Below are 230,686 nucleotides of genomic sequence, written 5' to 3'. Positions count from 1 at the left end.
TTGCGGTAGATTGTTTGAAGGTACACCAACGGACATGGTAAACTCTTTAAGGAAGTTTCGTAATCTTCCTGATTCCACGAGGGTATGGTGTGCTCACGAATACACCCTCAGTAATTTAAAATTTGCGGTGACGGTGGATACCAATAACCCAGATTTACAAAAACGCTATGAACAGGTTAAGATCGATCGAACTCAAGATATTCCTACCATACCATCTTCGATCGAAATCGAGAAATTAACCAATCCTTTTTTACGGTGGGATAACCCCAAAATTAAACAGGCTATGGGTTTCGATGAACCTACTAGGGTTTTTGGGCGTTTAAGAGGCATGAAGGATAATTTTAGTTAATAATAAAAAGGAAAAAAAATATGGCGATCGCACAAATTACGCAAACTTTATTAAGTGCAAAAAAAGCAAAAGGAGTTACATTTGCCCAATTAGAAGAAATTTTAGGTAGAGATGAAGTTTGGATTGCTTCCGTCATCTACCGTCAAGCTACCGCTGATGAGACGGAAGCGAAAAAGTTAGTAGAGGCTTTAGGGTTATCCCCTGAGTTTGCTGAAGAATTAACTATACCCCCATTAAAAGGCTCTTTAGACCCGATAATTCCTACTGATCCTCTGATTTATCGTTTTTACGAAATTATGCAGGTTTATGGAATGCCTCTCAAGGATGTGATTCAAGAAAAATTTGGGGATGGTATCATGAGTGCCATCGATTTTACCCTAGATGTGGATAAAGTGGAAGACCCTAAGGGCGATCGAGTTAAAGTTACAATGTGTGGTAAGTTTTTACCTTATAAGAAGTGGTAAATATAGGAGATAGGAGATAGGAGATAGGAGATAGGAGATAGGAGATAGGAGATAGTAGCAAGAATTGATTTAAACATTAGTTAAATTGATTTTCAGTAATACTTTACTAAATTTAATTCTTGAAAACTGGTAAAATTTTGTTAGCTTGTTCAAACTTTATCAATAACAGGGTTTCTTAGAGTTCGATCGAGGTAACATACAATATATTAAAATTCATGAACACTTTATTAATTGCTAGTACAGATACAGATGCAGGAAAAACCATCATTACCACAGCTTTAAGGGCGTATTATCAGCAGTATTTTCCCAAAGTGAAAACAGGGTTAATGAAGTTGTTACAAACTGGCATAGAAGGAGATGCAGAATTTTATCAACGGTTTTTTGATGATGTGATTACACCCTTACGGTTTGATACTCCCGTAGCGCCTCCCATTGCCGCCGCATTAGAAAACCGCTCGATCGATTTAAGCATTATCTGGCAAAATCTGTTACAATTACAAAAAACCTGTGATTTAGTCTTCGTAGAAGGTTTAGGCGGTTTAGGCTCTCCCATTACAAACGAGTTAACTATTGCCGACATCGCAGGTACTTGGCGTTTAGATACTATATTAGTCGTACCTGTGAAATTAGGTTCGATCGCCCAGACAGTGGCAAATGTAGCCTTAGCTCGACATCACAAAGTCAAATTAAAAGGGATTATTTTTAACTGTGTCAATGCCTGTAGTGAGGAAGATATAAATAAATGGACACCCAAAGAGTTAGTAGAATCCTTAACTCAAGTGCCAGTGTTAGGCTATTTCCCCTACTTAGAAACCATCGATAACCTTTCGGATTTAGCGCTTATCACCTCTCGACATATTTCCATCAGTCAGTAATAGGTATCGGAAAGGGGGTTGGGGTGTTAGGGTATTAGGGTGTTGGGGAGACTAGGAGACTAGGAGACTAGGAGACTAGGAGACTAGAAGACTAGGAGATTAGGGGATTAGGGGATTAGGGGATTAGAAGAAAAATTGATAAGTTTTTAATTCTCAATTCTCAATTCTCCATTCTCAATTCTCCATTCTCCATTCTTAATTGTTTGTTGTTTCTAATTTAGCGAGACGGCTTTGTAAGTCTTGGTTTTCCTCTTTTAACTTATCCATAGCTTGTTGTAAGTCTTTCATCGTCTTATCTTTACCTAGTTTACCTCTTACTCCATTAATTGCCTCCTCGGCACGTCTTTTCACTCTACCATCAGGGGTGCTATCCGCTAAATTTGTTAATAGAGCGATAGCTTGAGAGTCTTCTATTTGCCCTAAACCGCCGATTAATGACATTTGAGTCAAAAAGAAGGTATCTGACATCAGAGACTCGAATTTTTCGAGGATAAAGGTTAGTTTATCAGATTTTTGTCCTTTAGCGATCGAGCCTAAGCTACGAATTGCCGTCAGGCGCAGGGGTTGAGGAGTACCCAAAATGGTATATTTAGCGATGATGTCAACGGCTTTTTCGTTGGTTTTGAGGTGACTTAAAGCGGTAATAGCGCTCGATCGAATTACCTCATTCCAACCGCTTTTTTCTGTTAAAATTTCCTCAAGGAGAGTAATAACTTCTTCTTCTTTATCTTCAAGGCTACCAGTGGTTAACTTCCCTAAACCGTTGATAGCAGACGACTCCACATAGTAACTAGCATCACCGTTGATGACGATATTTTTCAAAGCGTTGTAACTGGCTTCGTTTTTGTGGTGGGTTAAGGCTTCCACTATGGCTTTTCTGACTTTAGGATTTGTGTCGTTAAGGTGGTTAATTAAGACTTCCATTGCCTGATTTAGCTTAATTTTGCCCAATTGTTTGACAATTTCGACTTTTACTCCCCAAAATCTCTCGTTTTCAAGGGCATACTCTAAGGCTTTTACTGCTTCTAAGTTACCTTTTTTACCAATAGCCATCGTAGCATAAATGCGAGAAATCACATCAGGATCATGATTTAACTGATTTTTTAATTCACTAAATCCGTATTCTAATTTAACAGTTTTTAAGTGATAATTACCGACATCAAAAGAGATAAAATCGGGCTTCTCTTGTAAGGGAAAATAAAAAATTTGCTCCAGTTGATTAAGTTTGAGAGAAACTGTATTTAAAACAGGCTTTTCTCCTTCTTTAAGATAACCAAAAGCGAAGGGTATTTTTAAATCGAATAAGTCGATAAATTTACCATCTTTTTCTTTAGCTTGAGTTTGCTTAATCTTTACTATGGCTAACTTACTATCACTATCCCAACTATAATTAATATTAAAATCTGGATGCCCTCCCCTAAAGACATATTGATCAAAAAGAGGACTTAAATTATAACCTGTTGATTCTTCGATCGAGCGTAATAAATCAATAGTTTCGACAGTTTTATGGGCATTTTTATTAATAAAACTATGAATAAATTTATCAAATAACTCCTCTCCCAAAATCCCCCTAATCATGTGATAAACACAAGCACCTTTTTCGTACAAATGTCGATCGTACAATTCAATAGCTTCTCTGTAAACATTGGTAACAATAGGACGGCGATAACGGGAAGAATCCTCCTGAAAATAATTTCTTGCCTCCCCTAGTAAATAATAAGCGCCCTCGTCTTTACCGTATTCGTATTCAGTCCATAATACTTCTGCATAGGAAGCCGCTCCCTCTTTAATCCATGCGTGACTCCAATGTTTAATTACCACTAAATCCCCAAACCATTGATGCGCCAACTCGTGAGCAACTAAACTCTCGGTGTTGCGGTTATCAAGGGAGGCTTTTTCATCGAGGAGACATCGATCGGTTAGGATGGTAGTTGAAGTATTTTCCATACCGCCGAAAATAAAGTCATCGACACAGACTTGAGCATATTTAGAATAGGGGTAAGAATAACCGTATTTTTGAGAGAAAAATTCAATCATTTTTGGAGTTTTACCCATGCTAATTTTAGCTTCGGTTTCTTTGCCTTTTTCCACATAATAATTAACGGGGATGTCTTGCCATTTATCCTCAATTTCCGCAAATTTTCCTACTGCTAACGTCATTAAATAAGTGGGATGCACTTGGAATTGCAACCAATGATAAATTTTTTTACCGTCTTTTTCTTCTGTCTTAAATAACTCGCCATTGGAGATAGCAATATAATCTGAGGGTACTGTTATTTTTATTTCTGATGTTGCCAATTGCCCCGGATAGTCGAAACAAGGAAACCAGTATCTCGAATCTTCGTCTTCTCCTTGTGTCCACACTTGGGAGGGTTTATTTGGGTAATGTTCATCGGGGGCGATAAAGTATAAGCCTCGTTGGGGTTTTTCTTTGCTATACTCGATCGAAATCTTTAAATCCTTATCGGTTGTGGCTTCTGATAGGTTTATAGTCAGGATTTCCCCATCATAATTAAAAGATTGACTAATATTATCCACTAAAACGGCGCTAATAGTCAAGTCCACTGCATCTAAATTTAATTGTTTGATGTTCGATCGAACAGGAGTTAGGGTTATAGTGCAAGTACCGCCGAAACTTTGATTGTCTATATCTAAAGCTAAATCAAGGGCGATATGTCCTACTTGTCCTGCTCGATCGGGATTATAATGGGGTTTAGCACCGGGTAACTCAAAACTTTTCTTTTCTTCTGCATCGAAATAGTGTTGTAAATGATTCATCTTTTCTGTGATTAATGATCTTTAAGATAATTTTAACTGACGTTACGCACTCATTTATATGTTAAATTTTAATAGGTTTCATCGGTATCAGGTAAAGATTTCTCGAACATTGATTAATTAATATAAAGAATTTAAAATAAGAAAATCAATTAAGATATATTTTTTGTGAATTCTTTAACCTAATACCTAACACTGGATACTTGTCACTTTTATACCACCGAAACTTTATATTAAACTCAGGTGACACCTGACACCTGACACCTGCAATCAACAACTGAGGTGATTTGAAGATTATGTATCAATAGCTACAAAACAAAGATAAATCTATCCTTAGCATTAAGTGTTTGAGTGGTTAAATAAATAAAGTAAGTAAAGGAGAAATAGTTAATGCCTAGTACCCCCCAAGAAGTCTTGAAAATGATTCAAGATCAAAAAATTAAAATTATTGACCTAAAATTTATTGATACTCCCGGTATATGGCAACATTGTTCATTTTATTATGATCAAATCGATGAAAACTCTTTCATTGAAGGTGTAGCTTTTGATGGTTCAAGTATTCGTGGTTGGAAAGCCATTAATGACTCAGATATGTGTATGGTACCCGATCCTAACACCGCATGGATCGATCCTTTCTATGCTGAACCTACTTTGAGTATGATTTGTCGTATCAAAGAACCTCGTACGGGTGAATGGTATTCGAGAGACCCTCGTAGTATTGCGGCTAAAGCTGTAGAATATTTAGCCTCTAGTGGTATCGGTGACACTGTTTATATTGGACCCGAAGCCGAATTTTTCATCTTTGATGATGTTCGTTTTGATCAAACTGAAAACAAAGGTTACTACTATGTGGACAGTGTGGAAGGACGTTGGAACTCTGGTAGAGTAGAAGAAGGTGGAAACTTAGGTTATAAACCGGGTTACAAGCAAGGTTATTTCCCCGTTGCACCTACGGATACAACCCAAGATATTCGTACAGAAATGCTCTTAACTATGGCAGAATGTGGAGTACCCATCGAAAAACATCACCATGAAGTGGCAACGGGTGGACAAAATGAATTAGGTATTAAATTTTCTACCCTCGTGGAAGCGGCAGACTATTTAATGACTTATAAATATGTCATCAAAAACGTAGCGAAAAAATACGGCAAAACTGTGACTTTTATGCCTAAACCTTTATTTAATGATAATGGTTCTGGTATGCACACTCACCAATCTATCTGGAATAACGGTGTACCTTTATTCGCTGGTGACAAATACGCTGGTTTAAGTCAAATGGCTTTATGGTATATTGGTGGTATCATCAGACACGCTCCTGCTCTTTTAGCATTAACTAATCCTACCACTAACTCCTACAAACGCTTAGTTCCGGGTTTTGAAGCTCCTGTAAACTTAGCTTACTCTCAAGGAAATCGATCGGCTTCTATCCGTATTCCTTTATCGGGTAGTAACCCCAAAGCGAAACGTATTGAGTTCCGTTGTCCTGATGCTACAAGCAATCCTTACTTAGCATTTGCCGCCATGTTATGTGCTGGTATCGATGGTATTAAGAATCAAATCGATCCGGGTGAGCCTTTTGACGTGGACATTTACGACTTATCTCCTGAAGAATTAAGCAAAATTCCTTCCACTCCCGGCTCATTAGAAGCGGCTTTAGAAGCCTTAGAAAAAGATCATGGTTTCTTAACGGATTGTGGTGTATTTACTACAGACTTTATCGAAAACTGGATTGAGTATAAGCTAGATAACGAGGTTAACCCTATGCGTCTTCGTCCTCATCCTTACGAGTTTTCTTTATACTACGATTGTTAAGTAAGCGTTGCCTCATAGTTTTTTAATGGGGGAAGGTATTAGGTTTTAGGTGTTAGGTTAAAGCATTGAAAAAAACTAAGGATTAACTTTTTTCATGTGCCATTTTTCCTCATTATCCATCTCGTAAATATGACGATTTTGTGGATTGCCTTTTAATTCTAAATGATCCACAATTTCAGGATTTAATAATAATAAGCAAAAATTTTCTATCGGTTTTTCCTCATCAATATCTACCGTAGGAATCTCACTATTTTCGATCGATAATTCTCTAGGATTTTCCCAATAAAATTGTTCTTTTCCTGCTAAACTTAGTTTTTGCCATATTTTTTGACGTTCTTTTAGCAACTCTTGATTATCGTCATGGGCGGTGATTATTTCTATTTTTCCTGTTATTCTAAATTGTTCTCTTGTTTTGGCAAAATACCAACAAATTTCACCGTAGGAATTATGACTTAAATCTTCTATTTTTTGACTGCGAATATCTGTAATTATTTCTAGTTTATTACTATTATCTAAAAAGCCTCTAAAAACTACCATTCTATTGGCAGGATAACCTGTTTTTGTGACGGTAGCTAAAGCAAAATAACGACTGAATAGGTTGGAACGATTTTTGTGTAGTGCTTTTTGTAAATAAGTTCTCCAAGGTGCAATATTTTTTGACATAATTAAGAATTAAGAATTAAGAATTAAGAATTAAGAATTAAGAATTAAGAATTAAGAATTAAGAATTAAGAATTAAGAATTAAGAATTAAGAATTAAGAATTAAGAATTAGAATTAAAATAACGTCTATTTCGTTACTCACTATAACATCTTTTTTTATGAATAATTCCCGTCAATTGGCTTTTCAGGCTTTACAAAATATCTATCAACAAAAGGCTTATACTGATATTGCTTTGGAAAGAGTTTTGAGTAATTCTTCTATTTCTGCTTTCGATCGACATCTAGTGTCAGAATTGGTGTATGGTATCGTCAGGCGTAAACGTACTTTAGATAGTCTGATTAATCAATTAGCTACAAAAAAGGCATCTCAACAACCTTTAAACCTGCGTATAATTTTACAAATAGGGTTATATCAATTACGGTATCTGGATAAAATTCCTGAGTCGGCGGCGGTGAATACTAGCGTTGATTTAGCTAAAAATAATGGGTTGTCGAAATTATCAGGGGTGATAAATGGTATCCTTCGATCGTACCTTAGATTATCAGAAAAAGAAGACCCTTTAATTTTACCTGATGATTTTATTCCCCGTTTAGGGGTGAAATATAGTTTTCCCGATTGGTTAGTTGCTCTTTTTATCGAACAATTTAATGTGAAACAAACGAGAAAGTTATTAGAATGGTATAACCAAATTCCTAGTATTGATTTAAGAGTTAATACCTTAAAAATTTCGAGGGAAAACTTACAGGAAATATTATTAAATAATGGTATAGAAACCAGTTTTTTACCTCATCTTCCGCAAGGTTTAAGACTGACAAAATCCGCAGGAAATATCACTCAATTAGACTGTTTTAAAGAGGGTTTATTTACAATTCAAGATGGTAGTGCGCAACTTGTCGCCCATTTTCTTAATCCTCAACCCCATGAAACTATTATCGATGCTTGTGCCGCACCGGGGGGGAAAACTACTCATATAGCGGAGTTAATGGGGGATACTGGTAATATTATAGGGTTCGATCGATCTCTTTCAAGATTAAAAAAAGTTACGGAGAATGTAGAAAGATTACAACTAAAATCTATCCAAGTGGAAGAAGCAGATAGTAGCGAGTTGACGACATGGGAAAATAAAGCAGATAGAGTATTAGTGGATGTACCCTGTTCAGGGTTAGGTACATTACATAAAAATCCTGATATTCGTTGGCGCAAAAAACCAGAGGAGATAAAACCTTTAACAGAATTACAGCTTAAAATGCTGGAAAATTCGGCAAAATGGGTTAAAAATGGCGGTGTATTAGTTTATTCTACTTGTACTTTAAATAAAAGTGAAAATGAGGATATTATTAATCAGTTTTTAGCAAAAAATCCCTCATGGCAATTAGCCGACAAAAATAATGATTCAATGTCGAATTTTTCGATACCATCAAAGGGGATAGTAAAAATATTTCCACCGATAGATGATATGGATGGTTTTTTCATGGCTAAATTAATTAAAGGAAACTAACATTATGACAACTCAAAATCAAACTAAATTATTGGTAAAAATTTTAGTAGGTACAGCATGGATTGATGGTATTATTCAACCTGAAGAAAGAAAATATTTACAAAAAGTCGTAGGGGAAAATAACCTTAGTGATGACGCTGAAATTAAGTCTTTGCTATCGGAAATCAAGCCTGTTAATCCGCCTCAATGTTATGAATGGTTAGAGGAATATTTAGGCAACAATCCCACTATCAAAGATTATGAAAAATTATTTGAAAATATTAGTGCGTTAATTTATAGTGATGGTGATGTGGATATGCAAGAGGCGAAACTATTAAATCATTTAGAAAATTTAGACCCTAATACTTTAACTAAAAAATCAATGCTTGATCAAATTTTAAATTCAGTTAAGCAATTATATCAAAAAGCGATCGCAAACAATTAGGGTGTGATGAAAAAGTATTTTGATGGGGAGAGGTGTTAGGTTAAATAATTAGGGTTTGCCTCATAGTCTTTATCGATTAGGGAGATAGGAGTTAGGAGACAGGAGATAGGAGAAATACTGAAACATCAAGGTTTTGATGCTGTTAATAGATAGAATAAGTATAGTTGTATTTTAAAAAATAAGGTTAAAAGTGTTGAATTTTTGAATAAAAATCCTTAAAACTGCACACTTTTTGGTGAATGTATTATGTCTAAACCTTTGATTTTTATAGCTTTCTGATTTATTCAGCAAACCCTAATTATTGAAAATTTAATTTTTGGATAAATCTAATAAGGATGCAAGAAAAGTATTAACTTCTTCTATATTATTTATAACCAAAGGATAGTCTATTTTTGGTCTTTCAATGACGATAAGGGGAATATTTAATTCTTGGGAAATTTTCTGTTTGATGTCTTCTCCTCCGGGTTTTCCTCCTGCTTTGGTAACAACGATGTCAATATTCCACATTTGCCATAGGGCTTTTTCTAATTCGGGAGAAATGGGGGGACGAAGTGCTATAATTCGATCGCAGGAAAAATTAGCTTCATAGGCTAGGTTAATAGACTCTGGATAGGGTAGGATTCGGGCGTAAAGGGTAGCCTTAGGATGATAATTGCGGAATAGATGTAAAAATTTAGCTCCAATGGTTAATAATACTCTTTTATGGTGGAGAGGAGAGTTTTCTTTAAGGAGGGATTCCAAAGAGGAAATAGAGGAAAGGGAGGTGGATTGTGTTATATTCGGGCGCTCATATCGTAAATAGGGTAATGATAATTCTTGACAGTGTTTAATTACTGTGTGCGAGATATTGACAGCAAAAGGATGAGAGGCATCGATAACAAGGGAAATATGATGTTTTGTGAGGAATTGAGGTATTTCTGATGGTGAAAGTTTACCGACAAAAATTTGACATTGAGAAGAAATGGATTGATAAAGTTGCGTTGCGGTGTTCGTGGTAACAGTTATGATAAAATTTAACTGATGTTTGATGAGTAAGTGTGCGATCGAAACACTGTCAGAAGTTCCTCCAATAAGCCAAATCATAGATTATGCTGAAGGTTTGTTTCAGAGTCTTTTGATGAGGGTAGGAGAGAGGAGAGAGGAGTTAGGAGACAGGAGAAATACTTATAAATTAGACAAGAGTTTTTTTGTAACATCAAATTAGTGACTTGATGAGTATTTGGTAGAATTTGTGAGTGTTGGCTAGGCTAAGATTATTTTGCCTAGCTTTGATTTTAGCAGAAGTTTTGTGTAATAAATTTTAAGAGTGATTTCGGCTTTGAGGTAGAACAATAGTTCTGTCAAAATAATAGTATGGATTCGATTAGGAAGTACCACTGTAAAAACAAGTGTTGAATAGTTCATCAATAAGTAATACCACGATATGTTCTAGGTTTTACCTTTTGCTTTAATGGGGATGTTTCCTCTACTATGGGTTGAGATTTTAAAGATTGATTGACAACAACTCCTCGATAAGTTTTAACCTCTTCTAAAATTTCCCTAGAAACAGAAGAAACTTTTTTATCTTCTCTAATTTGTCTAACATTATCTTGTAAATCATTAGAGGAGGCAATGTCAAAAAGATTATATGTTGAAGGAATAAATGTTTGTTTACTATCAATCTCTTTTTTCTCCATAAATGATGTAGTAACTCCTAATTTTTCATCATTTTCTCTAGGGAAAGATACAGGTAAAGTATCATTTTCTATATTTTTTTTGTTATCTAATTTACTATTAATAGATGTTACATTAGATGCTTTTTTCTGCTCTTTAATGTTTTCTTCTTCCACCCATATAGTATAAGAATAATTTGTCTCAAGGATAAAAGTTTCTTGCCCTGATTGCCCCATTTCTTGACAGATATTTAATGCTTTTTCTTTAAACTTTTTGGGAAGTACAGATTGACGGCGAAAGGTTTTAGCAAAGCAGGTTAGAGTTAAAGACTTTTGAATTTCTGTGGGAGAAATTCCTTGTTCTACTAAATCATCTAAAAGAAGTAATTTCATGGCTAATTATATATAGTTTAGGCTTTGTTTCCATCGTGATGAGTTTAATTCATAATTTATATAATATCTTGAGGGGAAAATATAAATTGTAAAGTAAAATACATATTAGTAAATTAAATAACTTGAATATTTTACTGATTTTTTATTCTCAGTTTTCATTAATATTCTCCAGGTTTTTCCCCTTGACTGTCTTTGTAAATCAAGGTTGAATGTATTATTAATTAATCTTTTTTTATAGGTATTTTTCTCTAATATAATTTTGTATGTTCCTTCTAAATGATATGTCGGTAGATTAAAAAGAATCATCGGTTCAATTTTGATGACATTAATCTGAGTAAGAGTAAATTGTGGCTTTTTTTGTCTTAATTGCCTACTTAAAGAGTCTTGTTGATGTTCTAGTTTAAATCTTAGAGCTTTTTCAATTATACTAGGATTTGGTGCAAATTCTAACGGTGGTTTTTCTAGGTTACAACTTACACATAGTATTGCGATCGAGATATAAATAATCCATTTTATTTTTATGTCGAACATCTTTTTTTTGTTTATTTATTGAGTGATTTTATTTTTTAGTTTATGGCTAATACCCCAGAAAATTTTAACCCTAATGTGTCGATCGAAATCAAAAAATCTTTAAAAAGAACGATGATTCAATTGCAGAAATCCATTGACATAATTAATCAGCAAAAAATAAAAGATTTACCTAGTTTAACCATTGTAGATGATTTAGTAGAATCTAGTAATGCTTTGGTTGATTATTTACAGTTAAAAAATGCTAATATTCCCGAAATAAATAATCTCCAAGAAGTTAATAATTTTGCCGAAAATAATATTTCTTTTGCTGAAATTGAAGACTTTAAAGAATCTCCTTCATCAAAAAAGGTGAAGAAAGTTAAAGCACCCAAAATTAATTTATTTTTAGCAATATTTTTGATAATAAGTATATCTATTAATTTATTTTTGGGATTTTTAAAGCCTCAAAATGTTCCCAATTTAGCTATAAATATTCCAGAAGCAAAACAAGATATTGTCGAAACAAATCAAGCAATAGAAATAACCAATAGTATCGATACAGAGGAAGAAGTTAAAGATATAGGCTCGATCGAAGATATAATAGTTAATGAAAAACCCATAGATGAATTTATTCCAGAAGAAAATCAAAGTTTAGAAACACAAACAAACATAGAAAAAACAGAAGATATAAAAGAAGATATAATTAGTGAAACTGAAATTAAATTACCTTTAACACCAGAAGAATATTTATTAACAAATATTAAAGAACAAATAGATTTAATTACTAATAAGTATGGTAAAAAATTAATTGTCAAAATAACAGCTAACTTAAACCAAAATAATTTAATAATTTATATTAGTGATGATTGGTACGGATTAAGTGAAGGAGAACAAAATAACTTGGTTAATGATATAATAGATAAAGTGAAAAGTTTAGATTTTTACAAATTTAATTTATTAGATATTAAGGGTAACTTATTAGCTAGGAATGCCGTGGTAGGAAAAGAATTTATTATCATAAAAAGAAGTATTAATTAGGGTTTGCCTCGATGAATGACTTGGAAGACTCCGAAGACTCCGAAGACTCCGAAGATTATATTTTGCCTGAATCAATAAAAATTAACAATTTAAAATTTACCATAGGCATTCCTCATATTTAACCAAGTAATACCTAAAATTCTATAGTGTTTAAGTATTATTAAACTACTAAAAATCGATTCAAAATATTTTCTGGAGAAGTCTAATTGACAAATGATTTAGGATTAGTAGATAAAAATAGACCCATGAGTTTTAAAATAAAAAAGTGTTAAGTGTCAAATTCTCTAAATGATGATCATTAAAAATAGTCATGATAGATTTAAGTTATTTTTCTTTAGGTGTTTTACTATGGCTAGGAAGTTGTGGATTTTTAATTACCCTAAGACGAGAGGATAAATCTTTTCTTGAGGGAAAAAAATCTCAATCTCAGGAGATTTTATCTTTAGATTCTGGCAAAATTAAAGAGTTAGAAATGCAATTGCAAATGAAAACTGCGGATTTGATTTTAGCAACAAAAAAAATAGAGGCTTTAGAAACCCAATTACAAATAACGATCGATCGACTAGAATATAATGAAGATGAATATTTAAAATCTCAACAACAATCAGAAATACAAGTTACCAATCTGGAAAAGCAAATAGAGACATTAGAAAAAAAATGTCTGGCATTGAATGAAGAAATAGAAACATTACCTCCACAATTAATTAAAGATTGGCAGAAAAAATCCTTTGAATTATTGCAAACCCTATTAGCCAATTATCCCACAGCTAAAGTGATGGTAAAACTGAAACCAGATTTTCCTGCAAAAAATTTGATTCCCTTACTAGCGCCCCTAGATAAAATATTAAGTAAATGGGAAATAGAATCCATTGGAAAACCATGGGAAAAAGTATCTTATAATCCCTTAATACACTATACGGATGAAGAAAATTTAACCCCAAATGAAAAAGTATATATTCGTTTTGTGGGTTATAGTCAAAAAGGCAAAATTTTATTACCCGCTAAAGTTAATCGTACATTACCCGGACAAAATAAAAATTGATGGAAGAAGTCATTAAAAAATTGTATCAAGAAAAATCCCACTGTCTTGAGAAGTGGGAGTGTCAACATTTTATTGAGATATTCCACAGGAATTTTTGACAATAAAATTAGTCAGTGAGTTGTCGAAGATGGATATTTTTTCTGCCTAAAACAACCTCAAATTCATCCCCCGGTTTTAAACCCATTTTATCAGTATAGGCTTTGCCGATGGAGAGATTACCATTAGATTGTACATTGATGCGGAAATTAGCACTTCTGCCTCTTTTTTTACTATCAATAGCGGTTTCGTTATCAAGATTGATTCCTTCCGCTTCAATTAAAGCATTAAGAAATTTAACCATGCTAACTCTTTTTTGACCATTATCTGTCAAAGTATAATAACCACATTCGATCGCTTTTACTTCCCGTGATACATTACCTAATTTTTTCACAGTTTTAAGTAACTCTTTTCCTGTCAGGGGTTGTTGTTTTTTTGTTGCCATTTACGTCTATTTTCCTAAAGATTTAAACTATCTATCTTATCTATTTTAAGTAAATATACAAAATAGTTTTTTAATTTTTGTTCATTAACTATAATATACTAATTGAGTCAAATTTTACTTTTTTTTCTAAACATAATCTGGAATTAATTAGGGTTTGCTCAAAAAGTCTTTTGATGAGGAGAGGAGATAGAGTTAGAAGTTAGGAGTTGAGAGTATTCTTTTATTTTTTAGGAATAGTGTAGCTTCATTAGACTTCTTGCAGAATTCGAGTAATGAGTAATAAGTTAAGAAATTTATGTTTTTCACCCTAAAATAGATTTTACTTTTTATTTTGCAAGAGGTTTATTAAAGAAGTTATTTTTGATTCATGATAAGAGAATACTATAGTAAATTAAATTCTTTTAAAGCAGGAATAAAATTATTATTTTCATGACTAGGGCGACTTAATTTTATTAAAGCAAATCTTTGTAAAGGCTGTAAATTTTGCCATTGATATAACTTTAACTCAAAATCAAATTCTTTAACTTTTTTCTGTATATCAACAGGTATTGAGTCTATTTTAAACCATAATGGTTGTTGATCTATATCTAAATCTTTAGGATATTCTCCCGTTTTATCATAGACTAAATCCCGTAAATATTGACGATATTCTGTAATTTGTGCGGTAGTTTCACAGGGTTTGTTAACTAAGATTTCTTTTTCTAATTGCTTAAAATTATGCCAGTGATGAAGTTTTAATTTAACGCCACAAGTATCTAGTTTAAATCTAACTATCATGGGAATACAACGTAATGATGCAACAAAATCGGCTTCAAATTCAAAAAATTGTTTCATTGATTTATCTTAATTTCTCTGGTACAATAAGTAATAACTATTCGTTATTCACTATTCACTAAATAGTAGTAGAGGCGCTGGGTTTTTCCCACTCTACTGCTTATTTTTTATACACTTGTTGATAGTAGTTTTGATAGTCGGCGGATAGTAAGGGTTGCCACCATTGAGGGTTGTTAACATACCATTGCAAGGTTTCTCTTAATCCTGTTTCTATATTTATTGATGGTTGCCAATTAAGTTCTGTTTTTAGTTTAGTACTATTAATAGCATATCTTCGATCGTGCCCTAATCTGTCTTTAACAAAAGTGATAAGTTGAGATGATGGTTTGACGGGTAAATCAGGAGCAATTTCGTCCATAATTTGACAGATTAACTTCACTAAGTCAATATTTTTTACTTCGTTATTCCCTCCAATATTATAGGTTTCTCCTGTTTTTCCTCGATGTAAAACCGCATCTAAGGCACTACAATGATCTTTAACGTATAACCAATCTCTGATATTTTGCCCATCACCATAAACGGGTAAGGGTTTTCCTAATAAAATGTTAATCACCATTAAGGGGATAAGTTTTTCAGGAAAATGATACGCACCATAATTGTTGGAGCAATTAGTGATAATTGTGGGAAGATTATAGGTGTGATAATAAGCTCTGGCTAGATGATCACTTCCTGCTTTTGATGCTGAATAAGGGCTATTGGGTGCATAGGGTGTATTTTCGGTAAAGGCGGGATCATCTATGTCTAAACTACCATAAACTTCATCGGTGGAAACATGGAGAAAACGATATTCTTGGGGTTGGTTTTGTTTCGCCCAATGATGACGAAAACTCTCTAACAGGGTAAATGTGCCGATGACGTTCGTTTGAATAAAAGCAGAAGGTGTTAAAATCGATCGATCGACATGGGATTCGGCGGCAAAATGGGCAATAGTGGTGATATTCTCTTTTTCTAAGATATTATCTACAAGGGTTCGATCGCAAATATCCCCATGAATAAAAGAAAAATTAGGATTATTTTCTAAGTTAGCTAGGTTGTGACGATTTCCAGCATAGGTGAGGGCATCTAAGACGATAATTTTATCTTGAGGATGATTTTGCGCCCAATAATTGACAAAATTTGAACCGATAAATCCCGCACCACCCGTCACTAAAATATTTTTGTACATAATCAATAACGATAAAATTCTTTGATGGTTATAATGAAAACATAAAGTGGTAGATAAAAATAAAAACCATGACAGAAGCTGAAATTAAAAACATTATTGAACAACAGTTACCTACATTAATTCAAAATCCATCAATTCGAGACTTGATTATGCGTACCGTATCAGAATATTACGCACCAAAACAAGAAACTGAAAGTAAGTTTGACAGAATTTTAGCAGAATTACAGCGCGATCGTGAAATGGCACAGCTCGATCGAGAAGAACAAAATCGTAAATGGGATGAAAATAATCGCCGTTTAGATGAGTTTATCCACCAACAAAATCGTAAATGGGATGAACAAAATCGCAAATGGGATGAAAACAATCGCCGTTTAGATGAGCTTATCCATCAACAAAATCTTAAATGGGATGAACAAAATCTCAAGTGGGAAGAAAATAAACAGCAATGGCATGAACAACATGAACTAAATAAAGCGATGTTAGCAGAAATCCAAAAACTTAGTAAAAAATATGATAGCACCATCGGGGCTTTGGGGTCACGATGGGGCTTATATTCTGAAGCTAGTTTCCGTAATGCCCTTAAAGGTATCCTAGAAGAATCCTTCGGTGTGCAAGTCTTAAATGTCAATGAATTTGACGATGAAGGAGAAGTGTTTGGCAGACCCGATCAAGTGGAAATTGATGTTATCATCAAAAATGGTTTACTGATTCTCTGTGAAATCAAATCCTCTATTGACAAAGCAGGAATGTATATATTCGATCGAAAAGTAGCTTTTTATGAAAAACGTCATCAACGTAAAGCCAATCGTAAAATGGTCATTTGTCCTATGGTGGACGATCGTGCTAAACCCGTAGCGACAAATTTAGGTATTGAACTTTATAGCTATGCTGACAGCGTAGAATTAAATTAACATCAAGTTCGATCGAGTGGTAAGATCAAGATCGAACTTATTAATATCGAACTAGATTAATAGTAATCATGTTCTCGTTGCATTTGGGGCATAGCTAGTTCAAAATTAGAAGGGTCTCGTAGAAAACGAAAAGCCTCTTCTTCTAAACGATGGATTTGATAGCCTTCGATAACGCTGGTGAGACGGAGACAAGCAAGATACCCTTCCATGAATATTCGCAACTCCTCATAGCGACTACCTCTATGCCATAAATCCACCATTCCATCGGTTAACTTTTGATAGTATCGAATAACAAAGGGATCTGTTAGCATAATTTTTCTTTCTTATTATCGGTTTTTATTAAATTGATAGAGATGAAATACGATGCTTTCATACTTTCATTGTACCCTAATTACCCGGAAAACCTACATACCAAAAATATGTCACCATGGGTATTAAAGTGGCTAATCCTAACAGTACAACCATCCAGATTGTAGCACTTCGATCGTCTGTTTCTTCGGCAGTGGCAAAAGTACCATCAATATTCACCTCTTTGATTTGAGGCGCTCCGGGGTCTTCTTGCCCTGACAAAACAGCTACAACTCGATCGCTCATATCTATTAAAGCCTGATTATACTGTAAACTTTTCAAGGGTACGGTAAGGGTTTCTTTTAGTACGCTTTCAGTAATTTCTGAATTTAACACAGAAGTCACTTGCTCTCCTGTCACAAGGGCGGTACGATTGGTTAGAGTATCTAAGACGAATAAAGTTTGATTTTGTTGCTCTTGTTCCGTGGGATACCATTTAGTAAAAAGTTCCTCCGTGAAAGAGTCGATCGTTTCATCATAGTCAAGACGGTTAATAACTACGATGCGTAATTCATTGCCTGTTTTCTCTGCTAAATCTCTCAATTCATTGGTTAAAGAGGCTTCTGTGGTTTTACTGATAGCTTGAGCATCATCAAAAATCCAGACATCTTCTCCTGCATTAATCACGGGTAAATCGTAAACTCCTGTAGCGTTTGCACTATTAATACCTAAGTTAAAAACCAGCATTAAACAAAGAGATAAACTGAGAATGATAGCGTTTATTTTTCTCATAATTAATATGATCCTAAACTGTAAAATAATTCTCTTATTATGTCATGTTATGGAGACAGTTAAATATTTTTTCGATCGAGATATACTTGACAAGAGTATAATTTCAGCTTGATTGGTATAGATTAGACATTTTTAAACAAGATTTTTTATCAGTTCGTAGTAAGGGTTTTAACCCTTTTTAAACCAAATATGGTCGAAGTCTATTAGATATACTAATAATGAACTTTTCCTGATTCTAAGATTGTCCAGATATTGCCATTTTTTCTTAATTTAGCAGGTTTTTTAATGATGATATTTTTACCTACTGTTGCGATGGGAATCTCATTTTCTGCTAACAATAATTTGGTATAATGAGCTAAGGTTAAAGTCATTTTATCAAATAAGATTTGCGGATCGGGAAATAAATATTCTTCCCCGTTAATTTTCTTTAATAAATACTCTCCAATGGGATTAACTTCTAAAGTTATATTTATGGTATCTGGATTATTTTGCAAAAATTGATTGATAGTATCTTGGGTAAATTTTAACTTGTTGTATCCTCCTTCTAAATCTGCAAAATTATCAGGATTTTTTGAGTATAAATTGATTAATTTACTATAGGTTGGCTCTAAATTTTGTAAACGGTGATCTAATAATTCAATTTCTTTGGTTAACTGAGAATTACCTTGATTGATTTTGCTTAAAATGTTTAATAATTGTTGTAAACTAGCTGGAATTTCTTTTTCATTTTTCGTCAGTTTTTCTAATTCTAAGGTTAGGTTTTGCAGGGGAGATTTTTTGCCAATTAATAATTCTCCTTTCTCTTTCATTTCCCATTCTTTGCCACTAGATAAAATATTTAATTGACAAGGTTTTATTAAAGTAAATTCTTCTTCATTGCTATTTTTTAATCCTTTCAGATTGAATAAATTATTGATAGTTTGCAGTTTATAAACTTTAATTTTTCGATTGCCATTAGGTAATAAATAATAGTTATTTATCTCCATATTTTCTAATAAAATAACCCAATAATTACCTTTAACAACTTTTTCTAATATTATAGTTCTGTCGAGGGTTTTTTGTCGATAACTTTGAGATGTTAAGGACACTTCGATCGCATATTCTGTCAAAATATGAGGAATATCATTATAAAGATTAATTAACTTATCTACTGAAATTTTTAAAGGTTTCGGTTGTTGATTTTGCAAAAATCCTTGAACAATTATCGCCTCTTTTGACTCTAATTGCTTTAATCTTTTTTCTAGTTTTTGAACATAAGTAATGATTTTTTCTAATTCAGAATTGTTACTCATAAGCTAAGACACATTTCGTTTATATTAAATCAGTTATAAATAAATCATCTGAAATTATTAGACTTCTTCAACAATTATTTTTTATTGGTTTGTAGTAAGGGCTTCAGCCCTTGTTTTCAGAATTAATGGAGATGTCTATTGTTGGGTTACGCTGTCGCTAACCCAACCTACAAATTTAGTAATTTTTTTGTAAACCAAAACAAAAGCGCCCAATAACTGGATCATTTTCATCATTGCTTAATGTTTTGAGATTTAAACTTTTTAATTTATTCATAAAAATAGACAGATTTTGAGTTTTTGAACCATCATTATTTTGCCCGATCGAACTCCATTCTGTCCACCAATCTTGTCCACTAAAATCATCTAAAATTAAGTCAACTTCAAATAAATATATTTCGGGATTAGGTAAGTTATTAATGTTAATATCTGTGAGAAATGCTAAGGTTTGATTTTCTTGATCTAATTTTAAATCTTTAACGGTTAAAGCCTGTTTTAATGAGCCACTAGAATTAAGACTAAAAAACTCTTTTTGAGCTTGATTTACTTGCTGATTTTCTATAGTTTCTGGTTTTTCTTCTTCATTTTCTTCGGGCTTAGTTTCCGATTCTTCCGCCGTTGATTCTAATACCTGATTATCTTGATAATTAGGATTAAAAGTATAAACTTTAGTATTAGTAATTAAGTTAGTATCCTCGATCGAAAGTGCATAATTACCACCTTTAATTTTAGTAATGTCAGGAAAAGGCACTTGATAATTAATAGCTAATTTCGATTCAGTATTATCGACTATATCGAATAACTCATAGGGTTCATTATTAGCATCTTGGGTACTAACAATAACATTACCATCATCTAAGGCAAAAATTCTTTGTAATTGATTATTTTCTGGTAATTTACTATTACTTTTTCTCCCTTCAAGATTTCCCAAACTAATGGGATTTTGCAACAGAATCTTTTTAGTGGGAAAAATCAACATTTTGCTATCTTTATGAATTTCTGTATCCAGTTTTTTTAACTCATCAAAATAGGTGGCAATTTGATCATATTTGCCAATAAATAAAACATAAAAAGGACGAAAACCTTCTGAACTTTTGCCTTCTGTGGTGTAACTAAATTTTGCTTTTCCCGTATTAGGATCATAAATAATGCCATTAAACTGGCTTTTTACTGCCCAAATTCCTACAGTATAATCTTGATTTTTTTCATCTTTATTTAGATAATTTTGTGCTAAAACTTCGGCAATTTTTCCCCCATCATCTCCTTCTAAATCTGTGACAATAATGGTTAATTTATCCTTACCTTCTACGGGAGGAGTTATGGCAGTTTGAATGGGACTAGAAACAGCTTCGTAGGTACTATCATTACCATCATAAAAAGTTCGACTGGTGGCATCTCGGCGAAGATTATCACGGGTAATCGTTTTATCATCTCCAATACGTTTATATGCTACATTGACATTATTTGTATTTATAACAGCATTGGCAAGTAATTCTAAGGCTTTGGCATAATTATTATTAGGAATGGTGACATATCCCAACATGGAATCACTACCATCGATATTAAGGGAGACATCTAATTTATTAACGGTATTTTCCCCAGAAACTAAGGCTTGAATGGAATCTATATCACAGGATAATTCTTCTTGGGGAGTTTTTTGACAACTTGTCAGCAAGGATAAGGTCAAAATAAGAGAAAGTAACGATTTAAAACTATTTTGATGAATTTTACCCATAAATGCTCGATCGAATGGTGGATTTTTCCATATATTTTAAATAATAGAAGAAGTATTAAATTCTATTTCTTTTTTAAAATGTTTATGGAATTTTTATATATATTATAGTATAACAACATTAAGTACTGGACATAAATTTAATTATTGACAAGAGAAAATAATGAAAGTCGGAGAAATTATTAGAATTATTATATTCGCCCTCGTGGGTTTTGTCCTCATGATGTGGTTACAACCTTTATTGTATGAACAAAAAATCTTTGGAGTAATCAAGACAATTCCTTTTAGTGATTGGATTAAGCAATATTACCTCGCCGCTTGGATTATCTTTGGTTTTTCTCTCACTTTTACTGTGCTATGGTATGTAATTTTGTTAAAAAATCAAAATGGCAATAGTGGCACATTTAAAATGCTTTGGTATATAGGATTATTTTTATTAACCGTAATTGTAGTTGTTACTATGTACTTTAACAATCAAGATCAAAGAGGAGAGTTGATTCAAGAAACCATAATTTCCATGACGGGATTATTCTTGTTCGACTCTTTATTTGTACTTTATTGGCTACCTACTGTAACCAGTACACCCGGACTATTAAGAAGAAGAACTGTACCTTTAGCTATACCTATTAATGATCTCATGGGCAGGAGTTAAGAATTAAGAATTAAGAATTAAGAATTAAGAATTAAGAATTACCTATTCACTATCAATTATTCACTATGAGTTTATATGTTATCGGCATTGGAGGCACAGGGGCAAAATGTATTGAAGCGATAATTCAATTAGCTTCTGTGGGTTTAATTCCTAGTAGTCAGTTACGAGTTTTGTTTGTTGATGCTGATGAAACTAACGGCAATTTACAACGATCGAAAGATAGCTTGGGTATCTATCAAAAATGTTACCAACTTTTAAAGGGAAACCATGAGGAATGTTCATGGATGACTACTAATATCAAATCTTATGGGGTATGGTCGCCTTTTACCAATAGTAACGCCGATCGAAAATTGGGATCGTTTTTCTCCTATGATACCCTCAAACAAACTTCTCCCCCCTTAGCTAATTTGTTCGATGTTCTCTATACCGAAGACGAGCGAAATGTTTCCTTAGAGGTGGGTTTTAGGGGTCGTCCTGCCATTGGATCGAGTATTATGACTCAAATCAACCTCGATCGACTTAACGAAGAACCTTGGCGAAGTTTGATTACTGAAATTGAAAATAATGCAGGAGGAGGAGCAGAGGCGAAAGTATTACTCTGTGGGTCAATCTTTGGCGGTACAGGCGCTTCGGGTTTACCCACCATCGGGCGCTTAATTGCCAATAAATTAGAGCAAGATGGGGTTAGAGATAAAGTCAAAATTGGTTGTATTTTTGGATTGCCTTACTTTAATTTCCCCAAAGGTAACAACAGCGAACAAGTGTATGCTAGTTCGGATTTATTTTTACTCAACACCGAAGCCGCGCTGAGATATTACAAAGAACAAGCCCAACAATTTGATACTAAATATTTGATTGGTAATCAAACCATGGAAAAATTGGGAGAGTTTAGCGTTGGTAAGGATACCCAAGTTAATCGCCCTCACTTTGTGGAATTTTATGCTGGTTTAGCGGCTCGTCATTTTTTCTGTGACAATCCTGCCAATGGTGTTCATGTTATGAGTCGTAATAAAGCAGGAATTTTACAATGGAATGATATACCTAATACGGAGGAGGTGAAAACTAAGTTAGTTAATGCCGCTCGTTTTGCCTTTATTTGGTTAGCGGATTTTCAAGATCAATTACAATTAGGTAAAAATCAAGGCATTAAAGAGTTAAATGGGTTGGCTTGGTTTGATAAATTCTTTCAAGGTATGGGGATGTTTGGCATGAAAACTCGGAAGGAATTACCAGATTTAGGAGATACAACTCAACAGGAAGCCATTAAAACCATCGATGCTTGGTGTGAGGACTTTTTGCGGTGGATAAAAGATATTCACTATTGTGATAATGAGAGTATTCGCCTATTTAAAGCTAAGGAATATTTTCCTAATCCCCAGAATTTGAAGGGGGAAAAATTAGGTAATTTATTCTGGGATGATGCCCGTGGTAAGGAAATTGTCGATCGAGATACTTCCGTAACTCTTAAAAATTCGATCGGCGATTTAGACTTGCGCAATTTTAGTGAGCCGAATCAAGGAGTCACGGGATTAGCCAAAGCCGTATATGTTACTTGTAAAGTGTAGGGCGATGTCCAACCTCACCCCCAACCCTTCTCCTAATAGGAGAGGGCAAAAAAAATCAGTAAAACAGGCATCTTGCCTGTGACTAAATATCCTCAGAAGGCTAAAGCCTTTACTACAAACTAATTAAAAGCTATGGCAGATTTACTACTATCCAAACTAAAAGACGATACCAATATTACCAAAGGGCAACCTGCTCAATGGGAAGGAAAAGGAGATAATGCCTTTCGAGACGTAGCCGATAGCCTCGATTATCAAGCACCCGGAGCTATGAAAAGTGTTAGCTCTGTACCGACAATGTGGGCGCGCCCTCTCATTACCGAAATGGCACTCTATGACATCAATCACCCCATTCATCAAGTGATGGTAGCTCAATGGCGAGGCATGATGGCGGCGATCGCACTGGCGGAAGTGGAAGGATTTAATTTAAAAGTACAATTTTTAGATTTGTCCACCCAACGATTTCAACCCTTTGGGGATGCCTTATTTCAACTAATGCCCGAACCTATTAACGCCCTTTACACAAGAGAAGGTAAAAACCCTTGGGAAGAAGTTTATATTTTCCTTTGGAATGGCAAAGCCGTTGGTATGACTAGCCCTAGTACCCTTGTTTGTACCTCCGAAGAAGGTATATGGGACGGTTTACGATGGTACAAAGATGGAATGTTAGTTAGCCCTGAGCCTTATTTAAACCAAGAATCGAAAGAGTTACTATGGCGCTGGTTAGAAAATATCCAAACTAAAATCATCGATTATCAAGGGAGTTCGATCGCTCTTAACCGTATGATTGGCTTAATTTCTCAATTCCGCAACGATTTACAAATCAATGATCAAGCACCCATTTTAAGCCTTAGCAATAACCCTAACTTTTTCGGAGAAACCATTAATCGAGGCGCGTTAACTTTACTCAATCAACCCATCAAAATTCCTCCAAAACCTTCTAACTTGCGAGTTATTCCTAGTGGCATTTACACCAGTAAAAAACCCCTCATCATCATCGATGAAAATATTTCTGAATATTGGGGAGTGCCAAAACAAAATATTTGGGTACATCAAGACAAAACTCTGGCATCCTTAAATCTCAAGGATTTGCGAGATGGTACATTAAATTGGGATGATGTAAATTGGCTCACTTCTGAGGAGTTATTTTTGGAAGAATTAGCATTTTTAGATTTAGAAGACGCTCTCCCCGGTGGTATTGTACCGAAAGGAAAACAACCTCTTACCTTCAACGGCGAAAAAATTACCCCTTTACTGCCCCTTAATCCCATTCTATTGGACTACTTCACCCCCGAAGATTTAATCAATATCATTGAGTTTGAACCGTTTAATAACGTCAATGGGCAAGGGATTCGCCTAACTCTTAGCATTCCCCTCTCTGGTATTAGCAATGGCAAACAACAACAGTCACAAAGCCTTCGCCTCCAAAAAGAATATATTTTGAAGGAAGAAAACGCCATTAAGTATATGCCTGTGTTGACGGTTTGGCCTAATTTCCGTGCTACTAACTGGAAAACTTATTATACTTTTTACTACGATGGTGCTTATGGAGATCAAACTTTTGGCGTATATTTTCCTAATCCTACCCAACAACCCCGTAGTTTTAAAGCTCCTAATGGTACTGGATCATACCAACTTTCTACATTAGATAAAATGCCGACCCATGTAGTTTGTAAAGATAGTCGTTATCCATCTACAGATTTAGGTTTAATTTTATTAGCTACCCCCCCAGAAATTAACCCTAGAGGCACATGGCGAGTAGGGGTTGACTTTGGTACTTCCTTTACTAACGTTTATGTTAAGGGAGAAAATAGCGGTGATACTGCCCTCGAAATTAACAATAATTTACAACTGAATATCACGGAAAGCCCTTTACCTACCCGTATTCCTACCCTTTTACAAAGTTTTATTCCTGAAACTTTTTTACCACCTGAACAACCTTTACCTTTATCAACGGTACTCACTACCCAAAACGGAGAAGAACATGGAGAATTACAACCTATTTTAGACGGGCGTATTTTTGTACCTGATCCTGCGGAGTTTGATCCTGATAAGCAATGGATTAAGTTAGATTTAAAATGGTCAAATATGAAATATTCTAAAGCCTTTTTACGGCATTTAGCTCTTCATATTTCTGCTTTAGCGGTGAAGTCCACCATAAATTCGATCGAATGGAGTGTATCTTATCCTAGTGCCTTTTCCGTCACCAACTTAACCACTTTTCACCGAAACTGGGAAGAAATAGCCGAAGAATTAAGTCCGAAAACAGGCATTAACTACTCTACCCCTAGAATTGATGATACTCAGCGTTTTTGTACTGAAAGCGTAGCCTTAGCTCAATATTTTAAAGATAAAGAAAAAAATCCTCTTGTGCGTACCACTTGTATTGATATGGGAGGAGGAACTTCTGATATATCTATTTGGGAAAATAATCGTATTATTCATCAATGTTCGGTGTTATTTGCAGGAAGAAACATTTTTTCAGAAATTATCGCTATGAATCCCCCTTACGCTCAAAAATTGATGAAGGAATTTATCAATAATGATTGGAATGGATTAAGCGAATATTCCATCATGACAAATATTGATGTAGCCTTACGTCACAAAGCAGAAGAATGGCTAAATAAAAAACGTATCTATAAAAACGAGGATGACTATTTTCAGCGTTTAATAACTCTAACTGCTTTAGGAGTCGGCGGTTTATATTACTATGTAGGCTTAATTTTGCGAGTCTTGCACGAACAAGGCAAGTATAGTAAAGAACAAATCACATCTGTATATATTGGTGGTAACGCTTCTCGTTTCTTACATTGGCTTTCTCCTACGGGTAAATTTGATCAAAATACCGAATTTAATAAACTTCTGAGTTTAATGTTAAGTAAAGGTTCTGGTTTCAAAAATACTAATGAGAAAACTAGATTAAGCACTCGTCCGAAGCATGAAGTAGCTTGTGGTTTAGTTTTAAGTCAAACAGAATTAACGGGAATCATTGAAAATACTGATAAACAACCCATTGCGGGGGAAGATTATTATGTGGAATATCACGATGATGACGAAGAATTTAAGGAAGAAAGAAACTGGGAATCTCGTCTTCATTTAGAAGGTACAATTACTAAATTTGATATACCTAATCTTAATCATTTAGAGAAATTTTTATATGAGTTTCATGCAGGGCTTAAAAGTTTAAATATTGAGACGATTAAACCATTATCTCGTAACGATTATAAACCACAAGTACCAGCCAATGAGCGTCCAGAAAATGAATCTCAAGAAGAAAAAAATAGTGACTTATGGGGAGAAATTAAATTTCACCTTGAAAGTGAACTATTAGAAGTCAAAGGAGATGCCAAAAATATTAGAGAAAAAACACCTTTTATTATGGGGTTAAAATCCTTACTTCATGTCTTAGGCAGAAGATGGGCGGATTCCTATAAAGATTAACTTAATTACCTTGTGGATTTGGGTTACAAATCAGTAGCCCAATCTCATTGATAAAATATGAATTTAACTAATAAAAATAAATGCCCTATTTGCGGTACAGAATATGTTAAAAATCAACAAAAATGCAAAAAATGCTATTGGAATTTATCTTTATCTTCTCCTGAGACAAACTATTCAGTAAACCAAGTTATTCTCTATGCTGAAAATTGGGCAAAAAATGCTTATCGAAAAGCGAATGATTATTTAAAAGAAAGAAATCAATTAAGGAAAACAATGGATGAATCACACAACTTAAAACAGGAAATCTCAGAACTAAAACAAGAAATTGCTAATTTACAAGATCAAATATGTAAAATTTTAGCGACTCAAGCTAGTGAATCGGAGAATTTTAAAAATGAAATTATCTCAGAAGTAAAAGAATTAATTAGACAGTCTTTAAAGTCTGATAACTCCAATCAACAATCAAATATTATTCAAACAGATTTTATTCAAGAACAATCTTCTTCTAAAAAAGAATTGCATCAAGAACTCGATCGATATGAAGAATATATAGTTAATGAATATTATAATAATCCTAATTTTTTAACTGAACACGCTTATAAAGTGACTCCTACAAAAAAAAGTTTAGAAGATATTTACTTGAATCGAGCTACTGAAATTATATTTCAAGACTCCAATCAAAATGGTTATTGGATAGTTGAATTAAAAAATACTGGTTATTACTTACTACCTGATTTAGAGCTTAAAATTAATACTAATTCTAAAACGGTAAAAACTATTTTTGAATTAAAAAACTATCAAGAATTTTCTACAAATTTTCGAGTAATTAAACCAGCCAAAGTTTATGAATGTAATAAAAATCAATGGCAATTGTTAACAAAAGGTATCTTACAATTTTAATAATTAATAGAGGTAATTATGCAAAATAAAATCATTAAATTAGTTGTTTTCAGTTCTTTGTTTCCCTTATTATTAATAGGATATAATAAATCATCTTCATCTCAAAATAATCCTGCAGTGGATTCTAGTCCGAACATTGTTAATTTACAGAATGAAGTTAATGCAAAATATAAAACTTTTGCCAATAATTTTCAGGAAGAAGAACAATTATTAAAGGAATTACAAAAAGTAAGTAATAACTCTCCTAAAACGATCGAAATTCAGCCTGATATTTATAACCAGATTCAACAAAACTTAAATGAATTAACAACTGCACTTAAAAGTTTAGAAAATGATAGTAATGAAGCACAAAAAACAAAAATTAAAGAAGTCTTAAATTTAATAGAAACTCCTAAAGATAATTCTGAAAAATTAAATTTAGCGTCTTTTCTTGCACTATTAAATGATAATAAATTAGAAGACACAGAAATTTGTGAACAAATACAAATACCTTTAGAAATTTTTAAAGATAAAAATGATAGTGATTGTGGTAATTTTGGCGTTCAAACTTATCAAAAATTAAATGAATTTTTAGCACAGCAACTTACTATAATCCAAACAAATATTGATAGCCTTAAATCTTTATCTACTCCTCAAATTTCTAACAATCAAGAAAATACAGATGATTCACAATCTCAAGAATTACTCAATAATAATCACCTTTTAATTATTATTATCATTACTCTTATTTTAAACTTAGGTTCGATCGGTTTAATCATTTGGCTTATTTTATCTAATAAAAATAATCAAAATATTATTAAAGATTTAAAATCACAAATAAAGAATCATAATAGTCAAATACATAAAGGAGAATTGAGTAATAAAAAGAGGAAAGATGAAATTAAAGAATTAAATAAAAAAATTAAGGAAATAGATATAAGAATTAATGCTGAATTTTCTCATATTAATTCCCAATTAAGACAGTTAAATATTCCCATCAAAAATACTCCCCATAATCACGGAATAATTAATCATTTACTTAGTGGTGATGGAATTATTCCAGAAGAAAATCAAGTTAATGAAGTAGTTATACCAGAAGAAAGTCAAAATAATAATGTCTCTATTCCTCTTGATAAAGTAACCCCTCCACCAATTTCTGAAGATATGATATTAGCCAATTTATATCAAGAAAATCCCCAAAGTTTTTTAGGTAATTATAAGGCTATCAGAGTCAGTATGACAAAAGATACGGTTAATAAAGTTTCCGCAGGTACATGGGAAGGAATTATCGAATTAGAAATGAATAGTCGCAATGGTGAATATTATATTGTTGAAGATAATAGTGGTAAATGTTATTTATTTTTAAATCCAGAAATGCTATTTAATCCTCCTACTTTACAGCAAATTAATAAATCTAAATTATTTGTTTGTAATGGTAGTTTATCTCAAACTTTAAAAGGGAGTGAAGTTAATATTATTAAACCTGCTACTGTCATAAAAGATAATCAAAATTGGCGATTAATTCAGTCAGGAGAAATTGAGTTAATCAATTAGTTATTTAATTTTTTATCACTAACATTAATAATATGAGTCAAAATCCTTTTAATTCTCAAGATTTAGAATCTATCTATTATAAATTTCAACAAATAGATAAAAAACTGCAAGAGTTAGAAAAAGCTAATCAAAGAATTATCGTTACTGGTAGTAAATCTAACCCTCAACCAAAACCGATAAATATTAGTGAGGAAGAATTAATTAATATCTATAATTATACGCCCCAAATTTTAGCAGAATATGCTAGTCCTGTTTCTATTACGGCGGATACTTATAGAAGAAAAAGCCAAGAAAATATTTATTTAGAGTCCACAATTAATGGTTATTATTGGGTGATTTTAACGGAAAATGCTGAGGATAAATTTTATTGGTTAGTACTAAATGGTAACAGAAAAATTGATTTACACCGTTTTCAAAATCAAATTATTTCTTTATTTAATATAATTTATGAGGATGATAAAAAGACTAATCGCAATATAATTCCTGCATTAATTAAGTTAAGTCAGTTAGAAATATTACCTAGTGGCACAACATGGAAATTAAAAGAAAAAGGATGTATTTCTTGTGTTAATAGCAATAATCAATATTTCTTGTTAGAAAAACCAAAACAGTTTAATTCCAATATAAATTTTTCTCAAATTGACGTCGATAAATTATTTTTACCTGAACTCTATTTTTTAGATTTAGAAGACGCTTTACCGGGTGCAATATCACTTAATAACTCAGATTCAATTACATTTAATGATGAGATTATCACCTTATTATTACCATTTAATTCAGAAATTTTTAATTATTTTAGTGCAAATTATATAATTGAAAATACTCAGATAAATACTGTTCAAGATAATGATATTCTCAATATTGAGTTTAGTTTTGAATATAATAACAAAATATATAAAAAAAGCTATGTATTAGCTGAAAATAATAGCATTCGAGATATACCAGTTTTGAGTATTTATCCTAATTTTATAGCTGAAAATTGGCAAGAATACTATACTTTTTACTATGATAGTGACTATGGAGATGACACATTTTATGTACAATTTCCTGAAGTGAAAGAATATAAAAACTTTAAAGCTCCAGATGGCACTGGTTCGTATCAAATTAATCGTTTAGATAAATTCCCAGATTATATTATTTGTAAAGATTTTAAAGAACATGAAATAGGACTAATTTTGATTCCTCCAGCACCTGAAATTTATCCTCATAATTTTTGGCTAGTGGGAATTGATTTTGGAGAAGAATTTACTAACGTTTATATCAAAAATGATAATGGTAAATGTTTGCTTCTTGATATAAATAAAGAATTACAGGTAAATATTACAGAAAGTAAGATAGCGACTCGTTTACCAGCATTAATAGAAAATTTTATCCCCGATACTTTCTTACCATCGGACGATCCTTTACCATTATGTACTGTTTTAACGACAAAAAATGCTCGTCCTGAAAAAGAAAGGAGAATTTTTGATGGTAGAATATATATTCCTGATCCTGCGGAATTTGATCCTAATAGACAATGGATTAAAACAGATTTAACATTATCTAACATTAAATATCACAAATTATTTTTAAACAATTTAGCTTTTATTATTAGTTCGATCGCCACCAGTGAGGGAGTAAAACAAATTCAATTTTCCCTCAGTTATCCTGATAATTTTTCCCTTGTTTCTAAGTCGATATATCATAATTTTTGGGAAGAAATTACCGCAGAATTAAAGGAAACAACTGGAATTAAATATTTGCTTTCAACCATAGATGATCAACAATATTTCTGCCCTAAAAATTTAGCATTAGGTTACTATTGGCAAAATCAAGAAAAAAAACCTTTAATAAGAACTAATATTTTAAATATCGATCGAACTTCAACAGATATTTCTATTTGGGAAAATCGTCGCATTATTTATCAATCTTCCCTACCCTTTGGCTATGAAGAAATTTTTTCTCAACTCTTAGCTTTAAATCCTCCTTATGCCCAGAAATTGATGAAAGAATTTATTAATAATTATTGGAATGGATTAAGCGAATATTCTATTATGACGGAGATTGATAGGGCTTTACGTCATAAAAATGAAGAATGGTTAAGTAAACAACGGATATATAAAAATGAGGATACTGATTTTCAATCTTTTATTTCGATCGTGACTTTAGGAATAGCTGGAATATATTATTATCTTGGGATGATATTAAAAACTTTACATGAAAAAAACGAATATAAATCAGCTAAAATTCCTCAAACTTTTATTAGTGGAAATCATTGTTCTTTTTTACATTGGTTATCGCCTACGGGTAAATATAATGAAAATGACGAGCTTAACAAACTTTTTAGCCATATATTAAGTAAAGCATCAGGGTTTAAATACAGTCAAGAAAAAACGTTTATTAGTAATAAGCCAAAACATGAAATAGCTTGGGGTTTAGTCTTAAATGATGGTTCAATTAGTGGAATTATAGACAATTCCGAAATGTTGATAATTGACGAAGAAAATGACAATATAGAATATGGAGATAAAAAGGAATTTAATATACCTGAATTTGACCATCTTAAAACATTTATTTATGAATTTCATAAGAGTTTAAATTTATTAAAGATTCAAACAATTAAACCTTTGTCAACTTTAGATTATATTGCTAATGAGACTAATCATAAAATAAATCATCAACTTTGGGAAGAAGTTAAAAATTATTGGAAAAATGAATTAAATAATACCCAAAAAGATTCTGTATTGATTGAAAAAAATCTTTCATTTATCATAGGCTTAAAATCTTTAGTTTATGTTTTAGCCAATAGATTAACAAGAGAAAAAGATGATAATTTAGACAACAAACAATCAAATATTTTTAATGGTCATTTAGATGATAAAAGTGAGGGATCAATTTTAGATAATTTTGATAAAACTTTCCAAGAAGTTAAAAGTATTTTTGAAGATAAAATACAAGAGTTTAAGGATAAATTAGACAAATAAAGAGGTTCGATCGAACTTGAGGCACAAGATAAAATGAGTAAATTTGATAAAATATTAGAAGAAGATAAAAAAGAAAAAATATTAAGTATTTGTGCTAAATATGGAGGGTATAATGTCAGAATATTTGGTTCTTATGCTAGAGGAGAAGCCACAGAAAAAAGCGATTTAGACTTGTTAATAGAGATGGAAAAAGGAAAAAGTTTATTCGATCGAATTGCCTTAAAACAAGAATTAGAAGACTTTTTAGGTATAAAAGTTGATATAGCTAAACCTAATAATCTCCATGAAACCATTAAAAATCAAGTTTTACAAGAAGCAATTTTTTTATGAAAAATAATTTACTTTATCTAAACAATATTGAAGGTTATACAAGTCAAGGTAAAAAAACATTTTTTGAAAAATAAAATACAGGAATTTAAAGAAAAATTATAAAACAAATATATAGGTTCGATCGAACGGAATATCTTAAAACTAATAATTTGGGATAAAACTTTCAGAATTGACTCTCTTTTTATTCGATTTTCCACATTTTAAATAGATAAAGTCTCAAAAGCAATAGGTAAAGATTGATTTTTAGTGGAAAAATTTAACTTTTCAAAACCAATAACCTTACCATTTTTATCTTTCATCAATAAAACTTCATCCCCTGTTTCTTCCACTTCATATTCATTGTTAGGATTGTCAAACCAAACTACTAAAGTATCTCCCAAAGAATCATAAAAAACTTGTCTTACTTGTACCATTAATTTATAGTTATTATTATAGTAAAGCCTAAAGAAAATAATAACTTTAAAGTTCTTGTTTTTTTGCCTACCTTCACAAAAATACTTTTTATCACCTCTTAATTGAGATTGCTTCAGATTGCTTCGTTACCTCGCAATGACAGAATATTGTTATGATGACATAAGTTTTAGGATTGTAAAAATTAAGTTACTATATTTTGTACAGCTAAAATATCTAATACATAAGATGTTAGATACTTGATGACAGAAAAAAGAAACACAATGAAAAATCAAAATTACTCCGATGACATTAATAACATTCTCAAAAAAGTTTATCAAAAAATTCAAGCCTTAGATAAAAAATGCCAAGAATTAGAAAAAGCTAATCAAAGAATTATCGTTACGGGCAGTAAATCTCAACCTCAACCCAAGCCGATAAATATTAGTGAAGAAGAATTAATTAATGTCTATAATTACACTCCCCAAATCTTAGCTGAATATGTTATTACTGTGTCTGTTACTGCCGACACTTATCGACAGAAAACAGCAGGAAAGATTTATTTAGAGTCCACAAATAATGGTTATTATTGGGTTATTTTAAGGGAAGAAGGAAACGAAAAATTTTATCATTTAGTGCCTAATGGTAACAGACAAATTAATTTGCATCGTTTTCAAAATAAGTTAAAATCATTATTTGTTATTCAAGGAAAAATAGAGTCTAATAATAATAATTTGATCATAGAAAAACTAGCTAATTTAGAAATATTACCTTCTGGTTATTTATGGCAGTTGTTGGATAAAGGAATAATCAAAATAGATAAACCTTCATCGATTAATAAATTATTAAATGAGTTGCAAAAAATTAACACTCAATCAGGAGCAGTACCTAATAATATAACTAATTTATTATCTCTTGTTCATGAAGATCATCAAAATTTAGTTATTTTAATAGAACAACAAAAAAACTCAGAAAAATATATTTTTGATACTATCAATAAATTTTTACAATTCAAAGATAAATTAGAAGTAACTACCAATAAATTAGAGATAGATTTTAATAATCAAAAACAGGAAATAAAACAGCTAGAAAATAAAGAAGGACAGAATAATCAGCAAATAAATTTAATCGATAAAAAAATGAATGAACTCAAAGAGTCTATGCAAATTTTATTAAAAAATGTGAGTACTTTATCATCTATTACTCAAGAAGATCATAATAATTTAGGTACTCTAACTGATAAACATAAAAACCTAGAAAAATTTACTATTGAAACAGTTAATAAATTTTTAGAATTAAAAGATAGATTAGACACCAAGATTGCTGAATTAGAAATTAAGTTGAATTACCAAAAAGAAGAAATTAGGCAACTAAAAAACAAATAAATATAAACTTGTCAAAACAAGATAATTTTACAACCGAAATAAATCCCCCTTCTTCACTTGACAATAAAATTGTAAAAGAAAAACCAATAATGTCGATCGAACTTTATCTTTTATAGTTTATCATTAATAAACTATTACACTTTGCAAAAAAACTGCTAATTACAAAATTATTCTTTTAAAATAGGTACTTTTTATGATCTTGATTTTAGTAATAATAGTTGTTTATTTATTATTTTGGGTTGATTTATTAAGTAAAAAAATGCAAAAAATAAGTAAAAAAACTAATGAAATATTTAAAAATAATGTAATTCAAGAAGCTCATATTATCGCATTAGAAACCAAAGAAAAAAATCGTAATCAACAAATTAATTTAATGGATAAACGTATTAAAGATTTACATAATTCTTTTGAGAATTTATCTTTAAATGTTCCTGATTTACTGCAAACTCCGCCGACAATATATCCAGATAATAGCCTAGAAAAAAAACCTGATTTTCTGCCTGAAAATACTTCCATTATTAATGATCAAGAATTGTTACCTATTTATCAAAAAATTCAACAAATAGATAAAAAATTAAAAGAATTAGAAATAGCAAATCAACGAATTATTGTTACTGGTGGAAAATCGAATCCTCAACCAAAGCCTTTACCTATTGATAAAGATGAGTTAATGAATATTTATAATTATGCCCCTCAAATATTAGCTGAATATGCTACCCCTGTTTCTGTTACCGCCGAAAGTTATCGAAAAAAGACAGGAAAAACTATTTATTTAGAACATACAATTAATGGTTATTATTGGGTAATTTTAACACAAGATGAAAAAGAACAAAATTATTGGTTACTTCCTAATGGAAATAAAAACATTAGATTTTATCGTTTAAAGGAGCAAATAAGATTATTATTTACCTTAAAAGGAAGTAAGCAGTTTAGAACAAATATTTTGACAATGACAAAATTAAGTAGGTTAGAAATTGAGCCTTCAGGATTATTATGGCAATTAGTAGAAAAAGGCTGTATTGAAAATAAAAGAAGTGAAATTATTAATCTCAAAAAAACTATTCAACAAGATTTAGAAGACAATTTAACTCATTTTGTTAACAATTTAAAAGAAGACTTTAATCTTGCTATAAATAATCATTTAGCAAAACTTCCCACAAATAATATTACTATTAAAACAAACTAAAAAATATTTTTTATCAAGTTCGATCGAGCCTATATAATTAATAAAAATCAAATATGTAATTCCCAAAAAATACTAATCACGATATTAAGATTTTTGGTGATTTAAAAACCATTTTACCGATCGATCGATCGCTTGATCAATATTTGTTTGCGGTAAACCCAATTCTTTAATCGCTTTACTAGAATCATAGTACATAAATTGAGCCGACATTTTCACCCCTTCCACCGCTACAGAGGGAGTTTTACCCAACTTAGTTAAAACATATTCATCAAAAAAAGCAACGGTGAGGGGAAGCCACAAAGGAAACTTAATTTTCGGGGCTTTTTTCCCCGTAATTAAAGCTAATTTTTCTAAGAATTTTTGTAAAGTTAAATTCTCATTCCCTAATATATAACGCTCTCCAGTTTTACCTTTTTCCAATGCTAAAATATGTCCTTTTGCTACGTCTTCCACATCAATAAAATTTAAACCTGTATCCACAAATCCGGGCATATTATCCGTTAAAAATCTGACGATAATTTCTCCCGTCGGAGTAGGTTTTATATCAAATTCACCGATGGGAGTGCTAGGATTTACTATCACAATATCTTGACCATTTTTCCCCGCTAAATGAGCTTCTTGTTCGGCATAATATTTCGATTTTTTATAATTTCCAATCAAATTTTCTACGGGAGATTGATAATTTTCATCGGTTAATATACCATCTTTTCTTAAACCAATAGCAGAAACAGAACTTGTATAAACAGTGCGTTTTATTCCAGCTTTTTTGGCACAGTTTAAAATATTACGAGTACCTAAAACATTATTTTGATAGAGTAAATCTTTATCTTTTAACCATAAAGAATAATGGGCGGCAACGTGAAATAAATAATCACAATCAGTCATTTTTTCGGCTAAATTTTGATCATTTAAACTTCCTTCGATTAATTCAATATCTAAGTTTTGAACATTAGATAAATTACTATTTTTTCTCACTAAAGCCTTAACTTGATAGTTTTCTTTTAATAATAATCTCACTAAATTTGCCCCGACAAAACCCGTTGCACCTGTGATAAAAACTTTATCTTTCATAATAATAAGTAAACTTTTATGGCAATCAGTTAAAAATTAGAATAACAGTTGTTGGTTGTTATTCGATCGAAAAAGTTTAAAATTATTTTGTTTATTTTTTATGGCTCTTCTACAGTAGTTATGATAAATTAGTAAAAAATAAAAGCTATAATTTTTACTAAATAAGGCTTACACTAAAATCAAAATCTAATTTAGTTAGGACATAAGTTTCCTCAGTTCGATGCAAGAATGTTTGATAAGGGCAGGTTTCAGGTGTAATTTTCAGAAGATTATATAATTCGATACCTTTACAGCACCGAAAATTTTATCTCGAACTCAGGTGAATTAATTCCTAATTCCATTAATTCCTAATTATTTTAGTCTTCGTGGTCTTCAAAAGGATCACTTAATTCCGCAGAAGGAGGACCAAAAGCGAGATAAATAGAGTATCCTGTAAAAGCAATTACTATGGCAGCAATTGTAAATCCCACGATCGTAGCAGTTTCCATAATAGTTATTTGTTTGTTAAATAAGGGTCTTCTTACTCTATAATATTACGACAGATAAAAAAATAATTGTAATATCTAAGGTTAAATATGTCACAACGTACTCGTTTAGGCGACATTCTGAAGCCTCTTAACTCAGAATACGGAAAAGTTGCTCCCGGATGGGGTACAACCCCTTTAATGGGTGTTTTCATGATTTTATTTTTAGTATTTTTATTGATCATCCTACAAATTTATAACTCTTCTCTATTACTCGAAGGGGTTAATGTTGACTGGAGAAGTCTTGGTCAATAAAAGTTATGATAGTTGATAGTTGATGGTTGATTTTGACAATAGATAGTTTTAAAAATTTTAGACGTTTTAACAAAGAATTATAATGAATGTTTTTGGTATCGGACTTCCCGAAATGATCCTAATTTTTGTGGTAGCTTTGCTTATTTTTGGACCGAAAAAATTACCCGAAATTGGTAGAAGTTTAGGTAAAACTATCAAAGGTTTTCAAGAGGCTTCTAAAGAATTTCAAGAAGAGTTTAAAAAAGAAGTTGAACAGGTAGAAGAGGCAGTATCTATGAATGCTAAATTAGAACCTAGTCAAAATCAAGAAAAAGAAACGACTTCCGCAAAAGTAATTGAGAATTAGATATTGTTAAATAAATCTTTTGCTGAAAATAGGCAAAAGTTACGAAAATTAAATGTTTTATTCTTAATTATTCATTCTTAATTATTCATTCTTAATTCAATATGTTAATATCTCGCGCTCCTGTCAGAATAAGTTTTTTCGGGGGAGGTACAGATTACCCTGAATATTTTTTACGTCACGGAGGTGCTGTATTAGCTACGGCTATTGATAAGTTTTGCTACTTGACGGCGAGTCCATTTCCTAGTCAACTGTTTGACTATACTATTCGATTGTCTTATCGTCAGGTGGAATTGGTGAAGAATGTCACAGAAATTCAACATAATGTTTATCGTGAGTGTTTGCGATTTTGTGGTTTAGAGCAGGATATTGAGTTACATAATGTCGCTGATTTACCCGCTTTTACGGGGTTGGGTTCTTCTTCTACTTTTACAGTTGCACTACTCCACGCCCTTCATAGTTTTAAGGGGGAGTTTGTACGCCCTTTAGATTTAGCCTATGAAGCTATCTATGTTGAAAGGAAGTTACTGCTCGATCGAGTGGGTTGTCAAGATCAACTTATGGCGGCGGTAGGGGGTTTTAATCTGGTAGAATTTCGTACAGAGACGGATATTATCGTTCATAAAGTGCCAATTTCGCCTCAAAGGTTAGCAGAATTTGAACAACATTTATTTGTGGTATTTACGGGGATTAAAAGACGGGCTTCGGAAGTGGTAGCCCACCAGTTAGACAAAGTGATAGATAATACGGACATCCTTAAAAATATGCGTAAAATGGTGGATGATGGTTGGAATATCTTAACTAGCAATCAATCTTTATCGGCTTTTGGGGAGTTGTTGCATCAGGCATGGATGGCGAAACGTAGTCTTTCTCAGGTTATCTCTAATCCAGACATCGATGAATTATACCAGCAGGGCATCAATGCTGGGGCATGGGGTGGTAAGTTATTAGGTGCTGGTGCGGGGGGCTTTTTGCTGTTTTTTGCTCCTCCTGAAGTCCATTCTCAGCTTCGATCGACTTTTGGCAACAAGCAAGTATTACAAGTGAAAGTTAATGCTCCCGGTTCAGAAATTATTTTTTCTTAGTCAAATTAGAGATGAAAAACTTTTTAACCAACCCCTACTTAATTGTTCATGATAAGCAATTTTGCTGACTTTTATTTTGTTATGGTATCTAGGTAACTGAGTTATGATGGACAGAATACTGTCTGAAATTACAAAATAATTAAGACAAAGTTCAAATCATTACCTAGGTCAAAATGAAGGAAAATGGTTAAAACAACCTTGTTTATTTGATTTTTCCTGAATATAGGTAGTAAGTAACGAGCTTAATCTAATTAGCTGTAAGATATTCTCTCATAAGAAACTAATCTCAACCATGACGAATTCTAGTACTCCAAAATTTTATCCCACGATTCGACCTATTGTAGCGACTTACCTTGATGGTATCTGTTTTAAAAATCAAAAACTTTTTGCCATCGATTCCCGCAACGGTTATTTATTGTCTATTAATCCTCAAAATAGTATCACTAAAATCATTAATAGTTCTTATTGGCAAGATTTCATCGGTGCTAAAGGTTTATGTATTACAGATGATAAATTATGGTTTACTAATCGAGAAGAAATTTATGTTTGTACGATCGCATGGGAAGAAGGAGAATTAAAAATAGTCACCCCACCTCAATTTTCTTTTTCTGTTTCCTACAGCGCCAACGGTATTGCTATTTGGGAAAATACTCTCTACATCACTACCCAAAAAACTGGTCATATTCTCGTTTATTCCGTTGGTGGAGATGCCATAACTAAATTTTACGCCCCCGGTATTGGTTATGAAAATATCACCGTTAAAGGGGAAGAAATTTGGCTCTGTGACAATTTGGAACAAACCGTGTATTGTGTGGATAAGGTGACGGGGAAAGTGAAATATAATATGTTGACTCCCTTTGAATATCCTACCGCTTTGAGTTTTTACCATGATGATACCGAAGATAGAGATATTTTATATATTGCCTATAGTGACCAAGAGCCTTATATTAGAGATAATCCTAACGCTGAACCTAATCACGAGTTATTATATCGAGATCGTACTTTTATTCATCCTCTCTACTTTAAATATGATGAGGCAAATAAACAAACTTTGTCTAATGGTTTTCTCCTTGAAGTTACCTATTTAGAAGAAATTGCTCCCCTAGATTCGATCGAATTTAAGGATTTAGAATGGCGTATTGCTCTACCAACACAGAGCGATCGACAAAAAATTAAAAGTATTGAAGCCGTGGGTTTACCCTACATTGAAGAAGATTATAACGGACAAAAAGTCGCCTTATTCAAATTTCCGAAATTTACATCAGAAGAGCGTTTTGTTTTTGGTTGGCGCGCAGTATTAGAAGTTTGGAGTATCAAATATCAAATTAAACCTCGTGATTGTGAAAGTTTGCCTCCCCTACCCCTAGAATTTGAAGGTAAATACTTAATCGATGACGATGATTTATCCATGAGTACGGATGTCATCTTGAGGGGTGCTGAAGAAGCTAGAGGCTCGGAAACCAACATTTTAAGAAAAATGTATAATATTCGTAACTATGTTTATGACCATCTTACCTACGGCATAAAACCTCACATCGACACCCCTGATATTGTCTTGAAACGTGGTACGGGTTCTTGTGGAGAATATTTAGGCTTATTATTAGCATTATCTCGGTTAAATGGCATTGCCTGTCGTACGGTGGGGCGTTATAAATGTCCGATGAAAGTTTTACAATTTGGAGTGCCTTTAGTGCCAGACTTTAATCATGTGTGGATGGAGTTTTATATTCCCACTATTGGCTGGTTGCCTATGGAGTCTAACCCTGATGATTTAGACGATGGAGGTCCTTATCCCACTCGCTTTTTTATGGGTTTGTCATGGTATCATGTAGAAATGGCGAAGGATGTACCCTTTGAAACTCTCATCAGTGAAGGATTGCCTGTTAGTAAAGAAAAAGCCTCCATCGGACAGTTGGCAATTAATCATGTTTCTTTTACCATCGTCGAAGAATTGCAACCCTAAGTAGGGGTTGTTCGATCGTGTTTTAGTAAATTTAATTAATGACAAAATAACACTATTCAAAACAGCAATAATGTTTTAAGGTAAAGCAAAATCGCAAAAATTAAGACAAAATAAAGAAAGCAGTCTTAATATGACGTATTCAGATTAGTCAATTAATAGTATAGGGAATTTAAAATAATGCACTTAAGCGAGATAACTCACCCCAATCAATTGCACGGTTTATCTATTCGAGAATTAGAAGATATTGCGAACCAAATACGAGAGAAGCACTTAGAGACGATCGCAGCGTCTGGAGGACATTTAGGACCTGGTTTAGGGGTGGTAGAATTAACCATCGGTTTATATCAAACCCTCGATTTAGATCAAGATAAAGTACTTTGGGATGTAGGGCATCAGGCTTACCCCCATAAATTATTGACAGGAAGATACAAAAATTTTCACACTTTACGGCAAAAAGACGGGGTTGCTGGGTACTTAAAACGATCGGAGAACAAATTTGACCATTTTGGAGCAGGACACGCCTCCACAAGCATCTCCGCAGGGCTAGGCATGGCTTTAGCACGGGATAGTAAGGGGGAAAATTTCAAAGTAGTATCCATTATCGGCGATGGCGCGTTAACGGGGGGTATGGCACTGGAAGCCATTAACCACGCTGGACATTTACCCAATACAAACATGATGGTAGTGTTAAATGATAATGAGATGTCCATTTCTCCTAACGTGGGCGCGATTTCTCGTTATTTGAACAAAGTGCGGTTATCTGATCCGATTCAGTTTATCACCGATAATTTAGAAGAACAATTCAAACACTTTCCTTTCTTTGGTGATGGTGCGAACCTTTCCCCTGAGATGAAAAACCTCAAGGAAGCCATGAAACGCCTTGCTATGCCTAAAGTTGGGGCAGTAATTGAGGAGTTGGGCTTTACCTATTTTGGTCCGATCGATGGTCATAACCTCAAAGAATTAATTGATACTTTCAACAAAGCCCATAAAGTAAAAGGCCCTGTTTTAGTTCATGTTATTACCGTAAAAGGGAAAGGGTACAGCCTCGCCGAAAAAGATCAAGTGGGTTATCATGCTCAAAGTCCGTTTAATTTAACCACTGGTAAGCCTATTCCCTCCACAAAACCCAAGCCTCCCAGTTATTCCAAAGTTTTCGCCCATACCCTCACCACTTTAGCCCAAAATAACCCGAAAATTATCGGTATCACGGCGGCTATGGCAACGGGTACAGGGTTAGATAAGTTACAACAAAAATTACCCAATCAATATATTGATGTAGGTATTGCAGAACAGCACGCTGTAACTTTGGCGGCTGGTTTGGCTTGTGAGGGGATGCGTCCTGTTGTGGCTATTTACTCCACTTTCTTACAAAGAGCTTATGATCAGATTATCCATGATGTGTGTATTCAGAAGTTACCAGTATTTTTCTGCTTAGACAGGGCTGGAATTGTGGGCGCTGACGGACCAACTCATCAAGGGATGTATGATATTTCTTATCTGCGTTGTATTCCTAATCTGGTGATGATGGCGCCGAAAGATGAAGCGGAATTACAGCGTATGATGGTGACAGGTATTAACTATACTGATGGTGCGATCGCCATGCGTTACCCTCGTGGTAATGGTTTAGGTGTACCCTTAGCAGAAGAAGGTTGGGAAGCTCTTGAAATCGGTAAAGGGGAAATTTTACGCAACGGTGACGATATTTTGCTTATTGGTTACGGCACAATGGTTAATACTGCTATGCAAACTGCTGAGATTTTAAGCGAACATGGTATCGAAGCCACTGTTATTAATGCTCGTTTCGTGAAACCCCTTGATACTGAACTAATCTTACCTTTAGCGGAAAAAATTGGTAAAGTTGTCACTCTGGAGGAAGGTAGTTTAATTGGTGGTTTTGGTTCAGCCGTGGCGGAAGCCTTGACGGATAATGATGTCATGGCAAAATTAAAACGTTTTGGTGTACCCGATATTTTAGTTGACCATGCTACACCCAATGAATCGATCGCCGATTTAGGGTTAACCAGTCGTCAAATTTCGGAACAAATCCTTGCCAGTGCTTGGTTTGAACAAAAACCCTCCTTATCGATGAGCAATTAACCACTGTAGGGGCGAATGGTATTCGCCCACTTGAGATTTTTGAAAATGAAAATGAGCCTAAAAATATGGAAACAAAGTTAAAAAAAATCGATAATTCTCTTGGAATTACCTTTCCTCAAGAGATATTAGATCAATTAGCACTAAAAGAGGGGGATAAAATGAATATTATTGTGACGGGAGATAGTATTCAAATTAAGCCTTTCGAGCCTCATATTGAGACAATAATGACAGCCTATAAAGAAGGAAAAGCAAAATATCATAATGCGATGATCGAACTTGCCGATGGATAATTATATTTGGATTTCTGAAGATATAGCGATACTTATTCATGATGATCTTATCCGAGAATATGGAGGGAGTTTTGGAATTAGAGATGCTGGTTTATTATCTTCTGCTTTAGCACGAGCAAAAAACATATATCTCTATGAAGGAAAGACTTTAATTTTTTTAGCGGCGGCTATTGCCTATGGAATTGTCAAAAATCATCCTTTTATTGATGGTAATAAACGTACGGCTTTTCAAGTAATGTTTGCATTTTTAAAGGTAAATGGTAAGACTCTCAATGTAGCAGAATCTGAAGTTGTTTTCACAATGATAGATTTAGCTGAAGGAAAAATTCAAGAGGATGATTTGGTTAATTGGTTAGAAAAATATCTTTGTCCATAATAGTAACTGTCTATGTCTTAAAAATGACGGAAACTCAAGTTTAGGATTTGATCTCATAAATTCCTAGGATTGCTATATTATTTGAGATATAGTTTTACATTAATCGTCATGAAAAATATTTTAAAATTAACAACCCTTATTCTTGTTACTCCAACTCTATTTACTTTTATTTTTCCTTCCACTGTCAAAGCGAATAATAATTCTTTTGATGTTTGTCTTCGAGAATTAACTGCTAGTGGTGTTCCTGTAGAACAAGCTCAGACAGGATGTGCTGATGCTTTAGTACCCACAGAATTATCAACTTGTGTGAAAAATATTTCGACTAATACCAATATAAAATCGATCGAAGCGCTTAAAAGTTGCTATCAAGTAAGAAGACCTTTAGATTTAAGTAGTTGTGTTGTCAATATTAATAGAGATATTTTAATGGCAAATAATAAAAGTAATACCTCCAAAACAGCCTCTACGGTGACAGAAACCGCCGAAAACTCCATAGAACCAATTATCGAAACCACTGAGACAACTTCGGTAACACCTATTCAAATGGCGTTAGATACCTGTCAGGCTAGTCTTTTACCTTTAAGACATTCTGAATGTGTTATTGGCTTATCTCGTACACCTCAAACCGCAAATCCGACTAAAGCCATGGAAACTTGTTTGAGTGCGGAAGACTTCCCTAGAGATTTATTTCCCTCTTATCAGCAGTAGTCTGGAAAATTAGGGAGTTAGGGAGTTAGGGGATTGGGGGATTGGGGAATTGGGGAATTAGGGAGTTAGGGAGAAAAATTGTTAATAATTAATTCTTCATTCTTCATTCTTCATTCTTCATTCTTCATTCTTCATTCTTCATTCTCCATTCTTCATTCTTCATTCTTCATTCTCCATTCTTCATTCTTCATTCTTCATTCTCCATTCTCAATTCTCAATTGTTTATGGGGAATTATACCCAGATATGTTCGATCGAAACGGGTAATTTAACTCTATGTAGGATTTTCTCAATAACCGATAATAAAGATAATAAGAAAGTTTTTGAGGATAGTGATATGGAGTATGTTTATTTTTTACCGAATGCGAGTTTAACTTTAAGGGTAGTGGATTATGTGGAAAATATGGCTTTTCTTAAAGGTGCATCTTTAACTATTCTTCATCAAGTCAATGGATGGGTTGTCAGAATAAAAACTCCCTATGTCTTGTCGCCAATGGATGATACTAATGTTAAGGCGTTTTTGTCGGAATTAGGTACTCCTTTTCATGTTGCTGTGCGTTTAGAAATGGTGTTTTGGAGTTTAGATATAGGTGATTCTCCCATTGAAGTCATGCGTAATTATCGGGTGGCGATCGTATCTCATGGAACTCCAAAAAGTAATGCGATCGAGAGTTTTCGTCAAGAATTTATCAGAGGTTTAGGGTATCGCCCTGAAACTTTAGCTTAGGAAAATGATAAGATTTGAACTGAAGTAATAGATTTGGTCTTGTCATTGTCGTGGAAAATATTAGTCTGCATCCTGATACGATCGAGGAAGTAAAAGAAAAAGTTGATTTAGTCGAAGTAGTATCAGATTATGTCGTCTTGCAAAAAAAAGGACGAGATTTTGTGGGTTTATGCCCATTTCATGATGAAAAAACCCCTAGTTTTACCGTAAATCAGAGTAAACAATTATATTATTGCTTTGGTTGTGGCGCTGGTGGCGGTGCGATCAAATTTTTGATGGAAATTGGCAAACAGTCTTTTCGGGATGTGATTTTTAATTTAGCGCAACGGTATCAAATTCCCATTAAAACATTAGCACTGCAAGATCAACAAGCCATTCAACAACAAATTTCTTTAAGAGATCAACTCTATGAAATTTTAGCAGTTGCCAGTAGTTTTTATCAACATAGTTTACAACAAAAAGAGGGCGAAAAAGCCTTAAATTATCTCCTGCTCGATCGACATTTAACCTTAGAAAATATTAATAAATTTCAGCTTGGTTATGCTCCTGATGGTTGGCAAACATTGTATAATTATTTAGTAGAAATTAAACATTATCCAGTGATGTTAGTTGAACAGGCAGGGCTAATTAAAAAAAAGGTGAAAGGAGAGGGTTATATCGATTATTTTCGAGATAGATTAATGATTCCTATTCAAGATGTTCAAGGAAAAATTATCGCCTTTGGTGCAAGAAGTTTAGATGGTAGTGAGCCTAAATATTTAAACTCTCCTGAAACTAATTTATTCTCGAAAAGTAAGACTTTATTTGCGTTAAATTTTGCTAATAAAAGCATTATTAAACAGAATAAAGTTATCGTTGTTGAAGGTTATTTTGATGCGATCGCTCTCCATCTTTTTGGCATAGAAAATGTTGTTGCGGTATTAGGTACAGCATTAACTGAACAACATATTAAACAACTTTCTCGTTATACAGAATCTAAGGAAATTATTGTTAATTTTGATGCAGATAAAGCAGGTTTAAAAGCCACAGAAAGAGCGATTAAAGAAGTAGAAAACTTAGTTTATAGTGGTCAATTAAAGTTAAAAATATTAACTATTCCGAACGGCAAAGATGCCGATGAGTTTATTCGATCGAGTCCAGAATCAAGAGAAACTTATCAAGAATTGATAGAAAAAGCCCCATTATGGTTAGATTGGCAAATAGAACAAATTATTAATAGTCGAGATTTATTTAATAGTGCTGAATATGAATCAGCGTTTCAAAGTATAGTAAGATTAATCAATAAAATTAGTAATAATGCCACGAAAGATTTTTATTTATCTCACTGTGCAGAAATTTTAAGTAACAAAAAAAATCAATATAGCTTTAATAGTGCTGATTTACAAAAAATCTATCAAAGTTTAATGTCAGCTACAAAATATGGTAATAAAACCAATAAAAAATCATTTTTTAAACAGGGAAAATCTGCTCAAAAAAATCAAGTAGAACAAGCAGAATTTTTGTTACTATTAATTTATCTTCATTGTCCAGACTATCGAGAAACTATCATGGATGAGTTAGACAATAAAGACTTAGTATTTACCTTAAAATCGACTCGTTTTTTATGGCAAAAAATTCATCAAACTTCTGCTTCTATTACTAATGATAATCAGCAAAATTCTTTGTTAACCACTGTACAAGAAAACATGATTAATTATCCAGATTTTGCTAAACAATTAACTCATTTATTTAATCTAAGTGAAAATGATGAACAAGTTTTATATCAACCCGAACAAATTATTCGAGGTTCGATCGCCTGTTTAGAAACTGTTAAACTGGATAAATATAAACAATATTGTCAACAAAAATTAACAGAATTAGATCAAACAAAAGACTTGACAAATATGACTTTTTACTATCAAGAATTAAGAGCAACCCAAGCACAACTCAAACAATTAGAATCTTTGAGAATGAATAAGGAATAATGGAGAATGGAAAATTGAGAATTGAGAATGGAAAAGCTCGAACTCAAGTGATAATAGGTAAAGGGGGAAACATTGTTAATTGTTAATTGTTAATTGTTAATTGTTGAGGAGAAATTCATCGACAACCTTACTTAATCCTACAGAATTAGAGGCTTTAAATAAAATTCGATCGCCTTTTGTAACCGTTGAGTTGAGATATTGTAACAAATCTTGGTGATTACTAAATATTTCTGTAGGAATGTCGATCGAACCTTCTGCCATAGTTTTAGTGACATCTTCATCAGCCAAAATCAACAACATATCAAGATTTAAGGCTTTGACGGTTTCCCCTACCTGTCGATGAAGTTGGGGTGCATATTCTCCTAACTCCTTCATTGTACCCAACACCGCAATTTTTCTTGTGCCTTCCGTTTGCTTTAACAGGTGTAATGACGCTATCATCGATTCTAAACCAGCGTTATAAGTTTCATCTAAAACGAGAATATCGTTAGCTAATTGATGACGTTTTGCCCTTCCTTTGGGTAAATTAACCTCGATACCTTCCTCTAAAATAGATAAATCGATACCTAATACTTTAGCTGTAGCCAATGCCCCTAAATAATTAAGCGCGTTATGTTCTCCCAATAAAGGTAAAGGATATAATTTGTTATCCACCTTCAGAGTGTCGGAATTGATTAATTCACCCCGAAAATTACCCGAATTTAAGCCATAAGTAATAGTTTCACCTTCCCACACTTCAGAAGCAGTTTTGATTAATAAATCATTATCAGCGTTAAGAATTGCTATGCCCGAATTATCCATTTTTGCTAATAATTCACATTTCGCTTTTGCAATAGCTTCCCTCGAACCCAATCGTCCAATATGTGCTGTTCCAACATTGGTAATTACCCCAATATTTGGGTTGACAATTTCCGTTAAGAGTGCTATTTCGCCCCTTCCTCTCATAGCCATTTCAATCACTGCAAAATTATGACTTTCATCTATTTGTAAAAGAGTCTTTGGAACACCTATTTCATTGTTATAATTAGCTTCAGTTTTTAATACTTTTCCTTGAGTACTTAATACCGCCGAAATTAATTCTTTTGTGGTAGTTTTACCCACCGAACCAGTTATGCCAATGATAGGTATATCAAGGGTTTCTCTCCACCAATGGGCTATTTTTTGATAGGCTTGAAGGGTATTTTTTACTTGAAAATTTGGTATTTTGTTAAGTTCTAAGTTCGTATATTTTTCATTCGTAATAAGTCCGATCGCTCCAGCTTCAATTGCTTGATTAAGGAAATTATGACCATTAAAATTTTCACCTTCTAAAGCAATAAAAATTTCTCCTTTTTTTAAATTACGAGTATCTGTACTTACTCCACTACATTCTTGTATTAAAATATCAGCAGGAATAGAAATATCATTAGCTTCCGTAATTTCACGGATAGATTGTAGATTAGTAAAAGTTTTCATAGATAAAAAAAATAAAAAATTCAGTATTTTAGCTGATAGATAAATTAAAGACTTAGATTATAATTTGATTAGTGTAACTAAATAATATAGTTTCATCATCTCTTGTAAAGGTCGAATAAATATAATTAATCCCACAATAAACTAGATCATGAACTGCCGTGAATATTTCATCTCTATCACAACGTCATAATACTCAACTTACTGTTAATGAGCAGTATGTTTATGATCATTTGTTGGAATGTGTGAAAAGCCAATCACCACAACAAGTGTTAGATAGGTTTCGCTATTTATTCATTCAAGCCAGAAATTATGACAATCCTCAGATATTAGAAATCTTAGCACGAATAATTCGTAGTAAAAAAGCCTCTGATAATTTTCCTGCGATTTTAAATCGTTGTTGTCATATTCTCGTTAACCGTTGGCAGTTACATCCCAAAACTCAAGGCTATGTAGTAGAGTTAGTCGATTTGTTTGATTTACTTCCGGCTAGAGGCAGTAAAAATTATGGAGAATCTTACTGTAGTATAATGCATAAGTTAATCAGAGAATTTTTACATACGGATTATTATAAGCAATTAAAACGTTTAGCAACGATTATTAGTCAAGGAAAAGAAAGAAAAACTCATCCTGAGAAAAAAGAAGAAGTGATCGGTAATTTAATTACTCGCTATCCTTATCTTTATGATCATTGTCTCTTAGGTGCTGATAGTAGCACAGAACAGCAAGAAACGGTATATAAAGTTAAAACAGAGTTAGAAAAACAATTTGAGTCGAAGTTATCGAAATTTGTTACCTACCAAATCAGGGTAGCACAGGCAGGACGGGAAAAAATGGCGGAATTGAATGCTGATCGTATTATACGACCTATTAGTAATCCTACCCTATTGAGCGATCGAGATTTAGGAAAAAGTTTAAAACATTATGTCGGGAAAGTAGAAAATGGCTACTCTTATCAAGAAGTGTCTCGGAGTTTTTTAACTCACACTAGCGACACTCGCAACTATCAATTATTTAAAGATGATTTATACGAATATGTAACACAGTCGATCGATGGTAAATATGGGAAAAATAGTTTTAATAAAAGACTTTATGACAAGTTACAGGAGCTATATCCTAAATATAATAACAGTAAACCCGATGAATTTTTGAAAATGCGTACTTATAGTCAATTATTTAACTATTTAATTGTCGATAGCCCTCAAAATCCTAGTCATTTAGTCTTTATGGACATGATTAGTAATATGGGTACAACCAAAACCATTGGTTTACTCTTAAAATTAGTTTTAGTTTGTAGCAAAGTGAAACCCTACCTAGAAAAAAGATTTTCCATCTTATTCAATCATTATGAATCATTTACCAGTCAAGGGGCAGGTTGGTTAGTCAGAAGTTTAGAAAAAGTTAACGTGGCATTCAGTGTGAATTTCGGTAACTTAGATATGTCTTTTTTACGGCGAATTTACGCTAAAGCCTAGTAATTAATCAAGATTTTTTGTTCGTTTATAGTAAGGGTTTTAATCCTCATTTTCTTAAGTATAGTTGATGGCTAATGGCTAAAGCCATCACTACAAACTTTTTCTATATAGTAGTACTATACGATCGCCTCAAATGCGACACCTTCTAAGATAAAATTAGAATATTGTGCCATAATTTGATCTTTCTCGGTTTCGGCAACATAGATATAACTACCATTATTGTTAAGGCGGTAAAAGTCAACTCCTTTATTGGCATCAGCAGAAAAAGCATAAAAAGCTATTCCTTCTTCCACAAATTCTGGATTATTTTGGCGAATGCTAATACTTTCTTCCTCTGTAGCGTACAAATATGCTCCTGATTTTTCCCTGTGTTGAAAACGATTCAAGGCAATTAAATCATCTTGTGCGTCAAGGGATGCACTAAACGCTATTCCTTCATTGACAAAATGGGGTTGATTTTCTACTATATCTTGTTGTTCTTCTTGTCCTACAAAAATATATGAACCGTCTCCCGTACGAAAACGATCAATAGTATCATTTAGTAAACTATCTGATGTAATATTATTATTTTTTACCATCGTCTGAATTTCAGGTAGAAAGACATTAACATCATCGACTATTTCCCATTGACGATTTTTGATAAGGGGATTTACTTCGTAAAAATCTGCACCAAAGTAATTATAGGTGTCATAATCTCCCTCAATGTGTGCATATTCCCAACCTAAGTAAGTATAGTTATTGGATTCTACAGAAACATTTAAGTTAGAATCTGATTGAGCATCATAATAATTAGTTATTTGTATTGTACCTTTTAAATCACTATACTCTCCTAATTCGATCGTTTCAATATAATATTTCCCATTGAATCCGCTTTCATTCAACTCAACGGAATAGTCAAAATACTCCCCGATTTTATAGTAATCGGTAGGAGCATAAATATAACCCGTATAATAATCTTGGCTAGTATCGTTTTTATCTCCACTGTAGTAGTAGGTAAAAGTATATTTGGCAAAGTCATTATTGAGATCAATTTCGATCTGATTATCAAAATAAAGTCCATCTTCCCAATTATAATGTTCGTAAGCATAGCCTGATTCTGAGCCTAAACCATTTTCTCCGTGGGCGGATAAAGCAGAAAGATTACCATAACCTGTATCAGAGTCATAATAGGTAGTGACGTAAACAGAGTTATCTGAATTACCATACCACTCGATCGAATCAATTAAGTCAATGGTATAATAACCCATACTATCTGTAGAGTTGCTAAATCCTTCTAATGTCTGATTTTCACTATAGGTGTTATTAGCAGTGTAACCATAACCTGAGTAAAAGTCACCATTGCCATAGTAATAAGTAAACTCATAATATTGAACAAAATAACGTTCATAATCTAAATCGACTTCGAGAGAGTTGTCAAAATATTCATTTTCTTCATTCTCATTATAGCTATATATCCAACCAGATTCTGAGCCTAAACCGTTGTCACCATAGGCATTTACCATATTGGTTTCCCCAAAACCACTATTGTCGTAGTAAGTAGTGATATAAATAGAATTATCTGAATCATTGTACCAGTCGATCGAATCAATCAAGTCAATGGTATAATAACCACTACTATCTGTAGAGTTAATAAATCCATCTAATACTTGACCTTCTGTATAGGTATTTTCAGAAGTATAACCATAACCTGAATAAAAATCACCATTGCCATAGTTATAAGTAAACTCATAATATTGACCAAAATGAGGTTCGTAATCTAAAGATACTTTAGAGTCAGAATCTTGAGTCAAAAATTTTCTTGATTGATCATCCATACATTTTTCATGTTTTCATCAAATTAAAACTACATCAATTATAAATATATTAATCAGGATTATTACTTGTTTCAAGATAAAATTTAATAATTAAGGATTTATTATCATATAATAAAACTTAGCTTTCGATCGCAGAATTGAAATAAGAATGAATGACATCTTTGATGATGATATTGCCACCACTGCTCAAATACTTAAGCTCGATCGAGTTTTTATATTAAGATTTAAGTATGACAATTTTTCTCCCCAAGACAACACCCAATTAATCCCTTCTGCGGAAGTAGAAATTATTTATGATTGGCAATTAAATTTTCAAAATAACACTAAAAAAGCTATTTTATCCTATCAATTATCAGAATCTGCTTTAACTTGTTATGGTTGGCAAAAAGCACCTAATTTTGTGAAGATTAGTAGTAAAAAACAATTAGATAACCTTAAAATTGATAACGATATATTAGATATTTTTGACATACAAAAATTAGAATCTTTATTAATAATTCCCTTAATTTTTCAGCGAAATATTAGCAACTATACTCCCTTAATTATGGGGTTGTTAGTGATGCAAAATAAAAAGCCAAGACGTTGGCAAATAGGAGATATTGAAACAGGAAAATGGATGGCAAAACAAATAACTACTGCCCTAATTAATCAACAAACAGTTGCTAAAGTTCAATCTTTAGTGGATGAAAGGACAACTCAACTAAAAGTTAGTCTTGATGTTCAAGCAAAATTAGGACAAAAAATGCGAGGACATATTGAAGAATTAAAACGTTTAAATAAGATTAAAGATGAATTTATTTCTAGTTTAAGTGATGCCTTAAAAACCCCTTTATCTAATATGAAAATGGGGATTAAAATGCTTAAATTAGTTAATAAAAATGATTCTATCATTCGTTATTTAGACATTATAGAAGATGAATGCGAAAAAGAAATTAATTTGGTCAATAATCTTTTAACTTTACAAGAATTAGAGTCAAATAAATTAAACTTTGAATCTCAAAAAATTTATTTAAAACCCTTATTAGATGAATTATATAACTTTTTTTCTCAGGAATTACACTATAAAGAAATAAATTTGATTATTGAAAATAAACAGGATTATCTTTATACTGACTTAAATAGTTTGAGTTTAATTTTAAAAGAGTTACTTCGCAATGCTAGTAAATTCTCTGCTTCCCAAAGTGATATTACTTTACAAATTTATAGCCAAAAATCTGATAATATTATCACAATTAGTAATTATGGATGTACGATCGAACCAGAAGAACAACCTCTGATTTTTCAACCATTTTATCAAGGTAAATCGGTAGCTAATGTGACAAATAGTGGCACAGGTTTAGGATTAGCTTTGATAAAGTCTTTAGTGCAAAATTTAAACGGGATAATAACTGTTTCCAGTATTTTTGTTCCCCAATCGAACTATCATTTTAATACTTTTACCCTTAAATTTCCGATGTGATTGAATGAGAGCTTTACCTTCTAATTTATCATGGGATTATCACCGTTATTCCCCTTTACAACGTCAATGGGATATTGTCTTTACAACTATACAATTTTCAGGATTAATTCTATTCGATTTTCTACGCAAAAAAAATACTGCTTCTCAACATCATAAAAGAGCCAGATGGTTAGTGGTACAATTAATTAAGTTGGGACCAACTTTCATTAAAATTGGACAGGCTTTATCAACACGCCCTGATTTAATTCCTTTAGAATATGTCGAAGAATTTAGTCAATTACAAGATCGAGTTCCTCCTTTTTTATCTGAAGAAGCGATAACTGTTATTGAAATGGAGTTAAGTGACAAATTAGAAAATATTTTTACAGATTTCGATCGAGTACCCATCGCTGCAGCTAGTTTAGGGCAAGTACATCGAGCAACTTTACCCACAGGAGAAAAAGTTGTTATTAAGGTACAAAGAAAAGGTTTAGAAAAATTATTTAACCTTGATTTTAAAGTATTAAAAAGTTTAATTAATTTTCTCGATCGATTTATACCCACTATAAAAAAGTATGAATTAAAATTAATTTATCAAGAATTTTTTGAAATTTTATTTGCCGAAATCGATTATCTTCAAGAGGGGAAAAATGCAGAATTATTTAGATATAACTTTCAGAATGATAGTAAAATTATTGTACCAAAAGTTTATTGGGAATACACCACTAAAACCGTACTAACTTTAGAATATTTACCCGGTATAAAAATTAACGATAAAGAAACTTTAGCAGAAAAAGGAATCCCCATTAAACCCTTAATTGAATTGGGAATTTGTACCTATTTAAAACAACTATTAGAAGACGGCTTTTTTCAATCTGATCCCCATCCGGGTAATATGGCAGTAAATCCCGATGGCTCAATCATTTTCTATGATTTTGGCGCGATGGCACAAGTCAAAGGATTAGCACGGGAGCAAATGGTACAAACGTTCTTTGCGATGTTGCGTAAAGATGCGGATCAAGTATTAGATACTTTAGTTTATATGGGTTTAATCGAACCCGTCGGCGACATGACAGCAATTAAACGGTTAATCAGTTTTTCCTTAACCCGTTTTTTAGATAAACCTGTGGATATTAATGCCTTTCGGGAAATTAGTGCAGAAATTTATATCATGTTTGAGCAACAGCCTTTCCGTTTGCCTCCCCAGATGACTTTTATTATTAAAGCCTTAACTACCCTTGATGGTATTGCTCGTACTCTCGATCCGAACTATAGCTTGTTGTCTGCTAGTCAGCCATTTTTTAGACGGATTACCCAAACTACTGCTCCTAATAATATCTTATTGATGGTTGCTCGTCAAGGTAGAATTTTAATTCAACAACAATTACAAAAACCTTCCCGTTTAGAAACGACGGTAAAGGATTTTCAAGGCAAACTCGAAGATGGAGAATTACAACTAAGGGTTCGTTCTTTGGAGGCTGAAAGAATCTCTCGCAGTATTTATTTAGCGATAAAAACCCTGATTTATACTTGTTTAACGGGGTTTTCTCTCTTGAACGCTATCCTGCTCGTTTCTACGGTTTATCACTCCTTCTCCGTGATTCTATTCGGTCTGACGGGGTTATTTGCTTTGTTTTTAGTTCGATCGATCGTCTCTTTAAGTGTAGCGGAAAAAATACGATAATACGGTCTTAATTTTCTCTACACATCAACCCATAACCTTGCTTTGCGCAAAATATATTTGAGTATGGTTTCTTCTTTGGCAATAATATCCGCCGTAACCTCCATGCCCGATCTCAGTCGATTTTCCGAGTTATCATTAAGATATACTCATCAAGGTTATAATTTGATGTTGCAAAATGTACAGTTGCCTCTTGCCTACTTGCCTTTTGCCTACCTTCACCAAACTCAAGTTATGCCCTCGCCAAGTATAAAATACATCTAGCTCAATTTCACGTTCTCAATTCTCTTGAGTAGGTTGTATTTTGACTAATTCTACTTCTTTTTCGTCTCCCGGCTCAAATCGTATAGCTGTACCTGCGGGGATATTTAATCTCATCAAGGTAGTTTTTGCTCGATCGAACTGTAGTGCAGAATTAACTTTATGGAAGGGAAAATGTGAGCCGATTTGAATAGGTCGATCGCCCGTATTAGCAACCGTAATTTTAAGAGTTTCTCGTCCTTGATTTAACTCGATTACTCCTTCTGGTGTAAAAATTTCGCCCGGAATCATGGTTAATAAAAATAAAGTGCATGACCGCAATTATATAATAAAATAATTTTAAAATATTGTGGAAATAATCAATTTTTGATTTTCTTCCTTCATTGAGTAACATCTAAAATTATGCAATTATCCCCTCAAGAAAAAGACAAGTTATTAATTTTTACGGCAGGTTTATTAGCAGAAAGACGTAAGGCAAAAGGAATCAAATTGAACTATCCTGAGTCGATCGCCTATATATCTTCAGCAATTTTAGAAGGTGCGAGGGAGGGGCGTACTGTGGCAGAATTAATGAGTTATGGTACAACCTTGTTAACCAAAGATGATGTAATGGAAGGGATAGCAGAAATGATTGAAGACGTGCAGGTAGAAGCGACATTTCCAGACGGCACAAAATTAGTTACGGTACATCATCCCATTAGTTAAGATTTAATGATGATTATTCTTACTCAAAAAATAAATTTAGACTCTCATAAACAACCTGATTTAACTATATATTTAACGGCACAAGAGAGAACAAAAATTAAACAGACGATCGAACTAAAAGAAGTAAATTCTCATAATATTAGCGTGGTGAAAATTAATTTATCACGGGGTAATTTCTTAGAATCAGAGGATATATTAACGGACGATCGAGCAACTTTTTTTGTTAGAATAAAAGCAAAATTAGAGCCTGTTATTACCGTCAAAAGTGAATCAAAATTAGATTTATTAAAAGCGGCTTATCATTTAGGAAATCGTCATGTTAGCTTAGAAATAAGCGAAAATTATTTAAGGTTTTCTCCTGATCATGTTTTGGAAAATATGCTAATAAAATTAGGCTTGAATATTTATGAAGAATTAGCACCTTTTTTTCCTGAAATTGGAGCTTATCAACACTGATTATATCAGACTGAAAACTATAATTGATCAAAAATCTAGCTATTTTTTCAGATTAAAAATCAGGATATTTTTGGTGGAAATTGAGTTCAATTTATTGAACGGTATCTATTAGACGTGTAATAAATTACACCTTGGGATAATGGTTTCGACTCATAACTACCTAGCAGTCTGACAAACTTAACATCAATCGCTTTGCAATAAATTGACAAAGCTAACAGTTTTCGTTCAATAAATTGAACTGACAAAGCGTAATTTTACCCCGACAATGAAAAAACCCTGCTTATTAAGGGAGATTTAAGGAAAGCAAAAACTTTTAACGAGTAAAGAGTAAGTACAAAATTATTCCTCATTCATCTTTTTCAAAATAGAAATAATTTCTTGATTAGCGCTAGGAAATTCAAAATTATCTAATTCTGAGGGTGTCACCCAACGCACTTCGGCACATTCTAAAGGTTGAGGTTGTCCTTCAATTAGTTTGCAAATATATACAAATAAGCTAACGATAAATTCACTGTAGGAATGGGTAATATCTATTAAATGTCGATCGATTTCGATCGTAACGCCCAATTCCTCTTTAATTTCTCGGATGATGCAGTCTTCTGGGGTTTCTCCAGCTTCAATTTTGCCTCCCGGAAATTCCCACAAATTCGCCATTAAACCAGTAGGTAATCGTTTATCAATCAAAATTTTTCCTTCTTCGTTGACAATAACCGCAACACCGATTTTTTTGTGAGGCAAATTCATAAATAATGAGGAATTAAGACAAAATGTTGAGTTCAATTTATTGAACGTGATCATATTAGCCGTGTAATAAATTACACGGTGAGCTATTAAACATTAACTATAATTAATTTTTCATTAGGCATCAAGGAAAAATTAGTAAAATAAGGGTTAAAACCCTTACTACGAAACATAAATTTAATGCACAAACAAGGGCATCACTTCGACGGCGGTGAATAAACCTTTGAGGTTTTGACGATGAAGTCTTATACCTGCTTTCAAATAGCCAAAAGCGGGTCCGCAAACGTTAGCCGCCATACTGGTTTCATCCCCTAAAGTGAAGGTATGGGTAGAAGTTTTCCCTTCAAAGGTACGCCCTGTTATTTGAACATTTGTACTAATAGGTTTTTTCGGGTTACGAGTATCCACGATACCGCCGACAGTAACTTGAGATCGATCGCAAATACCCGCCAACTCTAGCATAATATCGTCAGCGTGTTCCATGTTTTCGAGGGTAAGAATACCATTAGTTTGATCTAAAAATGCTTCTACTTCTTCATCTGTCATGGCTTTGGCTTTATCTACATCAAACCCCGGCAGGTGAGCAATATCTTCTCTGATGGTGGCACGATAGGCTTCCCAATTAGCAATGCCTACCCCGAAGGTAATTTTTACTTGATGAATTTCGATAAAACTTTGAGATGCGATCGCACTTACTGCGGTTAATAATCCGGGAGTTGCGCCACAACCCGTTAAATAGGTAATGCCCGAAGCTGAGAGTTCTTCTTGTAAGGTTAAAAGTTGTTCTACCGCACTGGTACGTTTTAAGGCATCTACTAAAACCCCATTCCACCCCGAAGCGATGAATTGACGGGTAACATCCGCCATGAAAGTATTAGGTAAATTCGGTAAAGCTAAAAAGTAACCATCCACTTGAGCTTGAGGAATCAAATCAGCGATGCTATTATTACTCAAGATACCGTATTCAGGTAAATATCCACTAGAGCCATAGTCATGATAAGTGGGGATGAGGGTGTCAGCATCTAAACCTTCGGGATTATAAGCGTAACCTTTTTGATCTGCTACGGCAACTAAACACATTTCAGATTTTTGTTGTAATATTCTAGCAGCCGCTTGACCTAAACCACCAAAACCTAAGACTCCAACTCTAATTTTTTGATTATTCATATTTTGTCACCTTTAAATAATATCATTGTCACTGTCTATATCTAATTCATCTAAATCTGTATCGAAGTCATCGTCTTCACCCTCGATGAGATCGGAGATTTCTTCTTCTTCTGATAAATCTAAATTGATTATTTTATCTTCTTTTTCTTCTCTGTACATAATACGATTATTTGCTTCTAACCAATCTAAAAGAGAACCATCTTGTTTAAGGGGTATTACAGGGGCAGGTTCATAACGTTTCTCTTTACGCAAGGCAGGATTTTTCATAAACTAATAATATAGTTAATTAGGGCAACTTGCCATTATAGCATTTAAAGCACGATCGAACATTATGAGTTTAAAAACAGAATTGTTACAGGTTATCGCTGGTAAAAATCGGGGTTTATCGGTGACGGAAACGGAAAAAGTCAATATTTTGACGGCGGTAGAAAAATTAGAAGATCATAATCCTAACCACAATCCCTTAAATTGTCCGCAACTTTTAAACGGAGATTGGCGGTTATTATACACCACCAGTAAGAGTATTTTAGGACTTGATAACATTCCTTTAGTACATTTAGGAGAAATTTATCAATGTATTCGTACAGATGCAACTAAAATTTATAACATTGCAGAAATTATTGGTTTACCGTTTTTAGATGGTTTAGTTAGTGTTAGTGCCAATTTTGAGACTGTCTCCCCCAAAAGAGTGAATGTAAAGTTTCAAAGATCGATCGTGGGATTACAAAAGTTATTAGGGTATCTTTCCCCGAAAGATTTAATCAAAAAAATGGAAACAGGAAAATATTTTCCTCCCTTTGATTTTAATTTTAATTGGGGCGATCGAATTTTAGGTAACAATAATTCTTTAGGATGGCTAGAAATTACCTACTTAGATGAAACATTAAGAATAGCAAGAGGAAATCAAGGTAATATTTTTATTTTAGAACGTTGTTAAATAGTAGTTGTGGGGTGGGCAATGCCCACCAATTATTATAAATCGTTTTAAAATTATCTCAAAATAATTGATTAGAATGATATTCAAATTATTATTTTTTTACTTAAGTATTTTTGCTTAAATATTAGACTTTTTAAGAAAAGATATTTACATTTGTTTGTAGGAAGGATTTTAACTCTTTATCTCTAGCCATTTAAAGAAGAACATTGTTATAATAAATAATCCTATAAATGAAGATAACTTTAATGAGAGTGTGAATAATCAAAATGACGATTTTACATCTAATCTTCGAGACACCTTATTAGATCATCAACAGAAATTAACTGATGAAAATAGGGAAGAAGGACAATATTTATATTTGCTAATTATCGAGGATGGTAATGATAAACGTCTGATTTATTTAACCGATGAAATGTATGAAATGGGGCGTCGTCATGATGTCGAAATAATTTTTCATGATCAAGCTGTGTCGAGAGATCATGCGACAATAATTAAAGAATATAATCAAGAAGAAAACTTATTTTTTTATAAAATTGTTGATGGTAGTTTATCAGGCAAAAAAAGTACTAACGGCTTAATTATTAATAATAAACAGTATCAAAATAAATATTTAGAACATGGAGATTTAATACAATTTAGTAAACAAGCAAAAGCTCGTTTTTTTGTTATTGATAAAAACTCTCAAATAAAAGATATTTTTAACATTATTAATAAGTCAGAAAATCCTGAGGAAATTTTAATAGATAAAGATTTAGATAGTTATGCTAAAAAAACCTTAGATCATCAAACTTTTCATTTTGAAAATGATCCAAATTTAGAGAAGGAAAATATAGCTAATTATATATCGAAACTTAGTTCTTTTGCAGAATTAAGTCCTTATCCGATAATTGAGATTAATTTACAGGGAAAATTGACTTATTATAATCAAGCGGCTAATTTTTTATTTCCTAATTTAGCGGAAGAAAAAATGAGTCATCCTGTGTTATCGAATCTTTTAAAAGCTGAACAAAAAATTCATGGTAACTTATTTGTCAGAGAATTACACTGTTATAACAAAGTTTTTGAACAATATATTCATTATTTACCTGAGCTAAAACTGATCAGAAGTTATATATTTGATTTTACTGAAAGGAAAGAAATTGAAGCTAGATTAAAGGATAGTGAAGCAAAATATCGAGCCGTTATTGAGCAAATATCTGAAGGAATTATTTTATTTACCGCCGAAGATTTTTTAATTATTGAAGTTAATGCGTTTGCTAATAAGATATTAAAATATTCTTTAAAAGAGTTAATTCATGAAAATATTGAATCTTTTATTGGAGATAAACCAGAAGAATTTAGAGAAAATTTAGAGAGATTAAAAATTACTAAAATTAGTTTTAGACAGGAATTAAAGTTAAAAGTAAAAAATGATAAACCTTTAGAAGTTGAGTTAAGTGTTAGTGTAATTACCTATCAAAATAAATTAGTTTATTGTTCTGTTTTCAGGGATATTAGCGATCGAAAAAAATTAGAAAATAAACTTAAATATCAGGCTTATCATGACAGTTTAACAGGTTTATATAAAAGAAACTTTTTTATTCATTCTTGTACTAAAAGTTTAGCCCGTGCTAAACGGAAAAAAATGGTTATTGCTGTGATGTTTTTTGATGTGGACTATTTTAAGCAAATTAATGATAATTATGGTCATGATATTGGAGATTTATTGTTAAAACAATTCGCTCAAAGATTACAACATTCTCTGAGGGAAGCTGATAGTTTAGCCCGTTGGGGAGGGGATGAATTTGTGGCTTTATTGCCTGATATTACTTCCCAAGATGATTTAATTATTATACTCGATCGAATTGTACAGGCGATACGAGTTCCTTTTTTGTGTAATGATATAACCATAAGGACTTCTACCAGTATTGGAGTAGCCATTTATCCGAAACACGGTACAGATATTGATGCTTTGTTAAAAAAAGCAGACAAGGCTTTATACACCACCAAAAATAATGGTAGAAACGGTTATACAATTTATCTTTAGAGAATTAGAGTATTGGGGGAATTAAATATGAAAACATTTATTATCGGAACCTGAGAATCATTTATAAAGAGGCTGTAATATTGCCTTTTTGAAAGTTTTACCCTATGGGGGGAACTAAAAATTTAACTATCAGGGTAATTGTTGCGATTAATAATCCACTAACCACGCTAATCAAAATACCTCGATTAGTAAACTCAAGATTGTCGAGTCTTTTGCTAAAACCTTCTTGATTACCCTTAATTGAGGCTATTTCTACTCTCATATCATTTAACTTGTTATCTACTTGCTCAAAACGAGAATCTATTTTTTCATTAACTAGCTCGAATTTGCGATCGACTTGCTCAAATTTAGAGTTAATTAAATCCTTTAACTCTCTTAAATTGTTATCTGTTACTGTACTCATGGTAAAATCCTCATTAAGCTATAAATTTGATTAGGGGTAATTGGCTGTTACTCCTAACCAACATTTTACTCGAACATATCCTCAAAACCGCGCGCATAATTTTGAGAATAATCAGTTAGACAAAGGAGGGGAAGGTAAAAATTGTTAATTATTAATTGGTTTTAATTTAGTTAACTTAAGGGTAAAATTACCGCTACCTACCGCACCAAATGCCCTCACCCTAATGATATAACGCCCATCTTCTGCAATACGGGTAAATAAAAGAGAGTTACTATCGCTATCGGGGGCATCATCATTTTCGGCGATCGTAACACCATCTTCAGACATTAAAATTACTACCGTATCAAAATCATCGGACATCAAATCGATAGCTATTTGATCACCTTTGTTTAAATTGATCATATAATCTCTGGCAAAACCGCCGTCTCCTGTAGGAATATCATCAGTAGTGAGGGTATCAATGATAGGTTGATTTTCTTGTAGAGGAATGGGGTTATATATTTTAGATTGAGCGAAAACACTAGGGATAAAATAATTGGAGGAGACAATCAGAGAAAAAAAAGTAACAATATATTTATTCATCTAAAAAAGCTAATTGCTAACCGTTAATGGCGATAAAATGACTTGCCCACTTTTAAATAATATCAAAAATTATCGATAAAAAAGGAAAAATACATCGATCGACCTTTAAAGGTAAAATAGATAAGCAATTAAGTTTTCGATCGACAATAATTTAATGGAAACCATCGCTTATTTACAATGTCCCACAGGTATCGCAGGAGATATGTTATTAGGAGCTTTAGTTTCGATCGATGTACCCTTAGAATATATTGATCATGGCTTAAAAAGTCTCAACTTTGAAGAAGAATATACTTTAAGACAGGAAACAGTACAAAAACAAGGACAAACCGCCACAAAAATCCATGTTGACTTAAATCACCACACTAATCATCACCACCATCGTCATTTACCAGCCATTGAAAACCTTATCCAAAACGGCAATTTACCGCCCCAAGTCAAAGAAAATAGCTTAAAAATTTTTCGACAACTTGCCCTAGCAGAAGGAAAAGTACACGGTATTCCCCCTGAAAAAGTCCATTTTCACGAAGTTGGCGCCACCGATGCCATCGTGGATATTGTCGGTACTTGTTTAGGTTTAGAGTATCTTAAAATTCAAAAGTTATACTGTTCGGCTTTGCCCACAGGGGGAGGCACAATCAAAGCCGCCCATGGTATCTTACCAGTACCTGTTCCTGCCGTATTGGAATTATGGCAAACTAGGGAAATTCCCATATATAGTAACGGCATCGAGAAAGAATTAGTTACTCCCACAGGTGCCGCCATTGTCACTACTTTAGCTGAGGATTTTGGTAATCCCCCCACCATGAAGTTAAAGAAAATGGGCTTTGGTGCTGGTAATCTTGATTTACCCATACCGAATATTGTGAGACTGTGGTTAGGGGAAAGGGAAACCATCGATAACCTAGAAACTATTGCCGTTTTGGAAACCCAAATTGATGATACTAACCCTCAAATTTTTGGTTATTTGTTGGATGAGTTACTAAACATTGGGGCGCTGGATGTGTTTACTCAACCAGTGATGATGAAAAAAAGTCGCCTTGGTGTTTTGTTAACGGTTATTTGTCATCAGTCGAAAATTAATGACTGTGAAACTCTCATTTTTAAAGAGACTAGCACCATCGGCATTCGTCGTCAAATTCAACAAAGGAAAGCCTTAACTAGAGAAATTAAAACGATTTCTACCCAATATGGCGAAATTCGAGTCAAAATAGCTACAGAGGGTTCAAATATAGTTAATATTCAACCTGAATATGAAGATTGTGTTTCGATCGCACGTCAGCATAACATACCTTTGCACCTTGTGATGAATGAAGCGAAGAAAAAAAGTACTGATCTATAAAACATCTCTAATAGTTTAAAATAAAAGATATTATTAGTTGTAGAAAATAACGATCGATTTTGTCCTTATGGTAACTCTTAGTCTATCTCCAAATATTGAAAATCGTTTATCAATCTTAGCCCATGAATTAGGCAAAAAAGAAGATGAATTATTACAAGATGCTATCATTAGTTATTTAGAGGATTTAGAAGACATTAGAGACGCTGAAATTCGTTTATCAGATTCTCTTAATTCTTATGTGACGATTGAGGAAATGGAGAAAAGACTTGGTTTGGAAAATTAGATTTAATCCACGGGTAGAAAAAGAGTTAAAAAAACTACATCCATCTGTCCAAAAAAAAATTATTATCTATTTAAAACAACAAATAGCGAGTCAAGAAAACCCTCGTTTATTCGGGAAAAGTTTGCATGGTAATATGCAAGGATTGTGGCGTTATCGTGTGGGCGATTATCGTATAATTTGTCAAATTTTGGATCATGAATTAATTATTTTAGTAGTTAAAGTTGGTCATCGTAAACATATTTATCTTGATTAAAATCAAAAATAATGCCCAAAGAAAGAATAGATGTACTCTTGACAGATAAACAATTATGTGATAGTCGATCGACTGCCCAAAAATTGATTCGTGCAGGAAAAGTGAGGGTAAAACAACAAATTATCGATAAACCGGGTACATTAATCGATGTTGAAAGTACGATCGAAGTAGAACAAGAACCGCCTTTTGTGTCGAGGGGAGGAGAGAAATTAGTCAAAGCCTTAGATGAGTTTAAAATCACCGTCGAAGGGAGAATTTGCCTAGATGGGGGCATTTCTACGGGAGGTTTTACGGATTGCCTTTTGCAACGGGGGGCGACTAAAGTTTATGGGGTGGATGTAGGCTATGGACAAGTTGCATGGAAGTTACGACAGGACGATCGAGTAATACTATTGGAAAGGACTAATTTTCGACATCTATCGATCGAAAAACTCTATAATAACGAGGAAAAAGCCGATTTAGGGGTAATGGACTTATCATTTATCTCTCTTACCAAAGTTTTAGATAAATTATGGGAACTTTTAGACTCCCCAAGGGATATTATCTTATTAATTAAACCGCAGTTTGAAGTCGGCAAAGATAAAGTAGGCAAAAATGGAGTAGTCAGAGATTCTCGTTTACAAGCCTCTGCCATCCATCAAGTATTAACCCAAGCGCAGAGTCTCGGATGGTACTATCAAAGTTTAACATGGTCTCCCATCACAGGACCTGCGGGAAATATTGAATATCTAATGTGGTTAAATCAATTAGAAAATAATTCTTCACTTTCCCTAGAAACCATCGAAAAAATCACCCGTGAAAGTCATTTATCTCTCATTAATTAACTTATTGCATTCGATCGATGGTACGATACTGTATAGCTTCTGCTAAATGATGACTCTTTAAATGTTCATCTCCAGCTAAATCAGCGATCGTGCGTGATACTTTTAGAATACGATCCATACCCCGTGCGGATAAACCTAATTTGCGGATGGCACTTTCTAGCAAATTACGACTAGAATCATCTAATATACAATATTCTCTTAAATGACGAGTTTGCATCTGTGCATTACAACTAATGTTATCCCCTTGAAAACGATTTTGGGCTATGTGTCGAGCTTTTTTTACCCTTTCCCTTACCATCTCTGAACTTTCTCCCGTTTTTTGGGTAGTCATTTCTTCGGGTTTGAGACGGCTTACTACTACTTGTAAGTCAATTCGATCGAGAAGAGGCCCTGATAATTTTGCCCAATATTGTTCTCGTTGTCGTGGTGAACAAGTACAAGGTTGGATAGAATCCCCAAAATAACCGCAGGGGCATGGGTTGGTAGAGGCTATCAAGGTAAACTGGGCTGGAAAAAGAACCGATTGTCTTGCTCTTGAAATGGTGATGAAACCGTCTTCTAGGGGTTGGCGAAGAAATTCTAATACGCTACGCTTGAATTCTGTTAACTCGTCAAGAAAAAGTACACCTTGATGTGACAAAGAAATTTCTCCGGGTTGAGGAAATGAGCCTCCCCCCACCAGTGCCACGCCACTAGCGGAATGATGAGGACTACGAAAAGGGCGCTCTCGTATTAATGAGCCTTTATTTTTGAGTAATCCTGCCACCGAATAAATCTGGGATACTTGTAAAGATTCTTGAAAATCTAAGGGAGGTAAAATGCTCGATAATCGTCTCGCCAACATGGTTTTACCTGCCCCCGGAGGACCAACAAAAATCAAATTATGTCCTCCTGCCGCCGCAATTTCTAGAGCTCTACGTCCGTGATTTTGCCCTTTTACATCCCTTAAATTATAGGCTCGATCGAGCAAACTATCGGTTTCTTCTTCTTCTTGAAAAATCGTGGGGGTAAAACTGAAGGGATTTTGTAAAAATTCTGCCACCTCATTAATATTACTCAATCCATAAACCTTTATTCCTTCCACTACAGAGGCTTCTTGGGCGTTGTCTTTGGGTACAATAATCCCCCTAAAGCCCAATTTTTCGGCAGTGACGGCGATGGGTAACACCCCTGCGATCGATCTTAAACTACCATCAAGAGAAACCTCCCCCAAAAATAGATAATCATTGAGGTAGGTGGGATCAATTTGTTCAGAAGCGGCTAGAATACCGATACTAATGGGTAAATCAAAACTTGGTCCTTGTTTGCGCAAATCCGCAGGAGAGAGATTCACCGTTATCTGTCTGACGGGGAAAGCAAAACCCGAATTTTTCAGCGCGGCTTTGACTCTTTCCCTCGACTCCTGTACGGCAGTATCAGGTAAACCTACCACAATAACTTTAGGTAATCCCCCCGACACGTCCACTTCTACCCCAACTTTTACCGCATCAATGCCGACAACGGTAGCACTCCAAACCCTAGCTAACATAAGCAATTGATAATGAACTATTGATAATTAATTATACTACTATTTTTAAAATTTAGAACATTTTTTATTAGAATTTACGCATTTGTACCAAAAATTATTGTCGTGCTTGAATATACTTAGGTTATTTTCAGCAAAAAATCAGCTTAGTAAGATTTAATTAAAAAAGAGACTTATTATTAACAGTTCAATGTTATTTAAAATTTTACCTCGTTTATCTTATACAAAATTAAATAGTCTTAATTCTTTAAAAATTCGTCTTACTTTTGGAGTAGCCTTATTATCGGGGTTGGGATTAGGAGGAGTCGCTTTGTGGATGAATTGGAAAATGGAAAATTTACTCATAGCAACTCATAAACAAACGGTTAATTATGTGGCAAATCGTTTTCCCCATGATGTCCAACTCTATAGCGAAATGGTGTCTTTGGAAGTAGGTATCGAAAAAACAATTAATAATTTATCTGATCATAAAAATATTTTTTGGTTTAAAAATCAAGATAATAAAATTGTTGCTAAGTCTTTTTATTTTTATCCCCAATTAACTAAGATTAATCAAGTTAATACTAATCCTCAAGTTGTCAATTTTGATAATAATTCTTGGTTAGTTTGCGGTATTCCTTTAAATATTAATCAGGAATTTATCGGTTATTTATATATCGCTCAAAATATTACTAATGAACAGGTTTTATTTACTCATTTAATTAGTAGTTTAACTTTTATTACTATTCTCGCTATTACTATTTTAATTATCTCGATCGCATCTTATATTTGTTATTCCTTAAAACCCTTAGAAAAAATTTGTGATGTTGCTGAAAATATCTCCGCAGATCAATTAAAAGAAGTCTCAATTAATTTTAATCATAGCCCTAATGAGGTAAAAAAATTAGCAGAAAGTTTAGAAAAAATGTTAATTAGATTAGGGGAAAGTTGGGAAAATCAACAACAATTATTAAATAATGTATCCCATGAATTGAGAACGCCTTTAACGATTGTTTCTGGTTATCTACAAAGTACTTTAAGACGGGGAGATAATTTAACTTCTGTGCAAAAAGAAGCTCTATCAGTAGCGGTTTCAGAAGCCGATCGAACTGTACAATTATTAGAAGATTTATTGGATTTAGCAAGGGCTGATAATGGTAATATTCAGCTAAAAATAGAGTTAATAATAGTTAATGATTTAATGCGAGAAATTATTGCTATTGTTGAGCAATATCAGCAAATAAAAATTAATTTAATCGAGGAAAATTGTGCTATAAAAATCAAGGTCGATCGAAATCGTTTTAAACAAATTTGTCTAAATTTAATCGATAACGCCATTAAATATTCTCCTGATCATAAAGAAATTGCCATAAAATTGACCATGAATAATTCCGCAATTATTCAAATTATCGATCGAGGTATTGGCATTCCTTTACCTCTACAAACCAAAATTTTTGAGCGTTTTTATCGAGTAGATGAAGCCAGAAATAGAGATACGGGAGGTACTGGTTTAGGATTGGCGATCGTCAAGACATTAGTTAACACAATGAATGGTAAAATCAGCGTTATTTCTCAAGTAGAAAAAGGTAGTATTTTTACCTTAACTTTTCCTTTAATCGATTAAAATAATTGTGAATTTTCACGCTCATGACGCAAAAGACTTTTTTAGCATCCTAATTATTTTAAAGGCCACCATGATACTTTATCTCTAGTAGAACTATAAACTTCTTTGAGTTCTTCTGCGTTTAAAATATTGATTATATCTTCGGAGGTGTCGTTATCTTTATCTAAACTAATTAAACCTTCTTTTTGCATCCCTTTTAAAACTTGTTCAACGGTACGCTGATTGAGTTGACAGGCTTTCGCTATCACTTCTACGGATAAGTCGAAAGTATAAATTCCTTTGGTGTTGGGTTGGTTTTGTAACTCTCTTTCTTGATAAATTAGCCCTCTCAATAAAGACGCTACAGCTTGAGGGGGATAACTGCTACAGTTTAATAAGTGATAGATAAATTTTTCTTGAAGTTCAAATAGTTTAGCATATCGTTGCTGTACGATTTCAAATCGATCGTATATTTTTTCTAAAGTCTCTAAGGGAATTTTTGTGATATAAGTAGTTTTATACGCCTCTACCAAACTCGGAAAACTTTTTGCCCCTAAACCATAACTGAAGGGTAAACTACCCATGCCAAAACATCCTCCAGCATAGCTAAGAGAGATAATTCGATCGAGGGGATTAGTACGAACGATTACAGGACCACCCTCCAGAATAACATAAAGATGATCTAAAGGCTCATCTGGTAAAAAAGCAGTAAAGACAGGGCGATTAGAAAATAATTTTTCCCTTGTGAGACTCTCAGGGGTTAAAAAAGAAGTTAACTCCTCCTCATTTAAACCTTTAAATAAATAAGAATTTTCGATGAGTAAAGTAATTATACTTGTTTCACTAGGGTTTTTTCTCTTTGCCATTGTCAGAATCACTAAATTAATTTTCTTTCTTGGTTATATTTTCTCACAGTTATTGATATATAGCAATCTTAAATAAGTTAATAAAAGATTAAGTTCGATCGAAGTAAAATTTACTTTATTTGTTGTTATTATCTGTCTTTTTGTCATAAATAAAATAATAAAATTTTTATCCTCGTAGTTTTAGAAAAATGTATTAATTCTTGACAACATGACATTTATGTCCGAAAATGAGAAAATGAAAGGAAATGAGTTCATCAAAAAAATTCAAAAATTAGCCAAAAAAAGAGGTATTTCTGCCAGAGTGGACTCAAAAAGGGGCAAAGGTAGCCATGTCACCTTGTATATGGGAGAGCGTTTAACTATTGTCCGTAATCCAAAAGATGAATTAAAAACAGGTACATTAAAAGCAATGCTATCTCAATTGGGTATTACTCAAGATGACTTGAATGACGTATAATACAACAATGAATAATTTTATTTTTCCAGTACAACTAATACCAGATGAAGAAGATGGGGGTTATGTTGTGACTTTTCGAGATTTACCAGAGGCGATTACTCAGGGAGATTCTATTGCTGAATGTCTTATGGAAGCTGTCGATTGTTTAGAAGAAGCCATCGCTGCCAGAATTGATGACAATAAAGATATACCACAACCATCTGTTCTTCAAGCAGGAGAATATTTAGTAGAGCTTCCTTTAACCATGATATTTAAGACTTTAGTTTATCAAGCATTTCGAGAAAAAGAAATCAATAAAGCTCAACTAGCACGTCAACTAAACCTAGACGAGAAAGAAATTAGACGGATTCTTAACCCCCGTCATGGCACAAAATTATCAACTATAGAGCGAGTTTTGTCCGCTTTAGGAAAAAAAATAGAGGTAAGAATAGTTCACTATTAATCAATAATTTTATTATTTTCTAAAGTCATCTAATAGAGATGGAGGTTCAATATTTTCATCAGGAATAAACTCCATAGATAACCTAACTTTTCCTTTTCTCCACAGTTTTCCTTGAGATAAAATTCTAACGGGTACTCCGTCTTTTAAATATTCTTCTGAATCTTCATTAAAAACAAGATTTTGTGATAATTTAATTAGAAATTCATCGACAGAAAAAGTTGTATGAGGCATTCTCCATTTTATTTGTGGATTAGTAAGATTAATAATATCTTGCTCATCTAAATACTCTGTATTTTCAATCATATTTTTAAAGTCATTAAGTTTAATATTGCTAGTTTAATCTATTAATTAATAATACTCATTTATTTGTAAAGCATTTTTTCATTAAGTCATCCAAGTTAGAGTCTATATTATCAACTTTATCAGGAATAAACTCGATCGATAAACGAACCTTACCTTTTTGCCATCCTTTTCCTGACAATAAAACTTCAGCCTCTATACCTTCTTCAGAATACTTTAAAATTTCTTCATTGCTAGTATATTTTTTTACTAATGCTGAGGTAAAATCGTTAACAGTAAAAGTTCTATGTGACATTACCCATTTAGTTTTTTGATCACTTAATTTAATCACATCTGTTTGTTGTAAAGATTCAATTTTTTTATTAGTCATAATTTATTGAAATTGATAAATAATAATTTTGTTTAGTATTATTGATGGGGAATATTTGAGTCATTCCCCATATTATTTTTATTTTCTAAAGTCGTCTAATAGAGATGGAGGTTCAATATTTTCATCAGGAATAAACTCCATAGATAACCTAACTTTTCCTTGTCTCCATGATTTTCCTTCTACTAAAACATTAGCTTCTACTCCCTCTTTTGACCATTTCATTAATTCTTCATTTCCTCCAAATTTTTGAGTTAATCCAGAAGTTAAGTCGTTAACAGTAAAAGTTGAGTGAGTGATTACCCATTTAGTTTTTTCATTTTTAACTTTAATAACATCTTCTTGGTTTAATAGTTCTACATTTTTGTTCATAATAATTTTTTTTGTTTCGTTAACTAATTACATTATATAACTATTTGGATTAATTAGGAAATTTAATCTAAATCTTCATATAAAGTGGCAACAGCACAATTAAAATTAATACTTTTTATCCCTAGATTTTCTTTTTCAGAAAAAGACTCTAATCGCCATGAATTATCATCTTCTTTCCTAAACAAATCTACCCTTTTTTTACTTTGAGAAATAAGTACATATTCTCTTAAACTTTCTATTTTTCTATAGTCAGCAAATTTATCCCCCCTGTCGAAAGATTCTGTACTGTCTGACAAAACTTCTATAATAACTTGAGGAGATTTTTTATAATAACTAAAACCCTTGTCTTCATCACTGCAAGTCACTATCACATCAGGATAATAAAACACATTTTGACTGTCTATTCTTACCTTCATATCTGAAATATAAACTCGGCATTTACCACCCCTTAAATGATTTTTTAATGAAGACGCAATATTTAAAGAAATAGTAACATGAGCAGAACTTGCACCAGCCATTTCGTACACCTCACCATTAATATATTCGTGTTTGACTAAGTTAGTTTTTTCCTGCAATAAATAGTCTTCGGGAGATAATTTTTTAACGTCTTGAATGGCTATCATTTTGTTTACCTAACTATCCTTATTTTGGGATTATTATAGCAAATATTTTAACTTTTTTAACATTTAATTTAAACTAAAGAAAACATCTTAATTTTTTGTAAATCTTCTTGGGCTTTTATCGCAGATTCAATCAAAAAATCTAACAATTCTTTGCCATTTTTTACTCCCTCCTCATAAGTATCACCGTGAGTATGGCAAAATTCCCCCCATTCAGGTAAACTTACCACAAAACATTGATCTTCTTCAGACCATTGAATTAACATTGTGTAATTATAGTTTTCCATGTTTATCCTCTTTTTTATAACTTAGAGTAAAAACTTACCCCACAAATTAAGGTTAATTGAGATTGCTTCGTACCTCGCAATGACTTAATATTCTTAATTGTGGGGAGAAATGCGTATGTTTTAATAGTTGGAAGTTGGGTTTTATTTTGTTTACCCAACTTACTTTAAGTTTTATTCGTGAATGTCAATTAATGGTAATTTTCGTTCGTAAACTTGCATGGCTTCTAAGCAATTATTAATATTAGAAATCATCTCATTATAAGTAAGAGAATCTTCATGAATTTCTGCCATTAATTGTTTATTATAGGCTAATTTTTCCTGCACTTCTTGTTCTAAATTTTCCTCCATATTTTCCCTTGCTAAATCATATTGCTCCAAAATATTTTCTCGAATTTTTTGCGCTATGGGTAATAAATTTGTCTTGATAGTTTGGTTTACTGATTGACGAAAAACTTGGCGAATTGTATAGTTTACTTTTGGCTCAAAGTCTAGTTTTAAGAGTTGACGAATGGCAGGTTCTGCTTCTATCATTGACGAAACATCATAGGCTTGAGATGTCTGTTTCAATGTCTCCCGAAATTGATAGATGGAAAATGTACCTTCACTATAAAACTGAGGTGTTTCTCGCACATATCGATCGCACTCTGTAGTTGCAATAGTTTTTAAGGCATAAAATAATTCAGTTTCTAAAGTGGTTAATTGATTTTCGATTCCGCTATCACTGCCTAATAAATGATAAAGTTGACGATAACATTCCTGTTGACGTACAGAAACAACTAAATTGACGACAAAGTTTTTTACTAAGTCTTTTAATTCCTCAATTAGCACATCTTCAAGGGAATTAGAAAGATAATATAAAGCCTCTACTAAAACCGCAATTAATGGTGCTGTCTGGTTTCTCGGATGAGCTTTTACGGCTAAACTATAGGTATCGCTAACGGAAAATGTTTGTAATAATTCGTCGAGATGATTAACAAAACGGGATTGCATTTTGTTAAAATCTTGATTAAATAACTTGTTTTCTTGGTTAACAATTTGGTTAATTTCTTCCTCCATATAGCTGTAAAAATGATCACCAATTTCTTGTAATTGAGTGTTTAAACGAGCTAATTCTTGTTGTTTCATCGTCTCAATTTCTTGAGGTTGACTAATTAAATTCGTCTGTTTATTTTGATAAAATTTCTTTAAAGCGATGCAAATTGGTTGTAAATCATCAGCTAAATTAGTAAATAATTGAGGGCGTTTTTCTTCTGTTAAATAACGAGCAATTTCGTATTTAAAATTCTCGATACCACTATCATTAATTAGTTGATCAATTAACGGTACTCCCCATTCACCTAAAATGCGTAAATAGTTTTGATTTGGAGTGTCGTAACCATGAACAGAAACTTTAAAATTAGTACGGGTTAATTTACCAGAGTTGGCACAGTAGTTATTAAATTCACTGATGAATTGAGGGGTTTCTTCTTCTCCTCCTAACTCTTTAATGCTATCCTGAAATATACTATCTAATCCGTATCGATCGTGAAAGGAAGTTTGCTTAATTTGTGTACCATAAAAGCCCAATAATCCACTGGTTTTATACACTCGATTGGTGTGGTTAAATTCCGTTGCAATTAAATGCTCTAATCGTTGTCTTAATTGACCAGAATACCACGTTTCATCAATGCGATTAAAGACATAAAAAACTCGATCTCTAATGGCAGGATTAGACTTAATTTTTTCTAATAAATCTGTTTCTGCTTGGGTTAAATCTCCAGCAGAAGCTGGTTTTAACACACACACCACGAGGGAAGTATCAGGATTTTCGATTTTATCGTAGGCTAACTTGGCATCTTTTTGAATGGGGGCATCGATACCGGGTAAATCAACCAAGACGTTACCATCTTCAAGGAGAGGATGATGACAATAGTAATCAAGGCGTTTTAACACAGCCGAATTTTTGCCTCGACGAGCGTAAGTAGCCGCTTCCGTGAGATTATTAAAGTTAAACTGCCCCATGGAGTAAGTAGCGTTGCTGTCTTCTCTGATTTTGTCTTTATTGTCTTCAAAACCTTCTAATAACAGCTTTAAAGCATTGGCTTGTTTAGCGGTTTCTGACTTGTTAACTCCTCCTTCTTGGGCGATAATTTGCTCAGATTCTTTTAGTAATTGCTCAATTACATGGGCTTGATTAACGTAAATATCTGTTAAGTTGATGTTAAGACGTTTGGAAATATAAAGAATTTGCTCTAAAATCTCTTTCTCACTTAAAAACGTTAATACTACTTTTTCTTGTTCGGGGAGTGCATATTCAATATAACATTCAATGCCTGTGGCGTGACCTTCTGCACTATATAATAATTCACGTCCGAGTAAGGCGTTGATTAACATGGATTTTCCTGCACTAAATGCCCCTGCAAAGACTATTTCAAAGCGCGGAGATATGGCTTTTCGTAGGCTGGTTTCTAGTTGTGAGGTGTTTTGGTGCGATCGAAGTTCGGGATTTTTCTGGAGTAATTCAAGGATTTGATTAACTTGAGAAGCTAAGTCGGCACACTGGGGATGAATTTTTGTCATGGGATAATAATCTAAGAAAGTTTCATATTACTATCTTATGATGTTTTAAGGAATATGGTGTATTAAACTTATTGCAGAAGTTGAGTAATGAGTAATAAGTAATAAGTAATAAGTAAAAAAAATTATGTTTTTCATCCTAAAATCGATTTTAGTTTCTATTTTGCCCTCGTATCTATGAAAAAATAATACAAATTAGGTGTTGATAATCATGAAACAAAAATGTCGTATTAAAGGTATTTTACTCGGTACAGCCGTGGGTGATTCCGTTGGTTTACCGGCGGAAGGAATAGCAAGAAAGCGTAATCAAAGAATGTTTAAAGGAAAATGGCATCAAAGATTATTCTTTGGTTATGGCATGATTAGCGATGATACAGAGCATAGTATTTTTGTCGCTCAGTGTCTTCTTGCCTGTGGTGATGATGAGCAAATTTTTCTCAAAAGACTGGCATGGTGTCTCAAATGGTGGTTAGTTTCCTTACCTGCTGGGGTGGGTTTGGCTACCTTAAAATCGATTATTCGTTTATGGTTAGGAGTTTCTCCCCTCAAAAGTGGCGTATATTCCGCAGGAAATGGTGTCGCTATGCGATCGAGCATTATCGGAGGGTATTTTGCTGATAATATAGTTAAACTGGATGATTTTGTCACTTTATCCACTAGAATAACCCATAGTGATCCTCGTGCTTTAATTGGGGCAAGATCGATCGCTCATATTACAGCATGGATTATAAGAGAAGATTTACAAGAATGTCCCGACATAGACGAATTGGAAATAATGCTCAGGTTAGTAGAAGATACAGAAACAGAATGGTTAAACTTAGTAAATAAAATTATTTATAGCTTAAAACAAGGATTATCTGTGATAGAATTTGCAGAGTCGATCGGACAAAAAAAAGGAATTTCAGGATATATATATCATACTGTTCCTATGGCAATTTATGCGTGGTATCAACATTTTGACAACTTTCAAGAGGCTTTAGAAGCGGTGTTTAATTGTGGTGGTGATACCGATACCACGGGAGCGATTACGGGGGCTTTATGTGGAGCAACATTAGGAGAATCAGCGATTCCGCAATCATGGCGACAAAAAATTTTAGAGTATCCTCGCAATATTAAATTATTAGAAAAAATAGGAGATAAACTAACAGAAAATATCAACAATAATTATCAAAAAAGTAGCCCCGTTAACTATCATTGGTGGTGGATATTACCAAGAAATTTACTATTTTTAATTATAGTTTTAACTCATGGTTTTCGCCGTTTATTACCGCCTTTTTAAATGATTTTGTTATTTTTCCCGAATAAGGAAATTTCTGACTTATTCAGCAAACCCTAATTATAAACATTAACTTGATTTCTCCCTTTCTCTTTAGAAAGATATAAAGCTCCATCGGCTTGGTAAATTAGTTGAGATGGGGTAAAATTAGAATCGGGTATCATACTGGCAACCCCTAAACTCAAGGTGACATAAGGAAAAATTTTCGATCGAACATGGGGAATTTGTAAATTAACAATAGTCTGACGGATTTCTTCAGCGACAATTAATGCACCTTCGGTATTGGTATTAGGTAAAATTACCACAAATTCTTCTCCTCCATATCTAGCGACTAAATCACCGCTACGTTTCGGTATTTTGGCAATATTTTGGGCAACGGTAATTAAACAGTCATCCCCTTTTTGATGTTGGTAGTAATCGTTATAAAGTTTAAAATAGTCTATATCTATGAGAATTAAGGCTAAAAATTCCTTTTGTCTTAAATGTCTTTGCCATTCAATGGCTAAATAATCATCAAAGCGACGACGATTCGCTATCTTGGTTAAACCATCTAAGTTAGCTAAATTCAATAATTCTTGATTAAGTTTTTGTAACTCTAATGTTCGATCGTTTACTTGTTGTTCTAAAATGCGATTATATTCTGATAGTAACTTCTCGGCTTGTTTTCGTTGAGTAATATCTTGAAACGCCGCCATGGCATATTCTACATTACCAAAGTTATCATAAATCGGTGTCCCCCATACTTCTAATAGAATTACACGATCCTTCTGATGAATTTCGATGTCTTCGCAGGTGGACATTTGCCCTTTTAAGGCTTTAATAATAGGTAATTGATCATTTGGATAGATATTATTCGTACCTGCGATATAATTTTGATAGACTTCGGAAATCTTATCAGAAGTCACATTGGGAACTACTCCTTTACCTAAAAGGATTTTAGCTTGTTGATTGACATAATATGGGCTTCCTTTTGAGTCTAAAATGGCAATACCCACAGGCACAGCTTCCAAAAATTCCCGTAATTGTTCTTCTTTTTCCTTCACATGGGCATATAATTGGGAATTGTGAATAGCAATCACCGCCTGTTGCGATAGTAACTTTAATAATTCAATCCTCTCTACAGTAAACACACCGCTAGTCAAATTATTCTCCAAATAAACTACCCCCATTAATTTACCTTGATTAATTAATGGATAGCAAAGAAGGGAAAGAGGTTGATAGGTTTTTATATAATTATCCTGTGCAAACTTATCGTAACAATAATCCTCATTCTTGGTGTTATTATCTTTATCTCGATCGAGTAAAATAGTTTCTTTAGTACGAGCGGTATAATAAAGAATCGACTCTGGTAGAGTTTCCCTGACGGGTTTTTCATAAAAAATAGTGACTCTCTCGTTATCACAATAAACGGAAACCACAAAATTACCGATTTCTCCTTCTGAGGTAGGTTGATGTAATAATAAACAACCCTTAGTGCCTCCCGCATTTTCTAGTAAAATTTTCATCAAAGTTTGCAACAAATTTCCGAAAACAATTTCACTGGTGATAGCCTGAGAGGCTTTCATAATGCTTTGTAAGTCAAAAATCGCTTTTGAGTTGGTATTTCTAGCAGTTTGGGAAATAATCCCAGAGGAGGTAATCTCTTTTGATACCACTTCAAATAATTGAGGATATTTTTGTTCTAAATCTTCTATCTTGGCTTTTGCACCCCAAAGACTATAATCATAATGGGATTCTCTCAGATAAAAATATCCTAATTTTTCTTTCCCCCACTGGAGATAAAATTGGGCATATAATTCTTTAATAAGGGCTAATTCTTGTAAATATTGATTTTTTTTCCCATTGTCTAAGGCTAACTCGTAAAATTCTATCGCCTTCCCTTTACTCCCTAAAACTCTTTCTTTTTCCGCCTCGATTAAATCGTATTTATGTTGATGATTCATGGGAGCAGTTTTTGCCCATTGTGCTACGATACCTTGATGATGAATAATTTTTTCCCATATTTTCTCTTGGGTGATGACTTCTCCCCTGATGATAAGAGAAGGTGATACTTCTACGGATTCCGATTTTTTCTGTGTCACAGAGGGATATAAAGCCAAATAAGTTAAAGCTGAATAAAAATGATAAACAGGGAAAAAGATAAGAGAAGACACTCCCCCTAAATAAGATTCGCCTTCCACAAGGTAATCTAAAGCCGAACTATAATTATGAAAAGAGTAGGCTAAGATAATTTTATAAGTATAGGCTTGGGCTAATGCCGTTAATTCTTGTTGTTGACGATGTTGGGGAAACATTTTCATTTCATCGTAGAAATTCCCCGTTAAATAATTAGGTTGTACTTTTTTCTCTAGTAAATTGTCGATCGTCTGTTGTACCATATCCACATAAATCTTGGCGGAATCTTGCTTTAATTCCAATAACAGACTGTAATAATTATTTATCTCCCTTTGTAAATAATCTAATTCGACACCGCTAAAAAAGAGAGTAAAATCATAGACAAGGATAGTGTAACCGGCAGTTAAAAAGTCTCCCGTTTCTAAACTAATTTTAATACTTTGTTGATAAATGGGTAAAGTTGCCCTCATGACTTTTTGACGTGGTTGAATACAAGTCGCAAAAATTTGTCCAATGATACCTTTATACTGATAATTAAGATAATTTTCTGTTAACTCCAAAGCCAATTTCCCAAAACGATAACCTTTTTCTACTTCCTCAAAAAAAGTACATAACACCATGCCATAAATAACATAACCGACGGGGGAAACCGAAGCATTACCGTATTGTAAAGAAAGACTAACCATCATTTCTCCTAAAAATGGCAATAATTCAGGCATTCCTTGAAAAATAGGGGAATATAAACGCCACAATATATCCATTACCGCCTTAACTTTTTTATCTCCCATGGGCGGTAAATTTTTAAAATCCTCGATATTTTTCCCCTCTAGCTGTGTTTCTAGCTTAGTTAAAATATCATTATTCTCTCTAGTCGGTAAATCAAACCCTAATTCTTGCAAGGCTTGTCTGCCGATGTCTATAGCGGATAAGAGGTTACTGTGGGAAGTTTCTACTGCTATCAAAATTTTATAGACTTTCACTTTATCTAAAATCGAAGTAGCGTTAGTTAAGACACTATGGGTTTTTTGTGTCATCTCCTCGACATCGCCGTTTAAATAGGCTACTTCTACCATAGTGGTATAAAGATTGAGCGTTAAATCATATTGATTTTGCCAACAATTATCTCTTAATAATTCAATGGCGATCTTTAAATAAATTTTTGCTACACTATAGGCGATCGTATTTTTAGCTTTTATACCTCCAGTTAAATTTAATTGGGCTAATTTTTCTCGTAATGTTATCTCTTTGATTAATTCTCTACCTTGATTCAAATGTTTTAAAATATCAAATATATTATTATCTAACTCATTTTCTGGGGTATTTTCTAACAATAATAAACCTATTTTTAGATGAATTTTTGCTTTATCTTCTTCGGGAATTAAATTATAAAATGCTTGTTGAATTCGATCGTGCTTAAATTTATACTTTTCAATAATCAGATTTTCATTTAAAGTCGTCAAGGGTAAAATTAAACCTGCATTAATAGCAGTAACTAAATCAGGAAAAATATGAGTCGGTAATGTCTCTTTGATTAGACTTAAATTAGAGAGGGTAAAACTAGCACCGAAACAAGCTGAATATTTTAAATTACATTGAGTAGAAGGCGTTAATAAATTTACTTCATTAACCATTAATTCTACCACGTTATCCGTCATATTTTGATTAATAATTTTCTTAATTTTCCATTGCCAAAGACGCTTTTTATAATTAAAATAAATCAATTTTTTTTGATATAAATTAACTAAAAATTGTTTAACAAAAAAAGGATTACCTAAAGTTTTATTATAAACTAATTCTGCTAAATATTTAATCTTATTAACCTCACATTTCAAGGTATCTGACATCAAATCATAAATATTTTCTAAGGTTAAATTACCTAAATCAATTTGATTAAATACTTGCTGATTATTTTGAAAATAATTTAATAATTTATTGACGGGATGATTTTCTTGAACTTCTTGATCTCGATATGCAACAATTATCAGTAAATAGTTGATTTCTCGATTATTAATTAATAATTTAATTAATTCCAATGTTGCCAAATCAGCCCACTGTAAATCATCTAAAAATAGCACTAAAGGATGTTCTTTTGAACAACAACAATTAATAAATTTTTGAAATAATAATTTAAAGCGATTTTCTGACTCTTTTATCCCTATTTCTGCTACGGGTAATTGTTTCCCAATAATTAATTCTAATTCAGGAATAACATCGATAATTACTTGTCCATTTAATCCCAATACATTTAGTATTTTTCTGCGTAACTTATCGAGATTTTCTTTTGTTTCCGTCAAAAATTGTTTTAATAATTGTCTTAAAGCAGAAACAATCGCACTATAGGGAATATTTTGTTGAAATTGCTCAAATTTCCCCGTAATTAAATAGCCTTTTTTGTCGGTAATAGATTTATAAATTTCTTGAACTAATACTGATTTTCCTGTACCCGAATAACCCTTAATAAAAATAATTTTACTATATTGTGACGTGGGTTCGATCGATGATAAATTATCATGATTATTATGATCAATAATACCTTTAACAAGGTCATCATTTGACTGTTTTAAAAAATCCTTTTCCCTACCTCCATGAATATCTTTTATTTCCTGCTCTAATATATAATTAAAATTATCTAAGAGTAATTGAATTTCTTTTTCTCTACCGTATAATTTTTCAGGAATGTTAAATTTATCAGAAATATCCTGAATAGCCATAGGAAAATAATCAATTTTTTGAGTTGAAGTAAACTGTTTTAAACAAGATTCTAAATCAGCTTTTAAACCCCATGTACTTTGATAACGCTCATCTGGATTTTTAGCCATTAATTTCATGATAATATCAGAAATAGGCTGAGGAATTAAAGGATTAATTTGAGAAGGAGATAAAGGTTGTTTGGCTAAATGACAATAAATTAATTCTAAAGAATCTTCCGTTTCAAAAGGCAATTTGCCCGTAAATAATTCGTATAAAGTAACCCCTAAAGAATAAAAATCTGTGCGATAATCCAAGCTAAGATTAAGCCTTCCCGTTTGTTCGGGAGACATATATGCTAAAGTACCCTCTAAAATTTGAGGCTCTTTTAAAATGGGATTTTCTCTAGTTAAACGAGTGGCAATTCCTAAGTCAATTATTTTTAATTGTTCTGTTTTATAATTGAAAATAATATTATTAGAATTAATATCTTTATGAATAAGATTAGCTTTATGTAGTTGTTCTAAAGCCTGAACAATTCTGATGGAAATTTTGAGAGATTCAAGAAAATAAAAACAATAATTATGTTGTAAAATGTTTAAAGATTCTCCTCCAAAATCTTCTAAAATCATGATCAATTTATTCTCGTATTCTTGTAAAGAATAAGCCTTAATTATGCTATCTAAATTAAGTGATTTTGTTAACTCATATTCTTGTTTATAACGAATTAATGAATCAGAAGTGGGATAATTTTTTTTTAAAACTTTTAAAATTACCTTTTGCTGATTAGACAAACAAATTCCACGATAAACCGTTGAGTTTATACTTTCATCAATTTGTGAAATAATGTCATAACCTGATAGGGTAATCATATTGGGTATTGAGGGATGAAGCGTTTACTAAGAGATAATCAGAAATAATTTTTAGAGAAAATTTTGGAAGAAGTTTAATGATTGAGGTTTAGGATATTCGATCGTAATTCTATTTTGATTATAAACCAAAGATTATTCTCAATTCTTAAATTCTCATTATTTTTTACTTTAGCAAACCGTAATTATGAATTTCATAAGTGTAAAAATAAACTATACTCATCAAGGTTATAATTTAATGTTGCAAAATATAAAGTTGCCTTTTGCCTACCTTCATCAAACTCAAGTTATGCCCTCGCCAAGTATAAAAATGGTGAGTTTTTGACTAAAATTTGCTAAAACGGTGCATTTTTTTGTTAATGTAGTATTTCTAAACAGTTGATTTTAATATTCTTGTGCTTCCCATGCACAACCCCTAATTAAATGACAAATCCTCTATTTCTGATTATCGATGGACATTCTTTAGCGTATCGTTCTTATTATGCCTTAGCTAAGGCAAAAAAAGGTGCGTTAAAAACTTCATCGGGTATTCCTACCAGCGTCTGTTTTGGTTTCCTCAATTCTCTATTACAAATTATTGGGGATTATCAACCTCAATTTTTAGCAGTGGCTTTTGATTTGAGAGAAGCGACTTTTCGCCATACTGCTGATGTTAATTATAAAGCCGATCGAGCTGAAACCCCCTCAGATTTTATTGAGGATATGAATAATTTACAGGAATTACTCAAGGCGTTAAATATTAGTATCGTCACCGCCTCTGGTTATGAAGCCGATGACGTGATTGGCACATTAACAACTTTAGGAGTTGCCCAAGGTTATCAGATTAAAATTTTAACAGGCGATCGAGACTTATTTCAACTGGTTAATGATGAGAAACAAGTAACAGTTTTATACCTAGAAAGAAGTTTAGGTAAATACGAAATTTATGACGAAGAAGCGGTGTTTTCTAAAATGAAAGTTAAACCCTCGCAAATTGTCGATTATAAAGCCTTATGCGGAGACAAATCTGATTGCATTCCGGGAGTGTTAGGCATAGGGGAAAAAATAGCGAGTAATTTATTAAGTCAATACGATAATTTAACTAATATTTACAACAATTTAGACAACATAAAACCTACGATAAAAAATAAGTTAATTAAAGGAGAAAAAGAAGCTAATCATTCTAAATATTTAGCGGAAATTATTACCTATATTGACTTAAATTTGTCTTTAGATACTTGTAAATTAACAGGTTTTGATAATCAAACAATTATTCCTTTATTGCAACATTTGGAGTTAAATAGTTTTGTCAAACAAATTAATAATATTCAAGAAAAATTAGGGGGTGACTTATTACAGTTAGATAATGAAAAAATTAATAATGGAGATAGTCAATTATCTTTATTCGCTCAATCATCTCCTAATCAAAATGATGACAATATTAGAGAAACTTTCATTGTCGATAGTAAGGAAAAATTAGAAGAATTTGTTACTCTGATTAAACAACATAATTTGACGGCATGGGATACCGAAACTGATAGTTTAGATACTCAACAAGCTAACTTAGTGGGTATCGGTTGTTGTTGGGGTGACTGTTGGGAAAAAGTTGCTTATATTCCTGTTAAACATTCCCAAGGGCAACAATTAACTCTCTCAGAAATTAAGACAATTTTACAGCCTATTTTAGAAGATAAACAATATCATAAAACCTTCCATAATGTTAAGTTCGATCGACTAATTTTAGCTCATCATGGTATTAATATTCAAGGGGTTGTATTTGATACCATGTTGGCTAGTTATGTTTTACAACCCGAAGAAAGTCATCGGTTAAGCAGTTTATCCATTAAATATTTAGATGATACTGTGTCGATGGATTATGATGATTTAAACCTTGACAAAAAGCAAAATATAGGAGATTTAGCTATCGAAAAAGTTGCCGAATATTGTGCCTTAGATGTGTTAGCAACGTTTAAGTTAACCCAAATTTTACAAGAAAAATTAGCAGAATTACCCACTTTAAAACCTGTCTTCGATATTGAGTTAAAGTTAGAGCCTATTTTAGCAAAGATGGAAACTTTAGGGGTAATGATCGATCGAGCCTATTTAGATACATTATCCCAAGAAATTAACCAAGAATTGCAAAATATCGAAGCAAAAGTTTATGAAGAATTTGGTAACTTTAACCTAGCATCCCCAAAACAATTAAGTGAATTATTATTTGAAGAATTAGGCTTAGATAAACGTAAGTCAACGAAAACAAAAACAGGCTATTCTACCAATCAAGCCACCCTAGAAAAACTCAAAGGAGATCATCCTATCATTGATTATATTTTAAGTCATAGAACTTTAGCAAAATTAAAATCAACCTATGTGGATACCTTACCAACTTTAGCTAATCCTAAAACAAATCGAATTCACACTAATTATAATCAAATGGTAACGGCAACAGGGAGGCTTTCTTCTTCCAATCCTAACTTACAAAATATACCCATTCGCACGGCATTTTCTCGACAAATTAGAAAAGGATTTATTCCCCAAAAAAACTGTAAATTTTTAAGTGCTGATTACTCTCAAATTGAATTAAGAATTTTAGCCCATTTAAGCGAAGAAGAAATCTTAATATCCGCTTACCAAAATTATCAAGATATTCACGCAGTCACCGCTAAATTATTACTAGATAAAGAAGACATTACTCCCGAAGAAAGAAACTTAGGTAAAACCATTAATTTTGGTGTTATTTATGGTATGGGGGCACAAAAATTTGCTAGGGAAACAGGAGTCAAAGTAGCGGATGCTCAAAAATTTATTAATATTTATCGAGAAAAATATCCGAAGGTTTTTAACTATTTAGAAACCATGAAAAAAGAGGCTTTAGTTAATGGTTATGTCACCACTATTTTAGGCAGAAGACGTTATTTTCATTTTGACGATCGAGCCTTGCAAAATTTAAGAGGAAAAGATATAAATGAGATAGAATTATCCGATTTAAAACTTAATAATTATAGCTCACAAATATTAAGAGCCGCCGCCAATGCACCCATTCAAGGCTCAAGTGCAGATATTATTAAACTGGCTATGATCGAACTCGATCGAATTTTAGCAGATTATCAAGGTAATTTATTATTGCAAGTTCACGATGAATTAGTCTTTGAATTACCTTTAGAAGAAATAGAAGAATTAGGGGAAAAAATCAAAGAAACCATGGAAAATATTATCCCTTTAAAAATACCTTTAATAGTCGATATTCACACAGGAGATAATTGGATGGAAGCCAAGTAATTAATTGAGAATTGAGAATTGAGAATTGAGAATTGAGAATTAATTCTTTTTTTACTTATTACTCATTCATTCTCGTTTTTCCTTCGATTTTACCTAACCCCTAACACCTTTTCAATCAATTTTATCCTTCACTTTTGGGAAATAGAATTATTCTTGAGAAAATTTCGACATAGCATCTTCAAAAGAGTGACTTAATTCATCCCAAGCACGTTGAAAACCAGCCGTTAAACTTTGCCAAGCATCATCTCCTGAAGATTTAAGCTCAACTAATTTGGCTTCCAACTCTGCTTTTTTAGCGTTTAAAGTGTCGATTTTACCATGTATGTCACCTTTAGCACCTTCTCCAACTTCATCGGCTTTGGCTTTCAAACCATCTAATTTTGCTCCCCACTCTTGCAGTTTAGCTTCCATTTCGCCTTGATATTTTTCTTTATCGTTCATAATACTTATATATGCTAAATGTTCCTGTTCATTCTAGCATCTCTTTATATTTTTTTGGTAATCAAACAACATTCAAGTTATAATTTTTGCTGTTTGCTGACTTATGGTAAAAAATACTATAATTGGGGTAAGATAATGATAATAACTTATTAAAAGGATAACTCTTAATTGTGTTTACTGCCACTATTGCCCCGAATCAATTCTCTTTAAGCCATATTCCCGATGATTTATTTAGCTCGATCGAACTGCTCAAAAAAGAACTAAATGCTGTAATTTTAGCCCATTATTATCAAGAAGCAGACATTCAAGACATTGCAGATTATATCGGGGATTCCCTAGGATTATCACAACAAGCGGCAAGTACATCCGCCGATGTGATCTTATTTGCAGGAGTACACTTTATGGCAGAAACCGCAAAAATCCTCAATCCTGATAAGTTAGTTTTGTTACCCGACTTAAACGCAGGATGCTCATTAGCTGATAGTTGCCCTGCCGATAAATTTGCCCAATTCAAAGCCCAATATCCACAGCATATCGTCATCTCTTATATTAACTGTAGTGCCGAAATAAAAGCCCTGAGTGATATTATTTGTACCAGTTCCAATGCTGTTAAAATTGTACAACAAATTCCCGAAAATCAACCCATTATCTTCGCGCCCGATCGAAATTTAGGTCGTTATGTCATGGAGCAAACAGGACGAGATATGATACTATGGAACGGTAGTTGTATTGTTCATGAGACTTTTTCCGAAAAAAAAATTATTCAGTTAAAAGTACAACATCCCCAAGCGGAAATACTGGCACACCCTGAATGTGAAACTCATATTTTACGCCATGCCGACTATATTGGCTCAACCACAGCACTCTTAAAATATGCCATCAAAAGTGCCAACCGTGAGTTTATTATTGCCACCGAACCGGGTATAATTCATCAGATGGAGAAAGAAGCACCTGAAAAATTCTTTATTCCAGCACCGCCAGAGAATAACTGTGCTTGTAACGAATGCCCTCACATGAGATTAAATACCCTCGAAAAAGTTTACTTAGCCTTAAAAAATCGCACCCCAGAAATTAATATCCCTGAGTCAATAAGAGTTAAAGCCTTAAAACCCATTCAAAAAATGTTAGCCATGTCATAATTAGGGTTTGCTGAATAAATCAGAAGACTATTAAAATCAAGGGTTTAGATATAATACATTAACCAAAAAGTGCGCAGTTTTAAGGATTTTTATTCAAAAATTCAACACTTTTAACCTTATTTTTAAAAATACAACTATACTTATTCTATCTATTAACACCATCAAAACCTTGATGTTTCAGTATTTCTCCTATCTCCTGTCTCCTATCTCCTGTCTCCTAACTCCTATCTCCCTAATCGATAAAGACTATGAGGCAACTTCTAAGTATAATTTGAAAAAATGTATCAGACAAAACTGTATGGAAAACATTTTTAACGTTAGGATTGTAAGATTGTCTTGTTAATGAGCGTAAATTGAGAATTTTTCATGAAACGATATATAATTTTACCTGAGTTCGATATAAAAATAGGTGAGGGCTGACTTGGAAGACAGGCAGACAGGCAGACAGGCAGACAGGAGGATTGTGTTTTTTTTGAGTCAATAAAATTATTTTTAAAACCCACAAATATTGGGAATTTTTCTACCTGTCCACTTGTCCACTTGTCCACCTGTCTAGTTTTCATCATTTTCTTTATGTCGAACTGAGGTAATTTTGACTCTGATTCACTGTAATTAGAGTATCATAACTGTTAGCTTAAGCCGATCGTCTTTAAGGAGTACATAACTGATTTTCTGAATTTGCCCTTAACTAAGAACCCTGCCCATAAATTAAGTAAGATATATAAAAACATGATGACTTCAGCAACTACAACTAACTACACAGAAGAATTGAGTATTTATTCTAGCTCCGAATTATTGTTACGTCACCGATTAAAATTAGTTGAGAATTTATGGGAGTCCGTGTTAACGAATGAATGCGGACGTGAATTAGTCGATTTATTAGATAAACTGAAGTCCGCTTGTTCTCCTGAAGGACAGACAAATCAAATACAAGAAATTTCTGTGAGTAAATGGATCGAACAGTTAGAATTAGATGATGCCATCAAAGCTGCGCGCGCTTTTGCCTTATATTTTCAGTTAATTAATATTGTTGAACAACATTACGAACAAAGAACTCAAAAACTGATTCGCCGTACCACAACAGAAGATCAAGTTAACGCTATTCAACCCCCTGAGTCTAAAAAACATAATGCTTCTGTTTTGACTAAGACTGAAGAAAATCAAAGTTATTTTAATCCTACAGCGAATCCAGCTAGTGGTGGTACTTTTCATTGGCTTTTCCCTTATTTACAAAAGTTAAATATGCCACCGCCAAAAATTCAGCAATTACTTGAGCAATTAGATATTAGCTTAGTTTTTACTGCTCACCCTACAGAAATTGTGCGTCATACTATCCGTAAAAAACAACGGCGTATTTCTAACTTTTTGGAAAAATTGGATTTGGCGGAGGAGTCTTTCCGCGCTATGGGTTTAACTAATTCTTGGGAGGCGGAAAACTATCGAGAATGCCTAATGGAAGAAGTTCGTTTATGGTGGAGAACAGATGAACTCCATCAATTTAAGCCAACGGTATTAGATGAAGTTGATTACGCTTTACATTATTTCCAAGAGGTACTTTTTAACACTTTACCTGAGTTATCTGTTCGTTTAAAACAGGCTTTACATAGTACCTTCCCCCTTTTAAAACCTCCTACTCACAACTTTTGTTATTTTGGCTCATGGGTAGGGGGCGATCGAGATGGCAATCCGTTTGTAACTCCAGAAGTAACTTGGTCAACGGCTTGTTATCAGCGTAATCTAGTTATTGATCAATATTTAAAGTCTATGGAACAACTCAATGATATTCTGAGTTTGTCTTTACACTGGTGTAATGTTGTACCTGAATTGTTGGATTCCCTAGAGCGCGATCGTATTAGAATGCCTGAAGTATATGATAAACTTTACGTTCGCTATCGTCAAGAACCTTATCGTTTGAAATTGGCTTATATTGAGGAAAGGTTGAAAAATACGAAAAAAAGAAATGAAGCCTTATCCAACCCTGAAACCAGAAAATCGATTAAACTAGCAGAAAAAGATGATAACCTCTATCCCTCTAGTTTGGACTTATTAGAAGACCTTAATCTGATAAAATCTAACATTGAAAATACAGGGTTAAAGTGCAAAGAATTAAATCATTTAATCACTCAAGTAGAAATTTTTGGTTTTCATCTCACTCCCTTAGATTTTCGTCAAGACTCCTCCCGTCACTCCGACGCACTTAATGAAATTGCTGAGTATTTAGGAGTATTAGATAAACCCTATAACGAATTATCAGAAGCAGAAAAAACCACATGGTTAGTACAAGAGTTAAAAACCCGTCGCCCTTTAATTCCTAATGAAGTGCCTTTTTCTCCTGCCACCGCCGAGACGATCGAAACCATGAGAATTTTAAGGGCGTTACAGGTAGAATTTGGTTTAGATATTTGTCACACCTATATTATCAGCATGACTAACTATGTCAGTGACGTATTAGAAGTGTTGTTACTGGCAAAAGAAGCAGGATTATATGATCCCATTTTAGGAATTACAAGTATTGGTATCGTGCCATTATTTGAAACCGTAGAAGACTTAAAACGAGCGCCCATGGTAATGTCAGAATTGTTTGAATTACCTTTATATAGAGCTTGTTTAGGCGGAGGTTATCCAAATGTAGTCAAATCAGCTTCCAACTTAGTTTTACCAGATTTAAACCCCAAAAACCTACAAGAAATCATGTTAGGTTACTCTGACAGTAACAAAGATTCAGGATTTTTGAGCAGTAACTGGGAAATTCATAAAGCACAAAAAACCTTAGCTCGAATTGGCGATAAATATGGATTAAATATCAAAATATTTCACGGACGTGGTGGTTCTGTAGGACGAGGAGGAGGACCTGCTTATGCGGCTATTTTAGCCCAACCTACCTCCACGATCGATGGTAGAATCAAAATTACCGAACAAGGGGAAGTATTAGCCTCCAAGTATTCCTTACCTGAGTTAGCATTATATAACCTCGAAACTATCAGTACCGCAGTGATTCAAGCTAGTTTACTCGGTAGCGGTTTTGATGATATTGAGCCTTGGAATGACATCATGGAAGAAATTTCGGCTTCCTCTCGTAAAGCCTATCGTCAGCTAATTTATGAGCAACCCGATTTTATCGACTTCTTCTTATCGGTGACTCCCATCGAAGAAATTAGTAAGTTACAAATAAGTTCTCGCCCTGCTCGTCGTAGCAGTGGCAAAAAAGATATATCTTCTCTGCGCGCCATTCCTTGGGTGTTTAGTTGGACTCAAAGCCGTTTCTTGCTTCCAGCGTGGTATGGTGTGGGTACAGCATTACAGGAGTTTTTAAATCAAGAACCAGAGGAAAATTTGAAGTTATTGCGCTATTTTTATTTAAAATGGCCTTTCTTTAAGATGGTGATTTCTAAAGCTGAGATGACTCTTTCTAAGGTGGATTTGCAGATGGCTAGTCATTATGTAGAAGAATTGGCAAAACCCGAAGATAAAGAGCGTTTTCAGACGGTATTTAATCAAATTGCCAAGGAATATTATCTTAGTCGTGAAATTGTCCTAAAAATTAATGAACAAGAGCGATTACTAGATAATGACCCTGAATTACAACGTTCAGTGCAGTTGCGGAATGGTACGATCGTACCTCTTGGATTTTTACAAGTATCCCTACTCAAGCGCTTAAGACAATATGCCAGTCAAGACAAAGCGGGTTTAATCCACTTCCGTTATAGCAAAGATGAATTATTGCGCGGTGCGTTGTTAACGATTAACGGTATCGCCGCAGGGATGCGCAACACGGGTTGATGCAGAATGAGGAATGAGGGATTAGGGATTACATCAAGTTGGGAATTGGACATATACAATACACCTACCTATTCAGTCACAGATGCTTCACGGTATCTGAATATTCCTCTGCCGACTCTTTATTCACCAGATATAGAATGACTACCAATTGTTAGCCAAAAAGGTTGGATTATTTTAACTAAAGATAGCAATATCGGTAGAAATAACTTAGAAATTCAAGCTATGGCTTATTCTAATGCTCCCGTTTTTACTCTTGTGTCTGCTAATCTTAATACGGCTCAAATGATCAATATTTTTAGTGGTGTTATTCAAAAAATAGATAATTTTACCACTGGAAATCAACCTCCTTTTATTGCAAAAATTTATAAAGATGCAACTGTTAAATTATGGAAAAATCATAATCAATTAAATAAACTATTAAAAGAAATAAGTAGAAATTATTTATTAATCGATCTACTAAAGTATATTATAATGAAAATTATAAAGATTTTCTCCTAACATTACATCATAGATACCAAATGGGTTCTATAAGGCAACCCCGAATAATAATATTTGTAAATGAAAATCTCCGAAGGTCAAAGAAAATTGCACACTAGAAAAAAGAAGATTTTTTGCTTACCTACACGGAGATACTGTTTTATGAAATTAGCTTACTGGATGTATGCAGGTCCTGCACACATTGGAACTCTCAGAATTGCTAGTTCTTTCAAAAATGTTCATGCCATCATGCACGCACCCCTCGGTGATGATTATTTTAACGTAATGCGATCGATGTTGGAACGGGAAAGAGACTTTACCCCTGTTACTGCTAGTGTAGTCGATCGAAACGTTTTAGCGAGAGGTTCACAAGAGAAAGTTGTTGATAATATTACCCGTAAAGATAGAGAAGAAAGCCCCGATTTAATCGTTTTAACTCCCACTTGTACCTCTAGTATTTTACAGGAAGACTTAGAAAATTTTGTGGCACGCGCCCAGATTGATTCTAAAGGAGATGTCTTGTTAGCTGATGTTAACCATTATCGTGTTAATGAATTACAAGCCGCCGATCGAACTTTAGAACAAATCATTCAATATTACATTGCCAAAGCACAGAAAAAAGGCGATATTGTCACCCAAAAAACCCCCAAACCCTCCGTTAATATTATTGGAATTTCTACTTTAGGCTTTCACAATAACCATGATTGTCGAGAGTTGAAAAAATTAATGGCAGATTTAGACATTGACATTAATCTTATTATTCCCGATGGCGCTTCCGTTCACGATTTGAAAAAAATTCCCCAAGCATGGTTTAACCTTGTGCCTTACAGAGAATTAGGCTTAATGACGGCTAACTATCTGCAAAAAGAATTTGATATGCCCTATGTGGATATAACCCCCATGGGAGTGGTGGAAACTGCCCGTTGTCTTCGCAAAATTCAAGAAGTGATTAACGCCCAAGGTGCTAATGTTGATTATGAGGACTTTATCGAACATCAAACCTTGTATGTATCTGAGGCTGCATGGTTTTCTCGATCGATCGACTGTCAGAATTTAACAGGTAAAAAAGCCGTAGTCTTCGGAGATAACACCCACGCCGTGGCGATGACAAAAATTTTAGCACGGGAAATGGGGATTCATGTGGTGTTAGCAGGTACTTACTGCAAATATGATGCGGACTGGTTTCGTCAGGAAGTGAGCGAATATTGTGATAATGTGTTAATCAGTGAAGATAATGGAGAAATTGCTGATGCGATCGCCAAACTTGAACCCTCAGCGATTTTTGGAACACAGATGGAACGCCATGTAGGCAAACGCTTAAATATTCCTTGCGGAGTCATTGCTGCGCCTATCCATATTCAAAACTTCCCCATCGGTTATAAACCCTTCTTAGGTTATGAAGGCACGAACCAGATCACCGATTTAGTCTATAATTCCTTTACTTTAGGCATGGAAGATCATCTTTTAGAAATTTTTGGCGGTCATGACACCAAAGAAGTTATAACTAAAGGTATCTCCGCCGACTCTGACTTAAACTGGAATCGAGAAGCCCAAGGAGAATTAAATAAAGTACCGGGTTTTGTGCGAGGTAAAGTTAAACGCAATACCGAAAAATTTGCAAGGGAAAGAGGCTTTAATGAAATTACCCTTGAGGTGATGTATGCAGCCAAAGAAGCCGTAGGTGCATAAAAATTAAGAAGTAAAAAGTAATGAGTAATGAGTATTTGATTAATTTTTATAGTCAAGTTCGATCGTTTATTGAGAAATTAGGCATTTAAGGTTCGATCGAATTGTACTGAGGAGATTAGAATTTGGACTGGAGATACTTATAGAGTTTTTTATGTAGCAAGATTTCCAGAAGCAGTTTATATACTCCATGCCTTTGGGAAAAAAACTCAAAAAACGTCAAAAAAGGATATTGAGTTAGGGAAAAAACGGTATCAACAAATGATGAAATTAAGAGAGGATTTGTAAAAATGATTACGGAAGAAAAAATACAAGTAACAAAAGGTAGCGATAATGTTTTTGAAGATTTGGGATTTAGCCCTATAGAGGCTATGAATTTAAAAATAAGAACTGATTTAATAATTGAATTGCGCTCATTTATTTTAGAAAAAGGTTGGACTCAATCAGAGGCGGCACAATTTTTTAATGAAACCCAGCCTAGAATTAGTAATCTTATGAATGTCGATATTTCCCGTTTTAGTGTGGATAAATTATTAAAGATGATTGCTAAAGCAAACATGAAAGTCAAATTAGAAGTTTTCTAGTTATCTTAAAACATAGATATTCTTAACGCAACACTGGCATTGACATCTAATACAAATTTCATACTTTTTATGCTGTAACTCGATCGAGCTAAATTAAAATGTGTGAATGTCTGTTAATTCCAAATTAATTATACTCATCAAGGTTATAATCTGATGTTGCAAAATGTATAGTTGCCTCTTGCCTACTTGCCTTTTGCCTACCTTCACCAAACTCAAATTATGCCCTCGCCAAGTATAGTTAATTTGATTTTCGATCGATAAACCACTGAGAATCTTCATCACTCCATATTAAGTCAATATATGGCTTATTATCTTTCACAATTTTTCCATTTTTCATTCTATATTTTAAATCGACTTTTACACGAGCATCATCTTTATTTTGTGAAATAATATCTACATTATCTAACATAATTTCTGAAACACTATCCCACCAATTTTGATAATCTTGATAAGAAAAACTATTAACAAAATTATCAGTTAAATTATTCCAAGTTTTTTGATATTGTCTATTATTTAAACTTTGATAATGAGTAACAATAAAATTTTTAAGTTCTGAATAATCATTATTATTATGGTTTATAGTAAGAGGTTTTTCTTCCGTCTGAAATTTTTGGTTTACTTTTTGTATTTCCCGTCCGATTCGTTGAAAACTCCACAAATATTTATTTCCTTTTGAATCTGTACCATTGCCTGACATTTGATTTTCATTAACAGAGAATATTCCAGTATTAATACCTAAATACCAAATTCCAGAGCTAGGTTTTGATAAAACTTGGACTTCTCTGATTATAATTTTATTTGTATTAGGATTAATGTCTCCTTCAACAGCTAAATGATAGATTTTTCCTTCTTTTCCTTTCGTTATTAAAGTACCACTAAAAAAATTTCCTGATTGATTTTCAATTATTAACTGAGAATTAGGCACATTAATAAATGTTCCTTCCCAAGTACCGATTAAATCTGTATCTGAATTTATTGTTTTTTCCCCTTGTAATTTTGCCCCATTTTTCTGTTTTTCTTGCTCAATTTCTGCTAACTTTTCTTGGGTTTGATTCATATTTTGAAGGATAAAAAAACCTCCTAATACTCCTAAAGCGACGAATAATCCAGTTACGATCGCAATGATTAGATTATTATTATTTTGAGAAGAATTAACAGAATAAGGAATAACAGGAGAAGGCTCAATAACTTCTTTCTCTTTAGTAAAATTAATGGGGGATTTTTGGGGAATAACTGCCACTGTATTAATCTGACTCATGTGTAAGGCTTCATACATGGCTTGAGAAGTGGGATACCTTTGATTTAAGTCGATTTTTGAGGCTTTTTCTAATACTAGCCTTAAATTTGAGGGTAAATTGGGGATATAGCTTTGCCAGTCTAACTCTCCCGTGATGTTATTATTAGGAATCTCGATGGGATACTTTCCTGTTAAACTGTAAATCATGGTTAAGCTCAGGGCGTACAAATCGCTACTAAAAACCGTTCTTCCCGTGGTTTGCTCTGGGGGGATAAATCCCCTCGTACCAACGATTACAGAGCTTATGCTTGAACCGCTACTTAAACTTACCGCCCCCATACTTTCTTTCACTGCGCCAAAATCGATTAAGACGGGCAATTTATCGAAGTCACGAATAATAATATTTTCGGGTTTAATATCTCGGTGAATGATGTTTTTGCTATGGATATATTTAAGAGTATTGAGTAAAGATGACAAAATTGATTCACACTGGGCGCTACTAATTGCCCCTAATTCCGCTAAACTTTTCCCTTCAATATACTCCTGCACAAGATAAAATTCTTCATTTTCGGTGAAATAAGCGTATAAAGTGGGTATTTGAGAGCAATTTTGTCCTAATTCTTCTAATACCTTGGCTTCTCTCTCGAATAATCCTTGAATTAGCTCGATCGAGATATTATTTTGATGAAAGGGTTTAAGTTTTTTGATGACAACCTGTCTTCCCGAAGGCATTTGTAAATCTTGGGCTAAAAATGTATCCCCAAAGCCACCGCTACCAAGAGTTTTAATTATTTTATACCGTTGTGCGATCGTATCTTCCATATAATTAGAATATAATCTGATAATGAATTCTTTTGTAGCTATTATATAATAAACAGATAAATAATTACTTATATTTATGGAGATTTGCAACAATCTTGTAACCCTAGCTATAGAATCTAATTTTTAGCAAAGGTGACAGAATAGGTGGTCATTAGATTTCAAATAGGTTCTATAGATGTTAATTGTCAATTACCCATAATCAATGTATGATGAAACCATAGATATAATTAAGATTTTCTTAATATAACTGGTTCATACTAACTCATTTTCCATCACCCTTCATGAGACATAGGCATATAAGTCCCGATAGCGCCCTCGGTTTAGTTTCTACTTTCAGCTTTCCCGCCATCGTTGGCACAGCCGATATGATGTTAAAATCCGCAGAAGTCATGTTGGTAGGCTATGAGAAAATAGGTGCTGGTCATTGTACTGCTATCGTAAGAGGAAATATCGCTGATGTGCGTTTAGCGGTGGAAGAAGGAGCAAAAATGGCGGAACAAATTGGACAATTACATACTAAATTAGTAATTGCACGTCCGATGCCTAATTTAGAAGCGATTTTTCCTATCGGTAGTCGTTTAGTGGAAATAGCACAAAAACAACGAGGTTATAGTAAACTGAGTAATCGATCGATCGGCTTAATTGAAACAAAAGGATTTCCTGCTATGGTAGGAGCCGCCGATGCCATGTTAAAATCTGCAGATGTACAACTAGCATCCTATGAGACGATCGGAGCAGGATTATGTACGGCTATTATTAGAGGTACAGTTGCCAATGTAGCCGTAGCCATCGAAGCGGGAATGGCAGAAGCCGAAAGAATTGGGGAATTAAACTCTGTGATGATTATTCCTCGCCTCTTAGAAGATTTAGAACATACCTTACCCGTAGCTAGTTACTGGTTAAATGAACAGGAAAAAGATCAACCTTTACCAGTGTTTACAACCCAACAAAGAACACAACAACGCCGTAAATTAGTCGCATTACCCGAATTAGAAAAAATACCTCTCAGTTTTGAGACAAGAGAAAAAGTACAACAAAAAGCTGAGTTAGAATCATCTTTAGAATTACCCTCTAGCAAAGAAGAAGATTTGTCTTAATAATTGTTAATTGAGTCAATATCTGTTATAATAGCATTGGACTCGAACTTATGCGATCGTGACGCTCAAACTTTGTCAGGACTGGAAAGTAGCAGCAATACGGGATGCTTATGATGGGCGTAGGCTTCGGGTCTTCAGTTTTAAACTTTTCACTAAACGCTACAAGTGAATTAAAATGTTGAATTGTAATCAAATTTTATCGTATTTGATGATCACAACGAAGGGGTATAGTATAAAACTGACCACATTATTAATGATATGATTTTGATAATGTAAATTATTAGATTTATCTAAAACTATGGTGTTAAGCAAAGAAAAATTAAATTTTCAATCAGTAATTGAAATTGTAGAATCATTGTCTGATAATGAACAAGAGCATTTGATTAAAATTATCAATCATCGTCTCAAACAAAAAGAAAAAAAAGAACTATATATTCCACTAAATAAGCATAATTTTTTACATATTCACTAATATTAATCATTGTTTTTTTATTCTTGAATTTCCCTTAGTTTTATTACGGGAAAATCGAATATTTTTATCATTTGCTAATTCTTCGATCGCCTTTTCTTAATTTTCTGATAATTTTGAGAATTTTATAATAACTTAGTGAGCAGTTTATATGACAAGTAAAAATTTTACCAAATTACTGATACTAAGTGGGATTCATTGATATTAATATCACAACTTAATAAAGTTATTTTTTCCCCTAAATCTTCTAAAAATAAAGCCGTAGAAACTATTAAGCGATCGTGCATTTCTGTTATGATTTCTGCGGACAAACTTTTAACAATAATATCTTGATTTAATGGATAAATAACAATTCTTGTATCATTATCAATGGCAATTAACAAATCTTCCACAGAAGGAATAGAAGTTTTACCTTTAGCAATAATCCAAGTTGCTTCTGCTAGTACAATTGCCGGTAAAATTAATTGACTGTTAATATCCTCAAGAATCTCTTTAGCTTTTATTCCTAGCTTGGGATTTCCCTCTATAAACCAAATTAAAGCATGAGTATCAACTACATATTTGCTCATTTATTTTACTGCCAATCATTCTCTAATTTTTGGTCAAATTCTGCGAGTTTAAAATCAGCTTCTGTCGATTGGTTTTCTCCCGCAAACATCCCAAAATAAATTATCTTTTTTGACTTTGTTTTTAAGAAATTTTTATTATTAGATAAAAAAGTTATTAAAACCTCACTTTGAGATATATCTTCGGGGATTTCTTTTAGCTCAATTTTACCGTTTTTATATATTCCTTCAATAGTTTTAAACATTTTTTTGTAGATTTTTTCATGATAAAAATACTCTAAGTAATTTATTTTAGCAATAAACTAGGTTAGGTTAAATGAAGTGCAACCCAACACTCAAACATCCATTCATAATGATTTTGTTGGGTTTCGTATCTCAACCTACGGGAAAGGTGCGATCGAACTAATATTGAAGTAAAATGGATTTAGGTTCAGGAATATCATCTTCATCTTCTAATAACATTAATAAATAAACTCTAACGGCTTTTTGAATTTCTTGTATCGCTTATTCCTGAGTGTCTCCCTGTCTTCTCGATCAGGCTGAAATAAACAGAACTTCAATTAATGCAACGTATAACATATTATAAGACAATCGATTTCCCTAAAAAAATGTAGCAATAGATACGATTCCAGACAAAAATTTAATGTTAGCCATAATTCAACCAAACTTTTATAAATACTGTTAAGTTAAAAATTCTCTTCATATTTTTTTTCTTTTCTTACTTCTGTAATGACATCACCAAGAGGTTTTGAATCCGATAAAGAATGAACAGCTAGAATAGGCTCATTAGCTAGTTTATCCATATAAGCATAAAATGCTTGTTGATCTTCTCGATGTTTTAAGAGATAGTCTCTTAGTTCTATTTTAGTCATAGTTTGAAAATCAGTCTTCATTCAATAAACCTCCTATCTCCATTACGATCAATTAATATTTGAATGTTATCACCTGCCAAAATGAAAATTTCATCAATTCTTTCATCGAAACGAACCAGATAAATAGGCAAATACATTGTGGTTAAAGTTTGACAAGCAATAAAACAACTGAGAGTTTGTAATTCTGTAGGAATATAGTTTCCCCCCTATAATGATTTAATTATCGTCCAATTATAATAATATCGCAAAATTTCAATCACTTTGTTAAACTCAAAAACTGATCGCATTTTCAATAATCGAGCCTCATAAAAATCAAGTAGGTTGGGTTAAACGAAGTGCTTCGTTAACCGAGTAACTTGCGGGAAAGGCTTGAGCAACATCGGGCTCAAGCAATACTATGTTTGTACCTGCTTGGTATCGATCGACATATTTTCCTCTAACCCCACCTTTCATATTACTAAAATCATATTCAGGACGCATTTCTTCATTACTCTCCATTTTCATAAAACCTCCGCTCATTTCGGGTTGCCTCTCGTGCGCTAATAATCCGAAAGCAATCTGCTCGATCGCATTTTTAATTCTCACACCTAAATATATCAAATGATCTCCAATAAAGTGCTATGCTAACGACACGCTGTACGATCAAATTTCACTAAAACAGCACCCTCCACCCAAACCAGTACCCTCAACACAAACCAGCGCCCTCCACGAGTGATTTGTTATGTCATTTTTCCATTATAGACTTGAAGAATAGGATAATGACTTAATAAATTCTTCCATATACTCAAAATCTGGATTTTCATTTTTACTTGGTAATTTTATACTTATTTTTTTCATTCTATCTTGGCTGCATTTTCTGCCATAGTTATACCTATATTGTTCTAAATTCAAAATAGTTACTAAAAACATTGCTGAATATTTATTCATTTCAAATTTTGGTATCAATTTTTCTACATGATCACTTGCTGAAAATGGTAAAGATTGATAAGAACAATATCCCAAAACTGCACTATCTGCCACTAAAACTTCTCCTTGTTCTGAATAAAAATCATAAAATCCTTCAACTCCATTATTGGTTGCTTGTGTCGTAACAAATGGGTATTTACCTTTTCCATATTCTGCTAATTCTAAAATAGGGGTTGTTTTGCTTCCTTTTATGTCAAACAATTCTGTCATTTTAAAATATTTCCAATCCGTAGTATTTAGGTTAACTTTATTATTAGAAAATGGCATTTTAGAAACTTGCTCTGATAATCTATTGCCTAATAAAAAAGTAACATAGTTTAATTGTGTTTGAATAAAATCATCATCAGATAACTTTGAATAATCAGTTTCCATGTATGCTTCTGCTGACCATTCCATATCGGCAGTAATTATTTTATTAACACTAAATCCAGCTTCGTTTTTTCTGTTTTCAAAATTCGCAAGCCACTTTTCTTTTATTTCTTGCCATATACCATAAGCGTCAATTCTTCCCTTATTTTTTCTTTTCATAAAACCGTCATCTTTGTAGTATCCAAAATATGTTTCTTTATGATTTGGATGTGGTTTGTGTGCTGTGAAAACCATGACACAAGAAACAACACCAACTTTTGAATTAAAAAATAATTCATCTGGCATTGATAAAACCGCTTGTAATGTGTGTTTTTCAAGAAGTTTCTTTTTTAGTTCCAGAACCTTACCACTTGTAGCTAAAGCACTTTGCATTGGCACAATGGCAACACAAGTTCCGCCGTCAACCAAACACTCTAAATTGTTCAAAATAAATTCTAATTCGTCGGTATCAGTTTTCTTATTTGATTTGTAAGGTGGATTCAAAAAGCCGATTGTTGGCTTTTTAGATTTTACCTCTTCAATAACCTCTTCATCAAAACAACTGCCATTTATAATATTTGTTTTTCCGTCTTGGTGAATATACATATTTGAAACCGCCAAAGCGAAAATGTGCGATTGATATTCAGTTCCGATAAGCTGTTTTGATTTTATTTCTTTGATTTTTGTTTCATCACCTTTTGCATCTGCGATCATTTTTTTCATCGCACTAATCAAAAATCCGCCTGTTCCAGTACAATTATCATAAACGATGGAGTTTTTATTGACTTGTGCCAAATCTGCAAAAAGTTCTGTAATGTGTGGAGGGGTTAAAACAATTCCTAAACCTTTATCGCTGTTTGCATATCTCAAAAATTCAATATAAAGCTGTCCTAAAACATCAAAATATTTGTGAGTTTTGATAAAAGCATTTATGTTTTCGTCAATTTCATCAATAATTTCCTTCAAAACATTTTCTTTTTTAGACAAAGAAGTGTCTGTTTTAATAAAACTAAATTGAGTATTTAGATTTTCTAATTTTTTGCCTGTAATATTTGCGTTTTCCAATTCATCAGAAACTGTTTGAATAAGAGAGACTGCAAGGTTTTCAGGTTTTTTATGCGAAGCATATGACCTTTTGAAAGCAGTATTTTCTAAGGCAATTAAAATCGAGCTTATAAGCAAACTTCTTTGGCTTTCAAGAATTTTATAAGTATGTAGTTTTTCGTTAAGCTGCTTAGTGAAGTGTAAAAGCGAATTATAATCTTGTCTAAATTTCTCAGGACTCTTTAAATATCCATTCAAATAATCATCAACGGATAAAAATTTATCTCCAAAAATTGGAATTGCTTTTTTCTCGTCTCTTAAATGCAAAAAATGAGAGACTTTTAATGATTGCTTTGTTTCTCCGCTAACTGCAATTGCCAAAACATCAAATCCTTTGGATAAATAAGAAGCATAAAGTAAAGCACCATCAACAGAAAAATCCGCATATCTATCACGATCTTTGCTTTCGTGTTTTCTTACATCTGCTTTACATTCAATAACAATTACTAAATCGGAATTGGTTTTATAGGTGATTATAAATTCTGGATAACCCTTTCCGCCTCCTTTCTTTGAGGCAGTTTTTAACAACTTATCGATTTTTGGATTATCTGAACTTTGTTCTTCAATACAAATGGAATCCAAAAATTTGGAAAAATGGGCTCTTGTGATTATTTCAGTTTTTCTTTCGTTTGCCATTCTTTACCTATTTTTAAATTTTATCATTTGCCTTTACACATATCAAAAAAAGTAGGGTGGGCAATGCCCACCGATCGAGATTAATCTAGTTAATAGATGCAGAAGTACTTACCGCAGGAACAAAACTGGGTACTACTAACTCGTTATCCTGTTTGGTTAACTTGTTGTAGAGTCTTTCAGTGTTGGGGAAATTAGCCGCAGGTAAGGTGGGGAAACGGCGATAAGGCACGGTATCTTCACCGAATACTTGGGCGTATTCCATACTACCAACTAAGGCACTGATAAAGGCACGGATACCTTCACTAGCTAAGATGCGGTTATAGTGTTGAATCTCTTTTTGATTCACTGGCGCACGTCCTAAGAAATGTTTTGTGCCTAATTCAATTACTTTAGTATTAGGGAAAGGTGCGTAAAACTCTTTCAAATACAATTCAGAAGTGCCTAAACCTTCGATAAACTCTTTGACGTTGATTTCATTGTTGCTGAGTTTACTTTCGAGTTTGGTAAAGTTAGCATTAATGACGTAAGGTTCGATGTCACGCTCGAATACTTGACGATAAGCGGCACGAATGACGTTTTTAACCTGTACTTTGTCGTAGTTGTTGGTGAGTTTAAAGACTTTGGTTTGTTCTCTTTGAACTGTAACACCCTGATTAACACGAGCTTCAATATCAGTACGGAAGTTAGAAACTTGTCCTAATTCGATGAATCGAGGTGTGGTTTCAACATCAACTCTTTGTCCAATATCTTCTCTTAATGTGCCAACTCTGGAGTTACGCATTTGTAAACCAGCAGGGGTTAAATAACGCTCGTAGGGAACGGTATCTTCACCGAAGGCTTTGTTATACTCGTCACTGTCGATTAAAGCGTCCACAAGGGCATAGAAGCCTTTTTTCGAGGCTAAATCGAAGTATTTGTTCATTTCGCTACGGCCGTAGGTAGGGCGACCTAATAAACGGCGGTGGATGAACTCGATCGCTTTACAAACGTAGAAAGGAGTCCAGTAGGTTTTTAAGAAGGTTTCCGATTTCGCTAAGATACGGATAAATTCTCTTAAACAGATGTCTCCATTTTCGAGTTTGATTTCCGCAACGGTTAATCTTTGTCCTTCATAGAGATCACGACCGAATACTTGACGATAGGCGGCACGAATTACGGCTTGAGTAGAACTTTCACCGAATTTGACTCCTAAACCGTTACTAGCACCGGGTAACTCGTTATTTAAACGAACTACTTTTGCTCCTAAAGTACCGGGATATTGTCCCACTGCACGAGGATTGCTGTTTTGGTTGTTGATACCGGGTCCACGATGGATTAAGATACGTTTGGTATCCTTGCCAAAAGGTGCAGGTGCACTGCTAGGATTACGGGTTTCTTTGGGGAAAATCGCTCCAAATTGAATTTCAAGGGGATCATTTCCTGAACCGTAAACGTGTTGATCGGGTAAGGGTCGATCGTACTTCGCAAAGGTGGTAACAAATTGAGGTACTTTACGGAAGGGTGCAGAATAGTTGAATAAATCCTGTTGCATCCCCCAGTTACGACACTCTTGAGCTTCCACTCCCAAGCCACGAAGATAGGGTACGGTTTCTTCTCCGAAGTAGTCGGCGTATTCCTGAGAATCCACTAAGGCATCAACTAAGGCATTTAAACCACCACTAGACACGATCGAAAAGTATTTTTGTACTTCTTCACGGGAAGATGGTCCACGTCCTAAAATATGACGGAAAGCCAATTCTAAAGCACGGGAGTTGATGAAAGGCTCAAAGAATTGTTTGCGATATAAAGGAGACTTAGCTAAACGGCGGATAAATTCCTTCATGGAAATATCGCCATTTTTCACTTGAGACTCAAGGTAAGAAATCGATTGAGAGTAAGCACGGGTGATGTCACGCTCGAAAACTTGACGATAAGCGGCTTTGACTACAGAAATTTTCTCAGAAGCAGATAACCCCGGTTTCATCACGAATTTAGGACGACGCTCAGAAGCATTAAAGTAGCTTTGAGGTAATTCTAAGCCTTGTACGTCACTAGAAGGACGTTGACGAACTTTAGTGGCTGGGGTAGGAGCTTTTAACTCGTTGATGAGGATTTCAAAATACTGAGTTAAAATTTCTTTGGCTTCAGCATCATTTTTGAAATAGCCGATGGAAGATGCTCTCATTTCTAACAATGCCACTACGGTAGCATCGATCGAACAGGCATTTTCTAAGACTTCTCTTAAACCTCTGGTATTAACTACGAGGATGTTGGGATCACCCGCTACGATGGCATAGCTAACATAGCGTAAGAACCAAGACATATCCCGTAGAGATTTGGTCATATTACTAGGACCATACCGAGAGATATTGATGGGGCGGAATCCCGAAGGAATTTGTCCGACACCTGGATTAGTGAAAACAGACAATAAACCGCCTAAGAAGCCACCGCCTTCACTTGTACCTTTTCCAGCATCCACAAAAGTCTGAATAGATTTTTGGGCAGCCCGAATATCCAGAGGTAAACCACCGCCACCACCAACGACAGCTAAAGCAGGTTCGTCCACCGCAGGTTTTTCCAAGAAAGACATGGGAGAGCCTCCCGTAAAGATGCGATTAGCCGCACGAGAGACGATTAAATCGGAGTTTGCTGTCAAAATTTCAGCAATTTCTAATCTTTTTGCCCCAGATTTAAAATAATTGTCTAATTCGCCCAATTCATTGTTATCGAGAAAACGATCTTGCTGTTCAGCTTGAATAATAGTTGAAACAGCAACGGTTTGGTATAATTGCGGTTTCGCTAAAGAACTACCGCCACTTGCTTTTATACTCATTGATTATTTTTTTATTTTAAAACCAAGTATCATTATCAATTCATTAGGTTATAGATTAAATCTTTTTGGGGTTTCATAGTTAGTTTGTTAAAAATTGTAACAATTACTATGTGTATTTTTTAATAAGTTGATGTTTTTTGCTGTAATATTACCTCAGTTCGATGCAAGAATGTTTGATAAGGGCAGGTTTCACCTCAGTGAACCATAAAGAAAATGATGAAAACTAGACAGGTGGACAAGTGGACAAGTGGACAGGGAGAAAAATTCTCAATATTTGATGTACTTTTGAGAGAATTTTATTCATTCATCAGAAATACAATCTTCCTGTCTTCCTGTCTTCCTGTCTTCGGAGTCTTCCAAGTCAGCCCTCACCTATTTTTATATCGAACTCAGGTAGGTTTCAGGTTGCAGGTTGCAGGTTGCAGGTGTAATTTTCAGAAGATTATATAATTCGATCAAATAATTGAAGATAAAAAATCAATTAGGATATATTTTTTGTCAATTCTTTAACCCTTTCCGATACCCTTTCCGCAACCTTTACAGCACCAAAAATTTTATGGTTCACTCAGGTAATATTAAGGAGAGATAGGGTTCGATCGTATTTGACTTGTCAGGGGAAGAGTAAGGAATAAGGAGTAATTTAGTCGCTTCAGCAGACACTTCGACAGGATCATTTGTTTCAATGTGGGTTGTAGATTAACACCTCATTACTCATTACTTGTCTTCATCAATAAATTTATGGTCAGGTATAATAGATAGAGATTTTAGTGTGGGAGTGAACAAAATGTCTTTTTTTAAATCTAGTTTGATCATAGGAATATTAGGAACAACTTTAATTCAGAGTAATGCGATCGCACAAAATACTCTCACTATTAATAGTTTCAGTGATTGGTGTAGTCAAGAAGAATCTTTGCCTTTAGCCACTCAAAAGACAATTAACGCCATTGTTAAAGCCTTGAGAGTCGAAAATTGTTCACAAGTCGCCGAAATTGCACCGAAAATATTTAGTATTAATATGAGTAGTCAAGGGATTTCTGATTTACGCCCTTTAAGTAGTTTGGTTAATACTTCGGAGTTGATTTTATACGATAACGAAATTACAGATATTACCCCGTTACGATCGATGACAAATCTAAATAAATTAATTTTAGGACATAATCAAATATCAGATTTAACACCCCTTGAAAATTTAACTAATTTAGAAAAACTTTACATTAGTGATAATAAAATTGAGGAGATAAAACCGTTAGAAAATTTAACTAAACTCAAAACTCTTTATCTTAACCAAAATAATATTAGTGATTTAAAACCCTTAGAGAATTTAACTAATTTAGAGGAGTTATATGCTAAGGAAAATAAGATTTCTGATTTAACTCCTTTAAGTAAATTAACTAATTTAAAAGAGTTATATTTAGATAATAATAAAATTTCTAATTTAAGCCCTTTAAGTGCTTTAAAAAACTTAGAAGAATTATCAGTTAATAGTAATAATATCACTGATTCAGATATTCAACCTCTGTGGAATTTAGAATTAAAACAATTATATATTCACAATAACCCTGTGTCTCGTCAATTTTGCCCCAATAATACTGATGCTTTATGCTTTATTGGTAATAGATAACATCACTAGACTTGTGCAAGAAATCTAGTAATGAGTAATAAGTTAAGAAATTTATGTTTTCCGCAATTATCTACTTAAAAAAACTTTAAATAATTTTCTGAAAAGATTGATTAAAATAGTATATAGGGATAATCATTGATTCAGGTAAAAATTATGGCTAACAAATTCATCGCAATAGTATTATTAGGAACAATTAGTCTTCATTTTGGTAGTTATAGTGTAATTGCTCAAGAGCAAATAGACGAAAATATTCACACCACCAAAGACTCATTACAAGGAATTGATTCCAGAAGTGTAGCAGATAAGTTCGATCGAAATCAAACACCAAAATTAAACGTAACCATCGAAAGAGAAGAAAAACCCAATAATAGCTTTTCCACAGGGAATGAATTTATTGACTCTCTCATGAATAATTCTGGCAACCCAAAACCAGCGACAGAATATCAATTAAACACCAATAAAGGAGATGTGCCTTCTGGGGGGGGCACTTTACCCCTGATTAATTTTTAGTTTATAGTAAGAGAAATACTTATAAAAAAAGATAGTATTAAGGTTAGTTTTAAAAATAAATACAGGAATGTTTTATTTGTTTTGTTATAGGGGTTGAATAATAAATATTTAACCCTTCTTTTACCAATTTTTCCCAGATGTCTAATCAATCTATCCTGTCTCTGAAGTCTGCCCCTTTTTCTGTATCGAGGAGTGTCAATTCTGTTATTATATTCATATTGTTGATCATTATTTATTTTGTATTTCTACAGTAGTTATAATTAACAAAGAATGAAAACTATTAATCAGCTTTTATTTAGAAAGAATTAAATAGGATTGCTATATTTATATAACTTATTAAAAATATGACTCGATCGAACTTACCATTTATCAGAGAAGACTTATTAAATTTATCCGCTTATATACCCACTCCCATTAGTGAAAATCAGCAACAATTAACAAGATTAGATGCTAACGAAAGTCCTTATAATTTACCATCAGAATTAAAAGCAAAATTAGGGTTAATTTATGAGCAGGAAATCGAAACAAATCGTTATCCTGATGGTAGTCATGTTAAGTTAAAAACCTTAATTACTGAGTATATTAATGAGGCTAATTTAGAGCAATTTAATATTAATAATATTTCTGTAGGTAATGGCTCAGATGAGTTAATTCGATCGATTTTAATGGCGACTTGTTTAAATAATCAAGGCTCAATTTTAGTAGCAAATCCTACCTTTTCCATGTATGAAATTTTAGCTAAAAGTTTAGGAATAATTACCCATACAATTAAGAGAAATGAAGGAGATTTTTCTTGGGATTTAGACACAGCAAATAAGCTAATTTCTGAAATAAATAAACCCCCGATAAAAGTCGTTTTTGTGGTGCATCCCAACTCCCCCACAGCAAACTGTTTAACTGATGATGAAATTCAGTGGTTAAGAGATTTACCCCCAGATATTTTAGTGGTAATTGACGAGGCATATTATGAATTTAGTCAACAAACTTTAGTATCAGAGTTACCCCAACATCCCAACTGGTTAATATTACGCACCTTTTCTAAGGCTTTTCGTTTAGCGGCGCATCGAGTAGGATATGCCATCGCTCAGGTCGATATAATTAAAGTATTAGAAAAAATCCGTCTTCCTTACAATTTACCCACATTTTCGCAACTTGCCGCCGAATTTGCCTTACAACACAGAGATTTAATTTTACCTGCGGTTAAAGATGTGATGAAGGAAAAAGAGAGAGTTTATCAAGCATTAGTTAATCATCCTCTTTTTAAAGTATGGCGCAGTGATGTCAATTTTATTTATTTGCGATTAGCCCAAAATCCTACTAATGAAAATCATCAGAGAATTATGGCACAATTAAAACAGGAAAAAGTGATTATTCGTCATACGGGAGGAGGTTTAAGAATCTCGATCGGAACTACTCCAGAAAATGATAACCTATTGGATAAATTGGAAAAGATTAATTACTAAATAGGAGAAAAAAGTAAGAAGTAAAGATAATTTGTACAACAAAACAATAATCGCTTTAGCAGATTTAAGCTGTTAGGTTTGTCAATTTATTGCAAAACGATTAATAATAAAATCCCACAAAAAATATTTTTTAAAGAAAAAATTAAGCAATTATTTAATCATTTACAACTGATAATTCTTATGGTTGCTATTGTTAGTCAAATCAAACAAAAAATAAGTTTAGAAGAATTTTTATTACTTCCCGAAACTAAACCCTATGGTGAATATTTAAACTATGGAGAAATTAGAGAAAAAGCAATGCCCCAAGGCGAACATTCTACCATTCAAATTGAATTAGCCTCCTTTATTAATCAATTAGGAAAATCAGCTAAATTAGTTTACGCATTACCTGAATTGAGATGTACTTTTGGCGGTAAATCCATTGTGCCAGATATTAGCGTTTTTGAATGGCAAAATTTGCCTAAAACAGACACAGGAAAAATTGCTAATAAATTTATGATTTATCCAGATTGGGTTATAGAAATTTTATCTCTTGAACAATCAGCAAATCAAGTCATAAATAAAATTATTTTTTGCTTAAAACAAGGTACAAAATTAGGTTGGTTAATTGATAGTGTCGATGAATCTGTGATGATTTTTTATCCCAATCAATTACCTGACATTAAATCAGGAGAAGAAATTTTACCTGCCTTAGATTCTATTCCCCATTGGCAATTATCCGTTAAACAAATGTTTGATTGGTTAAAAATATAGTACCTATTTAGGGGTTGTCTCATAGTCTTATGTAGAAATGAAAGTTATGGAGAAAACACCTTTGCGCCTTTGCGTCTTTGCGTGAAAAAATACTCAAATCTGAAGGAAAACACAAGGAATATTTGGAAGATAAGCGAAAACAAGCTATATCCACTATAATCTATAGCAATTAGTTGTTATAGTTTTCCTATGGTTAATAATCGTAACGGTCGTAAAAAAGTCAATCATCTGTATAAGTGGCTATCTCCCGGTATCCTCGTCAAACGTTGGCTACTAACTAGCGTGATTGGCATTTTGCTGACAGTTTTAGGTATAGCAATTTGGACAAAATTAACTCCTATCTATCGGTTTTTAGACTTCATCATAGCTCTTTTGAATAAGATTACCAATAATATTCCTAGTTATCTTTCTGGTCCTTTGGTGTTAATTATTGGTTTATTTTTATTATACTGGGGACAAACTCGCACTTTAGGCTCGATTACGGAAGTTTTAAAGCCTAATAGTGAAGAAGAATTAATTGAGGTTTTGTGGAATTATCGCCGTTTGAATCGAGGTACAAAAGTAGTTGCCATTGGTGGTGGTACAGGATTATCAACGTTATTGAGGGGAATTAAGGATTATAGTGCTAATATTACCGCTATTGTCACCGTAGCAGATGATGGTGGTTCTTCGGGAAGATTGCGTAGGGAAATGGGAATGTTACCGCCGGGGGATATTCGCAACTGCATTTCGGCGTTGGCGGATGAAGAAAAGTTGTTGACGGAGTTGTTTCAATATCGTTTTACGGCAGGAGAGGGGTTAAATGGTCATAGTTTTGGTAATCTGTTTTTAACGGCTATGACGGATATTACTGGAGATTTGGAGGGGGCGATCGAGGCTAGTTCAAAAGTATTAGCGGTTCGGGGGCGAGTGTTACCTGCAACTTTAAGTGATGTAACTTTATGGGCAAAATTTGAGGATGGTAGAATTGTGGAGGGAGAGTCGAATATTCCTGAAGTTGGGGGAAAAATCGTAGAAATGGGCTGTAACCCCCCTAATCCTCCAGCAACTTTAGCGGTAATTAAAGCCATTAAGGAAGCTCAATATATTATTATGGGACCTGGTAGCCTATATACTAGCATTATCCCTAATTTACTCGTGCCAGAAATTAGAGAAGCGATTGCTAAGAGTTCCGCACCAAAAATTTATGTTTGTAATATTATGACCCAAAAAGGCGAAACCGATGGTTACACCGTGAGTGATCATATTCGAGCGATCGATCAAGCCTGTGGTGGTAAAATATTTGATGCGGTATTAGTTCAAGGTCGATCGCCTTCCCAAGAAGTGTTAAAATATTACGCATCTAAACGTTGTCATCCAGTGTATCTCGATCGAGAGGAAGTTGTCAAACAGGGTAGAAGAATTGTACAGGCAAACATCATGAGTGAAAACCAAGATAGTAATTATGTACGCCACGATCCCAAATTATTAGGTAAAGTATTATTTAGATGGTATAGTAACACCCCGAAAGCAAAATTATGGAAATGATATGATTAGTACTAATTTTTCATGATTTTCTAAAGACTATACCAAAATATAGATGAATAGCCTATAATTTTTATTGCTCTAAAGGGCAAACTATGAACTATTCAAGTATGTCTAATTGGCTCATGATTTCCTCAGTATTTTCTTGTTTAGAAGGGGTTAATTTTTTGATATTTTTCCTCAATCCAATAGCAATTTTACTATGTTTTTCAATTTGATTCATCACTTGTTTAGCTCGACTAATTACTACTTTTGGTAAACCTGCTAATCTCCATGGGAAATATATCTTTATTCATTCTATTTTTCCACTACGTTCAAAAGGATACAATATTTTAGTAGCTTTCCCAATAATATTTTCTGTTGGAACAAAACCCCAATAATGACTATCATAACTATTATTTCGATTATCTCCTAAAACAAAATAACTATCAGATGGTACGATTACAGCACCAAAATTATAATCAGGTTTTTCTTTGATATAATTTTCTTCTAAGGGTTGATCATTTATATAAACTTGATTATTTTTTACCTCTACTTTTTCATTGGGCAATCCAATAATTCTCTTTATAAAATCATCTTCATATCCTTCTTTTTTCAAGTTATCTGTTGCCTCAAAAACAATAATATCTCCCCTTTGAGGATTATCTAAATGATAAATTAATTTATTAACAACTAATCTATCATTTATTTGTAAAGTTGATTCCATTGAAGATGCAGGAATATAACGAAATTCTGCAATAAAAGTTCTTAAAGAAAAACTAGACATAAGAGTAAGAAATGGACTGACAATACTTGAAATACAAATTAAAATAATTGCAGAGTATATTTTCTTTTTAGTATTATTGGTTACAGTATATAAATAATAAAGTATCAAAGGGGATAAAAAAAATAATGATAATTCTGCATTGGGAATAAATGTGATTACAAGTAAAGTTAATCCAATAGATATTTTTCCTGCATAAATAAATCCAAAACCTAAATTTATTTTAGATAAAAATACTGCTAACCAAGGATCTTTTTCTTCTTTTCTTAGTCTTTCAAATTTTAAAGTATTATTTTTAACAGTTAATTTATAAGCATCAATAGAACTAACAATAATCGATATTATAATAGCTACAAAAAAATAAATAAGTTTGATTAAACTGCTATGAGAATCAAGAAACCATAAAAAAATATAACATAAAAAAACTATAGTTAAAGTCATAAAAAATAATCCTCTAAAGGGATAACCCGCATAAAAATGACCTATACCGGGAAATATTAACGATAGATTAACCGCTAACCAAGGTTCTTTTCCTTCGAGTTGATTTGATTCATTCGAGTTCATATTATTAAAGAGTGATAATTATAAATGGAACTATAGTTATTATACTAAAATATAGATGAATAGCCTATAATTTTTATTGCTCTAAAGAGCAAACTACGAACTATTCAAATATGTCTAATTGGCTCATGATTTCCTCAGTATTTTCTTGTTTAGAAGGGGTTAATTTTTTGATATTTTTCCTCAATCCAATAGCAATTTTACTATGTTTTTCAATTTGATTCATCACTTGTTTAGCTCGACTAATTACTACTTTTGGTAAACCTGCTAATCTTCCAGCTTCGATGCCGTAGGATTTATCCGCACCTCCTGCTTTTACTTCGTGCAAAAAGATGATGTCATTCTCTAATTCTTTTACCGTAACTTGATAGTTAGCAACGTTGTCGAGAATGGAGGCTAATTCGTTTAATTCGTGGTAATGGGTAGCGAAAATTGTACGACATTGTATCTCGATCGACAAGTATTCGGCAACTGCCCAAGCTATAGATAAACCGTCAAAAGTTGCTGTACCCCTTCCTATCTCATCAAGTAATACTAACGATCGATCCGTCGCATGGTTTAAGATGTTAGCTGTTTCGTTCATTTCTACCATAAATGTCGATTGCCCTGTACCGATGTCATCCACTGCTCCCACACGGGTAAATATTCGATCGCAGATAGATAATTTAGCGCTTTGTGCAGGAATAAAACTCCCTATTTGTGCCATTAATTGAATCAATCCTACTTGACGCAAATAACAACTTTTGCCACTGGCGTTAGGTCCTGTTAATATGATTAAATCGGGCATTTTTTCTGCACCTAAATTAGTGGAGTTGGGAACAAACATTCCAAAACCTAAGAGTTTTTCTACTACGGGATGCCTTCCATTTTTGATGTTAATAACTCGATCGTTAGTAATCTCAGGACGGTTATAATCTTGATAGACAGATAGTTCTGCTAATCCAGACAAAACATCCATAGCGGCTATTGCACGAGCTACTTTCCTAATTTCTTCCGTTTTTTCTGCTACTAAACAGCGTAAATTGACAAATATTTCATACTCGAATTTTGCTAAGTCATCTTTAGCATTTAAAATGCGATTTTCCTTTTCTTTTAACTCAGCAGTAATGTATCTTTCTTCGTTTAATAATGTTTGTTTTCTTTGATAATTTTCGGGTGCAAATTCTGCTTTCGATCGAGGCATACTGATATAATAACCGAAGGTTTTATTGTAACCCACCTTCAAATTAGTAATCCCCGTGCGTTGCCTTTCCGTTACCTCCAGATTTGCCAACCACTCCCTATCACCATCAATCAGTTTGCGCATATCATCTAACTGCTGATTGACACCATCTCGAATAATTCCTCCTTCCTTGACGTGTTGGGGAGGAAACTCCACAATAGTATCTAACACTTTCTTACCCAATTCCTCCAACTCAGGAGGCACATTTTGCAATGCTTGAAAATAGGGTGATTTGCCTTCCTTTGCCAACTCCGCTAAATAGTTTAATTTGCCCAAAGAATCCCCTAAATTGAGTAACTCCTTCGGATTTGCTGTACCTGCGCCCACTCTCCCCGTTATGCGCTCTAAATCGTAGATACTCTTAAATAATTGTCGAATTTCTTCCCGTAAAGGTAGATTTTCCATCAATTCTGCGATCGTATCTTGACGAGCAATAATACCTTGTTTATTGAGTAAAGGTTGCAATAACCATCGTCTCAAAGCCCTTGCTCCCATCGCAGTACAAGTTCTATCCAAAGCCCACAATAAAGAGCCGTGAAAGGTGTTATCTCGCACTGTGGTGGTGATTTCGAGATTTCGCCGTGTGGTGCTATCCAAAACTAAATAATCGCTAATATTATAAGTGCGAATTAGTTGCAATGGTACTTGATTCGCTTTCTGGGTATCCTGCACATACTCTAATAAACCTCCCGCCGCCCTAATGGCAAAAGGTAAATGCTCACAACCTACACCCTCTAAGGATTTTAGCTTAAATTCTACCAATAATCTGGGCTTGGCTTCGTGGATGTCGAAGGCTTTTTGCGATCGTAATGAATAACAAAAGCAATCAGGAAGAAACTCAGGTAAACTGTCAGATTTTTGACCCGGACGCAGTAAACTATTAATATCGGGAGCATTAACAGGAAATAATACTTCTGCTGGTTGTAAACGCAATAATTCAGTGGATAAAGCGTTTAAATCCTGATTTTGGGTAGTAAAAAATTCCCCTGTGGAGATGTCTGCATAGGCTAAACCCCAGTAATCCTTCGCTACTACCACCGCCGCCAAGAAGTTATTTTGCTTGGAAGGTAACATCTCATCTTCCGTAATCGTGCCGGGAGTTAATAACTTTGTAATCCCTCGTTTGACAATTCTTTTCTCTGCTGCCGCCGTTGCTGCATCCTCCACTTGATCACAGATTACCACAGCATAACCCTTTTCTACTAATTGTCGCGCATATCGATCGAGTGCGTGATGGGGTACACCAGTCATGGCAATCCTACCGACATTTTGCCCTGCTTCCTTGCTGGTGATAACTAACTCTAACTCTTGAGAAATGGTGACAGCATCCTGAAAAAAGCACTCGAAAAAGTCACCCACCCTGTAGAGTAAAAGGGAGTTGGGATATTGCTCTTTCACATCCACATAGTGATGATACATGGGTGTTAAATCTTCTCGTTTGATTAGACGATAATCCTCATGGGGGGCGTTTCTCGTGGCTTTTTGGGTGACAATCTCGCTCATTGTGACAACATTTTACTAGGACTTATGTTTTTATTATGATCGAAAATGATAATATTAATCAATATGATAGTTGTTTTCGGGATCAATAAATTGTCCAATAACACTATTAATTATGTGAATATGTAAGTTCGTAGTAAACCTTTTAAGGCTTATTAATTAATGGCTAAAGCCATCACTACAAACTTATTTGATTAACTTTTAACGTATTTAAAAAGTTGAGCCATTCCAACCCCAAAGATAACCTTTAGCATCACTAAATTCAATATAAATTCGGTTTTTAGCTATATCTAAACTATCACTTATTTCTTGACAAAAATTTTGACTCATGGCTTTAGTTTGATTTTGACTCATTGTGCCAATACTTTTTATTTCTACATAACAAACAGGCTCAAAAGTTCCTCCAAAAGTCATGGAAATATTTGATTCAAAACTTGTCATTACATAGGATTCTGGTTTGCCTAAATGTTTGGCTAATTTGCTAGACAAATTTGTTAATAAGTTTTTCACTTGCTGGGATTCTGGATTAGGGGTTGATGTTTGAACTTTAATTAAAGGCATTTTTCAAGAGATAATTAATTTTTTATTTATTATATAATAATCCTAAACTAATTGTAAATTAAATGGGTAAATTGTCCCTATTTAATATTTAAAATTTAAAGAGTCATATTAGGAAAAAGATAACGAGCCGCCGCTAAAATTAGAGCAATAATTATACCCCCTGCAATGGAACGAAAAATAAACTCTAAATTACCTAATCGTTTATCTAATCCTGAGAATTTATCATTAAGACTTGTTTCTAAACTATTAGTTTTTTCTTCTAAACGATTATCTAAACTATTAAGTTTTTCATCAAGTTTAGCAACATTTATTTTGACATCATTTACTTCATTAGTTAAGTAATCTATTTTGTTTTCTAATTTATCTATTTTTGTTTCTAGTCTTGATAAAATATCAGCTATATTTACTTCAATAGTTTGAATCATTTTATCCTCTGTAATATTTAATTTGTATGATGCTTATTGTACTTAAATTTTTGAGTTGAGTTTTAGTCTTTGAGTTATTTTACACTGTTTCTCGATCGAACATCTATGACATTATTATAGATTATAAAATCATTAATTATCAAGATACTAGGCAATAAATTATTCTAATTTACGATATAATTCATAAATCATCAAATAAATGGGTTAAAACTATGTTTAAAAATATTGCTTCTGATGTTTTAGGTTTAAGTGATATTGGTGCTATTATTTCACCTAAAGATTTTCATAAGGTGGAATCTGATGATTATATTTTGTATGAAGATGGAGAAAAAATTTATTTTTTAATTAAGTCTAAATCTGACGAATATTGTTTTACAAATTATGCTTTAATTCATTTAGATGGAGCTTCTGCTACTAGCAAAAAAAGATTATTAAAACGCTATAGTTATAAAAATAATCCTATTACTGATGTAACTTTAGAAACTGCTGGAACGGTAGATTTAGACATAGAAATTAAGTTTAATATTGGTAATGTACCTTATTCGATCGATGTGATCAAACAAGATATAGAAGGATTAAAAGATTTGTATAAAGCCTTAGTAAAAATAAGCTCTATTCAAGTAGAAAATCAACACTATTTACAATATGCAGAAAAGAGTCTTAATTTAGCTAGTCAAAGTTTAAAACCTTATACCCATAATTCTTCTCCTGAAGAACAATTTAAAGCTATTAATTTATATAGTTTTAATTGGTTAAAAAAAACCCGTCAACAATTCATGAAAAAAGATTTTAGTGAGATTTTTGATCTGTTTATTAATAAATAAAATTGGCTCTTCTACAGTAGTTATGATAAATTAATCGTAAATGTGAGGCAAAAGGCAAAAGGCAAAAGGCAAAGGTAATAAATTATGATAGTTTATTAATAAGAGATGAAATCATTCTTGTTTCTTCTTTTAAATTTTCTAAAATCAATTCTACCTCTTTTTCCGTGCATAAATGAACTCTAGTCGCTAAGATCAAAAAAGTTTGTAATTCATTAACTGAACCTTGTGCAATGTTTAAAAAACGTTTATAATCACCAGGGGATCTTCGTCCATAACCTTCTGATATATTTGCTGGTATAGATGATGAGGCTCTTCTTATTTGTTGAATCATGCCATATAATTCTTCTTTGGGAAATTTTTGGGTAAGGAAAAAGCATTTTTCGGCTATTATCATCCCTTTTTGCCAAATTATTAAATCTTTAAAGTCTTTTATGTCTGACATTTTCTATTCCCAAAAATAAAAAAATAAAATTAACTTTTGCCATTTGCCATTTGCCTTTTGCCTACCTCCACCAATAATTTATCATACTCAAAGTCGAAGAGCCATAAAATTCACCTCTCCCCTATCTCCATCCATTTCCACCCATTCTCCTACAGGTAAACACATATTTACCCCATCGTGTCCAAATGGTAACTCACTAATTACAGGAATATTTAAGTCTGAAAATCGATCGAGCAAAACTTCATTAACATTCCAACTAGGGATATTGTCAGGAGGATTACAACCGCTAAACCGCCCTAAAAGAATCCCTTTTACCCGTTCAAAAATGCCCATTATACGCCATTGAGTCAACATTCGATCGAGACGGTAGGGGGCTTCTTGCACATCTTCCAAAGCTAAAATAACGTTATCAAAGTTTGGACAAAGTTTCGTACCTAACAAATGAGTTGCCACTGTCAAATTGCCACCTAAAAGCCTTCCTTGAGCTTTACCGCCTCCCCAACCATTACCATAAAGGGGAGTAAGGGGTTTGCCTTCCAAGTAGTCAAATAAGCGTTTTAAGGATGTTTCCGATTCTTCTATTATTGTAGTTAATACAGCACCATGAACACTCACAATTTCTTGATTATATAAACTCCACAGTAAGCTAGTTACGTCAGAAAAACCGATTAACCATTTGGGGTGTGGTATGGTTTCCCATTGCCAACGCTCCAATAATCTCGCCCCTCCATAGCCACCTCTAACGCAGACAATGCCCTTATATTCGGGGTTTAACCATGCCTCTTTTAAGGCTAATCGGCGAATTTGATCATTTCCTGCCAAATAGCCTTCTTGGGCAGAATAATTGGTTTCTAAGACGATGTTATAGCCATTTTGTCGCCAGATTTCCACTCCTTGTTCAAATTTTATCGCTTCCTTGTCTCTTAATGTACCGCTAGGTGCGATCGCCAGTAATGTATCACCTTTTTGTAAAAATTGAGGACGAATCATTAGGTATTAGATTAATTTTTCTTAATTTGAATAGGTTTGTAGTAAGGGTTTTAACCCTTCTTTATTTCGATAATTATTAGAGAAGTCTAATAATTTTGCATCAAATAAAGGAAAATATATCTTCTAATTCCTCTGTCCAATATTCTAATAGCTCATCATCTTCATTTCCCATTCTTTGCCACATTTCTAACCAAGAATGAGCTTCTTTTAAATCTTTTTTTGCCATAGCTAACTTGATATGTAATTCACAAAATTTAGAAAATTCGTTATGGTTAAACTCTGTTTTTGTGAATAATGGTTTTAACAATTCTTCTGCTTCTTCCAATTCGTTGTCTTCTATGTGAAATTGTGCAACACTAAGCCTTGCAAAAGAATAATCAGGATATTCTTGATGAATTTTTTTGATTAGCTCAATACTTTCTTTTTTTCTTTCTTGTACCATATAAGAACCAGCTAAATTATACAGTAAATCTGGGGATTTTGGTTCTAATTTTAAGGCTTCAAGGAGTACTAATTCTGCTTTTTTTCCTTCTCTTTTGTGCATGAATTTAACGACATCTTGTCCCATTTTTACGACTTTTTTAGAATGTTCGATCGATGGCTTATCATGAAGTTTTATCCCCATAAATAACAATTCTTTTTGTTTTCCCTTAAAGCAAATTTTTACTTTTCCCGAAGGCACTAATCCTTGATTAACTATTTCTTGCATTACTGACATAATTATTAATTGATTGTTCACTTGAACTAAAACCCCAACTTCTTGCTTTTTTTATTTTTTTAGCCATTTTTAATTATCTCTTTATTTCTATATTTTATTTTATAAAATTTTAAAAAAATATACAATAAAATTTTTATTATTGATCAAACGAATTTTAACATAAGTACCCTAAACACAAAGTAACTCAGGAATGAGAATTTAATCATTTAGTAAAATGGATAGTCATTAACCTGTTAAATTATCAAAAACAATGGATAATCAAGAAACCATTATCTTAATTCATACGGAAATTCAAGGTAAATATGAAAGTAATTTTGCTAAGAGAATGTTTGTTTATCATTACCGTATTTATGATAAATATATTGATAAAAATACAGAAATAGTCAGTTTAGCTGTTTTAGGGGATGAAGATGAAAAATGGCGACCAACAAATTATAATTATAGTCGTTGGGGTTGTCAACTAAAGCTAGATTTTCCTATTATTAAACTATTAGACTATTAAAAAAATTATTCCTCCTTAGCAGAAAATAATAATCCTTTTGCTGTGGTAATTATGGCTTATTTACAAAGCCGAGAAACAAAGAAAAATTCTTTAGCTAGACTAGAATCAAAACTAAACTTAGTCAGGTTATTATATCAAAAAGGCTATACTAAGGAAATGGTCATTCAACTATTTCGATTAATCGATTGGTTGATGATTTTACCGAAAGAATTAAAAGAACAATTCCAAACAGAATTAATTAATTATGAGGAGGAAAATAAAATGCCTTATATTACCAGTATCGAAGAAATTGGCATGGAAAAAGGTGAACAACTTGGGAAGCTCAAAAATGCTAAAGAATCCGTCATTGAAGCATTAGAAATTAGATTTGAAAATGTACCAAAAACCATTGTTAATAGTCTTAATCAAATCAATGATCTTCTCTACTTAAAAAAATTACATAAAAAAGCAATTTTGATTGATTCTTTAGTCAATTTTGAACTTTTATTACATGAACAATCAACTAATAATTAGGGGTTGTTTTATAATCTTTTGAAGGGAGAAGAAGATAGGATAAATATTTATAAATTATAGATAATATCGACTTTTTCGATCGAACTTAATTCCCATAAACATCAATTTTGTAAATAAAATTTATACTTTTCTTCTAACTGATTAAAAGTCATTTTTTTAGTCCAAAATTCAACTAAAGCATGACCTAAAGCATAGGCTTCTTGCTCTGGATTACCATTATTTTCTACTAATAAAGTCCATAAAGATAATAAATCAAATTGTATTTTATCTTCGTTATTTGTACTTAATAAAGAGAATAATTCAAAGGCTAATTGCAGTTTACCAATAACTACGGGTAATTGTTCAATGGGGATTTTTTCTGCTAGTAAAAAGGCTAAACGAGGTGAGCCTGTACTTAAAGTCGAAATAAATTGCAAGACAGGACTTTTGAGTAACGTAGTTAAGCCTTGAGTGGTTGCCATTTGAAAGGAATATTTATCGATAATTTTAGCGGCGGTGATGCTTTTGGCTTCGATATTACGGAAAAAACGGGCTAGTCTTAGTTGTTTTGCAGGTTCGATCGAGCTTAAAATATTCATAGCTAAAACGTCATCATACCAAGAATCTCGATCGAGATCGAGAGTTACCACAGGTAAAACTTCCTTACAGTATTCTCCTAAGTTTTCCTGACGATATTTCACCGCTTCACGAATAGAAACCTCCTTCGGTGAATTTCCCGTCAACCAATTATAAGGAGGCAACCATTCTCGCATCGGGCGCAGTCGATCGACTTGAGTAATAATAATAAAAATAGGCACATCAGCAGTATTATCACGCAACTTAACTAAAAAATCCTTATCCATTTGTAAGGCTGGATCAAGCGCAGGATTTAACAGTAAAATAATATCACTATTTTCCGCATATTCTAGCACCGTTTGCGCATAATCAGAACGATCGACCTGCTCATAACCGGGAGTATCCAAAAGGTTTAAAACCTCTCCTGTGTTAGCTTTCCATTGATAACTTTTGATTTCCGTCGTGCTAGGCAAAACATCAACTTCCGCCTTTTTCGTATTAAAAAGAGTATTGATTAAGCTACTTTTTCCAGCGCCAGTTCTACCCACTAAAAGAATATTAACGGGTTTTTGCTCAATTTGGTCTGGATTTTGAGCTTGAGTCAAAATTTCTTGCAAAGTCTGGGTTTTTGTCTTAGTTAAAGTCTCATTATTCGGGATAAATTTATCAAGAGGTAAACTATCACCACCATATAACAAAGCCGTTTGCCGTGCCAAATTTCGCAAAGCCACTTCCCTTAAAACTTGACTAAGATTAATCAATAACTCCTGATTCGCTTGTTTATTCGTTTCTTGACTAGCTAACTTAGTCGCCGCCACCGCAGGATTTATCACCCATTGTGCCCAACTCCACACTTGCAATAATTTACGAGCGCTCGGTTCAACTTTGCGATATAGTTGATAACCTTGATAACCTTGGGCAATGGTTACTTGATTTAACGCAGGAGACAATTTCGTCATCCACTTATCCATATCATCCACTGTACCTCGAATTAATCCATAGGCTTGGGGGATATAAATATTCAATAATGGATATTCTACTTCAGGATGATAAATTTTGGCGATCGAACTTACCAAATCCTGACAACGTTCAAAAAACAACTGTAAATCTTCCCAAATAGGGGCATCTTCCCTCGTTTTCACGATAATACTCTGTAAAACTTCCTCTAGCTTAGGAATAATCTCCGAATTGTTATAACTTTTTTGGGAAGGTAAATTAAAAGTTGTAGTTTGCAAATCCTGCTGTACATCAGAGATAATATTTTCTACACTAGGAAATAGAGGTTTTGTCCACTTTACCAACAACCAACGCCAACCCACAAGTATAGCTACAAATATCGCCCATATCCAATTAATACCCCATGCGTGAATTTGTAACCCCGTTGCCACCACAAAAAAAGTAATGATAGCAATAATAGGAATACTCAAAATAAACCATTGCCAAGACTTTAAGCGAATCATAAAGAATAAGTAATAATAAGTTCGTAGTAAGGGTTTTAACCCTTATTCTACCTGAATTCGAGATTAACAACCTTTTAAAATAAGGGTTATTGAGTAATAGCTGTTCAAATTTTAGCCAAAGAAAATAATTAAATAAAGAGAAATAATAGCAAAAAATGAATTTTACATAAGTTTAAATCAATTCTTACTACTATCTCCTGTATCCTGTCTCCTATCTCCTACCCTTATCTAAAATTTTACGCCTTTACGGAAATTATGATCGATGTCTATGGCAAGGTGGTTTATGATAAAATCCATAATCATTAATTACTATTGGATTATTGGATCATTTTTTGTGTGCTGTTCTGTTATATAAAACTTACTCATAGTTACCTATGACGTTTACTTCTTGCTTCTACCAGTCAAGTCGGCTTGATACTGTCCACAAGCGTTGATTCGGGTGTAATCCACCCTACTTTTATTATTCTAATTAATTGATTAATCTTGAATAATAACTAATTTTTATTTAATTTAATCTTTAAATTAAATAGTTTTAACAGTCTTGGTTATCGACTTCATTAAAAGCTAACATATTTTAAAAAAATGTCAACCTTTATCCCGTGAGTAGGTATAAACAACTATAATAAACTATTAGTTAACAGTTAAAAGCTCTTATGATTAATTATTGAATATGTTTGAAGAAGTAAAATCGGCGATCGATCAGGAAAATTATGACGAAGCTAAAGACATATTAACACAACTATTAGCTCAAGGAAAAAATGATTTATGGATAAGATATTATCAAACATTAATCTTAGAAAAACAAGGCAATTTAACCGAATCTGAAGCAAGTTATCGACAAATTGTTAAAGATAGTATTTATCCTGATGCTCAACTGCTCAAATTGATTCGTGATGGTATTGAAAGAATCGTTACAATTAATCGAGAAAAACAACAAATTCAACAACAAATTCAACTTAAAAAACTTCAAGAATTTCAAAATATCGAAAACAGTGAAGATTTAGCGGTATTAGTTTTAAAACCTGTTAACCTTGAACAAAAAAAAGTGTTAGCACCAAAATTTGCTCAAGTAATGAACTTAGATAATTATACCGCTACTTTACAAATTCCTACCCGTAGTTTAAGACTTTATAAAACTGGTAATTTCGGTACTTTAAACTATTATCAAACAGAGTTATCTCAAGCAGAAATTCCTTGTTTTTGTCAGAGAATCAAAAATATTAATCAGATGACAGTTTATCAAGTTGAATATATTATTAGTGATGATGGTGAAGTAAATATTTTATGTAAAAATGATCAGGAAAAAGAAATTATTATTACTTTTCAATGGACAGAAATTAACCATAAAATTCATGCTTTAATCCCTATTTTTGAAGAAACTTTACATATTGATGCAAAGGGAAAACCCCAGAAAAAAAAGTCCACCCTTGACTATAGCAAATTCTATGATTTACATTTAGTGTCTCAAAATTTAATTTTACGATTTAGTGATCAATTTTACAAGTTCGATCGCGCAGCGCCGTTTCACGATCGAGGTTTAGAAATATCAAAACAGGGCAAAACTGTTCAAGAAAAATGGGAATATTTAACTAATTTTTTAAATGAAAAAATACCTGATAAACCACTATGGTCCGATTTTACCTTATTTGCAGAAGGAGCAATCCAATTTCCAGAAATGTTAAAACAAATCACCCCTCACATCAATCTTTTTCGTAGGGAAGAAACCCTCTGGGATGAGACTTTTCAACTTTATAGCGGTTTAATTTTTTTTCTCATTAATCCTTCTTAATTAAATACTTTCTCCTCCTCAAAATTCGATTTAAAAAGCTCGATCGCCAAAGGTGGAGCTGCGCGATCGATGATAAGATAATATTCTGAATATATAATTTTTTTGATCAAGATATGGACGGTTTAACATTTTTTCAACATAGTGCAGGACAATGGCGATCGCAACGTACAACTCATCATTTACCTTTCAGAAGAGCAGAAACAGGAGGCTCTCAAATCAAAGTAGAAACCTTAACTAAAGATGATCCCAAAATAGCCGAAATTTGTCAAATGCACTCCTGCTCACCCGAAACATCTGTTGGTGGCTCTTATGTTACATGGGATGGAGCAATGCAATGGGATAAAGAGAACGAAGATCACAAAGGAGAGACAGTTTTTGCCCTCATTCCCACCGCCGAAAATCCCCGTCAAGGTAAACTACTCAGAGAAAGAGGTTATGCCGAAATTGTACCCGTTGCTGGAGAGTATTATTTAGATCAAGAAGATGCTCTTGTACTAACTACAGAGTATGAAACCATGACCATTCATGAAAGATTTTGGTTTGTCGGCGATGACATAAGATTAAGAACCAGTACAGTACAACGTTTTGGCGGTTTTAATACGGCAACTTTCTGTATTGAGGTAAGAGAAACAGAAAATAATCAATCTCCTACAGAAGATAATCCCCCCAGTTTGTTAGATACTGTGTCTATCACTGGATGGTAATATGTGAGGGTGAATAGTGAATATCAATCGATCGAATGGAAAAATTATATCCTCCTAACTCGCTTTAATAAAAAGAGAAATCAGTCTTCGTTTGTTTACCAATGATTTAGGATTGCGATATTATCTGTCTTAGATAAATTGAGAGAAAGAGCATAATAAAAGTAGGCTGAGTAGAGGTAACGAAACCCAACTTTAATTATACAAAAATTCAAAAGATAATATAAAGATTTTATAGCAAAAGTTATTCAAATGAATCAAATAAAACCTAGTCTATTCGGTATTAGAAAATCAAATCGAGATTTTACATTAAAAGAAACTTGGGGAAAAAATCAGTTTAATTCTTCATTTCCTATCTCGTTGTCTTGCTATTTAGACTCAAAAAATATTGATGCTATTAATCTTTGTATTCAAGAGAAAAAATTTTGTCAATCGACCATCGCAATTAGTGAAATTTTTGGACTAAAACCTACTGATAATGACATTTATTATGCCTTTGAATCGACTTATACACCCTATCAAAAATATATAATCGGTTCACTGCCAAGAATTGATTTAGTTATACAAAAAGAAAGTGATGGACAATGTTTATCCGCTTTAGAAATTAAACTAACGGCTTTACCTGATAATGTGACCTGTAATTTGCAAGAAGAATATTATGGTAGTGAAATAGTTGTTAGACCTGATACGATCGTTTATTTAGCTTGTAGTATTATTTCGAGTTTGAATGGAGAATTAGGGGACATCATTCCTGACATCGTAATTGATGATTGGTCACAAGAAAAATTAATTTTAAGCAAAATTGATCAAATTATTGACTGTATAGAACAAATATCCTATCAATTAGCGGAAAATCAGCAATCTTTTTTGATTCAACCAATTTGGAAAACTAGAGGTAAATCACCAAGTCTTGCAGAAAATTGTCTTGATGTCTTTGTCTGGAGTAATGCAGGATTTACTTATTTTATTTCTACGATCGCCAATAGGGAAATTACAGCGAATAGTATCAATCGTCAGACGAGAACGGCAATTTGGTTATATAAAATGCTACAAGATTTTAAAAATCATCGAAAATTTAATCACAAAAAAATTATTGATAATTTATCTTACAACACAAAAAATGATAAAGCCTTTGCTTCCTCTGGGAATATAACTAATAAATATATGATGTGCGATCGTCTAACTAAACCGATTATTAAGAAAGATGAAATTAAAAATATAATACTAGGAGGAAGTCAAAACCTTTTAAGTCCCGAAAGACGTTTTGATGCTATTGTATTCAATTCACCAGATTTGTTTAGATGATGAAATGTATTGATCTTTTTGCAGGTTGTGGCGGTTTTTCTTTAGGATTTCAACAAGCTGGGTTTGAAATATTGGGAGCATTTGATAACTGGAAACCTGCCATAGAAATATATCAGGCAAACTTTAGTCATCCTATTTTTGAACAAGACTTGAGCAATGAAAATGAGGTATTTAAAACAATTCAAAAATTTTCTCCTGATATTATTATCGGAGGACCTCCTTGTCAAGATTTTTCCAGTGCAGGAAAACGAGATATTACTCTAGGTCGTGCTAATTTAACCTATCATTTTGCGAATATAATTTCTAAGATAAAACCTCAATGGTTTGTCATGGAAAACGTGACTCAAATTAGAAAAACTCATATTTTAAAAGATATTATTGAACAGTTTATCACGCAAAAATATGGACTTTCATCTGTTATTTTAAATGCGTCTTTTTGCGGAGTACCTCAAGCTAGAACAAGATTTTTTTTAATAGGTCATTTAGGAGATAAACATAATCAACTTAACACTATTTTTCAAGAAAATTTATTCACAAAACCCATGACAGTGAAAGATTATTTAGGAGATTCGATCGAGATAGAATATTATTATCGTCATCCAAGAAATTATAGTAGAAGAGGAATATTTTCAGTAAATGAACCTAGTCCGACTATTAGAGGCGTAAATCGACCGATTCCAAAAGGTTACAAATTAAATCATTGTGATCCCCAAAATATTGATTTAGATAAAATTAGACCTCTCACAACTTTAGAACGTAGTTATATTCAAACTTTCCCTGAAAATTTTAATTTTTTTGGCACAAAGACTAATTTAGAACAAATTATAGGTAATGCTGTTCCTGTTAAACTTGCAAAATTTGTGGCTGAAACAATTAAAGATTATTTAAAATATGGTAATAATCAATCATTACCTATATTTGATTTTTTTAATATTCCTTCAACTAATATGAATAGTTTTGAGTTACCTAGTAAAATCTTATTTTAATCAAAACGAAAAAAACTCTTACTATATGAAAAGAAATGAGCTTTTGCGTTATCTTCAATCTCAAGGATGTGAATTGTTAAGATAAGGAGGTAATCATTCATAATGGCATAATCCTTGCCAAAATAAACGATCGGCTATTCCCCGACATAATGAAATTCCTGATATTCTTGCTAAGAAAATTTGTAAAGATTTAGATATAGCTTTTTTTTGAAATAAGTTCGATTGCATATCCTCTTAACATCAGATTTACTGAAAGAATGCCGAAAACTCGATCGAACTCAACTAAGTTTGATACCCAATACCTGAGTATAAGCCCCCTTAGCCTGAGTAACCCCGATCGTGCGTTGGGCGGCTTCGATCATCGGTCTTCTTAAACTAACCACGATAAATTGAGCAGATTTTGCCTGTTGCTGAATCATTTTTGAGAGTTTTTCCACATTAGCACCATCTAAAAACATATCCACCTCATCGAAGGCATAAAAAGGAGAAGGGCGGTATCTTTGTAAAGCGAAAATAAAGCTAAGGGCGGTTAAAGATTTTTCTCCTCCAGACATAGAGCTTAACCTTTGTACAGGTTTTCCTTTCGGGTGAGCAACTAAAGTTAAACCACCATTGAAAGGGTTATTTTCATCTTCTAATTTTAAGTAACCATCCCCATCGGAAAGGGTAGCAAAAATCGTTTTAAAGTTTTCATTAACAGCAGTAAAAGATTCTTTAAAAGCCCTTAATCTTAGGGTAGTAAAATTCTCTACCCTTAATAATAATTCAGTTCTTTCACCCTCTAAAGTTGCTAATTTTCCTGATAATTCCTCTAGTCTTTCCTGATTTTTTTCATACTGTTCTAAAGCTAACATATTAACAGGTTCAAGGGCTTCTAATTTTTTCTCTCCTTTGCGAATTTCCTGTTTAATTTGTTCTAGGTGATCTTGCAAACTATCGAAGGTAATTTTATTATTAATATCACCACTTTCTGCATTATTAACTAACCAAGGAATTTCGGGTAAAGGATTAGGTAACTCTTGGCTTATCTCATCTATTTGCAAGGTTAACTCATTTAATTTTGTTTGCCCTTCTTGGTGTTGTAAAACTATTTTTTCGATCGACCATTTTAGTTGTTGTTGTTCATTTTCTAACTGTTTAACAAGGCTTTCTTGTTTATTTCTTCTCTGTTTAATGTCCTCTAATTTATGAGCTAATTCTTGGAAAAGAGTTTCATAGTTAGTGATTTCCAGCTCGATCGAACTCAAGTCTTGGGTAAGGATAGTTTCTTCCTGTTTAATCTCCTTTTGTTGAGTCAATAAAGAAGTGATATTATTTTCTGCTTCCGTAATTTTTTCCTGCAAATCTCTATGATTATTGACTAATTTATCTAAATTTTGTTGACTTTTATTTAACATCGATTGCCTATCTTCTAATAACAACTCCTGCTGACTAATAATCTGCTGTAAATTTTGCCATTCCTGATTATCATAGCTAGATTCTAACTCTTTTAATTCCTCTTGTTTTTGGTTTAATTGAGTCTGTAATAAAGGCAAATTTTGTTCAATATTTGTTAACTCTTGTTTACCCTTAACTAACTCCTGATAATTATTAGCATTACTACCAATAATTTTTTCTTTATCTTGTTCTAAACGGCTAATTTCCTGTTGACATTGTTCTAAAAGTAGCAGTTTTTTCTGTCTATTTTGTCTTTCTTGATTTAATTCTTCTGACCACCCCTTGACTAAGTGCCTTTTTTCTGATATTTTATTTGTACACTGGATAATTATGTCTTCAATTTCACTTATCCGCCGTCTTAACTCCCCAAAGTCCTTACTTTCCGTAGCCGAAACCCTACCAAATCTCAGGCTCGATCGAGAGGAAACACTACCTCCCGTCATTGCTCCACTAGATTCCAACAACTCACCATCTAAAGTGACAATGCGCCCTTGTCCCATTAACCGCCGAGCGCTGTCTAAATCTTCAAACACGATCGTATTGCCAAAAACGTAAGCAAAAATTCCTTGATATTGAGCATCAAACTTAACCAAATTGACAGCTAAATCGATAAACCCCCTAGCTTGGGCAACCTCTCTCGGAATATTGAGACGGGGTGACTGTATTTTATTCAAGGGCAAAAAAGTCGCCCTTCCTGCTTTTTGTTGCTTGAGTAATTTAATGCCCATAGAAGCAATGGTGTCATCTTCCACCACGATAAACCCCAAGCGACTTCCTGCGGAAATTTCCAACGCTAATTGATAACGGGAATCCACCTCCCCCAACTGCGCCACCAAACCACATACCCCCGGCAAGTCAGAATTTAAGATAATCTTACTGGCATAAGTACCCTGCGCCTCCTGTTGTGCTTGTTTCGTTGCCTCCAATTTGTCTAACTGCCGTTGCTTCTCCCTTTGCTCAACCTGTAAACGATTTACTGTATCTTGGTTTAAGACAATTTCTGCGTCAACTTTTGCGAGTTTCTCCGCTAATACTTGTATGTTCGATGCGGAGTCCTCTATTTCTTTTTGTAAAGTGGGTACTTGCTCAAGTTTTTTATTAATATCTTGCTCATACTTTGCTAATTGCTCATTTTCATTTTTAATCGTTACCTGTAACTTACTACATCTTTCCGTTAACAAAGCCTGTTGAGTTAACTGAGGATTTAACTGTTTTTGAATAGTGGTAATTTCTTGATTTAATGCGGTTTGTTGTGCAACCCATGCTTGAGACTTAGAAGCAATTTGTTTTGCTTCTTCTTTATAAGTATCTAATTCATTTTTGAGGACAGTTTTTTCTCTTTCTAACTGAGGAAGAAGGTTAGTTTCTAATTGCTCAATTTCTGTGGTTAAATTTGTTAACTGTTGCTGATAACTCTTAACTTTTTGCTCAATTTCACGGTGTTTAGTAACTAAGTCATTATCTAACTTAGTCAATTCCTGTTGTCGTTTTAAAAGTTGTTCTCGTTTTGCCTTATCACTAGCTAACTTAGAGGCAACATTAATTTGTTCTTCTTCTCCTAAGGCTTTTACTTCCTCATTGAATGCCTTTAATTCTTCATTAGCCGTGATAATTTTACTGTCAATTTTACTCAAGTTTTCTGTCTTTTGAGTTTGTTTAGTTTCTAAGTCTAATAATGTCTTTTTTATCTCCTCTTTTTGTTGTTGTAAATAACGCCAATTAATCACGATTTCCCATTGTTTTTTCTCGTGAATTTGTGCCTTAAGTTTTTGATATTTACTCGCTTTCTCAGAATCCTGTTTCAACTTAGCACTATTTTCTATCAACTCATCTTGGATGATATGACATTTCTCCTCTCTCTCCCTCACCGCCTCCAGAGTCGTCTTGGTTTGCTCAATTTTTCGATCGAATTCTGCAACACCTGCTAACTCATCAATAATTCCTCGTCTTTCCTTAGCATTCATAGTAATAATACGAGTCACATCTCCTTGCAAAACCACGTTATAACCTTCAGGATAAATACGCAGACGGTTTAATTGTTCATGGAGTTCATTAGCAGTACACGGGCTATCATTAAGATAAAAAGTAGAGGCATAACTACCGCCTTTTGTGACTCTTAAACGTCTAGTGACTTTTAACTCTGAGAGGGATTCTAAATTAATTTTTACTTCTTGTTTATTTTCCTCATTATCTAAGAAATTATCCGCTTCATTTTCAGTATAAAAATTTTCTGATTTTTCTAATTGTTTATTAGTTTGATTAACCTGAGTTTCTTCTAATAAATTATTACTTAAACTATCTAAATTTTCTAAATCAAAAGTAACAGAAACAACAGTTTCCATCACTTTTCCAGTGTTATTTTGACTATTATTAATCAAATCGGGTAGTCTTTCCGCCCTCATGCCTTTTGAACTAGCTAACCCTAAACAGAATAATAAAGCATCCAATATGTTAGATTTACCTGAACCATTTGGACCTGAAATCACAGTAAATCCGGGCAAAAAAGGAACGGCATTACTACCTCCAAAAGATTTAAAACGGGATAACTCTACACGCTTAACAAATACCATAGAAGAATGAATGGAGAATTGAAAATGGAGAATTGAAAATGAGAATCAAGAATTAACATCTTTTTTGAATGTTAATTTTTGTTTAAGATACCTTATCTTATCATTTAGAGTAGATTCGATCGAGCCATAAAATATGAGTTGTGGATAGAAGGAAGAGGAGGAAGAGGAGGAAGAGGAGAGGGGGAAAACAACTATTAATTCTAAATTTTTTATACTGTCATGGCGAGGATACGAAGCAATCTCTCAATGTTCTATCTCAGGTTATGATTTATGATGTCCAAGTAGTAGGAATAATAATGATAAAGTTAATTTGGGATAACCTAAGAAAAAAATATGCTAGGGGTTCGCATTCGCTATTAATAATAATTAACAATTAATAATTTTGAATAAGAATGATCGAGCTTGATTTATAAAGGTTATAAAGTGTTGAGTTTTATTTTATTAAGATTATTAGCAATTAGTTAATATTAGTTATTGAAAATAAATGAGAATGAAAAAAGATTATCCTTTAATAAAATATAGTACAAATAATCTATTTTTTACCTTGAGATAGAAAGATTTTCAAGATAAGTAAGAAATTGTTGCGCTTCTATTAAAGTGAGTTGATAACGAGATTCTTTATCAAAATTTTCTCTTAAATATTTTCTTCCTTGAGATTGACTCCATCCTACTCTCTCCATTTGAGTTAAAATCTTTTCTAATTGTGAGGGTAATTCGATAATTCCTGCGATTAATCGATAACACATTAATTCATCTTGGGGAGATTTTTGCCAAGGTTGACTTAAACTTAGACATATCAACCCATGACAAGTATAGGATTCTTGATAATCTAATTTTTTCAAGATTAAAGGATCTGTTACACTAATTTCTATAGAGGCAATATTATATTTTTCGTCTAAAATACGCCCTTTTCCTTTATTCCTTTCGTCTTTATAACACCATAAGGATTTGACTTCTATTAGTTGTAATGTGCGCAAAGGTGATTGTTGTCTTAAATACTCATAGGGAATAGCTCGATCGAACTCAGGATATAATAAGGTATCTTCACAGTATGATAACAAATCAATAACTTTCGCTTTATCGGTTATTTGCCAAGGCAGATGATAATAACCATAGTTTTCCACTTCATAACCTAATTTTTGACTTCGATCGATGGGTATGTCTATAATATCTAAAAGCCAGATTCGATCGACTTTAAGATAACTATCGTCAATGGGTAATTTACCATCTTCCAAGCTAGATACAGGGCGTATCCATTCTCCCGAATTAATGTTAATACCAGCGATACATCTGCCGTGATGTTTGTAAGAATTAGCTAAACAGATTATTTTCATAACCTATCAAAATTAATTTTACTTATATTATAGAACTCAATATCATTATTTTATTACATATAATCTCAATTTGTTATAAATGAATTATCTCAATATCTTGACATTGTGACTGTAGATACTCCGCCGCTAAACGCCGATGACAATTATGAGGCTTATCTTCACTGCATAAAAAACAACAATTATCTAAATCTTCCTCTTTTAAAGTTGTTTCTACCTGTCTTTGTGCAATTAAATCTAAATAATGACGAGAATATTCATCCCATGCCATAGCCTTCTTTTTATAAGAGTCTAGTATATCTTTTGTGGGTGCTAAAGATAATTTATGTTCATAATCAATATGAGCAATTTTTTTCAAGAAATACTGTAAATCTGACTGTTTCGCAAATCCTGACAATTGAGAGGTATTATTCAGACGGGTATCAATAATTTTTTTGACTCCTGCTTTTTGCAATCCTTCAAAAAATTTTTCGGCTGATTTACGAGTAAAACCGATGGTAAATAATTTAATCATTTTACTATTATTACTATTAGTGAAAATTCAACTATAAATATTAGCTCGATTGATTGATTTTTTTATATTACTAATATTCTTTTTTGTTGAGTGGGCTATTAATTCATTCCTCATTTTCAATTTTCAATTCTCCATTCTCCATTAATTCTCTACATAGGCAATTTTTAAGCCTTGTTTTTGATATGCCTGTTTCAGTCTTTCTTCTTTCGTCATGGGAGGAGGTAAAATATCTGTAAATAACGATAATTGTCCTTCTAAGTCATTATCCTGCAAGTTGTGTTGTTTTAACATCCTTTCTTCTAAATCTTCATGAAATTCTAACTCTGAATTACTATGAATATGGGCAATTTCTAAATTGAATGGTACTAGATGCTGACATACTAGGATAGCACGATGACAGGTAAGAGGGTCTTTTTCGGCACACATTAGGGCGATACGGTGATTCTCTACTCCTTTTAAAATTCTTTGTATTCCTTCTTGAAATTTATCGGTTTTAGCAATATTTTCATATAGGGCTTTTCCTTCAACATAGCAATTGGGGTTATCAGGGCGTGCGCCCAATTCCCCTCCTAAAAACACATACATAATTTCATTCTGTGCAAGATACCTTTGCAATTGCTTTTGATTGACGTGGGGTAGGTAACGACTATAGGGGTTCGATCGAACATCCCCAATAGCAGTTATACTATGCTTGTGCAGTAATTCGACAAAATATTCAGGATTGTGGTTGGAATGTCCAATAGTGAATAAAGGTTGCATTACTTTAATTTTCGGTGTTTTCTTTTATTTTACTCAATATAACAATTCCTGATTTGTCATTTCTAATTCCTCATTTCAATGGTTGCTTTTCTGCCTAATCGATCGTCTATTTCTAAATTTATTTGAATATATTTAGGGGGATATGTATTAAAGAAAAAAATTTTTTCAACAAAAACCTTGACTTTTTTGAGAATTTGCGACATAATAATAAATGTACCAATTGCGGGTATAGCTCAGTGGTAGAGCGTCACCTTGCCAAGGTGAATGTCGCGCGTTCGAATCGCGTTACCCGCTTTAATTAGGGTTTACTGAATAGGTCAGAAAGCTATTAAAGTCAACAGTTTAGACATAATACATTACTTAAAAATTGCTCCGTTTTGAGGATTTTTATTCAAAATTCGATACTTTTGACCTTATTTTTTTTAAGACAACTAGACTCATTTTATCTATCAACAGCATCAAAACCTTGATGTTTCAGTATTTCTCCTATCTTCTCTCTCCTATCCTCATAAAAAGACTATGAGGCAAACCCTAATTACTTTTTATCCATTTGCCCATTGTTTTGCCCAAGCTAGGTTTTCTTGAACTATTTTGAGGTTGGGGGCTTCTGAGTATAGACGAAGTAAAGGTTCTGTACCACTAAAACGAATTAATAGCCAACTGTCATCTTCAAGGCGATATTTATAACCGTCAATGGCTAAACAACTCACTACTTTTTTCCCCGCAATTTCGGTTAAGGGAGTGGTTTCCAGTTTTTTCTGGAGTTGGTTTTTGTGGTCAAGATTTGCTAAGGTAATATCAATTCGATCGTACCCTGAATCAAAGTTTACTTGCTGTTGTAAATTAGTGTAAAGTTCGCTAATATCTTTCCCTGACTCCACCATCGCCTCCAACACATACAAGGCGGAAAGTAGCGCATCTCTTTCGGGAATATGACTACTATAACCGACTCCTCCTGATTCTTCTCCTCCTACCAAAACTTGAGAAGTTAACATTCTTTCAGCAATGTATTTATAGCCGATGGGTGTCTCAAATAATGGCACATCAAACAGTTTAGCAATTTTCGGGATTAAATCCGAACCGCTTACGGTTTTAACAATTTCCCCTTTTAGTTTTCTTCTTGTGGCTAAATGTTCGATTAAAATGGGGATCAAAATTTGAGTACTACAAAAGTTCCCTTGACCATCCACACTAGCAATTCGATCGCAGTCTCCATCGAAGACTAAACCGATTCTAAGGCTATCGGGATGAGTTTTTGCTGTTTCTTTCACTTTGCGAAATAAGTCGGGAATATAGCGTGGTAAAGGCTCAGGAGCGCCTCCGCCAAAAAGAGGATCACGGTCAGCATTAATTTCTTGTATATCACAATCTAACAAACGACTTAATCCCGTAGAAGCGGCACCGTGCATCACATCAGCAATAATCTTTAATTTACCAGATTCGATCGAGCTTTTGATTAAATCAATATTGACGAGCGATCGAAGTTGTTGACAATAACTAGCCCAAGGATCAAATAATGTTAGAGTGCCTTTTTGATCACTAATCTTAGGGATTGTATCAAGACGAGATTCGATTTTTTCCGTAACATCCTCTCCCACAGAACCACCAAAACCGCCTTTGACTTTCAAGCCCAAATATTTGGCAGGGTTATGACTAGCGGTTAACACTAATGCACCTAAAGCATTTTCAGCTTTGGCAGTCCAACTAAACGCAGGAGTAGGAGCATAACCTTCTGACAATAAGACATCAAAACCGTATTCTTGTAAAGTCTGGGCTACCATTAAAGCAAAATCTTCCGCCATAAAACGTCGATCGAACCCCACAATGATTAAATTAGAATGGGGATTGGACTCTTGTAAAACTTGAGCGCAAAGAGGAGCTAATTTAGAAACACGCTCAAAGGTAAAATCGGCGGCAATCACGCCACGCCAACCATCCGTACCAAATTTAATGGGATTCGCTTGAAAAGACATAATAAGTAGGAATTAGTAACTGTTAACCTAAATTATGCACTATTTACTATTCACTATCAACCGTTATCGAAGTTTCTTCTTTTTTTATTAGTTTGTAGTAAGGGTTTTAACCCTTCTTAAACCAAATATGGTCGAAGTCTATTAGACATTTCCAATAATGATTCTATGTTAAATATCATGCCAAATGGCAAGGGTTCGATCGCACAAAACAATGTCTGCATACTCTCACGGATCATCAAAATTCCACAACCAAAAAGTTTACAAGTAGCTTTAATATAAAAGTTAGATTTAAAAACTATTGTTGTTATGAGAATTAATCAACTTTTAACATTTTCTGGGGTAAAAGAACAGCTTAAAGTTGGTATATTTAAAGATTTTATTCTTTGCTCTATTTCAGTTATTGCTGTTTGATAAAATGGGTACTTTTCTGAAAATCCAAAAGGAAGACTACCAGAATAGTTGATACTTTTTATTTTAATTGTTAATCGAGCAGAATGTACATAACGTCGAGTACTAACATAAAGTTTATCTGTATAACATTCTTTGTCTTTAATGTTTTCTAAGATTCCTAATTTCACAAAATCTTTTAACTCATCTCCTAATAATAGCCATAATTTTTCATCTCCAGAAGCAACCTGATAAACTATGCTACAGTAATTATTATTCGCAAATTTCACTTGTTTTTCTTGAGTTACCATATTGACTGCATAATTAGAAGCACGCTCACCTTTAAAGATAAAACTTGCTACAAGGAAAGGTAGATATTTTCTATTGCCAGATTGACGAATAAAACCTGATTTACGGATTAAATTAGTCGTGTTTATTTCTGTCATTTTTTCTCTACTTCTAAGCAATGAATCTATGTCACTAAATGTATCATTAACGACAATATTAACAGGATTAGACTGAATTAAAGCATGAATTTTTATGTTATCATTTTCTAACGGTTTTAATTTATTTTTGAGATATAAAATATAACTTCCTTGTTCAATAATTTTTTCTCTTGTAAACCAAAAATTATCATCAGTTTTGATTAAATTTGCAGACGCATCTTTAAGTAATTGATCAAGAAAATCTATAGAATTTAATGCTTTAATTTCTGCTCCAAAAAGTGATGTAATTTTAATCTGTTTTAATCTATTGTTTAATGTCATGTAATTTATAATCTGGAAAAACTCGACAAATTCAATCACATAATTTTCTACTTGATATTTGGTTATGTTTTTTACATATTCTTTTCCCTCAAAGTTATAAGAAATACAATCTTTAAACCAACCTCCTTTACCTTTACTCATTGAAGTATAAAAAATACTATAATCATTATTATTAACTGCAATAACAATGTACTTAGTTTCACCAATAAAATACTCACCAATAATTAGACTACGCAACTGAGAAAAAAGACTTGTTAAAGTATTAATTCTAGTTAATACTCTTGTTATTTCTCGTTCAATTTCTTTTTTTACTTTTGTCTCAAATGAATGTTTTAAAGATTTTTGTTCAGATTGAAAATTTGTTATATTAATTATATTTAGTTCATAAGGTTTTAATCTAGTTAATAAATAATAAATAGGAGTTATTTTTTTATCATTTGGAGTAATTAAATAAAAACTATTTTCATTTAGTGCTTTAAAATTAATTCCAGCTAAATTAACCTCAATAGTAGTAATTTGTTTATAAAAATCTTCATAAGTTAATTCGTTATTAATAGCATCTTTCCAATACCACCATTCTGTCAATTGAAAAACATATCCGTTAGAAATTAAACGATGACAAATGGTCCGCTCTCCATGATTAATTCTTGACCATTGTTTACTATATTTTGATTGTTTATTTCTTTTTAGTAAAAATTTTAATAAATGTTTTCTCATCGGAAAAAAATTATTATAATCATCAGAAAAAATAAGAAGATGAATAGTTGATAAATCAACAATAGATGATTGTACTAAATTATATTTTTTATCAAAAGAATCTAGGGTATGAGCAATATCTTTTCTAGGTTTTTCTATACCTAATATAAGCACATTTTCTTGTAAAATTTTTAATGACTCTATCAATAATTCTTCAGAAGGTGAAATATTCCTCCTTTTTACTGGACTTTCATTTAAAAGAGGACTATATTCATTAATTCTTTTCTGTTCTATAATGTCAAGAAATTCTATTTTTACATATTCAGAATAAATAGTTAACGTGGTTTTTCGATTACGCATAATGGTAATTAATTGATGATCTCTATGATGCCCTCTACCAAGCCAACGACTGTTAATATTAACTGATTGCCCAATGTAAAGAATATCTTGGTTATTGTCATCAACTACATAATAAATGCCCGGATATTTGGGTAAATTTTGTTTGGTTTTAAAAGAAGTCTTTTCCAATTCAAAAATAAAATTATCGGCTTTCATTGTTTTTAAATCACTCTATTGGGGAGGTGCTTTAATGTCTGATATTCGTTATACTACCATGTCCGATGAGACGTAAAAAAATACTTTTTAGCACATACAAATGATTCATCTGCTTTACACGCTTATTTAGACAGAAAAAATCAGCAACAGAGAAAGGTAATTACAAAAGTAGATGATCCTGATTTTGTCCTAAAAATAGAAGAGGGATGAGGGTTTCAGAATTTTTAAGTTTTATTTGCCAACAGGATCATTTATTTCTTGGCGGTTTAGGATATATCACAAGTTCCACCACGAGAAGTAATACGAAAAAATCAAATCAAAACTAGCCGCAGAAAACATTAAACTGAGGATAAATGCGATCGAAAATGCCAAGTTAGCCTTCCATTTTTTCAGGGGAGTTTTAAAATTAACGCCCCAGATATTGTAAACAAACTGAGGAAAAAAACCTATTCCCAACCCCACAAGCAGAGATAACCACATTTTTTGTCCTCTTTGCTCTTTACCATATACCGCTAATCTGTAATTGAGAAATAAAAAAACCAACCACGAACTAATTACCTGTACTACTGAAGGAATGTAACTTTCGGTGTTTTCCATAGTTTTGATGATTTGAAATTGTTGTCTATAGATATATCCGTGCGAAAAATAGAATTTATGCACAATAGACAAAAATTTTTTCAATTGACTCTTTTACAGTAGTTATGGCAAATTAATAGAAAATAACTTATAGAAATCAACCTGAACAACACAATCATAATGATATTCTATTCTCAATATTAAACTTAGGTATCCATAATGAAAATTAATCGCCGTAAATTTTTGATTCGTGGTGCGATAACCTTAATAGCAACTACAGTCTGTATTCAAGGAAACACTCAAACAACACATATCCCTAGTAATTTAGAAAAGAAAGGTGAATTTCCTCTTAAAGTTATTGTTGTAGGTGCAGGGTTGTCGGGGTTGGTTGCCGCTTATGAATTAGCTATGGCAGGGCATGAAGTTACAGTCTTAGAAGCTCGTGAGCGAGTGGGGGGGAGAGTTTTAACATTAAGAAATGGTTTTAGTGAGGGAAATATTGTGGAAGCTGGGGCGGCTAGAATCCAACCTGATCATTACTTAACCTTGAGTTATATTAAGCATTTTGGTTTAGAAATAAGTCCTTTTTTCCCCGATGAGGGATTGTATATGGCGATCAAAAATCAAAGGGCAAAATTATTATCTAGTAAAGATTTGATGTCGATTTTACCCAATTCTGGTGATTCGGGAGAAATGGGACAATGGAGTAAGATTCGTTATGGTACAGATTTGTTACCACAGGCTTTTGCTAAGGCTTTGGGAAATAGAATTAATCTGGGGGAAGCGGTTACTCGTATTGAACAAAATAACAAGAAAGTTCGAGTTTTCTCTCAATCGGGGAAGCAATATGAAGGTGATTTTTTGATTTGTACTGTACCTTTAACGGTTTTGGATAAGATAGAGTTTCAACCACCTTTGTCTAAACCAAAACAAAAAGCATCAAATGGTGGATATGATTATCGTCCTGCTAGTAGAATGTTTGTGGAGTTTCCTGAAAAATTTTGGGTTAAACAAGGTTTAAATGGTTGGGGTATATTTTTAGATAGCCCTGAAGAATTATGGCAACCGACTTGGGATACATCGGGCAAAACAGGGATTTTACATTCTTATCTCAAAGCTGAATTAGCTTTATCTATGGATAAACTCAATGAGGAAGAAAGATTAAAGACTTTATTAAACCAATGGAAAAATCTTTTTCCCGAAGTACCGAATAACCCTGTAACCTCAGAATATTATTCGTGGACGAATGATTCTTGGGCAAAAGGTGGTTGGGCATATCCCACCAAAACTCAAGAAAGTGAATTGTTTGATGAATTGAGTCGTACAGAAGGACAAATATATTTTGCTGGTGATCATACTTCTAAAACAAGGGGATGGTTACAAGGTGCTTTAGAATCTGGCATCAAAGTTGCCACGGAAATTAATCAAATAGACTTCGATCATACATAAAATTCCCGTTGAGACGTAAAATTTTATGTCTCTACAAATATGTTAAAATACCTTCCACCAATGACGACTACCATCAGGAAAAACAGTACTCCAGTTAACCTTTGCCGATTTTAATTGTTGTTGATTTACTTTAGCATTTTTGAGATTAGCACCACAAAAATTGGCATTAATTAAATTTGCATTGGTGAAATCGGCACCGACTAAATTTGCACCTCTAAAATCTGAGTTTTCTAAATTTGTTTTGGAGAAATAAGTTTGCATTAAATTAGCATTACTAAAATTAGTATTACTTAAATCTGCACCGTAGAAATTAGCTTGAGATAAACTGGCTTCGGTGAAAATAACTCCTTGTAGTTGGGCATATCTAAAAATACATTTATTTAACTTTCCGCCTTCTAAATTTAATCCTTGTAAATTTTGATCACTAAAATCTTTTTTACCGTTATTCACGGCTGTTAAAAATGTATCTTGATTCCATTTTATGGATGTCAATTTATTCTGTTTGTTACCACTTTTACGTCTTTCTTGAATGGCTTTTTCTAGTCTTTCTGTGGCGGATAGGGTATTACTTAATTGACTGTTGGTGGCATCTGCCATGGTGAAATCCTCTGCTGAAATGTGTTTGGATTGAATACCAGAAGGAGTATTGTTAATATTTTGGCTTAAACTTTGTTGAAAGGGTTGCAGGTTAAGGGCTTCTATTAATTCATCTACTGTTTTATAGCGCTCTTTGGTATCGTGAGCTAACATTTTATCGATGACTTTGCTTAATGCACCACTAATATTCGTGTTTTCGTGCCAAAGTAATTTTCCTGTATCGGGATCGATCGCAAAATTTTTCGGTGATTTACCCGTGATTAAATAAACACAAGTTGCCCCTAAAGCAAAAATATCACTGGAGTATATCGGACGCATTGCCAATTGTTCGGGGGGTGCATAACCCATTGTACCCACAGAAAACTTGGTTAAAGCCGTTTGCCCCATAGTTTTGGCTAATTGGGTGTTAACTTGATCTTTTACTGCTCCAAAATCAATTAATACGAGCTTTTGATCTTTTTTGCGTCGTAAAATATTGGCAGGTTTAATATCTCTATGAATAACTCTTTCGGAGTGTAGATATTTCAGAATGGGAGTTATATCTTCTAAAAATCTTCTTAAAGCTAATTCTCCATATACTCCTTGGCTTTTCACTTCCCTTTGTAAATTTTGACCGTTTACTAATTCTTGTATGAGGTAGAATCGATCGTTATCCGCAAAATAATCCATTAATTTAGGGATTTGAGGGTGATTAATTTTTCCTAAAGTTTTCGCTTCCCTTTCAAATAAACTAATAGCTGTATTTAAGGCTTGGGCATCATCTGCTATAGGACGTAACTGTTTTATTACACAAAGAGGATCACCTACTACTGTTAAGTCAACTCCCACAAATGTCGCGCCAAATCCTCCTTTCCCTAGCATTTTAATAGCCCTATAGCGGTTATTTAATATTAAATTAGAACCACAACTATGACACTTTTTTAGTTTAGGATGATTTTTTGGTTCACTACAATCGGGATTTACACAGTAACTAATAATCATAGGTTAATCATTGATAATTGGTGATTGACAATTTTATAGCAATCCTATTTGAATCGTGAGATTTTAAATAAGGGCTGGAGATAGGAGACTAGGAGACTAGGGAAAATTTTTACATTCCTCATTTCTTATTCCTCATTCCTCATTAATTTAATTACCACCATTTTCGTTTTCCATCAGGGAGAATTGTCCGCCAATTAGTTTTTGCACTTTTTAATTGTTCTTCATTTACCTTTGCACCTTTTAAATTTGCTCCTCCTAAATTAGCATCTTTTAAAATAGCGCTGGTAAGATTTGCCCCCGCTAAGTCAGCACCTTGTAAATCGGCATTTTTTAAGTTTGCTCGATATAATTCTGCTCGTTGTAAATTCGCTTGGGATAAATTGGCTTGGGCTAGGTTAGCGTTATAAAAGTTTGTACGGTATAAGTTAGCTTTTTGTAAGTTAACTCCAATTAATTTACTTTGAGAAAAACTTGCTCCAGCTAATTTTAATCCTTGTAAATCTAACTCACTTAGTACTTGTTGACTAAAGTTACGATGCCCTTGGCGGTAATCTTGAATAATTAATTCAGGTGTTAACTGAACTTTTGGTTGTGTAGGAGGTAAGGTACTTGGTGTTACTCTTGGGGTTGAGGAATTACCGCTTAATTTTTCTTTTCTTTTTCTGATGGCATCTGCTAGGTTTTGGGAGGTGGAAGATGCGATCGTAACTTCTTCCTCTTCATCAGAGTTAGAATTACTAGAACTTAAATTAACCATCCCCCCAGCCAATTCTTGCTCATAGGGTACTAAATCTAAAGCGTTAATCACATCAGTAGCAGACGGAAAACGTTTACGAACATCTAACTCTAGCATTTTATTCAATACTTTAGCAAAGTTCGTTGTTACATTCGTGTGTTTTTCCCACGCCAATTCCCCCGTGGTATTATCACATAAATCTTTTGGAGCTTTTCCTGTTAATAAATAAATACAAGTAGCACCCAAGGCATAAATATCACTGGAATACACAGGACGCATTGCCAACTGTTCTGGTGGTGCAAATCCCATAGTACCCACGGAAATTTTAGTGAAAGCACTTTGGGGATTTTGATTCATCAATTGAGTGTTTGCTTGTTCTTTAACCGCACCAAAATCAATTAAAAATAGTTGATTAGTTTGCTTTTCCCGTAATATGTTACCCGGTTTAATATCTCTATGGATTACTTTTTGAGAGTGAATATACTGCAAGACAGGCAACATTTTCCGTAAAAACTGCTTTGCCGAACTTTCTTGATAAATACCGCCTTTTTTGATTTCTTTTTCTAAGTCTTTACCTAAAACAAAATCTTGAATGAGGTAAAATTGTTCATTTTCTTCAAAGTAATCTAAAAGTTTTGGTATCTGTTTATGATCCAGTTTAGCGAGGGTTTTCGCTTCTCTGGCAAACAAATCTAAAGCCGTGCGATGAGATTCTGGATTGGCTGTTGCCAATTCTAGTTGTTTAACCACACAATACTGATTTTTTTGTGCCATGTCCACTGCGAGATATGTTGTGCCAAAACCTCCTCTACCAATTTTTTTGATGGCGACATAGCGCTTATGAAGTATCAGGTCTGACTGACAACTTCGACATTTTTTAGTTTTGGTATCATTTTGTGGGTTTTCACAGTGGGGGTTGAGGCAATAAATAACGCTCATTCACTCTCCTTTCGACCGTGAGTTAATTTTATTTTCATCTCAAGACGTACTATTAGTTTATCGTAATTTTTCAATGGTAAGAATAAAAATTTAGTTTTTCTGAAAAAACCGCTTGATGTCTTCTCTGGGAGATAAAGTTTATCGGTGAAAATAAAAAATAAGACATCGGAGATAATATTAGACATCTCCGAAAATTGATAAAATAAGGGTTAAAATCTCGAAACTCAGGTTGTCTTTAGTTTTCTTCACTCCAATCGATGGCATCGGGGGTATATTCTCCATCAATATGAGACGGTAAGTTATCTTCATCTAACCATTCTTCCCAATCATCATCCATTTCCACATCGGAGGATATTGCTTCATCATCACTGGCTATCACTTCGGAAACTACGGCTTCTTCTTCGGGCATTTCTACCATAAAATCGTCCCAGTCTTCATCTTCTTCTATGGATTCTTCTACAGATTCCGCCTCACTTTCATCATTCTGCGACAGAAAAATATCTTCTTCTTCTATCATCATCTCAAAGGAGTTTTCCTCTGAGGAGTTTTCTTCGTCTTCTTCATCTTGGGGAAAAGAGTCTTCTATATCGTCATCTAAGTCGTTGTTTAAGTCATCTATCCAATTTTCTGAGGTTTCGTTATCAACATTGCTGTTATCTTCTTCTTCATTTAAGGGGTTTTCTGTTAGAGATTTTTCCTCAAAAAGAGAATTTTCCAGGGCGGATTCTGATTCAAAATCATTAAAGTCGTTTTCAAAACTATCATCAGATTCCATAAAGTCATCTGATGGATATGCTAATGTATTAAGTTCGCTCACGGAGTGGTGTAGCTCGATCGAGCTACCATTTATTATTTGAAAAATTTTAACTAAAGTTTCCCTATTTTTATCCCAAGTATCATAAATATTTTCTAGTTGTTTTTTATGAAAATTGAGAGTGTAATTATTTGAAGATAGTAAACTTTTATCGTTAATTTCTGTATTTAATCCTTTGACTAAATCAATTTCAGTTTCAATGTTATTAACTTGTTCTTTTCCTTTAGTTTTAGTGACTAATTTAATTTTTAAACTATTACTTAACGCCAATAATAAACCTTGAGATAATTTTTTTTTCTCGATTAAATCTTTAATTTTGTCATAGTTACTCATGAGTTAGATCCCTCCATTATTAAATAATATATAATTAATCTCAATTTTATTGTTAGTTTAATTCACTTAAATTATCTTGCAACAAAGTAAACATTTTTTGTAAACTTTGAACATTTTGTAAAATTTTTTCGTGGGCTTTTCCTACTTCTTGAAAATGTAAATTTTCCAATTGTTCACTATTTTTTTGATCATCAATTTGGTGATCTATTTCATTATTTAATAAATCGAGATTACTACGATAACATTGAGAGTGAGAGAGGGTATCACTATCATTAACGGTGGTAATTATTTCTAACTTCATGGCTTCTGCCATTGCCATTGCCATGGCAGTTTCGATGTTTCCTTCTCTGATTTTGGCTTTAATTTCTTCGATTTTGCTCATTATAAATAGATAACCTCAATTTTTTTTGTTTCAATTAGCTTAACTCAAATTTTCTCGATTAACTTACCAAAAATCACTAACTTTATAGTTTAAATCTGCTAACATTGTGCGTAATAACGGCAAACTTAAGCCTATCACGTTACTATGACAACCGACTATTTTATCGATAAATAATCCTCCTTTACCTTCTAAGGCAAAACTCCCCGCACATTTTAGAGGTTCTCCTGTATTAACATAGGATTCGATCGAGCCATCGTCAATATTAGCAAAGTGAACTTCTGTAATGCCACAAAGAATAATTTTTTCATTATTGTTAGTATCAATTAAAGCATGACCAGTATATAACTTACCGATTTTGCCTCTCATTTTTTGCCATCGACTAACAGCAATTTGGGGGTTATCTGGTTTACCATAGATTTCTCCTTCTACTTCTAAGACAGAATCACATCCTAAGACTAAGGCGCAAGGGAATTTTTCCGCTACGGTTTCCGCTTTTTTTTGCGCTAAGGTGTTAACTAATGCTTCTGTATCGGTAAGATTAATTAAAGATTCATCATAGTTACTACTATGGACGATCGAATTAATACCTACCATTTTTAAGAGTTTCAATCGGGCAGGAGATGCTGAAGCGAGGACAAATTTAACCATAATTTAAAAGAAGATAGGAGTTAGGAGACAGGATATAGGAGAAATACTGAAAAATAAAAGTTTTTTGATGTCGATCTCTATCGTATCAAATCTAGTTAATGTCTAATATTGATATTTCATTTTCTTACTAAAAATCAATTTATACTCATCAAGGTTATAATCTGATGTTGCAAAATGTATAGTTGCCTCTTGCCTACTTGCCTTTTGCCTACCTTCACCAAACTCAAATTATGCCCTCGCCAAGTATCACTGATGTTTATCTCAATTTCTACTATCTCCTGTTTCCTCCCTCCTATCTCCTACTTTCATCAATAAGTTTTTTAAATGAGTATAATAACTTAGTGACTTTTCTGGTTTTACTGTGTAACGAAATATGTATAAAATAACGTTTTAACGGTAAAGAAAAAAATAGGATCAAGTATCATAAAGTGAGCAGGGTGATTAAGTCAAGAAAATTAAGATTAGTTAACCTGATAAAAAATAGAAATAATAATAATCGAAAATAGTTGAAAAAAATTTTTTCTTTGTGCAAAACTTGATCCCCTTCATGATAAGATTGTTCTCGAAAAGTAAAAGGCTTAAAATGAACTTCCGATTATTGAAGTTGTTAAATATATAGCTATAAAGAAAATTTATATACTTGGAGGAAACGACAAATGGTACAAGCTGGATCCAAAGGTGGATTTAAAGCTGGTGTACAGGACTACCGCCTGACTTATTACACCCCTGACTATACCCCTAAAGATACTGATTTATTAGCCTGTTTCAGAATGACTCCCCAAGCGGGAGTTCCCCCTGAAGAGTGTGCGGCAGCAGTAGCGGCTGAGTCTTCGACTGGTACTTGGACTACTGTATGGACTGATGGTTTAACCGACTTAGATCGTTATAAAGGTCGTTGTTACAACGTTGAGCCTGTACCCGGTGAAGATAACCAATATTTCGTATTCGTTGCTTATCCTTTAGATTTATTTGAAGAAGGTTCTATTACCAACGTTTTAACTTCTTTAGTTGGTAACGTATTCGGTTTTAAAGCTCTCCGTGCATTACGTTTAGAAGATATTCGTTTCCCTGTTGCTTTAATCAAAACCTACCAAGGTCCTCCTCATGGTATTACTGTTGAGCGTGACTTATTAAACAAATACGGTCGTCCTCTCTTGGGTTGTACTATTAAACCCAAATTAGGTTTATCGGCTAAAAACTATGGTCGTGCAGTTTATGAGTGTCTTCGTGGTGGTTTAGACTTCACAAAAGATGACGAAAACATCAACTCTCAGCCTTTCATGCGTTGGCGCGATCGTTTCTTGTTTGTACAAGAAGCTATCTCCAAAGCACAAGCTGAAACCAATGAAATGAAAGGTCACTACCTCAACGTTACCGCAGGTACTTGTGAAGAAATGATGAAACGTGCTGAATTCGCTAAAGAAATCGGTACTCCTATCATTATGCACGATTTCTTTACTGGTGGTTTCACTGCTAACACTACCCTCGCCAGATGGTGTCGTGATAACGGTTTATTACTCCACATTCACCGTGCAATGCACGCAGTAGTCGATCGTCAAAAAAATCACGGTATTCACTTCAGAGTTTTAGCTAAATGTCTCCGTCTGTCTGGTGGTGATCATTTACACTCTGGTACTGTTGTAGGTAAATTAGAAGGCGATCGCGCTGTAACTTTAGGTTTCGTTGACTTAATGCGTGAAGACTATGTAGAAGAAGATCGTTCTCGTGGTGTATTCTTTACCCAAGATTATGCTTCTTTACCCGGTGTAATGCCTGTTGCTTCTGGTGGTATCCATGTATGGCATATGCCCGCGCTTGTAGAAATCTTCGGTGACGATTCTTGTTTACAGTTCGGTGGTGGTACTTTAGGACACCCTTGGGGTAACGCTCCAGGTGCAACCGCTAACCGTGTAGCTTTAGAAGCCTGTGTTCAAGCTCGTAACGAAGGTCGTTCATTAGCTCGTGAAGGTAATGAGGTACTTCGTGAAGCTGGACGTTGGAGTCCTGAGTTGGCAGCAGCTCTTGAACTCTGGAAAGAAATCAAGTTCGAGTTTGACACCGTTGATACTCTCTAAGTTTTAGTGGTATTCAGGTTCGATCGTCAGAATTGTAAGTCTTTGTGTTTCCTTAGTATATAAAAATCTGATTTTGGTGGGGTGTGTATCGCCCTACCGATGAATTTTTAAGGTAAATAGTCATTAATGAACAAAATAATTGAGTTATTTGAGTAATTGTACTTATAAAAATTCTGATAATCACTGAGACTAATTAAAATTTATGACTTATAAACAAGTCGTTAAGGATACAGCAAAAGTTTTGCAAAGTTATCTCACTTATCAAGCCGTAAGAGTCATTATTGAACAACTCTCAGAAACTAACCCCGGACAAGCGATATGGCTTAATGATTATAGCGATCGAAAAAAAGTCCAAGATAGTGATAATTACATCAATGATTTGATGAAGGAAAATAAAGAGTTAGTATTAAGGATTCTTACAGTAAGGCAAGATTTAGCAGAGCAAATTGTGGAGTTTTTACCCGAAATGGTGAAGACAAATATCGAGCAATCGAATATGGAACACCGCCGTCATCTTTTAGAGCGTTTAACCCAAACTCAATCTTCTTCATTAACGTCATCTTCGATAGATGAACCAAACTTAGAATCTAATCCATCAGAAAACAAGGAAGAATAAAAAATGCAAACTTTAGGAAAAGAGCGTCGTTACGAGACTTTATCTTATTTACCTCCTTTAACCGATCAACAAATTGTTAAACAGGTTCAATACTTATTAGATCAAGGATTTATTCCTGCGATCGAATTTGAAAAAGACCCTTTACCTACCGATCACCACTGGACTTTATGGAAATTACCTTTATTTAATGCTTTCTCTCCCCAAGAAGTATTAAACGAAGTGCGTGAGTGTAAAGCACAATATTCCGATTCTTATATCAGAGTTATTGCTTTTGATAACCTCAGACAGTGCCAAACTGTTAGTTTCATCGTTCACAAACCTAACTCAAGTCGTTTCTAAGATTAATCTTTTAAATCTTAAATAATTAATAGGGTGGACTTCATTGTCTGCCCTATTTTTTTTCTATATTGTCATTGCGAGGTTACGAAAATTATACCAGTAGGATTCACAACCATTATCCCAACGTGTAATAAATTAAACATCTAATAGATACCGTTCAATAAATTGAACTCAATTTTCATAAAAAATATCACAATTTTAAATAATAATTGATTTTCTAATCAATAAAAATGGCTAGATTTTTTGTCAATTATAGTTTTGAGTTAAATCAAAATTTGAGAATGAAAAAACCCAGCCCATCAAAAAACTATGATCCTTTACCTAAAGATAAATGACTTTCACGGGTAATTTGTTTGATCGTCAACTGGCGCACTTCGATCGAATCCAAAGAGGTACAAGTATTTTCTAATTGTGCCACGGCTGGATAAATGCTTAATGGATGAGTAAGATTGAAAAGGAATATTCCCATAAAAAACCTAAATAAATAGGTTGAAAAATACTTTTTAAATTTATTAATCATGGCTTAATTTTTAATAAAATACAATTATTTATCTTAATCTATTAGTGATTTATTTTAGTAAATATAATCTTCACTATTAAAATTTAATGTAAATAAATATTCATGCTCTATAAGATTAGTAAAAAATTCATAAAATTTGTATCTTATTTGGTTTTTGTTTCTAAGTCACTTTTGGTTTTAAATCGATATTTCCATTCATTAGAACTACGCAAGGCTAACCATAATAAAATCATGGCAATTAAACCACCATTTTCAGGAGATTTAAGGGCAAAAATAACTAAAATAGCAGATAAAAAATCTTCTAAAAAAATAACAATAATTGGCATTTTCCCCCATCGAAAAAACCATCCTACTAATACTAATTTTAAAACTAATGCTAATAAGCCCCCTGTTAATCCTAATAACCATAATGGCGTAATTTTTACTTCAATTAAAGCCGCCATTCCAATAGCCATAAATGCACCGACAAAAGGGCTAAATATCAGCTGAATAATTTGGACAATTCTTAAACCTAAAAGTTTTTTTGTCCCAAATAATTCAAAGAGAGTCCAACTGGTTAAAACACCGACAATAATTTGAGGGTTAATATGGGATAAAAAAGGGATATTAGTCCATAATTGATCAAGACGTGCAATGCCAATAATAAGTAAAGGTAAAGCAATTCTTAAACCTCCTGCCGCAGATGCTGATAGGATAGCTAAAATTTGAAGGAGAGTAATATTTTCTATAGTCACAAAAAATCCTTATCTAAAAATACTTTAATCAATTATTTATTTCTACCTATGACTTTTAAATATACGAATAAAATTAACCTTGTTATTACTTTAGGAGATCCTGCTAGTATTGGTTCAGAAATTATCCTGAAATCTTTGGCTAATCATCGTTTTTCTGCTCAAGCTAATATCACTATCATTGGTTGTCGATCGAGCTTAATAAAGGCATATAATGATTTACAGAATAAGACTAATGTTGATTTAGTAAATCCTGATCAATTAAATATCATAGATATACTAACACTTCCTGAAATTAATTGGGGGGAGGGGAATAGTGACACGGGAAAAGCGAGTTTTTTGTATTTGGAAAAGGCGATCGAACTCACCTTAGATGGTAAATTTGATGGTATTGTCACAGCACCCATTGCCAAATTTTTATGGCAACAAGCAGGATATAATTATCCGGGGCAAACAGAAGTATTAGCCCAGAAGTCGGGAGTAGATAAATTTGGGATGATGTTTGTGGGCAAATCTCCTTATACGGCATGGACTTTGCGAACTCTTTTAGCTACAACTCACATACCCTTAAAAACCGTAGCCGACACCCTTAACCCCTCTCTGATGGATGATAAACTGGATTTGTTGATACACACCCTCAAGGAAGATTTTAACTTGCCCAATCCTCATATTGCCATAGCTGGATTAAATCCCCATAGTGGAGAGAATGGAAAATTGGGCACGGAAGAAAAAGACTGGTTAAATGATTGGTTAGACAATGCCCGTAAACGCTATCCAGAGGCTCAATTAACAGGGTTAACTCCTCCTGACACTTTATGGGTAAAACCTGCTCAAGCATGGTATCATGATTCAAATACTGCGACTGCTGACGGTTTTTTAGCCCTATACCATGACCAAGGTTTAATACCTGTGAAATCTATGGCTTTCGATCGAGCGGTGAATACTACTATAGGTTTACCATTTGTGCGTACTTCTCCTGATCATGGTACAGCTTTTGATATTGCTGGGCAAGGTATTGCTAATCCTAGTAGCATGATAGCATCGATTGAGTGGGCGATCGAGTTGTGCCAGAATCGTATAAGAATGGAGAATGGAAAATGGAGAATGGAGAATGAGGAATGAAGAATTCAGTCGCTTTAGCAGACTTTCGCTATTAGCCGTGAAATTTATTTCACGGTGAGTGATTAATTAACAACTAAAACCTAACACCTCATCGATGAATACAAAAAAAAGTCCAGCTAGTCAAGCCATTGAGTTATTAATAGATTTAGCACAAAAAGGGGAGATAAACCCTTGGGATGTGCAGGTAATTGAGATAATCGATCGATTTTTGGCAGAATTAGGCATAAATGACAGTCAAAATATCGATTTACAGACGATGGATTTGTCTCAATCTGGACAAGTAATGTTATGGGCTTCCATGTTAGTATTATTTAAAGCGGAAACCCTCGAAAAATTGAGTCAACCAGAGGAAAATGAGGAAAATTATGAAGATTTTCAGGAAGACGGCGAATTAGATGCCCTTAGACGTAATTTTAGAAATAGTGACATCGATAAACATATTAAAAGGCGAACATCTGCACCTCCTCCCAAAACAAGAAAGGTGACTTTAGCAGAATTAATCACTCAATTACAAGCTATGGAAAGTGAATTAGAGGAGAAAAAAATTAATCATGATTTACCTTTGAATAAGACAAAAAAAGGTTATACTCGCAAACAGGCTTTGAAAACTATTACGGATTTAGCCCATAATGAAAATTTAACAGAATTGGCTCAACAAATTAATGATTTTTTAACCCAAAATTTGACTCATAATCATCATAACGAATATATTAAGCTCGATCGATTAGTTAATAATTGGCAATCCTATAAACAAGAAAAAGTAGAAGATAAAGTAGGTGTTTTTTGGGCATTATTATTATTATCTTCTCAATCGAAAGTTGAATTATATCAAGAAGAATTTTACCAAGATTTAGACATAAAACTGATTATAGATTACTAAATAAATATTGTCAATTATCCCTCAAATAAAGTCTAATTAATTTAATTTTCTATTTGATGCTGAATATAGTTTTCAAGAACATTATTTATTAATACTTCATAACTATTCTCTTGAGCATGATTTTTAAACCAGTTTAGTAAATGAGGTTTAATTTTAATGGTATTTGTCTTTGATTTTTGAGGATGTTCGATTTTTTTTACTGTCTTCAAAAAATCTTGATTAATTTCTGGTATATCAGTAAAATCAATTTCCTCATCACACATCTCAAATAAAATTTTTTGTCTTTCTTCTTTCGACATATCAACAAAAATTTTTTACTCATATAGTTTTCTTTCCTGTTTAGAGGTTTTTATCGATGAAATAATCCCAATTTTTCCGCTCTTTCAGTATAAATGACAATGCCCAAGATATACTTAGGTGATTTCTGACAATAATTATACCTGATCGATCCCCCCTAACCCCCCTTAAAAAAGGGGGAATCATTGAGAAGATTGGTATATTCTTTCTTGGAAACCACCTTATTATTAGTGATTTAATAATTTTATAATAATTTTATATCTATGAAAAAAAAAGCCATAATAATTTTTACTCGTTACCCTGAAATTGGTAAGACAAAAACAAGATTAATTCCTGCTATTGGTGCTGAAAAATCAGCTAATTTACAACGGTTAATGACAGAAACAACCCTAAGCTCGATCGAACTATTAACTAATATAATTGACATAGAAGTTAATATCTATTTTCAAGGAGGTAACAAAGAATTAATGCAACAATGGTTAGGAGATAAATATAATTTCTATCCTCAAATTGAAGGAGATTTAGGGGAAAAAATGTATAGGGCTTTTAAGGATAATTTTGAGAAGAAAAACGAACAAGTAATAATTATTGGTGTCGATTGTTTAGAGTTAAATGTTGATATTTTACGAGAGGCTTTTCTAGCTTTAAATAACCATGATTTAGTTATCGGTAAAGCCCTCGATGGTGGCTATTATCTCTTAGGTTTAAATTCCTTAGAAAAATCTTTATTTGATAATATCAAATGGGGAACAAATCAAGTTTTTTCTCAAACAATGTCGATCGTACAAACACTTAATTATAGCACCTATCAACTCCCAATACTCAGAGACATCGATCGAGCGGGCGATTTATATTTTGTTTCATTTGAATATTGATAGATAAAAGTCAATAAATAAAATAATTAGCAAAGAAAATTGAGTAAAAGATCAGGAATAAATTATAATAAAATAAAGCAAAATTACTCATGATCAATAATAATTATGACAACTAAAAATGTACTAGGAAATCCTTTAGAAACTTGTTGCAAATCTCCCATGACAGGATTTTTTCGTACAGGATGCTGTGAAACCAGTGCAGAAGATAGAGGATTACACTTAGTTTGTGCGCAAGTCACCGCAGAATTTTTAGCTTTCAGCAAAAGACAAGGTAATGATTTAATTACTCCTGTGCCAATGTTTGGTTTTCAAGGCTTGAAACCCGGAGATAAATGGTGTATATGTGTAGCTCGTTGGCAGGAAGCCTTAAACGCAGGATTCGCACCTCCCATTATTCTCGCTTCTACCCATGAAAAAACCCTTGAATATATACCGATCGAAGTTTTACAAGAACATTCTATAATTAATTGAGAATTGAGAATGGAAAATTGAGAATTAATACCTAAAAATTTTTTTTACTCATTACTCATTACTCTCTAAAAAACTTTTTCAGTAACCCCTAAATAAAGAATTTAACTCTGTGAATAAAGTAGATTATCTCAGGATAAGTTTAATCGATAAGTGTAATTTTCGTTGTCAATACTGTATGCCTAATGATGCAGAATTAAGCTATATTTTAAAGCAAGAATTATTGACAAAAAATGAGTTATTAACTTTATTAAAACAAGTATTTATTCCTTTAGATTTTACTAAATTTCGTCTCACGGGAGGTGAGCCTTTATTAAGACAGGATATAACAGAAATTATCACAGAAATTGTGACTTTACCCGAAACAAAAGACTTATCTTTAACTACTAATGGTTATCTTTTAGAAGAAAAAGCAGAGTCACTTTTTTTAGCTGGTTTAAAACGTATTAATATTAGTTTAGATTCTCTTAATGCTAACACGTTCGATCGAATTATCGGTAACAATGGTAAGAGTCGTTGGCAAAAAACATGGCATGGAATCTTAAAGGCTTATGAAGTAGGATTTAACCCCTTAAAATTAAATGTAGTCATTATTCCAGATATTAATCATCATGAAATTTTAGACTTAGCAGAGTTAACCATTAACAAAAATTGGCACGTCAGATTTATCGAATTTATGCCCATTGGTAATAGTCAATTATTCGGTGAAAAAGCGTGGATTCCTTCCGTAGAAATTAAGGAAAAAATTAAGCATAAATGGGGTTTACAAGAAGCTAATATAACAGGAAATGGCCCTGCGGAAGTGTTCAAAATTCCTGATAGTCAAGGCACTTTAGGATTTATTTCTCAAATGTCTGAATGTTTTTGCGATCGATGTAATAGAATACGTTTATCTGCTGATGGTTGGTTACGCCCTTGTTTGTTAAATGAAACAGGGCAAATTAACTTAAAACAAGCCTTAAGAGAAGGTATTAACACCGCCGAAATTAGAGAAAAAGTCGCCCAATTATTATTAATAAAACCCGATATTAATTTTAAAGAAAGAGACTCAGGCATAGAAACTTATCATCGTACTATGTCTCAAATTGGAGGCTAATCAATAATGGAGAATGGAGAATGGAGAATGGAGAATGGAGAATGGAGAATGGAGAATGGAGAATGGAGAATGGAGAATGGAGAATGGAGAATTAAGAATTAACAATTAAGAATTAACAATTAACAATTAATTCCCCTCTTCCCCCTCTTCCCCCTCTTCCCAACTTCCTCAACTCCCCCTCTTCCCAACTTCCTCAACTCCCCCTCTTCCCCCAATTCCTTCAACTCCCCAACTCCCTAACACCTAAAACCTAACACCTAACACCTAATTTTTATGAATCAACAACCAAAAATAATCGTATTAGATGATGATCCGACTGGTTCTCAAACTGTCCATAGTTGTTTATTATTAATGCAATGGGATATTGATACCCTGCGAGACGGTTTACGAGATAGCGCCCCCATTTTCTTTATTTTAACCAACACAAGGGCATTAACTCCCGATGAAGCAAAAATAGTCACTCAAGAAGTTTGCCATAATCTGAAAAGCGCGATCGAACTGGAAGGAATACAAGAGTATTTAGTGGTAAGTCGATCGGACTCTACTTTAAGAGGGCATTATCCCCTAGAAACCGATGTGATTGCCCAAGAGTTAGGGGAATTTGACGCACATTTTTTGATACCAGCCTTTTTTGAAGGAGGAAGAATTACCCGTGACTCCATTCACTATCTCTTAGTTAATGGTGTTGAAACTCCCGTGCATCAAACAGAATTTGCTCAAGATTCCGTGTTTGGTTACAAATATAGCTATCTTCCTGATTATGTGGAAGAAAAAACTAACGGTAAAATTACTGCCGATAAAGTGGAAAGATTTTTACTGGATGACATCCGCAACGGCACACAAAACCGTCTCCGAGCATTGCAACATAATCAATGTGTGGTAGTCGATGGTGAAAATCAACAGGATTTAGATAAATTCGCTCAAGACTTGCTCCAAATTGCTCAAGAGGGCAAAAAGTTCCTTTTCCGTAGTGCTGCCAGTATTTTGACTTCTTTGGCAGGTTTAGGAAAACAACCTATCTCGGCGGAAGCTATGGCAAAATATAAACCCACGGATAACTCTGGAGTAATCATAGTCGGCTCCCACGTCAAGAAAACCACTCAACAACTAAAGCAATTATTACAACAACCTGATATTGTGGGCATTGAAATCGATGTTACTATTTTAAGGGATAATTTGCTCGATCGAGACCAGATAATTGAATCAGCATTAGAGAAAATTACCCAAGCCTTGAATGAGAATAAAACCCCTGTAGTTTATACCAGTCGTCAAGAATTAAGTTTTCCTGACATTGATACCAGACTCGAATTTGGGAAGCAAGTTTCTGCGGTGTTGATGGATATTGTCAAAGGTTTACCTGCGGATATTGGCTTTTTAATTAGTAAAGGTGGTATCACTTCTAATGATGTGTTAAGCGATGGTTTAGCTTTAAAAGAAGCTCGATTATTAGGACAAATTTTAGCGGGATGTTCGGTTATAATTACCCCTGACAATCATCATCTTTTCCCTAATTTACCTGTAGTTTTATTCCCCGGTAATGTGGGAGATGACAATGGTTTAGTAACCGCTTATCAAAGACTTAAATAAGGATTAAGGAATTAGGGAGTTAGGGAGTTGGGGAGTTAGGGAGTTGGGGAGTTAGGGAGTTAGGGAGTTAGGGAGTTAGGGAGTTAGGGAGGGTGTTAATCAATAACCCACCGTGTAATGAATTACACAGCTAATATTTAACGTTCAATAAATTGAACTCAAAATTTTTGAAGACGATTTAGGGGGGATTGGTATATTCTTTCTTGGAAACCACCTTAATTCTCCATTCTCCATTCTCCATTATTCTTTTAAGACATAACCAACTCCTCTGACGGTTTGAATAATTCTTTTTTCCTTATTCGACTCCAGTTTTAAACGTAGGTAACGTACATAAACCTCTATAATGTTAGAGTCTCCGCCAAAGTCATAACCCCACACTTTTTCTAAAATTTGATCTCTAGTTAATACTTGTCGAGGATGAGAGATTAGGTATTCCATTAAATCATATTCTGTGGCGGTGAGTTCGATCGATCTTTCTCCTCTTTTGACTTCCCTTGTACGGCGATTGAGGGTAAGATCAAGGAATTGTAGTTGATCTGGGTCTTCTTCGTTACTACGGCGTAAATGAGCGCGGAATCTTGCCAATAATTCCTCGATACTAAAGGGTTTGACAATATAATCGTCAGCACCAGCATCTAATCCCGCCACTCGATCGCTAATTTCATCCTTAGCAGTTAATAATATAATAGGGGTTTTACTGCCAGAAGTGCGTAAACGACGACAAACCTCTAAACCTGAGACAGCAGGTAACATCCAATCTAGCAAAATTAAATCAGGATTGCTTTCTCTCGCCATGGTTAATCCTGTCATACCGTCATTAGCGACAATTACTTCATAACCCTCGTACTGTAATTCTAACTCCAAAAATTTTGCCAATTTTTGTTCATCTTCTATTACTAAAATTTTATTCATATTGTGATGATTTATCGGTAATTAAGTACCTATGGGAAATTATACATTTTACCAAGTATGAACTATAAAATTGATCAACATATTAAGCTAACTTAATAAATTCAAAAATCGCTGAATCACAAAAGCGTTAACAATATCAATAAAAAACGCCCCCACTAAAGGCACAATGATAAAGGCTTGAGCAGATGCCCCAAATTTTTCGGTTACGGCTGTCATATTTGCGATCGCAGTGGGAGTTGCACCTAAACTTAACCCTACATAGCCAGAAGCAATGACGGCGGCATTATAATCTTTACCCATAATGGGGAAGACAAGAAAGGTAGTGTAAATAATACTTAACAAAAATTGAGCTAATAGTAAAATTACGATCGAACCTCCCACTCCTGCCAATGTCCAAAGTTGTAAACTCATCAATGACATTGCCAAAAATAAACCTAAACTCACATCAGCAATTAAAGCTAAAGAAGGGGTATCCGTAGGCCAAGGTAATTTTTTGAAAATCAAAGGTATAGTATTAGTAAGGATAATTCCCGCCAATAAACAAGCCACAAAATCAGGCAACTTCACCCCCATCAAAGATACTAAATAATTGATTTGTAATCCAACGCCAATGGTAATACCAAGAACAAACAAACTATATAACATCGTATCGTAATCGATTTTAATATTTTGTTGCTCCCGTTTGATGCCTACGGTTAAATTTTCCTCAGAATCATTCATTTTCAGCTTATTTTTTACAATCAACCATTGTGCTACAGGTCCTCCTATTAATCCCCCTAAAACCAAGCCAAAAGTAGCACTAGCGATACCAATTTCTAAAGCATTCTCAATGCCGTAAGTCTCTCGAAAAATGGGCGCCCAGGCGATGGTTGTACCATGGCCACCACTAAGTGAAATCGAACCAGAAATCAAGCCAATACGCTTATCTAACCCCATAATCGAAGCAACCGCCAATCCCGTTAAATTTTGCAAAAAGAGGAAACTGACTGCCACACCCAAAAGGATTAATAAAGGTTTTCCCCCTTGTAATAACGTTTTTAACTTAGAAGAAAGTCCGATCGTAGTAAAAAAGATTATTAATAACGCATCACGAATATTTAAACTAAATTCTACCTGTAATTGAAAAATAGCATATAAAATACCAAAAAATAATGAAGCTAAAACCCCTCCAGAAACCGCATCAGGGATATTAAAATTTTGTAAAAACCCTATTTTTTTTGTCAAATACTTCCCGATATATAAGACTAAAATAGCAATAAGAATTGTTTGTCTTACATCTAACTGTATAATATTCATAAAATAATATATAATTCGAGCTATTTATTTTTTACTAACCATGACACTATAGCAGTCCTAAATCATTTGTGAGAAACTTAAACTTATTTCCCCTTTTTTTAAGCAAGGCTATTTCAAAGTAAGTTGGTAAAAATGTTGGGGAATTAAGGTATTAGGGGATTAGGGGGATTTTTAACTTAAAAATTTTAAGTAATAGACATCTCCAAAAAAAACAGGCAAGATGCCTGTTCTACGGTGGTAAAATAAGTTCGATCGAACTTATTACATTAAAATTTGCGTACCAATTAACTTTTTATAACGTCTCTCTAATTCATCTTTTAAAGAGGGAGTATCTTTTAAATATTTATGCTGTAAAAGGATTTTTTCGGCCGCTTCCCTAGCTAATACTAACACTTCTTGATCTTCCACTAAACTAGCTAAAGCAAAGTCTGGTAAACCAGATTGACGACTACCTAATACTTCACCCGGCCCTCTTAAACGCAAATCCATCTCCGAAATAAAGAAACCGTCTTGTGATTGTTCTAAAACACTTAATCTCTGCATGGCATCCCCTGTTTTACTACCACTAATTAACAAGCAGTAAGATTTATGACTTCCCCTACCAACTCTCCCCCTTAGCTGATGCAGTTGCGACAAGCCAAACCTCTCGGCATTTTCGATCAACATAACTGTCGCATTAGGTACATCTACCCCAACCTCGATAACGGTGGTAGAAACAATAATTTGTATATCGTTATCCCGAAAGCCGTTTAAAGCTGTTTCCTTTTCGATCGAACTCATCCTACCATGAAGTAAACCCACATTAAAATCAGGGAAAATTTTGTCACTAAATTTTTGATGCTCGGCTACAGCCGCCTTCACGTCTAGCTTTTCTGATTCTTCAATCATGGGAAAAATCACATAAGCCTGTCTTCCTTGTGCCACTTCTCGCTTAATTAAATCATAGGCTTGGAGGCGCTCCTTTCCCGTCAAAGCCGTAGTTTGAATCGGTTGTCTGCCGGGGGGTAACTCGTCAATTTGACTCACATCCAAATCACCATGTAACGTTAAGGCAAGGGTGCGAGGAATCGGTGTCGCCGTCATGGTTAACACATGAGGTGCTTTCCCTTTCGCCAGTAATCTCGATCGTTGTTGCACTCCGAATCTATGTTGCTCATCGATGACAACCAACCCTAGATTACAAAAGTTTACAGGGTCTTGAATTAAAGCATGAGTGCCGATTAAAAGGGGTAATTCTCCACTTTGGAGTTGGGCGTGTATCTCCCTCCGTTTAGCCATCTTTGTTGACCCCGTAAGCAATTCTACGGGTAAATGGAGAAGATTAAACCACTCTACTATCTTCCTGTAATGTTGTTCTGCTAAAACCTCTGTGGGCGCCATCAATGCCCCCTGATAGCCTGATTGTAACGCCGTCAAAAGAGCAAATACAGCTACGATCGTTTTTCCTGAACCTACATCTCCTTGTACAAGGCGATTCATCGGAGAATCCGATTGTAAATCCTGCTCAATTTCATTGATAACTCGTTTTTGGGCGTTAGTCAACTTAAAGGGTAAAATCTGGTTAAACTGCTCAATTAGTTGCCCATGGGGGGTAAAAGCTACCGCTTGACGGCTTTCTTTTTCCTGTTGTTTACGGTTTAAAAAGCCTAGTTGAAGATAGAAAAATTCATCGAAAATTAGTCTTCTTCTCGCATGACTTAATATTTCTTGATCTTCAGGGTAATGTATTTGTGCGATAGCCCGTTGTAAATCAATCAAGTCGTACTGTTGTTTAAGTATAGCAGGTAAAGGATCATCAATGTGTTTTAACAAGGGGATAGCCTCCATTACTCCCTTACGAATCACATCCGCAGGGATACCTTCCGTTAAAGGATAAACAGGCAATAAACTACCAATTTTGAAGGAATTAATATTATCGCCGTGACTGTCTAACACCTCAAACTCAGGATTATCAAGGGTGATACCGTATTTATTTTCCTTAACTAAACCCGAAACCGCAATTAGTGCACCACTAGGGTACATCCGTTTCATTTTTTCCTGCCAACCTCGATTACTATAATAATTTCCAGCATAAAAACGATTAAGTTTTAACTCTCCAGTTTGATCTTTAATAATTATATTAAGAATCGTTAATTTTTTATTTTTTGGACTACTAAAACAATCACATTTTTTGACTTTACCTATGAGGGTAACAGTTTCCCCTGGTTCTAAATCACAAATGTTCACTTTACGGGTATAATCAATATGATCCCTAGGATAATAAAACAATAAATCTCTAACTTTATAAAGACCTAATTTCATCAAAGGTTCTTTTTGTTTATAAAAGATACTCTCTAAATTAATCACAGGATCATCTAAGGTGATATTCTTCTTAGGAGTATTAACAGTTTTTATTTCAGTGTTTTTAATAATTTTTTGTTCGATGACTGGGGGAGTTTCATAACTTTGAAAATTATTATCTTGTTTCGCTTGAATTTCCGTAATTAAAATTTCTGTATTCTTAATTAAATCGATTCTTTCCTGTAAAGTTAATTGAGGATAAATAGCATATTGTTTAGCAATTTTTTGCCATTTAAAAGCGATTAATAAATTGTTAACAGGGGGTACATTACCAAAAGTTAAGCATAAAAATTCATTGAAGCGATATTGTTTTCCTTGAATATTTTTATAACCAAATTCTTTTTCTATTTCTAAAGATTTTGCGATTCTTTGCCAGTCGAAATTATTATCTATCTTATTCATATCGAAAAGGTTGGGTTTTCATTATCACCCTAATATTTTGTCATATTCTGCATGATGTTCAATCCAAAACCAAGCAATATCTTGTCCATCTTCGATGGCAATAGCTTTATAATGAATGCCAATTCTAACCGTTTAAAAACGTCCTACCTTCTTCAAGTATAATGAGGGATAATAGAGATTTTCTTTTAATAAATCATAACATTTATCAGCAAGGTCTTGAATGTGGGATGGTAGTTATCGATAATAATACCATAAATCAGGAGTAGCTCTCTTCGGAGTCTTCCTGTCTTCGGAATCTTCCAAGTTATTCATCATCTATTTTTTTTATGTCAAATTCATTAAATTCTCGTCTCCTATGGGAGAGGAGAATAAGGGTTAACAGACTGTCGAAATCCTTTACTCCTCAATGATCAGATTCTTGGGCTTGTTGAAAAATCTTCGCTGCAAACTCTGGATTTTCCCGCATTCTGCGAAAAAGTAACGGCATATTTTGATAGTGTTGCTTAATCAAATCTTCATCTTCCGCAGGAATCCTTCCCGCTAAAAAAATCAACTCCTCCTCATCTAACTCCAAATATAAAGCCATATAACGAATTAAATCCTCCTTGGGAGCGTATTCTCCTCGATTATTTTCCAACTTCGACAGGTAACTATAATCGATACCTAATATCTGCGCCAAATCCCTTTGACTGTAACCATTTTTCTTTCTGGCTTCTTTAATCACACTGCCAAAAGTTATTGTTTCTTCCATTTTTCCTAACTTGAATAAAAAATCAACATTTTTGTTGACGAAAAAATCAACATTAGTTATGATGATAATATCATGTTGAATAAAAAGTCAAGTTTACTGTTATGAGTCAAACACAGATACGAGAAACCAAAGAACAAATAATGTCTGCCTTCGGGAAGTTAGTTGTAGAGTATCAACAACAAGAGTCGAAAATTGAGACAAAAGAGGAAGCCGTTGAGAAGGAAAAAAATAAGGCTTTGTTAGCCAAAGTTGCTGATTATACTGTTAATAATATTGTTAATAGTATGGCAACTTTACAGTTAGATTTTAGTAATTTAACCAAAGAAATCGCTAATCGATTAGAGAGTGAATCAGATGTTTTAACGGAACTAAAAAAAGCGATTATTGTTGAACAAGAAAAGTTGACAGAATTGCAAAAAGTTCGTTTAGTTGCGGATGCTTTATATATTCTCAGACAAGAACATCAAGAGAGAATTAAAACCCTTGAAAATTCGACTCAAAATGCCTTAGATGATATTGCTAAACAACAAGAAAAATATCGCAAAGAATGGGAAAAAGAACAAACAGAATTTGACTTAAAAATTGCTGAAGAATCTGCTTTACTAACTCAACAAAGACAACAGTTAGAAGCTGATTTTACCTATCAATTACAGATAGACAGAAAAATAGAAATGGATGAATATGAAGAAGGGAAAAGACTCCAAGAAAGAGAGCTAACTTTAGCTAATGTGGATAAAAATAAACTATGGAAAGAAAGAGAAAATATTTTGGCTAATCAAGAAGCAGAATTTACTCAAAATCAAGAGAAAATTGCAGGGTTTGATGAACAAATTAAAACCGAAGTAAATAAAGCTCGTAGTGAAGCAATTAAAGAAGCCGATCGAGAAGCACAAATTAAGGCTAATCTAATAGAAAAAGAGTGGGAGTCTGCAAAACAAGGTTATGACTTCAAAATGCAGTCTTTAGAAGCAAAAATTCAGCAACAAAACCAGCAAATTGAAGAAATTATTACTCAATTAAAAGAGGTAACAAATCAAGCTCAAAACTTAGCTTTAAGAGCATTTCAACCTAATAATAATTAAAGTAAATAGAGTAAATAATTAAAATTTTAGAGGTAAAATATGACAACAGTAAATTCTAAAAGTACCAAAGCCCAAATTTTAGAGGCTTATCAAGAATTACAACAGGAAAAGGCTAAGTTAGAAAAAGAAATTACTTTAGTTCAAAAACAAGCTCAAGTACAACAAAAAGCTGTTGAAAATGCCAAAACTATGGTAACTAATTCCCCTGTACAAATTACACCTAAATCCATTGAAAATATCTCAAATATCCCTATTAAATCTTCCATTACATCTATGAATAATATTGAGCAAATTATTGCTAGTTTAGAAAAATTGCAAGTTGGTTTTGGTAGTGCGGTTAGTCAACTTTCTGAGCAATTAATTACGGAAGCCTCCGCCTTAGAAAAGTTAGAAAATGATATTGAGTTAGAAGTTAATCAACTGCAAGAATTGCATGATTTAGAAAGTGTTGAAGAAGATACTTTATTAACTTTATTAACTACCTATGAAGAAAGTCAAAAAAATTTTTCTGATGAATATAGTCAACAACAAGAAACTTTAGGGGAGCAACTCTTAACTGCTAAAAAAGAGTGGGCAAAAGAGCAGGAAAATAAGCAAAGAGAAGTTAAACAACGTAACGATATTTATACTAAAAATAAACAGCGAGAAAATGAAGAGTATAACTATAATTTACAATTAACTCGACAGCTCGATCGAGAAAATTATGAACAAGAATTAACTCAATTATACAAAGACTTAGAAGAAGCGAAAAAACAACAGGAAAAAATTTGGGAAGAAAGAGAAAAAGTCATTAGTGAGAAAGAAAAAGAATATGGTGAAGCAAAACAAAAAGTTGCAGAATTTGAAGCAAAATTAGAAAATGAAGTGAAAAAAGCTAAAGAGGAAGGCAAAGGAATAGGTAACTATCAAGCTAAGGTAAAAGCTGATTTAAGACATAAAGAAATTGATGGAGAAACTCAAAATTATCAACTCAGAATACAGGCTTTAGAATCCACTATTTTAAGTAATGAAAATCGCCTTAATTCTTTATCTCAACAACTTGATTCTGCCTTAAAACAAGTCCAAGATTTAGCCATAAAAGCTATTGAAGGAACATCAAATCGTAACTCTTTTGAAGCAATGAAAGAAGTCGCTTTAGAACAAGCTAAAAATCAACAAAAAGGGAAATAATAATGGAGAATGGAGAATGGAGAATGGAGAATTAAAAATTAAAAATTATTCCCTATTCCCTATTCCCTAACACCCTAATAAATAATTTGATGATGAAAACAGCATTAATAACTGGCGCTTCTTCTGGTATTGGCAAGGCTTTTGCAGAAGAATTAGCCCAACGCAATTATAATTTAATTATTGTGGCTCGATCGAACTCTTTATTAGTAGAATTAAAAGAGAAATTAGAATCTCAATATGCCATCAAAGTTAAAGTAATTTGTCAAGATTTAACGGTTTCTGGCGCAGGAGAAATCGTTTTTAATCAAGTCAAACAAGATAATATTTTTGTTGACTTATTAATCAACAATGCCGGTTTTGGAGATTATGGTAGATTTACCGATCGAGTCTTACAAAAACAGTTAGACATGATACAGCTAAATATCACTGCATTAGTGGAGTTAACCTACTTATTCTTAACGGAAATGAAATCTCAAGGTAGGGGAGAGATTATCAATGTAGGCTCGATCGCAGGTTATCAACCTTTACCTTATTTATCTGTATATGCCGCTACCAAAGCCTTTGTTTTGTCATTTTCAGAGGCATTATGGGCAGAATATAAAACTTATGGTATCAAAATATTAGCACTTTGTCCCGGTCCAACGGAATCGAAATTTCCTGAAGTAGCAGAATTTACCAATTTCCCCGGTATGGAAGACAGCAACAAAAATGCCCTAGCCAAAGCTGAAGACGTGGTAAAAGATGCCCTTTCAGCCTTAGAAAAATCTCAAGCAAACGTAGTTACAGGAGGCATTGGTAATCAAATTGTTGTTAATCTCAGTCGCTTTTTCCCTAGGGAATTAATCGTCAACGGAGTGGAAAAACAATTCCGTCAAAATCAATAGTTTGATCGAAGTACTTAAGTAGGGTGGGCAATGCCCACCAATCAGGATTTAACAGTAACAAACAAAATTATTTAATAGCTAATACTTTTGTATGAGATTTCAGAATTGTTTGGGCAGCTTGTTTACCCGAAATGGTTGCACCTTCCATACTATCGATATAATCTTGTTGAGTATAACTACCTGCTAAGAAAAAATTAGAGATAGGAGTCTTTTGTGAAGGGCGGTAAACATCCATGCCCGGTGCTTCTCTGTAAAGGGATTGAGCTAATTTAACCACACTATACCAAGTCATATTTAAGTCACGGGAAGAAGGGAATAACTTATGAACTTGTTTTAACACATGGTTAGCGATATTTTCATTACTTTCCTTAATAAAAGGATCACCCGGAGTCAACACTAATTGTAACAGAGAACCTTCCCCTTTTCGATAATAATCCGCAGGGCTAGATAAGGCTAAATCAGAAAAACAAGAGAAGTCGGCATCACAAGTATAAAGTAAGTTATCGATACCTTCAGCTTTTTCTAACTGTTTACGTTTTTCCTCGTCTTCTAATTCCGTCACCCAACCATCAAAACGTAGCTGAACTGTCGCTACTGGTACAGCAGTCAATTTATAGATGTTATCAAATTCCTTCCATTTACGCCAACCTTGAGGGATAACTTTTTGAATACCGGGTATGTCACAGGCACAAACATAAGCATCTGCGGTAATTAATTCTTCTGTGTCTCCTTTGGCGACTAATAAACCAGTGACGAGGGTTTCTTCTCCTTCTCGATACTGAATTTCTCTCACTTGGCGACGGGTATGGATTTTTACTCCTTTGGATTCTAAGTAGTTAACGATGGGTTTATGTAAATATTCATGGGGTGAGCCTTCTAACATTCGCAATACAGAGGCTTCAGTTTTTGCCGCAAAAAATTGGAAAATGGTTAACATACAACGGGCAGAAATATTTTCCGTGTCGATAAACCCTAAAGCATAAGCAATGGGATTCCACATTTTATCAAGACTTCCTTGATTACCTCCGTGTTTACGAAACCAGTCAGCAAAACTAATGCCGTCTAAGGCTCGAATATTGCGCATTGCCCCTTCAAAATCGATTAAACCTCGTACAATGGGGCTTGTGCCTAAAGCTAAAGAGTTGGCGATTTTATCCACCGCCGATAGTTGAGAGGTGGTGAAAAAGGCTTTTAAACCATTGAAGGGTGCGCCCGTGATGAAACGAAAGTCTAATTCTCCCACTCTACCCCCTTCGTTGATAAAGGTATGGGTATGTTGTTTTAATCTTAAGTTATCGATCGCACCTACTTTCTCCATTAAAGCAAAAAGATTGTAATAGCAACCAAAAAAGACGTGTAAACCCATCTCGATATGATTACCGTCACTGTCAACCCAACTGCCCACCTTACCTCCCACAAAAGGGCGAGATTCAAATATTTCGACATCCCAACCAGCGTCAACTAAATCAATGGCGGTGGCTAATCCTGCTAATCCTGCACCCACGATGGCAACTCGCATTGTCGTTCTAATTTTTCTTAACTTTTCTTTACATTTTTTATTATACTGACATCTTGCACTTTGGAAAACTTTGTCATTGTGAGGAAACTAAGCAATCTCAATCCCTTGATTATATTTAATATATTTAAAATCCCTTATATATTCACACAATATCATCAGGATTAATGCCTAATTCCCTTAGTTTTTGTGCTAATTTATCTGCCTTTTGTCTTTCTTGAATAGCAGATTCTTCGGGAGTGGAAACTAATTCACCGTCAGGAGTAAAGTAACGCAATTTACCCTCATGTAACCCTAAATATAACTCTAATTGCTCTGAATATAACCACCCTTGTTCATTAGGAGTTATAGCTTGATATGTGCCACTAATGAGGGTAAATCCTTGAAATTCTAAGGTAAAAGGATCGAACCAAAAATAATCTGGTGTTCTAAATATATCCTGATAAATCTCTTTTTTTCCAGATCGATCGCGCAGCGCCACTTCGTGATCGAATTTAGCAGTACTATCCGATAAGATTTCCACTATAACATTAGGATATTTTCCCCCTTCTTCCCACACTACCCAACTTTTGCGAGTTTCATCATTGTCAGTGTTTAAGACTACGAAAAAATCTGGTCCTCGAAAATACTCTGATTTTTTTTGATTGGGACTATAATAAATAGTTAAATTACCGGCACAAAAATAATCCTTTTTATCTTGCCATAACCACTGTAAGGATTTGAGTAAGATAATAATTTGTTGTAAATGTTGATAAGTTTCCAATGGTGGTTCATCACTCCAAAACTCTCCTTGAGGATATATTATCTCATTTTTGGTAACTTCTGGTGGTATAAGAATTTGAGTTGACATAATATCACCTGATAATAAATAATTAGCTTATGAACATTGTAAAACAAGAATTAATAGTGTTTAAATTAAATCATCGGGATTGATACCTAATTGTTTCAATTTCTCTTTTAATTGTATAATTTCTTGTAAAGCTAAGTCTTTTTGTTGTCTTTCATATTCTTTTTGTTGACGCTCAATTTGAGCTTGTTGTCTTTCATATTCTTTTTGTTGACGTTCAATTTGGACTTGTTGTTTTTCTTGAGTAGCAGATTCTTCAGGAGTAGCCACTAATTCACCATTAAGGGTAAAGTAACGCAATTTACCCTCATGTAACCCTAAATATAACTCTAATTGTTCTGAATATAACCAACCTTGTTCATTAGGAGTTATAGCTTGATATGTACCACTAATTAAGGTAAATCCTTGAAATTCTAAGGTAAAAGGATCGAACCAAAAATAATCTGGTGTTCTAAATATATCCTGATAAATAGCTTTTTTACCTTCCCTATCGAACTTAGCAGTACTATCCGATAAGATTTCTACTATGACGTTAGGATATTTTCCCCCTTCTTCCCACACTACCCAACTTTTACGAGTTTCATCATTGTCAGTGTTTAAGACTACGAAAAAATCTGGTCCTCGAAAATACTCTGATTTCTTTTGATTTGGACTGTAATAAATGGTTAAATTACCGGCACAAAAATAATCATTTTTATCTTGCCACAACCACTGTAAGGATTTGAGTAAGATAATAATTTGTTGTAGATGTTGATAAGTTTCCAATGGTGGCTCGTCACTCCAAAACTCTCCTTGAGGATATATTATCTCATGGCAAGTATCAAGTTTGTTTTCTGTAACGGGAGTTAAAGTCAGGGAAGATGTCATAACTTACATTTTTGGTAAATTTCTTTCTATCATAACTTTTATTATATTTAAAACTCCTAAATAGATTTAGATAATTTCATCAGGGTTAATCCCTAATTCCCTTAATTTTTGTGCTAATTTATCGACTTTTTGTCTTTCTTGAAGAGCGAGATTTTCGGCTACTTGTGCCTTTTGTTTTTCTTGAATAGCAGATTCTTCGGGAGTGGAAACTAATTCACCGTCAGGAGTAAAGTAACGCAATTTTCCCTCATGTAACCCTAAATATAACTCTAATTGTTCTGAATATAACCACCCTTGTTCATTGGAGGGAATCGGTTGATATGTGCCACTAATTAAGGTAAATCCTTGAAATTCTAAGGTAAAAGGATCGAACCAAAAATAATCTGGTGTTCTAAATATATCCTGATAAATCTCTTTTTTTTCAGTTCGATCGAATTTAGCAGTACTATCCGATAAGATTTCTACTATGACGTTAGGATATTTTCCCCCTTCTTCCCACACTACCCAACTTTTGCGAGTTTCATCATTAGTCGTATTTAAGACTACGAAAAAATCTGGTCCTCGAAAATACTCTGATTTTTTTTGATTGGGACTATAATAAATAGTTAAATTACCGGCACAAAAATAGTCGTTTTTATCCTGCCACAACCATTGTAAGGATTTGAGTAAGATAATAATTTGTTGTAAATGTTGATAAGTTTCCAATGGTGGTTCGTCACTCCAAAACTCTCCTTGAGGATATATTATCTCATGACAAGTATCAAGTTTGTTTTCGGTAACGGGGGTTAAAGTCAGAGAAGATGTCATAACTTACATTTTTGGTAAATTTCTTTCTATCATAACTTTTATTATATTAGAACTGTTCGATCGAACCTACTTTCTCCATTAAAAAAGATTGTAATAACAACGAACAATGAGTCTTAACTTTTCTTGACATTCCCTATCATACTAGCATCTTGCACTTTAAAAAGCATTCACTTATAACTCAAATGTAACTTGAATTTGATGCCCAATAGACTTCTCCAGAAATTATTATTTTCAAAGAAGGATCATTAAAAAATAAACTTAAATTCACAAGTTATTAACAAGAATTGATTGTATTTTTAATTATTGGAAATGTTTAATTTTTTACCTTTATATGTTAGCTTGAAAAAAAGATTCTTCTTGAAAATTAGTTAAATTAGCGATAATTGATAAAGGAAACGATCGAACACTTTGATTATATCTTTGTACCGATTGATTGTAGCGCATTCTTTCTGTTGCGATTCTATTTTCAGTTCCAGCAATTTCATATTGTAGATTAATAAAAACCTGAGAAGATGCTAAATTGTGATTATTTAAAGCATATTGATTAAACTGATTAATAGCCTCATTAATCCTTTCAGTAGAAACTAATTTTTCCTGAAAATTATCAGCTTTTAAATATTCTTGACGAGCATTTTCTAATAATAAAATAAGTTGGTTTTCTTGATTAGCCTGAGCTTGAGTTAAATTAATTAAAGTAGGAATTAAATCAGCTTTTCTTTGTAATTGATTTTCTACTTGAGCCCATCTTGCCTTAACTTCTTCCCTTTGACTATTAAGGATGTTATAACTAAAAATCGTTGCCATAGTAATTAATATACCCAGAATAAAACTACTAAGTTTAATAATTTTTAATTGTTGTTCTTTTTTTTCCTTAATAATTTGCAGTTGACGATGTTTTTCTCTTACCTGATTCAAGGCTTCAGACATAATTTCGGCAGGAATTTCTACCTTTTCACCTATTTCTTGTAATTCCGTTAAAGAATATCCTTGAGTATTGCTTTGAGCATATAATTCTGAAGCCTTTTGCAGAACTTCATTCGCAATACTGTCAGGAATTTTAGGCTCTTGATGTTGACTCATTTTTTTACAAAACTTAATATAATTGTCTATTTTTCTAAAATCAGTTTACCCTAAAGATAAAATAATGAACGGTGAAACAATGATGAAAATAAAAATTGCTTATCAAAAGTTTTTTTTGGGGATTTTACTTTGTTTATCTATCTTTATTTTTCCTTTAATTAGTCATGCTTTAACACCTCAAGAAGTGCCAAATCCTCAACACAATTATAACGGTTGGGTAAGCGATATGGCAAATATTTTAAGTGAAAAAACCAAACAGCAACTCAACCGAGAAATAAGTGAATTAGAAGCTAAAAATGGGACTGAAATTGCGATTGTGACAGTCACAACAACCCAACCTTCTCCTACACCAAAGCAATTTACTACGGAGTTATTTAATCATTGGGGTATTGGCAAAAAAGGTGTGGACAATGGTATTTTGTTTTTGGTATCTATACAAGATAGAAGGGTAGAAATTGAAACGGGTTATGGTATCGAAAGCATTTTACCCGATGCCAAAGTGGGTAATATTATTAATCAAAAAATTACCCCTGAATTTAAAAAAGGTAATTTTGATAAAGGTATTTTAGATGGTACAAAAGCCTTAATTCAAGCGGTTAATTTAGCTGATGAATTCGACAGTAGTTATCTTGCAGACTACAATAACAATAATTTACTTATTGTAATGTTTGTTTCAGGATTAGGAAGTAGTTTTTTACTTAATAAAGAGAGAAAAAAGTTAACTATCCCAATTTATGTTGAAAAGGGAGAAATTATTTACCTAGAAAGCAATAAAAAATATCCTACTTCATGGCTTTTTACCATCATGAATTTTATTTTTTGTTTGGTATTTTCTTTTCTTGTTAACTTTTTTATTCTTCAAGGCTTATTACAATCATCAATTTATCTTAATCTCAATAATTTTCTGGAAAATTTTACTCGGTATCCCAATTCATCTTTACTAATTACTTTTCATTTATTAATCATTATTTGGGCAATATTTTTATTCTTTTTTATGGAACATTTTGAGGCGTTAATTGAAGACAAAGCAAAACAAATTAAATTTCTTAAACCCATTAGTTTTTTAATATTTTCGATCGTATTTATCTTTATCAATGTTATTCTTGGTACAATATTTTATTTTGCAAAACCTGTTAATGTATTAGAAAATATCCATAACTTTTTATTATTCGCTAGTTTTTGCCTTTCTTTGTTAACAATTATTCCATTATTGAAGTTAGTTAATTTATTAATCTTTAATGGTAGTTATCGAGCTAAAAGTCTTTTTATCCTCTTGAGTTTTACCATAAGTTTTGCTATAAACTGGTTATTTTTCTACGGGATTATTAATCATATTGCTCACTATTTTTTCCTTAGTTTAATTATACTCTCATTAATTTATTTCATTATGGGGGAATTTATTTTAGTTGATGAATCCGAAAAATACATAAGAATTAATGAGGGAAAAAAGTTAGGAATAAAAATCCTGTGGATAATGGGTATTAGTTTAAGCATTATTTTCAGTATTGCTATTTTATTAATGATCATCACAGGTACTAAAGAAAATATAATTCCTCGTGTATCATATCTCTTTTCTTATGTCAAAAACTTGACGATCGATTTATTTGTTTTATTATTAAATAATAGCTCTCTCAAACCTTTATTAGTACAGAATAATTTATTAGGTTTATTTTTAACTTTTTTGTCAGCAATTATGGCTATATTTAGTACTAATATTTACTTATATTTTATTTTACAAAAAAATCCTCTCGACTATAGTAAAGCACCTAGATATTATTGTAGTAAATCTCGATCGCCGATGGAATATGTTAAGCCCTCGATTTTAACTTCTTTGTTAACTCCCGCCCAACAAGTAGCCCAAAAAATTGGTAGTGTAGAATTTGAGGGGTGGAAATTTCCTTTAAGTACAGATTATCAGCAACAAAATTTATATATTCGTGCTTATACTAGCAATAATTCTCGTTTTCAATATTGCCCTCATTGTCATGAGTTAACCATGATTAAAACTACTAAAGTTACCCGTCAAGCTACAACAAATAATACAGGTATTGAATTAATTAATTCTCGTTGTCAATGTTGTGATTATGTACAGGAAATAGAAAGAATAATTCCGATGGTGGTTTATGTTGCCAGTGATAGCTATAGCGATGGTGGTAGTAGTAGCAATGGTGGTGGAAGTTTTGGCGGAGGTGACAGTGGCGGAGGAGGTGCAGGAGGTGATTGGTAGGTAAGTACTTGTGCAAAATAGATTGTGAATTTTAAAATTAATAAAATAACTTACAACTTACTTTATTGATGAGGATTCGATCGAGTTGATTAAGTTGATCACCCTATACTGATAAAATTATCTATAACTAATAAAATTATAGTTATAAATAAACATGATTAAGTCTGTACTATCAAAAATTCTTGTTTTAGTTTTAGTTGTTACCATTAGTTTTGTCGGTTATATAGATACCGCCTCCGCTAATTTAACAGGTAAATATGCCGATGATACCTTAACGGTATTAGAAACATTAACTACTGCGATCGCACTTCCTGATGATACCGATATGGAAACCAAAAAAGCCACTCAAAAAGAAGCAAAACAACAAATCAATGACTATATTTCTCGCTATCGCAAAAATAGTAATTACAGTGGTTTAAAATCTTTTACTACTATGCAAACCGCCGTTAATTCTTTAGCAGGTTATTATACTTCTTATGGTAATCGCCCTTTACCTGATAAACTAAAAACCCGTTTAAATCAAGAGTTTAAACAAGTAGAATTTGCTCTCAAAAAAGGCTATTAAATGAATGAGGAATTAGGAATTAAGAATGAGGAATTATAAGCAACTTCTTTGAGGATTGTGCATTAATTTGTTTTAAAATATAAACGCTTTTGTCTTTTAAATAAGTGCAAAATTTTAGTCACAGTTATCCAATATACACCTGAGTGAACAATAAAAATAGATGATGAATGACTTGGAAGACTCCGAAGACAAGAATAAGAGGGGATATTTTCTTAATTGTTTGTTAATTGTTAAATAATTCCCTCAAAAAGTGGACAATAGCCATCAGTGGGTACTTTTAAACGATGAAGGGGAGAGTTATTATTATTACAATATTCTTCTTGATAATAAAGACAATTACCGCAAGATTCGGGGTTGATTTGACGGCGCAAGAGGTTATTTTGTTGTAACAATTCCCGTTGAGATAATCCTCTTAACACTAATTCTTCTCCTTGCCAACGTGCCTCTACTAATCCCGTATCACCGAAATTTTGCCAACGCACATCTCTAGTGATCTGTTCTGGTAAAGTAATAGTAATATATGCCCCCGTTTCATTTAACTCCCCTTCATAGTTAGTTTGAGGGTTGACTTTTGGTTGTAAAAACTTCGCTCCAATGGGTAAATCTACCTTTACTCCTACGGAAGGTGAATGTAATTGATAACGATTTTGTAATTCTTCTAAACTGGTTAAGTCGCTTAAATAATTGGGTGAACCATGAATGAATACAATATGTTGAGGTCGTAAATTGTGAATAAGTTGAGTTGTGTTTCTTCCGTCACTATGTTCTGCTAAAAGATAGTTTTCGATGATAATATTTTGAGGGTTAATCTTACGAGAAAATTCTTTAAATATAGAGCTATGATTTATTTTTGATTGTTCAGGTACTAATACTAACCATTTTTCTTGACTTTTGACACAATAGGCTTCTAAATGCTCTAATTTATCGGTTAAGACGATACTAGAAGAAGTGGTTAAATCATGACGAGGTATTTCTTCGGTGACTCGGCGCATTCTCGGTTTAATTTTGTCATCCCAAAATAGGGGTTGATGTTTGGCAAAATTCTGGACATTGGGGGGAAAGTAGTCTATTAGTTCTAAGTATAAGTCACAGGCTTGGGGTAAGTCTCCATCTACCCATATATCTAGGTTTATGCCTGTAAATTCATGGTGCGATCGAAGCAATTTTAACATTTCTTGTCCTAAACCAAAAGTAGGTACTGGTAAAATTACATTAAATTTACTATTTAAAGCAGTTTTGATTCTTGCCATCAAATGCTTTTCCTGTTGACGGCGATGGGGATGTCTCGCTGTGCCGTAACTACCTTCAATTATCAGCACATCGGGATTTAAGCCTCGCAGACTATCTAAAGATAAACCCTCCACCAGTTGTAAATTGGAGAGACAAAAATCCCCTGTGTAAAAAATTTTATAAACTCGCCCACCATAAGTATATTGAAACAGAAAACAAGCCGCTCCGGGTAAATGACCCGCTGGATATAATTCTACGGTTAAGTCTGATTGTAAACTAATAGTCGATCGCCAAGGCAAAACTTGAGCAATGGGAAGGGAGTTGATATTTTCTTCTTGTAACCAATTTAGAGGCAATAACTTTGCCGTGACATCACTACTGTAGATGGGTAACTTGGGAAATTTTTTACGAAGATACAATAAGCTACGAGCATGATCTTGATGGGCATGGCTACAAAAAACCCAATCTGCAGGAGGTTGATTATTCACCAATAAAGAATTAAGATCACCGATACCACAATCAATTAAAATGCGATAATTGCCAATGTTGAGTAAGATGGCAACCCCTTCCGTATAATTACCCACACCGAAGGGATAACAGGAAAGAGGTATTGGCGGTATTGAAGATATTTCTTGCCGCTTAATCATAGATACTAATTTTAGTGAGCCGAACCGTTACCATCATAATCATCTGTATCATAATAACCGTTTTTAGTACCGAAAAATAACGCTGAGACGATAAATAATCCTGTGAGGATTACTATTAACATTTTAACATCCATAGGTGATAATTGCTCCATATCATTGATCTAATATCTTTATCTTATAATGTTATTTGAGATTTCTCACTAAATTAATTTTTAGAATTTATTTACCAAATTTAGGTAATTTTAAGAAAGATTTATTGCGAGGTTTTTTCTTGTTGTCTTTTTCCTCAGATTTACTTATTTCTTGATTAGGGGATATATTTTCTTTTAGGGGTGGTAAAATAGGATTATTGAGAGAATCATTATGAGATTTTATATTATCTTCTAAATTTTGATCGTGCTGTAGTACTTCTCGATCAATCTGGGCAATTTCTTCATCTATTTTATTTAAAAAAGTTGGTATTTCTGCCATAGAATTAACTGTTTCCGAAGTACCATTTATGATATTATTCTGAGAAGATATATTATTATCTGACCATGATTTTATCCCTAAACTATTAACATCTTTTGGAGTGTCTGAGTTAGTTAAATAATGATCTAAAGCGGTTTTATATTGAGCGTTATAGCGTTGTTGTCTTTGCAATCTAATGTGTAATTCTTTGTTCTCTTTTTCTTTTTGTTTTAGATGATATTGCCCTTGATTATAGTTGTCTTGAAGTAAAGAACAATCCCGTTCTAAATTAGCAGCTAATTGTTGATTTTTTTTCAATTCTTTAGTTAAATTTTCCATAACTATTTTCTGTTTTTGATACTGCTCATTTTGCTCCTCAATACGGATATGACTATCATTAATTTCTGTTTCTAATTGTTGTATCTTCTTCTCATATTCTTGACATTTTTTTTGGAAATCTTGATTCTTAATTACCTGAACTTTAATTTGTTTTTTTTGTTCTTCAATTAAAGTTTTTAACTCACTGGTTTCTTGTTTTAATTCTTGATTTTGTGTTCTAATTTTACAAGCGATGGCATACCAGTCTTTATTTGTTAAAGTAGATTTGTTTGAGTGGGGAGTAGTCATAAAAAATAGGTAAAAAAGTACAGTTTAACAATTAAAGTTTTTATCGAACTTAGATAAATTTGAGATACACTGCCATACTAGAGTTTTTCAAAATTACATACATTATAGCAGAAACAAAACCACTAAATGATCATTCTTTAATCGTAAATATGGTACAATCCGATCGAATCTTCAACCTTCAACTGACAGTATTTTTAGACAAAATTAGATTTTGAATTTATATTTAAGACTCGATCGAAGTTTGAAGTTTATTGAAAAATTCACAATGAGTTATAGTTATATTTTATTTTATAAGCCTTATAATGTTCTATGTCAGTTTACTGATGATAGTCTTCATAGTAATCAAAGAGAAACTCTAAAAAATTATATTGAGATACCTAATATTTATTCTGTGGGTAGATTAGATTTGGACAGTGAAGGTTTATTGTTATTAACCGATAATAATAGAGTAAAACATCGTCTTTGTGAACCAAGTTTTGCTCATCCGCGCACTTATTGGAGTCAAGTAGAGAATATCCCCTCTCCTCAAGCCTTGCGTCAATTGCAACAAGGAGTGATAATTCAAGGTAAAAAAACGAAAAAAGCTAGAGCAAATTTACTAATCAATGAACCAGAATTGCCTCCTCGTAATCCGCCGATTCGGTATCGCAGAGAAATTCCGACAGCATGGATTGAACTACAGTTAACAGAAGGACGTAATCGTCAAGTGAGAAGAATGACGGCATCGGTTGGACATCCTACGTTAAGATTAATTAGGGTAAAAATGGGGATAAATTCTCATCTGGAATTAACTTTAACAGGATTATCCCCCGGACAATGGCGAAAATTGACAGATTTAGAACAAAAAATCCTCGAAAAATTATAAATTAGGTGAATTATAAATTTTATTGGTGAAGATGAGGTGTTAGGAATAAAGAATTTAGTTGTTAATCAATAACTCACCGTGTAATAAACTATATAGCTAACAAAGTATCGTTCAATAAATCGAACTTTTTTTATCAATAGACATCTTCAAAAAAGATTTTTTATCAAAATGGGAGCAAGAATACCCCATCCCTCTTTAGCCTGAATTATTCATGAGAAAATTGAAAAAAAGACGTAAACCAAATTTTCTGTCAAGAAATAAAAAAACTACGACGTTTTTTTGTGGATAAATTTATTGAAAGTTATTCAAAGCCTCCCGAACAAATTATCTTAGATATAGATGGACTTTTTCCGCAATACCTAAGTAAATATATAAAGATTGTGTAAAGTCAGTATTAATGACTCAGTATTTATCTATAGAGATAATTTTCGTCTTCAAAGAAAGTTGAGTATTAAAACCGATGTTATTGATAAGGGCTTTGGTCATAATAGGGGTATAAGAAAAAAACAACAAATTCAATCTACTAACTGACGAGCGATACAGACAATACCACTTCCAGTTAACAAGGAAGAACAACCAGAGACTATTGAACAACAACCATCTCAAGGTATTCGTGTTAACATTTCAGCACTATTTAATCATCAAGGGGCGATTTATATTACCCCACCAAATATCAAATCTGATGTAGTTTTAGAAAGTGTTAGTCATCGAAAAAATGACGAGGGTAAAGATCAATTAGTTATTTTACTGGAAAATAAAGGAACTGCTCATGAATTATTAAGAGGAGTAAAAATGACACTGACTTCAAATAATAATCAAAATCAATCTATTACCCTAACCAAAGAGCAACTTAATGGCGTTGAGGGGAAAAATATCCTTGCAGGTAACAAACGTCAATTTATCATTCCTTGGCCTCAAGAATTACCCGTAGGAGAAGTTACCGCTACATTTGAAATCGATCGTTAATTTACCTAAAAGGGAGAAAACCCAAACATAGAACTTCCTCTAGGGTATTGGAGGTGTTTTATGAAAATTTCTCTTTTATTTAAAATTTTGTGTTTATTATTAATCACCCTCACTCCATCGGTGGTTATGGCAGAAAATCCGCCAAAAAGGGATCAAAATATATCCTCCACGCCTCCAAAAACCTTAACTTTAAAACCCAACGCCACAGAAGGTTATGCCCCAAAAATGCGTCAAAATTCCACCCCAAAAATAAACGCCAATATCGAGCATATACCAGCCAATATCGGGCATATACCAGCCAATATCGGGCATATACCAGCCAATATCGGGCATATACCAGCCAATATCGGGCATATACCATATGCCCCAACAAATTAAAAAACGTAGGGGTGCAAGGTTTGCACCCCATTCCAATATGCAAGGTTTGCACCCCATTCCAATATAAAAGGTTTGCACCCGATAAATTTGCACCCCGATAAATCGATAAAGAATTAAAATTTATTTGTATTAATCATTATGAATTATGAAGAATAATGAAATATAATCCCGATTATCATCATCGTCGATCGATTCGGTTGCCAAATTACGATTATTCACAATCGGGCATATATTTTGTGACAATTTGCACGGCGAAAAAACAACATTTATTCGGCGAAATTCGGGATGGTAAAATGTTTCTGAATCAAATCGGTAATATTGTTGCGGAAGAATGGCTTAATACAGAAAAAATACGAAAAGAAGTTGTTTTGGATGAATGGATAATTATGCCGAATCATTTTCATGGATTGGTGGCGATTACCCATGAGAAGATAAATAATATTTCGGATGTAAACCATATTCGGGGTGCAAACCTTGCACCCCTACGGAGGAAACCTCGATCGCTTTCGTCATTGGTTGGGGGGTTTAAATCGGCGGTGACGAAACGGATTAAACAAATTTGTAATGAAACAACGGTGTGTGTTTGGCAAAAAAATTATTATGAATCAATCATCAGAAGCGAAGAACATTTAAATAATGTTCGGAAATACATTATCAATAATCCGCAAAAATGGGATGATGATCCTGAAAATAACAAAAATCATCCCCAAGAATTATTGATTGATTTGCCATTTTAAACCCATATATTTCCGTAGGGGTGCAAGGTTTGCACCCCGCAAGGTTTGCACCCCGCAAGGTTTGCACCCCGCAAGGTTTGCACCCCGCAAGGTTTGCACCCCGCAAGGTTTGCACCCCATAACATGATTGAGAGGGGCATATGTCATAACATGATTGAGATTGAGAGGAGCATATACCATAACATGATTGAGATTGAGAGAGGAGCATATCTCATAACATGATTGAGAGAGGGGCATATACCATATGCCCCTACAGGTTTAATTCGGTGATGCGATCTAATGCTTCTAAATAATTATGCCGATCGCGCTTATTAAGGTATTGTTGGGCGGCTTGAAATAAATCTTTTCTGGCTTCATCCAATTTACCTAATTGATAATAAGTTAAGCCTCGATTGTAAATGGCATCAATATAATCGGGTTGTAAAATTAAAACATTATCATAATCTGCGATCGCTTGGGAATAGTGGGCTAATTGAAAATAACTATTGGCTCTGTTATAGTAAGCCTTATAACGATTAGGATCAACTTCGATCGCACGAGTAAAATCCATTACCGCTTTTTGATGATTACCTTGTTGACTATAAAGATTTCCTCGATTGATATAGGCTGGAATATATAAATTATCTAACCGTAAAGTTTCATTATAGTCGTCGATCGCCTGATCAGATTTACCTAAACGTTCAAAAGACAAACCACGATTATAATAGGCTTCAGGAGAAAGAGGACTTAAACTGATTACTTGAGAAAATAATGCCACTGCTAAGGAATAATTACCAGTTTCCCCTTGATTAACTCCCTGTTCAAATAAAATTTCTGCATTATCATCAGAAGTTTGATTAATTGCCCTTTTCGTGAGGGAAGAAACGATCGTATGATCAGAGTAAATAATTTGAGCCTGTAAAGGTTGGAGTGTCATCACCGATGATCCTAGGCATAAACAGAATGACATCATAGAGAAAATCTGACGACTTAAAAACATTATCCTCACAAAAATAGAATAAAAGTGTTTAGATTATAACTATTTTCTCAATTAATTATCATCAGCACGATCGTATTATGTATTGGAATCTGTTAATTACTTTAAATTCATCAATTCCCCTTGCCTCCTCATCCTTACTAGAAATATCTCAAAATACAGAGCAGGAAATAACCCCCCAACCAGAAACCCCTACAGTAAACGAAAATACTGATGAAATTTTTGAGAGAGTGTTTAAACGTCCTAAGCCAACAGGAGTGCAACGGGTTATCGTCCCTTTTTATATTAATGATTTAGAGCAAGGACAAATTATAATTTTTGTTTCTTTAGGTGGTAGTAGTAATCTACAAATTACAGGAGATACTTTCTTAAAAAAGATGGCACAATATGCTCGTCCAGATATTCAAAGCCGTCTCGAAGGTTTAGTAGATCAAAGTGGTAATTTAACCCTTTCGGCATTACAATCCACAGGAATCGATGCTAATTTTAATGAACGATCGTTAGAATTACGAGTAGAAATCCCTCCAAATCTCCGTAAAACCATTGTTTATGGATCAGGCAATGCTCGTATTCCCAAAGAAGCCGCTAATGCTCTCAGACCAAGTAATCTTAGTGCGTTTATTAATTTAAGAGGAAATCAATTTTATGCTTGGGATGGTACAAGTAGCTCAAATTTAGGGCGACAACCTTTTAACCTAGGATTAGATGGAGCAATTAATTATCAAGGATGGGTTTTAGAAGGCAGTGGTAGCTTTACCGAAAAAAGTGATACACCCTTAACTAGAGCCGATATTCGCCTAGTGAAAGACGATCCAGAGCGTGGTATTCGTTACATCATGGGGGATTTATTTAGTTCAACACGAGGTTATCAAAGTTTTGTACCCATGGCAGGAATTGGAGTTATTCGCAATTTTTCCCTACAACCTTATTTATCCACTTTACCCACAGGACAATTTGAGTTTTTTTTAGAACGTCCTTCACGGGTAGAAATATACGTCAATGGCTTACTGCGACAGACTTTGCAACTTCCAGCAGGTCCTCAAGATATTCGTAATTTCTCCCTTAATACAGGTTTGAACAATGTCACCTTACAGATTACTGACAATACAGGACAAACTCGTAATCTTTCTTTTGCCCTTCCCCTCGCTTCCGATTTATTAGACGTAGGTTTACAACAATTTGCTTTCGCTTTAGGTATTCCTTCCTATAGTCAAAACAGCACCCGAAGTTATGATAGCAGTAAACCAATTGTAGGCGGTTTCTATCGACAGGGCATCACCCCGACTCTTACTCTAGGAGGTTATCTGCAACTAGCAGGAGTGCAACAAGTTATCGGCACTGAAGGAACTTTAGCCACTTCTTTAGGTAATCTTGGTTGGGATATGGCGTTAAGCAGTAACCCCATAGGTTTTGATCATGCTTTTCGATTACGTTATCAATATTTAGCATTAGGAGGCAGTCAAGCAAAATTACCAACTTTTGGCTTTGAAGTAGAATATTTAGGTCCTTATTTTCAACGTTTTGGCAATCTGAGTATTGGCAATCCTTTAAATCTTTTTAGCGAGTCAACTAATAATGTAGCGTGGAATTTTGGTTTTAATTATGGTCAAACTTTATTTAATGGTTTCGGTATTAATCTTAATTTAGGTTATCAAATAGGTAGTTTAAATCAACCGAATGCTTATCGTGCCGCATTAGGTATTAATCAGAATTTGGGTAATGGTTTTCAGTTAAATCTTACTATGAATAATCGTCAAGAACAATCAGGCAGAAAAGAAACGCAATTTTTATTTAACTTATTACGAACCTCATCACAACAATCTTTTACTTTTAGAAACGACTTGAATAGTCAAAGAGAACAAATCAGTGAAATAACATGGAACAAAAGAAGTCCTGTACCTTATAACAGTATTAACACAAGCATTGGCTTAAGAAATAATCCCTCGCCGAGTTATGTGGGGGCAAGATTAGGGCTAGATTATCGAGGTTTTTTTGGTACGATGAATCTTAATCACGATTATGATCAATCTCGTCAAGGCACAAGTTTTAGTTTTGGTACGGCTTTTGTTTATGCGGATGGGCGTTTTGGTTGGACTCGCCCTGTTAATGATAGTTTTGTGATGGTGGCGCGTAATGATAATTTTGCTGATCAATTGGTGGGAGTTAATCCTAATTTATATGGTTATGTGGCTCAAACCAGCATTTTTGGTTCTGCGATCGTACCTGATTTAAGTTCTTATACGGTGACAACTATTCGAGTGGATGCTCCGAATATGCCTTTGGGTTATGATTTGGGCAAAACAATTTTTAGTCTTTTACCTAGTTATAAAAGTGGTACTGTAATTGTTGTCGGCACTGAAGCAACGGTTTTTTTAAGGGGAGTATTGCAAAATAGTGCAGGGGAGCCGATCGCACTACAAGCGGGACAAGTAACATCTTTATCTGACAGTAATTGGACTCCTGTGACTCTGTTTACTAATAGAGTAGGTAAATTTGCTTTACTGGGATTAAAACCCGGACGTTACGAACTAAAATTGTTTACAGAACCAGTTCGATCGACCATTTTTGAAATTCCTGCGGATAAAACAGGTATTTATGACTTAGGAAATTTAATAATTCCCTAATAGGTACATAAGGATAATTGAGATCGATCGAAAAAAGACTAATAATAACAAAAAAAATTTCTCTCAACTTTCATTTTTAAATCCGAATTGCTGATTGAGCCATAATAAGTTAAGATTCTTAACAAAGAAAATTTTAAAATAAATAAACAAAAGATAAAGGAGGACATTTATGGCTTTAGTTCCCATGAGGCTATTGTTAGATCACGCAGCCGAAAATGGTTATGGTATTCCTGCGTTTAACGTTAACAACTTAGAGCAGATTCTCTCCATTATGCAAGCCGCTCACGAAACCGATAGCCCCGTAATTTTACAGGCTTCTCGTGGTGCTCGTACCTATGCTGGAGAAAACTTCCTTCGTCACCTCATCTTAGCCGCAGCTGAAACCTACCCTCATATTCCTATTGCTATGCACCAAGATCATGGTAATAGCCCCGCCACTTGTTATTCTGCTATCCGTAACGGTTTTACTAGCGTTATGATGGATGGCTCATTACAAACTGATGCGAAAACTCCTGCTACTTTTGAATATAACGTTAACGTTACTGCTGAAGTAGTTAAAGTTGCTCACTCCGTAGGTGCGAGTGTTGAAGGTGAATTAGGCTGTTTAGGTTCTCTTGAAACTGGTATGGGTGAAGCGGAAGACGGCCACGGTTTTGAAGGTAAATTAGATCATTCTCAGCTTTTAACTGATCCTGATGAAGCCGTTGAATTTGTAGAACGTACTCAAGTTGACGCTTTAGCAGTTGCCATCGGAACCAGCCATGGAGCTTACAAATTTACCCGTAAACCTACTGGTGAAATCCTTGCCATTAGCCGTATTGAAGAAATCCACGCTAAATTACCTAATACTCACTTGGTAATGCACGGCTCTTCGTCTGTACCTCAAGAATGGTTAGACATGATCAACCAATATGGAGGAAATATTCCCGAAACCTATGGCGTACCTGTAGAAGAAATCCAAAAAGGAATCAAGAGCGGTGTTCGTAAAGTAAATATCGACACTGACAACCGTTTAGCTATTACAGCAGCTATCCGTGAAGCGGCAATGAAAGACCCTTCTAACTTCGATCCTCGTCACTTCTTGAAACCCTCTATCAAATACATGAAACAAGTTTGTTTAGAGCGTTATCAACAATTCTGGACTGCTGGAAATGCAAGTAAAATCAAACAAGTAAGTCTCGATGATTTTGCGGCTAAATATGCTAAAGGTGAATTAAGTGCAACTATCAAAAAAGCCGTAGCTGTATAAATTCATTCATAGAATCTTAGAAATTCCGAAAATCCCCTTCCCTTATGGGGGTTTTTTTTTGACTAGGAGTTGCTGATAATGAGGTTATAGGTTAAGAGACAGGTGGACAGATGAACTAGAAGAAAAATTGACGAGTTTTCAATTCTCCATTCTCAATTCTCCATTCTCAATTCTCCATTCTCAATTCTCCATTCTCAATTCTCCATTCTCAATTCTCCATTCTCAATTCTCCATTCTCAATTCTCAATTCTCCATTCTCCATTCTCCATTCTCCATTCTCAATTCTCCATTCCCTAATTGCCATAAGTGCCAAAACCAAATATGATACGAAAGATATTAGATTTTATGTTTTAAAATGTCCTTTGCTAAGATTTTAATTGCTAATCGAGGAGAAATCGCCCTACGCATCATTCACAGTTGCGAAGAAATGGGTATTGCTACTGTTGCTGTTCACTCAACGATCGATCGTAACGCCCTTCATGTCAAACTAGCCGATGAAAGCGTCTGTATAGGACCTCCGCCAAGCAATAAAAGTTATTTAAACATACCTAATATTATTTCTGCCGCCCTAACTAGAGGTGCAGAAGCCATCCATCCGGGTTATGGATTTTTAGCCGAAAATGCTCGTTTTGCCCAAATTTGTGCAGATCATCAACTACATTTTATCGGACCTAGTCCCGAAGCTATTATTGCTATGGGGGATAAATCCACCGCAAAAAAAACCATGCAAAATGCAGGAGTCCCCACCATCCCCGGTAGTAAAGGTTTGATTACTGATGAACAGGAAGCCGCTAGAGTCGCCGCCGAAATAGGCTATCCCGTAATTATCAAAGCCACCGCAGGAGGGGGCGGTAGAGGGATGCGATTAGTTAAACAAGAATGTGATTTAAGTCGCTTATTAGCAGCAGCGCAAGGAGAAGCAGAAGCCGCTTTTGGCAATGCTGGAGTCTATATCGAAAAATTTATTGAGTTACCCCGTCATATCGAGTTTCAAATTTTAGCAGATAGTTACGGTAATGTAGTTCATTTGGGAGAAAGAGACTGCTCTATTCAAAGAAGACATCAAAAATTATTAGAAGAAGCTCCCTCTCCCGCTTTAAATCCCAAAATTCGTCAAAAAATGGGACAAGCCGCCGTTAAAGCCGCTAAATCCATTAATTATGTAGGTGCTGGGACTGTAGAATTTTTGTTGGATAAGTATGGTAATTACTATTTCATGGAGATGAATACCCGTATCCAAGTTGAACATCCTGTAACAGAAATGATTACAGGGTTAGATTTAATCAGAGAACAAATTGCGATCGCCCAAGGGGAAAAATTATCTTTCCGTCAACAGGATATTGAGTTTAGAGGTCATGCGATCGAGTGTAGAATAAATGCAGAAGACCCAGATCATGATTTTCGACCAAATCCGGGCAAAATTATTGCTTATTTACCCCCCGGAGGACCGGGTGTTAGAATGGACTCCTTTGTTTATCCAGACTACGTTATTCCTCCCTATTATGACTCTCTTATCGGTAAATTGATCGTTTGGGGTAAAGATCGAGATACTGCTATCAAACGCATGAAAAGGGCGTTAAGAGAATGTGCTATAACTGGAGTTCCGACAACTATTAATTTTCATCGTAAAATTTTAGAGAATCCTGAATTTTTGGCAGGAAATGTTTATACGAACTTTGTCGAACAACATATTTTGAATGATAAGACGCAAAAGTAATTTGAAGAAATTAATTGATTTTGTGGCAAGGGTGATTATTCGACACTAATTAGTTAATTTTACAAAAATTTAGGTTACAGTTGATGATAATCATTAAACTTTTCTACAAAAACGACCTTATATATATATGCGTGCTTTATTAATTTATCCCATTTTTCCCCCTACTTTTTGGTCTTATGATAAAATCCTTGAGTTGGTCGATCGAAAAGTATTATTACCACCTTTAGGGTTAATTACCGTCGCTTCGATTTTACCCCAAACATGGGAATTTAAACTGGTCGATCGAAATATTCGTGCCGTCACCGAAGAAGAATGGCAATGGGCAGATATAGTCATTTTTTCCGCTATGATTGTGCAAAAATACGACTTAATCGAGCAGATAAAAGAAGCAAAACGGCGAGGCAAATCCGTTGCCGTAGGAGGTCCTTACGCTACTTCCGTACCCCATGAATTAGAAGAAAGTGGCGTGGACTTTTTAGTCTTAGATGAAGGAGAAATCACCCTGCCCATGTTTGTGGAAGCTATCGAAAAAGGGGAAACCCAAGGCACTTTTCGCACCACCGAAAAACCTGCGGTAACTTCTACCCCTATCCCTCGCTATGAGTTATTAGAGTTAGATGCTTATGATTCCATGTCGGTACAATTTTCGAGGGGATGTCCTTTTCAATGCGAATTTTGCGATATTATTGTACTTTATGGACGAAAACCAAGAACAAAAACTCCTGAACAACTTTTACAAGAGTTAGATTATCTCTATGAGTTGGGTTGGCGCAGGGGAGTTTTTATGGTAGATGATAACTTTATCGGCAATAAACGCAACGTTAAATTATTGCTCAAAGAATTAAAAATTTGGCAGGAAAAACATCAATATCCCTTCCGTTTCAACACGGAGGCATCCGTTGACTTAGCAGACGATGAAGAATTAATGCAGTTGATGGTAGATTGTTATTTTGATGCGGTATTCTTAGGCATTGAAACTCCTGATGAAGATAGCTTACAGCTTACTAAGAAGTTTCAAAATACCCGTAGCTCTTTAGCGGATGCTGTGGATAAAATTATTCGTATCGGATTGCGCCCTATGGCGGGTTTTATCATCGGTTTTGACGGGGAGAAAAAAGGAGCTGGCGATCGCATTGTTCGTTTTGCGGAACAAATAGGAATCCCTACCACAACTTTTGCTATGTTACAAGCCTTGCCCAATACAGCGTTATGGCATCGTTTAGAAAAAGAAGGACGTTTGCGCCAAGGTAGAGATGGTAATATCAATCAAACTACCCTGATGAATTTTACCCCAACTCGCCCCATTGAAGATATTGCTCAAGAATATGTGGATGCTTTTTGGCGTTTATATGATCCTCATGCCTATCTCGATCGAGTTTATCATTGTTTTCTCAAATTAGGTAAACCAACGGCAAAACCTGCTCCAAAATTACCCACTTTAGTAGATTTGAAGGCATTAGCCATCGTAATTTGGCGACAAGGCATTAAACGAGATACCCGTTGGAAATTCTGGCATCATTTATTTAGTATTATCAAGCAAAATCCCGAAGTATGGGAACATTATTTAACTATGTGCGCCCATAACGAACACTTTTTAGAATATCGAGAAATTGTGAAACAACAAATTGAGGCACAATTAAACGAATATTTTAGTCTCGAAAAAGAAGTATTAGTGGCAGCTTAAAAGTTAGACTCTGAAGACAAGAAGACGGATGACAAACATTAATTGGTCATTTTCTAGTATAATTGTATCAACATAAAATTTTTCCGTGTCATTTGATCAAGATTATGATGATAAAACCCTTAGCCTTAATTAGTGAATTCGTGACGATCGATCATGGTAAATATATCGTAAAAGTAACAGTAATTCAAGAAGAAGTTGTTTTAGGTTCAGCATTAGCCGCCGCCGATACAGTGGAGAAAGCCGAAGATAACGCCAGAAAGAGAGCGATCGAACTGGTAAATTGGACTAAAAATCAAACTGATGAGGATATAAACCCCATAAAAGAAATAATAGTCCCAAAAATTGCGAAAAAAGAGCCTGTCATAGTAAAAACAAAACCTGAAATTCCAAAACCACAACCAACCCCTCCCCCCATAATTCAAGAATTACCCTTACCGAAAGAAGCGGAAATCATAGAAGAAAATGAAGATTTATGGGAAGAATACGATCGCAACGACATCAAAGAAAATCCGCCCGAAATTAGTACTTTATTAACAGACAATACGGAGGTAGATGATAGTTTATCTTTAGAGATAGAGGATATTCCCTTGTTTGAAAGTAAATATAATGAAGAAAATACGGATACCAGTGACAATTTAATTCAATTTTCTAATGTGAATGATGATGAAAGTTCGATCGAGCAGATTCTCGAACCCACATTACCCTTAGAATATAGTGAAACGTTAGATTTTAGTCAAATTATTGATCAAACAAGTATTGAAATGAAAAGATTAGAATGGACACAAGAGCAAGGTAAGAAATATCTCTTAGAAACCTATGGTAAAAAATCCCGTCATTTACTATCAGATCACGAATTAATAGAGTTTTTAAACTACCTTAAAACTCAGTAATTTTGGCTATTTTACTTTGAGTAAAATAAATTATTTGTAGGCAATAGAAAAATCATTAATTTATAAAAATTTAATTCTTAATTCTTAATTCTTAATTCTTAGGCACTTTTACGACTGAACCTAAAAGACAGAAAAAAGCATTACCAAGATGATTAATTTCCAAAAAATTAGCTGATTCAGGAGCAGGTTTATAAATTTTAAATGTTTTCATGATACCTAAAGTAGCGGCACTTTCTAAAGGGCTAATAAAGTTCGTATTTTTATCTAAAAAATAGTCTTTTTCTGTCCAATATTTCATTTGTTCATGAGTAAGAAAAAAACATCCAGAATGAGGATTTAAAGCCCGTCTAAAAACTACAGGAATATTCATAATTTGTCCTTTCAATTCTGGCTCATCATTAACATTTTGAAAAGGTGCTGTCACCCTAGGCAATAAATCCCCGTCAACATAACATTTTCCCGTATATTCATTCAAGCCTAATTCGTAACGATTCGGAAACAATACTTTTTGAAAATCTGTTACCTGATTAAACCAATTTAGTTTAGTAAAAAAGTTAGCATCTCGAATAATTAAATCATCTTCTAAAAAACAATAATAATCATATTTACCGAAATTGTCTTTTAAAATTTTATGACATTCAAAACCTAACAAAAGAGGTTCAGCATTAGTTTTATTATGTATAAATAAACCTTGAGGTAAAGGTAAATAAGGAATTAAATGATCCTCTCCTGTGGTGCAAATAACAATATCGATCGAGGTAGATTGTATAGTATTAGCAGGGATAGTAATTCTTTCACCCACTTTGATCATTAACGGCGGTTTGCCGAATAATTGTTGTAAAGATAAAATAGAATTAGTTAAGGCTTGTATTCTAGGTTGAGGATTTTTTTGAGAGCCGTGAATAGCATTTTTTTGTTGCTTAAAAAAATGAGGAATAGTGACCAATATTTTCATAAATTTTAACAGTAAATATCTTAGCGTCTTTGCGTGAGAAAAATTAAAGCCTAATTTTCTTCAGAATCTTCCTCATCTTCATTTTGAGTACTAGGAATAGCCACCACAATAGCTTGAATAACTTTATTGACAGCGATAATTTCCAATCCTAAATCAGTAGGATATGTTTGCCCTTTAGGCACGATCGCGCGAGTAAAGCCCAATTTAGCCGCCTCTTTTAATCTTAATTCCATTTGGGACACTAAGCGCACTTGTCCTCCTAAACCGATTTCTCCGATTAACACCGTACGAGGATCGACTACACGATCTCGAAAACTAGCTACAATGGCGATCGCCATACCCAAATCTGCCGCTGGTTCTTCCACCGCCAATCCTCCCACAGAAGCCACATAAGCATCTAATTTCGACAGAGGAATACCTACCCTTTTTTCTAATACTGCCAAAATTTGTTGCAACCTATTATAATCCACTCCTGTCGTCGATCGACGAGGAGAAGTGTAGCTAGTGGGGCTAACTAAGGCTTGTAACTCTACCACAAGGCATCGAGTACCCTCACAGGAGACGATCGTAGCTGTACCCGGTGCTTGTTCCTCTCGATTACTCAAAAACAATTCTGAAGGGTTAGTTACTTCATCTAAACCATGATCTACCATTTCAAAGATACCGATTTCATGGGTAGCACCAAAACGATTTTTGACCGATCGTAACAAACGATGAGACGCATATCGATCGCCCTCAAAATATAACACAGTATCTACCAAATGCTCTAATACCCTAGGCCCTGCGATCGCCCCTTCTTTAGTAACATGACCAACAATAAACAGACTAATATTTTCTCGTTTTGCCACCTGCATCAAAGCCGAAGTACATTCTCTTACCTGAGACACCGAACCGGGAGCAGAATTAATAGTCGAAAAATGTAAAGTTTGAATACTATCAATAATTGCCACTTGAGGCTTGAGAGATTCCAATTCTCGCAAAATTTCCTCTAAATCCGTTTCAGGCAAAATATATAAATTCGGTTCAAGAAGTGGAGTTTTTTCCTGCCCATTACTTGAATCTGAGTCATCCCCTGACAAGCCAACCCTTAACCGAGAAGCTCGTAATTTGATTTGTTGCCCTGACTCCTCCGCCGACACATATAAAATACGAGGAAACCGAATCGATAATTGATTCGCCGTTTGTAACAACAAAGTTGACTTACCAATACCCGGATCACCCCCAATCAAGATCAATGAACCGGGTACAATTCCCCCTCCCAAAACTCGATCCAATTCATGATAACCTGAGTCCATACGGGGTTGTTCCTCTTCTGTAATATCTGAAAATTTCACAGAGATTCGAGGTTGTGCGGGGCTTTCTTTTTTGTTTTGAGTACGACTTTGAGATTGCCAACCAGCACGACTAAAATTACCATTATTGGTATTATTAGAAATTTGTTCTTCTAAAGTACCGTAAACACCGCAACTAGGACATTTACCAAACCACTGAGAAGATTCTGCACCACAGGCATTACAGATATAAACAGTTCTGGTTTTCGCCATAATATTTTGTGTCCCCGTATTTCATACTTACCCCATAATCTTATCAAAAAAACAGCCTTGTTGTTTTACCTCAAAGACCTTTTATCACATTTAAGTCAGTTTATTATGATTAACATCAATTAAGTATTTATTCGGATACATTATTATTGATTCCATGTTATAATATTTGATATGTATAACATTAAAGTTTATTATGATAGACGTAAATATTTTCAGTAACGGCATTGCCGTTGAAGGACTCAACACCACCTTAACCTTCACCATCGAGCTTTCCGAACCAGCATCTGATCCATTACAGGCAAATAGAACCTATTATGTCAGCACCTTTAACAATACCGCTATTGCCGGTTTAGATTTTACCGCAGTAAATAATAGCCCCCTAGTCTTTGCTGTGGGAGAAAGAGTAAAAACCATCTCTATTAACATAACTAACGATAGCTTTATAGAAGCTGACGAAACTTTTTTTGTCAACGTTTTTGATACAAATAATCTAGCCACTCAGACATTATTAGCTACAACTTTCGGTACAATTACAGATGTTTTAAGGGCTGACGTAACCACTACTTTATCAGCAAATGTGGAGTCTTTGACTTTAACAGGAACAGCTAATATAAACGGTACAGGCAACGCCAATGCCAATATCATCATTGGTAATAGTGGCAATAATACCTTAGATGGTGGCTCTGGTAACGATACTCTTAACGGTGGAGCAGGAAATGATAGTCTCTTTGGTGGTGCGGGAGATGATGTTCTGATCGGTGGTGCAGGAGTTGATACCCTAAACGGTGGTGGTGGCAATGATACTTATGTCATTGATGCCTCGGATGTAATTATTGGCGAAACCGATGGTGGAGGCATTGACACTATTCAAATTTCTACTAACTATGATCTAAGGGTACTTGGTCTAGGTAGTAATATTGAAAATTTGACCTTAACAGGCACTGCTGTCAGTGGAGTTGGGAATGAATATGGCAACTTAATTCAAGGAAACAGTGCCAATAATCGCCTCGATGGACAAGATGGAAATGATAATTTAGTCGGTGCTGGAGGTGCTGATACCCTGATAGGAGGATTTGGCGATGATACCCTTGATGGTGGTAGTGGTGTCGATTCTTTAGTTGGTGGTCCAGGTAACGATACCTATATTATTGACAGTGCCTCTGATATTATTGTAGAAGGTGCTAATCAAGGTATTGATACTGTCAGCGTCGCCTACGGAAGTTATACCATCGCCAATCAAGCTAATTTAGAAAATATTACCCTTACGGGTTTATTAGCTATTAATGCCACAGGAAATACTGGAGATAATTATCTCACAGGAAATAACCGTAATAACGTCCTCGATGGCGGTGCAGGTAACGATACCCTCGATGGTAACGGAGGAGTTGATACTCTCAAAGGTGGTGCGGGAAATGATACTTATATCCTCGATAACACGGGGGATATGGTAGATTTAATTTTGGAAACTGCTACGGGGGGTACTGATACTGTCATCACTAATTCTGACTATATTTTAGGTGCTAATTTAGAAAACCTACGATTATCGGGTAATGGGGATTTTTCTGGTACTGGTAACGCATTAGCGAATGAAATTATCGGTAATGATGGGAGAAATTTCCTTGACGGAAACGGAGGTACTGATATTTTAATTGGTGGACGAGGGGATGATACTTATTTTGTAGATAGTGCTGATGATCGAATTCGAGAAGATCTTGCCGACTCAGGTGGAGATCTCGTAATCGTTAGCTATAATACTGTAGTACCTTATACAATAGGTGATGCCGGTGATAATCGTTTTGTCAACCATATTACCTTGGCCGGACTAGCATCGAAAGCACAAGGTAATAGTATGTCTAATATTTTATTAGGTAATGAAGGTAGTGATACTCTTGATGGAGGTGCCGGTAGTGATACCCTCGATGGTGGAGAAGGGCAAGATGTTCTGATTGGTGGAACCGGTGGAGACTTATATCGCATTAATCTGGGAGAAAATGACCAAATTACAGAAAGTTCTTCCTCCGTAACAGAAATTGACACCATTGAAGCCTCTTATACTGGCACAGAATTAACCAGAAGCTATACATTACCGACAAATATTGAAAATTTCGTCTTTTTAAGTACTATTAACCTTAACCTCACAGGCAACGCCTCTAATAATATTATTACCACTAATATCGGTAATGATACTTTGACGGCGGGAGATGGGAATGATACTCTTAATACGGGTGAGGGGAATGATACTCTCCTTGGTGGTAATGGTAACGATAGCCTCCTTGGTGGTAATGGTAATGATAGTTTAGTCGGTGATGCGGGGAATGATACTCTCGTGGGAGGTAATGGGAAAGATACCTTAATCGGCGGTGCCGGAGATGATCTCTATGTCACTGATAGTGTGCTTGAAACCTTGACAGAAGCGGCTAATCAAGGTATTGATACCGTCCAATCGACAGTTTCTAATACACTGAAAGTTAATTTTGAAAATTTAACCCTATTAGGCACTACCAACATTAATGGCACAGGAAATACGGTAAATAATATTATTACTGGTAATAGCGGAAATAATACTCTTGATGGTCAGGGAGGTGATGATATTCTTCTTGGTGGAACTGGTAATGATGTTCTCTTAGGGCAAATCGGTAATGACACTCTCGATGGTGGTATTGGAATTGATACCTTATATGGTCATGAAGGCAATGATGTTTATGTTGTTGACAATATTGGAGATGTTGTCATTGAAGGAGTTACTCAGGGAACTGATTTAGTTACAACTTTTATTACTTATACCTTGACCGATAATGTCGAAAATCTGACTCTTCTTGGTACAGCCAACATCAATGGTACTGGAAACGCTTTAAATAACGTAATTACTGGTAATTCAGGCTCTAACCTTACTTTCGGCTCTAACGTGATTGATGGTGGTTTAGGCAATGATACCATGATTGGTGGACTGGGTCATGATTATTACTACATTAACAGTCTAGGCGATGTTATTATTGAGGTAGATACTTTAAACGGTGGTATTGATACCGCTTTTATCTCCGTCAATAATGATACTTTAGATGGTAACGTCGAAAATTTAACCCTCATCGGTTCAGCCGTCAAAGGTACTGGTAATAGTCTTAATAACCGTTTAATTGGTAATAGTTTAGCTAATAACCTCATCGGTTTAGATGGTAATGATTTTCTCGATGGTTTAGGAGGCAGAGATACCCTTGTGGGAGGTAACGGTAACGATACTTATATCATTAACAATACTGGTGTTGTAATTACGGAATTGGCTAATCAAGGTACAGATTTAGTTCTTTCTTCCATTACCTATACCCTTGGTACAAATGTCGAAAATCTCCAGTTAACGGGTTCAGCTAACATTAATGGTACTGGTAATAATGACACTAATCCTAGCGGTGGTAATCGTATTACTGGGAATAGTGGTAATAATATTCTTTCTGGGGCGGCTGGAAATGATTTTCTTATCGGTAATGAAGGGAATGATACTTTAATTGGTGGTGCTGGTAATGACACCTTAACAGGAGGAGCTGGTGCCGATCGATTCCAATATGTTACTAATTCTGCTTTTTCCTCTCCTGATATTGGCAATGACACTATCATTGATTTTAATCGGAATCAAGGAGATAAATTTGTTCTAGGCAGAATTACATTTGGTCTAACAGGTAATATTGGTGATGTTTTAGCAATTAGTCAATTTGCATCGGTTGCTACGGATGATTTAGCAAAAGGTAGCACTGCTCGTATTGTCCATAGTCAAGGAACTGGTACTGTTTTCTATAATAGTAATGGTACGACCATTGGAGGTGAAGGCTTTATCTTTGATAGTGGTGTTACGTCAGCATTGTTAAATACTGACTTTATCATTGGTTAAAATATCAATAAAACTAAGGTGGGCAATGCCCACCCAAGCATTTTTTTCTGTACTATATAAAAATTAGAACCTAATATCACCTCAGTTCCTACGAATTTGCTCTAATTTCTTTCTTCGTTTTGTTTAAGTATTAAAACAAAAAACTGATCAGGGTGTTATTCTGATCAAGGTAAGATATAATGATAGGTTAGTAAAAAAATCGTAAAATAGCAAGGAGGATATTACATGACCCAAGTGGTTGTGGGACAAAATGAAAATATAGAATCAGCTTTACGTCGTTTTAAAAGACAAGTTTCCAAAGCAGGTATCTTTGCAGATATTAAACGTCTGCGTCACTTTGAAACCCCCATCGAAAAGAAAAAACGCAAAGCCGTTGCTCGTCGCAAAAAACGCTTTCGTTAAATAGTAATTCGATAATTATTTGTAATTAAAATGAATGGGAAAGTTAACAAGGGGGTGAAATTAATACACGCAACTTATCCCAATAGAGTATTTCTTTGAATCATGAGTTTGTCAGGGGCTAATAATTAGCCCCTATTTTATTAATCATTATCCCAATGTTCTGAGCCTAACAAATCACCGATACGATCGCGCAATAAAAAATCTTTTTCTTCTAGTTGTTTTTCCACGGATAACCATTCTCTGGGGGGAATATAGTTAGCCAAGCTATAAATAGGCTGATGACGGCTGATGCTACCCCTTTCTAGTAAGGCTCTGATTTCGTCTTTAATAAAGTCAAGGGTGTAATAATAGGGGGAAATTGTTGGGAGGGTGTAAGTAGTCATAAAATTTTGATTGTGTGACCTAGTAAATTGAAAATGCTATAGAGAAAAAAAATAAATCTTTCAGTTAAATTCTATACCGTTTCTTTAAGAAGTCGCAACAATTCCTTGACAAATACTCTCTAATAGTAACGATCGACACTGAAGACAGGTTAAATTATTTAGTAAATTAGATAAATCTTCCTTCGTAAGATTATAAGTAGCACCAATAAAATTTCGATCGAGACTCACATCATCATCAATCAAACCATAGAAACCCCATAGTAACTGATTACTAAATGAACTGTTAATTATCCATCCCTCACGATTAATGGGAATGAGAGTTTTAATGTTTTGTGATGAAATATTTAACTCTTTTTTTAAAATCCATAAAGCATTATTTTCTAAAGTTTCACTGGAATTAACTCTACCTCCCGCAAAATCAAGGGTAACTTTTTTAATACCTTCACGAAAAATTAACTGAGGAAAAATTAATTGATTTTTATGCTCAATAATAATAATCAGAGAATCATCTTTTTCAACTCTCCAATAGTCCAAAATTTGCCCTTGAGAATTTTTTATTTTCTCTCCGATTAGCGTTAACCAAGGAGATTTTATTTCGACAAATTGACTGATAAATTCTCTATTCATAATCTTAATTAGGCGTTTCCTCATAGCATTTTGATGAAGAAAGGTGTTAGGTATTAGGTTAAATCAAACTGTTAAGTGAGTAGGCAAAATTAATTGTATGTTTACTTTATGAAAGGCAAAAGGCAAAAGGCAAGAGGCAACAAAGATGTAAGTTATTTTAATAATTCTATAATAAAATTAGATATGTCTAATAATCAAATAATCGATATAGTAGCAAAAGAACATATTTAATTTATTAATTCTCAAAATGCACCGAATCCCAGCTACTCCCGGGGGATGGAATCCCGACACCGAAGGAGTGATTATTATTCAACAAAATCCTGCACCCATTATCTTCCTCACCAGTGCCGATACAGATATTCAGACGATAGCCTCCAGTTTAGACTCTCTACCGGCGGATTTCCCTCAAATTCGAGTCGTTAATTTATTGCAGTTACAGCAGGAATTAACCATTGATACCTATGGAGAGGAGATTTTATCACAAGCCCAAGTCATTATTTTGCGCCTTTTGGGGGGAAGAAGTTATTGGAGTTATGGCTTAGAAGTGTGCAAAGACATAGTTAGCCAAACTAACGCCCATTTACTGATTTTACCCGGTGACGATCGACCTGATGTAGAATTAATTAGTCATTCTAACGTTTCCTTATCCATCGTTAATCATTTTTGGCAATACTTAATCGAGGGGGGGGTTGAAAATTTTGTCAACGCATTTAAGTATCTTAGTGATAGTTTTTTCCATACTAATTTTAAACCTAATTCACCTCGATCGATCGATCGTTTAGGTATCTATCAACCCTCACCCCCCAACCCCCTCTCCCATGAGACGAGGGGGAGAAATATTGAATCTCTCACCAATTCCCCTCAAGATAACACTAAATCTTCCCAAGAAAAAATAGCTTTCTCTCAACACAATAAATTAGAAGAAAATAAGCAACAAATTGATACAGCTATTATATTTTATCGATCGCACTTTCTCTCGGGAAATCTTAAACCTATTGATGCTTTATCCACAGCATTAAACCAAGAAAATTTAAGCAGTATTGCTATTTATGTATCCTCCCTTCAAGAAACAGATACTCAAGCAGAATTAATTAAATTATTACAACATCATCAAGTCAAATTAATACTCAATACCACTAGCTTTTCTGTGGCAAAAATTGGCAATGAAACTAACGCTAAAATTTGGCAAACTTTAGATATTCCCGTTTTGCAAGTCATCCTCAGTGGCAGTACAAAAGAATATTGGGCGGATAATTTTCAAGGTTTATCTCCGAGAGATGTTGCCATGAATGTTGCCCTTCCCGAAGTCGATGGAAGGATTATCACAAGGGCAATTTCGTTTAAATCTGTAGCGACTTGGCATCCCCAATTAGAAACCGATATAGTAATTTATGAACCTTTGCTCGATCGAGTTAATTATATAGCAAAATTGGCAAAAAAATGGGTTAATTTAAGTAAAGTTAGTAACTCAGAAAAAAAAGTAGCCTTAATTTTAGCTAACTATCCTAATAAAGACGGAAGAATTGCTAACGGCGTTGGTTTAGATACTCCTGCAAGTTGTATTAATATATTGAAGGCTTTACAAGAAAAAGGTTATCAAATTAAAGATATTCCAGCCAACGGTGACGAGTTAATATTTAAGTTAATTGAAGGGGTAACTAATGATTTAGAAATGCAATCCCAAAGAAAAATTAATCAATATTTATCCCTAGAAGAATATGAGACTTATTTTGCAACCTTACCCTTAGAAACCCAACAACAAATCAATACTCGATGGAAAAATATAACCTCGTATGCGAATGATTATCATTCGTATCCAGATACCCTTATATCGAAAAAAATAATCCCCATTTCGGGAATACAATTAGATAATATTTTTATTGGTATTCAACCCTCAAGAGGTTACGATTTTGATCCTAGTTTAAACTATCATGCCCCAGATTTAGAGCCAACTCATCATTATTTAGCTTTCTATTATTGGGTGAGGGAAATTTTTAAAGCTGATGCCATTATTCATGTGGGAAAACACGGTAATTTAGAATGGTTGCCGGGAAAAAGTTTGGTTTTATCTGAAAATTGTTACCCTGAAATTACTTTAGATACGTTACCTAATTTTTATCCTTTTATTGTAAATGATCCGGGGGAAGGTTCACAGGCAAAACGCCGGGCAAATGCGGTAATAATTGATCATTTAACTCCTCCTTTAACTCGTGCTGAATTATACGGTGATTTATTAGAATTAGAGGCTTTAATTGATGAATATTATCAGGCACAAAGTCTTAATCCTAGTCGTCTAAAAATTATATTCGATCGAATCTTAAACTTAACAAAAACGACTAACCTCAATGAAGATTTAGCCATTAAAGAAGTAAATCAAGATACGTTTTCGCAATTTTTAACCACTGCTGACAGTTATTTATGTGAATTAAAAGACGCTCAAATTAGAGACGGTTTACATATTTTTGGACAATGCCCTCAAGGAAGACAATTACGAGATTTAATTATTTCGATCGCACGATTTAGCAGTTATAATAACTTAGGATTAATTGACGCAATTCAAGAAGATTTAGATTCGATAAAATCTCCCTTAAAAAATGATCCCCCTAAATCCCCCTTAGTAAGGGGGACTTTTTCCTCTGAAATTATCCCCTTATTAAACGAGACTAATTCCTCAACTATTTCCCCCTTATTAAACGAAACTAATTCCTCAACTATTCCCCCCTTATTAAACGAAACTAATTCCTCAACTATTCCCCCCTTATTAAACGAGACTGATTCCTCAACTATTCCCCCCTTATTAAGGGGGGCTAGGGGAGATCAAGATTACTTAGAAACCTTAGCAAATAATCTAGTAGAAAAACTAATAGCAGGAGAAAATTATCAAGAAATTAGCTTAGGAAAAAACACTGAAAAATCTCTTAATTGGATAGCCAATAATTTATTACCCAACCTCCTAAAAAGCGATCGAGAAATCATCAATTTAATGAGAGGATTAGAAGGCAAATTTATTCCTAGTGGCTCATCAGGCGCACCAAGTCGAGGCAGGGCGGATGTTTTACCCACAGGGCGTAACTTTTATTCAGTGGATATAAGAGCAATTCCCAGTGAAACCGCTTGGGATGTAGGAAGAAAAGCTGCGGAGGCGGTAATCGATCGTTATACCCAAGAAAACGGTGAATATCCCAAAACCTTGGCGATTTCTGTCTGGGGTACTTCCACCATGCGCACGGGAGGGGATGACATCGCTCAAATTATGGCACTCATGGGCATCAAACCCGTTTGGGATGGGGTTAGTCGTAGGGTGGTTGACTATGAAATTATACCCCTATCTGTGTTAGGGAGACCTCGCATAGATGTAACTGTGAGAGTTTCGGGTTTTTTTCGTGACGGATTTCCCACAATACTGGAATTATTATATAAAGCGATCGTACATTTGTCAACCCTGACCGAAGAAAAAGAGCAAAATCCCCTTGCTTTACAAGTAGAAAAAGAGACTAAATATTGGTTAGATAAAGGTTTAGAAGAAAATGAGGCAAAACAGAGGGCAAGTTATCGTTTATTTGGCTCAAAACCCGGTGCTTATGGTGCTGGTTTACAAGGTTTAATTGAGTCGCAAAATTGGGAAAATGATGCTGATTTAGCAAGGGCTTATTTGAACTGGAGTAGTTATGCTTATGAGGGAAATAAAGGGGTATCTATGCCCGAAGTTTTTGAACAAAGATTGAAAACATTACAGATAGTTTTACATAACCAAGATAATCGAGAACATGATTTATTAGACTCCGATGATTATTACCAATTTCAAGGAGGATTAACCGTTGCGGTGAGACATTTAAAAGGAGAAAATCCTGTCACTTATTTTGGGGATAATTCCCAACCTAATAACCCCAAAGTTAGGGCATTAAAAGAGGAAATTGCAAGGGTTTATCGCAGTCGAGTTATTAACCCGAAATGGATAGAAGGAGTTATGCGTCATGGCTATAAAGGAGCATTTGAAATGAGTGCCACTGTCGATTATTTATTCGCTTATTCTGCTACTACTAAAAATGTGCCTAATTTTATGTTTGAAGGGGTAGCTAAAAGTTATTTATTCGATGAAAAAGTACAACAATTTATCCAAGAAAAAAACCCTTGGGCATTAAGGGATATAGCAGAAAGATTAATCGAAGCAAATCAACGTAATTTGTGGCAAAATGTCTCTCAAGAAATGTTGGATAAATTAAGACAAATTGCCCATGAAGCTGAAGGTTCGATCGAGTAATTTTATTTTTTATAAAAACTGATGAATTCATTAGACATCTTCAGAAAAACAGGCAAGATGCCTGTTCTACGGTGGTAAAATCATAATTAAGGTCTAAATCTATTAGAACAAAAAAGAAAGTTCTATATCTATGTTTTGTGTCTAATTTTAGTACAAGATTTGATCTGAATATTCATATGTATTAAATATTAAGGCAAAAATTTCTGCTGAATCAGAAATGAAAACACGTTTATTAGAGAATATAGCAGTCAGTTATGAGTTGTGAAAATTATCTTATCATCAAAGGCAAGAGGCAAAAGGCAAAAGGCAAGATTAGTCGTATCTTCGATATTTTTTCTAATAATTTATTTCTCACAAATGATTCCTGATTGCTATATAATAGTTATTACTAATTAACGATATTTAACTATGAAACCTATAATCATTGTGTTTTTACTATTGATAACTACGATCGTAGGCTGTGGCAAATCTGCTAATAATGAAAATCAAAACCAAACTCCCTCATCTTCTCCTAGTAACAATTCTGAAGATAACACACAGCAAAATCCTTCTTCTAACGACAATAATCAAAGTGATGATAATAACGATGATGACGATAATGATGATGATGACGACAATCAAGAAGACGATGAAGACAATGACGATAATGATTAATTTGCTTTATCATTCTTTATCTTCGTAGAAGAGGTAAAAAAAAGTTTAACAAGATATTTTGTTAAATAGATTTAATCAAATTAAACAATATAATTAATACAAAATTATGAAATTAAAAGTTACTAATAAAGGAGTTATGATTCCCAAAGAATTATTAGGAGAGTCAGAGGAAATAGAAATTATCCAGCAAGATGATAAATTAATAATTACTACTATTAAGAAAAAACCTTCGATTTGGGATTTAGGCAAGAATCCCGTGAAATGTAATGTTGCTAAAGAAATTTTACCAGATATTGAAACTAATCAGCAATTATCTTCTTTACTTTTGTTACCTGAGTTAGAAGACAATGAAGAATTATTTATACGAGATTGACTAAATAATTAGTTTTTTTACTTTAACAAATATTTTCGATCGAGTAATCATAAATCTATTTAGAGAAGTCTAATATATAAATTCGATCGAAATGCAGGGTAAATTAACTATTATTATTGTTAAATCCTTGAATTTGTTGAGCAAACCAAGAGGCAACACTACCATTAGTTTGACTATCTAAAAGACTTAAAGTTTCATTTAATAAACTAATGGGTAAATTATGTAAAGTAAGAGAAAAATCTGCTTCTTGATAAATATTATTTGCGTCTAAATGAAAACAAAAAACCCGTCTTCCTTGTACATCAACTACCCAATATTCAGGGATTTGTAAACTAGCGTAAAGATGTTTTTTCTTATCTAAATCATTAGGTAAAGTGGTATCAGAAATTTCTCCCACTAAATTAGGAATGCCCGATTTTGAGACATCAAGATAACGTCTTTCACCTTCTTTTCTTTTCAGATTATTGTCTCCTAAATATAATACTAAATCAGGAGCAAAAGCCATTTTTAATTCTTGATTTTCTAACAAACATCCTCCACAAGAGGTGTAATTTTGCTCTGGATTTTGACTAAACCAAATATAGAATAAAATAATAAATAAATTACATATGCTGGAATGATCAATGCCTTCTGTACTCATTTGAATTAATAATTGATTATTATAAAAATATAATTTAACGTCTTCTAATTCTTTGGAATCAGCACAATATAAATAATCTTCCCAAGTTGCCGATTGCCATTGATTAAAGTATTCTTTTTTTGTCAACAAATTGACGGGTGAAACTAAGGTTGCCATAAAAATAAGTTATCGATTTCAGTTTTTTCTACTTTAACAAATATCTCAGTGATGAAGATGGAGAATAGGGTATTAGAGAATTAGGTAATAAGCTGTTAATCAACACTTCGTAATCAAAAGACTTTTGCATCATCCTTTCAGTATTTTAGTTCTAGTGCTAGAACTCAGTATAATCGAAAAAGAAAAATTAGAATAAGATTCATGACTGATTTAATCGCACTTTTTTCCGCCGCCGCCATTGGTGGTTTATTAGCTTCTATATTGCGACAACCTGTCATTTTAGGATATTTATTGGCAGGAGCTATTTTAGGTCCTTTTGAGTTAGGGTTAATTCATGATTATGAAATCGTGGAAACTGTGGCGGAGTTAGGGGTAACTTTCCTCTTGTTTGCCATCGGTGTTGAGTTTTCCTTTGCAGAATTGAATAAGGTTAAAAATATTAGTTTGGGAGGCGGTGGTTTACAAATTGCTTTAACCATAGCCATTACAGCTTTTGTTTCTATTACCGTAGGTTGGGTATCAACTATACCTCAAGGTGTATTTTTAGGAGAGCTTCTTTCTCTATCTTCCACCGCCGTAGTCTTAAAAGCCTTGATGGAATCTAATGAAACTGGTACGTCTCACGGTCAAGTTATGTTAGGTATTCTGATTGTGCAAGATTTGGCTTTAGGGTTAATGTTGGCGGTGTTACCTGCTTTAAATCAACCCATCGATGAAATTGGTATCGCCATTGGGGTTGCTTTACTCAAGTTAGCTTTATTTGCTTTAGGTTCGATCGTAGTTGGTAAGTGGTTGATTCCACCATATCTAAAATTATTGGCAAAAACGGAAAGTAAGGAGATTTTTTTATTAGGAGTAGTGGCTTTATGTTTATGTATCGCCTTACTCACAGGAGAAATTGGCTTATCTACAGAAATGGGGGCTTTTGTCGCTGGTTTAATGATTTCTGAGGTAGAATATTCAGATCAAACCCTTGATTATGTTGAGCCTTTACGGGATATTTGTGCGGCTGCCTTTTTTGTTTCTATTGGCATTTTAATCGATCCTGTGTTTCTTTGGGATCATTTACCTTTAATTTTAGGGTTAGTATCTTTAGTGTTAGTGGGTAAGTCTTTAATTATTACTCCTTTAGTTGTATTGTTTCGCTATCCTTTAAAAACTGCTTTGATTGCGGGGTTAGGATTGGCACAAATTGGGGAGTTTTCTTTCGTTTTGGCGGATAAAGGGCGTAGTTTTAACCTAATTTCTGAAAATGTTTATATGTTGGTGTTAGGCACAACTGCCATGACTTTAGTTGTTACACCTTTTGTGTTACAATTTTTACCGATTATTTTATCGAAAGCGGAATCTTCTTCTGTTTTTGAAGGTTGGTTAATGGATTTGAATAAAGTAGAAGTGTCTTGGGAATCTACCATGGAGAATCATATTATTGTTTGTGGTTATGGTAGGGTAGGTAAAAATGTGGTGACATTATTGTTAAATCAAGGGTATAAAGTATTAGTTATTGATCAATCAGAAGAAAAAATTAAAAAATTACGGAAAAAAAATATACCCTATCTCTATGGTAGTGCTTCTAGTTTATTTGTTCTGGAAAAAGCTGAGGTATGTAGCGCTAAAGCAATGGCGATCGCACTTCCAGATTCCATGAGTTCGAGATTATGTGTCAAAAGGGCATTACAATTAAATCCTGAGTTAGATACGGTAATTCGTGCCAATGATGCGGAAGACATCGAAATGTTGTATCAATTGGGGGCAAAAGAAGTTATACAGCCCGAATTTGAAGCTAGTTTAGAGCTTTCAGGGCATTTATTAAGAGTGTTAGGATTACCTAATGCTATGGTTGTGCAAGATATTCAAAAAATTAGGGAATCTCAATATCAAACATTACAACCTGAACGATCGAGCGAAGAAATTTTAAGAGAATTACAAGAAGCCGTCAGCACTATGGAGAATAAATGGTTTACCTTACCTGCGGATTCTTGCTTAATTAATTTGACTTTAGAAAAAGCCCATATACGTCGCCTCACGGGAGTTAGTATCATTGAGATTGTGCGCGCTAATGGCGAAAAAATCGATTATCCACCTGCTGAAACTATTTTACAAGAGTTCGATCGATTGTTATTAGTTGGTACATCGGAAGATTTTGAGGCTTTTGAATATATTGCAAAGGAGAAAGTCATGTTACCGAAAGAAGGAGAATCTTGTCTTTGGGTATCGATTCCTAAAAATACGCAACTTGCCACAGAAAAATTAGAAGAAATCAAGGATAAACAGGATTTAGGAGTAATGATTCAAGGTATTAGACGCAAAAACCAATATATTCGTTTTCCGAATCTGGAGAAAGACATTAAAGCAGGAGATAATATCTTGGTATTTGGTAAATCGGAAATTTTGAGTCAACTGTAACAATTAACAATTAACAATTAACAATTAAAAAATTCTGAAAATTAAGAGCCAGTTTTAAGGATATTTGAGATTAAAATGAGAGTTAGGAGTAACAGCTAATTACTCCCAACCTGATTTATAACCTTAATGAGGATTTTACCATGAGTACCGTAACAGATAATGATTTAAGAGAGTTAAAGGATTTAATTAACTCTAAATTTGAGCAAGTCGATCGTAAATTTGAGCAAATCGATCGTAAAATTGAGCAAGTCGATCGTAAAATTGAGCAAGGCAACGAAAAAATAGATAGTAAATTTGAAAAAGTATTTGAGGAGTTAACTACTATCAAAGTTGATATAGCTACTCTCAAAGAAGGGCAAAACGGATTAGGGAAAAGATTAGATAACCTTGATATTATCGCTCGGAGTGTAGGAGGGGGTATTTTAGTTGCTTTACTAATAGGATTAACTAAATTCCTTTATCCTAATCTACTCGGATAAATTTTCTAATTCCCTAAAGCAACTTGAAATACGAATATTTGCAAAAAAAGAGGCTATTTTCGCCTCCTAACCCCCAAAGTTGGGGGAATTAAAGGAGGATTGTCCATAAATCATTTAGGATTGCTATAGTTCATTTTGACAGGGTAAAACTAATTTTTACTCTATCTCAAACTAGGGCTTTTGCTGTGCCAATCGGTGGTTTGTTGATAGGCGTAACCCACTTTAAATAAGACATCTTCCCTTAACACATTCCCAATTAACTGCATTCCGATGGGTAAATTTTGGCTATCAAATCCGCAAGGAATACTCATACCGGGTAAACCTGCAAGATTGACGGGGATAGTCATTAAATCTGATAAGTACATACTAAGGGGATCATCGGTTTTTTCTCCAGCTTTAAAGGCTGTAGTTGGTGCGGTGGGAGAAATTAACACATCCACATCTTGAAAAGCGTTATCAAAGTCTTCTTTAATTAATGTACGGACTTTTTGCGCTTTGAGGTAATATGCATCATAGTAACCTGCGGATAAAGCATAAGTGCCTAACATGATACGCCGTTTCACTTCTGCGCCAAATCCCTTAGCTCTAGTACTGGTGTACATTTCAAGAAGGTTTTCAGATTCTTCTCGTATGCCATATTTAACGGCATCGTAACGGGCAAGATTGGCGGAGGCTTCGGAAGGGGCAATGATATAATAGATAGGCAATCCGTAGCGAAAACGGGGGCAGGAAATCTCTTTTACGATCGCACCCAATTCGACTAATTCTTCCACCGCTCGATCGACGGTTTGTGCTACAATATCGTCTAATCCTTCCCCGAAGGTTTCTTTAATAATGCCGATTTTTAAGCCTTTTAAGTCGGTGGAGAACGATCGAGTATAATCAGGTATTTCTACTTTTAAACTGGTAGAATCTTTACTATCATACCCTGCGATCGACTGTAATAAAATAGCAGTATCTTCTACAGTATGCCCAAAAGGACCAATTTGATCAAGAGAGGAAGCATAGGCAACTAAACCGAAACGGGATACTAAACCGTAGGTAGGCTTTAAACCCACAACACCGCACAGGGAAGCAGGTTGACGAATCGAGCCTCCGGTATCTGAGCCTAATGATACCACACATTCGTTAGCGGCAACGGCAGCCGCAGAGCCTCCAGACGAGCCTCCCGGCACTCTAGTTATATCCCAAGGGTTAGCAGTAACTTGATAGCCTGAGTTTTCCGTTGAACTACCCATAGCAAACTCATCTAAGTTAGTTTTACCTAAAATTACTGCACCTTGATCTCTTAATTTTTGGGTGACGGTGGATTCATAGCTAGGGATAAAGTTTTCGAGGATACGAGAAGCACAAGTGGTGGGAATGCCTTTTGTGGACATATTGTCTTTAATGGCTATGGGGATGCCTTCTAAAATGCCGATTTCTTCTCCCCTAGCGATTTTCTCATCAACTTGTTGCGCTGTTTCTAAGGCTAATTCTTTGGTGACGCATAAAAAACTCTTGATTTGTGGTTCAAGGCGCTCGATCGTGGTTAAATATTCTTGGGTAATCTCTAGGCTCGATCGTTGTTTGCTGGTAATTTGTTGATGTAATTCTTTAATGGAAGCCATGAATAAATAATTTTTCTACTATTTTTAATATATGTTTGATCAGCATTTTGACTAATCTTTACAATATCACATCTCCCTCACTGTTTATCTTTCAAAACTTGCAATTACTGATTAATTTTTCTATAAAAATTCAATATTATTATACATATATTCTGGTTCTAAACATTCCCAAATTAAGGTTAAATTGCTGATAATTTTGCCTATTGACTGACGCTGTTGTTGAGCATAAATAATCCCAGAATGGTTAATACCAGTAGATGCTAAACGCAAAAAATCATCATCAAAAGTAAAAATAACTCGTTTTTCAGATAAAGAAAAAGCCAATTGTTGTTCATCAGATGCACCAATTAATCATTTTTCAACGGATGTTGTCACATTAATTCCCCGCATTCTTAAGCCATTGGCAATAGCATTACTAACATTTTCATCAAGATGAAATTTTATTTTATTTGACATTATCACCCTTTAATATTTTGTCAATTAAAGATAGTTTATCACCTTGTAATTTTTCAGCAAAAGCCTCTGTTTCCTCTATTTGTTGTCTAATTTCCTCTCGATGATCATGATAATAACTTAAAGCACCATAGACATCAGCTAAAGTAATACTAGGATGATGATAAATAATTTCATCGGGAGACATTCCCATTCTTTCATGCCAAATTACAATGTCTTGAACTTTGATACGATGTCCAACAATACGAGGTTTTCCTCCACAGATACCGGGGGTAATTTCAACGTGTTTTGAAGTAACCGAAATTGCCATAGTTGCTAATGACTAATGTTAATGAATCTATTTTTAACCATAGCATTTTTTATAATATTTTCTGAAGAAGTTTCATGCTTATTTTCCATTCTCAATTTCTATGGTATAATCATAATTTGTGGCTAAATGTGCTAATTATAAAAAAATTCCTATTAAATAGAGGCAAACATGGCAAAAAAATTACAACTATTATTAAATAAAAACGTTGAAAAATTAGGCAAAAGAGGCGACTTAGTGGATGTTGCTCCGGGTTATGCTCGTAACTTCTTAGTGCCTCAAGGTTTAGGAGTTTTAGTAACTCCCGGTATTTTACGTCAAGTTGATCAAAGAAGAGAAAAAGAAAGATTACGTTTATTAGCTATCTTAGAAGAAGCCAAATCTCGTAAAGTTGCGTTACAAACTATCAATAACTTTGTAATCCGTAAGCAAGTGGGTGAACAAGATGCTATCTTTGGTACGGTAACTACTCAAGAAGTTGTGGACATTATCAAACAAAACGCTGGTTTAGATATTGAGCGTCAAGCCATTACTTTACCTGAAATTAAGAAAACTGGTAAATATCAAACGGAAATTAAACTTCACGCTGAAGTGACTGCTCAGATTACGATCGAAGTAGCTTCTCTTTAAGTCGGTGTTGCCTCATAGTCTTTTGGTGGAGGCGAGGTGTTAGGTTTTAGGTGTTAGGTTTTAGGTTAAAAAATGAATCATCAAGGTTTTGAAAATTTGTAAATCTAAAAGTAAACTATTTGATATTTACAAAAAATAAGAGCAAAAATACCAAGTTAGTAATGGTTTAACAACTTCATTGCTAATTCTTAATTTTCAAACAATTATCACACTTACCGCAACGAAAATTGTTTGAAGGGGGGAAACCAAAGGCTAATAATAAAAAATGCCATCGGCAGGTTTTCGTGGTTAAGTATTGGGAGGTTTCTTGAGTGAGTTTTTGTTGTCGTTTTATCAATAGCTCGATCGAACTTTGGGGATTATTGAGAGTTAATTGATAATGATAAGGGTCAATCCAGCGCAATTGTTGACTACTATTTAAGATAGATAAATATAGCTGAATATTGGTGTTGTTAAATTCCCTTGACAATGCCTCGATATTTCCTTGTTTCGGTATTTGCTTAATAAATCTTTGTGCTTCTTGATAGAGTTTGATTTGTCGATGCAAAAAATATTGTCTTCTTTGTTTGTCTTCGGGATTAAAAAAACCAGTGGTTTCGCTGATGAGGGTAATCGCTTCGGTAAGTTTTCCATCTCTGCCTCCTCTCCCTATTTCTTGGATATATTCCGATAATAATAAGGGCGCTTGATAATGAAATATCCATCTCAGGTTACTTTTATTGATGCCCATACCAAAAGCATTGGTACAAACTACAAATTTAATTTTTTCCTGTAACCAATCATTTTCTATTTGTCGGCGGATGTTGCTACCTAATCCCCCATGATAGGCTTGATTTTTATAACCTTCTTGATTAAGCAAATTAGCTAATTCTTCGCTATCTTTTCTTGTGCGTACATAGATTAAACCGCTTTGCTTATGCTTTCTTTGAATATATTGAATTAACTCTTGTTTTCTCCCTTTTGGTGTCCAAATCGTTTTTATTTGTATCTGTAAATTATGACGATAAGGGCTAACTAAAAATTTTTCAGGGTTAGATAATTGTAAGGATTGGATAATGGTTTTTTGAGTATTAATATCCGCCGTTGCCGTAAAAGAGGCGATGGAAATAGGATGATGAGATAAACATGAGCGAATAGTGCCTAAACGTCTGTAGGCAGGGCGAAAAGACTCTCCCCATTGTGCTAAACAGTGGGCTTCATCGAGGATTAAACCATTAATTTTTATCTCTGGATTACTGATTACTTGCCAGATAGGAGGTGAAAGTAAAGTTTCTGGGGATAGGTATAATAATCTTAACTGTTGAGATTTTAAAGCATTAAGAGTTTGTTTTCGATCGAACTTACTAACTTCACTATGTAAGATTCCTGCTGGAAGATGTTTCGATCGTAATTCCTGCACTTGATTTTCCATCAAAGCCACCAAAGGAGAGACGACTAAAGTTAACCCCTCTTGCAACAAAGCAGGTAACTGAAAACAGAGAGACTTACCGCCTCCCGTTGGCATAACAACTAAACAATCTTTCTCCGTCAAAATTGCAGTCATCACCTCAGCTTGGGGGTAGCGAAAATCATCATAACCCCAATATTGTTTGAGAGTCTCCCTTAACTTTTGTATCCTATCGTTATTTATAGTCATGAAACAAGAAATAAAACAATTTACAAAAAATTTAAGTTCAATTTATTGAACGAGATTATATTAGTCGTGTAATAAATTACACATCGGGTTATTGATTAACTCCATAACTCAATTATACTTAGGGTTTACTGAAAGCCTTTATTTTTCGTATTTTTCCTATCTCCTGTCTCCTAACTCCTATCTCCTAACCTCATCACTCATACTATGAGGCAACCCCTACTTAATGATAAACTTGACCATCAGGCATAATTGCCCCCTCTAAATTAACCCCAGAAATATTAGCACTACTCAAATCAGCACCAATGAGATTAGAATTAGTTAAATCAGCAGAAGTCATATTAGTACGAGCAAAAAATACCTCCATCAAAGAAGCATTACGCATAATCGCACCATAAAGATTAGCACGACTTAAGTCCGATCGATTTAGTTTAGCAAAACTCAAATTTGCCTGAATCAGATTAGCCCGAATCAATTTACAATCAGGCATAGTAGCACTTTCTAAGTTTACCATACTCATATCTGTATCAATCAGTTTAGCCCGTTCCATTTTAGCATTAGAAAGGTTTGCCCCAATTAATTTTGCCCCAGTTAAATCTGTATCAGTTAAGAAAGTCGCCTTTAAATTTGCTTGAGTTAAATCAGCGCCGATTAAAGAGGCATTGCGTAAATTTGCTTCGGAAAGATTTGCACCAACTAAACTTGCACCTTTTAAATTTGCCCCCTGAAAATCAACAAACTTTAAATCAGCTTTATCTAAATTTGCACCTTGTAAATTAGTAGGTTTACCTCGTTTTTGTTGACGCATATTCGCACCTCGTAAACAAGCGCCTTTAAGATTAGCATTGCGTAAGTCAGCAGAACGCAAATCAACTTCAATCAAATTAGCATCCAATAAATTTGCCAAACTGAGGGTAACATTTCTCATATCAGCTTTTTGTAAAATAGCGCCATGAAATTCGCAACGATGAAGATTGGCATCCATCAAATTAGATTTATTCAAATTTGAGCCACTAAAGTTGGTTTCTTCTAAATTAGCACGACTTAAATCCGCTCGACTGAGATAGCAAAAAGTAAAGTTAGCTTTCTGTAAATTGGCATCATTGAGAATAATACCAATTAAATCGGCGCCGACTAAATCAATACCTGATAAATTTGCCCCAGTAAAACAATTTTCTCCTGCGGAATAGCGCTCAATAAATTCATTAACTTCCATTTTTGATCTCCTCCAAGTAATTATGCTCTTTTATAAAAATGTTTCACTGATTCCACGATGGCGCTTACCGTTTGTGCATTGTCATCGGGTTCTAATCCTTCTATACTGGAATTAGCTACGGACATTAAATGACTCTCAATGGTTTTAATATCTTTTCCGTACTGTTGAAACATTCTAATCAGTAGATCATCTAAACTACAGGTACGCACGATCGACCAATGTTGTTCAGAAATGTCAATTTGATACATGGCATAAAACAGCATAATTTTAGCGCGTAAAGGGTTCGTATATTGCATAATCTCGTGTTTGAGATCAAAAAGATTATCTAACTTCAACCAAGGAATAACTTGCCCTTCGGGTACATCACCAGCTATCATGCTACCAGATAAATCAAGGTCTGAATCATCAGATGATTCTTCTGAAGTTTCAGTATTTGTTTCCTGATTGATGGTGACAGGAGGAGATTCTATGTTTTTATTTTTGGCTTTAATTAATTGAGTTTCTTCTTCTTCGTTACCGTTATCAGTAGTTACTTCTACAGTTTCATGTTTATATAGATAGGTTAACTCCCCAACAATGGTATCTGCAATAAAAGAATAAAAGTTTTGCCGATTAATAGTGGAAACAATATTTTCAAGGGCTTTTTTTAATCTTTTTGGATTGGGATAAAGTTGATATAGTTCTAGCAACAGTTCTTTTATATCGTACATCTCAATGACGTTTATATCATTTTCCCAATATTGTTTACAGGCAGCAAAAATTAATTTTTTGATTCTGGGGGATTCTTCGTGATATTCAATATTTTCCGCAATGCGATCGAGTAAACTTGACTCAAACTCATTACTTTGATTATTTTCTTCTTGATGGGAAGAATGTTCTTCCTCATTATATAAAGGTGACATACGTTGAAAAACGTATTTAGCAATTTTTACATATACTTCTTTGCGATTTAAAGTATTGACAGCTTGATACAGTAGGGCTTTAAGATCATCCAAAGTGGGGTTATTTTCATAAAGACTTACTAACAAAGTCTCAAAGGAATAACTATTAACAATGGCAAAATCTGACTCCCAGTATCTCTGACTCACATAAAAAATTAATTTTTTAGCTCTTTTAGCTTCCTGTGAACGACTTAAATCATGGGCTATACTTGAGATTATATCTGACGATACGATCATAGAACTTCGTCGGGGCTAATTTATATTGAACATTCTGAAATTATAACCAATACCCCCTATCCTAGCATAATAAAGAAGTAAGAAGTAAAAAGTAAAAAGTAAAAAGTAAGAAGTAAAAACATTTTTTGATTAAAAACATTGTCAAACTCCGTTGTCTGTTGTCTATTCCCTACCACCATCAATATCACCTCAGTTCGACAGAAGAAAAATGGTGAAGACGAGACAGGTGGACAAGTGGACAAGTGGACAGGAAGAAAAATTTTCAATATTTGTACATTTTTGAGAGAATTTTATTGATTCACAAGAAATATAATCCCCCTATCTGCCTGTCTGCCTGTCAACGAGAGTCAGTTCTCACCAATAATTTTATAGTTCACTCAGGTAATACTCAGATCTTGCACCAATACATTAATACTAATTAGGTAAAACTAAAAAATCAATTTCAATAGCTTTAAAGTCAATTATTATCACTTTTTCCTCTTCCCTCTTCCCTTTTCCCCTCCCTAACCAAAGATTTATTACTCAGGTGCAAGATCTCAGTAATATCGTTTATCCTTTAAGCTAAGTCAAATATCAATTTATTTTCATGGAATTATAAAATATGAGTATTCAAGTAGGACAAACTGCCCCTGATTTTATCGCTACCGCAGTCATAGATCAAGAGTTTAAAGTGCTGAAGTTATCAGATTATTTAGGTCAATATGTGGTTTTATTTTTCTATCCTTTAGATTTTACCTTTGTTTGTCCCACAGAAATTATTGCTTTTAGCGATCGCCATGAGGAATTTAAGGCTTTAGACACAGAGATTTTAGGGGTTTCCGTTGATAGTGAATTTGCTCACTTGGCATGGATTCAAACGGAGAGAAAACAAGGAGGAATAGGTGATATTAATTATCCTTTGATTTCTGATTTAAAAAAAGAAATTAGTAACACCTATAATGTCTTAGAACCTTCCGCTGGTGTGGCTTTAAGAGGTTTATTTATTATCGATCGAGATGGTATCATTCAACATACAACCATCAATAACCTTTCCTTTGGTCGTAGTGTTGACGAAACTTTAAGAGTATTAAAAGCCATTCAATATGTTCAATCCCATGATAATGAAGTTTGTCCCGTGGGTTGGCAAGAAGGAGATAAAACTATGAGTCCCGATCCTATAAAATCAAAGATATATTTTGCTAGTAATAGTTAGGGTTTGCCCCATAGTCTTTATCACCTGAGTGAACCATAAAAATAGATGATGAATGACTTGGAAGACTCCGAAGACAGGAAGATTATATTTTACCTGAATCAATAAAATTATTTTAAAGGGCATCGAAATATTAGGAATTTTTCTACCATTCGACTTGTCCACTTGTCCATCTGTCTCGTTTTCACCACTTTTCTTATATCGATCGAACCTTAAGATTAGGTTAATAAACAATGGAAAATTAATAATCTCGTGTCTTTTATTCCTTATATAGTTTATGTACATCTTCAATATTCATCCTCGATGCTACTCCTAATGATAAGCTCGATCGAACTCCATGGTTAAAATGATCACAACCAGCACAAGCAATCATCGCCGCATTATCTGTACAAAGGCTTAAAGGCGGAAAAAATACCTCTATACCCTGTTTTTGAGCTTCTGTCGTCAAATATTCCCTTAAACCACTATTAGCCGCCACACCTCCCCCAACGGCAATTTTGGTTAAGCCTAAATCTAAACAACCACGGATCGATCGTTTTGTCAAGGCTTTTGCTACCGTATATTGAAAACTAGCACATAAATCTGCAATGGGCAAATTATCCCCGTTTTCTTCCTTCAATTTGGTAATTAACCGAAGCATCGCTGTTTTTAAACCACTAAAACTAGAATCGTAGGGATGAAAACCCTGATTATTCGGTAAAGATACCCTACCTTCAGGGAGTTTAAAGGCATTTCGATCGCCCTCTTTCGCTAATCGATCGATAACAGGACCACCCGGATAAGGTAAATTTAATAACCGTGCTACCTTATCAAAAGCCTCCCCGGCCGCATCATCACGGGTTGAGCCGATATTTTTGTAAACACCTCTACCTTTCACATGAATTAAGCTGGTATGCCCTCCCGATACCAATAAACAAAGAAAAGGAGGCTCTAAATCAGGATCATTGAGATAACTTGCATAAATATGACCTTCAAGGTGATGAATCCCTAAAAATGGCTTATTATGCACCAATGCGAGGGTTTTGGCGGCGGTGACACCAACTATTAATGATCCCACTAAACCAGGGGTTACGGTGGATGCAATGGCATCAATATCACCCCAAGCCAAACCAGAATCAACTAAAGCCTTATCAATACAAGGATTAACCATTTCTAAATGTTTACGGGAAGCCAACTCAGGCACAACTCCCCCATATTGTTCATGTAATTTAATCTGGGAAGCGATGACATTGGATAAAATATTACGATTTTTTACGATTGAGACGCTAGTTTCATCACAACTGCTTTCTACTGCTAAAATAACACTCATTATTTAAGTAATTTGTTAAGAATAATAAATTTTCTTCTTATTACTTTACTCTATTTACTAATCACAGTAAGATCGCATTTGAAGCCATTTTTCAGCTTCTTTTTTGTAAAAAAACTTATTGTTTCAATAAAAATACAGGAAACAATTTCTATGGGAAAAATATTCAGTTTAGTATTAGCCTTCGCTCTTTCCGTATCCTTATGGGCAAATTTTGCTCCTACTGCTAGTGCCGATTTATCTCACTTAACACCTTGTAGTGAGTCCGCAGCTTATCAAGCAAAAGCCAAAAATTTCCGTAACACCACCGATGATCCTACATCTGGTCAGAAACGTGCAGCAAGTTACGCTGAAGCTCTTTGTGGTCCTGAAGGGTATCCTCATTTAGTCGTTGACGGCAGATTAAGCCATGCTGGAGACTTTATTATTCCTGGGGTATTATTCCTTTATATTGCTGGTTGGATTGGCTGGGTAGGACGTTCTTATCTTATCGCTATTCGTGAAGAGAAAGATACTGAAATGAAAGAAATCATCATTGATGTACCTCTTGCTTTCAGCAAAATGTTATTCGGATTTTTGTGGCCTTTACAAGCCTTACAAGAGTTTACTTCTGGTCAATTAACAGTTAAAGATTCGGAAATTCCCGTTTCTCCTCGTTAATTTTATCGTTCATTTTTAACTAATTATTAGGAGAAATTTTGATGAAAGATTTAACAACCTTTTTATCTACCGCCCCTGTTTTAATCACTGCTTTATTAGTTTTTACCGCAGGTTTATTAATCGAATTTAATCGTTTTTATCCTGATCTTTTATTCCATCCTATGGGCTAAAGTTCGATCGATTCAACTCCTTAACTCTGTATATTGAGTCATCAAGGGAGTTGAATCCCTCTACTAAATCTTCTCTGTTGGAGTTACAAAGTATTGTCATACTCTTCTAAAATGGCGATAATCAGGAAAAAAATTTCTCTAGCGAAAAGGAAAACTAATAAAAAATTGAGTAAACTCACTTAGAGTTTGTCCAAAATTAGTCCTTCGGTTTTCATACTCTTATGACAATACATTGTTATGTGCGGAATGTGGGTTACTATTATCACAATCTCAAAAAAATTTTTAGTGAATGAAAGTTTGGAACGTTATTGCTCTAATTTCGATCGTGCTTTGTGGAATGCTCTTTTTTCCTAGTAATGCTTTATCCGCTAATAAATTCGATCGTTATAAACATTATCTTGAGGATGTTCCGATTCCTAACATTGAAACAGAAAATATTTTAGGACCCGCAGGAGAAATTTTTAAGTTTACAAGCTGTAATCGAGGTGACTTAGGATTTTCTCTAGCTTATGGTATCATCCCTTCGGGGGCTGGTCCTTTACCCCATGTTCACCACTATACGAATGAATGGTTTTGGACTCCAGAAGGAGGCATACAATTACTAGAAACAACTCAAACATATCCCGATCTTAACTTTCCGCCTACCCGTGAAGAAGCGGGAAACGCCGTTATTTATAGCCTTGATGCTGAAGCAAATCAAGTATTTTATGGAGCAAAATATCATATTCACGGTTTTATCAACAAGACAGAAAAAACTCATCCTTTAGTATTTATATGGATACGAGATGAGTCTTCCCCAGAATATCCTTTAAACGATGGTGGTATTCGGGAGTATTTTCAAGAAGTAGGAATCCCCATCAAAGACTTAAATAATTTACCGGCTATTACAGACGAAGCGAAACTAGAATTTATCACCTCAGCACCTAAATATGGTATTAACCAAAGTGCCTTTTTTACTGAATATATTAAAGATTTAAGTGAGGATATTCCCTTAGAATTAGTAAAACTTTTTGATGAAGAAAATTTAATGAGGATCGTTGACGCAGTTAATGCCTATAATCAAGGAGATAAATCCGTTAGTTGTTTTTGACAAGGGTAAAGATATGAATAAAGAGCTAGGAATAGCCATTTTGGGGGGCTGGATTTTAGGGGTAATTTTTACGGCTTTTAAAATTCCTTTACCTGTACCTCCCTTTCAAGGTTTAGTGGCTGCAGGAGCTGTATTATTAGGTCAACTTACTTATACTTTTATTAAGCAAAAATTTAATTTTTAGCATTATTTTTTGATCCCCCCTAACCCCCCTTAAAGTAAAGGGGGAATTAAATTTAAAGTTTTCATCTAAGATTTAGGATTGCTATCAAAATAATTATTTTGCGTAATTCTTAATCATATTATCTTTTCTATAAGGGGTTTTATTATGACTGAATCTGGGTTAATTCGATTTGGTGTTCATACTTTTATCTGGAAAAAGGAATTTTTAGGGCATGAAGAATTTATTTTCTCAGAGGCAAAAAGTTGGGGATTTGATAGTGTCGAGATTGCTACCCATAGTTTTGAGCAGATCGATCGAGATGTTCTTAAAAGTTATCAAGATAAATACGAATTAGGCTTAACTTTTTGTAGCAGTATGCCTCAAGGATTATCTCTTACCAGTGAAAATCCTGAAATTTGGCAAAAATCCGTTAAATATGTGCAAAAAGCCATCGAATTTTGTCAAAAATGCGGTATAACTCAATTATCAGGTCCTTTAATTCATCCAGTAGGTTATCTTAGCGGTAAACCCCTTCAAGAGATAGAAGAAAAACTCTTACATCAAGCCTTAATCGAAATTGCTCAAACTCTTTCTACTACAGAGATAAAACTTGCCTTTGAACCTCTTAACCGTTTTCAAGGTTATGCTTTAAATACTGTCGCGCAAGGATTAACCCTTTTAAGTTCGATCGAATGTCCGAATATGGGGCTATTATTGGATTTATTCCACATGAATATCGAAGAAAAAGACATTATTCAAGCCTTTTTACAAGCAGGAAAAAAATGTTTTCATGTTCATGTGAGCGCCAAAGACAGAGGCACTCCCGGCAGTGATACCCTCCCTTGGCAGGAATTATTTGATACCCTTAAAGCGATGGAATATCAAGGTTCGATCGTCATTGAAAGTTTTAACCCTGACGACATCGAATTAGCTACATCCGCTAAAATTTGGCGTAAAGTTGCTCCCAGTAGCCAATACATAGCCGAAGAAGGACTGAAATTTTTAAAAAACACCTATCAAACATCTCTATCATGAATCAACCATACATTGACATAACCCTTCCTTCTGGATTTAGCCACACCTACACCAAAGTTAACGATATTACCCTTCACGCCCTTGAAGGAGGCACGGGGAAACCCTTAGTATTACTAGGAGGTTGGCCTCAAACTTGTTACGTTTGGCGACTATTATTAGAACCATTGAGCAAATATTTTCACGTTATCGCCTTAGACTTGAGAGGGCAAGGAGACTCAGATATTCCCGAAAATGGTTATGATTGTGCTACCTCTGCCCAAGAAGTAATTAACTTTATGGCTCAAAAACAGATAACCTCATTTTATCTTGTGGGGCATGATGTGGGCGCTTGGGTTGCTTTTAGTATCTTAAAACTTTTTCCTCAACACATTGAAGGTTTAGGGTTAATCGATGCGGCGATACCGGGGTTAGTTAGTAATGACTTTTTCTCGTTGGAAAATGCGGGTAAAGTATGGCAATTCTATTTCCATAAAGTACCAGATTTAGCGGATAGCTTAGTCAAAGGTAAAGAAAAAGAATATCTTACTTGGTATTTCACTAATAAATCCAGACGCAAAGAAAATTTATCTACTGAAACGATCGAACATTATGTAAGTTATTATAGTCGCCCTTATGCCATGAAAGCTGGATTTTTATGGTATGCCAGTTTGGAAGACAATATTAAAACCAATACCCTAACCCCAGAAACTCGATTTTCTCAACCTATTTTCACTATGGGGGGAGAGTTTGCTACTAAATCTTTAATTTATAATGGTTTAGCTTCCTATTGTGACAACATTACTAACTATATCATTGAAGGATGTGGTCATTATATCCCCGAAGAAGCTCCCGAAGACATTATTCAGGCTATTATGAATACTTTTAGCTAATTAGGGTTTAAGTTTTGAAAGTGGGCAAAGACAAGAGTGTGATTGTTAATTCTCCATTCTCCATTCTTCATTCTCCATTCTTCATTCTTCATTCTTCATTCTTCATTCTTCATTCTTCATTCTTCATTCTTCATTCTATCTGTCCATTTCCTTAATAATTTTCATAGTTTCTATACTAACGGTTGTTACTCTCATTAACAAGTCAATTACTTGCTCTTTATAGTCAGCAAAACGATAATTATTAAACTTTTCTGCTATAGTTTTATCCTTAGATTTTTTCTCCTTATATTGATCTAAAATCCACTCTAAAGCACTCCGATTTCCTAGTTTATATTCCCAGACGATCGAGGGAATTTCTGTTAAAATAGTCACCTCATCAATGATAATTTGATGCTTAATTTTATCTGCTTTTAACTTCACCTTCGGACTCTTTCCCCCCTTACTAAGGGGGGTTAGGGGGGATTCTATTCTCTTTAAATTATAAGGCTCTATTTCTTCATAATTAAGATGTAAATTCATCAACTTTTTACCCCAATTTACCCATTGATAAAAGTCATCATAAAAAGGTATTCTCGGAAACTCTCTCTTTAAATTTAACTCATATTTCGATCGATATTTCGGATTATGTAAAACTGCATAAACGTAATAAAAAATATCAATTTTTTCAATCTCTTTTATCTCTCTTCCCGTAAAACAGGCATCTTGCCTGTTAGCCTCAGACGGGCTAGAAGCCCGTTTTACGTTATAATATTCTCTGAATTTTTTTAGCGCCCAATCGGTGATATTTTCCTCTCTTTTTCCCTCTTTATCATAAGTATATAATGGCAAACACTGGGTTTTTTCAAGAGTATCTAAACCAAATAAGAAATTTGAAATTAAACATTGAAAAGGTTTAAATAAACCTAAACCTGAAATACCAATAATTAAATTTTCTGCATTTAAACTATTAGATAACATATCAAAATGATTTTGAGTCAATCTATGATTAAATAATTTTTCTGTATAATGATATAAAGGAATAAATGGTCTATATAAAGACTTTTTAACTAAATCTTGGTCAAAGTGAGCTTTAATTTTATTATTAAAGTATGTTTCTAATGATGAACTCCATTTAATAGAAAAATCCTGATAATTATTATCTATAGATTCGTTATAAATTTTTATAAACAAGTTAATTTTATTGATTAAATTATTCTTATCTAAATCATAAACCCATTCATCTCTAGTTGTTTCTACACCTCGTGAAAATAACTTAAAAATAGCTTCTTCAGATTTACCACTTTTCACATTTTTATCAATTAAAGGTAACAAATCATCAAAATCATTATCGCTTTGATTAATCCAATTATTATTCTTCGGTATAATATGAGTAAAATTAATCTCTTTTAACTTATTTTTACCAATAAAATCTAATTTATCTAATGCTGAATTTTCAACAGATTTATAATAATAAATTTCACAATTATTTGAGGTTATTTGGGTTGAATTGATTTCAAACCCTACGTTATTTTTTCTCACTAAAAATGTAATGGCAACCCCTATCATAATATTAAACACATTTCCCGTTTTATCTCCCTGTCGAATATTTCCCCCTAAATCGATAATATAAACATGACTAAATTCTTCACTTAAAACTTTTCTAAAACCATCAAAAGTTAAGCCATCAATAAAGGAATTGTTAGTAATAAAAGCAATAATTCCATTGTCTTTTAACCTATCACTTGCCCAACGAATAAACCTCACATACATATCATATAAAACGATTTGGTTTTGGGCTTTTCCTTCTTTTATATAAGTCGATTTAATCCGTTTATCTATACTTTCATAACTGCGATTAGCATTGTTATCATTAAAATTTTCTTGCTTGGCATTATAGGGAGGATTACCGATAATTACCGAGATTTTTTTCTCATTTTGTCGTCTAATTCTGGCAGTATTTTCTAACGACATGGCAAACAAATCCATCTGCTTCCCTTCAAAGCTGGTATGATCTAAAGTATCCACAAAACAAATATTATTAAATTCTTGATATTCCCCCGTTTTTTGCAGATAGGTATATTCGATATTTAAGTTAGCAATATAATAGGGTAAAATCGCTACTTCGTTACAGTGAATTTCATGCTGATATTTATATCTTAATGCGTCACAATTTTGTGAATTTATGGGCAAATATTCGATTAATTCTGTGATAAAAGTACCTGTACCCGTAGCAGGATCAAGTATTTCTACATTTTTGTCAATGAGTAATTTATTAAAGTGTTTATGAAGTAAAAAATCGGTACTTTCAATCATAAATCTAACTATCTCATTGGGAGTATAAACAATGCCCAATCTGTCAGCAGATAAAGGATTATAAGCCTTATAAAAATTCTCGTAAATTGCCTTTAAAAACTTCTGTTTTTCATGGTGATTATTTATTTGACTTGCTTTACTTTTTATTGCTTTATAATAATGCTGAATACTGCTTAATAATTTCTTTCTTTCTCCTCCCTTCAAAAAACTATTAATTAACTCTGTTAATTCCCTAGCAATATTATTGTCTCGGTGAAATTGTACCTCATCAAAAATTGTTAAAAAGATGTCTTCTGTTAAGATATGTTGTATCATCATTTCCCTAACATCTTCAACGGTAATATTAGGATTAATGGAGTTTTGACAAAGACTTAAAAAAGTGTCTCTTTTCGCAATAAATTTTTGATTGTTTTTTGATGCTAAATCTATATTTTCTCTCAGGGTATTAATAAGAGTGGGTAAGTCATCTTTAAATTTAGTAATTGCTTGATAAAATTCTGCTACTTCGGGGCGTTGATAGTCGATAAATTCTTTTAAAATTTTGTCTAATGCGTCTATATCCTGCATAGACACGCGCATTTTTTCTACTCCACTTTGAATTAAAATCGCTGTGGTAGAATCTTCAAATAAAATATTATCGTTGGGATAACCCTTAGCAAATTTCTTCTCAATTTCTAAGTCTAAATCGTCGTTTTCGTCTTTGCTTTCCCAGTATCCCCAATCTAATTGTAAAGCGTCTTTTATCGTGCCATCGGGAGTGATTCTCTGATTTTTGTAGGGTAATTCAGGAATTAATAAAAAATTGCGAGTTTGACAGTAATTGTTGAGTAGATTTTGAAAGGATACTCTAATGATTGACTCGTTTTTACTACCACCATAACGTTTAATTTTTTCGACTTCGTTGTGATACTGAGAGATAAGTAGTTTAGACATGGCAAAATTTTTGACTTACTACCTATAGTATCATAGTAGGTTGGGTTAACCAAGTGTAACCCAACATTATCCTTTAATGTGGTCGATGTATATTATTAACCGACAACGGTAAATGCGATCGCAAAACCTAAAACGGCGGCGAAAACAATTAAGGCATAGAATTGCGCCCTTCCATTTTCGAGGTATTTTAAGCCTTCTCCACTGATGATAGTTACTAAACCAGTGAGGTTGACTGCACCGTCAACTACTTTATAGTCAACTTCCATGATACCACGAGCGATACGACGGCATCCTTGCACGAATACTTTATCGTAAAATTCATCAAAGTACCATTTATTTAAGGAAAGCTCATATAAAGGCTGGATTTTCTGCGCGATCGACTTATAATCAATTTTATTTTTAAGGTAGCACAAAGAGGCGATCGAAATACCAATTAAAGCGATACCCACAGAGTTACCTCCCATGATGAGAAACTCATTTAAGTCAAAATGATGGGCAACTTCTAACACTTCTTCGTTAGGGGAAGCGATAAACTCCTCAAAACGATTATTCCAAGGCATACCAAGTAAGCCGATAAAAATGGAAGGAATAGCTAACATCATCAGAGGAAATGTCATAGTTAAAGGCGACTCGTGAGGTTTTTCCCCGTGATGCCCTTCACCACTTAAAGCAACACCTGCTTTTTGTAACAATTCCTCTTGAATTTTGTGATCTTTACCTCTAAAATCTCCTTCAAAGGTCATAAAATACATTCTAAACATATAGAATGCCGTTAAACCTGCCGTTAACCAACCCACTAACCACAAAACGGGATTCGCTTCAAAGGCTAACCCTAGAATCTCATCTTTTGACCAAAATCCAGCAAAAGGAGGGATACCACAGATAGCAAGAGTGCCGATAAGGAAGCAACTGGAAGTAATGGGCATATATTTGCGTAAATTCCCCATTAAACGCATATCTTGGGCTAAAACTGGCTCATGCCCCACGACTTCTTCCATACCGTGAATTACTGAACCTGAGCATAAGAATAACATAGCTTTGAAATAAGCATGAGTCATCAGGTGAAATAAACCTGCACTATATGCACCGATACCCATTGCCATCACCATATAACCTAATTGGGAAATAGTGGAATAGGCTAAACCTTTTTTGATGTCATTTTGGGTAATTGCGATCGTAGCACCCAAGAAAGCAGTAAAGCAACCAGTCCAAGAAATCACTGTCATAACTTCAGGAATAGGCTCAAATACAGGGTACATACGGGCAATCAAGAAGACTCCAGCCGCTACCATTGTTGCCGCATGGATTAAAGCAGAGATAGGAGTAGGTCCTTCCATTGCGTCAGGCAACCATACATGGAGCGGAAACTGGGCTGATTTTGCTACAGGTCCTAAAAACACCAAAATAGCAAATAACACCGCTACTCCCCCTGCAAGTTCCCCTGAGCCTACGATTTCGTGAAGTCGATCGCCCATAGGGATAAATTCAAATGTACCAGTTGCCCAATATAAACCAAGCATACCGAGTAATAAACCGAAATCTCCCACCCTATTGACGACAAAGGCTTTCTGACAAGCATCCGCTGCAGGTTTTCGATCGTACCAAAACCCAATCAGTAAGTACGAACATACCCCTACCAATTCCCAGAAGATATATACTTGTACTAGGTTAGGACTGATGACTAAACCCAACATAGAGGCACTAAAGATGCTCAGATAGGCATAAAAACGCACATAACCTGCATCGTGTGCCATATAGCCGTCAGTATAAATCATTACCAGTAAAGCAACGGTGGTAACAATGACGAGCATTAATGAGCTAAGATGATCGATGGTGTAACCCATACTGAGGGTAAAATCCCCGGCACTAGCCCATTCTATCATTTTAGTATAGGGTTCGTGTCCTTGCCATTGACTCCAAAATAGTGCGATCGCCATAGTAAGGCAAACACCTAAAGTAGAGATAATAAAGACAGAGTTAACTTGTCTAAGTTTGTTTGTTGCTTGATTAAAAGAAATTAAGCCGATACCCACTATCATTGAAGAGAGTAGAGGTAGTGTCGGCACTAACCAAGCGTATTCATATAATTTTAAACTATCCATCCTCGTTATTTTTTTATTTATTCATAACGTTTTCATTGTGACATAGGTTGTTTAACTATGAACAATTTTTGCTTGGAAATAAACGAAGGGTGATTACTTCAAAGGGCGCAACATTTCTGATACTTTAATTTTAGCATCAGGAAAATTGAGGAGTTCGATCGAGTCTTGATCGCTTAAAATAATGGTAGTTTCATAATCGCCATTATTTGCTTGTCGATATATATATAGTTGCCGTTGTTTAACATCCAATACCCAATATTCAGGAATATTTGCACTGGCGTAGAGTTGTCGTTTTATTTCTAAGTCTGTTTTTAAGGTGGTGTCGGCTATTTCGATGACGAGATACACTTCTGTAGCTAAGGGGTGTCGATCGTCGTAATCTAAAGGATCATACTTTACTATAGCAATATCAGGTTCAGGTTGCGAAACATCATTAACAATAATTGGTAATTGAAGTCTAATTAAAATTTCATTTAATTGGTTAGTTAATAAGCGATTAGTGCGAGTTATAGCGGCGGCATGAAAACTTCCTTGAGGCGAGATTGTAACAATTTGTCCTTTAATTAATTCTACTTTTTCATCATTAGTCAAAATACCGACTTGTGCCATTAAATTATATTCTCTGACAGTTAAGAGTCTTAAGGGTAAAGAATCTGTGACATTAGTGAGGGAAGATTCGGTGAGTAGCATATTCATGTTCAGACTTTGAATAATATTATAGCTTTTTTTATAACGCAAATTCTTTAGCTAACCTCACGTTATAATAGTAGTAGGAATCTTTAGGCACAAAAGGAGAAAAAGATGAAAATATCTTATAAATTATGCTCTATAGTCGGTTTTACCGCTATTTCTATGATAGTATTTAATGGATTAAATAAACCTATTTTCGCTCAATTTAGAGGACAAGATTCTCAACAATTTTTCGATCGAGGTAATCAATTAATGGAAGAACAAATTCAACAACTTCAACAAGAAAATTTACAACCATCAGAAAAAGAACAAAAAATTAAAGAAGAAAATCTCGAAAGTACATTAGAGATAAAAAAATCTGATGACGTTTCCGTGGAAGAAGTCTCTTCCCCTGATGCTAACGTAGAAGAAAATGTACCAGAATCTCCCAATGATGAGATTGAAATTAAAACTAATTAAAATGTAGAATATTATCCTGTTTTTATCAATATAGTTAGGAACTTTTTTAGTAATTTTTCATCTCAATTAAGTGTATCCTATTTATTAATAAAAACTTAATTGTAAACTATGACATCTAAGCATTTTTATTCCATCGTTAATTTTTCCCTTGTTGCCGTTTCTCTCTCCTTTTTTTCTCCCCCCTCTTTTGCCCAATCCACTCCTGTTGTTTTTAATCAACAACAATGTATTGATGGCTTGGTTAAAGAAGGTTTAAAACAAAATCAGGCTTCTATCTGGTGTAATTCCACTCAAGAATGTTTGAAAGAATCACAAAAACAAGGCTTACCCCCCGAAACGGCTAAAACTGTTTGCAACTGCACTATGAAAGAATATAGAAAGCGATACAGTGCAGAAAAATTTAAGGAGGTAGTAAAGCAATCCCAAACTAACCCTAAAATTGCCAAAGAGTTAAGAGAAGTAGGAGAAAGTTGTTTTGAATCTATTTTATTTGAATAATTGAAAAATCTTACTTATGATGTAAAAGAGTAAATGTTCGATCGAAAGGTTATTTTTTGTCATCTTAATCCATCAAAAAAAAAGAGATATTAAGATATTTGGCAATTTTTAACCTTTTTTATTGCCTATATTATTAATGCTATTTCCTCCTTGATAACTATTTTAAAATAAAGAAAAATTACTTTTCCTTGACAATAGAATAAATTGGTAATCTTTTTTCCCTCAAAAAAATAAAGTAAATTATCCCATGAATCAAACAGAATCTCTTTTTCAATGTCGTCATATATTTCAATCAGCTATGACTGCATTAGGTGTCTTTTTGACGAAGGAGAAAATAGAGGAAATTTCTGACTTGATTATGGAAGGATTAACGGAAAAATGGCGCAATTTTCATACATTTAATCATATTCTCATGTTAACTAATACTGGTGATCCTTTAATTACTTTAGCAGGATTATTTCATGACTTAGTTTACCTTCAAATAGATGAGAAAATTATTTTTAATTATACCCCTTATTTAAACTCTTTTATTATTGAAAAAAAAGATGGTTTTTTCATCAAATCTCAACTTACTTATTCCGATGACTGTTTCTCGATCGTACTTAAAATTTTTGATGTTAATTTAGGAGATAGTTTATCACAATTTAAAGGACAAAATGAGTTTTTAAGTGCTTTAGTAGCAGGTAAAATTTTACAACCTTATTTACCTTTATCTCTGATAACTCGTATCATCACCATGATTGAATTAACTATTCCTTTTCGTCAGACAAAAGATGAAAATGAAACCATCCCTCAACAACTTCAGAAACGGTTAGAAATAGTTAATCAAGAATTTAATTTAGATTTAAGTCAAGCAAATATAATTACTACTATTTGTCAAGCTGTGAAGTTAGCAAATCTTGATGTTAGTGGTTTTGGCACTTCTAATGTTCAAAATTTTCTTAAAAACACATGGTTATTATTACCTGAGACTAATCATTGCTTATATGATAGTCAAAAATATACCATTCAAGATTACCGTTTAGCCTTAGAAAATACCAATAAATTTATTAATTTCATCTCCCCTAATTTAGTCTTTCATCATTATCATAATGAACCAGATTTAATTACTTTTCAAGAGTTAATTAAAAACTGTCAAAATAATCTCGATATTTCTAGGTTATATCTACAAATAAAATTAACCAGTATTGCTTTGTTAGAGGCTTTATCTTTACATTTTTGCCCAAATATTCCTCTCAATTTTTTTTGGAATGTTTCTAATAATGCTAACTTTAAATATGTTTCTATTTTTGATTTTCTTCCGTCAATCTTACCTTATAAACCTCAAAATAACATTGAAAAAATAATTCTTGATTTATTAACTTTTGAGTGTCAAGGTAACATTTTTCCTGATATTTCCCATTCTCTTTTTACTATTTTTATTCTCAATTATATCTCTTTTGAAACCATCGTAAATTATAAATCTCAATGTGATAGTTTTTTTAGTCGTCAACTTACTCCCCAAGATTTTTTATCCCTTTTTCCCCCTAGTTTAATCTCTATTATATCAAGTTCGATCGAGCAATTATTACACCAAAAACAAGACTCTCTCAGATTTCTCAAACATTGGGAAAATCAATAATTCATGAATTAATTTAACTTTCACATATATATAGCTCGATCGAATAGTCAAAACAGCCCCTACTGAGTTAAACTATTTGAGTTCTAAGATAGAATCCCAGAATAAATTAAGCTATATTAGTGAATTTTATTGTACTCTAATGAGGTAGAAAATGGTATTATCAAATCAACAGAAAAACAGTGAAATATCCGTCGATCGAACATCCCCAATTTTTATTATTATAAGTTTAATCTTAATTTGGGCATTAGGGTTTATTATTGATAGAATTTGGTTTAGTTTAGATAATACTATACCCTCTTGGGATCCTTCCGAATATCTCAACGGTACAATGGTATATAAAGAAGCCTTGAAAAACCCTGATTTTTTTAATGGTTCATGGTGGCGAGAATTTTGGTTATTATCCAATAAAGTACCCCCTTTAATGTATATTATTACCTCTCCATTTTTTTTGACATTAGGGGCAAGTGTAGATCATGGTAACTTAGTTTTATCCTTATTTAGTCTCATCTTGTTAATCTGCATCTTTTTTTTAGGAGTCTTATTTTTTAACTCTAAAATTGCATTATTTGCCTGTTTATTAGTGCAGTTAATTCCAGCTTTATATCGTTATCGTCTTGAATTTTTACTTGATTATCCCCTCACTGTTATCGTTATTTTTAGCTTCGTTTGTTTGAGTTACTGGTATTTTACAAAAACAAAATATTCTTGGGGTTTTGCTATTATATCAGGGATTTCTTTTGGCTTAGGGGTAATGTTAAAACAAACCTTTGCCTTCTTCTTATTTTTACCTATTACCTTTGCTTTTATCTCCCTTTTAATTTATAAAAAATGGCACAAATTAACTCAATTAATTGCTAGTTTTGTTGTCTCAATTTTCGTCTTTTTTCCTTGGTATCGTACTAATTGGCTATTAATTTTTACCTCTGGTAAACGAGCCACGATCGACTCTGCTATATTAGAAGGTGATCCACCTTTAAATACCATCGAAGCATGGACTTTTTACGGGGAAGTATTACCCTATTTATTATCATGGCATTTAGTTATTATTCCTTTAATTTGCTTCATCTATTTATTGATTAAATATTATACTAACAAAAGTGAGAAATATAAAAATTTTTGGGCTTATCTTCAAGCTAAATTTTATCAAAACAAAAGAAACTCTAGTAAAAATAATTCTTTAACTATTTTAATAACCCTTTGGTTGCTAGTTTTTTTAGTGGGGGGCTATTTATTATCTTCTCTCAACATGAATAAAGATGCCCGTTATATTTTACCTTTATTACCCATATTAACATTAATCATATCCGCATTAATTTTTAGTTATCAAAGTATTGGAAATAAGATTTTAAAGATATTTATAGTATGCTTATCTTTGGCATTAATGATATTTAATATCTTTCCTTTAGGGGGGGAATTTTTAACAAAAAATCTTAGCCCAGCCATGCAAAATTTTCCTTATATGGATGAGAAATGGGCGACTCCAATGGTTATTCCAAACTCGATCGAGATTACTCCTTATTTAAGAGCTAATATTGGTATTTTACCTTCTACTGCTGAAATTAATCAACATAATATCTCATTTTATGGAGCAATTCCTAACTTTCATGTTTTCGGGAGACAAGTAGGAGTTAGAGAAAAAGAAGTCAATCAAGATGTCAATTCTATGGAGTGGTTTTTACTCAAAACAGGCTATCAAGGTTCGATTCCTGAGAGTCAACCAAAAACAGTGGAATTAGTCGAAAATAATGGAGATTTTTATATAGTTAATCAGTGGCAATTACCCGATGATAGTGAGTTAAAATTATATCGCCGTAAGTTACCTTTTAATGAAGTATTAACCTTAAATAGTCAAGATAGTAAAGTCAGATTAGATGAAGTAATTGTACCCGAAATTTTCCCGTCAGGGCAACCTATTCCTATTACTTATAAATGGTCTGGTTCGTGGGAAAACCTAAATAATGCTATAGTAATTTTAGATTGGAAATCCCTTGACAATGAAGAAAAATGGACACATGATCATCATATTGCTATGGGAAATTTACATCCTAATAAGTTAACATCTGAGCAACTTAATCAAGATTTTCAAGTAATTGAAAATACTGCTATGTTTCCTCCTAATTCTCTCTCGGAAGGAGACTATATTTTAAACGCAACTTACCTTAATTACTCCACAGGTGAAACCGAAGCAATTGTTATTCCCGAAATTAAAGTTACCATTAATAACGATACCCCAATAGAGTCTAACCGAGAGTTAGATTTAGTCTCTCAAATTAGTCAATTTGCGCCTAATTTATCTCAAGGCATTGACGGTTTAACTCCCGTATTTGCTGAAGTTACTCGTATCAATCAATATGATCCCACCCAAGATTATCTAAAGGTGACAGAAAAGGCGATGCAATATCGTTTACAAACGGAGACTAATTTAGATTATTTTTACACTTTACTCCTTTCTCAAGTTTTACAACAAAAAGTTGATAGTGCGATCGAAACTGCCCATAAATTAGTTAAAGAGAATCCCGAAAATGCCTTTAACCATGGCTATTTAAGTTTTCTTTATCTCTATGACTGGAAGGGTAGAGAGGGAGAGGAAGCCTTGCAACCTGCTTTGGAATTAAAGCCAGAGGTGATAGAATTTCAATATCTTAAAGGTGCTAGTGCTTTAATGCAGGGTAATTTGTGGAGAGTCTGGCAATTTTCCCGTCAACTTTAATTTTTTGGTAATGAGGATTTTTCACCCAAAGACGCAAAGGTTGGTGATGTATCATAGTTTTTTGGTGAGGGTTGAAGACAGGAAGACAGGAAGACAGGAAGACAGGAAGACAGGAAGACAGGAAGACAGGAAGCAAGAAGACGGAGAAAGAGCTTTTAACTGTTAACTAATAGTTTATTATAGTTGTTTATACCTACTCACGGGATAAAGGTTGACATTTTTTTTTAAATATGTTAGCTTTTAATGAAGTCGATAACCAAGACTGTTAAAACTATTTAATTTAAAGATTAAATTAAATAAAAAATTAGTTATTATTCAAGATTAATCAATTAATTAGAATAATAAAAGTAGGGTGGGTTACACCCGAATCAACGCTTGTGGACAGTATCAAGCCGACTTGACTGGTAGAAGCAAGAAGTAAACGTCATAGGTAACTATGAGTAAGTTTTATATAACAGGATTGCTATAGATTAATTACCTTAGATAAAATAATTTTAATCACAACAATTATGGTTATATAAATACTTGTTAAAAAAGCATTATAAGTTGTAGATTGAATTGTATATTCTTCTTTCTCTTCATCGGTTTTTGCTTTAGCAAATCTCTTTTTTTTGGTGTCAAAATAAATCAATTGACTGATAATTAGCATCAATAAAATGAAGATTACACCGTCTTGATTCATTAGTAAGCCAATGCCACTTAATAATGTTAAAATACCGCCAATCAACATAAAATTACTCACTAATCGATCGACTTTTTTCTGTTGTAATTGCTCTAAACAAGTATCCATAAATTGAGATTCTTTAGCACTTTTTAAAGCAAACATTCCTCCAGCAATCCAAAATATTCCGAAAAGTTTTAAAAAATTTTCTAACACTAATAATAATGAATTCATTGATTATAAATTACTTAATTTTTCTGCTAAATAATAACTACTTAAAAAAGCTGATTCTACTTTCCCCTTTAAACACCAATCTCCGCATACACCTATCCCATTATCTTCATCTAAATAATAACCTTTTTCGTTCGATCGAACCGGTAAAGCGTAACGCCATAAATGCAAAGATTCATAAAGATTTTCCCCAAATTTTACCTTAAAAATATCTTCCGTATTTTTTTTCATAATTTCTGTTAAAACATCTCTATTTTCTTCTAAATTATCCTCCGCCCAACCAAAATTTGATTGCATAACTATCGCGCCTTTTTCTCCTCGCCATGGTTTACTATCATTCATGGCAACCCAACCTAATACTGGATGTTGGGGAAACTCTACTCCGTCAAAAGAAAGATTAACTTTTGTTGCAGGAATCATCATCAAACTAAAACAAGCATACATATTTAAGGATTCGATAGAACTTGCGATATTGCTATGAGACTTCAGTAAATCATAGGTTTGTGCAGGAGGCGCCGTGACAACCACAAAATTATAGTCTGAGTATTTCTGCCCATTGTCATCAATTAATGTCCAAAATGTGGACTTTTCCAACCCCATAATTCTTGTTTGTAATCGCACTTCTAACCCCATACTTTTACACAGGTTATTCATCCCTACCGAAGCCACATAACGAGGATTTTCTGGGAGAATTGGAGTTAACTTTCCCTCCTGCCAACGGGCAAATTTCCCCTCCCATACAGATATAACTGAATCATAATCTTGTAAAAATTCTTGAAATAAAGGATGTTTTACTGTAAAGTACTGTGTACCATGATCAATATAACCCCAAGATGTCCTACGACTCGACATTCTACCACCAACCCCCCTCGCTTTATCGAAAATATCTACAGACAAACCCTTTTTTTGTAATTCTTTACTAAGGGTTAAACCTGATAATCCTGCACCAATAACGGCTACTTTCATGGTCATAAATTTTAATGATGTGATACGATTAACTAAAATAAATCTTTATTAAAAATTTGAGTTTATATATAGGGATCAAGATAAAACTTACTATTTTTAAGATAAACTAAGTATAATTACTAAAAATAAGTTTAGTTAATCTTTGATTTCAGTAAAAATATTTCGTCTTATTTTTATTTCGATCGAATTGTTTAAATCTTAGATAAAAATAATAATTTTTGTAAAGATTATGTCTCTTTGAGTTATTTATATCGGATAATAAAAATAAAGGGATCAATATATTCGGAGGAATAAGGTTATGAATATCATGAAAATGATTGAAGACATGACAAAATATTTGACAGAGGCTTTTACCCGTATTTTTAGCCCCCCTGAAGAATCCGTACCAGAAATTGGTGTACAACCGTTTGAATGCTCACCCTATAAAGTAAATTCTTCTAGTTAGAAAGAAATTTATTTTTGCTTGATGAAAAAGATAGGACTTAGATTAGGATCAACTTTATAGCTGTTTTTTTCCATTACTTTACGGGTTAATTTTGGATCGAATGTAGTGCTAAAATTTTCCTGTAGTTTTTCAACTCTGGGCTGAATTTTAGCTATTTCTCCATCAATTTCAGCTAGTTTCTCCTGTTGTGCTAAGTGGTAAGGCAATAATTGTTTAATACTAAAAATAGCTAAAAATGAAATTCCTACGTTGACGATAATCTTAAAACTTATCTCGATCGATTGCTCAATATTAGCTCTTTTTTGTTGTATTTGTTCTTTTTTTAATGCCCTATTCGCCATCACGGATTCTGCATGACGATGATTTTTGATTCTTGTGTTTGGTAGAGGAATTTGAGAATTCATAGGTGATATTTACAAAAAATGAATTGTTAACGATTAATTATCCACGATTAATTATTCATATTAACCAATTGTTGTTGAATTTGCTGAATCCTTTGTACCATAATATCCCAATTGTCATCAAACATTAACTTTTCAGGAAATAAGTCGGTAGATAGTCCTACAGCGATCGAACCTGCTTTAATATAATCCATAGCATTATCCATGGTGACTCCCCCCGTCGGAATTAGAGGAATATGGGGTAACGGCGCCCGAATATTCTTAATATAGTTAACCCCCCCCAAGCTAGAAATGGGGAAAACCTTAACCACTTTTGCACCTCCATTAAACGCCGTCATAATTTCCGTCGGAGAAAACGCCCCCGGAATCAGGGGAATCTTCCATTGATGAGCTAATTGAAGCAAATTGAAGTCATAATGAGGACTAAAACAAAATTGTACCCCAGCATCGATCGATCTCACTAAATCATCTTGAGAAAGAATTGTACCAGTACCGATATAACAATGGGGTAATTCCTCCCTTAAACTAGAAATTAAACTATCAGCTTGATAACTATTCCAAGTAATCTCGATTAACCTAACTCCACCTTTTGCCAAAGCATGGGCTTTTTTTTTTCCTATATTCAAATCATTCGATCGAATTACACCAATTAATCGATGAGTGCGTAAAATAGATAACCAATTATTTAACATAGTAAC

At 33.7% G+C, this 230,686-nt stretch carries 206 protein-coding genes, 1 tRNA gene, 1 other RNA gene and 3 pseudogenes (1 of these 211 cut by a window edge); 112 read left to right on the top strand and 99 right to left on the bottom strand.

The features are described 5' to 3' along the window. From gloB to bioD, 3 genes are all read left to right on the top strand, one after another. A protein-coding gene (gene gloB, locus SYN6308_RS20700) for a hydroxyacylglutathione hydrolase (protein ID WP_017296380.1) crosses the window boundary here: on the top strand, positions 1 to 349 show its 3' end. Its footprint begins 428 nt before the window's first position; the window shows 349 of its 777 coding nt (coding positions 429-777); its start codon lies off the left edge, out of view; it ends in the stop codon at positions 347 to 349. A gap of 20 nt (positions 350 to 369) precedes the next feature. Further along, positions 370 to 813: a cyanase gene (cynS, locus tag SYN6308_RS20695; RefSeq protein ID WP_017296379.1), complete on the top strand. Its 444-nt coding sequence runs from the start codon at positions 370 to 372 to the stop codon at positions 811 to 813. 215 nt (positions 814 to 1,028) lie between these two features. After that, on the top strand, positions 1,029 to 1,688 hold the full coding sequence (gene bioD, locus SYN6308_RS20690) for a dethiobiotin synthase (RefSeq protein ID WP_017296378.1): 660 nt from the start codon (positions 1,029 to 1,031) through the stop codon (positions 1,686 to 1,688). Positions 1,689 to 1,883: 195 nt separating this feature from the next. Here the strand turns inward: bioD and SYN6308_RS20685 are convergent, their stop codons facing one another. Beyond that, positions 1,884 to 4,466, bottom strand: a complete 2,583-nt coding sequence (locus SYN6308_RS20685) for a M1 family metallopeptidase (protein ID WP_017296377.1) — start codon at positions 4,464 to 4,466, stop codon at positions 1,884 to 1,886. 387 nt (positions 4,467 to 4,853) lie between these two features. Between SYN6308_RS20685 and glnA the strand changes: the two genes are divergently transcribed. Next, entirely contained in the window at positions 4,854 to 6,275 is a 1,422-nt protein-coding gene (gene glnA / locus SYN6308_RS20680) for a type I glutamate--ammonia ligase (protein ID WP_017296376.1), read from the top strand. A gap of 75 nt (positions 6,276 to 6,350) precedes the next feature. On the opposite strand, the gene SYN6308_RS20675 is transcribed toward glnA, so the two are convergent. Continuing rightward, the gene (locus SYN6308_RS20675) at positions 6,351 to 6,938 is read right to left on the bottom strand and encodes an Npun_F5749 family FMN-dependent PPOX-type flavoprotein (protein WP_017296375.1); all 588 of its coding nucleotides are present in this window, start codon (positions 6,936 to 6,938) and stop codon (positions 6,351 to 6,353) included. Positions 6,939 to 7,095: 157 nt separating this feature from the next. Between SYN6308_RS20675 and SYN6308_RS20670 the strand changes: the two genes are divergently transcribed. Both SYN6308_RS20670 and SYN6308_RS20665 read left to right on the top strand, forming a co-directional pair. Then, the gene (locus tag SYN6308_RS20670; RefSeq protein ID WP_017296374.1) at positions 7,096 to 8,436 is read left to right on the top strand and encodes a 16S rRNA (cytosine(967)-C(5))-methyltransferase; all 1,341 of its coding nucleotides are present in this window, start codon (positions 7,096 to 7,098) and stop codon (positions 8,434 to 8,436) included. Between the two features lie 4 nt (positions 8,437 to 8,440). Further along, complete coding sequence (locus tag SYN6308_RS20665) at positions 8,441 to 8,860, top strand: tellurite resistance TerB family protein (RefSeq protein ID WP_017296373.1); 420 nt, start codon at positions 8,441 to 8,443, stop codon at positions 8,858 to 8,860. Between the two features lie 309 nt (positions 8,861 to 9,169). On the opposite strand, the gene SYN6308_RS20660 is transcribed toward SYN6308_RS20665, so the two are convergent. The 3 genes from SYN6308_RS20660 to SYN6308_RS20650 all read right to left on the bottom strand — a co-directional run bounded on the left by SYN6308_RS20660 (position 9,170) and on the right by SYN6308_RS20650 (position 11,436). Next, on the bottom strand, positions 9,170 to 9,943 hold the full coding sequence (locus tag SYN6308_RS20660) for a cobalt-precorrin-6A reductase (RefSeq protein WP_017296372.1): 774 nt from the start codon (positions 9,941 to 9,943) through the stop codon (positions 9,170 to 9,172). 320 nt (positions 9,944 to 10,263) lie between these two features. Next, positions 10,264 to 10,905 carry a hypothetical protein gene (locus tag SYN6308_RS20655; RefSeq protein WP_017296371.1) on the bottom strand — a complete coding sequence of 214 codons (642 nt, stop codon included), beginning with the start codon at positions 10,903 to 10,905 and terminating at the stop codon, positions 10,264 to 10,266. A 105-nt stretch (positions 10,906 to 11,010) separates the two neighbouring features. After that, positions 11,011 to 11,436, bottom strand: a complete 426-nt coding sequence (locus SYN6308_RS20650) for a hypothetical protein (protein ID WP_017296370.1) — start codon at positions 11,434 to 11,436, stop codon at positions 11,011 to 11,013. A 42-nt stretch (positions 11,437 to 11,478) separates the two neighbouring features. Here SYN6308_RS20650 and SYN6308_RS23635 point away from each other — a divergent pair, with 42 nt between their 5' ends. Both SYN6308_RS23635 and SYN6308_RS23630 read left to right on the top strand, forming a co-directional pair. Further along, positions 11,479 to 12,453: a hypothetical protein gene (locus SYN6308_RS23635; protein WP_017296369.1), complete on the top strand. Its 975-nt coding sequence runs from the start codon at positions 11,479 to 11,481 to the stop codon at positions 12,451 to 12,453. Positions 12,454 to 12,763: 310 nt separating this feature from the next. After that, entirely contained in the window at positions 12,764 to 13,495 is a 732-nt protein-coding gene (locus tag SYN6308_RS23630; RefSeq protein WP_017296367.1) for a hypothetical protein, read from the top strand. Positions 13,496 to 13,601: 106 nt separating this feature from the next. On the opposite strand, the gene SYN6308_RS20630 is transcribed toward SYN6308_RS23630, so the two are convergent. From SYN6308_RS20630 to rfbB, 3 genes are all read right to left on the bottom strand, one after another. Then, on the bottom strand, positions 13,602 to 13,976 hold the full coding sequence (locus tag SYN6308_RS20630) for an AbrB family transcriptional regulator (RefSeq protein ID WP_017296366.1): 375 nt from the start codon (positions 13,974 to 13,976) through the stop codon (positions 13,602 to 13,604). A gap of 381 nt (positions 13,977 to 14,357) precedes the next feature. Next, positions 14,358 to 14,810, bottom strand: coding sequence for a nitrate reductase associated protein (locus tag SYN6308_RS20625; protein WP_017296365.1), 453 nt, complete (start codon positions 14,808 to 14,810; stop codon positions 14,358 to 14,360). Between the two features lie 100 nt (positions 14,811 to 14,910). After that, positions 14,911 to 15,975: a dTDP-glucose 4,6-dehydratase gene (gene rfbB / locus SYN6308_RS20620; RefSeq protein ID WP_017296364.1), complete on the bottom strand. Its 1,065-nt coding sequence runs from the start codon at positions 15,973 to 15,975 to the stop codon at positions 14,911 to 14,913. A gap of 68 nt (positions 15,976 to 16,043) precedes the next feature. Between rfbB and SYN6308_RS20615 the strand changes: the two genes are divergently transcribed. Continuing rightward, on the top strand, positions 16,044 to 16,886 hold the full coding sequence (locus SYN6308_RS20615) for a PD-(D/E)XK nuclease family protein (protein ID WP_017296363.1): 843 nt from the start codon (positions 16,044 to 16,046) through the stop codon (positions 16,884 to 16,886). Between the two features lie 56 nt (positions 16,887 to 16,942). Here SYN6308_RS20615 and SYN6308_RS20610 read toward each other — a convergent pair whose 3' ends face one another. The 4 genes from SYN6308_RS20610 to SYN6308_RS20595 all read right to left on the bottom strand — a co-directional run bounded on the left by SYN6308_RS20610 (position 16,943) and on the right by SYN6308_RS20595 (position 20,990). Beyond that, positions 16,943 to 17,197, bottom strand: a complete 255-nt coding sequence (locus SYN6308_RS20610) for a DUF6761 family protein (RefSeq protein WP_017296362.1) — start codon at positions 17,195 to 17,197, stop codon at positions 16,943 to 16,945. 76 nt (positions 17,198 to 17,273) lie between these two features. After that, positions 17,274 to 17,966: a photosystem II repair protein Psb32 gene (gene psb32, locus SYN6308_RS20605; protein ID WP_017296361.1), complete on the bottom strand. Its 693-nt coding sequence runs from the start codon at positions 17,964 to 17,966 to the stop codon at positions 17,274 to 17,276. 212 nt (positions 17,967 to 18,178) lie between these two features. Further along, positions 18,179 to 19,258, bottom strand: coding sequence for a hypothetical protein (locus SYN6308_RS20600; protein ID WP_017296360.1), 1,080 nt, complete (start codon positions 19,256 to 19,258; stop codon positions 18,179 to 18,181). 175 nt (positions 19,259 to 19,433) lie between these two features. After that, positions 19,434 to 20,990 carry a hypothetical protein gene (locus SYN6308_RS20595; protein ID WP_017296359.1) on the bottom strand — a complete coding sequence of 519 codons (1,557 nt, stop codon included), beginning with the start codon at positions 20,988 to 20,990 and terminating at the stop codon, positions 19,434 to 19,436. A 160-nt stretch (positions 20,991 to 21,150) separates the two neighbouring features. Here SYN6308_RS20595 and SYN6308_RS20590 point away from each other — a divergent pair, with 160 nt between their 5' ends. The 7 genes from SYN6308_RS20590 to SYN6308_RS20560 all read left to right on the top strand — a co-directional run bounded on the left by SYN6308_RS20590 (position 21,151) and on the right by SYN6308_RS20560 (position 32,368). Further along, positions 21,151 to 21,639: a hypothetical protein gene (locus SYN6308_RS20590; protein ID WP_017296358.1), complete on the top strand. Its 489-nt coding sequence runs from the start codon at positions 21,151 to 21,153 to the stop codon at positions 21,637 to 21,639. Positions 21,640 to 21,704: 65 nt separating this feature from the next. Beyond that, on the top strand, positions 21,705 to 23,204 hold the full coding sequence (locus SYN6308_RS20585) for a tubulin-like doman-containing protein (RefSeq protein WP_017296357.1): 1,500 nt from the start codon (positions 21,705 to 21,707) through the stop codon (positions 23,202 to 23,204). A 132-nt stretch (positions 23,205 to 23,336) separates the two neighbouring features. After that, positions 23,337 to 26,642, top strand: coding sequence for a hypothetical protein (locus SYN6308_RS20580; RefSeq protein WP_017296356.1), 3,306 nt, complete (start codon positions 23,337 to 23,339; stop codon positions 26,640 to 26,642). Positions 26,643 to 26,699: 57 nt separating this feature from the next. After that, positions 26,700 to 27,542 carry a hypothetical protein gene (locus SYN6308_RS20575; RefSeq protein WP_017296355.1) on the top strand — a complete coding sequence of 281 codons (843 nt, stop codon included), beginning with the start codon at positions 26,700 to 26,702 and terminating at the stop codon, positions 27,540 to 27,542. Positions 27,543 to 27,560: 18 nt separating this feature from the next. Beyond that, positions 27,561 to 29,075, top strand: a complete 1,515-nt coding sequence (locus SYN6308_RS20570) for a hypothetical protein (protein ID WP_017296354.1) — start codon at positions 27,561 to 27,563, stop codon at positions 29,073 to 29,075. Between the two features lie 32 nt (positions 29,076 to 29,107). Then, positions 29,108 to 32,038, top strand: coding sequence for a hypothetical protein (locus tag SYN6308_RS23110; protein WP_017296353.1), 2,931 nt, complete (start codon positions 29,108 to 29,110; stop codon positions 32,036 to 32,038). A 33-nt stretch (positions 32,039 to 32,071) separates the two neighbouring features. Further along, complete coding sequence (locus SYN6308_RS20560) at positions 32,072 to 32,368, top strand: nucleotidyltransferase family protein (protein ID WP_017296352.1); 297 nt, start codon at positions 32,072 to 32,074, stop codon at positions 32,366 to 32,368. A 200-nt stretch (positions 32,369 to 32,568) separates the two neighbouring features. Here SYN6308_RS20560 and SYN6308_RS20555 read toward each other — a convergent pair whose 3' ends face one another. Further along, positions 32,569 to 32,781: a DUF2283 domain-containing protein gene (locus SYN6308_RS20555; RefSeq protein WP_017296351.1), complete on the bottom strand. Its 213-nt coding sequence runs from the start codon at positions 32,779 to 32,781 to the stop codon at positions 32,569 to 32,571. A 261-nt stretch (positions 32,782 to 33,042) separates the two neighbouring features. Between SYN6308_RS20555 and SYN6308_RS20550 the strand changes: the two genes are divergently transcribed. Continuing rightward, positions 33,043 to 34,143, top strand: a complete 1,101-nt coding sequence (locus tag SYN6308_RS20550) for a hypothetical protein (RefSeq protein WP_144051482.1) — start codon at positions 33,043 to 33,045, stop codon at positions 34,141 to 34,143. Positions 34,144 to 34,402: 259 nt separating this feature from the next. Continuing rightward, positions 34,403 to 35,329, top strand: coding sequence for a hypothetical protein (locus tag SYN6308_RS23625; protein ID WP_144051481.1), 927 nt, complete (start codon positions 34,403 to 34,405; stop codon positions 35,327 to 35,329). Between the two features lie 84 nt (positions 35,330 to 35,413). On the opposite strand, the gene hpnA is transcribed toward SYN6308_RS23625, so the two are convergent. Beyond that, entirely contained in the window at positions 35,414 to 36,400 is a 987-nt protein-coding gene (gene hpnA / locus SYN6308_RS20540) for a hopanoid-associated sugar epimerase (protein WP_017296348.1), read from the bottom strand. Between the two features lie 356 nt (positions 36,401 to 36,756). Next, positions 36,757 to 36,888 carry a photosystem II reaction center protein PsbN gene (gene psbN, locus SYN6308_RS20535; protein WP_017296347.1) on the bottom strand — a complete coding sequence of 44 codons (132 nt, stop codon included), beginning with the start codon at positions 36,886 to 36,888 and terminating at the stop codon, positions 36,757 to 36,759. An 87-nt stretch (positions 36,889 to 36,975) separates the two neighbouring features. On the opposite strand from psbN, the gene psbH reads away from it, so the two are divergent. From psbH to dnaG, 10 genes are all read left to right on the top strand, one after another. Then, positions 36,976 to 37,179 carry a photosystem II reaction center phosphoprotein PsbH gene (psbH, locus tag SYN6308_RS20530; RefSeq protein ID WP_017296346.1) on the top strand — a complete coding sequence of 68 codons (204 nt, stop codon included), beginning with the start codon at positions 36,976 to 36,978 and terminating at the stop codon, positions 37,177 to 37,179. 82 nt (positions 37,180 to 37,261) lie between these two features. Further along, a complete protein-coding gene (locus SYN6308_RS20525) occupies positions 37,262 to 37,525 on the top strand; it encodes a TatA/E family twin arginine-targeting protein translocase (protein ID WP_017296345.1) in 264 nt (87 codons plus the stop codon). Positions 37,526 to 37,626: 101 nt separating this feature from the next. Further along, positions 37,627 to 38,607 (top strand): GHMP family kinase ATP-binding protein, encoded by a 981-nt coding sequence (locus SYN6308_RS20520; RefSeq protein WP_017296344.1) that lies wholly within the window; start codon positions 37,627 to 37,629, stop codon positions 38,605 to 38,607. A gap of 292 nt (positions 38,608 to 38,899) precedes the next feature. Continuing rightward, a complete protein-coding gene (locus SYN6308_RS20515; protein ID WP_017296343.1) occupies positions 38,900 to 40,570 on the top strand; it encodes a transglutaminase-like domain-containing protein in 1,671 nt (556 codons plus the stop codon). 177 nt (positions 40,571 to 40,747) lie between these two features. Further along, on the top strand, positions 40,748 to 42,670 hold the full coding sequence (dxs, locus tag SYN6308_RS20510) for a 1-deoxy-D-xylulose-5-phosphate synthase (protein WP_017296342.1): 1,923 nt from the start codon (positions 40,748 to 40,750) through the stop codon (positions 42,668 to 42,670). 65 nt (positions 42,671 to 42,735) lie between these two features. Further along, complete coding sequence (locus tag SYN6308_RS20505) at positions 42,736 to 42,960, top strand: AbrB/MazE/SpoVT family DNA-binding domain-containing protein (protein ID WP_017296341.1); 225 nt, start codon at positions 42,736 to 42,738, stop codon at positions 42,958 to 42,960. Further along, positions 42,953 to 43,336 (top strand): type II toxin-antitoxin system death-on-curing family toxin, encoded by a 384-nt coding sequence (locus SYN6308_RS20500; RefSeq protein ID WP_017296340.1) that lies wholly within the window; start codon positions 42,953 to 42,955, stop codon positions 43,334 to 43,336. Before SYN6308_RS20505 ends, SYN6308_RS20500 begins: the two co-directional genes overlap by 8 nt. Positions 43,337 to 43,444: 108 nt before the next feature. Beyond that, positions 43,445 to 44,044: a hypothetical protein gene (locus SYN6308_RS20495; RefSeq protein ID WP_017296339.1), complete on the top strand. Its 600-nt coding sequence runs from the start codon at positions 43,445 to 43,447 to the stop codon at positions 44,042 to 44,044. 224 nt (positions 44,045 to 44,268) lie between these two features. Further along, on the top strand, positions 44,269 to 44,769 hold the full coding sequence (locus SYN6308_RS20490; protein WP_017296338.1) for a hypothetical protein: 501 nt from the start codon (positions 44,269 to 44,271) through the stop codon (positions 44,767 to 44,769). A gap of 50 nt (positions 44,770 to 44,819) precedes the next feature. Next, a complete protein-coding gene (gene dnaG / locus SYN6308_RS20485; RefSeq protein ID WP_017296337.1) occupies positions 44,820 to 46,733 on the top strand; it encodes a DNA primase in 1,914 nt (637 codons plus the stop codon). 96 nt (positions 46,734 to 46,829) lie between these two features. Here dnaG and SYN6308_RS20475 read toward each other — a convergent pair whose 3' ends face one another. Then, positions 46,830 to 48,188, bottom strand: a complete 1,359-nt coding sequence (locus tag SYN6308_RS20475; protein ID WP_017296336.1) for a UDP-N-acetylmuramoyl-tripeptide--D-alanyl-D-alanine ligase — start codon at positions 48,186 to 48,188, stop codon at positions 46,830 to 46,832. Positions 48,189 to 48,346: 158 nt separating this feature from the next. Between SYN6308_RS20475 and SYN6308_RS20470 the strand changes: the two genes are divergently transcribed. Further along, positions 48,347 to 49,660 carry a hypothetical protein gene (locus SYN6308_RS20470; protein WP_026102194.1) on the top strand — a complete coding sequence of 438 codons (1,314 nt, stop codon included), beginning with the start codon at positions 48,347 to 48,349 and terminating at the stop codon, positions 49,658 to 49,660. Positions 49,661 to 49,776: 116 nt separating this feature from the next. Here the strand turns inward: SYN6308_RS20470 and SYN6308_RS23620 are convergent, their stop codons facing one another. After that, the gene (locus SYN6308_RS23620; protein WP_017296334.1) at positions 49,777 to 51,474 is read right to left on the bottom strand and encodes a hypothetical protein; all 1,698 of its coding nucleotides are present in this window, start codon (positions 51,472 to 51,474) and stop codon (positions 49,777 to 49,779) included. Between the two features lie 148 nt (positions 51,475 to 51,622). Between SYN6308_RS23620 and SYN6308_RS20460 the strand changes: the two genes are divergently transcribed. The 3 genes from SYN6308_RS20460 to SYN6308_RS25230 are packed head-to-tail and all read left to right on the top strand — an operon-like array spanning position 51,623 to position 54,857. Then, complete coding sequence (locus tag SYN6308_RS20460) at positions 51,623 to 52,933, top strand: sensor histidine kinase (RefSeq protein WP_017296333.1); 1,311 nt, start codon at positions 51,623 to 51,625, stop codon at positions 52,931 to 52,933. Between the two features lie 4 nt (positions 52,934 to 52,937). After that, complete coding sequence (locus SYN6308_RS20455; RefSeq protein WP_017296332.1) at positions 52,938 to 54,596, top strand: ABC1 kinase family protein; 1,659 nt, start codon at positions 52,938 to 52,940, stop codon at positions 54,594 to 54,596. A 57-nt stretch (positions 54,597 to 54,653) separates the two neighbouring features. Then, positions 54,654 to 54,857: a hypothetical protein gene (locus SYN6308_RS25230; RefSeq protein WP_192816142.1), complete on the top strand. Its 204-nt coding sequence runs from the start codon at positions 54,654 to 54,656 to the stop codon at positions 54,855 to 54,857. A gap of 15 nt (positions 54,858 to 54,872) precedes the next feature. On the opposite strand, the gene SYN6308_RS20445 is transcribed toward SYN6308_RS25230, so the two are convergent. Then, positions 54,873 to 55,145, bottom strand: coding sequence for an urease subunit beta (locus SYN6308_RS20445; RefSeq protein WP_017296331.1), 273 nt, complete (start codon positions 55,143 to 55,145; stop codon positions 54,873 to 54,875). Positions 55,146 to 55,256: 111 nt separating this feature from the next. Here SYN6308_RS20445 and ureA point away from each other — a divergent pair, with 111 nt between their 5' ends. Next, positions 55,257 to 55,559, top strand: a complete 303-nt coding sequence (ureA, locus tag SYN6308_RS20440; protein WP_017296330.1) for an urease subunit gamma — start codon at positions 55,257 to 55,259, stop codon at positions 55,557 to 55,559. Positions 55,560 to 55,565: 6 nt separating this feature from the next. After that, positions 55,566 to 56,015 carry an urease accessory protein UreE gene (gene ureE / locus SYN6308_RS20435; protein ID WP_017296329.1) on the top strand — a complete coding sequence of 150 codons (450 nt, stop codon included), beginning with the start codon at positions 55,566 to 55,568 and terminating at the stop codon, positions 56,013 to 56,015. Positions 56,016 to 56,354: 339 nt separating this feature from the next. On the opposite strand, the gene mutT is transcribed toward ureE, so the two are convergent. The 3 genes from mutT to SYN6308_RS20420 all read right to left on the bottom strand — a co-directional run bounded on the left by mutT (position 56,355) and on the right by SYN6308_RS20420 (position 58,190). Beyond that, the gene (gene mutT / locus SYN6308_RS20430) at positions 56,355 to 56,759 is read right to left on the bottom strand and encodes an 8-oxo-dGTP diphosphatase MutT (RefSeq protein ID WP_017296328.1); all 405 of its coding nucleotides are present in this window, start codon (positions 56,757 to 56,759) and stop codon (positions 56,355 to 56,357) included. Between the two features lie 174 nt (positions 56,760 to 56,933). Beyond that, a complete protein-coding gene (gene bioU / locus SYN6308_RS20425) occupies positions 56,934 to 57,923 on the bottom strand; it encodes a (S)-8-amino-7-oxononanoate synthase BioU (RefSeq protein WP_017296327.1) in 990 nt (329 codons plus the stop codon). A gap of 12 nt (positions 57,924 to 57,935) precedes the next feature. Further along, positions 57,936 to 58,190, bottom strand: a complete 255-nt coding sequence (locus tag SYN6308_RS20420; protein ID WP_017296326.1) for a DUF3134 domain-containing protein — start codon at positions 58,188 to 58,190, stop codon at positions 57,936 to 57,938. Between the two features lie 64 nt (positions 58,191 to 58,254). On the opposite strand from SYN6308_RS20420, the gene SYN6308_RS20415 reads away from it, so the two are divergent. Both SYN6308_RS20415 and SYN6308_RS20410 read left to right on the top strand, forming a co-directional pair. Continuing rightward, on the top strand, positions 58,255 to 58,860 hold the full coding sequence (locus SYN6308_RS20415; protein WP_017296325.1) for a PAP/fibrillin family protein: 606 nt from the start codon (positions 58,255 to 58,257) through the stop codon (positions 58,858 to 58,860). A gap of 253 nt (positions 58,861 to 59,113) precedes the next feature. Beyond that, positions 59,114 to 60,886: a diguanylate cyclase domain-containing protein gene (locus SYN6308_RS20410; RefSeq protein ID WP_017296324.1), complete on the top strand. Its 1,773-nt coding sequence runs from the start codon at positions 59,114 to 59,116 to the stop codon at positions 60,884 to 60,886. A 97-nt stretch (positions 60,887 to 60,983) separates the two neighbouring features. Here the strand turns inward: SYN6308_RS20410 and SYN6308_RS20405 are convergent, their stop codons facing one another. Together SYN6308_RS20405 and SYN6308_RS20395 are read right to left on the bottom strand one after the other, a co-directional pair. Beyond that, positions 60,984 to 61,289: a hypothetical protein gene (locus SYN6308_RS20405; protein WP_017296323.1), complete on the bottom strand. Its 306-nt coding sequence runs from the start codon at positions 61,287 to 61,289 to the stop codon at positions 60,984 to 60,986. 144 nt (positions 61,290 to 61,433) lie between these two features. Further along, on the bottom strand, positions 61,434 to 61,871 hold the full coding sequence (locus SYN6308_RS20395; protein WP_017296321.1) for a PPC domain-containing protein: 438 nt from the start codon (positions 61,869 to 61,871) through the stop codon (positions 61,434 to 61,436). Between the two features lie 154 nt (positions 61,872 to 62,025). Between SYN6308_RS20395 and larC the strand changes: the two genes are divergently transcribed. The 4 genes from larC (at position 62,026) to SYN6308_RS20375 (ending at position 64,570) form a co-directional block, all read left to right on the top strand. Then, the gene (larC, locus tag SYN6308_RS20390; RefSeq protein WP_017296320.1) at positions 62,026 to 63,210 is read left to right on the top strand and encodes a nickel pincer cofactor biosynthesis protein LarC; all 1,185 of its coding nucleotides are present in this window, start codon (positions 62,026 to 62,028) and stop codon (positions 63,208 to 63,210) included. A gap of 67 nt (positions 63,211 to 63,277) precedes the next feature. Then, the gene (gene relB / locus SYN6308_RS20385; protein WP_017296319.1) at positions 63,278 to 63,493 is read left to right on the top strand and encodes a type II toxin-antitoxin system RelB family antitoxin; all 216 of its coding nucleotides are present in this window, start codon (positions 63,278 to 63,280) and stop codon (positions 63,491 to 63,493) included. Continuing rightward, positions 63,477 to 63,746: a type II toxin-antitoxin system RelE family toxin gene (locus SYN6308_RS20380; RefSeq protein ID WP_017296318.1), complete on the top strand. Its 270-nt coding sequence runs from the start codon at positions 63,477 to 63,479 to the stop codon at positions 63,744 to 63,746. Before relB ends, SYN6308_RS20380 begins: the two co-directional genes overlap by 17 nt. Before the next feature lie 11 nt (positions 63,747 to 63,757). Continuing rightward, a complete protein-coding gene (locus SYN6308_RS20375) occupies positions 63,758 to 64,570 on the top strand; it encodes a TlyA family RNA methyltransferase (protein ID WP_017296317.1) in 813 nt (270 codons plus the stop codon). A 1-nt stretch (position 64,571) separates the two neighbouring features. On the opposite strand, the gene SYN6308_RS20370 is transcribed toward SYN6308_RS20375, so the two are convergent. After that, a complete protein-coding gene (locus tag SYN6308_RS20370) occupies positions 64,572 to 66,098 on the bottom strand; it encodes a YifB family Mg chelatase-like AAA ATPase (RefSeq protein WP_017296316.1) in 1,527 nt (508 codons plus the stop codon). A gap of 187 nt (positions 66,099 to 66,285) precedes the next feature. On the opposite strand from SYN6308_RS20370, the gene SYN6308_RS20365 reads away from it, so the two are divergent. Beyond that, entirely contained in the window at positions 66,286 to 67,698 is a 1,413-nt protein-coding gene (locus tag SYN6308_RS20365; protein WP_017296315.1) for a HAMP domain-containing sensor histidine kinase, read from the top strand. Between the two features lie 53 nt (positions 67,699 to 67,751). Here the strand turns inward: SYN6308_RS20365 and SYN6308_RS20360 are convergent, their stop codons facing one another. Continuing rightward, the gene (locus SYN6308_RS20360; RefSeq protein ID WP_017296314.1) at positions 67,752 to 68,543 is read right to left on the bottom strand and encodes a Crp/Fnr family transcriptional regulator; all 792 of its coding nucleotides are present in this window, start codon (positions 68,541 to 68,543) and stop codon (positions 67,752 to 67,754) included. A gap of 217 nt (positions 68,544 to 68,760) precedes the next feature. Between SYN6308_RS20360 and SYN6308_RS20355 the strand changes: the two genes are divergently transcribed. Both SYN6308_RS20355 and SYN6308_RS20350 read left to right on the top strand, forming a co-directional pair. Next, positions 68,761 to 69,000 (top strand): type II toxin-antitoxin system HicA family toxin, encoded by a 240-nt coding sequence (locus SYN6308_RS20355; protein ID WP_017296313.1) that lies wholly within the window; start codon positions 68,761 to 68,763, stop codon positions 68,998 to 69,000. After that, positions 68,990 to 69,442, top strand: coding sequence for a type II toxin-antitoxin system HicB family antitoxin (locus tag SYN6308_RS20350; RefSeq protein WP_017296312.1), 453 nt, complete (start codon positions 68,990 to 68,992; stop codon positions 69,440 to 69,442). Before SYN6308_RS20355 ends, SYN6308_RS20350 begins: the two co-directional genes overlap by 11 nt. Before the next feature lie 12 nt (positions 69,443 to 69,454). Here SYN6308_RS20350 and SYN6308_RS20345 read toward each other — a convergent pair whose 3' ends face one another. The 6 genes from SYN6308_RS20345 to SYN6308_RS20320 all read right to left on the bottom strand — a co-directional run bounded on the left by SYN6308_RS20345 (position 69,455) and on the right by SYN6308_RS20320 (position 73,947). After that, positions 69,455 to 69,745, bottom strand: coding sequence for a KGK domain-containing protein (locus tag SYN6308_RS20345; protein ID WP_017296311.1), 291 nt, complete (start codon positions 69,743 to 69,745; stop codon positions 69,455 to 69,457). Positions 69,746 to 69,800: 55 nt separating this feature from the next. Continuing rightward, a complete protein-coding gene (locus tag SYN6308_RS23095; RefSeq protein WP_017296310.1) occupies positions 69,801 to 70,112 on the bottom strand; it encodes a KGK domain-containing protein in 312 nt (103 codons plus the stop codon). A gap of 78 nt (positions 70,113 to 70,190) precedes the next feature. After that, a complete protein-coding gene (locus SYN6308_RS20335; RefSeq protein ID WP_017296309.1) occupies positions 70,191 to 70,481 on the bottom strand; it encodes a KGK domain-containing protein in 291 nt (96 codons plus the stop codon). Between the two features lie 62 nt (positions 70,482 to 70,543). Beyond that, entirely contained in the window at positions 70,544 to 71,104 is a 561-nt protein-coding gene (locus tag SYN6308_RS20330) for a Uma2 family endonuclease (protein ID WP_017296308.1), read from the bottom strand. A 68-nt stretch (positions 71,105 to 71,172) separates the two neighbouring features. After that, the gene (locus SYN6308_RS20325; RefSeq protein WP_017296307.1) at positions 71,173 to 71,388 is read right to left on the bottom strand and encodes a type II toxin-antitoxin system HicB family antitoxin; all 216 of its coding nucleotides are present in this window, start codon (positions 71,386 to 71,388) and stop codon (positions 71,173 to 71,175) included. Between the two features lie 171 nt (positions 71,389 to 71,559). Then, the gene (locus tag SYN6308_RS20320; RefSeq protein ID WP_017296306.1) at positions 71,560 to 73,947 is read right to left on the bottom strand and encodes a dynamin family protein; all 2,388 of its coding nucleotides are present in this window, start codon (positions 73,945 to 73,947) and stop codon (positions 71,560 to 71,562) included. Between the two features lie 208 nt (positions 73,948 to 74,155). Between SYN6308_RS20320 and SYN6308_RS20315 the strand changes: the two genes are divergently transcribed. Beyond that, complete coding sequence (locus SYN6308_RS20315) at positions 74,156 to 75,223, top strand: ADP-ribosylglycohydrolase family protein (RefSeq protein ID WP_017296305.1); 1,068 nt, start codon at positions 74,156 to 74,158, stop codon at positions 75,221 to 75,223. A gap of 53 nt (positions 75,224 to 75,276) precedes the next feature. Here SYN6308_RS20315 and SYN6308_RS23090 read toward each other — a convergent pair whose 3' ends face one another. Further along, complete coding sequence (locus tag SYN6308_RS23090) at positions 75,277 to 80,895, bottom strand: diguanylate cyclase domain-containing protein (RefSeq protein ID WP_017296304.1); 5,619 nt, start codon at positions 80,893 to 80,895, stop codon at positions 75,277 to 75,279. A gap of 420 nt (positions 80,896 to 81,315) precedes the next feature. Between SYN6308_RS23090 and polA the strand changes: the two genes are divergently transcribed. Then, positions 81,316 to 84,150 (top strand): DNA polymerase I, encoded by a 2,835-nt coding sequence (polA, locus tag SYN6308_RS20305; RefSeq protein WP_017296303.1) that lies wholly within the window; start codon positions 81,316 to 81,318, stop codon positions 84,148 to 84,150. 147 nt (positions 84,151 to 84,297) lie between these two features. Here polA and SYN6308_RS20300 read toward each other — a convergent pair whose 3' ends face one another. Continuing rightward, the gene (locus tag SYN6308_RS20300) at positions 84,298 to 84,591 is read right to left on the bottom strand and encodes a hypothetical protein (protein ID WP_017296302.1); all 294 of its coding nucleotides are present in this window, start codon (positions 84,589 to 84,591) and stop codon (positions 84,298 to 84,300) included. A 170-nt stretch (positions 84,592 to 84,761) separates the two neighbouring features. Between SYN6308_RS20300 and nadA the strand changes: the two genes are divergently transcribed. The 6 genes from nadA (at position 84,762) to SYN6308_RS20275 (ending at position 92,257) form a co-directional block, all read left to right on the top strand. Continuing rightward, the gene (gene nadA / locus SYN6308_RS20295; RefSeq protein WP_017296301.1) at positions 84,762 to 85,730 is read left to right on the top strand and encodes a quinolinate synthase NadA; all 969 of its coding nucleotides are present in this window, start codon (positions 84,762 to 84,764) and stop codon (positions 85,728 to 85,730) included. A gap of 732 nt (positions 85,731 to 86,462) precedes the next feature. Then, positions 86,463 to 89,510 (top strand): phosphoenolpyruvate carboxylase, encoded by a 3,048-nt coding sequence (gene ppc / locus SYN6308_RS20290; protein ID WP_017296300.1) that lies wholly within the window; start codon positions 86,463 to 86,465, stop codon positions 89,508 to 89,510. Positions 89,511 to 89,657: 147 nt separating this feature from the next. Continuing rightward, on the top strand, positions 89,658 to 90,008 hold the full coding sequence (locus SYN6308_RS23615; RefSeq protein WP_158412780.1) for a PIN-like domain-containing protein: 351 nt from the start codon (positions 89,658 to 89,660) through the stop codon (positions 90,006 to 90,008). A gap of 141 nt (positions 90,009 to 90,149) precedes the next feature. Continuing rightward, positions 90,150 to 91,676 (top strand): ferredoxin:protochlorophyllide reductase (ATP-dependent) subunit B, encoded by a 1,527-nt coding sequence (bchB, locus tag SYN6308_RS20280; RefSeq protein WP_026102191.1) that lies wholly within the window; start codon positions 90,150 to 90,152, stop codon positions 91,674 to 91,676. Between the two features lie 114 nt (positions 91,677 to 91,790). After that, positions 91,791 to 91,961, top strand: a complete 171-nt coding sequence (locus tag SYN6308_RS24120) for a type II toxin-antitoxin system RelE/ParE family toxin (protein ID WP_083879570.1) — start codon at positions 91,791 to 91,793, stop codon at positions 91,959 to 91,961. A gap of 2 nt (positions 91,962 to 91,963) precedes the next feature. Further along, positions 91,964 to 92,257 (top strand): helix-turn-helix domain-containing protein, encoded by a 294-nt coding sequence (locus SYN6308_RS20275; RefSeq protein ID WP_017296297.1) that lies wholly within the window; start codon positions 91,964 to 91,966, stop codon positions 92,255 to 92,257. Between the two features lie 96 nt (positions 92,258 to 92,353). On the opposite strand, the pseudogene SYN6308_RS26060 reads toward SYN6308_RS20275, so the two are convergent. Next, positions 92,354 to 92,464: pseudogene (locus SYN6308_RS26060) on the bottom strand (IS630 family transposase); the annotation flags it as partial. A gap of 31 nt (positions 92,465 to 92,495) precedes the next feature. Beyond that, a complete protein-coding gene (locus tag SYN6308_RS24345) occupies positions 92,496 to 94,316 on the bottom strand; it encodes a serine/threonine-protein kinase (RefSeq protein ID WP_017296296.1) in 1,821 nt (606 codons plus the stop codon). 281 nt (positions 94,317 to 94,597) lie between these two features. On the opposite strand from SYN6308_RS24345, the gene SYN6308_RS20265 reads away from it, so the two are divergent. Both SYN6308_RS20265 and ffs read left to right on the top strand, forming a co-directional pair. Continuing rightward, entirely contained in the window at positions 94,598 to 95,413 is an 816-nt protein-coding gene (locus SYN6308_RS20265) for a carbon dioxide-concentrating mechanism protein CcmK (protein ID WP_017296295.1), read from the top strand. Positions 95,414 to 95,452: 39 nt separating this feature from the next. Beyond that, positions 95,453 to 95,549, top strand: an RNA gene (gene ffs / locus SYN6308_RS24115) — signal recognition particle sRNA small type. 500 nt (positions 95,550 to 96,049) lie between these two features. On the opposite strand, the gene SYN6308_RS20255 is transcribed toward ffs, so the two are convergent. From SYN6308_RS20255 to SYN6308_RS20225, 7 genes are all read right to left on the bottom strand, one after another. Continuing rightward, positions 96,050 to 96,451: a type II toxin-antitoxin system VapC family toxin gene (locus SYN6308_RS20255; RefSeq protein ID WP_017296293.1), complete on the bottom strand. Its 402-nt coding sequence runs from the start codon at positions 96,449 to 96,451 to the stop codon at positions 96,050 to 96,052. 5 nt (positions 96,452 to 96,456) lie between these two features. Next, entirely contained in the window at positions 96,457 to 96,693 is a 237-nt protein-coding gene (locus SYN6308_RS20250; RefSeq protein WP_017296292.1) for a hypothetical protein, read from the bottom strand. A 441-nt stretch (positions 96,694 to 97,134) separates the two neighbouring features. Then, positions 97,135 to 97,341, bottom strand: a complete 207-nt coding sequence (locus tag SYN6308_RS20245; RefSeq protein WP_017296291.1) for a DUF6887 family protein — start codon at positions 97,339 to 97,341, stop codon at positions 97,135 to 97,137. Continuing rightward, entirely contained in the window at positions 97,338 to 97,514 is a 177-nt protein-coding gene (locus tag SYN6308_RS26055; protein ID WP_390091472.1) for a DUF6888 family protein, read from the bottom strand. Before SYN6308_RS26055 ends, SYN6308_RS20245 begins: the two co-directional genes overlap by 4 nt. Positions 97,515 to 97,632: 118 nt before the next feature. Beyond that, a complete protein-coding gene (locus tag SYN6308_RS23075; protein ID WP_017296289.1) occupies positions 97,633 to 97,905 on the bottom strand; it encodes a hypothetical protein in 273 nt (90 codons plus the stop codon). A 150-nt stretch (positions 97,906 to 98,055) separates the two neighbouring features. Then, a complete protein-coding gene (locus SYN6308_RS20230) occupies positions 98,056 to 100,374 on the bottom strand; it encodes an N-6 DNA methylase (protein ID WP_017296288.1) in 2,319 nt (772 codons plus the stop codon). Positions 100,375 to 100,459: 85 nt separating this feature from the next. Then, positions 100,460 to 103,186 (bottom strand): phycobilisome rod-core linker polypeptide, encoded by a 2,727-nt coding sequence (locus SYN6308_RS20225; RefSeq protein WP_017296287.1) that lies wholly within the window; start codon positions 103,184 to 103,186, stop codon positions 100,460 to 100,462. A gap of 784 nt (positions 103,187 to 103,970) precedes the next feature. Here SYN6308_RS20225 and SYN6308_RS20220 point away from each other — a divergent pair. The 5 genes from SYN6308_RS20220 (at position 103,971) to SYN6308_RS20200 (ending at position 109,060) form a co-directional block, all read left to right on the top strand. Then, a complete protein-coding gene (locus tag SYN6308_RS20220; protein WP_017296286.1) occupies positions 103,971 to 104,807 on the top strand; it encodes a leucine-rich repeat domain-containing protein in 837 nt (278 codons plus the stop codon). A gap of 153 nt (positions 104,808 to 104,960) precedes the next feature. Then, entirely contained in the window at positions 104,961 to 105,317 is a 357-nt protein-coding gene (locus tag SYN6308_RS20215) for a hypothetical protein (RefSeq protein ID WP_017296285.1), read from the top strand. A gap of 344 nt (positions 105,318 to 105,661) precedes the next feature. Beyond that, entirely contained in the window at positions 105,662 to 106,780 is a 1,119-nt protein-coding gene (locus SYN6308_RS20210) for a histidinol-phosphate transaminase (protein ID WP_017296284.1), read from the top strand. A 180-nt stretch (positions 106,781 to 106,960) separates the two neighbouring features. After that, positions 106,961 to 107,533 carry a Uma2 family endonuclease gene (locus tag SYN6308_RS20205; RefSeq protein WP_017296283.1) on the top strand — a complete coding sequence of 191 codons (573 nt, stop codon included), beginning with the start codon at positions 106,961 to 106,963 and terminating at the stop codon, positions 107,531 to 107,533. A 189-nt stretch (positions 107,534 to 107,722) separates the two neighbouring features. Next, positions 107,723 to 109,060: a gluconeogenesis factor YvcK family protein gene (locus SYN6308_RS20200; protein ID WP_017296282.1), complete on the top strand. Its 1,338-nt coding sequence runs from the start codon at positions 107,723 to 107,725 to the stop codon at positions 109,058 to 109,060. 97 nt (positions 109,061 to 109,157) lie between these two features. Here SYN6308_RS20200 and SYN6308_RS25875 read toward each other — a convergent pair whose 3' ends face one another. The 5 genes from SYN6308_RS25875 to SYN6308_RS20175 form a co-directional block, all read right to left on the bottom strand. Further along, on the bottom strand, positions 109,158 to 109,283 hold the full coding sequence (locus tag SYN6308_RS25875) for a hypothetical protein (protein WP_272943045.1): 126 nt from the start codon (positions 109,281 to 109,283) through the stop codon (positions 109,158 to 109,160). A 66-nt stretch (positions 109,284 to 109,349) separates the two neighbouring features. Continuing rightward, entirely contained in the window at positions 109,350 to 110,261 is a 912-nt protein-coding gene (gene lepB, locus SYN6308_RS25690; protein WP_237741236.1) for a signal peptidase I, read from the bottom strand. Positions 110,262 to 110,484: 223 nt separating this feature from the next. After that, positions 110,485 to 113,106: a DNA mismatch repair protein MutS gene (gene mutS / locus SYN6308_RS20185; protein ID WP_017296279.1), complete on the bottom strand. Its 2,622-nt coding sequence runs from the start codon at positions 113,104 to 113,106 to the stop codon at positions 110,485 to 110,487. Between the two features lie 207 nt (positions 113,107 to 113,313). Beyond that, complete coding sequence (locus SYN6308_RS20180; protein ID WP_017296278.1) at positions 113,314 to 113,664, bottom strand: phenylpyruvate tautomerase MIF-related protein; 351 nt, start codon at positions 113,662 to 113,664, stop codon at positions 113,314 to 113,316. A 95-nt stretch (positions 113,665 to 113,759) separates the two neighbouring features. After that, a complete protein-coding gene (locus SYN6308_RS20175; RefSeq protein WP_017296277.1) occupies positions 113,760 to 114,089 on the bottom strand; it encodes a hypothetical protein in 330 nt (109 codons plus the stop codon). Positions 114,090 to 114,301: 212 nt separating this feature from the next. On the opposite strand from SYN6308_RS20175, the gene SYN6308_RS20170 reads away from it, so the two are divergent. Beyond that, positions 114,302 to 114,913, top strand: a complete 612-nt coding sequence (locus SYN6308_RS20170) for a PH domain-containing protein (protein WP_017296276.1) — start codon at positions 114,302 to 114,304, stop codon at positions 114,911 to 114,913. 82 nt (positions 114,914 to 114,995) lie between these two features. On the opposite strand, the gene SYN6308_RS25225 is transcribed toward SYN6308_RS20170, so the two are convergent. From SYN6308_RS25225 to SYN6308_RS20155, 3 genes are all read right to left on the bottom strand, one after another. Continuing rightward, positions 114,996 to 115,355, bottom strand: a complete 360-nt coding sequence (locus tag SYN6308_RS25225; protein ID WP_017296275.1) for a four helix bundle protein — start codon at positions 115,353 to 115,355, stop codon at positions 114,996 to 114,998. Positions 115,356 to 115,442: 87 nt separating this feature from the next. Next, on the bottom strand, positions 115,443 to 116,345 hold the full coding sequence (locus SYN6308_RS20160; protein WP_017296274.1) for a S66 peptidase family protein: 903 nt from the start codon (positions 116,343 to 116,345) through the stop codon (positions 115,443 to 115,445). A gap of 100 nt (positions 116,346 to 116,445) precedes the next feature. After that, a complete protein-coding gene (locus SYN6308_RS20155; RefSeq protein WP_026102189.1) occupies positions 116,446 to 117,063 on the bottom strand; it encodes a tetratricopeptide repeat protein in 618 nt (205 codons plus the stop codon). A 250-nt stretch (positions 117,064 to 117,313) separates the two neighbouring features. Here SYN6308_RS20155 and SYN6308_RS23605 point away from each other — a divergent pair, with 250 nt between their 5' ends. Beyond that, positions 117,314 to 117,565: a hypothetical protein gene (locus tag SYN6308_RS23605; RefSeq protein WP_017296271.1), complete on the top strand. Its 252-nt coding sequence runs from the start codon at positions 117,314 to 117,316 to the stop codon at positions 117,563 to 117,565. A 51-nt stretch (positions 117,566 to 117,616) separates the two neighbouring features. After that, positions 117,617 to 118,078 (top strand): hypothetical protein, encoded by a 462-nt coding sequence (locus SYN6308_RS23600; protein WP_017296270.1) that lies wholly within the window; start codon positions 117,617 to 117,619, stop codon positions 118,076 to 118,078. Positions 118,079 to 118,179: 101 nt separating this feature from the next. Here the strand turns inward: SYN6308_RS23600 and SYN6308_RS20145 are convergent, their stop codons facing one another. Further along, entirely contained in the window at positions 118,180 to 120,093 is a 1,914-nt protein-coding gene (locus SYN6308_RS20145) for a GTPase family protein (protein ID WP_017296269.1), read from the bottom strand. A 670-nt stretch (positions 120,094 to 120,763) separates the two neighbouring features. Between SYN6308_RS20145 and SYN6308_RS20140 the strand changes: the two genes are divergently transcribed. The 4 genes from SYN6308_RS20140 to SYN6308_RS20125 all read left to right on the top strand — a co-directional run bounded on the left by SYN6308_RS20140 (position 120,764) and on the right by SYN6308_RS20125 (position 124,874). Next, a complete protein-coding gene (locus SYN6308_RS20140; protein ID WP_017296268.1) occupies positions 120,764 to 121,882 on the top strand; it encodes a tetratricopeptide repeat protein in 1,119 nt (372 codons plus the stop codon). A 113-nt stretch (positions 121,883 to 121,995) separates the two neighbouring features. Next, a complete protein-coding gene (locus tag SYN6308_RS20135) occupies positions 121,996 to 122,586 on the top strand; it encodes a phycobiliprotein lyase (RefSeq protein WP_017296267.1) in 591 nt (196 codons plus the stop codon). 249 nt (positions 122,587 to 122,835) lie between these two features. Next, on the top strand, positions 122,836 to 123,888 hold the full coding sequence (locus tag SYN6308_RS20130) for a HindVP family restriction endonuclease (protein WP_017296266.1): 1,053 nt from the start codon (positions 122,836 to 122,838) through the stop codon (positions 123,886 to 123,888). Next, positions 123,885 to 124,874, top strand: coding sequence for a DNA cytosine methyltransferase (locus SYN6308_RS20125; protein WP_237741235.1), 990 nt, complete (start codon positions 123,885 to 123,887; stop codon positions 124,872 to 124,874). The genes SYN6308_RS20130 and SYN6308_RS20125 overlap by 4 nt, the downstream gene beginning before the upstream one ends. A 93-nt stretch (positions 124,875 to 124,967) precedes the next feature. On the opposite strand, the gene SYN6308_RS25870 is transcribed toward SYN6308_RS20125, so the two are convergent. The 5 genes from SYN6308_RS25870 to SYN6308_RS20100 form a co-directional block, all read right to left on the bottom strand. Next, the gene (locus tag SYN6308_RS25870; RefSeq protein ID WP_017296264.1) at positions 124,968 to 125,102 is read right to left on the bottom strand and encodes a hypothetical protein; all 135 of its coding nucleotides are present in this window, start codon (positions 125,100 to 125,102) and stop codon (positions 124,968 to 124,970) included. Positions 125,103 to 125,152: 50 nt separating this feature from the next. Beyond that, the gene (gene smc / locus SYN6308_RS20115) at positions 125,153 to 128,881 is read right to left on the bottom strand and encodes a chromosome segregation protein SMC (protein ID WP_026102188.1); all 3,729 of its coding nucleotides are present in this window, start codon (positions 128,879 to 128,881) and stop codon (positions 125,153 to 125,155) included. Between the two features lie 539 nt (positions 128,882 to 129,420). Next, a complete protein-coding gene (locus tag SYN6308_RS20110) occupies positions 129,421 to 130,215 on the bottom strand; it encodes a dual OB domain-containing protein (RefSeq protein WP_017296261.1) in 795 nt (264 codons plus the stop codon). Positions 130,216 to 130,288: 73 nt separating this feature from the next. Continuing rightward, the gene (locus SYN6308_RS20105) at positions 130,289 to 130,726 is read right to left on the bottom strand and encodes a DUF488 domain-containing protein (protein ID WP_017296260.1); all 438 of its coding nucleotides are present in this window, start codon (positions 130,724 to 130,726) and stop codon (positions 130,289 to 130,291) included. Between the two features lie 141 nt (positions 130,727 to 130,867). Further along, positions 130,868 to 131,485 (bottom strand): DUF488 domain-containing protein, encoded by a 618-nt coding sequence (locus SYN6308_RS20100; RefSeq protein WP_017296259.1) that lies wholly within the window; start codon positions 131,483 to 131,485, stop codon positions 130,868 to 130,870. Positions 131,486 to 131,707: 222 nt separating this feature from the next. On the opposite strand from SYN6308_RS20100, the gene SYN6308_RS20090 reads away from it, so the two are divergent. Continuing rightward, positions 131,708 to 131,779: transfer RNA gene (locus tag SYN6308_RS20090), tRNA-Gly, on the top strand. Between the two features lie 248 nt (positions 131,780 to 132,027). Here the strand turns inward: SYN6308_RS20090 and SYN6308_RS20085 are convergent. Both SYN6308_RS20085 and SYN6308_RS23595 read right to left on the bottom strand, forming a co-directional pair. Then, positions 132,028 to 133,458 (bottom strand): phosphoglucomutase/phosphomannomutase family protein, encoded by a 1,431-nt coding sequence (locus SYN6308_RS20085; protein ID WP_017296257.1) that lies wholly within the window; start codon positions 133,456 to 133,458, stop codon positions 132,028 to 132,030. A gap of 317 nt (positions 133,459 to 133,775) precedes the next feature. Further along, a complete protein-coding gene (locus SYN6308_RS23595) occupies positions 133,776 to 135,863 on the bottom strand; it encodes a GIY-YIG nuclease family protein (RefSeq protein ID WP_017296256.1) in 2,088 nt (695 codons plus the stop codon). An 87-nt stretch (positions 135,864 to 135,950) separates the two neighbouring features. Between SYN6308_RS23595 and SYN6308_RS26050 the strand changes: the two are divergent. Continuing rightward, positions 135,951 to 136,073 (top strand): annotated as a pseudogene (locus SYN6308_RS26050) (DUF6887 family protein); the annotation flags it as partial. Between the two features lie 66 nt (positions 136,074 to 136,139). Here the strand turns inward: SYN6308_RS26050 and SYN6308_RS20075 are convergent. Continuing rightward, positions 136,140 to 136,460 (bottom strand): hypothetical protein, encoded by a 321-nt coding sequence (locus SYN6308_RS20075; RefSeq protein ID WP_017296255.1) that lies wholly within the window; start codon positions 136,458 to 136,460, stop codon positions 136,140 to 136,142. A gap of 198 nt (positions 136,461 to 136,658) precedes the next feature. On the opposite strand from SYN6308_RS20075, the gene SYN6308_RS20070 reads away from it, so the two are divergent. Next, entirely contained in the window at positions 136,659 to 137,888 is a 1,230-nt protein-coding gene (locus SYN6308_RS20070) for a flavin monoamine oxidase family protein (RefSeq protein ID WP_017296254.1), read from the top strand. A gap of 42 nt (positions 137,889 to 137,930) precedes the next feature. Here SYN6308_RS20070 and SYN6308_RS20065 read toward each other — a convergent pair whose 3' ends face one another. The 5 genes from SYN6308_RS20065 to SYN6308_RS20040 form a co-directional block, all read right to left on the bottom strand. After that, complete coding sequence (locus SYN6308_RS20065) at positions 137,931 to 139,466, bottom strand: serine/threonine-protein kinase (protein ID WP_017296253.1); 1,536 nt, start codon at positions 139,464 to 139,466, stop codon at positions 137,931 to 137,933. A gap of 151 nt (positions 139,467 to 139,617) precedes the next feature. Beyond that, positions 139,618 to 141,141, bottom strand: coding sequence for a serine/threonine-protein kinase (locus SYN6308_RS20060; RefSeq protein WP_017296252.1), 1,524 nt, complete (start codon positions 141,139 to 141,141; stop codon positions 139,618 to 139,620). A gap of 235 nt (positions 141,142 to 141,376) precedes the next feature. Further along, entirely contained in the window at positions 141,377 to 142,288 is a 912-nt protein-coding gene (locus SYN6308_RS20050; protein WP_017296250.1) for a hypothetical protein, read from the bottom strand. A 52-nt stretch (positions 142,289 to 142,340) separates the two neighbouring features. Further along, positions 142,341 to 142,670 carry a hypothetical protein gene (locus tag SYN6308_RS20045; protein ID WP_017296249.1) on the bottom strand — a complete coding sequence of 110 codons (330 nt, stop codon included), beginning with the start codon at positions 142,668 to 142,670 and terminating at the stop codon, positions 142,341 to 142,343. 63 nt (positions 142,671 to 142,733) lie between these two features. Further along, positions 142,734 to 143,318: a Maf family protein gene (locus SYN6308_RS20040; RefSeq protein ID WP_017296248.1), complete on the bottom strand. Its 585-nt coding sequence runs from the start codon at positions 143,316 to 143,318 to the stop codon at positions 142,734 to 142,736. Positions 143,319 to 143,974: 656 nt separating this feature from the next. Between SYN6308_RS20040 and SYN6308_RS20035 the strand changes: the two genes are divergently transcribed. The 3 genes from SYN6308_RS20035 to SYN6308_RS20025 all read left to right on the top strand — a co-directional run bounded on the left by SYN6308_RS20035 (position 143,975) and on the right by SYN6308_RS20025 (position 146,348). Next, the gene (locus SYN6308_RS20035; protein WP_017296247.1) at positions 143,975 to 145,393 is read left to right on the top strand and encodes a form I ribulose bisphosphate carboxylase large subunit; all 1,419 of its coding nucleotides are present in this window, start codon (positions 143,975 to 143,977) and stop codon (positions 145,391 to 145,393) included. Between the two features lie 202 nt (positions 145,394 to 145,595). Next, on the top strand, positions 145,596 to 146,009 hold the full coding sequence (gene rcbX / locus SYN6308_RS20030; protein WP_017296246.1) for a RuBisCO chaperone RbcX: 414 nt from the start codon (positions 145,596 to 145,598) through the stop codon (positions 146,007 to 146,009). Positions 146,010 to 146,012: 3 nt separating this feature from the next. Further along, positions 146,013 to 146,348 carry a ribulose bisphosphate carboxylase small subunit gene (locus SYN6308_RS20025; RefSeq protein WP_017296245.1) on the top strand — a complete coding sequence of 112 codons (336 nt, stop codon included), beginning with the start codon at positions 146,013 to 146,015 and terminating at the stop codon, positions 146,346 to 146,348. Between the two features lie 307 nt (positions 146,349 to 146,655). Here the strand turns inward: SYN6308_RS20025 and SYN6308_RS25050 are convergent, their stop codons facing one another. Continuing rightward, positions 146,656 to 146,817 (bottom strand): hypothetical protein, encoded by a 162-nt coding sequence (locus SYN6308_RS25050; protein ID WP_158412773.1) that lies wholly within the window; start codon positions 146,815 to 146,817, stop codon positions 146,656 to 146,658. Positions 146,818 to 147,011: 194 nt separating this feature from the next. Beyond that, positions 147,012 to 147,602 carry a DUF4126 domain-containing protein gene (locus SYN6308_RS20015; RefSeq protein WP_017296243.1) on the bottom strand — a complete coding sequence of 197 codons (591 nt, stop codon included), beginning with the start codon at positions 147,600 to 147,602 and terminating at the stop codon, positions 147,012 to 147,014. A gap of 48 nt (positions 147,603 to 147,650) precedes the next feature. Here SYN6308_RS20015 and pdxA point away from each other — a divergent pair, with 48 nt between their 5' ends. Next, positions 147,651 to 148,721: a 4-hydroxythreonine-4-phosphate dehydrogenase PdxA gene (gene pdxA, locus SYN6308_RS20010; protein WP_017296242.1), complete on the top strand. Its 1,071-nt coding sequence runs from the start codon at positions 147,651 to 147,653 to the stop codon at positions 148,719 to 148,721. Positions 148,722 to 148,815: 94 nt separating this feature from the next. Further along, positions 148,816 to 149,601: a segregation/condensation protein A gene (locus tag SYN6308_RS20005; RefSeq protein WP_017296241.1), complete on the top strand. Its 786-nt coding sequence runs from the start codon at positions 148,816 to 148,818 to the stop codon at positions 149,599 to 149,601. Between the two features lie 41 nt (positions 149,602 to 149,642). On the opposite strand, the gene SYN6308_RS20000 is transcribed toward SYN6308_RS20005, so the two are convergent. Continuing rightward, entirely contained in the window at positions 149,643 to 149,900 is a 258-nt protein-coding gene (locus tag SYN6308_RS20000) for a hypothetical protein (RefSeq protein WP_017296240.1), read from the bottom strand. Positions 149,901 to 150,161: 261 nt separating this feature from the next. Here SYN6308_RS20000 and SYN6308_RS19995 point away from each other — a divergent pair, with 261 nt between their 5' ends. From SYN6308_RS19995 to SYN6308_RS19975, 4 genes are all read left to right on the top strand, one after another. After that, entirely contained in the window at positions 150,162 to 150,773 is a 612-nt protein-coding gene (locus SYN6308_RS19995; protein ID WP_017296239.1) for a TIGR04282 family arsenosugar biosynthesis glycosyltransferase, read from the top strand. Positions 150,774 to 150,878: 105 nt separating this feature from the next. Beyond that, entirely contained in the window at positions 150,879 to 151,244 is a 366-nt protein-coding gene (locus tag SYN6308_RS19990) for a DUF2237 family protein (protein WP_017296238.1), read from the top strand. 109 nt (positions 151,245 to 151,353) lie between these two features. Then, positions 151,354 to 152,337 (top strand): GTP 3',8-cyclase MoaA, encoded by a 984-nt coding sequence (moaA, locus tag SYN6308_RS19985; RefSeq protein WP_026102186.1) that lies wholly within the window; start codon positions 151,354 to 151,356, stop codon positions 152,335 to 152,337. Between the two features lie 273 nt (positions 152,338 to 152,610). Further along, positions 152,611 to 153,924 carry a four-carbon acid sugar kinase family protein gene (locus tag SYN6308_RS19975; protein ID WP_017296235.1) on the top strand — a complete coding sequence of 438 codons (1,314 nt, stop codon included), beginning with the start codon at positions 152,611 to 152,613 and terminating at the stop codon, positions 153,922 to 153,924. Positions 153,925 to 154,164: 240 nt separating this feature from the next. On the opposite strand, the gene SYN6308_RS19970 is transcribed toward SYN6308_RS19975, so the two are convergent. From SYN6308_RS19970 to SYN6308_RS19955, 4 genes are all read right to left on the bottom strand, one after another. Further along, positions 154,165 to 154,836 (bottom strand): response regulator transcription factor, encoded by a 672-nt coding sequence (locus SYN6308_RS19970; RefSeq protein WP_017296234.1) that lies wholly within the window; start codon positions 154,834 to 154,836, stop codon positions 154,165 to 154,167. 87 nt (positions 154,837 to 154,923) lie between these two features. Beyond that, positions 154,924 to 156,132, bottom strand: a complete 1,209-nt coding sequence (gene gltS, locus SYN6308_RS19965; RefSeq protein ID WP_017296233.1) for a sodium/glutamate symporter — start codon at positions 156,130 to 156,132, stop codon at positions 154,924 to 154,926. 261 nt (positions 156,133 to 156,393) lie between these two features. Continuing rightward, positions 156,394 to 158,874, bottom strand: a complete 2,481-nt coding sequence (gene recG, locus SYN6308_RS19960) for an ATP-dependent DNA helicase RecG (protein ID WP_017296232.1) — start codon at positions 158,872 to 158,874, stop codon at positions 156,394 to 156,396. Between the two features lie 403 nt (positions 158,875 to 159,277). Next, complete coding sequence (locus tag SYN6308_RS19955) at positions 159,278 to 159,625, bottom strand: helix-turn-helix domain-containing protein (RefSeq protein WP_017296231.1); 348 nt, start codon at positions 159,623 to 159,625, stop codon at positions 159,278 to 159,280. A 101-nt stretch (positions 159,626 to 159,726) separates the two neighbouring features. Between SYN6308_RS19955 and SYN6308_RS19950 the strand changes: the two genes are divergently transcribed. From SYN6308_RS19950 to SYN6308_RS19940, 3 genes are all read left to right on the top strand, one after another. Further along, entirely contained in the window at positions 159,727 to 160,707 is a 981-nt protein-coding gene (locus SYN6308_RS19950; protein WP_017296230.1) for a hypothetical protein, read from the top strand. 39 nt (positions 160,708 to 160,746) lie between these two features. After that, positions 160,747 to 161,877 (top strand): hypothetical protein, encoded by a 1,131-nt coding sequence (locus SYN6308_RS19945; RefSeq protein WP_017296229.1) that lies wholly within the window; start codon positions 160,747 to 160,749, stop codon positions 161,875 to 161,877. A gap of 92 nt (positions 161,878 to 161,969) precedes the next feature. Next, complete coding sequence (locus SYN6308_RS19940) at positions 161,970 to 162,761, top strand: SDR family NAD(P)-dependent oxidoreductase (RefSeq protein WP_017296228.1); 792 nt, start codon at positions 161,970 to 161,972, stop codon at positions 162,759 to 162,761. A gap of 67 nt (positions 162,762 to 162,828) precedes the next feature. Here the strand turns inward: SYN6308_RS19940 and zds are convergent, their stop codons facing one another. From zds to SYN6308_RS19915, 5 genes are all read right to left on the bottom strand, one after another. Next, positions 162,829 to 164,280 (bottom strand): 9,9'-di-cis-zeta-carotene desaturase, encoded by a 1,452-nt coding sequence (gene zds, locus SYN6308_RS19935; protein ID WP_017296227.1) that lies wholly within the window; start codon positions 164,278 to 164,280, stop codon positions 162,829 to 162,831. A 142-nt stretch (positions 164,281 to 164,422) separates the two neighbouring features. After that, a complete protein-coding gene (locus SYN6308_RS19930) occupies positions 164,423 to 165,127 on the bottom strand; it encodes a Uma2 family endonuclease (RefSeq protein WP_017296226.1) in 705 nt (234 codons plus the stop codon). A 60-nt stretch (positions 165,128 to 165,187) separates the two neighbouring features. Then, positions 165,188 to 165,991, bottom strand: coding sequence for a Uma2 family endonuclease (locus SYN6308_RS19925; RefSeq protein WP_017296225.1), 804 nt, complete (start codon positions 165,989 to 165,991; stop codon positions 165,188 to 165,190). A 66-nt stretch (positions 165,992 to 166,057) separates the two neighbouring features. After that, complete coding sequence (locus tag SYN6308_RS19920; RefSeq protein ID WP_017296224.1) at positions 166,058 to 166,798, bottom strand: Uma2 family endonuclease; 741 nt, start codon at positions 166,796 to 166,798, stop codon at positions 166,058 to 166,060. Positions 166,799 to 167,125: 327 nt separating this feature from the next. Next, positions 167,126 to 167,878: a LemA family protein gene (locus tag SYN6308_RS19915; protein WP_017296223.1), complete on the bottom strand. Its 753-nt coding sequence runs from the start codon at positions 167,876 to 167,878 to the stop codon at positions 167,126 to 167,128. Between the two features lie 79 nt (positions 167,879 to 167,957). Here SYN6308_RS19915 and SYN6308_RS24095 point away from each other — a divergent pair, with 79 nt between their 5' ends. Together SYN6308_RS24095 and psb27 are read left to right on the top strand one after the other, a co-directional pair. After that, positions 167,958 to 170,105: a TPM domain-containing protein gene (locus SYN6308_RS24095; protein WP_237741234.1), complete on the top strand. Its 2,148-nt coding sequence runs from the start codon at positions 167,958 to 167,960 to the stop codon at positions 170,103 to 170,105. A gap of 154 nt (positions 170,106 to 170,259) precedes the next feature. After that, positions 170,260 to 170,670: a photosystem II protein Psb27 gene (psb27, locus tag SYN6308_RS19905; protein WP_017296221.1), complete on the top strand. Its 411-nt coding sequence runs from the start codon at positions 170,260 to 170,262 to the stop codon at positions 170,668 to 170,670. A 230-nt stretch (positions 170,671 to 170,900) separates the two neighbouring features. Here the strand turns inward: psb27 and SYN6308_RS19900 are convergent, their stop codons facing one another. The 3 genes from SYN6308_RS19900 to SYN6308_RS19890 form a co-directional block, all read right to left on the bottom strand. Further along, entirely contained in the window at positions 170,901 to 172,547 is a 1,647-nt protein-coding gene (locus tag SYN6308_RS19900; RefSeq protein WP_017296220.1) for an MBL fold metallo-hydrolase, read from the bottom strand. A gap of 11 nt (positions 172,548 to 172,558) precedes the next feature. Further along, positions 172,559 to 172,699 (bottom strand): hypothetical protein, encoded by a 141-nt coding sequence (locus SYN6308_RS25045; RefSeq protein ID WP_017296219.1) that lies wholly within the window; start codon positions 172,697 to 172,699, stop codon positions 172,559 to 172,561. A gap of 67 nt (positions 172,700 to 172,766) precedes the next feature. Further along, positions 172,767 to 173,624, bottom strand: coding sequence for a hypothetical protein (locus SYN6308_RS19890; RefSeq protein ID WP_017296218.1), 858 nt, complete (start codon positions 173,622 to 173,624; stop codon positions 172,767 to 172,769). 265 nt (positions 173,625 to 173,889) lie between these two features. Here SYN6308_RS19890 and SYN6308_RS19885 point away from each other — a divergent pair, with 265 nt between their 5' ends. The 4 genes from SYN6308_RS19885 to SYN6308_RS19870 all read left to right on the top strand — a co-directional run bounded on the left by SYN6308_RS19885 (position 173,890) and on the right by SYN6308_RS19870 (position 176,570). Next, entirely contained in the window at positions 173,890 to 174,489 is a 600-nt protein-coding gene (locus tag SYN6308_RS19885) for a pseudouridine synthase (protein WP_017296217.1), read from the top strand. Between the two features lie 792 nt (positions 174,490 to 175,281). Further along, positions 175,282 to 175,455 (top strand): hypothetical protein, encoded by a 174-nt coding sequence (locus tag SYN6308_RS25040; protein WP_017296216.1) that lies wholly within the window; start codon positions 175,282 to 175,284, stop codon positions 175,453 to 175,455. A gap of 60 nt (positions 175,456 to 175,515) precedes the next feature. After that, the gene (locus SYN6308_RS23045; RefSeq protein ID WP_017296215.1) at positions 175,516 to 175,833 is read left to right on the top strand and encodes a hypothetical protein; all 318 of its coding nucleotides are present in this window, start codon (positions 175,516 to 175,518) and stop codon (positions 175,831 to 175,833) included. A gap of 155 nt (positions 175,834 to 175,988) precedes the next feature. Continuing rightward, positions 175,989 to 176,570: a transposase gene (locus SYN6308_RS19870; protein WP_017296214.1), complete on the top strand. Its 582-nt coding sequence runs from the start codon at positions 175,989 to 175,991 to the stop codon at positions 176,568 to 176,570. 250 nt (positions 176,571 to 176,820) lie between these two features. Here the strand turns inward: SYN6308_RS19870 and SYN6308_RS19860 are convergent, their stop codons facing one another. Next, the gene (locus SYN6308_RS19860) at positions 176,821 to 177,486 is read right to left on the bottom strand and encodes a tetratricopeptide repeat protein (protein WP_017296212.1); all 666 of its coding nucleotides are present in this window, start codon (positions 177,484 to 177,486) and stop codon (positions 176,821 to 176,823) included. 140 nt (positions 177,487 to 177,626) lie between these two features. Here SYN6308_RS19860 and SYN6308_RS19855 point away from each other — a divergent pair, with 140 nt between their 5' ends. The 5 genes from SYN6308_RS19855 to SYN6308_RS19835 all read left to right on the top strand — a co-directional run bounded on the left by SYN6308_RS19855 (position 177,627) and on the right by SYN6308_RS19835 (position 185,710). Next, positions 177,627 to 180,170 carry a fimbria/pilus outer membrane usher protein gene (locus SYN6308_RS19855; RefSeq protein ID WP_017296211.1) on the top strand — a complete coding sequence of 848 codons (2,544 nt, stop codon included), beginning with the start codon at positions 177,627 to 177,629 and terminating at the stop codon, positions 180,168 to 180,170. Positions 180,171 to 180,339: 169 nt separating this feature from the next. Then, a complete protein-coding gene (gene fba, locus SYN6308_RS19850; protein WP_017296210.1) occupies positions 180,340 to 181,419 on the top strand; it encodes a class II fructose-bisphosphate aldolase in 1,080 nt (359 codons plus the stop codon). A gap of 355 nt (positions 181,420 to 181,774) precedes the next feature. Beyond that, the gene (gene accC / locus SYN6308_RS19845) at positions 181,775 to 183,136 is read left to right on the top strand and encodes an acetyl-CoA carboxylase biotin carboxylase subunit (protein ID WP_017296209.1); all 1,362 of its coding nucleotides are present in this window, start codon (positions 181,775 to 181,777) and stop codon (positions 183,134 to 183,136) included. A gap of 127 nt (positions 183,137 to 183,263) precedes the next feature. Then, positions 183,264 to 184,820: a B12-binding domain-containing radical SAM protein gene (locus tag SYN6308_RS19840; protein WP_017296208.1), complete on the top strand. Its 1,557-nt coding sequence runs from the start codon at positions 183,264 to 183,266 to the stop codon at positions 184,818 to 184,820. A 104-nt stretch (positions 184,821 to 184,924) separates the two neighbouring features. Beyond that, positions 184,925 to 185,710: a hypothetical protein gene (locus SYN6308_RS19835; RefSeq protein ID WP_017296207.1), complete on the top strand. Its 786-nt coding sequence runs from the start codon at positions 184,925 to 184,927 to the stop codon at positions 185,708 to 185,710. A 91-nt stretch (positions 185,711 to 185,801) separates the two neighbouring features. On the opposite strand, the gene SYN6308_RS19830 is transcribed toward SYN6308_RS19835, so the two are convergent. After that, entirely contained in the window at positions 185,802 to 186,665 is an 864-nt protein-coding gene (locus tag SYN6308_RS19830; RefSeq protein WP_017296206.1) for a hypothetical protein, read from the bottom strand. A gap of 50 nt (positions 186,666 to 186,715) precedes the next feature. Further along, positions 186,716 to 188,209 carry a DNA repair protein RadA gene (gene radA, locus SYN6308_RS19825; protein ID WP_017296205.1) on the bottom strand — a complete coding sequence of 498 codons (1,494 nt, stop codon included), beginning with the start codon at positions 188,207 to 188,209 and terminating at the stop codon, positions 186,716 to 186,718. A 193-nt stretch (positions 188,210 to 188,402) separates the two neighbouring features. Between radA and SYN6308_RS23590 the strand changes: the two genes are divergently transcribed. After that, positions 188,403 to 192,089 carry a beta strand repeat-containing protein gene (locus tag SYN6308_RS23590; RefSeq protein ID WP_017296204.1) on the top strand — a complete coding sequence of 1,229 codons (3,687 nt, stop codon included), beginning with the start codon at positions 188,403 to 188,405 and terminating at the stop codon, positions 192,087 to 192,089. Between the two features lie 225 nt (positions 192,090 to 192,314). Further along, positions 192,315 to 192,491, top strand: a complete 177-nt coding sequence (gene rpsU, locus SYN6308_RS19815; RefSeq protein ID WP_015222259.1) for a 30S ribosomal protein S21 — start codon at positions 192,315 to 192,317, stop codon at positions 192,489 to 192,491. 140 nt (positions 192,492 to 192,631) lie between these two features. Here rpsU and SYN6308_RS19810 read toward each other — a convergent pair whose 3' ends face one another. Both SYN6308_RS19810 and SYN6308_RS19805 read right to left on the bottom strand, forming a co-directional pair. After that, entirely contained in the window at positions 192,632 to 192,874 is a 243-nt protein-coding gene (locus SYN6308_RS19810; protein ID WP_017296203.1) for a DUF4327 family protein, read from the bottom strand. Positions 192,875 to 192,958: 84 nt separating this feature from the next. Then, positions 192,959 to 193,501, bottom strand: coding sequence for a hypothetical protein (locus SYN6308_RS19805; protein ID WP_017296202.1), 543 nt, complete (start codon positions 193,499 to 193,501; stop codon positions 192,959 to 192,961). 247 nt (positions 193,502 to 193,748) lie between these two features. On the opposite strand from SYN6308_RS19805, the gene cobN reads away from it, so the two are divergent. The 3 genes from cobN to SYN6308_RS23035 all read left to right on the top strand — a co-directional run bounded on the left by cobN (position 193,749) and on the right by SYN6308_RS23035 (position 198,789). Next, complete coding sequence (cobN, locus tag SYN6308_RS19795; RefSeq protein WP_017296200.1) at positions 193,749 to 197,762, top strand: cobaltochelatase subunit CobN; 4,014 nt, start codon at positions 193,749 to 193,751, stop codon at positions 197,760 to 197,762. A 408-nt stretch (positions 197,763 to 198,170) separates the two neighbouring features. Further along, a complete protein-coding gene (locus SYN6308_RS19790; protein WP_017296199.1) occupies positions 198,171 to 198,416 on the top strand; it encodes a hypothetical protein in 246 nt (81 codons plus the stop codon). A 106-nt stretch (positions 198,417 to 198,522) separates the two neighbouring features. Then, a complete protein-coding gene (locus SYN6308_RS23035; protein ID WP_017296198.1) occupies positions 198,523 to 198,789 on the top strand; it encodes a hypothetical protein in 267 nt (88 codons plus the stop codon). A 103-nt stretch (positions 198,790 to 198,892) separates the two neighbouring features. Here SYN6308_RS23035 and SYN6308_RS19780 read toward each other — a convergent pair whose 3' ends face one another. After that, the gene (locus tag SYN6308_RS19780) at positions 198,893 to 199,585 is read right to left on the bottom strand and encodes a Uma2 family endonuclease (RefSeq protein ID WP_017296197.1); all 693 of its coding nucleotides are present in this window, start codon (positions 199,583 to 199,585) and stop codon (positions 198,893 to 198,895) included. A 201-nt stretch (positions 199,586 to 199,786) separates the two neighbouring features. On the opposite strand from SYN6308_RS19780, the gene SYN6308_RS23030 reads away from it, so the two are divergent. Continuing rightward, a complete protein-coding gene (locus SYN6308_RS23030) occupies positions 199,787 to 201,991 on the top strand; it encodes a cation:proton antiporter domain-containing protein (RefSeq protein ID WP_017296196.1) in 2,205 nt (734 codons plus the stop codon). Positions 201,992 to 202,131: 140 nt separating this feature from the next. Then, positions 202,132 to 202,470: a hypothetical protein gene (locus SYN6308_RS19770; RefSeq protein WP_017296195.1), complete on the top strand. Its 339-nt coding sequence runs from the start codon at positions 202,132 to 202,134 to the stop codon at positions 202,468 to 202,470. A 161-nt stretch (positions 202,471 to 202,631) separates the two neighbouring features. Here SYN6308_RS19770 and gatA read toward each other — a convergent pair whose 3' ends face one another. The 3 genes and pseudogenes from gatA to SYN6308_RS19755 form a co-directional block, all read right to left on the bottom strand. Beyond that, positions 202,632 to 204,080 (bottom strand): Asp-tRNA(Asn)/Glu-tRNA(Gln) amidotransferase subunit GatA, encoded by a 1,449-nt coding sequence (gatA, locus tag SYN6308_RS19765; protein WP_017296194.1) that lies wholly within the window; start codon positions 204,078 to 204,080, stop codon positions 202,632 to 202,634. 120 nt (positions 204,081 to 204,200) lie between these two features. Then, positions 204,201 to 204,536: pseudogene (locus SYN6308_RS23025) on the bottom strand (DUF5615 family PIN-like protein). Further along, positions 204,526 to 204,843 (bottom strand): DUF433 domain-containing protein, encoded by a 318-nt coding sequence (locus SYN6308_RS19755; protein ID WP_017296191.1) that lies wholly within the window; start codon positions 204,841 to 204,843, stop codon positions 204,526 to 204,528. Before SYN6308_RS19755 ends, SYN6308_RS23025 begins: the two are co-directional and overlap by 11 nt. A 168-nt stretch (positions 204,844 to 205,011) precedes the next feature. On the opposite strand from SYN6308_RS19755, the gene rplI reads away from it, so the two are divergent. Beyond that, complete coding sequence (gene rplI / locus SYN6308_RS19750) at positions 205,012 to 205,470, top strand: 50S ribosomal protein L9 (protein ID WP_017296190.1); 459 nt, start codon at positions 205,012 to 205,014, stop codon at positions 205,468 to 205,470. A gap of 181 nt (positions 205,471 to 205,651) precedes the next feature. Here rplI and SYN6308_RS19745 read toward each other — a convergent pair whose 3' ends face one another. The 3 genes from SYN6308_RS19745 to SYN6308_RS19735 all read right to left on the bottom strand — a co-directional run bounded on the left by SYN6308_RS19745 (position 205,652) and on the right by SYN6308_RS19735 (position 209,497). Continuing rightward, entirely contained in the window at positions 205,652 to 207,106 is a 1,455-nt protein-coding gene (locus SYN6308_RS19745) for a RecQ family ATP-dependent DNA helicase (protein WP_017296189.1), read from the bottom strand. A gap of 220 nt (positions 207,107 to 207,326) precedes the next feature. After that, a complete protein-coding gene (locus tag SYN6308_RS19740; protein ID WP_017296188.1) occupies positions 207,327 to 208,319 on the bottom strand; it encodes a pentapeptide repeat-containing protein in 993 nt (330 codons plus the stop codon). Positions 208,320 to 208,339: 20 nt separating this feature from the next. Next, a complete protein-coding gene (locus SYN6308_RS19735) occupies positions 208,340 to 209,497 on the bottom strand; it encodes a hypothetical protein (protein ID WP_017296187.1) in 1,158 nt (385 codons plus the stop codon). 138 nt (positions 209,498 to 209,635) lie between these two features. On the opposite strand from SYN6308_RS19735, the gene SYN6308_RS25035 reads away from it, so the two are divergent. Together SYN6308_RS25035 and SYN6308_RS19730 are read left to right on the top strand one after the other, a co-directional pair. Continuing rightward, positions 209,636 to 209,794 (top strand): hypothetical protein, encoded by a 159-nt coding sequence (locus tag SYN6308_RS25035; RefSeq protein WP_158412772.1) that lies wholly within the window; start codon positions 209,636 to 209,638, stop codon positions 209,792 to 209,794. Positions 209,795 to 210,098: 304 nt separating this feature from the next. Further along, complete coding sequence (locus SYN6308_RS19730; protein ID WP_017296186.1) at positions 210,099 to 210,689, top strand: peroxiredoxin; 591 nt, start codon at positions 210,099 to 210,101, stop codon at positions 210,687 to 210,689. 256 nt (positions 210,690 to 210,945) lie between these two features. Here SYN6308_RS19730 and tsaD read toward each other — a convergent pair whose 3' ends face one another. Beyond that, positions 210,946 to 211,995 carry a tRNA (adenosine(37)-N6)-threonylcarbamoyltransferase complex transferase subunit TsaD gene (gene tsaD, locus SYN6308_RS19720; protein ID WP_017296184.1) on the bottom strand — a complete coding sequence of 350 codons (1,050 nt, stop codon included), beginning with the start codon at positions 211,993 to 211,995 and terminating at the stop codon, positions 210,946 to 210,948. Between the two features lie 150 nt (positions 211,996 to 212,145). On the opposite strand from tsaD, the gene SYN6308_RS19715 reads away from it, so the two are divergent. From SYN6308_RS19715 to SYN6308_RS19690, 6 genes are all read left to right on the top strand, one after another. Next, positions 212,146 to 212,652, top strand: a complete 507-nt coding sequence (locus tag SYN6308_RS19715; protein WP_017296183.1) for a photosystem I reaction center subunit III — start codon at positions 212,146 to 212,148, stop codon at positions 212,650 to 212,652. 41 nt (positions 212,653 to 212,693) lie between these two features. Then, complete coding sequence (gene psaJ, locus SYN6308_RS19710; RefSeq protein ID WP_017296182.1) at positions 212,694 to 212,822, top strand: photosystem I reaction center subunit IX; 129 nt, start codon at positions 212,694 to 212,696, stop codon at positions 212,820 to 212,822. A 289-nt stretch (positions 212,823 to 213,111) separates the two neighbouring features. Then, positions 213,112 to 213,912 carry a cupin domain-containing protein gene (locus tag SYN6308_RS19705; protein WP_017296181.1) on the top strand — a complete coding sequence of 267 codons (801 nt, stop codon included), beginning with the start codon at positions 213,112 to 213,114 and terminating at the stop codon, positions 213,910 to 213,912. A gap of 13 nt (positions 213,913 to 213,925) precedes the next feature. Beyond that, a complete protein-coding gene (locus SYN6308_RS25220; protein ID WP_017296180.1) occupies positions 213,926 to 214,096 on the top strand; it encodes a hypothetical protein in 171 nt (56 codons plus the stop codon). A gap of 144 nt (positions 214,097 to 214,240) precedes the next feature. Next, the gene (locus SYN6308_RS19695) at positions 214,241 to 215,110 is read left to right on the top strand and encodes a sugar phosphate isomerase/epimerase family protein (RefSeq protein ID WP_017296179.1); all 870 of its coding nucleotides are present in this window, start codon (positions 214,241 to 214,243) and stop codon (positions 215,108 to 215,110) included. Continuing rightward, positions 215,107 to 215,979 (top strand): alpha/beta fold hydrolase, encoded by an 873-nt coding sequence (locus tag SYN6308_RS19690; RefSeq protein ID WP_017296178.1) that lies wholly within the window; start codon positions 215,107 to 215,109, stop codon positions 215,977 to 215,979. Before SYN6308_RS19695 ends, SYN6308_RS19690 begins: the two co-directional genes overlap by 4 nt. Positions 215,980 to 216,114: 135 nt before the next feature. Here SYN6308_RS19690 and SYN6308_RS19685 read toward each other — a convergent pair whose 3' ends face one another. From SYN6308_RS19685 to SYN6308_RS19675, 3 genes are all read right to left on the bottom strand, one after another. Then, the gene (locus SYN6308_RS19685) at positions 216,115 to 219,204 is read right to left on the bottom strand and encodes a type ISP restriction/modification enzyme (RefSeq protein ID WP_017296177.1); all 3,090 of its coding nucleotides are present in this window, start codon (positions 219,202 to 219,204) and stop codon (positions 216,115 to 216,117) included. A gap of 95 nt (positions 219,205 to 219,299) precedes the next feature. Continuing rightward, entirely contained in the window at positions 219,300 to 221,306 is a 2,007-nt protein-coding gene (locus tag SYN6308_RS19680) for an NAD(P)H-quinone oxidoreductase subunit 5 (RefSeq protein WP_017296176.1), read from the bottom strand. Positions 221,307 to 221,399: 93 nt separating this feature from the next. Beyond that, positions 221,400 to 222,002 carry a Uma2 family endonuclease gene (locus tag SYN6308_RS19675; protein ID WP_017296175.1) on the bottom strand — a complete coding sequence of 201 codons (603 nt, stop codon included), beginning with the start codon at positions 222,000 to 222,002 and terminating at the stop codon, positions 221,400 to 221,402. A gap of 105 nt (positions 222,003 to 222,107) precedes the next feature. Between SYN6308_RS19675 and SYN6308_RS19670 the strand changes: the two genes are divergently transcribed. The 4 genes from SYN6308_RS19670 to SYN6308_RS19655 all read left to right on the top strand — a co-directional run bounded on the left by SYN6308_RS19670 (position 222,108) and on the right by SYN6308_RS19655 (position 227,284). Further along, positions 222,108 to 222,455, top strand: coding sequence for a hypothetical protein (locus SYN6308_RS19670; RefSeq protein WP_017296174.1), 348 nt, complete (start codon positions 222,108 to 222,110; stop codon positions 222,453 to 222,455). Positions 222,456 to 222,563: 108 nt separating this feature from the next. Next, positions 222,564 to 222,953: a hypothetical protein gene (locus tag SYN6308_RS19665; protein WP_017296173.1), complete on the top strand. Its 390-nt coding sequence runs from the start codon at positions 222,564 to 222,566 to the stop codon at positions 222,951 to 222,953. Positions 222,954 to 223,200: 247 nt separating this feature from the next. After that, complete coding sequence (locus SYN6308_RS19660; RefSeq protein WP_017296172.1) at positions 223,201 to 224,574, top strand: hypothetical protein; 1,374 nt, start codon at positions 223,201 to 223,203, stop codon at positions 224,572 to 224,574. Positions 224,575 to 224,725: 151 nt separating this feature from the next. After that, positions 224,726 to 227,284, top strand: a complete 2,559-nt coding sequence (locus SYN6308_RS19655) for a glycosyltransferase family 39 protein (RefSeq protein WP_017296171.1) — start codon at positions 224,726 to 224,728, stop codon at positions 227,282 to 227,284. 463 nt (positions 227,285 to 227,747) lie between these two features. On the opposite strand, the gene SYN6308_RS19645 is transcribed toward SYN6308_RS19655, so the two are convergent. Both SYN6308_RS19645 and SYN6308_RS19640 read right to left on the bottom strand, forming a co-directional pair. Further along, entirely contained in the window at positions 227,748 to 228,179 is a 432-nt protein-coding gene (locus SYN6308_RS19645; protein ID WP_017296169.1) for a hypothetical protein, read from the bottom strand. A gap of 3 nt (positions 228,180 to 228,182) precedes the next feature. After that, on the bottom strand, positions 228,183 to 229,148 hold the full coding sequence (locus SYN6308_RS19640; RefSeq protein ID WP_017296168.1) for an NAD(P)/FAD-dependent oxidoreductase: 966 nt from the start codon (positions 229,146 to 229,148) through the stop codon (positions 228,183 to 228,185). Positions 229,149 to 229,440: 292 nt separating this feature from the next. On the opposite strand from SYN6308_RS19640, the gene SYN6308_RS25215 reads away from it, so the two are divergent. Then, positions 229,441 to 229,587 carry a hypothetical protein gene (locus SYN6308_RS25215; protein WP_017296167.1) on the top strand — a complete coding sequence of 49 codons (147 nt, stop codon included), beginning with the start codon at positions 229,441 to 229,443 and terminating at the stop codon, positions 229,585 to 229,587. An 8-nt stretch (positions 229,588 to 229,595) separates the two neighbouring features. Here the strand turns inward: SYN6308_RS25215 and SYN6308_RS19630 are convergent, their stop codons facing one another. Next, complete coding sequence (locus SYN6308_RS19630; RefSeq protein ID WP_017296166.1) at positions 229,596 to 229,991, bottom strand: slr1601 family putative cell division protein; 396 nt, start codon at positions 229,989 to 229,991, stop codon at positions 229,596 to 229,598. A 47-nt stretch (positions 229,992 to 230,038) separates the two neighbouring features. Next, positions 230,039 to 230,680 carry a bifunctional 4-hydroxy-2-oxoglutarate aldolase/2-dehydro-3-deoxy-phosphogluconate aldolase gene (locus SYN6308_RS19625; RefSeq protein ID WP_017296165.1) on the bottom strand — a complete coding sequence of 214 codons (642 nt, stop codon included), beginning with the start codon at positions 230,678 to 230,680 and terminating at the stop codon, positions 230,039 to 230,041. Positions 230,681 to 230,686 lie beyond the last annotated feature (6 nt).

The organism is Geminocystis herdmanii PCC 6308, from assembly GCF_000332235.1.
In the GTDB taxonomy this organism is placed as follows: Bacteria; Cyanobacteriota; Cyanobacteriia; order Cyanobacteriales; family Cyanobacteriaceae; genus Geminocystis; species Geminocystis herdmanii.
The sequence above is the reverse complement of the archived record's forward strand: the minus strand, read 5'-3'. Positions and strand labels throughout refer to the sequence as shown.

What these genes read in the sequence shown, in the direction of transcription:
- cynS (WP_017296379.1), top strand. Translation starts at nt 370, where the DNA reads ATGGCGATCGCACAAATTACGCAAACTTTATTAAGTGCAAAAAAAGCA.
- bioD (WP_017296378.1), top strand. Translation starts at nt 1,029, where the DNA reads ATGAACACTTTATTAATTGCTAGTACAGATACAGATGCAGGAAAAACC.
- SYN6308_RS20685 (WP_017296377.1), bottom strand. Translation starts at nt 4,466, where the DNA reads ATGAATCATTTACAACACTATTTCGATGCAGAAGAAAAGAAAAGTTTT.
- glnA (WP_017296376.1), top strand. Translation starts at nt 4,854, where the DNA reads ATGCCTAGTACCCCCCAAGAAGTCTTGAAAATGATTCAAGATCAAAAA.
- SYN6308_RS20675 (WP_017296375.1), bottom strand. Translation starts at nt 6,938, where the DNA reads ATGTCAAAAAATATTGCACCTTGGAGAACTTATTTACAAAAAGCACTA.
- SYN6308_RS20670 (WP_017296374.1), top strand. Translation starts at nt 7,096, where the DNA reads ATGAATAATTCCCGTCAATTGGCTTTTCAGGCTTTACAAAATATCTAT.
- SYN6308_RS20665 (WP_017296373.1), top strand. Translation starts at nt 8,441, where the DNA reads ATGACAACTCAAAATCAAACTAAATTATTGGTAAAAATTTTAGTAGGT.
- SYN6308_RS20660 (WP_017296372.1), bottom strand. Translation starts at nt 9,943, where the DNA reads ATGATTTGGCTTATTGGAGGAACTTCTGACAGTGTTTCGATCGCACAC.
- SYN6308_RS20655 (WP_017296371.1), bottom strand. Translation starts at nt 10,905, where the DNA reads ATGAAATTACTTCTTTTAGATGATTTAGTAGAACAAGGAATTTCTCCC.
- SYN6308_RS20650 (WP_017296370.1), bottom strand. Translation starts at nt 11,436, where the DNA reads ATGTTCGACATAAAAATAAAATGGATTATTTATATCTCGATCGCAATA.
- SYN6308_RS23635 (WP_017296369.1), top strand. Translation starts at nt 11,479, where the DNA reads ATGGCTAATACCCCAGAAAATTTTAACCCTAATGTGTCGATCGAAATC.
- SYN6308_RS23630 (WP_017296367.1), top strand. Translation starts at nt 12,764, where the DNA reads ATGATAGATTTAAGTTATTTTTCTTTAGGTGTTTTACTATGGCTAGGA.
- SYN6308_RS20630 (WP_017296366.1), bottom strand. Translation starts at nt 13,976, where the DNA reads ATGGCAACAAAAAAACAACAACCCCTGACAGGAAAAGAGTTACTTAAA.
- SYN6308_RS20625 (WP_017296365.1), bottom strand. Translation starts at nt 14,810, where the DNA reads ATGAAACAATTTTTTGAATTTGAAGCCGATTTTGTTGCATCATTACGT.
- rfbB (WP_017296364.1), bottom strand. Translation starts at nt 15,975, where the DNA reads ATGTACAAAAATATTTTAGTGACGGGTGGTGCGGGATTTATCGGTTCA.
- SYN6308_RS20615 (WP_017296363.1), top strand. Translation starts at nt 16,044, where the DNA reads ATGACAGAAGCTGAAATTAAAAACATTATTGAACAACAGTTACCTACA.
- SYN6308_RS20610 (WP_017296362.1), bottom strand. Translation starts at nt 17,197, where the DNA reads ATGCTAACAGATCCCTTTGTTATTCGATACTATCAAAAGTTAACCGAT.
- psb32 (WP_017296361.1), bottom strand. Translation starts at nt 17,966, where the DNA reads ATGAGAAAAATAAACGCTATCATTCTCAGTTTATCTCTTTGTTTAATG.
- SYN6308_RS20600 (WP_017296360.1), bottom strand. Translation starts at nt 19,258, where the DNA reads ATGAGTAACAATTCTGAATTAGAAAAAATCATTACTTATGTTCAAAAA.
- SYN6308_RS20595 (WP_017296359.1), bottom strand. Translation starts at nt 20,990, where the DNA reads ATGGGTAAAATTCATCAAAATAGTTTTAAATCGTTACTTTCTCTTATT.
- SYN6308_RS20590 (WP_017296358.1), top strand. Translation starts at nt 21,151, where the DNA reads ATGAAAGTCGGAGAAATTATTAGAATTATTATATTCGCCCTCGTGGGT.
- SYN6308_RS20585 (WP_017296357.1), top strand. Translation starts at nt 21,705, where the DNA reads ATGAGTTTATATGTTATCGGCATTGGAGGCACAGGGGCAAAATGTATT.
- SYN6308_RS20580 (WP_017296356.1), top strand. Translation starts at nt 23,337, where the DNA reads ATGGCAGATTTACTACTATCCAAACTAAAAGACGATACCAATATTACC.
- SYN6308_RS20575 (WP_017296355.1), top strand. Translation starts at nt 26,700, where the DNA reads ATGAATTTAACTAATAAAAATAAATGCCCTATTTGCGGTACAGAATAT.
- SYN6308_RS20570 (WP_017296354.1), top strand. Translation starts at nt 27,561, where the DNA reads ATGCAAAATAAAATCATTAAATTAGTTGTTTTCAGTTCTTTGTTTCCC.
- SYN6308_RS23110 (WP_017296353.1), top strand. Translation starts at nt 29,108, where the DNA reads ATGAGTCAAAATCCTTTTAATTCTCAAGATTTAGAATCTATCTATTAT.
- SYN6308_RS20560 (WP_017296352.1), top strand. Translation starts at nt 32,072, where the DNA reads ATGAGTAAATTTGATAAAATATTAGAAGAAGATAAAAAAGAAAAAATA.
- SYN6308_RS20555 (WP_017296351.1), bottom strand. Translation starts at nt 32,781, where the DNA reads ATGGTACAAGTAAGACAAGTTTTTTATGATTCTTTGGGAGATACTTTA.
- SYN6308_RS20550 (WP_144051482.1), top strand. Translation starts at nt 33,043, where the DNA reads ATGAAAAATCAAAATTACTCCGATGACATTAATAACATTCTCAAAAAA.
- SYN6308_RS23625 (WP_144051481.1), top strand. Translation starts at nt 34,403, where the DNA reads ATGCAAAAAATAAGTAAAAAAACTAATGAAATATTTAAAAATAATGTA.
- hpnA (WP_017296348.1), bottom strand. Translation starts at nt 36,400, where the DNA reads ATGAAAGATAAAGTTTTTATCACAGGTGCAACGGGTTTTGTCGGGGCA.
- psbN (WP_017296347.1), bottom strand. Translation starts at nt 36,888, where the DNA reads ATGGAAACTGCTACGATCGTGGGATTTACAATTGCTGCCATAGTAATT.
- psbH (WP_017296346.1), top strand. Translation starts at nt 36,976, where the DNA reads ATGTCACAACGTACTCGTTTAGGCGACATTCTGAAGCCTCTTAACTCA.
- SYN6308_RS20525 (WP_017296345.1), top strand. Translation starts at nt 37,262, where the DNA reads ATGAATGTTTTTGGTATCGGACTTCCCGAAATGATCCTAATTTTTGTG.
- SYN6308_RS20520 (WP_017296344.1), top strand. Translation starts at nt 37,627, where the DNA reads ATGTTAATATCTCGCGCTCCTGTCAGAATAAGTTTTTTCGGGGGAGGT.
- SYN6308_RS20515 (WP_017296343.1), top strand. Translation starts at nt 38,900, where the DNA reads ATGACGAATTCTAGTACTCCAAAATTTTATCCCACGATTCGACCTATT.
- dxs (WP_017296342.1), top strand. Translation starts at nt 40,748, where the DNA reads ATGCACTTAAGCGAGATAACTCACCCCAATCAATTGCACGGTTTATCT.
- SYN6308_RS20505 (WP_017296341.1), top strand. Translation starts at nt 42,736, where the DNA reads ATGGAAACAAAGTTAAAAAAAATCGATAATTCTCTTGGAATTACCTTT.
- SYN6308_RS20500 (WP_017296340.1), top strand. Translation starts at nt 42,953, where the DNA reads ATGGATAATTATATTTGGATTTCTGAAGATATAGCGATACTTATTCAT.
- SYN6308_RS20495 (WP_017296339.1), top strand. Translation starts at nt 43,445, where the DNA reads ATGAAAAATATTTTAAAATTAACAACCCTTATTCTTGTTACTCCAACT.
- SYN6308_RS20490 (WP_017296338.1), top strand. Translation starts at nt 44,269, where the DNA reads ATGGGGAATTATACCCAGATATGTTCGATCGAAACGGGTAATTTAACT.
- SYN6308_RS20475 (WP_017296336.1), bottom strand. Translation starts at nt 48,188, where the DNA reads ATGAAAACTTTTACTAATCTACAATCTATCCGTGAAATTACGGAAGCT.
- SYN6308_RS23620 (WP_017296334.1), bottom strand. Translation starts at nt 51,474, where the DNA reads ATGGATGATCAATCAAGAAAATTTTTGACTCAAGATTCTGACTCTAAA.
- SYN6308_RS20460 (WP_017296333.1), top strand. Translation starts at nt 51,623, where the DNA reads ATGAATGACATCTTTGATGATGATATTGCCACCACTGCTCAAATACTT.
- SYN6308_RS20455 (WP_017296332.1), top strand. Translation starts at nt 52,938, where the DNA reads ATGAGAGCTTTACCTTCTAATTTATCATGGGATTATCACCGTTATTCC.
- SYN6308_RS20445 (WP_017296331.1), bottom strand. Translation starts at nt 55,145, where the DNA reads ATGATTCCGGGCGAAATTTTTACACCAGAAGGAGTAATCGAGTTAAAT.
- ureA (WP_017296330.1), top strand. Translation starts at nt 55,257, where the DNA reads ATGCAATTATCCCCTCAAGAAAAAGACAAGTTATTAATTTTTACGGCA.
- ureE (WP_017296329.1), top strand. Translation starts at nt 55,566, where the DNA reads ATGATGATTATTCTTACTCAAAAAATAAATTTAGACTCTCATAAACAA.
- mutT (WP_017296328.1), bottom strand. Translation starts at nt 56,759, where the DNA reads ATGAATTTGCCTCACAAAAAAATCGGTGTTGCGGTTATTGTCAACGAA.
- bioU (WP_017296327.1), bottom strand. Translation starts at nt 57,923, where the DNA reads ATGAATAATCAAAAAATTAGAGTTGGAGTCTTAGGTTTTGGTGGTTTA.
- SYN6308_RS20420 (WP_017296326.1), bottom strand. Translation starts at nt 58,190, where the DNA reads ATGAAAAATCCTGCCTTGCGTAAAGAGAAACGTTATGAACCTGCCCCT.
- SYN6308_RS20415 (WP_017296325.1), top strand. Translation starts at nt 58,255, where the DNA reads ATGAGTTTAAAAACAGAATTGTTACAGGTTATCGCTGGTAAAAATCGG.
- SYN6308_RS20405 (WP_017296323.1), bottom strand. Translation starts at nt 61,289, where the DNA reads ATGAGTACAGTAACAGATAACAATTTAAGAGAGTTAAAGGATTTAATT.
- SYN6308_RS20395 (WP_017296321.1), bottom strand. Translation starts at nt 61,871, where the DNA reads ATGAATAAATATATTGTTACTTTTTTTTCTCTGATTGTCTCCTCCAAT.
- larC (WP_017296320.1), top strand. Translation starts at nt 62,026, where the DNA reads ATGGAAACCATCGCTTATTTACAATGTCCCACAGGTATCGCAGGAGAT.
- relB (WP_017296319.1), top strand. Translation starts at nt 63,278, where the DNA reads ATGGTAACTCTTAGTCTATCTCCAAATATTGAAAATCGTTTATCAATC.
- SYN6308_RS20375 (WP_017296317.1), top strand. Translation starts at nt 63,758, where the DNA reads ATGCCCAAAGAAAGAATAGATGTACTCTTGACAGATAAACAATTATGT.
- SYN6308_RS20370 (WP_017296316.1), bottom strand. Translation starts at nt 66,098, where the DNA reads ATGTTAGCTAGGGTTTGGAGTGCTACCGTTGTCGGCATTGATGCGGTA.
- SYN6308_RS20365 (WP_017296315.1), top strand. Translation starts at nt 66,286, where the DNA reads ATGTTATTTAAAATTTTACCTCGTTTATCTTATACAAAATTAAATAGT.
- SYN6308_RS20360 (WP_017296314.1), bottom strand. Translation starts at nt 68,543, where the DNA reads ATGGCAAAGAGAAAAAACCCTAGTGAAACAAGTATAATTACTTTACTC.
- SYN6308_RS20355 (WP_017296313.1), top strand. Translation starts at nt 68,761, where the DNA reads ATGTCCGAAAATGAGAAAATGAAAGGAAATGAGTTCATCAAAAAAATT.
- SYN6308_RS20350 (WP_017296312.1), top strand. Translation starts at nt 68,990, where the DNA reads ATGACGTATAATACAACAATGAATAATTTTATTTTTCCAGTACAACTA.
- SYN6308_RS20345 (WP_017296311.1), bottom strand. Translation starts at nt 69,745, where the DNA reads ATGATTGAAAATACAGAGTATTTAGATGAGCAAGATATTATTAATCTT.
- SYN6308_RS23095 (WP_017296310.1), bottom strand. Translation starts at nt 70,112, where the DNA reads ATGACTAATAAAAAAATTGAATCTTTACAACAAACAGATGTGATTAAA.
- SYN6308_RS20335 (WP_017296309.1), bottom strand. Translation starts at nt 70,481, where the DNA reads ATGAACAAAAATGTAGAACTATTAAACCAAGAAGATGTTATTAAAGTT.
- SYN6308_RS20330 (WP_017296308.1), bottom strand. Translation starts at nt 71,104, where the DNA reads ATGATAGCCATTCAAGACGTTAAAAAATTATCTCCCGAAGACTATTTA.
- SYN6308_RS20325 (WP_017296307.1), bottom strand. Translation starts at nt 71,388, where the DNA reads ATGGAAAACTATAATTACACAATGTTAATTCAATGGTCTGAAGAAGAT.
- SYN6308_RS20320 (WP_017296306.1), bottom strand. Translation starts at nt 73,947, where the DNA reads ATGACAAAAATTCATCCCCAGTGTGCCGACTTAGCTTCTCAAGTTAAT.
- SYN6308_RS20315 (WP_017296305.1), top strand. Translation starts at nt 74,156, where the DNA reads ATGAAACAAAAATGTCGTATTAAAGGTATTTTACTCGGTACAGCCGTG.
- SYN6308_RS23090 (WP_017296304.1), bottom strand. Translation starts at nt 80,895, where the DNA reads ATGATTACCCTATCAGGTTATGACATTATTTCACAAATTGATGAAAGT.
- polA (WP_017296303.1), top strand. Translation starts at nt 81,316, where the DNA reads ATGACAAATCCTCTATTTCTGATTATCGATGGACATTCTTTAGCGTAT.
- SYN6308_RS20300 (WP_017296302.1), bottom strand. Translation starts at nt 84,591, where the DNA reads ATGAACGATAAAGAAAAATATCAAGGCGAAATGGAAGCTAAACTGCAA.
- ppc (WP_017296300.1), top strand. Translation starts at nt 86,463, where the DNA reads ATGACTTCAGCAACTACAACTAACTACACAGAAGAATTGAGTATTTAT.
- bchB (WP_026102191.1), top strand. Translation starts at nt 90,150, where the DNA reads ATGAAATTAGCTTACTGGATGTATGCAGGTCCTGCACACATTGGAACT.
- SYN6308_RS20275 (WP_017296297.1), top strand. Translation starts at nt 91,964, where the DNA reads ATGATTACGGAAGAAAAAATACAAGTAACAAAAGGTAGCGATAATGTT.
- SYN6308_RS24345 (WP_017296296.1), bottom strand. Translation starts at nt 94,316, where the DNA reads ATGGAAGATACGATCGCACAACGGTATAAAATAATTAAAACTCTTGGT.
- SYN6308_RS20265 (WP_017296295.1), top strand. Translation starts at nt 94,598, where the DNA reads ATGAGACATAGGCATATAAGTCCCGATAGCGCCCTCGGTTTAGTTTCT.
- SYN6308_RS20255 (WP_017296293.1), bottom strand. Translation starts at nt 96,451, where the DNA reads ATGAGCAAATATGTAGTTGATACTCATGCTTTAATTTGGTTTATAGAG.
- SYN6308_RS20250 (WP_017296292.1), bottom strand. Translation starts at nt 96,693, where the DNA reads ATGTTTAAAACTATTGAAGGAATATATAAAAACGGTAAAATTGAGCTA.
- SYN6308_RS20245 (WP_017296291.1), bottom strand. Translation starts at nt 97,341, where the DNA reads ATGAAGACTGATTTTCAAACTATGACTAAAATAGAACTAAGAGACTAT.
- SYN6308_RS20230 (WP_017296288.1), bottom strand. Translation starts at nt 100,374, where the DNA reads ATGGCAAACGAAAGAAAAACTGAAATAATCACAAGAGCCCATTTTTCC.
- SYN6308_RS20225 (WP_017296287.1), bottom strand. Translation starts at nt 103,186, where the DNA reads ATGAGTATAAAAGCAAGTGGCGGTAGTTCTTTAGCGAAACCGCAATTA.
- SYN6308_RS20220 (WP_017296286.1), top strand. Translation starts at nt 103,971, where the DNA reads ATGTCTTTTTTTAAATCTAGTTTGATCATAGGAATATTAGGAACAACT.
- SYN6308_RS20215 (WP_017296285.1), top strand. Translation starts at nt 104,961, where the DNA reads ATGGCTAACAAATTCATCGCAATAGTATTATTAGGAACAATTAGTCTT.
- SYN6308_RS20210 (WP_017296284.1), top strand. Translation starts at nt 105,662, where the DNA reads ATGACTCGATCGAACTTACCATTTATCAGAGAAGACTTATTAAATTTA.
- SYN6308_RS20205 (WP_017296283.1), top strand. Translation starts at nt 106,961, where the DNA reads ATGGTTGCTATTGTTAGTCAAATCAAACAAAAAATAAGTTTAGAAGAA.
- SYN6308_RS20200 (WP_017296282.1), top strand. Translation starts at nt 107,723, where the DNA reads ATGGTTAATAATCGTAACGGTCGTAAAAAAGTCAATCATCTGTATAAG.
- lepB (WP_237741236.1), bottom strand. Translation starts at nt 110,261, where the DNA reads ATGACTTTAACTATAGTTTTTTTATGTTATATTTTTTTATGGTTTCTT.
- mutS (WP_017296279.1), bottom strand. Translation starts at nt 113,106, where the DNA reads ATGAGCGAGATTGTCACCCAAAAAGCCACGAGAAACGCCCCCCATGAG.
- SYN6308_RS20180 (WP_017296278.1), bottom strand. Translation starts at nt 113,664, where the DNA reads ATGCCTTTAATTAAAGTTCAAACATCAACCCCTAATCCAGAATCCCAG.
- SYN6308_RS20175 (WP_017296277.1), bottom strand. Translation starts at nt 114,089, where the DNA reads ATGATTCAAACTATTGAAGTAAATATAGCTGATATTTTATCAAGACTA.
- SYN6308_RS20170 (WP_017296276.1), top strand. Translation starts at nt 114,302, where the DNA reads ATGTTTAAAAATATTGCTTCTGATGTTTTAGGTTTAAGTGATATTGGT.
- SYN6308_RS25225 (WP_017296275.1), bottom strand. Translation starts at nt 115,355, where the DNA reads ATGTCAGACATAAAAGACTTTAAAGATTTAATAATTTGGCAAAAAGGG.
- SYN6308_RS20160 (WP_017296274.1), bottom strand. Translation starts at nt 116,345, where the DNA reads ATGATTCGTCCTCAATTTTTACAAAAAGGTGATACATTACTGGCGATC.
- SYN6308_RS20155 (WP_026102189.1), bottom strand. Translation starts at nt 117,063, where the DNA reads ATGTCAGTAATGCAAGAAATAGTTAATCAAGGATTAGTGCCTTCGGGA.
- SYN6308_RS23605 (WP_017296271.1), top strand. Translation starts at nt 117,314, where the DNA reads ATGGATAATCAAGAAACCATTATCTTAATTCATACGGAAATTCAAGGT.
- SYN6308_RS23600 (WP_017296270.1), top strand. Translation starts at nt 117,617, where the DNA reads ATGGCTTATTTACAAAGCCGAGAAACAAAGAAAAATTCTTTAGCTAGA.
- SYN6308_RS20145 (WP_017296269.1), bottom strand. Translation starts at nt 120,093, where the DNA reads ATGATTCGCTTAAAGTCTTGGCAATGGTTTATTTTGAGTATTCCTATT.
- SYN6308_RS20140 (WP_017296268.1), top strand. Translation starts at nt 120,764, where the DNA reads ATGTTTGAAGAAGTAAAATCGGCGATCGATCAGGAAAATTATGACGAA.
- SYN6308_RS20135 (WP_017296267.1), top strand. Translation starts at nt 121,996, where the DNA reads ATGGACGGTTTAACATTTTTTCAACATAGTGCAGGACAATGGCGATCG.
- SYN6308_RS20130 (WP_017296266.1), top strand. Translation starts at nt 122,836, where the DNA reads ATGAATCAAATAAAACCTAGTCTATTCGGTATTAGAAAATCAAATCGA.
- SYN6308_RS20125 (WP_237741235.1), top strand. Translation starts at nt 123,885, where the DNA reads ATGATGAAATGTATTGATCTTTTTGCAGGTTGTGGCGGTTTTTCTTTA.
- SYN6308_RS25870 (WP_017296264.1), bottom strand. Translation starts at nt 125,102, where the DNA reads ATGCAATCGAACTTATTTCAAAAAAAAGCTATATCTAAATCTTTACAA.
- smc (WP_026102188.1), bottom strand. Translation starts at nt 128,881, where the DNA reads ATGGTATTTGTTAAGCGTGTAGAGTTATCCCGTTTTAAATCTTTTGGA.
- SYN6308_RS20110 (WP_017296261.1), bottom strand. Translation starts at nt 130,215, where the DNA reads ATGAAAATAATCTGTTTAGCTAATTCTTACAAACATCACGGCAGATGT.
- SYN6308_RS20105 (WP_017296260.1), bottom strand. Translation starts at nt 130,726, where the DNA reads ATGATTAAATTATTTACCATCGGTTTTACTCGTAAATCAGCCGAAAAA.
- SYN6308_RS20100 (WP_017296259.1), bottom strand. Translation starts at nt 131,485, where the DNA reads ATGCAACCTTTATTCACTATTGGACATTCCAACCACAATCCTGAATAT.
- SYN6308_RS20085 (WP_017296257.1), bottom strand. Translation starts at nt 133,458, where the DNA reads ATGTCTTTTCAAGCGAATCCCATTAAATTTGGTACGGATGGTTGGCGT.
- SYN6308_RS23595 (WP_017296256.1), bottom strand. Translation starts at nt 135,863, where the DNA reads ATGAAAGCCGATAATTTTATTTTTGAATTGGAAAAGACTTCTTTTAAA.
- SYN6308_RS20075 (WP_017296255.1), bottom strand. Translation starts at nt 136,460, where the DNA reads ATGGAAAACACCGAAAGTTACATTCCTTCAGTAGTACAGGTAATTAGT.
- SYN6308_RS20070 (WP_017296254.1), top strand. Translation starts at nt 136,659, where the DNA reads ATGAAAATTAATCGCCGTAAATTTTTGATTCGTGGTGCGATAACCTTA.
- SYN6308_RS20065 (WP_017296253.1), bottom strand. Translation starts at nt 139,466, where the DNA reads ATGATTATTAGTTACTGTGTAAATCCCGATTGTAGTGAACCAAAAAAT.
- SYN6308_RS20060 (WP_017296252.1), bottom strand. Translation starts at nt 141,141, where the DNA reads ATGAGCGTTATTTATTGCCTCAACCCCCACTGTGAAAACCCACAAAAT.
- SYN6308_RS20050 (WP_017296250.1), bottom strand. Translation starts at nt 142,288, where the DNA reads ATGAGTAACTATGACAAAATTAAAGATTTAATCGAGAAAAAAAAATTA.
- SYN6308_RS20045 (WP_017296249.1), bottom strand. Translation starts at nt 142,670, where the DNA reads ATGAGCAAAATCGAAGAAATTAAAGCCAAAATCAGAGAAGGAAACATC.
- SYN6308_RS20040 (WP_017296248.1), bottom strand. Translation starts at nt 143,318, where the DNA reads ATGGTTAAATTTGTCCTCGCTTCAGCATCTCCTGCCCGATTGAAACTC.
- SYN6308_RS20035 (WP_017296247.1), top strand. Translation starts at nt 143,975, where the DNA reads ATGGTACAAGCTGGATCCAAAGGTGGATTTAAAGCTGGTGTACAGGAC.
- rcbX (WP_017296246.1), top strand. Translation starts at nt 145,596, where the DNA reads ATGACTTATAAACAAGTCGTTAAGGATACAGCAAAAGTTTTGCAAAGT.
- SYN6308_RS20025 (WP_017296245.1), top strand. Translation starts at nt 146,013, where the DNA reads ATGCAAACTTTAGGAAAAGAGCGTCGTTACGAGACTTTATCTTATTTA.
- SYN6308_RS25050 (WP_158412773.1), bottom strand. Translation starts at nt 146,817, where the DNA reads ATGGGAATATTCCTTTTCAATCTTACTCATCCATTAAGCATTTATCCA.
- pdxA (WP_017296242.1), top strand. Translation starts at nt 147,651, where the DNA reads ATGACTTTTAAATATACGAATAAAATTAACCTTGTTATTACTTTAGGA.
- SYN6308_RS20005 (WP_017296241.1), top strand. Translation starts at nt 148,816, where the DNA reads ATGAATACAAAAAAAAGTCCAGCTAGTCAAGCCATTGAGTTATTAATA.
- SYN6308_RS20000 (WP_017296240.1), bottom strand. Translation starts at nt 149,900, where the DNA reads ATGTCGAAAGAAGAAAGACAAAAAATTTTATTTGAGATGTGTGATGAG.
- SYN6308_RS19995 (WP_017296239.1), top strand. Translation starts at nt 150,162, where the DNA reads ATGAAAAAAAAAGCCATAATAATTTTTACTCGTTACCCTGAAATTGGT.
- SYN6308_RS19990 (WP_017296238.1), top strand. Translation starts at nt 150,879, where the DNA reads ATGACAACTAAAAATGTACTAGGAAATCCTTTAGAAACTTGTTGCAAA.
- SYN6308_RS19975 (WP_017296235.1), top strand. Translation starts at nt 152,611, where the DNA reads ATGAATCAACAACCAAAAATAATCGTATTAGATGATGATCCGACTGGT.
- SYN6308_RS19970 (WP_017296234.1), bottom strand. Translation starts at nt 154,836, where the DNA reads ATGAATAAAATTTTAGTAATAGAAGATGAACAAAAATTGGCAAAATTT.
- gltS (WP_017296233.1), bottom strand. Translation starts at nt 156,132, where the DNA reads ATGAATATTATACAGTTAGATGTAAGACAAACAATTCTTATTGCTATT.
- recG (WP_017296232.1), bottom strand. Translation starts at nt 158,874, where the DNA reads ATGAATAAGATAGATAATAATTTCGACTGGCAAAGAATCGCAAAATCT.
- SYN6308_RS19955 (WP_017296231.1), bottom strand. Translation starts at nt 159,625, where the DNA reads ATGGAAGAAACAATAACTTTTGGCAGTGTGATTAAAGAAGCCAGAAAG.
- SYN6308_RS19950 (WP_017296230.1), top strand. Translation starts at nt 159,727, where the DNA reads ATGAGTCAAACACAGATACGAGAAACCAAAGAACAAATAATGTCTGCC.
- SYN6308_RS19945 (WP_017296229.1), top strand. Translation starts at nt 160,747, where the DNA reads ATGACAACAGTAAATTCTAAAAGTACCAAAGCCCAAATTTTAGAGGCT.
- SYN6308_RS19940 (WP_017296228.1), top strand. Translation starts at nt 161,970, where the DNA reads ATGAAAACAGCATTAATAACTGGCGCTTCTTCTGGTATTGGCAAGGCT.
- zds (WP_017296227.1), bottom strand. Translation starts at nt 164,280, where the DNA reads ATGCGAGTTGCCATCGTGGGTGCAGGATTAGCAGGATTAGCCACCGCC.
- SYN6308_RS19930 (WP_017296226.1), bottom strand. Translation starts at nt 165,127, where the DNA reads ATGTCAACTCAAATTCTTATACCACCAGAAGTTACCAAAAATGAGATA.
- SYN6308_RS19925 (WP_017296225.1), bottom strand. Translation starts at nt 165,991, where the DNA reads ATGACATCTTCCCTGACTTTAACTCCCGTTACAGAAAACAAACTTGAT.
- SYN6308_RS19920 (WP_017296224.1), bottom strand. Translation starts at nt 166,798, where the DNA reads ATGACATCTTCTCTGACTTTAACCCCCGTTACCGAAAACAAACTTGAT.
- SYN6308_RS19915 (WP_017296223.1), bottom strand. Translation starts at nt 167,878, where the DNA reads ATGAGTCAACATCAAGAGCCTAAAATTCCTGACAGTATTGCGAATGAA.
- SYN6308_RS24095 (WP_237741234.1), top strand. Translation starts at nt 167,958, where the DNA reads ATGATGAAAATAAAAATTGCTTATCAAAAGTTTTTTTTGGGGATTTTA.
- psb27 (WP_017296221.1), top strand. Translation starts at nt 170,260, where the DNA reads ATGATTAAGTCTGTACTATCAAAAATTCTTGTTTTAGTTTTAGTTGTT.
- SYN6308_RS19900 (WP_017296220.1), bottom strand. Translation starts at nt 172,547, where the DNA reads ATGATTAAGCGGCAAGAAATATCTTCAATACCGCCAATACCTCTTTCC.
- SYN6308_RS25045 (WP_017296219.1), bottom strand. Translation starts at nt 172,699, where the DNA reads ATGGAGCAATTATCACCTATGGATGTTAAAATGTTAATAGTAATCCTC.
- SYN6308_RS19890 (WP_017296218.1), bottom strand. Translation starts at nt 173,624, where the DNA reads ATGACTACTCCCCACTCAAACAAATCTACTTTAACAAATAAAGACTGG.
- SYN6308_RS19885 (WP_017296217.1), top strand. Translation starts at nt 173,890, where the DNA reads ATGAGTTATAGTTATATTTTATTTTATAAGCCTTATAATGTTCTATGT.
- SYN6308_RS25040 (WP_017296216.1), top strand. Translation starts at nt 175,282, where the DNA reads ATGACACTGACTTCAAATAATAATCAAAATCAATCTATTACCCTAACC.
- SYN6308_RS23045 (WP_017296215.1), top strand. Translation starts at nt 175,516, where the DNA reads ATGAAAATTTCTCTTTTATTTAAAATTTTGTGTTTATTATTAATCACC.
- SYN6308_RS19870 (WP_017296214.1), top strand. Translation starts at nt 175,989, where the DNA reads ATGAAATATAATCCCGATTATCATCATCGTCGATCGATTCGGTTGCCA.
- SYN6308_RS19860 (WP_017296212.1), bottom strand. Translation starts at nt 177,486, where the DNA reads ATGACACTCCAACCTTTACAGGCTCAAATTATTTACTCTGATCATACG.
- SYN6308_RS19855 (WP_017296211.1), top strand. Translation starts at nt 177,627, where the DNA reads ATGTATTGGAATCTGTTAATTACTTTAAATTCATCAATTCCCCTTGCC.
- fba (WP_017296210.1), top strand. Translation starts at nt 180,340, where the DNA reads ATGGCTTTAGTTCCCATGAGGCTATTGTTAGATCACGCAGCCGAAAAT.
- accC (WP_017296209.1), top strand. Translation starts at nt 181,775, where the DNA reads ATGTCCTTTGCTAAGATTTTAATTGCTAATCGAGGAGAAATCGCCCTA.
- SYN6308_RS19840 (WP_017296208.1), top strand. Translation starts at nt 183,264, where the DNA reads ATGCGTGCTTTATTAATTTATCCCATTTTTCCCCCTACTTTTTGGTCT.
- SYN6308_RS19835 (WP_017296207.1), top strand. Translation starts at nt 184,925, where the DNA reads ATGATGATAAAACCCTTAGCCTTAATTAGTGAATTCGTGACGATCGAT.
- SYN6308_RS19830 (WP_017296206.1), bottom strand. Translation starts at nt 186,665, where the DNA reads ATGAAAATATTGGTCACTATTCCTCATTTTTTTAAGCAACAAAAAAAT.
- radA (WP_017296205.1), bottom strand. Translation starts at nt 188,209, where the DNA reads ATGGCGAAAACCAGAACTGTTTATATCTGTAATGCCTGTGGTGCAGAA.
- SYN6308_RS23590 (WP_017296204.1), top strand. Translation starts at nt 188,403, where the DNA reads ATGATAGACGTAAATATTTTCAGTAACGGCATTGCCGTTGAAGGACTC.
- rpsU (WP_015222259.1), top strand. Translation starts at nt 192,315, where the DNA reads ATGACCCAAGTGGTTGTGGGACAAAATGAAAATATAGAATCAGCTTTA.
- SYN6308_RS19810 (WP_017296203.1), bottom strand. Translation starts at nt 192,874, where the DNA reads ATGACTACTTACACCCTCCCAACAATTTCCCCCTATTATTACACCCTT.
- SYN6308_RS19805 (WP_017296202.1), bottom strand. Translation starts at nt 193,501, where the DNA reads ATGAATAGAGAATTTATCAGTCAATTTGTCGAAATAAAATCTCCTTGG.
- cobN (WP_017296200.1), top strand. Translation starts at nt 193,749, where the DNA reads ATGCACCGAATCCCAGCTACTCCCGGGGGATGGAATCCCGACACCGAA.
- SYN6308_RS19790 (WP_017296199.1), top strand. Translation starts at nt 198,171, where the DNA reads ATGAAACCTATAATCATTGTGTTTTTACTATTGATAACTACGATCGTA.
- SYN6308_RS23035 (WP_017296198.1), top strand. Translation starts at nt 198,523, where the DNA reads ATGAAATTAAAAGTTACTAATAAAGGAGTTATGATTCCCAAAGAATTA.
- SYN6308_RS19780 (WP_017296197.1), bottom strand. Translation starts at nt 199,585, where the DNA reads ATGGCAACCTTAGTTTCACCCGTCAATTTGTTGACAAAAAAAGAATAC.
- SYN6308_RS23030 (WP_017296196.1), top strand. Translation starts at nt 199,787, where the DNA reads ATGACTGATTTAATCGCACTTTTTTCCGCCGCCGCCATTGGTGGTTTA.
- SYN6308_RS19770 (WP_017296195.1), top strand. Translation starts at nt 202,132, where the DNA reads ATGAGTACCGTAACAGATAATGATTTAAGAGAGTTAAAGGATTTAATT.
- gatA (WP_017296194.1), bottom strand. Translation starts at nt 204,080, where the DNA reads ATGGCTTCCATTAAAGAATTACATCAACAAATTACCAGCAAACAACGA.
- SYN6308_RS19755 (WP_017296191.1), bottom strand. Translation starts at nt 204,843, where the DNA reads ATGGCAATTTCGGTTACTTCAAAACACGTTGAAATTACCCCCGGTATC.
- rplI (WP_017296190.1), top strand. Translation starts at nt 205,012, where the DNA reads ATGGCAAAAAAATTACAACTATTATTAAATAAAAACGTTGAAAAATTA.
- SYN6308_RS19745 (WP_017296189.1), bottom strand. Translation starts at nt 207,106, where the DNA reads ATGACTATAAATAACGATAGGATACAAAAGTTAAGGGAGACTCTCAAA.
- SYN6308_RS19740 (WP_017296188.1), bottom strand. Translation starts at nt 208,319, where the DNA reads ATGGAAGTTAATGAATTTATTGAGCGCTATTCCGCAGGAGAAAATTGT.
- SYN6308_RS19735 (WP_017296187.1), bottom strand. Translation starts at nt 209,497, where the DNA reads ATGATCGTATCGTCAGATATAATCTCAAGTATAGCCCATGATTTAAGT.
- SYN6308_RS19730 (WP_017296186.1), top strand. Translation starts at nt 210,099, where the DNA reads ATGAGTATTCAAGTAGGACAAACTGCCCCTGATTTTATCGCTACCGCA.
- tsaD (WP_017296184.1), bottom strand. Translation starts at nt 211,995, where the DNA reads ATGAGTGTTATTTTAGCAGTAGAAAGCAGTTGTGATGAAACTAGCGTC.
- SYN6308_RS19715 (WP_017296183.1), top strand. Translation starts at nt 212,146, where the DNA reads ATGGGAAAAATATTCAGTTTAGTATTAGCCTTCGCTCTTTCCGTATCC.
- psaJ (WP_017296182.1), top strand. Translation starts at nt 212,694, where the DNA reads ATGAAAGATTTAACAACCTTTTTATCTACCGCCCCTGTTTTAATCACT.
- SYN6308_RS19705 (WP_017296181.1), top strand. Translation starts at nt 213,112, where the DNA reads ATGAAAGTTTGGAACGTTATTGCTCTAATTTCGATCGTGCTTTGTGGA.
- SYN6308_RS25220 (WP_017296180.1), top strand. Translation starts at nt 213,926, where the DNA reads ATGAATAAAGAGCTAGGAATAGCCATTTTGGGGGGCTGGATTTTAGGG.
- SYN6308_RS19695 (WP_017296179.1), top strand. Translation starts at nt 214,241, where the DNA reads ATGACTGAATCTGGGTTAATTCGATTTGGTGTTCATACTTTTATCTGG.
- SYN6308_RS19690 (WP_017296178.1), top strand. Translation starts at nt 215,107, where the DNA reads ATGAATCAACCATACATTGACATAACCCTTCCTTCTGGATTTAGCCAC.
- SYN6308_RS19685 (WP_017296177.1), bottom strand. Translation starts at nt 219,204, where the DNA reads ATGTCTAAACTACTTATCTCTCAGTATCACAACGAAGTCGAAAAAATT.
- SYN6308_RS19680 (WP_017296176.1), bottom strand. Translation starts at nt 221,306, where the DNA reads ATGGATAGTTTAAAATTATATGAATACGCTTGGTTAGTGCCGACACTA.
- SYN6308_RS19675 (WP_017296175.1), bottom strand. Translation starts at nt 222,002, where the DNA reads ATGAATATGCTACTCACCGAATCTTCCCTCACTAATGTCACAGATTCT.
- SYN6308_RS19670 (WP_017296174.1), top strand. Translation starts at nt 222,108, where the DNA reads ATGAAAATATCTTATAAATTATGCTCTATAGTCGGTTTTACCGCTATT.
- SYN6308_RS19665 (WP_017296173.1), top strand. Translation starts at nt 222,564, where the DNA reads ATGACATCTAAGCATTTTTATTCCATCGTTAATTTTTCCCTTGTTGCC.
- SYN6308_RS19660 (WP_017296172.1), top strand. Translation starts at nt 223,201, where the DNA reads ATGAATCAAACAGAATCTCTTTTTCAATGTCGTCATATATTTCAATCA.
- SYN6308_RS19655 (WP_017296171.1), top strand. Translation starts at nt 224,726, where the DNA reads ATGGTATTATCAAATCAACAGAAAAACAGTGAAATATCCGTCGATCGA.
- SYN6308_RS19645 (WP_017296169.1), bottom strand. Translation starts at nt 228,179, where the DNA reads ATGAATTCATTATTATTAGTGTTAGAAAATTTTTTAAAACTTTTCGGA.
- SYN6308_RS19640 (WP_017296168.1), bottom strand. Translation starts at nt 229,148, where the DNA reads ATGACCATGAAAGTAGCCGTTATTGGTGCAGGATTATCAGGTTTAACC.
- SYN6308_RS25215 (WP_017296167.1), top strand. Translation starts at nt 229,441, where the DNA reads ATGAATATCATGAAAATGATTGAAGACATGACAAAATATTTGACAGAG.
- SYN6308_RS19630 (WP_017296166.1), bottom strand. Translation starts at nt 229,991, where the DNA reads ATGAATTCTCAAATTCCTCTACCAAACACAAGAATCAAAAATCATCGT.
- SYN6308_RS19625 (WP_017296165.1), bottom strand. Translation starts at nt 230,680, where the DNA reads ATGTTAAATAATTGGTTATCTATTTTACGCACTCATCGATTAATTGGT.